The organism is Kribbella sp. NPDC049584 (assembly GCF_040675555.1).
Taxonomy (GTDB): domain Bacteria; phylum Actinomycetota; class Actinomycetes; order Propionibacteriales; family Kribbellaceae; genus Kribbella.
Window position 1 is genome coordinate 56,561 of sequence record NZ_JBFAPF010000002.1, and the last position, 225,620, is coordinate 282,180.

Genomic DNA, 225,620 nt, shown 5'->3' on the forward strand with positions numbered 1-225,620 from the left:
GGCAAGGAGCTGATCGACCTCGTCCTCGGCGGGCACATGCACCATTGCGCCGAAACCGGGGCGGAGGTCCACCCAGCCCTCGTTGTTCAGCCGCTGCAGGGCCTCGCGGACCGGTTGCCGGGACACGCCCAGCAGTCCGGCGAGCTCGACCTCGACCAGGTGGCGGCCGCGCTCGAGGGTGCCGTCGATGATCATCTCGGTCAGGGCCTCGTACACCGACTCCCGCAACGGCGTCGGTCGCTTGACGTGCCGCACTCCGGCCGGTTCCGCACCGGCCCCTGGCCCTGCGCTGATCGTCGTCATGAGGTCCCTTCCCGAAAACAGCACGGCACTTGGTAGACAGTCTACCAAGTGCCATGCCCTGACATATAGACGCTGCCTCAGGCGGCCAGCCGCAGCCTCAGGCGGCGCTCAGGCGGCCGACTCGTCGGCGCGCCGCCGGTCCTCGCGGGCGGCGCCGTCGGCGGTCAGCTGCGCGAGCTCCGCGTCCAGGTCGACCGGGGTGTTCAGCTCCTGCTGCAGCTCCGGAGCATCCGGAAACTGCGGACGAGCCGCCAGAGCGCCGAACCTACGTGTGAAGATCATGTCAACCCTTCCTTGAATTCTGGCTTCTGTATACATTCAACCAGACGGGCCGACTGGTTATGCCCGCGTCTCACGTGATCCGGCTTACGTACGGCGTGATCCCGCTTACACCCGGGTCGAGTACGAATGCGCGCCGGCCCCGGCCAGTTTGCCGCCGTCGACGATCAGGTACTCGTCGCGGATCGGCGCACCGGCGAGCCACGACTCCAGGATCTCCCTGGTGCCTGCGGCGTAACGGGTCTGGGCGGACAGCGACGAGCCGGAGATGTGCGGCGTCATCCCGTGGTGCGGCATCGTCCGCCACGGGTGGTCGGCCGGCGCGGGCTGCGGGTACCAGACGTCGCCGGCGTACCCGGCCAGCTGGCCGCTCTCCAGGGCGCGGACGATCGCGTCGGGGTCGGTGATGCGAGCCCGTGCGGTGTTGATCAGGTACGACCCGCGCTTCATCGTCCCCAGCAGCTTGTCGCCGAACAGCCCCTCGGTCTCCGGGTGCAGCGGCGCGTTGATCGTCACCACGTCACAGTGCGGCACCATGTCGGCGGCGCTCGGGTGGAAGGTCAGCCCGAGCTCCCGCTCGACCGATTCCGGCAGGCGGTGCCGGTCGGTGTAGTGCAGCTTCACGTCGAACGGCGCGAGCCGACGCAGTACTGCGGTCCCGATCCGACCGGCTGCCACCGTACCGACGTGCATGCCTTCGAGGTCGTACGAGCGCGCAACGCAATCCGCGATGTTCCACCCGCCGTCGAGGACGACCTGGTGCGACGGGAGGTAGTTGCGGACGAGTCCGAGGATCATCATCACCACGTGCTCGGCGACGCTGATGCTGTTCGAATAGGTCACTTCGGCAACGGTCATGCCGTGCTCGATGGCCGCGTCCAGGTCGACATGGTCCGAGCCGATGCCGGCGGTGATCGCGAGTTTCAGCTTCGGCGCCTTGGCGATCCGCTCGGCGGTCAGGTACGCCGGCCAGAACGGCTGCGAGATCACCACATCGGCGTCGGGCAGCTCGCGATCGAGGACCGAGCCGGCGCCCTCCTTGTCGGACGTGACGACCAACGTGTGGCCCTGGCTCTCGAGGAATGTGCGTAGCCCGAGCTCACCGGACACGCTGCCGAGCAGCGCGCCGGGCGTGAAGTCGATCGCCTTGGGCGAGGGCGCGGTCTGACCGCCGGGGTAGCCGTCGATGGTCGGGATGCCGTCCCGCGCGTACGACGTCGGATAGCCGCCCGCCGGGTCGTCGTACAGGACACAGACAATCTTCGCCATGCTGGGAATCTCCTTGTTCTGAAGGGATTTCCACCATCGCGTTGTCACGGTCCGACGGTCAAAGACTTGCTCGCTATGTCGAGATAGCCGGAATCCATCAGATGTACGTCGAGGAGATCGTCGAGGGCCTTGTGTACGCCGGCCTGCCGCGCGACGTCGAGCAACGCCCGCGCCAGAACCGGCTCCGGACTGCGCGCCGCGATCACCAGACCGACCCGCGGCCCGTGCGCCGGACTCTTGAGCGGTACGACGCGCATCCCGTCCGGCACGCCGAACATGTGCAACCAGGCGTGCGAGATCACCGTCGACCAGTGACTGCCGTGCAAGTGGCTGTACAACCCGGACACGGTGTCGCTCTCGATGGCCGGAGTCGCGGTCACGCCGTCGTCGGTGAAATAGCCGTTCATGATCCGGCGGTTGCGCATCTCGGGGGAGAGCAGGCAGAGCGGCAGTTCGGCGACCTCCGCCCACGTGGCGAGCGGTTGGTCGGCGAGCTTCGAATGGGTCGGAGTCAGCAGCAGGTAGCGCTCCTCGTACAGCGGCGTCTTCCGCACCTGGCCAAGCGTGTCGTCGTCGAGATACGTCATCGCGACATCGAGATCGAACTCCGCCAGCTTCTGTGTGATGTCGCGTGACGACAGCGATTCCAGCGTCACCCGGGCGTTGGTGTGCCGTTCGCAGAAAGGTGTCGTCAGCAACGAAACCACCGGCATCGCGGTCGGGATCGCGCCGAGCCGGAGAGTGCCGTTGAGGCCGCCGCGCATCACCGACAACTCGTGCCGGAGCGCGTCCTGCTCGGAGAGGATGCGCTGCGCCCAGAGCAGCACCCGCTCGCCCTCGGGGGTCAGGCCCTCGAACCGCCGGCCGCGACGCACGATGGGTACGTCGAGCTCCTGCTCGAGCTTGCGGATCGCCGCGGACAGCGACGGCTGGGAGACGTAACAGGCTTGCGCTGCCCGGGCGAAATGCTTCTCCCGCGCGAGGGCGACGAGGTACTCCAGTTGGCGGAGCAGCATCAACGGACCTGGGATGGTGTGCAGTCGCCTGTATACATAATCCAACTGTAGTGAGGTGCGCCGTCGCCCGGAAGATCTCGGCGTGTTGTGATGTGGATCACAGGGTGTCCTTCCGGCGTCGATCCATTCGACGGATGGGCAGAGATCTCTCTCGCAAAGGAGCTGTGATGCAGAAGGTGGTTTCGAAGGACGGCACCGAGCTCGCGTACGACACGTACGGCAGCGGACCGGTCCTGGTACTCGTCGCGGGCGGCTTCACCGAGCGCTCGCGCTACGTCGACGACGCCAAGGCGCTGTCGTCGGCCTTCACCGTGGTCAACTACGACCGGCGTGGTCGCGGTGACTCCGGCGACACCCTGCCGTACGCCGTGGAGCGTGAGTGGGAGGACCTGGAGGCAATCCGCTCGGCCACCGGTGCGCAGTACGCCTGCGCCTACTCGTCCGGGTCGATGGTGCTGCTGCAAGCCGGGCTGCCGTTCGAGAAACAGGCGATGATGGAGCCGCCGTTCCGGGTCGACGGAGCACCGCAGGCGCCGGACCGCTACATCGAGCGGCTGCAGGAGTTCGTTGACGCGGGGAACCCCGGTGGGGCGGCTGAGCTGTTCATGGTCGAGGCAGTCGGCCAGCCGAAGGAGGTGGTCGACCAGATCCGGCAGACGCCGATGTGGGCCGGCATGGAGGCGATCGCGCACACGCTTGTGTACGACGGGCTGCAGATGGGCGACAGCGCCGTACCGCGCGAGCTGCTGGCCTCGGTCGACGTACCGACGCTGGTGATGTACAGCAACGCCAGTGCGGACTGGTTGAAGGAGGCGGCGCGGCAGGCGGCAGAGGCGCTCCCGCACGGGACGGTGGAGGGACATGACGGGACGTTCCACACGCTGCCGCCGGAGACGATGGCTCGGGTGCTGACTGGCTACTTCCTGACTGCGTGAAGGGGTCGGGCCTGGTCCAGTAGGCGTTTGAGGCGTGGCGCGAGCGGTCGCTCGACGCAATAGTGCAGTGCGGCCGCAATGCCGATCATCAGCAGCATCGTGGCGGCGACCAGTACGACGTGATTCACCTGGTCGCCGAGGCGCTCGAAGATGATGAAGCCGATGTGCGCGTGCACGAGATAGAGCGGGTAGGTGAGCGCGCCGAGGACGGCGAACCACGGTCGGCCGAGGTGGTGCGTCAGCTTCAGCGCGACGGCCAGCATGATCGCGAAGATCGCGACGATGATCGCGACGACGACGGTCCGGTGGATCTCGGTGTGGTAGCGGATGCCGACCCGGTCCGCGAACCGGATGCCGCGGTAGATCGCGTTGCCGAGCGCGACCGCGACGATGGCGACGGTCTGCCGCGTGGCGCCGTACCGGTGGATCAGGCAGAACGCCATACCGGCGATGAAGTAGTGCGCGAACTGCGTGTTGAGCACGAGGTCGGTTGCGTGCGGCAACAGTCCGGTCTGGAAGAGCAGCGTCGCCGCCAGCCAGGCCCAGAGGAAGATCGTCACCCGGCGTGCGGTGATGCCGATCCAGGTCAGGACCAGGATCATCGCGTAGAACCTGAGCTCGGCCCACAGCGTCCAGTAGACGACGTCGACGTTCTGGATGTTCGGCAGCGAGTTGAACATGGTCAGATTCGCCAGGTACTGCTTGAGCGTGACCGGGAACCGACCTTGGCTGAAAGCGACGGACACGAACGCCGTGAGGCTGACCGCGATCCAGTACGCCGGGTAGAGCCGAACCGCGCGCGAGCTGACGAACGAGCGCGGGCTGCGATCCCACGCGCTGAGCAGCACGACGAATCCGCTGATCGTGAAGAACAGATCCACGCCGAGATACCCGTACCGCGCGACGAGGTCCACGTGCGGGAAATGCATCGCGGACGTGCCATCGGCGTACGAGGAGAAGAGGTAGTGGTACGCCATCACCGAGAACGCCGCGAAGATCCGCAACAGGTCAGCTTCATGCAGCCGTCCCCGCGAGCCTTCCACAGCCACCCTTCCGTCGCGTCGGCCTGTCCGGCTCTACTCCATCGCAACGGACGATCGCAAGCGTCAGCCCACGGCACGATTCACTCGTCCGACCTACGGATGACTCGGGGCCCGCGGCAACATCAGGTCGGCAGGCGCATGGGCATCAGGATGTAGGCGGAGTCTGGCGTGGGCGTGTCGTCCGGAGCGCGGAGACCGGTCAGGTTGGCAGGCTTGGTCGTCTGGGTGAAGGCGAAGTGCGCGATCGGCGCACCGAGCGAGCCGAGCCCGTCCAGCAGGTAGCCGGCGTTGAAGCCGGTCACCACGGGTTCGCCGGTCAGCGTGACCTCGACGGACTCCGACGCCTGGGCCTCCTCACCGTTACCGGCGTCAAGGGTCGCCAGACCATCGGCGAAGGTGATCCGGATCGGCGCCGACCGCTCGGCCACCAACGCGACCCGCTTGACCGCCTCGATCAGTGCAGCGGTGTCGACAGCCACCGTGCTGGTGATCGCGTTCTCCACCGGGATCAGACTGCGGACCTTCGGGAACTCGCCGTCGATCAGCCGGCTGGTCGCATGCCGACCGCCGCCCTCGAACCCGATCAGCCCGTCCCCTGTGCGGGTCGATCCGAGCGCAAGCGTCAACTCATGGCCGGTCATCGCCTTGGCCACATCGGCGAGCAGCTTCGCCGGGACCAGCGCGTTGGCCTCGACTCCGGCGTCGACCGGCTGCCACGGGAACGAGCGCAGCGCCAATCGGTATCGGTCGGTGGCCAGCAAGGAGATCGTCGAGCCACGGATCTCGAGCCGGATCCCGGTGAACACCGGCAGCGTGTCATCCCGGCCCGCCGCGCTCACGACCTGCGAGACGGCCCGCGCGAACACATCCCCGTCGACCACTCCACTCGCCTGGGGAATCTCCGGCAGCGGCGGATACTCGTCGAGCGGCAGCGTGTGCAGCACGAACCGAGCCGCACCGCTACTCACCTGAACCCGAGCGGCCTCGCCACTCAGATCCACCGAGTCGCGCGGCATGCTGCGGCAGATGTCCGACAGCAGCCGCCCGGAGACCAGCACCCGTCCCTCGTCGGCAACCTCAGCCGGCACACTGACCCGCGCCGAACTCTCGTAGTCGAACCCGGACAACGTCACCTGTCCGTCGGCCGCCTCGACCACCATCCCGGCCAGGATCGGCACGCTCGGCCTGCTGGGCAACCCACGCGCCACCCATCCAACCGCCTCGGCCAGCACCTCACGCCCGACTCGCACCTTCATGCCGCACTCCTCCCCATCTCGAAGTACGACTCAATCAGCAGCCACCGACAATTCCTGTGCAGGCACGACCTCGGGGTCCATGCTGGTGCCATGGGCGCTGCTCTTCGGGTGTCGTCGCTGGGGTGGGGGCTACTTCTCGTCGTCGGTGGATGTTCGGGCGGGGCGGATCCGGAACCGGCCGGTCCGGCCACCGTCTCGGTCAGTCCTGCGCGTACGGCGGGGTACTCCGCGCGTCTCCAGGCCGTCATCCCGATCGAGAACGCGGACGGGCTGACCGCGGCAGGTGGAGCGCTCTGGGTGAAGACGGACGACGGCCGCGTCGTACGGGTTGATCCAGCAACGAATCGAGTGACCGGCGAGCTCAAACTCGACACGAACTCGGACCCCAACGACTACTGCCAGGGCATCGGGACCGACCAGACCTCCGTGTGGGCGTGCGCGACGACGGCCAAAGGGACCGATGTCGTCAAGATCGATCCAGCGAGCAAGCGGATCGTGCGGCGGGCCGCAGTGGGCAAGGTGTTTGACCAACTCGCGCTGCCGTCGACCGCCCGCGGTCTGTGGGTACTGAGCGGATCCGACGTGAGTCTTGTCGACCACGCCACCGGGCGAGTGACGAAGTACCCGCTCGGCGTCCGCGGTCTCCAGGTGGCTGCAGCGGGGGATCTGGTCGTAGCGACCTCGGCGACAGAGAACGCGGTGATCGCTTTGAACGCCAGCAACGGGTCTGTGATCGCGCGTACGACGCTGCCAGCTCCGCGACTAGCAGCGGTCAGCGGGTCCGACATCTGGGTCGACACCGGCGACGGCCTGGTGCGGATGTCGCGGGAGTTGAGTTACCCGAGCCTCGGTGCCGGTCTGGGCGGCGATCTGGTCGCCACGCCCGACGCTGTCTGGCTGCGGGCCGGCAACGGCACTATCACCCGGCTGGATCGGTCGACCGGCCAGGCTGTCGAACAGGTCGCGCCGGACGGGCAGCAGATCACCGCGGGCAGCCTGCTGATCGCTTACGACAGCATCTGGACGACGTCAGGCGACGAGGGCACTCTGACCCGCCTGCGCCTCAGCTGAAGCTGATGCGCTCCAACGCGTTGGCCTGAGCTCGCGTGAGTACCTGGGCCGACAGAGCGCCAGGTACGACGTACCCCGGATCCTCAGCGGCCCGTGCCACCAGCGCGGGCCACCTTTGGCAGTGCGTGGCCATGCTGCCGGACCGTACGACGCGTCCGCGCGCCCACTGGCCTGAGCGGGCCACATCGCCTGATACGTCGAGGAGGATGAGGTGCAAGGGCAGTCCGGCGCGGCGGGCGCGCCAGCCGAGCAGACGGCGTACCCAAGGCCTTGTTGCACAGTCATGGACGACGAGCGGCCCTCCGCCTCGACGCATCGCCGTCAACACACGGACGTAGTACGCGAGGTGCAGCAACGGGCGCCACCAGGCATACGGAACCGGGCCCAGGACAGGCATCCAGCGCGCACGCAGGCGCTCCGAGTCGAATACTCGTACGCCGCCGTGGTCCGCGCCGACCGGGTAGAGCCGACGGAGCAGAGTGGTCTTCCCGGCGCCCGGAATTCCGGCCAGGATCACCAGGGCGTCCGCGGCGTACCGCAGGTCCCGCAACCCGTTCGTCGTATGAAGGACACCCACAACTCCCGAAGCCACCACACCGGCCCTTCCGTCACCTGTCAGTACAGGTAGGACGAACCAGCCCACACCACTGCTCCATGAGAAGACTGAGAAGTGCTTAGGAACTCGCTGAGGGAATCTCCTTCGGTGCGATCCTGTTGACCGCAACAGGCTGAGCATGCTGAGCATCGGGAGGGTGAGATGCAGTTCCCGGTCACGATGACCACGCAGGTACCCGACGGGGTCACGGAGGCGGAGGTCGACGAGGTACGTGGCCGGGAGGGGGCTCACTCGCGCGAGCTCGCCGCGGCCGGGCAGCTGCTTCGGCTGTGGCGGCCGCCGCTTGAACCCGGCGAGTGGCGTACGTTCGGTCTCTTCGAGGCGAACGACGCCGATCAGCTGGAGGAGGTCCTGTCCTCGATGCCGCTCCGCATCTGGCGCCACGACGACGTCATGCCTCTCGAACCACACCCGAACGACCCGGCGACAGCGACCCCGCTCGACGCCGGCGCGACGGAGTACTTCACGATCTTCAAACTGACGATCCCGGAGGGCACTCCGGCCGAGCTCGTCGACGAGAAGGTCGCCGGCGAGGCAACGGCCACCCGTCGGCTCGCCGGCGAAGGCAAGCTGATCCGCCTCTGGAGGCGCGCTGACGGCGACGCCCTAGGCCTCTGGCAAGCCGACAGCCTCGACGAGCTGACGACCATCCTCAAGTCGCTCCCGCTGACAGACTGGCTCGACACCGACACCATCCCGCTCACCGCCCACCCGAGCGACCCAGCACACGCAGCACGCTGATCCGCAGGGGAGTAGCGCGCCCTTGCCGTCTACGCTGACCTCCAAACTGGCCGCTGATCGGCCCACCCGGGGTGCCTTTCGGTATCCGGCCAGGGCTGCGATGCTGGCCCGTGTGGGTCCACGAGGGGATCGTCGGGCGGCAACGGCAGCTTGAGGCGCTGCGGCGGGGGCTCGATGCCGCCTGCGCCGGTGCGGGCCGCATTGTGCTGTGCTCCGGCGAGGCCGGGATCGGCAAGACCAGGCTGGCGCAGGAGCTGGTCCGAGTCGCTGTCGCAGACGCCTGCGCCGTCGCCTGGGGGCGCTGCCCCGAGGCCGAAGGCGCGCCGGCGTTCTGGCCATGGCGTCAAGTTCTCCACTCCGTCGACGTGGATCCCGATGCGGTGTTCGGGGGTCCGGTGCTGTCGTCGCCGGCGGACCGCTTCAGGCTCTTCGAGGACGTGAGCGACGCCATCGGAAGAGCAGCAGAACGCAGCGCATTGCTCGTCGTCCTCGATGACATCCACCGCGCTGACGAGTCATCGCTCCTGGTCCTGCGCCACCTTGCCGACCGGATCGCAACCACGCGCCTGCTCGTGCTCGCGGCGTTCCGCGACGACGAGCCGTCGGGCGCGCTCTCGCGGATGCTGCCGGAGCTACTGCGCATACCCGCGGTCGAGCGCATCGAACTGCAGCCCCTCCAGACCGACGAGGTGCGCGAGCAGTTGGCCCTGCTCGCGCCCGGCGTCGATGCGGCCGCCGTGGCCGAGTTGACCGGGGGCAATCCCCTTTTCGTCCGCGAGGTCGCCAGGGCGATGGCCGACGGAACCTGGCGGCCGAATCGCCCGCCGCACAGCGTGCTCGACGCTGTTCAGGCCCGGCTGGACCGGGTCTCTACTGACTGTCGCGGGGTGCTGCAGGCAGCGGCGGTGGTCGGCCGTGACTTTTCGCTCGCTCTGGTCGCGGCGGCGCGGAACGAGCCGCTCGCACGCCTGCTCCCGGCCGTCGACGAGGCAGTCGGGCACGGCTTGGTGGATCGCACGGACGCGGACTACCGATTCGTCCACGTGCTCACTCGGGACGCGGTCGAGGCCACGCTTGCCACCGCCGAGCGGCTCGCACTGCACCGGAAGGTTGCCGAGGCGTTGCAGGAGCGGTTCGCCGAGGATCTGTCCGATCACCTGGCCGACATCGCGCGTCACTGGGAGCAGCTCGCGCCGTACGGAGAAGCTTCCACAGCGCGGTCCTGGGCGGTGCGCGCCGCGGACGACGCGGTACGCCATCTCGCCTACGAAGAGGGAGTGCGCCTCTTCCGGAATGCCCTCGGGTTCGACGAGCGGCTGTCCGCGGACGAGCGGTACCGGATTCTCGTCGCACTCGGCCGGGCGGCGTACTTCGCAGGCGATCCCGACGGGTGTGGCGAGGCAGCCGTGGCGGCGATGGACCTGGCGCGTCGGACAGCGAGCCCGGAGCTCATGGCGCGCGCCGCGCTGGTCGTGGAGGCGACTCCGGACCTTCGCGTGCTCGCCAAGCAGCTGTGCGACGAGGCGCTGGCGGCACTCGGCGACGACGGCGACGTCGTACTTCGGGCCAGGCTGCTCGCGCAGCGCGCTCATCTCGCGCTGTACGACGGTGACCTGTCGCTGACCGCGTCGTTGAGCACGGCAGCGCTCAAGCTTGCCTACGGCAACGACAGGGCTCTCGCCGAGGCGCTCTACGCACGGCAAGAGGCCTGCCCGACCCCGACGGGAGCGCCGGAGCGGCTGGAGCTGGCGGGCGAGATGCTGACCCTCGCGCGGCGTACGAACGACCCGCGGCTGGCGATGTGGGGCGAAATCTGGCGCATCGGTGCGCTCGTCGAGAGCGGGCGGCTCATGGACGCCGCTGCCGAGCTGGCGCCGTTGCGCCTCGCCGCCGGACGGGTCGGGGGACCCGTTGGCGCGTGGCATCTCGACCGCGTCGTCGCCTGTGTGTCTCAGGCCCGAGGGCGTTTCGGCGGGGCGGTGGTGGCCGGGCGGCGCGCGTTCGACCGGATGCGCACGATCGAGCCCACACCCGCTGCAGGCCGGTACTTCTCCTTGCAGTGCGCGCTCGCTCCGCATATCGTGCTTACCGACGACGCCGCGGCGTACGCGGACGAGCCGTTGGAGATGCCGCCGCCGTTCGTCACAGTGACTCGCGTGCAGCACGCGTTCCTATTGCTGTGCGCAGGCCGGAACGACGTGGCTGGTACGGCGTACGAGCAGACTGGGCCGCCGACGAGCTGGGTCTTGCCGCCGTTCTTCCGCCTCCCTGGCCACTACTACGGATCGCTGGTTGCGGCGGAGCTCGGCCGGTCCGAGGATCTCGCGTCCCTGCTCGACTTGCTGGAGCCGTACAGCGGCGGGCATGTGACCGGTGGCAACGGCGTGGTCTACCTGGGTCCGGTCGACCTGGCACTTGGACGCGGCGCCGCTGTGCTGGGCGAGCAGGATCGGGCGGTCGAGTTGCTCGAGTCGGCCGTTGAGCAGGCCGATCGGGCGAGTGCGCAGGGCTTCGCGGCCGAAGCGCGGTACCACCTGGCGGTCACGAGGCTGGCCCGCGGCGCTCCCGGGGACCGCGAGCGGGCCGAGGTGACCGGGCGCGACGCCGAGCGTCTCGTGCGCGCTCTGGGCATGACGGCGTACGCCGTCCGCACGGAGGACCTCGTCAGCCGCCTCGGCCGCACACGCTCCCCGCTGCTCAGCGAGCGGGAGGCCGAGGTCGCCCAGCTCGTGGCCAAGGGGCTGACCAACCGCCAGATCGCCGAGCAGCTGGTCATCTCCGAGCGCACCGCGGAGAACCACGTCCAGCACATCCTGACCAAGCTCGGGTTCGCCACCCGCAGCCAGATCGCCGTGTGGAGCGCGCGTACCGGCGCCTGAGGGGTGAGTACCTGGTTTGAGTACTCCGCCGGATGCCGCGGACCGGCAGCGCTGCCTACGTTTCGTACACATCGCTTCGAGGAGGGGAAGACATGTCGCAAGCACGAACGGCCACGAACGAGGTCGACGAGTTCCTCGCCGACGTCCTGCCGCGGCAGGAACAGGAGGAACGCGCACTTCGCAACGGCGACCCGGGCCCACGGCTCCGGATGTGGTCGCGCAACGACCCGGTGACCGTGCTCGGCGCCGCCGGGCCCAAGGGGACAGGCACCGGCTGGGAGCGCGTCAGCGAGGTCTTCCAGTGGATCTCGTCGCAGTTCTCCGACTGCACGGAGTACGAGTTCGAGCTGCTCGCCGCGGGAGTCAGCGGGGATCTGGCGTACACGGTCGGGTTCGAGCGGTCCACGATGTCCATCGCCGGCGGCCCGGCCCGATCGAGCGTCATCCGGGCCACGCACGTCTACCGACGCGAGGACGGGGAATGGAAGATCGTCCACCGCCATGGCGACGTCACCTTCCCGGCCGGCGCCGCCGGTCTGCCCGCCGACCTGGTGCCCGGCAACGCCGCGGATCAGGCTGGGCCGCGGCAATGACCGAACTCGACGACTTCGTCGCCCCGGTGGTGCCGCACCAGGTCGAAACCGAGACCGCGTGGCACCACCGCGACCTCGAGGCCAGGCTGGCAGTCTGGTCCACCAGGGACCCGGTGACCCTGTTCGGCGCGGGCGGCGCCTGTGCAACGGGCAGCGACGAGGTCCGGCGGAATTTCCGGACTGCGGTGACTCAGATCGTCCCGTGCCGAGCGTTCGACTACGACCTCGTCGCGGTCGGCGTAGCCGGGGACCTGGCCTACACGGTCGGCTATGAACACACCTCGTTCGATCCCGGCCCGGTCCAGGACTACACCCTGCGCGTCACGTACCTCTACCGGCGCGAGGCCGGCGAGTGGAAGATCATCCACCGCCACGGCGACTACCTACGCCAGTGACAGCCTCCGAACCAGGGCACGGCCGGCGGATGCGAACCAGGGCAGATGCCGGTTCCCGTATCTGCCCTGGTCACGAATCGCGCGCCCGGCAGGATTCGAACCTGCGACCAACGGATTAGAAGTCCGACGCTCTATCCAGCTGAGCTACGGGCGCGTGGCAGGGAAGAGTCTCTCAGATCGGGGGGTGATCCCGCCTCTGGGTTCCTGTTCGGCGCGGTTCGAGCCGGAGCGAAGTACAGGGTTGTCGTTCCATCCCGGTAACGCTGAGTGGGTGGTTCTGCCGCTTGATCGGCACCCCAACTAGGCTTCGGGGCATGAGTCACCCCTCACCAGGCCCGGCAGGCACGCCGCAACCCGCGGCGGGGTCGGCGTACTCGCCCGGCGGACCGTACCCGCAGCCGAACGTTCTCGGCAGCCATCCGGTCCCCGGCCAGCGCCGCAACCAGGGCGTCCTGATCGGCATCGTGATCGCGGTGGTCTTCGCGATCGCGGGTCTGGTGATCTTCGGCATCGTGGCCAAGTCGACCGGCGCGGGCGGCTTCACCTGGGGGCTGATCTTCGCGTTCGTGCCGGTCATCCCAGTCATCGCGCTCTACCTCTGGCTGGACCGGTACGAGCCGGAGCCGACCAGGTACATCGTCTTCGCGCTCTGCTGGGGCGCCTTCATCGCCACCCTGGCCGCAATCTTCATCAATACCGAGGTGTCGCACCGGCTGGCCGAGACCGGCGTCGGCGGCGACCGGTCCGCTGTCTTCGTCGCCCCTCCGGTGGAGGAGTTCGCCAAGGGGTCCGTGATCCTCCTGCTGGCGCTGGTACGCCGCAAGGAGTTCGACGGCATCATCGACGGCCTTGTGTACGCCGGGATGGTCGGTGTCGGCTTCGCCTTCACCGAGAACATCCTGTACTACGGCCGCGTCTTCAACACGCTCTCCGAGGAGTCCGGCAGCGACGCCGGTCTGCGCGGGGCGTTCGCCCTGTTCATCATCCGCGGCGTGATCTCGCCGTTCGCCCATCCGCTCTTCACGTCGTTCACCGCGATCGGGATCGGCGTCGCGATACGCCATCGAAGTACCGTGGTCCGTTTTCTCGCGCCGGTCGTCGGGTACCTGGCTGCGGTGCTGGCGCACGCCTCCTGGAACGCTTCGGCGAGCTGGGCGGGTGGCGGGGGCTTCATCGTCGCGTACCTGTGTCTGATGGTGCCGCTGTTCATCTGCCTGGTCGTCTTCGCGCTCGTGATGCGATCACGGGAGGGCCAGATGATCGCCTCCCGGCTGTATGACTATGTGCGGTTCGGGTGGCTGGTTCCACAGGACGTACCACTGATAGCGACATTGCGCGGGCGCAAGGCGCTGCGGCAGAACGCTCGGCGGTACGGTCCGCAGGCGGAGGCGTCCGCGAAGGCGTTCCAGCAGAACGCGACCGAGCTGGCATACCTGCGGGACAAGATCGTGCGCCAGGTGATCGGGCCGGATGCACTACAGACGGAGAAGCAGCTACTGGACGAGCTGCGGGAGCGGAGGCCGAGCGTGCCCTTCCCGCCGATGCCCGCATTCGCACAGGCGGCTCCGCAGTACGCCGGGGGAGCCTTCCCGCCCGGTGCTCCGGGGATGCCGATGGGGCAAGTGGGTCCCGGTATGCCGATGGGACCCGGTGGACCGATGGGGCCGGGTGGACCGATGGGTCCTGGTGGTCCGATGGGGTCTGGCGCTCCGATGGGTCCGGGTGGTACGGCGGGGCCGGGTGGTCCGGCAGGGCCTGGTGGTCTGGTCGGGCCTGGTCAGGCGGGGCCCGGTGGGGCCGGGCAGGCGCCTGGTGGGCCGGGTGCCGGGGCTCCGGGAGGTGGCGCTGGGGAAGGCGCATACCCGCGGCCGCAGGATGGTTATCCGCCCGCTCAGCCGGGGTATCCCTCGGGGCAACCCGGTTACCCAGCCGGTCAGCCTGGTTACCCACCGGGACCCCCCGGTCAACAAGGACCGCCGGGAGGATACGGTCCGTATCCACCACCGCAGTGACTGCCACCCGTCCACGCCGCCAAACGGGACTGACGATGACTTTGCTTCTGCGCTGTCCGACCGGGCACTCTGTGCTCGTGGGCGGACAACGTGGCTGACATCAGGTCAGCAGCTGGTGAAGGCTCGGAACCGCGGGTTCCGGGCCAGGATCAGCCTGCCCAGGAGCTGGCGAATCTCATCGCCCAATCCACCCCCAAACCCCGAAGCTTCTGGCGCCGCCGCCGCAAAAAGCCGGCCCCCGACCAGGAACCCACCGGTACGCAGCCCCAACCCGAGGCTCAAACCTCCGACGGCCAGCCCGCCGACGAGTCCCCGAACGGTGCAGTCACGCCCGACTCCAAGAACAGGCCACCCCAGGACGCCGCAGCCCCGTCTGACTCTCAGAACACCACGACCGACGACGCCGCAGCCACGTCAGACTCCAGGGACACGGTGACCGGGGACGGCGCAGCCGCGTCTGACTCCAGGGACACGGTGACCGGGGACGGCGCAGCCGCGTCTGACTCCAGGGACACGGTGACCGGGGACGGCGCGGCCACGTCTGACTCCAAGGACACGGTGCGCCAGGACGGCGCAGCCACGTCCGACCAGACGACAGCAGCGGCCGAGTCAACTGAGCCCGCCGCGGGCACCTCCGACGACGCCAAGTCCGCAGAAGCCGCAGACAGCGCCGCCGAGAGCCCTACAACGGACTCCGAGCAGCCCGGTACGACGCCCGACGCGCCGTCCGAGGACAGCGACCCGTCGCCCACCGCAGAAGCCACCCCCGCCGACGACACCTCGACACCGACCGACTCATCGGCTCCGAACGACACGCAGGCCACCGGGCACGTCGGCGTACAAGCGTCTGACGGCACCACGGAGTCTGCTGAAGCCCCGGCGCAGGCCGCTGACGACGCTGCACAACAGTCCGGCGACGACACGGCTCAGAACGACGCCGGCACCCCACAGACCGGCGAAGGCACTGGACAGGCCGGCGAAAGCGCTGGACAGGCGGACGAAGGCGCCGCACAGGGCGGTGAGGGCACAGAGCGGGCCGACGAGGGTAGTGCCGAGGCCGGTGACGACAGGGCGGTGCAAGGCGCTGAGGGCGCGGCATCTCCGAACGCGGAGGGTGGCGCCGTACCTGATGGGGGCCAGGAGGTGCGGCCGCCGGTCGGTGTCGTGTACGAGCCGGACGAGTCGCCTGACGGCTTTCCCCTCGAGTACGGCAACATCATCATCGGTCTGCCCAAGCAGCCGGAGAACACCACCCAGGACGCCGCAGGAGCACATCCTGACCCCGACTCTGGCGATCAGACCGGCTCTATCGAGCAGCAGCTCGACCTGAGCGACGACGCCCGGGCTACGGGCGGGGCTGTCGACGAGACCGCACGCGGTGCCGCCGAGCATGACGCCGATGCAGCCGCGAACGAGTCGGCGGAGACCGCACACGAGCCGACGGATGACGCGGAGGACGAGACGGACGAGGCTGCGGACGCTACAGCCTCACACGCAACCGATGACGCTGCCGCCGACTCGGCGGACGAAGCGAGCGCTGCAGAAGGCGCGGACGAGCAGGCGAGCGCGGAAACGGCAGATGCCGCGGCCGACGAGACCGCAGGCGAGAGCGCAGACGGATCCGCTGACATCAGGCAGGAGTCGGCAAGCGACGCCTCTGGCGAGGCGAACGGCGCCGAGGGTGAGCCGGCGAATGCGGTGACCGGTGAGGGCGCGGACGGGTCGTCTGACACCACGGGCGAGTCGACGGACGACGCTTTTGGCGAGGCCGACGGCGCCGAGGGTAGGCGGGCGACTGCGGCGGCGACCGGTGAGGGCGTGGACGGGTCGTCTGATGCTAGGCAGGAGTCGGCGGACGGCGCCTCTGGTGAGGCGGATGACGCCGAGGGCAAGTCGGCGAATGCGGCGACGGGTGAGTCTGATGGCGGGTCGGTAGACGGTGCCGCGGACGACGCCGCCGGTGAAGCTGCGTCGAGTTCGGCTGAGGACGCCGACCAGTCGGCGAGCGACGGTGCTGACGAGTCGGGCGACGGTGCTGGTGAGTCGGTGGACGAGGTTGCTGGCGGCCCGGTTGCTGGTGCGGCTGCTGGTGGTGCGGGCGGTTCGGCTGATGAGGGCGCTGATGAGTCCGCTGGTGGTGCTGGCGGTGACTCCGCGGTCGTTGCTGAGGGCGCTGACGCGACCAATGGTGGTGGCGATGAGGCGGCTGACGGTGGTGCCGATGGCGCGGCTGGCGGTGGTACCGATGGCGCGGCTGATAGTGGTGCCGAGGGTGCGGCTGGTGGTGGTGCCGATGGCGCGGCTGGCGGTGGTGCCGAGGGTGCGGCTGGTGGTGGTGCCGATGGCGCGGCTGGCGGTGGTGCCGACGGTGCGGCTGGTGGTGGTGCCGACGGCGCGGCTGGCGGTGGTGCCGAGGGTGCGGCTGATGGTGATGCCGACAGCACGGCTAATGGTGATGCCGACAGCGCGGCTGAGGGTGGTGACGGGTCGGCTGAGGGGGATGGTGATGTTGAGGGGGAAGAGGAGCTGACGGCGGCGCAGTTGGCGGAGCGGTTGGCGGCTGAGCAGGCTGCTATGGCCTTGATTACTGCGTTGATGAAGTTGCGGGGTGTGTTGGCGGGGAGTCAGTTGCCGCTGGAGGTTGTGGGGGCTGACGAGGCTCGGCAGCAGCAGAAGGCGATGTTGGATCAGCTGGATGACTACCTGTTGCCTCGGCTGGTGCAGCTCGAGGCACCGGTGCTCGCGGTGGTGGGCGGGTCGACGGGGGCTGGGAAGTCGACGCTGGTCAACAGCGTGATCGGCAAGGTCGTGAGCGAGCCGGGTGTGTTGCGGCCTACTACCCGGTCGCCGGTGCTGATTCATCACCCGGCGGATGCGGACTGGTTCGTGGGCGACCGGGTTCTGCCGGGGATGGCACGGACGAGTGCGGACGAGCCGGGTGGCATGGAGGATGCGGGGCAGCTGCGGTTGGTTGCCGCTGGCACCGTTCCGCGCGGGCTCGCGATCCTGGACGCGCCGGACATCGACTCCGTTGTCGAGGCGAACCGTGATCTGGCGACGCAACTGCTCGGGGCCGCTGACCTCTGGCTGTTCGTCACCACGGCGGCGCGCTACTCCGACGCTGTCCCGTGGGAGTTCCTGCAGAGCGCATCGGATCGCAGCACTGCGGTCGCGGTGGTGCTCGACCGGGCTCCGAGCGAGACGATCGACGACATCACCGGGCACCTCGCGCAGATGCTGCTCGAGCGCGGGCTCGGTGACTCGCCGCTGTTCTCCATCCAGGAGACCGTTGTCGATGGCAACGGAATGCTGCCGCAGACATCGGTTGCCTCAATCAAGGACTGGCTGGTCGACCTCGCCGCCGACGCGGAGGCGCGTGCGGGCGTAGTCCGCCGTACGCTGCAGGGCGCGGTCAGCGCGATGGTGAAGAAGACGCCGCCGTTCGCCGAGGCTGTGAAAGCACAGGCTGATACCGCGATCGAGCTGCGGTCGTCGGTGGAGTCGGCCTACGACCAGGCTGTGAAGGACATTGCCAAGGCGTGCCAGGACGGGACGTTGCTGCGGGGCGAGGTCCTGGCTCGCTGGCAGGAGTTCGTCGGCACTGGCGAACTGCTGAAGGGCTTGCAATCCAACGCAGGCCGGCTGCGTGATCGGCTGAAGACTTCGCTCGGCAACAAGCCGGCGGAAACGCGTGACGTCAGCGACGCGATCCAGTCCGGGTTGGAGTCGCTGTTGCGTGAGCACGCGACAGCCGCCGCCGAGCGTGCCGAGAAGGCCTGGCAGGCAACTGCTCCCGGTCGCCAGCTGCTGGCTGCCGGTGACGCGCAGCTCGCCGAGGAAGACTCCGAGAACTCGCTCGGCGCGTTGTCGCCGGCGTTCCCGGATGCTGCTGCTCGTGCGGTCCGCGAGTGGCAGGCGTTCGTCCTCGACGTGATCCGCAAGGAAGGCGGCGCCAAGAAGTCGACGGCACGCATCCTCGAGTACGGCGTGAATGGGCTCGGACTTTCGCTGATGGTGGTGGTGTTCGCCCGCGAGACCGGGATCCCGAAGGGCGCCGAGGCGAGCGCAGGTGCGGGCAGCGCGGTGGTCGGACAGCGGCTGCTGGAAGCAGTTTTCGGCGACAAGGCAGTTCAGGGCATGGTGGACAAGGCGCGCGAGGACCTTGACGGTAAGGTTCATGCACTGATGGATGCCGAATTCGCCCGCTATCTGGCTGTCCTTGACCAGCATCCGGTCGACGCCGAGACGGCGAGGCAACTGACGGAGGCCGCGCGCGCGGTGGAGGACTGCACGTGACGGAAACAGTGGATACGGTCGAGACCCCGGTCCGGGGCGAAACCGATGTCCTGAAGAAGATCGACGCCATCGACGTGGCCGCGAAGGCCGGTGACGGTCGGCTTGACCCGGTCGTGCTCACCGAGGCGGCGCAGATCGTCGACCGGGCCGGACAACGGCTGCGCATGTCCGGCGACCTCACTGTCGTCGCGCTGGCCGGCGCGACCGGCTCCGGCAAGTCGTCGCTGTTCAATGCGCTGACCGGGCTCGACCTGGCCGCGATCGGAACGCGTCGGCCTACGAGCTCGATGCCGCTTGCTTGTGTCTGGGGCGACGAGCCGGCCGGAGAGGTGCTGAGCTGGCTCGGCATCCCGCGCCGCCACCAGGTGCAGCACCGGAGCTCGCTCGAGGAAGCGCACTCCGAGGACCTGGACGGACTCGTCCTGCTGGACCTTCCCGACCACGACTCGACCGAGGTCGAGCACCGCCTGATCGTCGACCGGCTCGTGGAGCTGGTCGACCTGCTCGTCTGGGTGGTGGATCCGCAGAAGTACGCCGACGCGGCGCTGCACAACCGGTACATCAAACCGTTCGCCTCGCATTCCGGGGTGATGGTGTTCGCGCTGAACCACATCGACAAGCTGACGCCGGAGCAGCGGAAGAGCTGCCTGGAAGACCTGGACCGGCTGCTCAAGTCGGACGGTCTCAAGTCGCCGTCGGTCGTCGCGACCTCGGCCGTCAGCGGGGACGGTCTCGAAGAGGTGCGCGGCCTGCTGGTCAAGCGGGTCAGCAACAAGCGCTCCGCCCGCGAGCGCCTCTCCGCCGACGTGGACCGCGTCGCGGACAGGATGGCGAGTCAGTGCGGCAACGCGAAGACCCCCGAGATCGCCGAGGCTGACGTTACCGAGCTGGTCGACGCGTTGTCGGACGCGAGCGGGCTGTCGGTCGTTGCCGACGCGGTACGCCGCTCCTACCTGCAGCGTGCTCGCGCTGCGACGGGATGGCCGTTGACCAAGTGGCTCGGGCGGTTCCGTCCGGATCCGTTGCGGCGGCTGCACGGCGACCAGGTGTCGCGCGAGCAGGGCAAGGCGTTGCGCAAGTCGGCATCGAGCGAGGTCGCGATCGCGCGCTCGTCGTTGCCTGCGGCAACACCTGTGCAGCGAGCGCGGATGGATGCCGCCGTACGCACGATCACGAACAAGGCCGCGGAAGGGCTGTCGCGTCCGTGGGCCGATTCGGTGCGGACGGCGATCCGGCGACGCGAGGAGTCGCTCGGCGACGAGCTCGACCAGGCGGTCGCGCGGACGGACCTCGGCGTCACCAACAATCCGGGCTGGTGGAGCTTCGCCCGGATCGTGCAGTGGCTGCTGTTCCTGGTCACGCTCGGCGGTGCCGCGTGGCTGATCGCCTTGCTGGTGGCGCGGATCGCCGATCTGAACGACCCGCCGCTGCCGGAGTGGAACGGCATCCCCTACGCATGGATCATGCTGGTCGGTGGTGCCGTCCTGGGCCTGGCGGTCTCCCTCGTCTGCCGGGTGTTCGCGACCACCGGGGCGCTGCGTCGCTCCCGTCAGGTGGAGAAGGCGCTGCGGGCCGAGCTCGAGAAGGTTGCCGACAGCCACGTAGTTGCCCCGGCTCGTGAAGAGCTGGCCGCGTACACGACCTGCCGGGACAGCCTCGCCATTGCACGCGGCTAGGCGTCCAGGGATCTGGTAGCCGAGCTGCCGCCGGAGCACACACACGATTTGGCGAGCGCCCCGGCGGACAGCAGAGGTCAGAGCTCGGCGTCGGGGGCGTACTGAGACATCGAGACCTTGGCCGCGGAGGTCAGGTCTTCCTCCGTCGTCGTTCCGGAGGCGCGGATGGCTTCGATCCAGGCGCGGACCGACTGCTCGTTGTAGCTGATCACCTCGGCGGAGTTGGCCATCTCGGTCGGGTCGGCGTCCGCGGGCAGCTCGCCGGTGACGTAGAGCGCGAGGCCGAGCAGGCCGCCGTCCCAGCCCGGGCCGACCCAGAGCGCGCCCGCGCCGCCGGGCGCCGGGGCCTCGCTCATCGAGTGCTCGAGCTCCAGCTCGGTGGAGGCGTCCGCTCCGGGGAGCAAACGCAGCTCGAGAAGACTGTTGGGGCCGCCAAAGGTCACCTTGAACCGCTTGGGCGGCTCGCATTCCAGGATCTCGCCGCCGGCGTTGCCCTCCAGCTGGAAGGTGCCGCCGACCTCGAGGTTGCCGGAGACGGGCATGAACCAGCGCTTCATCCGGTCGGGATCCGTGAGGGCGTCCCACACCTCCGCCGGCTCGGCCTGGTACGAGCGGCGCATCAGCACCGTCACGGTCTCGCCGGTGCGGCTGACCTCGCGCTGGACCGCGTTGATGTGCTCGAGGATGTCGATCACAGGTAGTTCCCTCTCCTGCTCGGCTGCTGGGGTAGACCTCAGAATGCCGGGCGGTGCTTATATAAGTCAAGGCTGAGATAATCATGCCGCCTCCGCCGACAGGGGCAGTGACGTAACGGGGTACTCGTCGGCGGGGAAAGGTGCGGCGGTCACCTCGGGAACGGCGTGCTCGCCTCGCGGAGCGGACTTGGAGAACGTCGCCGTGCCTCGGTTGAGGTCGTGGCCGATCGTGAAGGCTTCCAGGACGAGGCGGCTGCGCTGCTCGCCCTTGTCGTCGGTCCACTCGTGGGTGCGGAGTTTGCCGGAGACGATGACCGGCTGACCGATGCGCGTCGAGTCGAACGCGTTCTGGGCGAGGTAGCGCCAGCACTCCACCTGAAGCCAGGAGGTGGTCTTCTCGACGAACCTGCCGAGAACCTTGTCGAACTGCCTGGGGGTGGAGGCGAGGCGGAACGAGAGGTGGGGGACCTGACCTATCTCCTTGAAGTCGGGTTCGCTGCCGATCCGGCCGACCACGGTCAGGTGGATTTCGTTGACGCTCATCGGGTTCTGCCTTCCGTGCGGATGTCCTGTCGACGGAGAAGATGCACTCGTCGTCCCTCGATCGGACGCCCGAATTCGCGGCTGTGGAGAAAGCACATAGGCTCTAGGTATGGCGGAATTCATCTACACACTTCGCAACGTCCGGAAGGCGCACGGTGACAAGGTCGTTCTCGACAACGTCACCTTGAACTTCCTCACCGGCGCGAAGATCGGCGTGGTCGGGCCCAACGGCACCGGTAAGTCCTCGCTGTTCAAGATCATGGCGGGGCTCGACCAGCCCTCCAACGGCGAGGCGCGGCTGGCGGAAGGGGCGACGGTCGGGATCCTGCTGCAGGAGCCGCCGCTGACCGAGGGCAAGACCGTGCTGGAGAACGTGCAGGAAGGGGTCGGCGACACCAAGCAGAAGCTCGACCGCTTCAACGAGATCTCCGCCGAGCTGGCCGATCCGGACGCCGACTACGACACGCTGCTCGCCGAGATGGGCGACCTGCAGACCGAGCTCGACCACCGCAACGCCTGGGACATCGACGCCCAGCTCGAGCAGGCGATGGACGCGCTGCGGTGTCCGCCGCCGGACGCGATCGTCGACAAGCTCTCCGGTGGTGAGCGCCGCCGGGTCGCGCTGTGCAAGCTCCTGCTGCAGCAGCCCGATCTCCTGCTGCTCGACGAGCCCACCAACCACCTTGACGCCGAGTCGGTGCAGTGGCTGGAGCAGCATCTGCAGAAGTACCCGGGCGCCGTCATGGCGATCACCCACGACCGGTACTTCCTGGACAACGTCGCCGAGTGGATCCTCGAGCTCGACCGCGGCCGGACGTACGGCTACGAGGGCAACTACTCGAAGTACCTGGAGACCAAGAAGGCGCGTCTGGTCGTCGAGGGTCAGAAGGACGCCAAGCGGCAGAAGATCCTGGAGCGCGAGCTCGAGTGGGTCCGGTCGAACGCGAAGGGCCGGCAGTCCAAGAGCAAGGCGCGCCTCCAGCGCTACGAAGAACTGGCCGCCGAGGCCGAGCGCGCGAAGAAACTGGACATCGACGAGATCAACATCCCGCCGGGTCCGCGTCTGGGCAGCACGGTGCTCGAGGTCAGCAAGCTGGAGAAGGGCTTCGGCGACCGCAAGCTGATCGAGGGCCTGAGCTTCTCGCTGCCGCGGGCCGGCATCGTCGGCATCGTCGGCCCGAACGGCGTCGGCAAGTCGACGCTGTTCCGGATGATCGTCGGCGAGGAGCAGCCGGACGCGGGCAGCCTGAAGCTCGGCGAGACGGTCAAGATCTCGTACGTCGACCAGTCGCGCGGCGGCCTGGACCCGAAGAAGACGGTCTGGCAGCAGGTGTCCGACGAGCTCGACTTCATCAAGGTCGCGAACTTCGAGATGCCGAGCCGGGCGTACGTCGCGTCGTTCGGCTTCAAGGGTCCCGACCAGCAGAAGCCCACCGGCGTCCTGTCCGGTGGTGAGCGGAACCGGCTGAACCTGGCGCTGACGCTGAAGATGGGCGGCAACCTGCTGCTGCTCGACGAGCCGACCAACGACCTGGACGTCGAGACCCTGCAGTCGCTGGAGGATGCGCTGCTGGAGTTCCCGGGCTGTGCGGTGGTCGTGTCCCACGACCGGTGGTTCCTGGACCGCGTGGCGACCCACATCCTCGCCTGGGAAGGCACCGACGAGGACCCGGCCAAGTGGTTCTGGTTCGAGGGCAACTTCGCGTCGTACGAGGCGAACAAGGTCGAGCGGCTCGGCCCGGAGGCGGCCCGTCCGCACCGGGTCACCCACCGCAAGCTCACCCGCGACTGAGCAAACCGTCGAAGGACCCCGCTTCCGGATCGGAGGCGGGGTCCTTCGTGCTTTCTGACAGTTAGCCCTTGCGCTAAGTATCAGCTGACGGCAATACTTAGCCTCATGGCACAGTATTCGGCTGATGTGGACGGTGTGTTCGTCGCGCTCGCTGATCCGACCCGGCGCAGTGTGATCCGGCGACTCGGCCGCGGGCCGACCAGTGTGGGTGAGCTCGCGGCCGACTTCCCGATCACCCTGCCCTCGTTCATGAAGCACGTCCGGACGCTCGAGTCGAACGGGCTGATCCGCACGGTCAAGGTCGGCCGGGTGCGGACCTGTGTGCTGAACCGCGAGCGGCTGGCGGTGGTCGACGACTGGCTCGCCGAGCAGCGCCGGATCTGGACGGACCGCACGGACCGGCTGGAACGCCTCGTCACAGAATCCCAGGAGGAAGAGTCATGATTGACCCTGAGCTTGATCTGACCGTCGAGCGCGTGATCCGAGCGCCGCGGGCGTCTGTCTGGAAGGCCTGGACCGACCCGGCGAAGTTCGCGCAGTGGTGGGTGCCGGCGCCGGCGGTGTGCCGGGTCGAGCGGCTCGAGGTTCGTCCCGGCGGGGCGATGGTCACGCAGCTGAGCGAGGACGGGACGCAGTTCGTGCCGCATCTCGATGCGAGCTTCCTCGTGGTCGAGGAGACCGAGCGGCTCGTGTTCACCAATGCGATCGACAGCAGCTGGCGTCCTGCCAACCCGGAGCCGTTTGTGATGACGGCCGAGGTGATGCTGGCGGACCACCCGGAGGGCACGGACTACCGGATCATCGTGCGGCACGGGACGTCTGCTGCTCGAGCGCGGCATGAGGAGCTTGGGTTCGCGGACGGCTGGGGAACGGTCACGAAGCAGCTCGCCGCGGTCGCGGAGGGCATGCAATGAAGCTGGTACTGATGCAGTTCGTGACGCTGGACGGCGTCAGCCAAGGGCCAGGGTCTCCGAGCGAAGACCCCAGCGACGGCTTCACGCGTGGTGGGTGGCTGGTGCCATTCATCGACGAGACGTTCGTACGGCGTACGTCTGAGTGGCTCGGCCTTGCTGATGGGCTGTTACTCGGACGGCGGACGTACGACGCGTTCGCGCGGGACTGGCCGCGAATCACCGACCCCGACGATCCGTTCGCGGATCGGATGAACTCGCTGCCGAAGTACGTCGTGAGTCGGACGATCAGCGAAGGTGATTGGCAGCCGACCACCGTCCTGCAGCTCGATGGCGTCGAAGAGCTAAAGGCACGAGAGGGTCGCGAGCTTCAGATCCATGGGAGTGCTCGGTTGGGGAGCGCGCTGGTGCGGGCCGGGCTGGTGGATGTGGTGCGATTGGTGGTTGCGCCAACGGTGATCGGAGCCGGCAGGCGGCTGTTCGAGCAGTCGGCTGAGACCGCTGGGCTGAAGCTCACGAAGTATGAGGCGACGGCGAGCGGACTGATGCTGTTGGAGTACGGGACCGCCGGTGTTGCTGCGGTAGGGGAGTACGAAGGCGTCAGCGCGTTTGTATGAGGTAGTCGTCCAGGACGGCCTGCACCACGGCGAGGTCTGAAGTGATCAAAGCTTTCCACAGCGCCCAGCCGCGGGCTCGTGCCCACATGCCGGCGTCTTGGGCGACCGCCTCGCGGAAGGTGTCGCGCGATGAGCCGGAGAAGAACGTGTACGCGATCACCAGATCGCAGGCCGGATCGCCGACACCCGACGTACCGAAATCGATGACGGCGGTCAGCCGGCCCTCCTGCACCAACAGGTTTCCGTGCGCGATATCGCCGTGGAACCACACCGGCGGCCGGTCCCATGTCGACGCCAGCGCGGCGTCCCACACTTCGCTCGCCAGGTCCGCGTCGATGCGGTCCTTCAATTCGGCGAGGGCCTCGACCGTCTCGTGGTGGTAGTGCTGGAGCGGCGCACCACGATAGAAGCTGTGCTTGCCGGCGAGCGGACCGCCCGTGGCGTCGATGCTTTGCAGTGCGTGGATGAAGTCCGCGATCGCCTCGGCGAAGGCGGGCAGGTCGGTCACAGTTTCAGTCGATGCGGTCCGCCCATCGATCCACCGCCGGATTGCCCACGGATACGGATATCCCTCGCCCGGCGCGCCCTTGGCGATCGCGGTTGGGATCTCGACCGGCAGGTACGGCGCGAGCACCGGCAACCACTGGTGTTCCTTGTCCACGGCCGGCACATACGCAGCAGCCGTTGGCAGGCGGGCGGTCAGGTCGGCGCCCAGCCGGTACGTCCGGTTGTCCCAGCCGTCGACCTTGACCGGGGTCACCGGCAGGTCGGCCCACTGCGGGAACTGCGCCGCGACCAGTCGCCGTACCAGGTCCGCATCGATGCCGGCGCGGCCGTCTTCAGGAAAGTCCGTCACACCGAGAAGGCTTCCGGAGCCGTCCTCCAGGCTCAAACGCTTTAGCCGCCGGCTTCAGCGACCGAGTCGGCGAGGAACGCGGAGATCGTCCGGAGCTCCTCGACGCTCCGCGACGCGAGGATGCCGCGCATCCGCTCGCCCTGGTCGGCGTACAGCGGGACGAGCTTGTCCTGGATCGCCTCGAACGACGGCGTGACGACCACCTTGCGGCGATCGCCGGGATCGGGCTGCCGGGTGACGAAGCCGTGCGACTCGAGCCGATCGATGACACCGGTGACCGTGCCGGAGGTCAGACCGGTGCGCTCGGCGAGCTGCCGCGGCGTCAGCGGGCCGTACGTCTGCAGCAGCGTCATGAACTGCGAGTCGCTGGCGCCGAGTCCGACCTTGGCCGACACGGCGTGGTTGTACAGCACCGCTTCGGCGATGAATCGGATCAGGCGCCCCTGGATCTCGCCGGTGAGCTCTTCACGAGTACTGGTCATGGTCCGCCTCAGCATAGGGCTTGCATTTCTCTCGGATCTCCAAGATACTCGGATTACCGAGATACTTGAAGGAGCGAGGGAAAATGAAGGTATTGGTGATTGGCGGCGGGACCGGCGGCCTGGCGCTGGCGCACGGCCTGAAGCGGGCCGGCATCGGGGTGACCGTGTTCGAGCGGGACGCGGTCCGGACCGACGGCCTGCACGGCTACCGGGTCGGGATCGACCCGGACGGCAGTCGCGCGCTGCATGCGCTGCTGCCGACGGAGCTGTACGACACGTTCGTGGCCACGAAGGCGCGCGACCCGAAGTACTTCAACATGCTCACCGAGGACCTCAAAGAGGTCCTGTCGATGGAGATCCCGGCCTCGACGGACCCGGTTGAGAGTGAGAAGTCGATCAGCCGGATGACGCTGCGGCAGGTGCTGCTGACCGGGCTGGACGACGTCGTCGAGTTCGGCAAGGAGTTCCTCCGGTTCGAGCAACACGACGACCAGGTCACGGCATATTTCGCCGACGGTACGAGCGCCACCGGCGACCTGCTCGTCGCCGCGGACGGATCAGGATCGCGGGTCCGGCGGCAGTACCTGCCGCAGGCGAAGACCGAGGAGACCGGGATCGTCGCGATCGCGGGCAAGCTGCCGATCACCGCGGAGAGCGCGAAGCTGGTGTCGCCGAAGGTCTTCGAGGGCATCTCGATCGTCACCGCGCCGCGCGGATTCGCCTGCATCCTGCACGTGATGGAGTTCCAGTGGGACCGCGACGGTCACGTCAAGAGCGGGATCGGCGGCAACACCGAGGAGCTCATCCGCCGGTGGCCGGGTCTGCAGTTCGACAACACCCGCGACTACATCAACTGGGGCCTGTCCGCGACCAGGGACAAACTGCCGGCGAACATCATGGAGATGAGCGGCCGGGAGCTCGTCAAGGTCGCCCTCGACGTCACCCCGGGCTGGCATCCGAACCTGCGCCGGCTGTTCGAGCTGACAGATCCCGGAACGTGCTTCCCGGTGAACATCTGGACCTCGGTCCCGCTCGACCCGTGGGAGACCACGAACGTCACGCTGCTGGGTGATGCGATTCACACCATGACGCCGGGTCGCGGGGTCGGCGCGAACACCGCGCTCCGCGACGCCGTGAACCTGTGCCGCGCGCTGATCGACGTACGGGACGGTCGTCGGGAGCTGATCGCGGCCGTCAACGAGTACGAGGCGAAGATGATCGACTACGGCTTCGATGCCGTGATCAAGTCGCGGGCGCAGATGACCTCGGCCGACCCGGTGCACAAGCCGGTCGTCGGGCGCGTCGCGCTGGCCGGCATGCGTACGGCGATGCGAACCGTCAATCACCTGCCGCCGGTCAAGCGGCGGATGCGGGACAAGATGATGGCCTACCGCGGTGCCGACCGGGAGGAGCTGGCGCTTGAGATCACCCCGGCCGTGCACTGATCAGCGCTGGCCCACGTGCTCCGAGACGGCGTCGAACACGCGGCCGACGGCAGCGAAGTCCTCCGAGCTGGCGAGGTCGACCAGGTTCTCCCGGACGCCCTCGACGTGGTACGGCGCGGCCTGCTCGAGCAGGGAGAACCCGGCGTCGGTCAGCTCGGCCCAGACGCCGCGCTTGTCGCTCGTGCACGACGTACGGCGGACCAGGTCGGCGGCCTCCAGGCGACCGACCGTATGGGTCAGGCGCGACCGGCTCTGGTGCAGCCGGTCGGCCAGATCCGCCATCCGGAGCCGCCGGTCAGGGGACTCGGAGAGCCGGACCAGGATCTCGTAGTCATTGATGCCGATGCCGAACCGGCGCAGGTCGTCATCCAGCTTGGCCATCAGGCGTGCGGTGCCCAGCAGGTACGCACGCCACGCCACCTGCTGCTCGGGGCTGAGCCACCGAGTCCCAGTCTCCATCGTCGTCACGGGAACAGTGTACCGGGAATGTAGTTGACTTTTAAACCGTTACTGCCTACTGTCGTAGTCATCGGTTGAAGTTTTAACTATAGACCCGGCTGCGTCGCCCCCGACCAGTACGTACACCTTCCCGAGAGGACCCCATGAGCGACACCACCACCGGCACCCTGACCAGCACCATCCCCGGTCTGGTCGCCGGCACGTACGCCATCGACACCGCGCACACCGAGATCGGCTTCACCGTCCGGCACCTGATGACCAAGGTCCGTGGCACCTTCCAGGAGTTCAGCGGCGAGATCACCGTCAAGGACACCATCGAGGAGTCCAGCACCAACGTCTCCATCGAGCTCGGTTCCGTGCACACCCGGAACGAGCAGCGCGACGGGCACCTGAAGTCCGGCGACTTCTTCGACGCCGAGAACAGCCCGAAGATGACCTTCGTCAGCACCGCCATCAAGCCCGAGGGCGACGACTACGTCCTCGCCGGCGAGCTGACCATCAAGAACGTGACCAAGCCGGTCGAGCTCGGCGTCGAGTTCCTCGGCGTCGACCAGAACGCCTACGGCCAGACCATCATCGGCTTCGAGGCCTCCACCTCGATCAGCCGCAAGGAGTGGGGCATCGACTTCAACGTCCCGCTCGAGGGTGGCAAGCTCCTGATCGGCGACAAGGTGGACATCCACCTCGACGTCCAGGCTGCGCTGCAGGCCTGATCTGCTGACGCAAAAGACCCCGCACCAGTCGGTGCGGGGTCTTTGCTATGCCTGGACCATCCGGTGCGCGAGGTCGGCGTACAGCTGGCCCAAAGCAGCAGGGTCGCCGCGGTGCGGTGTGTACCAGCGGGCGACGTCGATGGACAGCGACAGTACGGCGAGTGTCGTGCCGGGAAGGTCGGAAACCGCGAAGGACCCGTCGCGTACGCCGTCTGCCAGCACCTGCTCGATCTGGGTGGAGATTGCCCGCCGGATGACCGCCACCTCGGCGAGGTGCTCCGGCGTCAGGGCGGCCAGTTCGTACTGGACCACGCGGGCGATCGTGTGGTGCTCGGCGTGCCAGGCGGTGAACGCCGCGACCAGCGAGCGAAGCCGGTCGGCGGGCGTCGAGCCGACGTCGGCGGAGCGCAGTACCTCGAGTGCTGCATTGTGGCCGTAGAGGCTGATCTCGAAGAGCAGGCGCTCCTTGGACGGGTAGTGCACGTAGAGCGCGGCCGGACTCATCCCCGCGCGGGAGGCGATGTCGCGGGTCGTCGTGGCCTGGTAGCCGCGCTCGGCGAACGCATCGACGGCGCCGGTCAGCAACCGGCGCGCGGCGGCTGGCTGGACATGCTCCCAGACCAGGGGACTCGTGACTGCGGACACGTTGACACCTTGCACCAGACGCGTGAAGCTAAGCAAGCGCTTAGCCAACCATCTCACACCCTGGGGAGGCCCGATGCAGCGCGTCATCTTCAACGAGGACCACCACGCGTTCCGAGCGAGTGCCAAGGAGTACTGCGACCGCTCGCTGGTTCCGCGGATGGAGCAGTTCCTCGAAGAGAAGACGATCGATCGGGCCGCCTGGCTGGAGGCCGGCAAGCAGGGGTTCCTCGGGCTCGACGTGCCGGAGGAGTACGGCGGGTCCAGCGTCGGCGACTACCGCTTCAACCAGGTTTTCGCCGAAGAGGTCTCGAAGGTCTCCGCATCGCTGTCGAGCTGCTTCGGCATCCACTACGACTGCGCCGCGCCGTACTTCGTCGACCTCGGGACCGAGGAGCAGAAGCAGCGCTGGCTGCCCAAGTTCTGCTCCGGTGAGTACGTCGCCGCGATCGGGATGACCGAGCCGTCGGGCGGCTCCGACCTCGCCGCGCTGAAGACGACCGCCAAGCGGGCCGACGGCGGTTGGGTGCTGAACGGCTCGAAGACCTTCATCACCAACGGCGACATGGCCGACCTCGTCATCGTCGCCGCCCGGACCGACCCGTCGAAGGGCGCGAAGGGCATCACGCTGTTCGTGGTCGAGGAGGGTATGGAGGGCTTCGCCCGCGGCCGGAAGCTCGACAAGGTCGGCCAGACCGAGTCGGGTACGTCGGAACTGTTCTTCGAGGACCTGTTCGTCGCCGACGACAACGTGCTCGGCGAGCTCGACCGCGGCTTCATCCACATGATGGAGCGGCTGGCCCAGGAGCGGATCGGCGCCGCGGTGTCGAACATCGCGCACGCGACCCAGATCCTCGACGAGACGATCGAGTACGTGAAGCAGCGCAAGGCCTTCGGCCAGTCCGTCGGCTCGTTCCAGTACAACAAGTTCCTGATCGCCGAGCTCGTCACCAAGGTCGAGGTCACGCAGGCGTACGTCGACAACGGCGTGGTCGCGCACGACGAGGACCGGCTGTCCGCGGTCGATGCCGCGAAGGCCAAGTGGTGGAGTGCGCAGGTGCAGAACGAAGTACTGGATGCGTGCGTGCAGCTGCACGGCGGGTACGGCTACATGAACGAGTACCGGGTGGCCCGTGCCTGGCGCGACGCCCGGGTGACGAAGATCTGGGCCGGCTCGAACGAGATCATGAAGGAACTCATCGGCCGCGATCTGGGCCTCTGAAAGGGATAAGAGATGCCTGAAGCAGTCATCGTCTCCACCGCGCGCTCGCCGATCGGCCGCGCGTTCAAGGGATCGCTGACCACGATCCGGCCGGACGACCTTGCCGTCCAGATGATCAAGGCGGCGGTCGACAAGGTCGGCCTGACCGGGGACCAGATCGAGGATCTCGCGCTCGGTTGCGCGGAGCCGCACGACGAGCACGGCGGCAACATGGCCCGCCGGGTCGCGGTCCAGCTCGGCTGGGACAACACGCCGGCGACCACCGTGAACCGGTTCTGCGCGTCGTCGACGCAGACCGCGCGGATGGCCTTCCACGCGATCAAGTCCGGTGAGGGCGACATCTTCGTCAGTGCCGGCGTCGAGTGCGTGTCGCGATACAAGAACTTCGGCTCGGCCGGGGTCGGCGACCCGAGCTCGTTCAACCCGGTCTTCACCGACGCGGTCGCCCGGACCGAGAAGTACGCCGAGACCAACGACACCTGGCACGACCCGCGCGCGGACGGGCAGATCCCGGACATCTACATCGCGATGGGCCAGACCGCGGAGAACGTGGCGACGCTGCGCGGCATCACCCGCGAGGACCAGGACGTCTTCGGCGTCCGCTCGCAGAACCTGGCCGAGAAGGCGATCAACAACGGCTTCTTCGAGCGCGAGATCGTGCCGGTGACGCTGCCGGACGGGACCGTGGTCAGCAAGGACGACGGTCCGCGCGCCGGGACCACGCTGGAGAAGGTCAGCCAGCTGAAGCCGGTGTTCCGCCCCGACGGCACTGTCACGGCCGGCAACTGCTGCCCGCTGAACGACGGCGCCGCGGCCGTGGTGATCATGAGCGACACCAAGGCTCGCGAGCTCGGCCTGACGCCGCTCGCGCGGATCGTGTCGACCGGCGTCAGCGGTCTGTCGCCGGAGATCATGGGCCTCGGTCCGGTCGAGGCGTCGAAGCAGGCGCTGGCCCGGGCCGGTATGAGCATGAACGACATCGACCTGGTCGAGATCAACGAGGCGTTCGCGGTCCAGGTGATCGGTTCGGCGCGTGAGCTCGGGATCGACGAGGACAAGCTGAACGTGCACGGCGGCGCGATCGCGCTCGGCCACCCGTTCGGCTCGACCGGTGCGCGGATCATGACCACGCTGGTGAACGGCCTGCAGTTCGAGGACAAGCAGTTCGGCCTCGAGACCATGTGCGTCGGCGGTGGTCAGGGTATGGCGGTCGTGCTCGAGCGTCTCAGCTGATGACGCTGGAGAACCGTACGGCGATCGTCACCGGAGCCTCGCGTGGGATCGGGCTGGCGGTCGCCCAGCGGCTGGTGGCCGACGGTGCGCGCGTCGTCATCACCGGCCGCACCCAGGAGACGCTCGACGAGGCCGTGAAGTTGCTGGGCGGTCGTCAGCATGCGCTGGCGATCGCCGGTAACGCAGCCGATCCAGCGCATCGCGGCGCTGTGGTCGCGGCGGCGGTGGCGACGTACGGGTCGGTGGATCTGCTGGTGAACAACGCCGGCATCAACCCGATCTACGGCAAGCTGCTCGACGTCGACCAAGGGGTCGCGGCCAAGATGGTCGACACCAACGTGCTGGCCGCGATCTCGTGGGTGAAGGCCTGCCGGGACGCGTGGATGCGTGCGCATGGTGGGGCCGTGGTCAACCTGTCGTCGGTGGCCGGGCTGGGTCCGTCGCCGGGCATCGGGTGGTACGGCGCGACCAAGGCGATGCTGTCCCGGATCACCCAGGAGCTGGCCGTCGAGCTGGCTCCGGAGATCCGGGTCAACGCTGTGGCTCCGGCTGTGGTCAAGACCAAGTTCGCCGGAGCCCTCTACGAAGGTCGTGAGGAGAAGGTCGCGTCGACGTACCCGCTGGGTCGGCTGGGCCGGCCGGAGGACGTCGCCTCGCTGGTGTGGTTCCTGCTGTCCGACGAGGCGTCGTGGATCACCGGCCAGACCATCACCATCGACGGCGGGCTGACGTTGAACGGCGGGATCGTCTGAGGGTGACGGCCCGGCCGTTGTTCGTGGCAACAGCTTGGCGGGGTATATACGACATCTTCTGACGCATATTCTGACGGTGTGCGAGCGGATCGGTTGTTGCAGATCATCCTGCTGTTGCAGCGGCATGAGCGGCTGAGTGCGCGCGACCTCGCAGAGCGGCTGGAGGTGTCGACGCGGACCGTCATGCGGGACATGGAGGCGTTGTCGGCCGCCGGCGTACCCGTCTACAGCGAGCGTGGGCGCAACGGAGGCTGCGTGCTGCTTCCGGGGTACCGCGCCGACGTCAGTGAGCTGACGCCGCGGGAGGCGCAGGCGCTGTTCGCCTGGTCGGGGCGGGCTGCGCTGTCCGACGAGCTGGGACTGCAGGACGCGCTGCACTCCGCGATGGGGAAGCTGTCCGCGACATTGCCTGTCGAGCTGCAGGGCGACGCTGACGCGTTGTCGGGTGCGATCGTGGTCGACCGGCGGCGGTGGTTCGCGGAGGCCGAGGACACCGGTGCGCTGCCGGTACTGCGACAGGCGGTGGTCAAGCGCCGACGGGTCCGCCTGGGTTACGCATCGGCCAGTGAGGGCGTGCAGCGCCGTACGGTCGATCCGTGGGGGCTCGTGGAACAGGCCGGACGCTGGTACCTCGTTGCTGCGCATCGGGGCGCGGCCCGGATGTACCGGATGTCGCGCGTGAAGCAAGCGGACATCCTCGAGGAGCTGGCGGATCGGCCCGAGGGGCTCGACGTACGTGCGGAGTGGGAGCGGCTGCGGTCGGGGCTCGAGCGACAGACGCCGCTGGGGGTGGACGTACTGGTCCGCGTACGTCGGGAGAGCGTGGAGATGGTGCGGCGGATCGCGACGCCGATGCTGGCCACGGGCGACGTGGCGCGCGACGTACCGAGCGATGACGACTGGCCGCACCTGCGGATGAACTTCCGGGTGCGGGAGGCGGCGTGCGGGGTGTTGCTAGGGTTCGCCGGTGATGTCGAGGTGCTCGAACCGGCCGACATCAGGGCGCGGATGCTGGAGTTGGCCGAGGCGGCGGTCGCGACCTACCGCTGACGGGTCGCGACGAAGGTCTGCCGGAGGATGATGTTGCCGTCGGCATCTTCATCCTCGTTGCGCCAGTGGAAGCCGGTCTCGGTGATGCCGGTGAACTCCCAGCGGGTCTTCGCGCTCTGCGACTCGAGCGTGATCGTGTCCGCGGTCGCGTGCGCGATGAACGGCATCACGAAAGCTGCCTTCGGTCCCATCCAGGTCGAGCGGAACGCCTGCAGTTCGGGATCGAAGATGCGCATCGACATTCCCCACTCTCCGTCGCCGTCGGTGGCGCGGGCCGCCCGGCTCGGGGTGATCCAGATGTCCGCGACCGCGCGTCCGTCGAGCACCCAGGCGAAATGCCATTCACCCTTCGTCTGTCGCGTGACGGCACCGGTCTCGTCGTGCCAGGCGACGTCGAGGTCCCAGCTGCCGATCAGCGGAGCGAACGGCTCGAAGGCTTCGGCGTACTCCGGGCGCGGAGCGTCGGAGACCATCAGTTCGGCGAAGGTCCGGGCAGCCGAGGCGCCGTCGGTAATCTGCATGATTGTTGTTTACGCCTGACATCCGAACGGGGTCAAGCGTGAATGCGGACGCCCCGCCGCCGGTGACCCCGTCGCGTGCAACCACGATGGCACTTCCGGCGGTCGGGGCGATCAGTCCGACAGCACCGCGTCACTCTAGTACGACTCCGCTACACAGCCGAATCACGAGACTCTCGCCGCTGTTGCGATCGCGTTGCTGGTTGTTAATGCATGGCGTGGGTACGGCGTGCTGGCTAGGGTCCGGGTCATGACGACGCGGGTGGTGATCCGGCAGGCGGTGGGTGACGACGCCGAAGCGGTCGCGGCGGTACGGCGAGCCGTATACCCGTACAAGGCGATGTCGCCCGCGGCGATCCGGCACATGATCGATGTCCCGTCGGCAGGCCAGCGCTACCTGCCACTGGTCGCGGAACGCGAGGGCGAGATCGTTGCGTGGGGATCGGCCGGCCTGACGGTCTGGACGAGTGAGCCGGGCCAGAGCGAAGTCATGGTGTTCGTGCATCCCGACCATCGCAAGCAGGGCATCGGCAGTCAGCTGGCCGAGCGGTTGCACCAGCACCTGACCGAGGTCGGTGCGATCCGGGTCCGGACCTTCGTCCACCCGGACGGCCTCGAGTTCGCCCGCAACCGCGGGTACGACGGCACCCGGCAGATGCATTTCGCCGGCGTCGAGCTGACGTCGCTGCCGGACCAGCCCGCGACGCCGGACGGCATCGAGCTGGTCGCGTTCGGCGAGGTGGATCCGCGCGCGGCGTACACCGGCGACATGATCGCGTCGCTGGACGAGCCGGGCGACTCGCCGATGGATTCGATGGAGTACGACCGGTGGGTCGAGGAGATCTGGAACAGCCCGTCGCTGGACAAGTCGCTGAGCGTCGCGGCGATGGCCGGTGACGAGATGGCGTCGTTCACCCTGGTCGAGACCGACGGCGATCGGATGTGGTCGGGCATGACCGGCACGGTTCCGGCGTACCGGGGCCGGGGCTTGGCGAAGCTGGTGAAGTCGGTCGCGCTGCGCCGGGCGGCCGCGGCCGGGATCACGTCGGCGTACACGTCGAACGACGACGAGAACGGCCCGATGCTTGCCATCAACAACTGGCTCGGCTACCGCCGGGTCCAGACCGAGCTCGGCCTCCTGCGCGTCCTGGACAACTGAGCGCTCATTCGTTGCCGGGCCGGCGGGTACCGGGATCCCGAGACGCAGCTGTAACCGGTTTATTTCCGGTATGCACCTGAAAGGGCGTTACCTTCCGTGGGACTTCGTCGTTGGAGTTCCCGAGGAGTTGGGATGGAGATCAGGGCGGCTGGACCAGAAGATGTGGACGCGGCGGTCGCATTACACGACGCGCTCGTTCCGTATCTGGTGGTCACCCGGAGTTCGCTGGTCCGGCGGCTGACGGCGCCGGCCGCGCCAGGGCGAGGCGCGTTCGCAGCGGTGGACGACGGCGAACTGGTCGGTTGGGCATCGGGCGGGCTGATCGGCGGCTCGGATCCGCTGGACGGCGAGCTGCGGCTGCTGGTCCGGCCGGAGTACCGCGGTCGCGGGATCGGCACCAGCTTGCTGGAGGCAATGCACGCGGACCTGCGTTCGGCCGGGGCGACCTCTGCCCGGGTGTTCGCCGACCCGCGCAGTGTCGACTGGGCAGCTCGGTTCGGCTACCGGCAGACGCGGCAGGTGCACTACGCCGGCATCGATCCGCGCAAAGCCCCGGACGGTCCCGAGGTGCCGAGCCAGGTGAGCCTGGTGCCGTTCACCGAGGTCGATCCGCGCCTGCTGCACGCCGCGGACGAAGTTGCCCAGCGCACCAAGCCGGGCGACGCGAAGATCTCCTCGCACCCGTACGACGCGTGGCTCGCCGACATCTGGAACGCGCCGGACCTGGTCCGCGAGGTGAGCGTGGCCGCGATGTACGACGGCCAGGTCATCGCCTTCACGCGCAATCACGGCGATCGCGCCAAGATGTGGTCGAGGATGACGTCGACCATGCCGGAGTACCGCGGTCGCGGGCTCGCCAAACTGGTCAAGTGCGCGGCTCTGCACCGCGCCGCCGACGCCGGTATCGAGGGCGCCTACACCGCAAACTACGACGGCAACGCCCCGATGCTCGCCGTCAACGAATGGCTCGGCTACGACCGCATCGCCACCCACGCGGTCCTGATCTGCCCCCTCTAGGGGACCAGCAGTACGACGGTCTCCGCGACGCAGGCGGGCTTGGTGGAGTTCTCCAGCTCGATGACCCAGTTCAGCGAGACCTGTACGCCGGCCGGGGTCTCGACCGCGTTGGAGATCGAGGCGCCGGCGCGGACGCGGGTGCCGACCGGGACCGGGGCGGGGAAGCGGACCTTGTTCACGCCGTAGTTCAGCTTGGCGGTGACGCCGTCGACCTTGAACAGCTCGTCGCCGAAGCGGGCGATCAGGCTCAGCGTCAGGTAGCCGTGGGCGATCGTCCCGCCGTACGGGCCCTTCTTGGCGCGCTCGACGTCGACGTGGATCCACTGGTGGTCACCGGTCGCCTCGGCGAACTGGTTCACCTGCTCCTGGGTGATCTCCAGCCACTCGGTCTCGCCGAGCTGGGTGCCGACCGCGTGCGCGACCTCGTCGGCACCGTTGAAGGTCTGCGGCATGCTCGTTCGCTCCCTAGTTCCGGGGTCCGCCGGCGACATACAGCACCTGGCCGGAGACGAAACCGGCCTCCTCGCTGCAGAAGAACGAGGCCGCGGCGGCGATGTCCGCCGGCTTCCCGGTCCGCTGCACCGGGATGGTCGCGGCGGTCGCCTTCTTGAACTCCTCGAAGTCGACTCCGACCCGGGCCGCGGTGGCCGCCGTCATGTCGGTCTCGATGAAGCCTGGCGCGATCGCGTTCGCCGTGACTCCGAACTTGCCCAGCTCGATCGCCAGCGTCTTGGCCAGGCCCTGCAGACCGGCCTTCGCGGAGGCGTAGTTGGCCTGGCCGCGGTTGCCCAGCGCGGAGGTCGAGGAGAGGAACAGGATCCGCCCGTACCCGGCGTCGACCATGTGCGACTGGACCGCCTTGGACATCAGGAAGCTGCCCTTGAGGTGCACCGACATGACCGTGTCCCAGTCGTCCTCGGACATCTTGAACAGCAGGTTGTCCCGCAGTACGCCGGCGTTGTTGACCAGGATCGTCGGCGGACCGAGCTCGGCCACCACCCGCTCGACCGCGGCGGCGACCTGGTCGGACTTGCTGACGTCGGCGCCGACGCCGATCGCCTTGCCGCCCGCCTCGGTGATCGCCTTCACGGTCGCGTCGCAGGCGCCCTCGTCGAGGTCGATGACGGCGACGGCGTTCCCGTCCTGTGCGAGCCGCTGCGCGACGGCCGCGCCGATTCCCCGGGCCGCCCCGGTCACGATCGCCACCCGCTCCGTCATTCACCGCTCCAATCGGTCCACTGGTCTGCCGGGGATGACATTACCCACGCTCCGTCACCCGGGAAGTACTCCGGATGCGATGATCGCCGTGTGGATCATCACAACCGGCACGTGTACCACTGTCCGCTGCGCTGGGGTGACATGGACGCCCTGGGCCACGTCAACAACGGCCGGTACGTCGACTACCTCCAGGACGCCCGGGTGGATTTCCTGTTCCGCACGGCCAAGGAGCTCGGCGCCGACGCCCTCGAGACCGGACTGCTGGTGGCGCGGCACGAGGTCCAGTACCGGGCGCCGCTGCTGTTCCGCCCCGAGCCGGTCCGGATCGAGCTGTGGATCAGTGAGATCAAGGCCGCCTCGTTCACGGTGGACTACGAGATCCTCGACGCGGAGCCGGAGCGCCGTACCTATGTTGAGGCCCGTACGCGGCTGGTGCCGTTCGACTTCAACGCCAATCGGTTGCGCCGGATCACGCCGGTGGAGCGCGAGGCCCTGACCAAGCTGGTGGGCGCATGAGGTTCACATACCAGGTCCTCGTCCGCTGGTCCGACATCGACTCGTACGACCACGTCAACAACGTGCGGTACTTCGACTACCTGCAAGAGGCCCGGATCGCGTTCCTCGCACAGGTGATGGGGACCACGGGGGACTACTTCGCGCAGTACCCGGTCGTGCTCGTCAGCCAGACGGTGGACTACCTGCGTCCGATCCACCTGCGGCACCCGCCGTACGACGTGGACGTGTGGGTCGCCTCAGTCGGTACGACGTCGTACACGCTCGGATCGCGGATCGTGGACCGCAGTGGCGAGTCGGAGGACGTGTACGCCAAGGCGGAGTCCGTACTGGTCGTGGTGGACGGTGAGACGCACGCGAAGCGGCAGCTGGGAGACGCCGAACGGGCAGCCCTCCTCCAGCACGTTGTGACCACTTGAGAGACTAGATCCGACATGAGTGAGCAGCAGAGCTTCTATGATGCCGTTGGTGGGGCGGATACCTTCCACCGGTTGGTGGCAGCCTTCTACCGCGGTGTTGCCGCCGACCCGGAACTGAGAGCGCTGTACCCGGAGGAGGACCTCGGTCCGGCCGAGGTGCGCTTCCGGATGTTCCTGGAGCAGTACTGGGGCGGCCCGAGGACGTACTCCGAGCAGCGCGGGCACCCCCGGCTGCGGATGCGGCATGCCCCGTTCGCGGTCACCCCACGCGCCCGGGACCTGTGGCTGGGCCACATGCGCGCCGCGCTGGACGAGCTCGTCCTGACACCTGAGCAGGACGAGCAGATCTGGACCTACATGGTGATGGCCGCGCAGAGCATGGTGAACACCGACGAACCGCAGTACCCGGGCGCGATCGACGTGTCCGGCCGCTGAACCTCTTCGAAGGAGACAACACGAGCATGGCTACCACTCGTACGGCCAAGGCCCACTGGGAAGGCTCGCTGATGGAGGGCGCCGGCCAGGTCGCTCTCGAGTCGTCCGGTGTCGGCACCTACGACGTCACCTGGGCCTCCCGCGCGAACGACGCCAACGGCAAGACCAGCCCGGAAGAGCTGATCGCGGCCGCGCACTCCACCTGCTTCTCGATGGCGCTGTCGCACGCACTCGCCGGTGCGGGCCACGCGCCGACGTCGATCGACACCCAGGCCGGCGTCACCTTCCAGCCGGGTGAGGGCATCACCGGCATCAAGCTGTCGGTCAACGGCAACGTCCCCGGCCTGACCGCCGACGAGTTCGCCGAGTACGCCGAGGGCGCGAAGAAGAACTGCCCGGTCTCGCAGGCGCTGGCGGCCGTTCCGATCACGCTGGACGTCACCTTCACCGCATGACGTACCGGAACGCCCGGCGAGCCACTCGCTCGCCGGGCGTTCCGTCGCTTCAGCCGTGGAACTGGGCGACGACCTTGGTGAAGTCGTAGGCGTTCTGCGAGATCCCGCTGCACGAGTCACCGTCGGTGTTGCTACCTCCACACTTCCGGTCCCGGTTGACCGACCAGAACGTGAAGCGGGCCAGGTGGTGCTGCTGCGCGTAGGCGAGCATCGTCTTGAAGTCCTGCAGGCGGACCGTCTCACCGTCGTCGGTCTTGCCGTTCATCGACGAGATGCCCATGTGCCGGTACGCCGTGTCGTCGGAGTACCCGTACGCCGTCTTCAGCCGGCCCTTCAGGCCTTCCTCGGCCTTCTGGGTCAGCGTCGCCATGTTGGTCGAGCCGCCGCCGAAGTCGAACGGCATCAAGACCCAGCCGTCGTTGGCCAGCCCGGCCTTGGCGGCCCGGTTGATCAGGTCGACACCGGACGAATCCGGACCGGTCTGGTCGGTGCCCATCGTGATGTACGTCTTGATCCCGGAGTTCTTGCTCTTGACGGTCTTCAGCGCGTCGACGACCCGCTGCCGCGCCGTGGAGCTGTGGAACTCCGTGTCCTCGATGTCGATGTCGATCGCCTTCAGCTTGTAGGCGTCGATCACCTTCTGGTACGCCCCGGCCAGGGCGGAGGCCGAGGTGCACTTCTCGCCGAGCTTGTTACCGGACCAGCCGCCGAACGACGGGATGACGTCGCCGCCGGCTGCCCGGATGTTGTTGATCGCGGTCTGGTCCGAGCCGCCGGTCAGCGCGCGGTCGCCGTCCCACTTCGGGTTGCAGCCGCCGTCGGACAAGATGAACGCGAGCGTGAACCACTTGTTTCCGGCTGCCTTCATCACGTCGGTGGGCTTCTGCGGGTTACCCCAGCCGAGGTACTCGTACGGCGCGGCCCCGATGCTGGCCGCGTCCGCCTGGACCTGCTGGGTGGACGCCTGCGCGGCGTGGGCCGCGCCGAGCACCAACGTGCCGGCGGCGACCGTCGCGGCGGCGGCCTTGAACATCCGTGAACGCATCTCGGAACTCCGATCCTGGGGCGGGAGGTGAAGAGTTAGGAAAGTTTCCTATCGATTAGCGGGCCGGGTCAATATCCGCGGCCGATGTTTTTCTGAGCTGCTCGTTCATGATCAGGAAGGCGCCGAGGCCGTGGAAGTCGTTCGTCGCGCGCTCGCGGCCGACGTAGTACTTGTAGTCGCCGACGTTGGTGCCGATCGAGATCCCGGTCAGGTTGGTGCGGCCGTCCGAGCCGAGGCTGAGCTTGGACAGCACGCCCTGGTAGCCGCGGTCCGCGGCCGATCGGTACGACGCGTCGACGTACCCGCGTTCTACCGCGCGCGAGATGACGAACGTGTACATCGACGAGCAGGAGGTCTCGGTCCAGTTGTCGGAGCGGCTGCCCTTGTCGACGACCTGGAACCAGCGTCCGGTGGCCGGGTCCTGGTACTGCGCGTACGCCGCCACGAGCTTCCGCAGTACCTGGATCAGCTCGGCCCGCCGCGGCTGGTTCGCGGGTACGACGTCCAGCACGTCGATGGTCGCCATCCCGAACCAGCCCTCCGCACGGCACCACACCTCGGGGGACTGGCCGGTCTTGGGGTCGGCCCAGGACTGCGTGCGGGATTCGTCGTACGCGTGCCGCAGCAAGCCGTTCGACTGCTGTAGATGGCTGGCGTAGACGAGCAGCTGGTTCACGGTCTCCTTGTCGGTGTACGCCGAGTCGCCGAACTCATGGCCGTACTCCGCGAGGAACGGGTCCACCATGAACACACCGTCGCCCCAAAGCTGGTGCTGACGACTGGTCGCGTGCCAGAAGCCCTGGTCGGCGGTTCGGGGATAGCTGTTCAGCCGCTTGCGGATCTTGGTCGCTGCGACCTCGTAGCGATGGTCGCCGGTCTCGTGGTGCAGTACGACGAGCAGGCGGCCCGCAAGCATGCTGTCCAGGCTGTTGAAGCTGTTGTCGATGTTCCCGGACTTATCGACGAACCGGTCGACCCACGACTTGATGTAACTCAGGTACTTCGGGTCATGGGTCCGCTGGTAGACCCGGTACTGGCCGTACAGGTACAGCCCGACCGGATAGGACCAGCCGCCGATCGTGGTGGGCTTGTAGCGAGCCATGGTCGAGTCGACCATCCGCACCGACCAGTCCGTCGCTGCCAGCATTGCGGGCGGATCCACGGCGACATCCAGGTAGTCCAGGTTGGGAGCGCCGTTCGCTGTGGTCGCCATGACGCGGATGGTGTTGGTGCCCGCTCGCAGGTTTGCCGCGGTATGGATCGTTCGCCACAGGGTCCACGCGCCGGTCGACGGGATGGCGACGTTCTTCGCGACAGTGCTGCCATTGACGGTGATGTCGACGGCTCGGTTGGCGGTTGTCCCGTTGGCGTGGTCGAAGACGAGCGTCGCGGGACCGGCCTGGTCGCGGTCGACCTTCCACTCGACGTAGCTGCCGGTCTGGTTGGGGGTGTTGACGAAGCCGGCACCGGAGTACCCGGAGTGGTCCTTGTCGACCGTGCTGCCGGGCGAGAGCGTCGCCGCCTCGGCCTCATAACGCTGGGTCGTTCCCGCTCGGGAGACGCGATACATGACGGTGGCGTGCGATGGCACCGAGGCGCTGATCTGACCGGTCGAGGTTCGAGACGTCTTGCTCCACAGGTCTTTCAGCGTGTACGACGCGGAGCCGCCGAGGCCGACTGCTTCCGCTGTCGTGCCGATCGTCGCCGTCGAACCGTCTCGTTGGAGAGCGCTACAGCTCGGTCTCCGTTCGCCAGGGTCTTGGCGTAGACGACCAGACCGCCCGACGCGCTGACCACAGTGGCCTGGCGGCCAAGGCGGTCCTGGTCGATTGCGATGACGTCCGGGTTGGTGAGGATGTCGAAGGTTTCTGTGGACGCCTTGCGGAGGTCAGTGCCGATCAGCAGCGGCGCTGACATCATCGCCCACAGGCTGAAGTGCGTGCGGTACTCCGTCGCCGTCATCCCGCCGTTGCCGACCTCGAGCATGTCCGGGTCGTTCCAATGGCCCGGACCGGCGTACTGGCTCAGGTCGCGGTTGGCCTGCGCCTTGCCGATCATGCTGCTCCAGTTGTCACTGATGTCGCCGGTCGTGCGCCACAGATTGCCGACGTCCGCAGCCCATTGCCAGACCTTCGGCGGCCCGGTGCGGCCCCACTCGCAGATGGAGTACGTGATCGGCCGTCCGGTTGCCAGTAGCGCGTCACGCATGGCGGTGTACCGCTGCTGCGCGTCGACCCCCTGGTTGTTGCAGTTGTCGTACTTCAGGTAGTCCACACCCCACGACGCGAACAGATTGGCGTCCTGCTTCTCGTGGCCGAGTCCACCGGGGAAGCCGTTCTTGTCGCAGGTCTTCGTCCCCGCACTGGTGTACAGCCCGAACTTCAAGCCCTTGCTGTGCACGTAGTCGGCCAGGCTCTTGATGCCGTGCGGGAACCGGGCCGGGTCCGGCACGAGGTTGCCCTGTGCATTGCGCTGGGGGAGCGCCCAGCAGTCGTCGATGTTGACGTACTGGTACCCGGCGTCCTTCAGGCCGCGACTGACAAACAGGTCCGCGATGCTCTTGATCATCGCCTCGTTGAACGCGGACGTGCATTTGGTCGAGTTCCAGTTGTTGAAGCCCATCGGCGGTGTCCGGGCCTGCCCGTTCTCGAGGTTCGCCGTAAGGCAGTTGCTGGACGAGTCGGTCGCCTTGACCCGCAACCCGGCACCGGTCACGCAGTACCCGTTGACGGACTGCATGCCGACGTCGAACGGACTCCCGCTACCACGCTGTGCGCTGAACCCACTCAGCCCGACGTTCGCGGCGTCGTTGGCGATGACGGCCGGCCGCCCGTCGTTCTTGTTGAAGTGGATGGAGCTGTCGGTGAAGTGAACGCCATCCACCTGGTGCAGGTACCAGCCGTACGACGGCCTGGTCCCGATGCTGTTCGGGTTGTAGTCCTTCGGGTCGTTGCTCGGTACGCCGGTCCCCATCGTCGCGTTGCCGCCCGGCACTGTGAGCTGCACGTTGTCGAAGGTGACGTCGCTGAGCTTGTCCTCACCCCAGAGCGTCGGGCTGTACGCCGAACCCCTCGCACCGTCGTACGTGCCGGTGACGTTCTGGTAGGTGATGTTGCTGATCGACCCGACCTCTGGACTGCCGCCGCAGCGTTTCCGGGTGCCGACCTTCTGCATGATCGGACTGCGGGTGCCGGACATCGTGATGTCGCGGTAGTGGACGTCGGAGATGTTGCTGCCGTCCATCGAGACCATGCCGAGCCCGGACTTGCCGGCGCCGGTGATCTTGATCCGGTCGAACGCGTAGTCGGTGAAGTTGCCGCAGGTCTCCGAGCCGAACATCAGCGCGTTGCAGCATCCCGCGGACAGCTGGCTGTCGGAGACCCGCACGTGTCCGTTGTCGATCGTCTTGCCCAATGCCCAGTCGCTCTTGAAGACCAGCGCATCGTCGTTGGCGGCGATGTTCGCATGGGTGACCATGACGTTCTTGGCGTTGATGACGTTCCAGCCGTCGCGGTTGTCCGCGGTCTCGATTCGCAGGCCGTCCGAGCTGATGTCGTTACAGCCGTTGGTGAGCATCGCGAAGTGGCCGCCGCGTCGCAGCCGGATGCCGTCCACGCGCAGGCCGTCGCACCGGGTCAGCGAGATGATCTTGTCGGCCTGGCCCGACTTCGGGTTGCCGGTGATCAGCTGACCGCCGCCGTCGATGGTGCCTGCGCCGGTGAATGCGATGTCGGTCAGTTGGTCGCCCCACAGCATCGCGTCGTGGAAGTGACTGTGGCCGTAGTCCTGGTACTTGTCGTTCGCGTTGGGCTCGGCCTTGTCGTAGGTGTTGTTGCCTGCGCCGAGGACGGTGGCGCCGGAGTCGAGTTGGTACGTGAGATGGCTCTTCAGGTGGATGGAGTTCGCGCTCTTGTAGGTGCCGGCCGGGAACCGCACGGTGCTCCCTGGCGCTGCCGCCGCGATCGCCTTGTTGATCGCCGCGCTGTCGTTGGCCTTGCCGTCGCCCTTCGCGCCGTAGTCCTTGACGCTGACTTCAGCAGCCTGCTTGAAGGTAGTCACAGGCCGGGCGTAGGACGTGCCGATCCAAGCCTCGTCGATCCGCAGCCGCTTGTAGCGGGTCGGGTCCGAAGAGGCGGCGTAGGTGTTGACGACCTCGAGGCGGACGTGGCGGGTGGTGGTCGCCGGCAGATCGATGTAGACGACAGCGCGACGGCTGGGGAGGGTGCCGGTCTTGATGGGCGAGCCCCAGGTCTTCCCATCGGAGCTGACGTAGACGCGGTAGCTCTTGATGCGAGCCGATTGCTCGCCGGCGGAGCGTGCGTAGGCCACCGAGTCCTCGCGCTGGTTGAGGCCGATGAACCGGACCGGCTTCGACGAACCCAGGTCGAAGTCCAGCGACACCGGTGTGGTCTTGTTGCTGTCCCAGTAGGTCAGGTAGCTGCCGTCAGCCGCCGCAGCCGGGTTGGCGCCGGCGGTGGCGCTCATCGTGTACGACGACGCAGGGAGGATGCCTTCGCGTCCGGCGCTCTCGACTTTGAAGACCGTGTCGTAGGCGTCCCAGCTGGTCAGACCGGTGAGGGTGAGGATGCCGTTGGCCTGCGAGTGGGCGATCGCCTTGCCGGTCCGTAGATCGGTCACGTCGGCGATGCGGTACCCGTTGTCGCGGATCCGCAGCGTACTCGTGGACGGCTTGGTCAGCACGTGGATGTACTGCTCGTCCGGATCGGTCCGGCTGACGGTCGTGACGCCGTACGCGCCGTCGTTCCACGCCCCGGGCTTCAGGCCGCCGTACAGGTATCCGCCGCCCTCCGTGCCGTGGAGTGACGGCCAGATCGGCTGCAGATATTTGTCAAAAAGGTTGTTGAAATCTTCCTGATGGGACGGGAACCGGCCGTTCACCATCGCGGTCTCGGCCATCAGCGACTTGATCGACGAGCCGGCGTTCGCGACGTACCGGCCGATCGTCAGCCGGGTGTCGACGGCCGGGTTCGTGCCGTCGTACCACCACGCGCCCTTCGACGGCAGCTTGAAATCGGCCTCGATCAGCCGCGGCCCCGCGGTGTAGACCGCCTGTGGGTAGTCGTAGTCCGGGGACATGCCGGTCTTCTGCTCGTTGCTGATCATGTCCATGATCGGCGTGTCCTCGTTGTTGTTGCTGAGCGTGTAGTCCGGCCGGTCGTGGCGGATCTTGTCGTACAGCCCGTGGCTCTCCCAGTAGGCGTTGTCGTTGTCGATCCAGAAGCCGCCGAGGTCCGGGTAGCGCTGCATCACCTCGACGAAATTGTCGTAGCTGAACTCGCCGAACCCGTCGCGGGTGCTCAGATCCACGCTGTGGCCCTTGTACTTCGAGTACGCCGCCGAGTCGAGCCAGTCCTTACCGGACGGCAGGCCGTCGTTGTGCCACTGCGGATCATCGGTCATGTACAGGATGACCTTGAGTCCCTGCGCCTTCGCGGCGTCGATCGTCTCGCGGAGGATGTCGCGGTTGGTGTGACAGCTGCCCGGGATCTTCGACGGCCACGGCCGCGCGTAACCGAGCCGGCTGTGGAAGGTCGCGAGGACCAGGTACTGCGTGTGCAGCTTCTGCGCCTCGCGGACCCAGTACGCCGGGTCCCAGCCGCCGGTCTTGACGGCGTTCTCCCAGGCGCTGCAACTGGTGTAGCCGGGGGAGGATCGCATCCCCCAGTGCAGGAACAGGCCGCCGGTCGACTCGCGGAGGAACTGCTGCCGGGGATGTTGCAGCTCGGCCTGGGCCGGCTGCGCGCTGAACAGTGTCGTCAGCAGCAGGAGGGGGAGGAGTGCCGCCGGACAGCGGCGCAGGACGGATCGTGCGCGCATTTCGAGCTCCAAACCTGGGGGCGGTCAGAGTTGGGCTTCTGTTAGGAAGGTTTCCTAATGGTTCGCTCGATCATGACGCGCCGGTCGCGATGCGTCAACACCTGATTCCTGTCGGTGGGATTTGCGAGGTGCGGAGTGCGGCGGGCAGGCCACGCTGCAGGAGGTCGAGGGATCGGAGGCGGAGCGGCTCTACCTCAGGCTCGGGTTTTGTCCTGCTTCTCGCTCGCCACACTTTCGTCGGCCTTGGTTTCCTCTTCCTTCTCGGTGCGGGAGCCGACACCGGAAGGGGCCTCGCTGTGCGGGTCGCGGTTGGTCAGGTTGCCGATCCGGACCACCTCGCCGTTGCGGACGTACCAGGTGGTGCCGTCCTCGCCGCGCAGCGTGGTGATCCGCAGGCCGACCGCGACCACCGTCCCGGTCGCCTTCTCCATGTCGATCAGGTCGCCGACGCCGTACTGGTCCTCGAAGATCATGAAGACGCCGGCCAGGAAGTCCTTCACCAGCGTCTGGGCGCCGAAACCGAGCGCCACCCCGATGATGCTGGCGGACGCGATCACCGGCAGGATGTTGAAGCCGAGCTCGGCCAGCACCATCACCACCAGGACGGCGGTCAGTACGATCGTGACCGCGCTGGTCAGCAGCGACGCGATCGTCTCCGCGCGCTGCGCCCGGCGTTCGTTCGCGAGGGTGTTCTCGACGAACTCCTGGCCGCGCTTGGACTTCGACAGCACGCCCGCCACCGCGCCGTTGCCGGTCCGGCGGGCGAACCGCCGGATGACCTTGTGCAGCAGCCAGCGGAGCACGAAGAAGCCGATGATCAGTCCCGCGATGCGGGCCGGGACGACCACGACCTGGTCGGTCACCTCGAGTTTGCCGTCGTTGCCGGTGCGGAAGAACGTCGGAAACGCGTCCGGACGCGACAACAAGCGCGAAAACAGGGGGTGACTGAACGGGGACAGAAGGTAGCTGGTCAGAATAGGCATCTCGCCGCCTGATCTTAGTAAGGCTGACAAGGAGACGGAAAAGCATGTCGAGCCGGCTGGATGACGAGCTGTCCAGGCTCGTGAGCGCTGGTGTGCTGCGCCAGTACCAGGCCGACTCGATCCGGGACGCTGCCGACGCCGAGATCGACGCGGCGCTGGCCGACCCGGGCCGGCCCCATCCGCAAGCCGCGGCCCAGGCGCCCGAGCCGGCCAAACCCAAGGGGCCGCCGGTCGACGTCCACCCGAACGCCTTGGTCGAGGTGCTCGGGTACATCGGCGGCGCGCTGCTGCTCGGCGCCGTCGCGCTCCTGACCTTGGCGAACTGGGGCGAGATGGGTCGCGCGGCCCGCGTCAGCACCGGTACGACGGCAGCCGTCGTGCTGCTCGGTGCGGCCGTCGTCCTCGCGTTGCTGCGCCGCCGCGAACAACTGAGCTCGGCGCTCGCGTCGCTCGGGTGCTGCGTGGCGGGCTTCGCGACGTACGTGGCGATCGAGGGGGAGACCGGCCAGGTCGCCGGGGTGGCGGTCGCGCTCGCGCTGGCCGCGGTCGGGTTGTGGTGGCTCGAGGGGTCATCGTTGCTGGTGGCAACGTTCGGGATCCTGGCTGTCGGTGTGTTGGTCATCACGGCAGATGTCCTCACTCCGGACACCGGGTCGGCGGCGAACAGCGCGGGCATCGCCGGCACCGGATTCATCATCGTGGCGTTCGTGTTCGCGATGCTCGGCCTGGTGCGGGATCAGGTGACGTCGTGGTCACTGGCCGGAGCGGCGATGTTCAGCTCCTCGATCTGCTGGCTGGTGCAGGAGCGCGGCGAGATCATGGCGCTGGCCGTCGGTACGGCGGGCCCTGCCGCGTTGCTGGTCGCCTACGGCCTGACCCGGCGTTCGTCGTACGCCGTGGTGGGCTGTGCGATCCTCCTGGTCATCTGGCCGACGTCGCTGTACCAGCTGACCGACAACATGGCCGGTGTGGCAGTCGGACTCGTCGTTGCCAGTGGAGTGCTCCTGCTCGCGGTGCTGATGCTGAGTCGGCGGCGCTCGAACGAGTAGCAGACGCCCTCGTCCGGCGCGCGCCGTTTAGCCGTTGGCGCGGTTGATACGGCAGACTCGCTGAGGTGACAGCTCCCACTCCAGCCCTTGTCGAGCTAGCGGTTGCCCATGGCGTGGCGACGGAGTACTGGAACTGGCAAGGCGAGCATGTGATCGTCTCGAGCGAGGTCGTGGCCGACGTACTCGCTGCGCTCGGCGTGGACGCGTCCACGCCGGACAAGGCCGCTCTTGCGCTCGCTGAGCACCAGGAGGCGCGCTGGCGGCGTACGCTCCCCGCCACCTTGGTGATGCGGCAGGGGTGGACGCCCTGGTTCGCCGTACACCTGCCGCACGGGTCGACGGCCGAGGTGTGGGTCGACCTCGAGGACGGCGGCCAGCGACGGGACATCCCGCAGCAGGACCACTGGGTCGAGCCGGAGTGGGTCGACGGCGTACAGGTCGGAGAGGCGACGTTCCAGCTGCCTGGGGACCTGCCGCTCGGGTATCACCGGCTGTGCGCGCGGATCGGTACCAGTCCGGAGATCTCGGTCGGCACGCTGATCGTCACACCGCGGAAGCTCGAGCCGGAGAAGCTGCACCGCACCTGGGGCTGGGTGCTGCAGCTGTACTCCGTCCGCTCGCGGCGGTCGTGGGGGATCGGCGACCTGCACGACCTGGGTGACCTGGCCGCGTGGGCGGCGCACGACCTGGGCGCGGGATTCGTGCTGGTGAACCCGTTGCACGCTGCGGAGCTGGCCGGGCGGATGGAGCCCTCGCCGTACCTCCCGGCGTCGCGGCGCTTCAGCAACCCGATCTACCTGCGGATCGAGGACATCGACGAGTACGGCGACCTCGCGCCGGCGGAGCGGGATCGGGTGCGGACGCTGGCGCTGCAGGCGCGGGCGCTGAGCGAGGACGTGACCGCGATCGACCGGGACACGGTCTGGGCGGCCAAGCGAGAGGCGCTGCAGCTGCTGTTCCGCGTGCAGCCGTCGATCGGACGGATCGCGGAGTACGGCGCGTACTGCGACCGGGAGAGCCAGGGGCTGATCGACTTCGCCACCTGGGCCGCGATCGCGGACGTGCACGGGCCGGAGTGGAGCAAGTGGCCGGAGGAGCTGCAGGAGCCGGCGTCGCCCGCGGTGGTTGCCTTCCGCAACGAGAACCCGGACGCGGTCGAATTCCACTGTTGGCTGCAGTGGCAGCTGGACGAGCAGCTCGCGCGGACGCAGGCCCGGGCGAAGGCGGCCGGCATGGCGCTGGGCGTCGTACACGACCTTGCGGTCGGTGTGCATCCCGACGGCGCGGACGCGTGGGCGCTGCAGAGCGTGCTTGCGCCGAACATCCACGTCGGTGCGCCCCCGGACGCGTTCAACCAGCAGGGGCAGGACTGGTCCCAGCCGCCGTGGCGGCCCAACGCGCTGGCCGAGACCGGGTACGCGGCGTGGCGGGATCTGGTGCGGGCCGAGATGCGGCACGGTGGCGGCCTGCGGATCGACCACATCCTCGGGATGTTCCGGCTCTGGTGGGTGACGTCGCCGGAGCGGCCTACCGAGGGGACCTACGTGCGGTACGACCACGAGGCGCTGATCGGGATCCTGGTGCTCGAGGCCCAGCGTGCCGGGGTGACCGTGATCGGCGAGGACCTCGGGACGGTCGAGCCGTGGGTGCGTGACTACCTGACCGAGCGCGGCATCCTCGGTACCTCGGTGCTGTGGTTCGAGCGGGACGCGAACGGGAAGCCGCTCGCGCCGGAGCGGTGGCGGGAGCTGTGCCTGGCCACCGTCACCACGCACGACCTGCCGCCGACGGCGGGGTACCTGGCCGGCGATCATGTCGAGCTGCGGAACCGGCTCGGGCTGCTGACGCGTCCGGTCGCGGAGGAGCTTGCCGTTGACGAGGCCGACCGGGACGCGTGGCTCGCGGCGTTGCGTGAGCGCCATCTGCTGAGCGACACCGATGGTGACGTCGAGCGGATCGTGGAGGCTCTGCATCAGTACGTCGCGCATACGCCGTCCAAGCTGGTCGGGGTCGCGTTGACGGATGCGGTCGGCGAACGGCGTACGCAGAATCAACCGGGGACCACGGACGAGTACCCGAACTGGCGCATCCCGCTGGGCGGCCCGGACGGTGACCCGGTCCTGCTCGAGGACCTACCCAACAACCACCGCCTCCGCCGGCTGATCGGCGCGCTGAACATCTAGCTTCCTGGGCCGTCGTCGACACCGCCGAACGCCGTCTACCGGTGCTCGGATGTTAATTTCGCGTTCAATCTGATGTTTCGCCAATATCTTTCCTGGGCAGTGCACTCCTTGAAATAACCGCCCCATATTTCAAGGAGTGTCCCCATGAAGTCAGTGCTCCGTCGCGTCGTCGTCCCGGTCGTCGCTCTGCTCGTCGGCCTGCTGCCCGGTGTGGTCGCAGTCGAGCAGGCGTCGGCGCTCACCAAGCTGACGCACGCCCAGGCGACCGCGATCTTCTCGGCCGCCGGCATCACCTGGTCGTCCAGCGGCAACTGCTCGAACCGCAACAACTCCACCTGCACGTCGTTCGACCAGATCAACGACAGCACCGTGTACGGCGTCCGCACGCTGAAGCAGGCCAGCGGCTGCGCCATCAACATCACCGGCGGCACCGAGACCGGCCACGCCAGCGGCACCTACAGCCACTGGAACGGCTACAAGGTCGACATCTCGAAGTACACCTGCGTCGGCAACTACATCCACAACACCTTCACCCGCATCGCCAACCGTGGCGACGGGTACCCGCAGTGGCAGTCCGGCGCCGGCAACATCTACGCCGACGAAGGCAGCCACTGGGACATCACGTACTACAACTGCGGCGGCTGCTAAGAACCAAAGCAGCCGCGCTCCGCGCGGGGTTGTGAGGAGGTAACTGCGGCGGCTGCCGGCATCGGCGAGCTGCCGCGCTCCGCGCGGGTTGTGAAGAGGGCAACTGCGGAGGTTGTTGATCTGTTTGGGGGAGCTGCGGCCGCTCCAGGGTGAGGCCCTGGGGCGGCTGTCGGTTGGTGGGTACTAGGCTTCGGGGCGTGATACCTCAATTGTCGGGGCACTCCCTGTTGGTGTTCGTCGGGATTCCTCTGTTGGTTGTCGCGGTGCTGGCGTTGCTGGTGTTCGCGTCGTCGATCGCTGACGGGCCGCGGTACCGTCCAGGGCTGTCCTGGTGGGCTCCGCCGGTCTGGATCAACGGGCCGACGGCAACCAAGCCGGACCCGGCCAACCTGCCCGAGCTGCCTCAGCTGACCGGCGCGCCGGGTACCACTGTGACCACTGGGACCGCCGGCACCGGCGTCGCCCGCACGACCGGAGGCGCAAGTGCCAGCTGGTGACGCATTCACCCCTGACCAGCTCTACGACATCGAGCGAGCGGTCCGGTACGCCGAGGAGACCTCCGGCCTGCACTTCTCCGTGTACGTCGGCGGCGCGGACTCCGAGACCCGGCCGTTCGCGCTCGAGCTGTTCAACGAGCTCGACGACCCGGACAGCTCCGTCCTGGTGTACGTCGACCCGGCCGGACGCCGCCTCGAGATCGTCACCGGCCCGCTGGCCAAGCGGCAGCTGTCGGACACCGCCGCCGGACTGGCCGCGCTGACCATGCAGACGTCGTTCGCCACCGGCGACCTCACCGGCGGTCTCGTCACCGGTGTGCAGCAGCTGGGCACGCACGCTCACCAGCCGCCCTTGCTGCACGCCAGCGACGAGCAGCACAAGCTGTAGCCCGTGCCACCGGCCCTGCAGCCCCGCCGCATCGAGCTGGGCGACGTCGTACTGCGTCCTTTCGTCACATCCGACGAGGCTGCGGTGGCCGAGGCGTTGCGTGACCCCGGCATCCTCCGCTGGACCGCTGGTACGGCGGTCATCCGCGCTCCAGCCGAGCAGCGCGCCCGCCGGTGGCTGGAGCCACGCATCGACGGCTGGAACCGCGGTAGCGCCATCTTCGCGATCGCGGACGCCGCCACCGACCAGGTGCTCGGCAACGTGTCGCTGCGGGACGTTCACCGCATCCCGGACCAGGCCGTAGCGGCGTACTGGGTCAGCCCGGCCGCCCGCGGCCGCCGGCTCGGTGCGCGCGCACTCGACGCCGCAGCGACCTGGGGCTTCGCAGCCGACGGACTAGGACTGCACCGCATCTCACTCGACCACTCGCTGATCAACGAGGGTTCGTGTCGCGTCGCACTCCGCGCCGGCTTCCAGCTGGAGGGCGTGATGCGTGACTACTACGTCGAACCGACCGGCAAGCGGCACGATTCGCACCTGCACGCCCGGCTGGCCACCGATGTCGTCGCTCAGCCGCCCGCGGGAGCTGCTGGCTCATAGGTCGGACAGGCCGGGCTGGGGTACGCCGCCTGCGTGCGCGGGTCCAGGCACAGGTTGAGGACCTGCGCCGAGGATGAGCCCGGGCCGAGGTAGACGATCCAGGTGTTGATGACCGGCGTCATCGAGCTGCTGTTCTTCAGGCCCGGGTACTGACCGTTGACCAGCATGGCCTTCGCCGGGATCCCGGCCCGGGTGAGCATTGCCGCGGTGTTCTTCGCAGTCTGGTCCGCGGGCATGCCGACATCGGTCGGGTACTTGTCGATCACGACGATCCACTGGCCGGGCTTGAACTTCGGCGAGATCGGTCCGGTGTCCACTTGAGGCGTCGTCTTCTCCGCCTTGGCCTTCGGTGCCGTGGTGGAGGCCGGGGGCTGCCGATCCGCCTTCGAGACGGTCCCGCTCGCGCTCTCGGTCGGAACCTGCGGTGCGGCGGCGCCGGTGTCGGTGCCCGATCCCATCCGCAGTCCGTCGGCCGGCGGGTCGTCGGAGGTTCCCCGGGTCAGGATGAACCCGAACACCGCGACCATCGCCGCCGCGGCCACGACACCCGCGCCGATGGCGCTGTGCGAACGCTGTGGCTTCCGCGGGCCGGCTGCCGGCGTACTCGGGCCGGCAGTGGTCTTCTGTTGTTTACGCGCAACCCGAGCGGGCGGCTTCCGGTGATCGACGCGAGTCACGGCAAGGGCCCCTCCCCAAGAAAAACCCGGACTGTCCGTGGATGGATAGTCCGGTGCAGCTTAAACCGAACGACCGAATAAGTGAGCCTCTCTCAGGTGGGGAGAATCTCTTTCCCTGGAAGGGAATCGCGCACCGCGCACGACCCCTCACGATCCGCCGAAGAGCAATCGTTTGACCCTCACCGAGCGGGGTCGGCCGGTTCGGCAGCGCAATGTCTTGACCTAGGTCAGGACTGGTCTTGACCTAGACCGCACTCCAGCTGATTCGCTCCTGCTATGCGTTATCTGACCATCGGAAATGACCCCGCGCGCCGGCGCCGGGTGAGCCAGATCGCCCTCGGGGCGATGCTTATGGGTACGTCGACCGACGAGGCGACGTCGTACGCGATTCTGGACCGGTACGTCGAGGCGGGCGGCACGTTCGTTGACACGGCCAACAACTACGCGTTCTGGGTCAACGGCACCCAGGGCGGCGAGAGCGAGCAACTGCTCGGCCGCTGGCTGCGGAGTCGCGGCGTCGGGGACGAGCTGACCATCGCGACGAAGGTGGGCGGACGGCCGCCGCGGCCGGCCAAGGCCCTGAGCGAGCATCTCGAGGGCCTGTCGGCTCAGGTGATCAAGGAGTCCCTGGCCCGCAGCCTGGAGAACCTCGGTCGCGACCACGCCGACGTGTACTACGCCCACGTGCCCGATCCCGCCGTACCGCTGGAGGAGCAGGTCGAGACGTTCGGGGGCCTGGCTGCGGACGGGACGGTCGGTCTGCTCGGGCTGAGCAACTACTGGAGCTGGCAGATCGAGCGGGCGAGGACCCTGGCCGCTGCAGCCGGTCTGCCGGGCTGTGAGGTGCTGCAGCATCACCACACGTACTTCCGGGCCCGCACCGACCAGGGCGGCCTCCGCTCGCGCGACGGCAGCATCGGCGTCACCGACGGGCAGTTGCTGAGCTATCTGCGCGAAGAGCCTGGCCTGACGCTGGTGGCGTACACACCTCTCCTCAGTGGCGCCTACGTCCGAGCCGACAAGCCCATGGACGAGCTGTACGACCACGCCGGCACTAGAGCCCGCAAGATCGCGCTGGACGACGTCGTACAACAGACCGGCGCCACGGCGAACCAGGTAGTCCTCTCGTGGCTGATGGGCGGCGACATCCCCATCATTCCGCTGGTAGGCGCCTCATCCGTCGCCCAGCTCGACGAAACCCTCGCAGCCGCCGACCTCGAGCTCACGCCCGAACAACGCAACCACCTGGACGCCGCCGGCCAGAACTAAGTGCCGGACGGGATGCCGTCGTACTTCGCCTTCGGGCGGGTGTCGATGGCGTCGTCCAGCCAGGCGTCGATGTCGACGCCGCCGGAGAGGATGTGCTGCACGTACGACGCACGCTCGTGGCTGAGGACCTCCAGCTCCCAGACGCACGGGGCGGCGCCGAGCGGGGCAGGGCGGAGGTCGTCCACCTCCATGCCGCTGAAGATGCTCAGCCGGGACTGGAAGTCCTTCGCCCAGCTCTGCACGACGAGGTAGATGCCGTCGTCGCCCAGATGCAGTACGACGACGCCGAGGCCGACCGAACCCATCGCGTCGTCGAACTCGAGCTGGCGCGTGGCCGTGCCGCGGGCTACGTCGACCATGTGGTCGTCCCACTGCCGTCCGCGTGCGGTGATGATGTACGGCTTCACCAGGCGGTTGGAGTACCGCCAGGGCATCAGGGGAGTGACGGGGCGGGGTCTGTACGCCTCTGCGAGTCCGGTCAGCGCAACAGCTGCCGCACCGGCCAAGGCGGGGTCGGAGGCGGGCACCAAACCAGTCTTACCGCACGCCCAGGTCCAACGCGACACTGCCGGTCTCCTGGTGAGACCGGCAGCGTCGGCAGTGTTCGCAGTGTCCGCAGTGTTGGCAGTGTCGGAATGGTCAGGCGACGATGTCCTTCGCCTGCGCGGCGATCGCGCGGGTCAGGTCCGCCTGCGCCTCGGTGACATACCGGAGCGTCGGAGCGTCGACTGTCGACGACTCTGCAGCGAGCCACCCGGTCAACGCGTCCAGTGCGGCCTGGTCGGCCAGGTGACGCGGCGACAGGTACACCAGCACGTTCTCGCCCATCGAGGAGCCGAGCCGGGTGTAGACGTCCTTGGCCGCGTTCAGGTACTTGTCCACGTACGGCCGGAGCAGGTCCTCCTGGCCGGGCTGCTGGAAGCCGAGGATCGTCCGGAACTGCGTCTCGTTCGGGGTGTCCTCGGACTCGACCGCGATCCGCCAGGCCTCTTCCTTCGCCTCGGCCGTCGGCCGGGCGGCACGGGCCTGCGCGGCCCGCTCCTGACCGGTGATCGTGGTGTCGCGGGTGAGCTCGTCGTCGATCTCGTCCGCGCCGATCTTCCCCAGTCGGGCCAGTGCCACGATCAGCGTCCAGCGCAGGTCGGTGTCGACGACCAGGCCTTCCGGCAGGTCGCGACCTTCCAGCCAGCCGGCGATCCGGTCGGCGCCGGCCGCCGAGAACACCGCCGAGCTGTACGCCCGAACGAAGGCCAGCTGGTGGTCGCTGCCAGGCTCCGCGTCCGCGACCAGACCGGACAGAGCCTCCTCGAGCTGCGCCCGCAGAGCAGGCCGGTTCTGCGGGGCGGCGTACTGGTTGACGGCGCTGTTCGCCTGCGCGAGCAGCGAGCGGACGCCGGTGAGGTCCGTCTCGGCGCGGATGCCGCGCAGGACGATGCCGACGTACTGGCTGGCCGGCATCTCGGCGTCGCGGGTCATGTCCCACGCCGAGCCCCAGGCAAGTGCCCTGGGCAACGACTCGGTCAGCTGGTCGATCGACTCGACCAGCGTGGCGCGGGAGCGCTCGTCCAGCCGGATCTTCGCGTAGGTGAGGTCGTCGTCGTTCAGCAGCACGAGATCCGGCTGCGTGGCGCCGGTGAGCTCGGGCAGCTCGGTGCGGGAGCCGTCGATGTCGACCTCGAAGCGCTCGGTCCGCACCAGGCCCTCGTCGGTACGCCGGTACAGCCCGACCGCGAGGCGGTGCGGGCGCAGTACGGGGAACTTCTCGGTCGCGGTCTGCTCGATCGCGAACGTCTTGAACGCACCCTGGTCGTCAACGGTGAAGTCGGCGCGCAGCGTGTTCACACCGGCGGTCCGTAACCAGCGCTCGGTCCAGTCGTCCAGGTCGCGGCCGGACGCCTTCTCCAGCGGCTTGAGCAGGTCGGTCAGCTCGGTGTTGCCGAACGCGTGGTCGTGGAAGTACTCCTTCAGTGCGGTGACGAACGTCTCCTCGCCGACGAAGGCGACCAGCTGACGCAGCGTCGACGCGCCCTTGGCGTAGGTGATGCCGTCGAAGTTCACCTCGACCGCGTGGAAGTCGATCATGTCGGCGGCGATCGGGTGTGTCGACGGCAGCTGGTCCTGCCGGTACGCCCAGTTCTTCCGGGCATTGCAGAACGTCGTCCAGGCGTCGGAGTACTTCGTCGTCGCGACCACCTGGGCCCAGTGGCTGGCCCACTCGGCGAACGACTCGTTCAGCCACAGGTCGTCCCACCAGGTCATCGTGACCAGGTCGCCGAACCACATGTGGGCCAGCTCGTGCAGGACGGTGTTGGCGCGGGCTTCCATCTCCGCGTGCGTCGTACGGCTGCGGAACAGGTACTCGTCCCGCAGCGTCACGCAGCCCGCGTTCTCCATCGCGCCCATGTTGTACTCCGGCACGAAGGCCTGGTCGTACTTGTGGAACGGGTACGGCGTCCCGAACGCCTCCTCGAACAGCGCGAAGCCCTGCTTGGTGACCTCGAACAGGTCCTCGACGTCCAGCGCCTCCTTGAGCGACGGACGGCACAGCAGCGACAACGGATACGTCCCGTGCGGACCCTCGTACGCGTCCGTCACCACGTGGTACGGACCCGCGACGACCGCGGTGATGTACGTCGAGATCCGCTCGGTCGGCGGGAACTCCCACCGAGCCAGCTCCTCGCCGTGCTCACCGGAGTACGTCGTCGGCTCCGGCGTCGGAGCGTTCGAGATGACTACCCAGCGGGCGGGTGCGGAGACGGTGAAGGTGAACGGGGCCTTGAGGTCGGGCTGCTCGAAGGTGGTGAACACCCGGCGGGCGTCCGGCACCTCGAACTGCGTGTAGAGGTAGGTCTCCTTGTCGGCCGGGTCGACCGAGCGGTGCAGCCCTTCACCGGTGCGGGAGTAGAGGCAGTCCGCGACCACGGTCAGCTCGTTGCGCTCCGCCAGCCCGTCGAGCTGGATGCGTGCGCCGTCGTACACCACGTCCGGGTCGAGGGCGACGCCGTTCAGGGTCACCGAGCGGACCTTGTCCGCGATCAGGTCGGCGAACGTGCTCGCGCCGGCCGTGGCGGTGAAGGTGACGGCGGTCACGGACGGGAACGTGGGGGCGCCGCTCGGGGCACCGGTCAGGTCGAGCTCGATCGCGTAGGTCACGTCACTGACCACGCCCGCACGGGAACGCGCCTCGTCGCGCGTCAGGTTGGTTCCAGGCATGTCCGCATCCTATGCACCTGGTTCTCAGGTTCGCCGAGGGTTTCCCCGCGATATTGGGTATTGGATACCGAGACGATATCTGGTGTGCTTCAACTTTGTATGATGGTGAATATGACTGCCTCTGCTGATTTCTGGTTCGACCCGGCCTGCCCCTGGGCCTGGATGACGTCCCGCTGGATGCTCGAGGTCGAGCAGGTCCGGGATGTGAAGACGACCTGGCACGTGATGAGCCTCGCCGTCCTGAACGAAGACCGCCGTGAGCACGACGCCGACTGGCTGCGGTTGCTCGGCCGGGTCCGGGTGCTGATCGCCGCCGAGGAGGCGCACGGCAACGAGGTGCTGCTGCCGCTGTACACCGCCCTCGGCCGCCGGATCCACAACGAGGGCCGTGGCGGCAATGACGAGGCGGTGCTGGCCGAGGCACTCGAGGAGGTCGGCCTGCCGGCGTCGCTGCTCGAGGCGGCCGACACCGACAAGTACGACGACGCGCTGCGCAAGTCACACCACGCCGGCATGGATCTGGTCGGCATGGAGGTCGGTACGCCGGTCATCGCGGTCGAGGGCACCGCGTTCTTCGGGCCGGTCGTGACACCGGCGCCGAAGGGTGAGGCGGCAGGCAAGCTCTGGGACGGCGTCCGGCTCGTCGCCGGCACCGAGGGCTTCTTCGAGATCAAGCGCACCCGCGACCGCGGTCCGATCTTCGACTGACGGTTCAGGGGTTGCCATCGAAGTCCCCAGGCGGCGAAAGTTGCTCACCAAGCAACTCGTCAAGTGGTGAGTAGGTTCCGAATGATCGCCGTACCTCCAGCTGTGACCGCTGGGATCGCTGTGTTCGACCGTCACACCGGACAGTCCGTCGAGCAGTTGAATGCCAACCAGCAGTTCCGGTCGGCGTCCGTGGTGAAGCTGCTGATCGTGCTGGACTTCCTGTGGGATCGTGGCCCGCAGTACGACGTCCCGCCGGCGGACCGGGAGCGGCTGGAGGTCATGCTGCGTAGCAGTGACGACGACGCGGCCAGCTACTACTGGGACGAGCTCGGCGGCGCGGCGATTGTGGAGCGGATGGTGGCGCGGCTCGGCCTGACCGACACGGCCGGACCGCCCGCCACCCACCCGGGCTTCTGGGGGTACGTCGCCATCACCGCCGCCGACACGGTCCGGATCTATCGATACATCCTGGACCGTGCTCCGGAGCCGGTCCGGGCGTACGTCATGGATTTGCTGCACCGGCCGACCCGCTACGGCACCGACGGCTTCGACCAGTTCTTCGGCATCCCCTCGGTGTTCGACCCGGACTTCAGCATCAAGCAGGGCTGGTCCGGGTTCCACGGGTCGAGCGGCTACCGGTCGGACCGGGCGAAGCCGGAGTCCACGCTGGACCTGGTCAGCGACGCGCTGCACACCACTGGAACGGTCGGCGTGGACGATCGCACCATCGTCGCGGTCTTCACGCTGCATCCGAGCGGAACGCCGTACGAGCAGGCCTACGCCACGGTGACCCAGTTGACCGCAGGGCTGACAGTGCCGGGCGGCGTACGAGCACAGGCGGGCTGACAGTAGATTGCTGGCCATGCGAGTGCACATCGGCTGCGACCATGCCGGCTTCGAGCTGAAGAACCACCTGGTAGAGCACCTCACTGCTGCTGGGCACGACGTCGTCGACCACGGTCCGGTGGCGTACGACGCCGAGGACGACTACCCGCCGTTCTGCCTGCGGACCGCGCAGGCTGTCGTCGACGACCCGGGCAGCCTGGGCATCGTGATCGGTGGCTCGGGCAACGGTGAGCAGATCGCCGCCAACAAGGTGAAGGGTGTCCGGGCCGTGCTGGCCTGGAGCACCGAGACCGCACGCCTCGGCCGGGAGCACAACAACGCCAACGTGATCAGCGTCGGCGGCCGGATGCACTCGGAGGAGGAGGCCACCGGGTTCATCGACACGTTCCTGGCGACCGACTACTCCGGCGAGGCGCGGCACACCCGCCGGATCGACATGCTGACGGACTACGAGTCGACCGGTGAGCTCCCGCCCTTGCCCTGACCGCCCTGACCGCCCTGGTCGGCCTGGTCGTCGCTGGACTTTTGCGGCGCCGGCCGGCGTTCTACTTCTCGACGCGGCCGGGAGACGTCCCGGGCGCGCATCGACCGGCCCGTGCCGACCACCGCCGGAGTGGGCGGCGCCGCCCGTCCGCCCTTAGCCGCACCAGAGCCACCTGTCGTCCCCATATGAGGAATCATGCCTGAAGGTCACACCCTGCACCGCCTGGCGAACGACGTCTGGGACGCGTTCGGAGGCCGCCTGGTCCAGGCGTCCAGCCCGCAGGGCCGGTTCGTCGACGGCGCCGCGCTGCTGAACGGGCATGTCCTGACGCAGACCGAGGCCCACGGCAAGCACTTCCTCGCGGACTTCGAGGGGGCCGGCAGGTTGCACATCCACCTCGGCCTGATCGGCAAGATGGACATCCGTCCGGCCCCGGTGCCGGAGCCCGTGGGTCAGGTACGGCTGAGGCTGCAGAACGCCACGTCGTACGCCGATCTGCGCGGTGCGACCGTCTGCGAGGTCATCACCGGCGAGGAACGCGACAAGCTGCTCAGCCGGCTCGGACCGGACCCGCTGCGCGATGACGCCGACCCGGAGCTCGCCTGGAAGCGGATCCACCGCAGCAAGCTGCCGATCGGCCAGCTGCTGATGAACCAGGACGTGCTGAGCGGGGTCGGCAACGTGTACCGCGCCGAGGTGCTCTTCCGGGCCAAGCTGAACCCGATGACGCCGGGCAATGTGGTCAAGAAGCGCGAGTGGCAGGGCATGTGGGAAGACCTGCTCGCGCTGATGAAGTACGGCGTCGAAACCGGCCGGATCGATACCGTTGCCGACGACCACACACCGGAGGCGATGGGGCGTGACCCGCGCAAGGACGATCATGGCGGTGAGGTCTACGTCTACCGGCGGCAGGGGCAGCACTGCTTCGTCTGCCAGTCGGTGATCCGGACCAAGATCCTGGCCGGCCGCAACCTTTTCTGGTGTCCCAAATGTCAACGGACCGGACTCACTCGCAAGAGCTGAAACCCATCAGTTGTGTTGCGAATTGATGCGCGGACCGAGCGGTGCCGTTATCTTCTTCACACCATGAGGAAGAACGGCGGTCTCGCGCTGGTACGACGCATCGGCCGCCGGGTCGAAGCGCTGGGCCGTCGTGCCCGCCGGTCCCACCGGCTGGCCTTCGTTGCCCTCGCGCTGATGCAGCTGGTGATCGCGATCGCGAGCTCGATCTGGATGACCTTCGTACCGGCGTCCTTCCTGATCGTCCCGCTCGTCGTCGGCGGCGTTCTGCTGCGCTTCGGCGAGCTCGTGGCGCTGACCGGGATCACAGCGGCGTTCGGTTCGTACGTCGTACTGTCCCACGGGGTGACGATGCCGCGGATCGGCTTCGTGCTGGTGCTGGTGATCGTCGGCTGGATCATGATCGCCAGCGCCAAGGTCCGCAGCCGGCTCGGTGTGGCCGGCACCCGGAGCGAGTCGATGCTGATGGAGCTGCGGGACACCCTCACCGCGCAGGGGGAGATGCCGGCGTTGCCGCCCGGCTGGCGGGTCGAGGTGGCGATCCAGTCCGCCGGCGGGTCGACGTTCTCGGGTGACTTCGTGGTGTCGACGATGCACGACGAGTTCCTCGAGGTGGCGCTGGTCGATGTCTCGGGCAAGGGAATCGATGCCGGGACGCGGGCGCTGCTGTTGTCCGGTGCGTTCGGCGGCCTGCTCGGCGTCGTACCCCCGGCGGAGTTCCTGCCGTCGGCGAACCAGTACATCCGCCGGCAGGACTGGGACGACGACTTCGCGACCGTGGTCCACGTCGTGGTCGACCTGCGGACCGGGGACTTCGACGTACGCACGGCCGGGCATCCGCCGGCGATCCAGTTCGACGCCTGGTCCGGGCGGTGGCAGACGCGGGACGCGGACGGCCCGTTGCTCGGGTTGATGCAGGCCCCGGAGTTCAACGCGAACCACGGGCAGCTGCGTCTCGGGGACGCGTTGTTCCTGTACAGCGACGGCATGGTCGAGACGCCCCGGCGGGACATCGGCCGCGGCACCGACCGGCTCACCGGCCACGCGGAACGTCTTGTGGCGCAGGGATTCGTCGGCGGCGCCGCCGAACTGGTCGCCACCGCCGGCGGACCCGGCGACGATTCGGCGATCGTGATCATCCACCGCACGGCGCATGCCTGAGGCAACTAAGTCTCTCGTTGTCATTCCCCTGTTTGTTGACTTGGGCAACTAGAGGTCCATACTGCAGGTGAGATGTCCGCCCGGGCTGTGACCATACGCAAGACAGGGGACGGGGAATGGTCGTGAAGCGGGTTCATGCTCAGTTGGCCGGCGCGGCGGTTGCCGCTGGAGCGCTCACGGTTCTGATCGGTGCCGCGGTGATGTTCATCCAGCCGGGTCCCGGGACCGACGGGTCCATCGCTCCGGCTGGTGCGGCGATGGCTGCGCCGCCGGGGAACAACGGCACGATCAAGATCGAAGGGGTGGACATCGGCAGCGGGCCGCCCGACAACAACCCGCACCAGGGGTGCATGTTCACCGTCGAGTTCTACAACTTCGACGAGGGGCCGTACAACGCCCAGGTCATCTTCGAGGATCAGGCGCCGACGGCCGACGCGGGGTTGCAGGTCGTCTCCGGCGATCTGACTCCGTTCATCGGCGGTGATCCGGCCGGCGGCGGCAACGACCTGGACGCGCGGGTGACGTACACGTTGAAGTTCACCGGCCAGCCACAGCCGCAGCAGGGCTACCACGTCAAGATCACCGTCCACGCCCCCGGCTCGAGCGGCGCCGACACCAAACACAAGGTCTTCTGGGTCGAGGGCTGCGACGCCCCACCCACCACACCGCCGACAACGCCTCCGACGACGCCACCTACGACGCCTCCCACTACACCGCCCACCACGCCTCCGACGACGCCACCTACGACGCCGCCTCCCACTACACCGCCCACCACGCCTCCGACGACGCCTCCCACTACATCGCCCACCACGCCTCCGACGACGCCTCCCACTACACCGCCCACCACGCCGCCGACGACGCCACCCACCACACCGCCGACCACGCCGCCGACGACGCCACCCACCACACCGCCGACGACGCCGCCGACGACCCCGGTTACGACGCTGCCGCCGACTACTCCGGCCACGACGTCGCCGACCAGCGCCGCGACGTCGCCGACCAGCGCCGCGACGTCGCCGACCAGCTCGGCGACTCCGGTGCCGACGCACCACGCGAGTACTACGGCGACTCCGGGGCTGCCGACCGCTGTGGACGCAGGGCTTTCCGGTCCGCCGACCCGTCCGGTCGCCGCGGTGAACGACGGCGGCAGAAATCAGGCCGGCGGCCTGCTGATGACGTTCGGCGGCATGCTCCTCGCCGGTGGCGCGGTCGCATCCCTCCGACGCCGCGGACGCCACGCCCGCTGACGCCCGACGAACCGGCCGAGCACCAACGGTCACCAACTGCTGGCGATGCGTGATGTCCACAGGCCCGGCCCCCTGGCCTGTGGACAACGGCCGCGACACGCGATCAATCGTTACCGAACAAACTTGATTGCTGTAACGGAACCGAAATACTTCTCCAGAATCTGAATCCCCTGCGTCGTTCGAGGACGGACATGACCCACACGGGCATCCGCTCCCGTGCCACCGGCATTTTTGCCGGGGCCGGAGCACTTTCACTACTACTCGGCGCCACCGCACTGCTGGTCGCGCCTTCCGCCAACGCGGACCAGACGGCGGTGGCGGGAAGCCACAATCCGCCGGGCAACAACGGCACGGTCAAGATCGAGGGCGCCGACATCCAGAGCGGACCGCCGGACAACAACCCGCATCAGGGCTGCACGTTCAGCGTCGAGTTCTACAACTACGACAAGGGCGACTACAACGCCACGGTCACGTTCGAGGACCAGGCGCCGACGAAGGACGGCGGGCTGCAGGTTGTCTCCGGCAACCTTCATCCGTTCATCGGCGAGGACGCGGCCGGCGGCGGCACCGACCTGGACGCCAGGGAGGTCTACACGCTGAAGTTCACCGGTCAGCCGCAGCCGCAGCAGGGCTACCACGTCAAGCTCACGGTGAACGCGCCCGGCTCGATCGGCAACGACGTGAAGCACAAGGTCTTCTGGGTGCAGGGTTGCGACGCCCCGCCGACCACGCCGCCGACGAGTCCGCCCACGACGACGGACACCCCGCCGACGACAACGGATACGCCTCCGACGACGACCGACACGCCGCCGACGACAACCGATACGCCTCCGACGACGACCGACACGCCGCCGACGACTCCGCCTACGACAACGGACACGCCGCCGACGACGACCGACACGCCGCCGACGACTCCGCCGACCTCTCCGGGTACGCCGACCGCACCGAACACCCCGACGTCGCCGTCCAGCACTTCGCCGGTAGCCACCACGTCGACGCCGGCCCCCGACGTTCCGAGTGGGACGCCGACGCCCGGCGTACCGACCGAGGTCGACGCCGGCTTCGGTGGTCCTGGTGGTTCCGCCAACTCGGTTGCCGATAGCAACAGCCCGTTCGGTCTGGCCGGTGGTTTGCTGCTGACCGTCGGCGGTCTGCTGCTGACCGGCGCCGGTGTCGTCGCCTTCCGGCGGCGTGGAAAGCACAGCGTCTGACGTGAGTTCTGCCCGACGACGCGGCCGCCCGGCTCCACTCCGGTGGAGCGGGGCGGTCGCGCTCGTGGGCGTCTGTGCGCTCGCGACCGGTGCGTACCTGCAGTTCGGCCGCGGTAGCGATGAGCACACCGGCGCCTCGACCGCGCCGACGACCGGATCCGTCTCGCCGACCTCATCGGTCGCGTCCAGCAGCCCGGCCGGCCGGTCCCGCCGAGCGGTCCCAGAGTCCGTTCCGACCGTCCCGTCGAGCAGTCGTACGACGGCACGCGCCGGACGCCCCACGGGCATCCACATCTCGCAGCTGGGCGTCGACGCTCCGGTTGTGGCAATCAGCGCAGTTCATGCCGCGCTGACGCCACCGTCCGACCCGTCGAAGGTCGGTTGGTGGTCCGGTGGCGCCCAGCCCGGTGGCAAGACGGGGTCGGCGGTCATCACCGGGCACACGGTGCACAACGGCGGCGGAGCCTTCGACAACCTCGGCAAGCTCGTCCCCGGATCGGTTGTCCAGCTGACGACGGTTCGGGGTCAGCTGCAGTACCGGGTCGCCACAGTGGCGACGTACCGGAAAGCCACGTTGGCCAAGCGTGCCGCGCAACTGTTCGACCAGAGCGTTCGTGGCCGGCTCGTCCTGGTGACGTGTGAGGACTGGAACGGCCAGGTGTACCTCAGCAACGTGGTCGTGATCGCCCTGCCGATGGCGTAGCCTGCTCCGTCGTGACGATCGATGGGCTGGGTGACACCGTCGGGGCCGAGGTGGACCGGGTCGCGCCCGACGTCTCGTTCGACGAGCTGGTCGCGATGATGCCGGAGGCGTTGCGGGAGGTGTTCCCGCCGTACCGCTGGCAGTTGGCGAAGTTGTGGGAGCTCGACCTGAAGGTCGAGCCGGTGGAGATCGCCGACCTGGTCTGGATGTTCGACCTGCCGTTGTGGCAGCTCGACGGTGATCGGTTCCGGGTCACGCCGAACCAGGTCGCGGAGACGCCGATGAACTTCCGCGCCCACTACCAGCGGGTGATGGACGCGGACCTCGACTTCCCGATCAACCTGGTCGCGTACCGCGGCCGGCTGGTCGTCCTCGACGGCGTGCACCGGCTGGCGAAGGCGCATTTCCTGCGCCGCCGCTGGATCGAGGCCACGATCGCCACCGCGACCCAGCTCCGCTCCTGCGCCGTCTGACTGGACGCGAACACCCTGGGCGTCCGGACCGACACGCGGCAGTTGGTAATGATGACGCGTCATCTTACGATTGATGACATGACATCGAACAACGACGACTACGCCCCGAGCCCGACCGGTTGGGTCCGCGAGCAGGTGGAGAAGGTCACCGAGGCCGGCACCACCGCGGCGGTCGACATCAAAGGAATGCGGGTGGTGCTGCTGACGATGCGCGGCGCCAAGTCCGGCAAGATCCGGAAGGTCCCGCTGATGCGGGTGGAGCACAACGGTGTGTACGCCGCTGTCGCCTCGCTCGGCGGCGCGCCGAAGAACCCGGTCTGGTACTACAACCTGAAGGCCGACCCGAAGCTCACCCTGCAGGACGGCGAGACCACCAAGGAGTACGTCGCCCGCGAGATCGAGGGCGCCGAGTACGACGAGTGGTGGACGCGGGCCGTCGCGGCATACCCGCCGTACGCCGAGTACCAGACCAAGACCACCCGGAAGATCCCGCTCTTCGTCCTGGACCCCATCAACTAAGTCCTTGCAAAGATCTCGCTCCGGATGACGGTCGGTGAACGGGGCGGGACCAGGCTTGTGAGACGCTGGCGACGGCCGGGTTCACTTCGACCCGGCCCGGCGCGCTGCGTCGCTTGAGTTCTGGGAGTCGTCCTGACCACACACGACGCGGTGCAGGAACCGTTCGTCGGGTCGACGCGGTTGCGTCTGGCCGGACTTGCACTGCATGCCTATACCGCGAGCGGAACGGTGCTCGCGTTGCTGATCGTGATCGCCGCCATCGACGGCGACGCGGTCCGCGCCCTCTGGCTCGGGCTGGCGACCCTGGTGATCGACGGCACCGACGGGATGCTCGCGCGCCGGCTGCGGGTGAAGGAGACCATCCCGTGGTTCGACGGCGCGATGCTCGACAACATCGTCGACTACCTGACCTACGCGTTCGCCCCGATCATCCTGCTCTGGACCGGCGGTTACCTGCCGTCCGGGACCTGGGGCGCGATCCTCGGCGCGTTGCCGTTGCTTGCCTCCAGCTACCAGTTCTGCCGGGTCGACGCGAAGACCGAGGACCACTTCTTCCTCGGTTTCCCCAGCTACTGGAACGTGGTCGCGTTCTACGTCGTGGTGCTGAGCCTCAGCCCGGTCACCACCGGCATCATCCTGGTCGTCTGCTCGATCCTCGTTTTCATCCCGGTGAAGTACGTGTATCCGTCGCGGACGAAGGCGTTCCGCTCGCTGAACCTGCTGACGACCGCGATCTGGCTCGCGTCGTACGCCGTACTCCTGGCGCAGATGCCGAACCCGAACCCGGTCGTGGTCGGCGTCTCGCTGTCGTACCTGGTGTACTACGGCGTGCTGAGTCTGTACCTGACCTGGCGCCGTAAGGCTGCCGCGTAGATGGTTCTCGGTCTTGGCGCGGCTCTGGGGGCCGCGGTGCTGTTCGGTGTCGGCGCGATCATGCAGGCGGTCGGTTCGCGCAAGGTGCCGACCGAGTCGGAGCTGAATCCGCGGCGGTTCGGCGGGTTCGTCGTCGCGCTGCTCAAGCAGCCCGCGTTCCTCGGCGCCCTCGCGCTGAACCTGGCCGGCTTCGGCCTGCACTTCGTCGCGCTGCGGCTGCTGCCGTTGTACTTGGCGCAAGCAGGTATCGCGGTCAGCCTGGTCGTCACCGCGCTGCTCGCGACCCGGCTGATGTCGGATCAACTCAGCGCGCTCGAGTGGTCGGCAGTGGCGGGCGTTGTCGTGGGTCTCGGCCTGCTCGCGGTGTCAGCAGGAGACGCCGGCGCGGCCGCCCAGCATCATGGCCTCACGATCGGCATCATCGTCGGCCTCATCACGATCGCCGTACTGGGCGCCCTCGCCAGCCGGTCACAGCACGGTGTGTCGACCGCCCTACTCGGACTGCTGGCCGGTCTCGGGTACGCCGGCGTCGCCATCTCCGCTCGTCTGCTGCAGGACGGTTCCATCTCTGAGCTGTTCCACAGCCCGACGCTCTACACGCTCCCGATCAGTGGAGCGCTCGCTTTCATCCTGTACTCCTTGGCCTTGCAGCGCGGTTCGGTGACGTTGGCGACGACGCCGATGATCGCGCTCCAGACCATCACTCCGGCCGCCGTCGGCGTCTTCGTCCTCAACGACGCCGTACGCGCAGGTTGGTGGCCGGCGGCGATCATCGGCTTTGCGCTCTCCGCGGCCGGCTCGGTGGTCCTGGTCCGCTTCGAGTCGGTCAAGCACTGACCTCAGCGCGACGGCCACTTCCAGGGCGGCTCGTCGAGCGGGCCTTGGCCGGCGATGGTGGTGGCGCCGCGGTCCTTGACCAGCTCGATCGTGTGCAGGTCGGAGGACAGGGCCCGGAGTGAGGAGATGAATGGGCGTGAGTGGGTGACGACGATGACCTGCGCCTCCTTGGCTGCGGTGATCACGAGGTTCGCGAGGGCCGGCAGGAGGTCGGGGTGCAGGCTGGTCTCGGGCTCGTTGAGGACCAGGAGTTCAGGCGGTCTCGGCGTCAGTAGAGCGGCGACCCACAGGAGATATCTGAGCGTGCCGTCGGACAGCTCGGCACCCGACAGCGGCCGGAGCAGCCCGTGCTGGCGGAACGCGATCTCGAAGCGGCCGGCGGTGTTCACGACATCCACCCGGCTGCCGGGGAAGCCCAGCTCGATGGCCTCGTCGAGTGCGCCGTTCGGCCCGAGCTCGCGGATCGTCTGCAGGGCAGCGGCAACGTCCCCGCCGTCGTGGGACAGTACGGGAGTCCGGGTGCCGATCTGCACTCGCCGGGCGGGCGCATCGGCGTCGGTGCGGAAGTGGTCGTAGAACCGCCAACCCCGCAGCCGGTCCCGCACCAGCATCAGCTCAGGCGCCCGCTCAGGATCCGCGAACTCGCTCAGCATGCTGTCGAAGGTCTGGAGCTGATGACCAGCGCGTTCCCACTCGCCACCGGACGAACGGATCCGCGCCTCGCGATTGCTCCGGTCGACCAGCAGCGCCGCCGGTCGGAGGAAAGGCCCTGCCCACAAGGCTTCCCGCTTGATCTCGGGATCGAGATCGAACTGCGAGCCGTTGGGCACGGGCAGCCCGAGATCCATCAGATAGCCGTAGTCATCGCCCGCGAATCCCATCCGCAACGTCACCGGACCGGTCCGAACCGTGCCCTGGACCGGCCGGTCCTTACGGACGTGTTCCGGGCCGGCCCACAGCGTCGACTGAAGTCCGCCTTCGCGTGCCAAGGCCGCGATTGCGCCGTTGCGCGAGGCATCGGCAAGCAACCGGAGCGCCCGGTACAGGCTGGACTTGCCCGTCCCGTTCGCGCCGGTCACCACGTTCAAACCGCCCAGCGGCATGACGATCCGCCGCAGGGACCGGTAGTTCTCCACCGCCAGCGTCGTCAGCATGCGCCCAACGTACCGACGCCCCCGGACAGTTCTACGGCAGGCGGCGCCAGCGGACCGCGTCGGCGATCACGTAGCCGTCGGCGTTGTCGCTCAGTTCGACGTAGCTGTCCAGACCTGCGTTGAACGTGAACGTGCCGAGCGATACCCACTCGCCGGTCCGCGGATCCGGTACGCCGCGGACTCGCTGGTCGACCGCCACCGTCGTCGTACCACCGGCGTGGTGGACGACGTACGGCGCGTTGGAGGCGCGGTTGGGATCGGCGGTGTACGACGTGAGGACCTCGTACTGGCCTGTGCCGGGGATGGCGGGGCGGAAGCGGGCCAGGTTGGCACCCGTGCCCTTGGCATGGGTGAGGTAGTTGAACCCGTAGTACCCGAGGACACTGCGCCCGCTGGCCCACGTCCCGACCGTCTCGAAGCCGAGCCCGCCGTTGTCGACGGTGATCTCCTCGCGGACGTCCGGGGTCGCCGATGCCTTGACGAGGGTCAGTTGCTCGAGCGCCACCGCCGTACCGCCGCCTCGGCCTGAACCGGCGAGGGTGAAGCGGACGGAGTGCCGGCCCGCCGTGAGTTGACGCCGGTCGAGCAGCACCATGTCGTAGCCCTCGCCGCGGAACGATGTCAGGTCGAGTGCACTGACCCGCGGCGCGTCCCCGTCGACGGTCACCGTGACCAGTCCGCCGTCAGCAGAGCGGTAGTAACGCAGCCAGAGCTCGTACGTGTCGTCGCGGTCCACGTGGATCGACTGGTCGACGTACGCGCCGACAGCGCCGGCTGGGAGCCGCGGGTAGTTCATCGGGTACGACGACGTGGACAGACCCGGCCCGGTCGCCAGACTGTCGCGTCCTTGCGTCAGCCACTCCAGGTTGAAGCGGGCGACCGCCACGCGGCGCGGACTGCTGTCGACGTCGCCGTCGCAGCCGTACAGCAGGACGATGGTGCCGTCGGACAGCCGGGCGAGGTCGGAGTAGTACCCACGGATCGGGCTGATCGATCGGCTGTAGCGGAACGACTTGCCCTCGTCGTAGCTGATCGCGACCGTCACGTTCCAGCGCATCGGTGAGTCAGGGCGACTGAGCAGCACCGATTGGCGTCGTCGGTGTACCGGAGGAAGCCCATGTCGCAGCCGTTGAACAGGCCGACGCTGAAGTCCATCACCGCTCGCGACCAGCTCAGACCGTCGTCGGTGCTGATGGCGAAGTCCCGCGGCCAGTCGTTGCCAGAGCCCGGTCGGCTGTTCATGACGATGGAGCCGTCCGCTCGCTGAAGCAGTCTGGACTCGCCGACCGTCGGCAGACCTGTCCCGAGCGGTACTTCGCCACCGGCCTTCCAGGTGCGACCGTGGTCGTCGCTGTAGATCGTGGAGGCGCCGTAGTTGCGGTCTGCCGTCGGTACGCCGGTGATGATCGTCCGGTGCGACACGGTGAGCAGCAACCGCCCGGACTTCAGCTGGATGCCGTGCCCGGGGCCGGGGCCGTGCATCTCCCAGTTGAACGGGAAGCTGTCGAACAGACCGTCCAGACTGTGTCGCTCGCCCCACGTAGCGCCGTTGTCGGTGCTGGAGCGGTAGTGCACGATGCCGGTGTCGGAGGAGCAGCTGGTGTTCTCCGGCAGCCGCGCGCAGAGGTTGTAGAACAGGAAGACCTCGCCGGTGTGGCCGTCGGCAACGAACGTCGGGTTGGCCCAGCTCTCGCCGTTGACCGAAGCCTCGACGGTCTGCGTCGGCAGCCACGTCTTTCCGCCGTCCGTGCTGCGTCGGATGAGCAGATCGTGCGGCCCGGCATCACACACCTCGTGCCGACCTTCGCAGCATGCGATGAGGGTGTCGTTGCGCGTCGCGATCAGCCCGTAGACGAAGTAGCTGGCCAGTGGGTCGACGGTGTTGTCCCACAACGTCGTCTCACCGAAGACCGGTGCCGCCGGCTGGTGGTGTCCACGTCCACCACCACCGTGCGGTACGACGGCATTGGCGGACGTCGGCAACGCGGCCGCGGCCGCTCCGGCCGCGATCCCGAGATTCAACGTACGACGACTGATCGGCATCCCACTCTCCTCACGACGGGTGGCAGGACCGTACTCGCTCGGTTTGCGCGGGCGCTAGACGCTAATAGGTATTACTCCGAGAAGAAAAGCCAGCGGCCCGCAACCGGTCAGGTTGCGGGCCGCTGGTCGTGCGACGGAACTCAGGCCAGGGAGTCCTCCCAGGCCTGGTGCAGCCCGGCGTAGTGACCGTCATGGGTGATGAGCTCGTCAGGTGAGCCGTCCTCGATGATCCGCCCGTGTTCCAGCACCAGCACCCGGTCGGCGGTCTCGACGGTGGACAACCGGTGGGCGATGACGATCGCCGTACGGTCGGCCAGGATCGTCTTCAGGGCCCGCTGGATGAGGCGTTCGCTGGGGATGTCCAGGCTGGACGTGGCCTCGTCCAGGATCAGTACGGCGGGGTCGGCCAGGAAGGCCCGCGCGAACGCGACCAACTGACGCTGACCGGCCGACAACCGGGACCCGCGCTTCTCCACGGGAGTCTCGTAGCCGTTCGGCAGAGCCGTGATGAAGTCGTGCGCACCGATCACCTTGGCGGCCTCGACGACCTCCTCCATCGTCGCGTCGGGCTTGCCGAAGCGGATGTTGTCGGCCACCGAGCCGGTGAACAGGAAGTTCTCCTGGGTCACCATGACCACCCGTTCGCGCAGGTCGTCCTCGGACAGGTCGCGCAGATCCACACCGTCGAGCAGCAGGTGGCCGCCGGTCGGGTCGTAGAACCGTGCGACCAGTTTGGCGATCGTGGTCTTGCCGGCGCCCGTCGTACCGACCAGGGCCAGTGTCTGGCCGGCCGGCACGTCCAGCTGCAGACCGGGCAGCACGGGTACGCCGTCGACGTACTCGAACCGCACGTTCCGCAGTTCCAGGTGACCGCGCGCCTTGCCCGGCTTGGCCGGCTCGATCGGCTCCGGAACGTCCGGGGTCTCGTTCAGCACACCGGACAGCTTCTCCAGCGCCGCCGAGGCGGACAGGAATGTGTTGTAGAACTGCGTGATGTCCTGCAGCGGCTCGAAGAACTGCCGCAGGTAGAGCAGGAACGCCGTCAGGACGCCGACCGTCACGTGCCCGTGGTACGCCTGGTAACCGCCGTACGCCAGGATCGCGACGATCGTGATGTTGCCGACGCCCTTGATCGCCGGCATGAAGACCGCGTTCAGCCGGAACGACTCGAGGTTCGCCTTCCGGTAGCGGTCGTTGACCCCGTGGAAGATCTCCTCGTTGCGCGGCTCCCGGCGGAAGGCCTGGACCGCGCGGATCCCGGTCATCGACTCGACGAAGTGCACGATGACCAGTACGACGGCCTCACGCGTCTGCCGGTACACGACCGCGGACCGCTTCCGGAACCACGCTGTCAGGAGCAGAAGCGCGGGGAACGACAGGAGTGCGAGCAGACCGAGCTTCACGTCGAGCGTGAGCAGGATGATCGACGTGCCGACCAGGGTCAGCACCGCTGTGACCAGGCTGTCGAAGCCGCTCGCCAGCATCTCGTCGATGACCTGTACGTCGGACGTCAGCCGGGAGATCACACGGCCCGAGGTGAACCGGTCGTGGAACGCCGGGCTGAGCCGCTGGAAGTGGTCGAAGACCCGCTTGCGCAGGCCGAGCAGGATGGTCTGGCCCAGCCGCCCGGAGCGCATCAGGAAGATCTGTCGCGCCCACGCCTGCAGCAGCGCCGCCGCGAACACCGCGATCACGATCGTGATCAGCTGTTGCGAGCCCTTGCCCGCGAGGATCGGCGGGATGCCGTTGTCGATCCCCAGGTGGACCAGGTACGGCACCGCGAGCCGGGCGCCGTTCTCGACGATCACGATCACGACCAGCAGCCAGATCAGCTTCTGGTACGGCCGCAGCAGCTCCCCGAGCAGCTTGCGGGAGTCCTCCTTCAGCCGGATGGTCGTCGCCCGGGAGATCTCCCGGTCCGGGTCCTCCTCGAACAGGCCCCGCCAGCTCTGCTCCTCCGGCGGCTTCTGCTCCCGTTCCTTCGCTGCAGGAGGTGTTTGCTGGGTCGTCGTCATGCGTGCACCTCCTCTTCTTCGGCTGCCAGCAGGTGCCGGTACTCCGGCACTGTCGCCAGCAGTTCCTGATGGGTTCCGACGTGGGTGATCGTGCCGCCCTCGAGCAGGGCGACCTTGTCGGCCAGCATCACGGTCGACGCGCGGTGCGCCACCACGATGCCGGTGGTATCGGCGAGCACGTTCTGCAGCGCCTCCTCCACCAGAGCCTCGGTGTGGACGTCGAGCGCCGACAGCGTGTCGTCCAGCACCAGCACGGCCGGCCTGGCGAGCACTGCACGGGCCAGTGCGAGCCGCTGCCGCTGTCCACCCGACAGTGACATGCCCTGCTCACCGACGCGGGTCTCCAGCCCCCACGGCAGGTCGTTGGCGAACTGCGCCTGTGCCACCTCCAACGCCTGCTGTACGTCGGCGTCGCTGGCGTCCGGGCGTCCGAGCGTCAGGTTCTCCCGGACACTCATCGAGAACAGGGTCGGGTCGTCGAACGCCGACGCCACGGCGCTCCGCAGTGACACCAGGGACAGGTCCCGGATGTCGTGCCCGTCGATGGTGATCCGGCCGGCGGTCACGTCGTACAGCCGGGGGACCAGTGCGGTCAAAGTGGTCTTGCCGGACCCGGTCGCGCCGACCAGGGCCAGCGTCGTACCAGGGGTCAGGTCGAGGTTGATGTCGTGCAGCACCTCGGTCGAGTCGTCGGAGAACCGGAATCCGACATGCTCGAACCGGAGGTGACCATGGGCGTTGGTGAGCTCCTCCGGACCGGACTTGATCACGGAGTAGGTGTCGAGGATCTCACTGATCCGGTCCGCCGCGGTCATCGACTCCTGCGCCATCGCCAGGATCGCGCCGAGTGAGGTGACCGGCCACACCAGTGACAGCATCAGCGTGATGAACGCGACCAGGGTGCCCAGGGTGATCGCCTGGCGCCCGGCCGCGAGCGCGCCGAGCAGCAGCACGATCACCAGGGTCAGGTTCGGAATGACGCCGAGGAAGCTCCAGAACCTCGACGCCAGCCGGACCTTCTCGACCTCGGTGTCGTACAGCGTGGTCGCCTCGTCGTCGAACTGTCGCTGGACGTGCGGCCGCCGGCCGAACGCCTTGATCACCCGGAAGCCGAGCGCCGACTCCTCGATCCGGGTGGCCAGGTCACCCTGCTGGTCCTGCACCTTGCGGGAGATCCGCAGGTACTTCTTCTCGAACTTCAGCGAAACCATCACGACCGGTACGGCGGCCACCAGGACCACGAGACCGAGCGGCCAGTACAACTGCAGCAGCAGGATGGTGACGACGATCAGTTGCAGGATGTTCATCACCAGGAACAGCAGGCCGAAGCCCATGAACCGGCGGATCGTGGACAGGTCGGTGGTGACTCGGGACAGCAACTGACCGCTCTGCCACCGGGTGTGGAACTCCATCGGCAGCGACTGCAGCCGGACGTACAGGTCGTGCCGGAGAGTCGCCTCCAAATCACTGACCGTTCGGGATTGCGCCCAGCGGCGCATCCACACCAAGATGACCTCGGCGATGCTGAGCCCGAGGGCCAGCAGTGCGAGCGGTACCAGCATGCTCAGTTCGTGGCGGGTGACCGGTCCGTCGATGATGGACCTGGTGACCAGCGGGACGGTGAGGCTGACACCGACGCCCAGCATGGCGGTGGAGAACATCACCGCGAGGCGCCAGCGGTGTGGCTTCAGGTAAGGACGCAGTCGCCACAGATTGCGGCTGCGTTCGGGGACACGGGTGGTAGGGGCAGCGATCGACGGCGCTGTGACAGCGTGCTCTGACGGCATCTGGACGGGCGCACTTCCCATCTACTTCGGTTCACAAGGGGCTTGGGCGACCAGAAAACGGCGCACTTTCCAGTATCGCCCAGTAGGTAAGCGCTTGTCCTGCCAATTCCATTCCCCGTCGATGAATAACCACCGGATGCAATAACCCGTCCCGGCCCCACGCGGGAGGCCTGTCGGGACCTATCACAATTCGCTATTAGTCCTAGGCCATCGATCGCCCGGCTGTTTCCTCTTCGGGCAGCTCGCGCAGTCCGCGCAGCGGCGAGAAGACGGCGACCAGGGATCCCGCGAGCATGCCCGCGGTGGCGATCAGGAGGGTGGGGCGGATGTGGAGCGCGGTGGCCAGGACCCCTGAGACGGCCGCGCCCGCGGTCTGGCCGCCGATGACCAGGGTGCGCCAGGAGGCGGTGACCTGCCCCAGGAGGTGGGCTGGGGCCAACGCCTGCCGCAGCGTGCGCTGAGGTACGCCGAACAGCGCCATGCCCACGCCGGCGAGCACCTGGCCGAGGAGGATGAGCGGCGTACGGCCGGTGAACAGCAAGGCGCCGTTGAGCGAGGCAAGGAAGCAGCCGGACAGGTAGGAGCGGCCGATGCCGACCAGGCGGCACCACGGACCGGCTACCAACGTCCCGGCTACCGCGGCGGCGCCGAAGGCGGTCAGCGTCAGTCCGACGAACGCGGGCGAGCGGTGCAGCTCACGGATGAGGAACAGGACGACCAGTGGTCCCTGCAGAGATCCGGCCAGGGCCGCAATGGCCGCGGAGAGGACGAGTGGCCTGAGCATCCGGTGACCGAAGAGCACTCGCAGACCTGCGGACAGCCGCACCTCGGAGCGGGGTCGCGCGGGTAGGCGATCCGGTTCGCGGATCAGGTATGCCGCGATGGCGGACACGACGTACGACGCGGCGTCGAGGACGATCGCGAAGGGTGCTGTGAGGACCTGCACCAGGAAACCGGCGACGGACGGGCCGACGGTCGAGGCGAGGTTCAGGTTCAGCAGGGCGGCACTGTTGGCCCGCATCAGGTCCTCTCGTGGAACCAGGATCGGGATCATCGTCTGGGACGCGGTGTCGGACAGCAGCGTGAGCACCCCGGTCAGTACGGCGACGACGTACAGGTGCTCGATCCGCAGTGACTGAAGGACGGCCGCAGCCGGCACCGAGCCGAGGAGCAGGAGGCGTCCGAGGTCGGTCCAGATCAGCACGCGCCGTCGCGACCACCTGTCCACCCAGACACCGGCCAGCAGTCCGAACAGCAGATGGGGCGCGATCGACACCGCGGACAGGGCACCCATCTGCACAGCCGATGCCTGCAGTGTCACGACCGCCACCAGCGGGAGTGCGACAGTCGTGACCGCACTGCCGGATGCCGACACCAGCTGTCCGATCCACAGCTTCCTGAACTCGCCGTTAACGACCCACGCCATATCTGTGAACCTGTCACCCAGCAGAGTCATTCGGCTACGGTTGTTCGCCGCCGGCAGAGCTTGTTCACTCCACGCGAAACACAGGACCCCTTGCAGTGAAGGGGAGTGAGGCGCCGCGGGGGATCAGCCAGGCGTGCTCGCGCCGTACCCGGACGACATCGCACTGCCCGTCGGTGATGAGCAGGATCGGACCCCCCGCGGGGAAGTCCTTCGCCCGCTCGAGCAGGTCGACGCCGGGCTGCAACACCGTCCCGCCACGTCCACGGACCTGCACCCGGCCGGCGATGTCGTCGACAGGCACATACCCGGCGTCGTACGCCGCCGCGTCGCAGTACACGACCCGGGCGGCCGGTACGTCGCGAGCACGCGAGTACGACGCGATCGCGCCGAGCGCCTTGCCCAGCAGCTCGCGGTCCATCGAGCCGGACGTGTCCAGCACCACGCCGTACGTCGAGAGCCGGTCGAGCTCGACAGGGCGGATCCAGCCGGGGCGCGGGATGTCCGGCGTACCGGATTGGCGCCTGGACGCGCGGGCGTACGTGCGGGTCTTCTCGACGGCCGGCACGTGCTCCTCGAACCAGCGGGCCAGCTGTGCGTCCCAGGCGAGCGGCGGGTGGTCCAGCGCGCGGATCTCCTCGACCAGTCCGGCAGGCAGCGTGCCACGGGCGGAGTCGTGGTACGCCAGACCGGTGGTCAGTGCACGCCGGTAGATGTCGTCCAGGCCGGCGCCGCGCGCGGCCTCACCTGCGTGCGGCAGCGGCTGGCCGAGTACGTCGCCCAGTCCGACGCCACGCAGGGTCGCGAGCTTGCGGTAGCGACGCAGATCGGTGGTGATGCGGTCGTAGACCTCTTCGGCGGACATGCCCTTCAGGACCGGGTCGTGCAGCGCGCCATCCGGCATGCTGCCGACGCCCATCTCCAGGAGCCAGCCGTTGATCACCAGGTCGGCCGCCACGTTCCACAGGTACGGGTCGCGGCCACCGACGCGTTCACCGTGGCGCAGGGCGGCGTGCAGCATCTCGTGGGCCATCACGAACCGCCACTCGCTCAGCGTCATGCTGACGAGCGGATTGATGTAGATCTCGCCGGCTGCGGCATTCACTGTCGCGACGTGGATGTCCCAGCCACGGGCGAGCTCCGCCTCGGCGACGATCGTCATACTCGACGCGATCGCACCGAGCAGCGGGTACGACGAGACGAACCAGCCGAGCGCGAGGTCCCACTTGTCGCGCCCGCCACGGTCCGCGCTCAGCGAAGAGCGTGCACCGCCTGCGACCTCGACGGCCGCTGCTGCTGCGGCCGATAGTCCGGCGGCGAACAACTCGCCCCACTGGGGCGGCTTGCCCCAGCCGTTCCAGCGGGCCGTCTCGACGTCGGAGGTCCGGCCTGCCGTGCCGAGTCCGTCGTACTCCGCTGGTACGCCTTCGCGCCGCCAGAGGCGTGCCAGCGCGTCCTCCTCCATCGCGGGGAAGGACGCGGGCAGCTCGACGATCGGCGTACCGAGTTTGAGCGACTGGAGGTAGCGGTTGACCGCTACGTCGCATGCGGCTTGGGCAGCATGGTCCGGCTCCGGTCGGTCGCGGTCTGCGTGGCCGAGACCGAGGTGGATGAGCAGGTGCGCGAAGACCCACGTCCACTCGTCCGGCGTGGCGCGGCGGGTCCGGTGCGTACGGATCTGGCCGTTCGAGTCGATGATCGCCCAGGCGTCGGCCGGACAGTCGTCGTCACGGATCGGGCTGCGCGCCCAATCGGCCATCGGAGCGAACAGCGGGTGCTGTACGACGGTCGTCCAGCCGGCCTGGATCGCCTCCCACGCCGGGTCCCGCTGCTTGTGGCGTTTAGGCACGCGCCGCCACCAGCCGCGGCAGATCGCGGCTGACCTCGACCAGGAACCACGTCGGCAGCACCGGACGGCCGTCGTCGTCGGACGCGATCACCAGCTGAGCGATCTCGAGCGAGATCTCCGCCAGCTCGACCAGCAGCGCCTTGCCGCGGTGCGCGAGCTGACGGGCGGCTGGATTCGCGGAGGCCTTGTCGGCGGCCAGTTCCTTGATCAGACGGGCGCGGAAGGTTTCGGCGAGGAAGTACAGCAGGTCGCGGTCCTCCGGAGCAGCCGGCCAACCGGTCTCACCCTTGAGTACGGCGTCCAGGCCGAAGGCGTGCCGGACCGTCTTCACGTACGCGCGGAACGTGGAGGCGTGCGCGGCGGACAAGGTGCCGAAGGCAAGTACCCGGAGCGTCTCGTCGGACACGCCGTCGCCGTACGAGTGAAGGGCGTCCGAGAGCATGTGCCACGAGCGCGGGGTGGAGAACGGCTCCTCGGTCTTCGGCGGTGCGGTCCACAGGTGGTCGGGGCGGTTGCGCAGATACTCGAGGACCCAGGGGTGAATGCCCGCCGTACCGGCCCACTGCAGCCAGTCGCTCGCAGAGGCGCGCAGGTGGACGTGGACGAGCCGGTTGACCAGTGCGCTCGCCATCGGACGGGCCAGCGCGTTGTCGGTGGCGCGGTTGCCGGCGCCGATCACCACGGAGCCCTCCGGCAGCTCGTACTCACCGATCCGGCGGTCGAGGATGAGCGAGTAGAACGCCTTCTGGACCTCGGCCGACGATGCGTTCAGCTCGTCGAGGAACAGGCAGTACGGCTCGTCCCGCGCGATCGCCACGGGCGGTGCGAAGCGGCTGCGGCCGTCGACGATCTGCGGTACGCCGATGAGGTCCTCCGGCGCGAGCTGCGTGCCCAGGAGCGTCACGCACTCCAGACCGAGCGATTCCGCGAACGCCCGCACCAGACTGCTCTTCCCGATCCCCGGTGCGCCCCAGAGGAAGACCGGGCGTACCACCGCGACGTGCAGCAGCACTTCGGGCAGTTCTGCCGCCGATACCGTGATCCCTGCCTGCATTCATTCCTTTCGTGGCTGCCGTCCTTGGTCAGCCCTCCAGGATCCTCTTGGCATCACGGTGTGTCACTCTGTTTTCCAGGGTGCTTCCGTTACCGGTGGTTACTGGCTAGGGTGCGGCCCGTTGTCTTCGGAGTACTGGGGGGTCTCTCGTGGTGAGCTATCGGGTCAAGGCGGCGGCTGTCTGCGCCGCCGTACTGCTGCCGTTGTCGGCATCGCAAGCACTGGCTGCCGACCCGCCGCCGCACCTGGGGGCGGGGGTGCTCGTCCCAGGGCGGTCCGCGGTCGACGTCGGGATGTCCGGTGCCCGGGTGGTCGTGTCGAACCCGGTCTACGAGACCAGCAACAACGGGACCACCTGGACCGCGTCCGGCGGCACGAACGTCGGTAAGCCGCTGCAGGTCGAGGGGAGCGCGCTGCTGACGTTCGACGGGAGTACGGCGAAGGTCGGCGGGCTCACGTTCCCCGCTGCGGACGACGTGGTGCTCGGGAAGGGCGGCAAGCTCGTCTCGCACCGCACGCCGGCCGGAGCGACCGCAGAGGTGTACGACGTCGCCTCCAAGACCAAGCTGGCCGACTATGCACCGCCGTTCGCCATGTCCGGCGACACCGTGTGGAAGGTGACTTCGCCAGGGCATCTGGACGGCAAGAACCTGACTTCTGGTGTCGTGAAGACCGTGCTGGTCGCGACTGCGTGCACCGTCGGCCCGGGCGGCGTGAACGGCCGGTGGGCTGTGCTGAGCGGCTGCAACCAGGTTGTCGACGTCAACGGACCGCAGCCGCCGCGCAGCCTGTCCGTGGCCGCGGACTCACAGCTGGGTAATGGTTTTGCCGTTCAGGCGTCCGGGTCGGACCTGTTGGTCACTGACCTCAACGATCCCGCTCTCGGGCAGCGCAGGTACGGACCGATCCGCACAGCCGGTCCCAGCTTCCGCGCGGACGGCTCCGGCCTGGCGAAGATCGTGTACGCCGACTCGGACGGCAATCCGCGCGTGATCACGCTGAGCTGGCTGAGTCCGGACCCGCAGCAGCACCCGGACACGGTTGCACCCGTACTGACCAGTGCGTCGGCGGGCGACCGGGTCCGTGACAACACCAGCCTGTCCTTCGACTGGGCCTTCACTGACCCGCAGGACCCGAACTCGCCCGCTACGGGCGTGTTGAGCTACGACGTGCGCATCCAGCAGCGCCCGAACCGCACGTCGCCGTACGGCGCCTGGAACCTGGTGCCCGGGTGGCAGGGCCTGAAGACGACGGCTGCGAGTCTGACCGCTCCGATCGGGACGGACACCTGCTGGTCGGTCCGTGCTCGTGACTACGCGGGCAATGTGAGCGCGTGGAGCGCGTCGTACTGCAGTGAGGTCGACGGCACCGCGCCGTCGCTCGTCACGTGGCGGATCGGTGACCGGGTGCAGCTGAGTGGGTCCGCGACCGTTCGCTGGGCGTACAAGGACGACACCGACATCGCGTCGTACGACGTGGTCTACAAGACCGCCGCGCCGGGTGTCGCGTTCGGCAAGTGGATCTACCCGGCCACCTGGCAGAACACGCGCATCACGTCGATCACGTGGGCTCCCCGCCTCGGCTGGGACGAGTGCTTCATGGTCCGCTCCCGCGACTACCTGGGCAACCTGTCCGCCTGGTCCGCCCCCATCTGCTCAGTGGCCCCCGAAGACGATCGAGCCCTGACCTCCGCCGGCACCGTCACCCGCACCACCAGCACCCTGGCCTTCCAGGGCACCACCACCATCCTCAAAGTCAACGGCGCCTACCTCACCAAGGCCACCGAGGCAGGCCAACGCATTGCCCTGGTAGCCCTCCACGGCCCCGCTCAAGGCCGCGTAGACATCTACCACGCCAACATCAAGATCGGCACCGTCTCCCTGGCCGCCACCACCACCAGCCGAGTGGTCACCTACCTACCGACAACGGTCTTCCGCACCGGCGCCGTCAAGATCGTCTCGACCAGCACGGCCCCAGCCTCAATAGACGCCATCGCCTTCCTCCGCGCCCCCTAACCCACCCAAGCCAGCCCCCGAGTAACCCACCCAAGCCAGCCCCCGAGCCGCCGCGAACCCAGCCAGGAGCCGAGCGAAGCCCGAGCTAGGAGCCGAGCGAAGCGAATCCCGAGCCGACCACGAAACCCGAGCCAGGAGCCGAGCCGACCGCAGAACTCGAGCCAGCAGCCGAGCGAAGCGAAGGCCCAGGGGGTGCGGGTGGCGGAGCCCCCGCCCGCGCCGAGCGAAGCGAAGGCGCACAAAACAAGAGGGCGAGGCAGGCCTGCGCTTTCCGCAGGCATGCCTCGCCACTCGCCCGAGCGGGTGACGAGAATCGAACTCGCGTAGCTAGTTTGGAAGATCGGTCGACGGCACGCTCACGGTCAGGTAGTGAGCGTCAACCAGGGGCCCCCGCTGACCCCAATTGACCCCAGCTGACCTGTCGTAATCGCTCACTAATCGCTCGGGGCAGCCCTCTACGTCAGGACTGACCGGGCTTTCGCGCAATCTGCTTCTCAGCGAACCACCGCACGAGCACGACCGCCGCGTGCACGATCGCCTCGGCCTGCTCCAGAGTGGTCTGACTGTAGTCAGACGTGCCCGGGTGTCGGTCGAGAGGCGCAGCCCAGATGAATTGCGCGAGCTCACGCACTGGAACGATGCTTCGATCGCGGCCGGGCAGGAACTCCCATTTGTCCTCAGCCTTGAGCGCGTTGATGACCTTCCCGAGCGTGCCTTGTCGATCGTTCGGGATCACCAGCGGAACAGCTACATCTTCGACTGCCTTGACGGCCAGGAGTACCGCAACCGGTGGTTCAGGATCGATGCCGTACGTCTTGCTCCAGGCTTCTGCCAGGTGCTTCGCAGCCGAGCCGCTGGGCGTATGGACTGCTCTGGCCGATGACAAGCTCGCCTCGAACATCGCGATCGCCGTCTCGTCTACGCGTCGCTCCAGCCCAGACTCGCCGACGCGGTAGACAGAGCCGCCCATTCCCAGGTCGCGCTCGAGGCGGTCAATCGGGTGCAGACCATCGCCGCCGTAGAAGTCGTCGGGCGAACCAAGGCGGAGCGCCGCATCTACTGCATTGAGGAGATTCTCCGGCCCAACCGGAGGGCCGTTCAATCTCAACTTGAGCTGAATTCGTGATCTGAGATCGCTCGCAGCATCCGTGTAGAAGCTGAAGAGCGCCCTCTGGAGATGGTTAGGGACACCCTCGAACGGTCCCTCATACAGCTCAGCAGCCTCGCGCCCCTCACGCACACTGAGGGGCACCCAGTCATCGTCCTCCACAGGCACCTGCCGTTCGGTCGGTCAGCTAGCACGCCATTCTGGTCCCGTCCCCCCGATAGCTGCCAACACAGGTCAGCGCGGCGCATGTCAAGAGTCGGCTTGCCGATCCCGTAGGGACGCCGTAGGCGCTCTTGATGTGGGTCGTGGTGGCCGTACGATCGAGCGGCCGGGGGGACGGGGCTAACCCAGGGCCAGACGCCTGTACGCGGCCTCGTGGCGGTTGGGGTCGGTAGTCAGGGAAGCGTCCTGCTTCTGGGCCCCGGCGAGGACGGCGCCCTGGCGCCGCCCGCAGTCCGGGGCCGCGCGCCGAAGGCGCGCCCTTGATCCATAAGAGCCTAAATCGGCAAGGGCACAGCGAACGCGGCGGTTGCATCGTCGTACGTCTTGCCCCGAGGCCATCTGAGACCGTCTGGGTCGCTGCGCTCCGCATCACGGACCCGGTCGATGATCGCCGATGGTCCGTCCGTCCGGGCGAGGTCGACCGTCGCCGACCATGTCGCCAGCTCGAACCGGTCGACGAGGCGGCTCGCACCATCGGAGAGCAGGACAACGGCAGTCAGCGGGTCTAGAGGCTCTTTGCCGACGATCGACTCGCGGGCCGCGCTAGGGTCCGAGCTGGCCACCCAGAATCCACCGGGGCGATTGCGGTAGCTCCGAAGCGTCTCGACGTACTGGCGGTGAGCATCAACATGCGCGGGGGAGCCTGACGGCAGCGCATCCATCGCCGCCCGGTGATGCTGACCAACCTGCGCTTCGCGGTCGTCACAGATCGAGCGCGTTTGGCCGCCTGATTCCAGGAGCAGGACCGAGTCGGCTAGTACGAGGTAATCCAGGTCGCCAGCGTTCTGTCTGGCGATGATTACTGTCGCGGACGGTGAACCTGGGTGGCTTAGATCGCACGAGTGGCGGTGGAGGTCCGCCACGCGTTCGATGCCCAACTCAAGTACGTCGACTAACGGGATCTCCGGCGCATCTGTCGCGAGATTCAGGACGCTGGTCCCGAGGTGCCGGGAGTACCACGCGACGCCGTGACGGCAGCCCGCGTCGGAACCAACCGGTGTCCCCACGCCGTCGAGGAGAACGATGGTGTTAGTGCTGGCGGCAACGAAGTCCTCGTTGTCGCGGTCGGGGCGAGCCGGCTCGGTCGCAGTAGTGACGCGCATGTCAGGCCTCGGGTTCGTGGCGGTAGACCGGCGTAATCAGCCGTGTCTCGGTTGGTTCGTTCGTCTCGGGGTCGTAGTCGACCTGGAGCAGGGTTGAGAAGGTTCCCGGGCCTGCCTGCTCGTGCAAGTCAGCCAGCTCGTTCGTGAGCATCTGGACCACCCCCAACGAGCCTTGTGGATGGATGCCGGTGAACACGATGACGACTCCATTGCCGTCCGGTCGACGTAGGCGGCTGAGGTAAGCCACGTCAGACGCCGTGGGTGGCTCGTCGTCCTGGCCCGATGCGTAGACGTCGCCGCTGCGGGTGTCGCGAACGGCCCAACCTGCCGTAAGACGCTCGAACTTCAAGACCGGGTCGGTCTCAAGGACACCGGCAACGTCAGACGAGATGCGCGGTCCGCAGATGACGATCAGGCCATCTCGGTTCAGGTCGATGTGACCGCCGAGTGGGATCTGTTCGTAATCGACCTCGAACCCGAGCGAGCGCGCCAGCTCGCCAAGACGCTGGGATGCAGTCACGTCCTCGACGGCGACCACCGGCCGTGCCTTGATCTCGTCCCGCTTGAGCGGTGTGGCGATCCGGACGGTTCCCCGACCGAAGAACGCGCCCTCGGGCATCGGGCCTTGGTGGCGGACCTGGTGAATCCGGCCCCGGCTCAGTCCGGCCGCGTCCGCGATCTGCGCGTAGCTCCAACCCTGCTTGTGCAGGTCCTGGACCAAGGCGCGCCTCAGCCGCGCGAGCTCGGTCATGGTCTGTTGAGCGACAGATAGGCCCTCGGTCGCCGCTCTCAGGCGTGCTGCCGGGTCCGCAATCGCCGCGATCCGGGCCACTTCGTCATCGCTCATGACGGAAGTCTAGGGGTCTCGACACTCTGTAACGTCTAGACCCCTTGACAGTGACCGACGGTGTCAGGCATTCTTGCTGTATACCCCCCTAGACACCGCTCGAGACCGTCTCGACTTCCACTGTCTAGGGGCCTATACAAGGAGATCTACTCATGGCGATGCCGCGCAAGATCAATATCCAGTTCGGTGAGGTTTTCCCGCACGGTGTGTACGCCGTATCGGAGGTCACGCAGGTGCGCGACTTCGATCGGTCGACGAAGGACCGGCCGGTGTACTCGGTCGACGAGGACTCGGGCTTGAACGTCTGGTCGGTCGACGTGATGGACGGTGACCCGGAGGCGCGCAAGGCCGACCGGCAGCTCTCGATCAAGATCCTGTCCACGCAGAAGCCGGTGTTGCCGTCGTCGAACGGTCTGCCGTTCACGCCGGTCGAGTTCGACGGATTGACCGCGACTCCGTACGTGGCGGAGAACGGCGGGCGTCCGCGTCTGGCGTGGTCCTTCCGGGCGACGGGTGTCCGGGCACCGAAGAACGCGCCCGGCCAGAACAAGCCTGCGGCGTAGGGCGGGTGACGAGACGTGTTCAGCATCCGGGGGACCGAGGTCAAGGAAGGGCCTCTGCGGTTCCGTACTCCGGCCGTGGCGATCCGGTTGCGGTGGTGGCTGGTGTGGGTCCTGGTGTCCTGGCTGGTGCGGCTTCCCGTCGTGCTGATCAGGCACCCCCGCACCACCGGGACGGTGCTCGCGGGGCTGCTGGCGTGGAAGGCCTGGACGGTCTACGGACCCTGGCGGATCGCTGCTGCTGCGGCTGCTGTGGTCCTGCTCGGCCTCGTGTGGTGGTGGCGCTGGCCGGAGTCGTTCGCGCAGCGGATCGTCTGGCGCTGTCGTGGCTGGTGGCGACGGCTGGCGGTGTATCGGGGTCTATGGCAACCGACCATGACCACGCTCAAACTGACCGCGAAGTTGACCGAAGACTCGGTGTTCGTACCTCAGATCGTCCGCGTCCGCTCAACCGGGCGGGTTGACCTGGTCACGGTCCGGCTGCTGCCCGGCCAGGTGCTCACCGATTACGCGGAGGTCGCCGAGCGGCTGGCGCAGACCTTCGGCGCGACCGACTGCCGGGTCCGCTCGCACAAACGCAACCGTCGTCAGATCGTGTTGTGGTTCCTGGTCGACGACCCGCTCACCAAGCTGGTTCCGCCGATCGAGCATCCCGATTCGGTCGACTTCAAGGCGCTGACTGTGGCACTGCGTGAGGACGGGCTGATGTACCGGCTGCGGCTGCTCGGCACGCACCTGCTGATCGCGGGTGCGACCGGCGCGGGCAAAGGCTCGGTGCTGTGGTCGATCATCGCCGCGCTCGGTCCCGGCATCCGCTCTGGCCTGGTCCAGGTCTGGGCGCTCGACCCCAAGGGCGGGATGGAGTTGGCCGCTGGGCGGCGGTTGTTCGCGAAGTTCTGTTACGGCGGGGACGACACGGTCGGCTGGGAGTCCGCGTTCGCTGACGTGCTCGACGAGGCTGTGGAGAGGATGCGTGCGCGGCAGGCGAAGATGCGCGGGTTCTCGCGGCTGCACAAGCCGACGACCGAGGAGCCGTTCATCGTCCTGGTCGTCGACGAGCTGGCTTCGCTGACTGCGTACGTGACTGATCGGGATCTGAAGCGCCGGATTGCCGCTGCGTTGTCGCTGCTGTTGTCGCAGGGTCGTGCTGCCGGTGTCACCGTCGTCGGTGCGCTTCAGGACCCGCGCAAGGAGGTGCTGCCGTTCCGCGACCTGTTCCCAACCCGGCTCGCCCTCCGGGTGGCTGAGGCTGCTCAGGTCGGGTTGGTCCTGGCCGAGGGGGCTCGGGCTCGTGGTGCTCGCTGCGACGAGATCCCGGAGTCGCTGCCGGGAGTCGGCTATGTCGGCATCGATGGTGAGGCTGAACCGGTCCGAGTTCGCTTCCCGTTCCACTCCGACGACGACGTAGCCGCTCTGGTCGAGCGGTACGCCCCAGTCGATGCCAGTGGCAACGCTCGCGAGTCGGTGCGGCCAGTTGAGGAGGTGGCCGCATGACGCGCCCACAGATCCCCGGACAGATCGAGCTCGTGTTCGACGTCCCGTCCCTGAGTGACGAGCTGCGCGCCGAACTCGCCGCACACGTCGTACCCGGCTGGCAAGCCATGGGCGCGTGCCGCTCGATTGCTGACGACACCTGGTTTCCCGAGGACACCGACACCAACGGCAAGGCCGCCGCGCTCGACCGTTGCGGGTTCTGCCCGGTCCGCCGTTCCTGCCTCGCTCACGCGCTGTCGACCGGGGAGGAGTACGGCGTCTGGGGCGGTACCACCGAGCTGCAACGTGACGTGCTCGTTCGGGATCTGGTCGACGGCGCTGAGGTTGTCGATGCGCTCGACGGCGCAACCCTGCTCCCCGAATACCTCTGGAGGCAAGCGTCATGATGTCGTCCCTGGGCCAGGTCGCGCCCGACGTGCTGCACGACCTGGCCGTCCGCAACGGCGTCTGTGTCAGGCCCGTGCTGTCCCGGATGACCGACACTGCGACCGGTGAGCAGCTCGTGGTGCCGATCCCGTGCGGCTCCACTCAGGAGCGCCAGTGCCCGCCGTGTGCCGAGCGTGCGCGCAAGCTTCGGATGCAGCAGTGTCGCGAGGGCTGGCACCGCGACGAGATCCTCAGCGACGATCCGGCCGACCTAGTCGATGAGGTCTCCGCGGCTTCGGATGACGACTCCGAAGAGGACTCCGAGAACGACGAGGAAACTCCCGCAGAGGAGGACGAATCGGCACGTCGGGTCCGCTCGACCCGCCGCCGCCAGGATGCTCCCGACCTGCCCCGGGTGCCGATGGACAACCGCACCGTCGGTACGACGTTCACCGCTCCGAACGGGCGCACCTACCGGCCGTCGATGTTCCTCACCTTGACTCTTCCGTCGTACGGCAAGGTCGGTCCGGACGGCACGCCACGTGATCCCGAGTCGTACGACTATCACCGGGCCGCGATGGACGCGCTGCACTTCCCGAAGCTCGTTGACCGGTTCTGGCAGAACCTGCGTCGCTGCGCCGGGTACAAGGTCCAGTACTTCGCCACCGTCGAAGCACAGCACCGCCTCGCACCGCACCTGCACGCCGCCGTCCGGGGCGTCATCCCGCGCCAGGTCGTCAAAGAGGTTGCTGCCGCGACCTACCACCAGCTCTGGTGGCCGCAGTGCTCCGAACCGGTGTACGTCGGCGACGACCTGCCCCGGTGGGACGACTACGCCGGCGCTTTTCTGGACCCCCATACGCACGCACCGCTGCCGAGCTGGGAACAGGCTCTCGACGCGATCGACGACGACCCGGCCGCGACGCCCGCGCACGTGGTCAAACTCGGGACCCAGGTCGACTACCAAGGCATCATCGCCGACGCTGACGAGAAGGTCGGCAAGGCGATCGGCTACCTGACCAAGTACCTCGCCAAGTCCATCGCGGACACCTACGGCGACGACGACACGATCACCACCGCGCAAGCGATCCACCTGGACCGGCTGCACCGTGAGGTCCGGTGGCTGCCCTGCTCGCCGTCCTGCTCGAACTGGCTCCGCTTCGGCGTGCAGCCCAAGGACGCCGAAGCGGGCATGCGGCCGGGTTGGTGCCCCTCCAAGGCTCACGACAGGCATCACCTGGGGCTTGGTGGCCGCCGCGTCCTCGTGTCGCGTCAGTGGACCGGCAAGACCCTCTCAGACCACCGCGCCGACCGCGCCGAAGTCGTCCGGCAGACCCTCGCCGCTGCTGGCGTCGACATGCACGACACCGACCGGTACGCCGCGACCACCGCGCTCGAGGACGGCACACCCCGGTTCATCTGGTCGCCCGTCGACCGCAACAACGACGACGACCTACCCACCTGGCACGGCGTACTCGCTCGCGGCATTCAGGAACGCATCCGATGGCGGTCCGAGTACGAGCAAGCCAAGCAACGCGCTGCCAACGCACCACCCGCCGACGCCTGTTCGGCAACTGCAACCGACACCGCCGACTCGGCGGCATGACCTGGGAGATCACGATGGAACGACTGCTGACAGTGGAGCAGGCCGCGCCGTACCTCGGTGCGAGGTCGGAACGCATGGCGCGGCGACTGATCGCGCAACGTCGCATCCGGTTCGTCCGGGTCGGCCGGAACGTCCGTATCCCTGAATCGGCAATCACCGAGTACGTCAAGGCGAACACGGTGGAGCCGGTGACCCGGGGGAGGGCGGCCTAGTGGCGAACAAGCCTGGCAAGCGCCGGTTCGGCAACGTCCGCAAGCTGAAGTCCGGTCGGTATCAGGCCAGCTACCTCGGCCCGGATGGTGTCCGCCGGTTTGCGCCGAACACGTTCGCAGACGAGACCACGGCCGATCGGTGGCTGACGGTCCGACAGGCGGATCTGATCCGGGGCGAGTGGAACGATCCCGACCTGGCCCGGATCGCGTTCGGCAACTACGGGACGAGCTGGATCGATGAGCACGAGATGAGCCCGACCACGCGGGAGCTGTACAAGATCCTGTTCCGGCTGCACATCGAGCCCTTCCTCGGGAAGAAGGAGCTGGGCAAGATCGGCCCGGAAACCATCCGCAAGTGGCGCAAGGATCTGCAGGAGGCGGGGCGATCGGCTGACACCGTGGCCAAGTCGTACCGGCTGGTTCGGGCCATCATGACGACGGCTGTCGATGACGAGCGGATCAAGCGGAACCCGTGCCGGATCAAAGGGGCGGACACGGCCGCACGAGCTGAGCGGCCGGTTGCGACGGTGAAACAGGTGTATGCGCTGGCTGAGGCGATCGGTCCGCGCTTCCGCGTGTTCATCCTGGCCGCTGCGCTGACCGGCCTGCGCTGGGGTGAGCTGATCGCGCTTCGCCGGATGGATGTGGACCTGGACGAGGCAGAGATCCGGGTGCAACGGAGCATCGCGGAGCTGAACGGCGGCAAACTCATCGTCAAGGGGCCGAAGTCGGCTGCTGGTCGCCGCACAGTGCCGATCCCGGCCGTCTTGGTGGATGAGCTCCGGGTGCACCTTCGGAATCATGTCGAGCCGGGCGCGGACAGCCTTGTGTTCACTGGGCCGCGTGGCGGTACTCCGAAGCGGGGGAGCTGGCGGTCGACGGTGAAGTGGACTGCGACGGTCAAGAAGGTGGGGCTGCCTGCCGGGTTCCACTTCCATGACCTGCGTCACACGGGTAACCACCTGGCCTCGAAGAGTGGCGCGTCGACCAAGGAGCTGATGCACCGGATGGGCCACGGCTCGATGAGGGCGGCGCTCATCTACCAGCACAACACCGACGAGCGGGCTCGGGAGATCGCTGCACGCCTGAACGACATAGTCGCTCGCGAGACCAAGGGTGATGACGAGGACGGCGCGGCCGGGGTGCTGGTGCCGAGTCCCTAATCGCTGACTAATCGCTGGCGGCCTGAGCTGGCCCCAACGTGAGAGAAGGCCCCCAGCCTCGGAATCCCTGCGGCTGGGGGCCTTCTGCTGCCCGAGCGGGTGACGAGAATCGAACTCGCGTAGCTAGTTTGGAAGACTAGGGCTCTACCATTGAGCTACACCCGCGGTGCTCGGACATGATTCCATACGGACCCGGTCGGACTCAAAACGGTATTGGCCGGGGTGGTGGCGCGAGCACTGGTTCGGGTCGACTAGACTCGTGCGGTCACTGCGGGGCGTAGCGTAGTGGCTAGCGCGCCTGCTTTGGGAGCAGGAGACCGCAGGTTCGAGTCCTGTCGCCCCGACAAACCCCCTGCAGCACTGCTGCGGTCCGGGCTGTCGCCCTGGCTTGCAATGTCACCGAATCAAGGAGAACCGCCACCGTGAAGAGCACCGTCGAGTCCTTGAGCCCGACGAAGGTCAAGCTCATTGTCGAGGTGCCGTTCGAGGAGCTCAAGCCGAGCCTCGACGCGGCGTACAAGAGCATCGCCCAGCAGATCCAGGTGCCGGGCTTCCGCAAGGGCAAGATCCCGCCGCAGGTCATCGACCAGCGCGTCGGCCGCGGCCCTGTGCTCGAGGAGGCGATCAACGACGCGCTCCCGAAGCTGTACTCGCAGGCGGTGAGTGACAACCAGGTGAAGGCGATCGGCCGGCCCGAGGTCGACGTGACCGAGTTCAACGACAAGGAGAGCCTGCAGTTCTCCGCGGAGGTCGAGGTCCGCCCGGAGATCACGCTGCCGGACCTGGAGGGCCTGGAGGCCCAGGTCGAGGACATCGCGATCTCCGACGACGAGGTCGACGAGCAGATCGAGGGTCTGCGGCAGCGGTTCGGCTCGCTGAACCCGGTCGAGCGCGCGGTGCAGGACAAGGACTTCATCACCCTGGACCTGTCGGCCAGCAAGGACGGCGAGAAGGTCGAGGAGGCGCAGGCGACCGGCCTGTCGTACCAGGTGGGCAGCGGTCAGCTGCTGGACGGCCTGGACGAGGCGGTCATCGGCCTGAACGCCGGCGAGAAGAAGACGTTCGTGACCCAGCTGGTCGGCGGTGCGCTCAAGGGCGAGGACGTCGACGTCGAGGTGACGGTGACCGCGGTCAAGGAGCAGGAGCTGCCGGAGCTCGACGACGAGTTCGCGCAGACCGCTTCGGAGTTCGACACCGCGGAGGAGCTGACCGCCGACGTCCGGACCCGGCTGGAGCGCGGCAAGCGGCTGGAGCAGGCCGGCGAGGCGCGTGACGCCGTGCTGGAGAAGATCCTGACGCTGGTCGACGTGCCGGTGCCCGAGGGCCTGCTGACCGACGAGCTCGCGGCCCGCAAGGAGAACCTGGAGCAGCAGCTCGGGTACTCCGGGATGACGATGGAGCAGTTCCTCGAGGGTGAGGAGCAGACCCAGGAAGAGTTCGACGAGGACCTGAAGAAGCGCTCCGAGGACGCGATCAAGGCGCAGTTCGTGCTGGACCTGGTGGCCGAGCAGCAGGACCTGAGTGTCAACGACCAGGAGCTGACCGAGCACATCGTCCGGCACGCGCAGCGTTCCGGCGTCAGCCCGGACCAGTTCGCGCAGCACGCGGTCGAGAACAACCTGGTCCCGAGCCTGGTGTCCGAGGTCGTCCGCGGCAAGGCGCTCGCCTACCTGGTCGAGAACGCGAAGGTCACCGATGCGTCCGGCAACACGGTCGAGCTGAAGACCCTGCAGCCCGACGGCACGTACGCCGACCCGGAGGCGGAGAGCGCCGACGAGGCGCCCGACGCCGAGGCCCCGGTCGAGGAGCCCGCGAAGGCCTGATCGATGCCGTAGCGGCCCGGGACCCCAGCAGGGGTTCCGGGCCGTTCGCATTTTGCGAACCGGCTGCAAGGAAACCGACAGTTGGACCGCCTAGCGTGGCCGGTGAAACGATTTCCGGGCGAGGAGGCGGTGTGGCCGTGCTGCTGGAGGAGCCCGAGGTCGACCGGCCGGAGCTCCGCGAAGTCCCTGACGAGGCAGCTGTCGACGAGCAGGGGTCCGTCGTCCTGTGCGGGTGGTGAAAAGCGCGCCGAATTCGCTCACAGCAGACGAAACGGGCGGTGAGGTGCGCCGTGAGCGAACACCTACGGCCCAGCCTTAGGTCTGTCGCCGCCGACCAGTAATGTCGGGTTCGTGAACGAGACATTTGCAGCCAGCCCCACCGCCGCGGGCGGCAACGGATCCGGCGGACAAGACGACGACATCTACCGCGAGCTGCGGAAAAACCGGATCATCTTCCTGGGCTCCGAGGTTCGCGACGACAACTCGAACGCGATCATCGCGCAGATGCTGCTGCTGAACGCTCAGGATCCCAGCGCGGACATCTGGCTGTACATCAACTCGCCGGGTGGCTCGGTGGACTCCGGCATGGCGATCTACGACACCATGCAGTGGATCTCCAACGACGTCGCCACCGTCGGGATGGGTCTGGCGGCCTCCATGGGCCAGTTCCTGCTCTGCGCCGGCGCGAAGGGCAAGCGCTACTCGCTGCCGCACGCGCGGATCATGATGCACCAGCCGTCCGGCGGTATGGGTGGTACGGCGTCCGACATCAAGATCCAGGCCGAGCAGTCGCTGCATCTGAAGGCGCTGCTGTTCAAGCTGATCGCCGAGCACACCGGCCAGCCGCTCGAGCAGGTCGAGAACGACGCGGACCGCGACCGCTGGTTCACCGCCGAGGCGGCCAAGGAGTACGGCTTCATCGACCACGTCGTCACCAGCGCCGCCCAGCTGAGCCAGGGCAGCCCGAACTCCTGATCTCCCACTCCGTCAGTTAAGGACGCACCATGAACTACTTCATCCCGCAGTGGGAGGAGCGCACGTCGTACGGCATGCGCCGCATCGATCCCTACACGAAGCTGTTCGAGGACCGCATCATCTTCCTCGGCACGCCGATCACCGACGAGATCGCGAACGCGGTGATGGCACAGCTGCTGTGCCTGCAGTCGATGGACTCCGACCGCGACATCAGCATCTACATCAACTCTCCGGGCGGCTCGTTCACGGCGCTGACCGCGATCTACGACACCGTCCGCTACATCAAGCCGGATGTGCAGACGGTCTGCCTCGGCCAGGCGGCTTCCGCGGCGGCGGTGCTGCTCGCGGCCGGTACGCCGGGCAAGCGCCTCGCCCTGCCGAACAGCCGGATCATCATCCACCAGCCGGCCACCGAGGGCACCTACGGCCAGTCCTCCGACATCGAGATCCAGGCGAACGAGATTCTCCGCCTGCGCTCGCTGCTGGAGACCATGATCGCCGACGCCAGCGGCAAGTCGCGCGAGGAGGTCTCCCGGGACATCGAGCGGGACAAGTTCCTGACCGCCGAGCAGGCCATCGAGTACGGCCTGATCGACGACGTCCTGCAGACCCTCAAGACCCCGGTCCCGGCCGGCGTCTGACCCGGCCGACGGGCTGTCAAGAGCTCGACGCGTTCGCCACCGGCGTAGTCACAACCCGGTGGCGAGCGCGGTTTTTTAGCCCGCGACGGGGTACCGTCGAAACGGTCCGACTGCGCATAGAAGGGATCTGTCCCGGTGGCACGCATTGGTGACGGCGGCGACCTGCTGAAGTGCTCGTTCTGCGGGAAGAGCCAGAAGCAGGTCAAGAAGCTCATCGCCGGTCCCGGCGTCTACATCTGCGACGAATGCATCGATCTCTGTAACGAGATCATCGAGGAGGAGCTGAACGAGGGCTCCGAGGTCGGTCTCACCGAGCTCCCGAAGCCGCGGGAGATCTACGACTTCCTCAACGCGTACGTCGTCGGACAGGACGTGGCGAAGAAGGCGCTCGCGGTAGCGGTGTACAACCACTACAAGCGGGTTCGCGACGGTCAGGGCGCCTCGAGCGCGGGCCGGCACGCGAAGGACGAGGCCGTCGAACTGGCCAAGTCCAACATCTTGCTGATCGGCCCGACGGGCTGCGGCAAGACCTACCTCGCCCAGACGCTGGCCCGGATGCTCAACGTCCCGTTCGCGATCGCGGACGCGACGGCGCTGACCGAGGCCGGATATGTCGGCGAGGACGTCGAGAACATCCTGCTCAAGCTGATCCAGGCGGCCGACTACGACGTCAAGAAGGCCGAGACCGGGATCATCTACATCGACGAGGTCGACAAGATCGCCCGCAAGAGCGAGAACCCGTCGATCACCCGCGACGTCTCCGGTGAGGGCGTCCAGCAGGCGCTGCTGAAGATCCTGGAAGGCACCACCGCGAGTGTCCCGCCGCAGGGCGGCCGCAAGCACCCGCACCAGGAGTTCATCCAGATCGACACGACCAACGTGCTGTTCATCGTCGGCGGCGCGTTCGCCGGTCTTGATCACATGGTCGAGCAGCGGGTCGGCAAGAAGACCCTCGGCTTCAACACCTCGCGCGAGCCGGAGAAGCCGAAGGAGCTCGGTGGGTACGCCGACGTCATGCCGGAGGACCTGCTCAAGTTCGGGCTGATCCCGGAGTTCATCGGCCGGCTCCCGGTCATCACGACGGTGTCGCCGCTGGACCGCGAGGCGCTGATCAAGATCCTGTCGGAGCCGAAGAACGCGCTGGTCAAGCAGTACCGGCGGCTGTTCGAGATCGACAACGTCGAGCTGGAGTTCAGCGACGACGCGGTCGAGGCGATCGCGGACCAGGCGCTGCTGCGCGGCACCGGCGCCCGTGGTCTGCGGGCGATCATGGAAGAGGTTCTCCTCAACGTGATGTACGAGGTGCCTAGCCGCGAGGACGTCGCCAAGGTCGTCGTGACCGGCGACGTCGTCCTGGAGAACGTCAACCCGACGTTGATCCCGCGCGACCAGATCGAGCGCACCAAGCGCCGCGAGAAAAGCGCGTAACAGAGCCCGACGAATGGAGGCCGGAGTCCGCTGCAGAGCGGACCTCCGGCCTCCTTCTCGTCTACAGGCAACGAACCACGGAAGCTACCTGATGGTCACTCGGTGAGGGCGGCAGCGATCGAGTCGGCGATCGGTGTGGTGGGGCGGCCGATCAGGCGGGTGAGGTGGCTGCCGCGGCCGGCGAGCAGGCCGCGCGCGATCGCGGCGTCGACGTCTACGAGGATCGGCGCGAACCCCTCCGGCACCCCGGCCCCGATCAGGATCTGCAGATGCGCCTCAGCCGGAACGTTGTTGTAGGCAACATTCTTCCCGGACTGCCGGGTGAGCTCGGCGGCGTACTCCGTCAGCGTCCATGCGACGTCGCCGTTCAGTTCGTAGGCCTTCTTCTCGTGGCCGTCCCCGGCCAGTACGACGGCCGCCGCGGCCGCGTAGTCCCGGCGCGCTGCCGACCCGATCCGCCCGTCGCCGGCGCTGCCGACCACACCGTGCTCCAGCTGTACGGCGATCTGGTCGGTGTAGACCTCGTTGTACCAGCCGTTGCGGAGGAACGTGTACGGCAGCCCGGAGTCGAGGATCGCCTGCTCGGTCGCGCGGTGATCGGCGGCCAGGTCGAAGTCGGCCTCAGGTCCGCCGAGCGCGCTGGTGTACGCGATCCGCGCGACGCCGGCGTCCTTCGCGATCTCGATGATCGACTTGTGCTGGTCCAACCGGTTCGGCTCGAGCCCGGAGATCAGCAGCACCGTGTCCCCGGCGCCGAACGCCTTGGCCAGCGCGGCAGGGTCGTTGTAGTCGGCGATCCGGACCTCGACGCCGCGCTCGGCGATCGGGGCGGCCTTCTCGGCGTTCCGCGCGACCGCGACGACCTGGTCGGCGGGGACCCGCTGCAGCAGCTCGTCGATGACGAGGTTGCCCAGGTGACCGGTTGCTGCGGTGACGACGATGCTCATCTGTACTCCTAGTCGTTGATGTCTGTCACCGACAGTAGACAGCTGTAGCAAGCGGATCTATGTCCGTCGAGCGCTGATTTATGTCTTATCGTCTTGACGGGCGCGCGTATGATGGTGGACATGGATGTGCTCGCCGATGTCGTCTCCGCGATGAAAACCGGTCCGGCCACGTCCGGGCGCACCGACGTCCGGGGCCCGTGGGGACTGCGGTTCGCGCACTCGTTCGGTGCCACGTTCCACCTGGTCCTGCAGGGTACGGCGTGGTTGCTGCCGCCGGACGGCGACCCGATCCCGCTCGGGCCGGGCGACGCGGTACTGCTTCCGCGCGGCCTCCAGCACACACTCGTCGACCATCCGGACTCACCGACCGTCGACTTCGATCCGTCGGTCGAAGAGCCGCCGCACGGTCAGGGCGCCCGCACGCTGCTGCTGTGCGGGACGTACCGCCTCGATCGCGAACGTCCCCACCCGGTGCTGAGCAAACTGCCCGATGTGGTCGTCGTGCCGGCGGATCCGGGCCGGCACCGAACGTTGCACACGGCAATCAGCATCCTCGGCGAGGAGCTCGACGCGCAGCGGCCCGGCGCGGCCGCGGTCGTACCGGCGCTCGTCGATGCGCTGCTGGTCCTGATCCTGCGGGCCTGGTTCGAGAACAACGACTGCCCGACGGATCGCGGTTGGGCGCGAGCGCTGACCGATCCGGCGGTCGTGCAGTCGCTCGAACTGATCCACGAGAAGCCCGGCGCGGCGTGGACGGTGGCCGATCTTGCTGCCGATGTCGGGTTGTCGCGAGCCGCGTTCGCGCGGCGGTTCACCGAGGCGGTCGGCGAGCCGCCGCTCACGTACTTGTCCCGCTGGCGGATGACGACCGCGGCGCGGCTGTTGCGCGATCACGATCGCCCGCTCGCGACCGTCGCGAAGGAGATCGGCTACACGTCGGAGTTCGCGTTCGCGAAAGCGTTCAAGCGCGACTTCGGCGTACCGCCGGGGACGTATCGCAAGCAGCTGGTTACGGCCTGAGCGTCAGATCTTCGGGGCGCAGTGTGGCGACGAGCTCGCCGCGGCTCCGGACGCCGACCTTGGCGAACGCGGACTTGAGGTGGTCCTGGATCGTGTGCGGCGAGATCGACAGCCGATCCGCGATCTCGGTGGTGGTGTGCCCGGAGATGACCTCCAGGCAGATCTCCCGCTCGCGCGTGGTCAGGCCGTACGCCGCCAGCAGCATCCCGACCAGGTGATGTCCGGACGCCGGCTCGATCGTGACCACGACCTCCTCGTCGTTGTCCCCGAGCAACCGGCTGCCCTGCAAGACGACCCAGCCGCCCGACGCCGTCTGCACGCGCGCCTGGAACGTCCCGCCGGCCGCCACCTGGGCGCCGGTGACGACCGCGCGCAGCAGTACGTCGAACCGCCCGGGCGCGATCTCGTTCAGCTCGTCCTGCCAGGTCTGCGCGGCCGCGGTGATCGCCCGAGGTTCGCCGTTCGGCCCGGTGACGACGATCGACGGGCCGACCCCTCCGCGGTACCCGTGCGCGTCCGTCCGTACGGCGACCCGCGTCGCCGCGCCGATCACCGGCGCCACCGACCCGAGGAACTCCATCTCACGATCGCTGAAGTCGGACCCGCTCCGCACGAACCCGGCCGCACCCCAGCAGTCCCCGTCGACGGTGAACGTGGTCCGCACCTCGTGCTCGATCCCGAGCGGCCGCCACACCTCGTTCAGCCGCCGGTGCCCGACGACCTCGCGGTACGGCAGGTCGGACAGCCGCGCGACCCGGCGGTCACTCCGGGCCAGCTCCGCGAACGAGTTCGGCACGCTGCCGGCGTACTCCGTCTCCGCGAGCCTCGGCTCGTACTCCGAAGGGATGCGCGCCTGCCCGCTGGTCATCGAACTGATCACGAGCGTGCCCGGATCCAGGCCGGCCCAGCAGGTCAGCTCGCTGCCGACCACCCGCTCGACCACCTCGATCGCGGCCGCGTGCAGGTCGACGACGCCCATCCCCGACGTCGCCAGTGCCGCGATGTCCCGGCGTGCGGCCCGTGCCTGGCCCTCCCACATGCGCTCAGTATGCGCCGCCGTACCCGGGCCGACTATCCCGGAAATGTGGGGATTCCGGTCAGCTCCCGAGCCCAGCCGCACGGGATTTCGGCAGGGTTCGCTGCAACCTAGCGTCGCAGCCATGACCGAATCAGTGCATCTGAGCAATGCCGGCAGCGGGGTCGAGCACGCCGCTCCGGATGCGACCGTGACCGTCAAGATCGGCGCCGAGCACACCGACGGGCAGTACGAGCTCTTCGAGATCGATGCGCCCCGCGGCGACGCCGCCCCGCCGCACAGCGAGTCCTGGAGCAAGGCGTTCTACGTGCTGCAGGGCCGGATCCTCGTCCAGGCGGGCGATCAGGGCTACGACCTCGGCCCGGGGTCGTCGATCAGTATCCCGGCCGGCACGCTGAACACCTTCTCGGTGCTGACGCCGTCGGCGAAGTTCCTCACCGTCAGCCAGTCCGGCCGGATGGGCGCCTTCTTCGCGGAGCTGGCGGCTGCCGACCCGACCGACTACGCCGCTCTGGGCGAGGTTTCCGCTCGTCACGGGGTCTCGCTCGCATGAGTACGGCGGCGCAGGTGCTGGCGATCTTCATCGCGGTAATGCTGACCGTGGTGTTCGTGATGGAGTCGATCCTCTACCGGCATCCGAGGCTGTATCCGCTGTTCCTCACCAAGCCGACCGACTTCGACGCGGTCCGGCTGTGGACCGTGAATGTGGGCTGGTACAACCTGACGACCGCGGCCGCCCTGGTGATCGGCGTGATTCTCGCGGCCAACGGGCACGAGTCGGCGGGCGAGGCGCTGGTGACCTTCACCGCGGCGCAGCACACCTTCCTGGCCGTCGTGCTGGTCGTGACCGAGCGGCGTCTGTGGCTGAACGCGCTCATGGAAGGCATTCCTGCCGCGGTTTTGCTCATCCTCATGCTGTAGGAAAGTTACGAAAGCTGCGCAATCATGGGCATGAAGCACCGCACACACTCAAGGTTCCCGGATGGTCACCGAGCGTTCGACTATTCCGGGGGCCTGCCGCCCTGAGTACCCGTGAAGGTGAGGCTCATGAGCCCAATCAGTCGCAGGACCCTTGTTCTCGGCGGACTCGCCGCGGCTGGTGTCGGCGCCCTCCCGGCCGCCGCCCAGTCCTCGGTGATCACCGCCACCGCCGCCGTCCCGTACCCGTTCCAGCTCGGTATCGCCTCCGGTGAGCCGGACGCGAGCAGCGTCGTGCTGTGGACCCGCCTGGCCCCGTCGCCGACCAACGCCGACGGCCAGGGCGGGATGGCGAACGCCGACGTCGCCGTGGACTGGCAGGTGTCGACCACCGACACCTTCAGCACCCTGGTCGCGTCCGGCACAGTCACTGCCCAGTACGCCGCCGCGCACTCGGTGCACGCCATCGCCGGCGGCCTCAACCCGGACTCCGACTACTTCTACCGATTCCGTGCCCAGGGCCACATCTCGCCCGTCGGCCGGACCCGCACCACGCCCGCGATCGGCGCCGCCGGACGAGACCTCGTGATGGCGTTCACCTCCTGCTCGCACTACGAGGAGGGGTACTTCACCGTCTACCGCCGGATGGCCGAAGAGAACCCGGGGGTCATCCTGCACCTCGGCGACTACATCTACGAGTACGGTCCGACGACGGGCCGCCCGCGTCTCCACCTCGGCAACGAGATCGTGTCGCTCGCGGACTACCGCCGCCGGTACGCGCAGTACAAGACGGACCCGGACCTACAGGCTGCGCACGCGGTCGCACCGTGGATCGTCGTACCGGATGACCACGAGGTGGAGAACAACTACGCCGGCACGGTGCGTGAGAACAACACTCCCGCGCTGACCGCGGCGCAGTGGACCGCGCGACGTTCGGCGGCGTACCAGGCGTACTACGAGAACATGCCGCTGCGGCCAGCTCAGGTGAACAGCGGCAACAGCATCCAGCTTTACCGGCGGCTGCGGTGGGGGAGTTTGGCGACGTTCCACATGCTCGACACCCGCCAGTACCGCAACGACCAGGCATGTGGTGACGGCTGGCAGCTGTGCTCGGACGCCGATCTGGCCAGCCGCAGTCTGCCCGGCAACCCGCAGGAGACGTGGCTGCTGGACGGTCTGGGACAGCACCTCGGTACGTGGGACATCATCGGCCAGCAGGTGTTCTTCGCCCGCCGGTTCAACTCGACCGGCGCCAGCATGGACTCCTGGGACGGGTACCGCGCTTCGCGGGCGCGGATCCAGCAGGGCTGGGTGGATCGGTCGGTCCGCAATCCCGTCGTACTCACCGGAGATGTGCACCGGGCGTGGGCCAACGACCTCAAGGCCGACTACAACAACGCGAACTCGGCGACCATCGGCACCGAGCTCGTCACCAGCTCGGTCACCTCGAGCGGTGACGGCGACGGAGCGACGACGATCCCCGACGTCGGTACGAATCCGTGGCTGAAGTTCTACAACAACCGGCGTGGCTACATCCGCGCGACAGTCAGTCCGACCGAGCTGCGGGCCGACTTCCGCAACGTCGCGAAGGTGTCCGAGCACGGCGCCGCCGCGGCTACTGCGAAGTCGTTCGTGATCGAAGAGGGCCAGCCCGGACTGCAGGCGGTGTGACTCATGAAGACGCTACTTATTACTGCACTTGCTGCGGCTGCTCTTACGTTCACTGCCATCCCTGCTGATGCCCACGTTGCCGCACCCACCTGGGTCACGGCGAACAGCGTGTCGACCGGCGACCAGGACAACGCGTCCATTGCGATCAACCGGAACGGGTATGTCGCTGTGGCGTGGGAGGACGACCGCGACACCGACAACGCGACCGACAACGTCCACAGCGACATCTGGGTCCGGCTGTTCCACAACGGAACCGCTGTGTACGAGAAGAAGCTCTCCGCGGGTGGCGACAGCGGAGTGACCAACTGGCGGCACTTGCACCCGGACGTCGGTCTGGACGACAAGGGCAATGCAGTCGTGGTGTGGCAGGACGACCCGGACGGCAATGGCTTCTACAACATCCCGTACCGCGTCCTGGACACCGCCGGCACCGTGACAGCGTCTGGCAACGCCAACACGAGCGCCACCGGCCAGCAGATCAACCCGCGGGTTGCTGTGGACCCGGACGGTGCGCCGTCGACTGCCGCAGTCTCGTTCTCAGTTGTGTGGGAGGACATCCAGACCGGTACGCCGGCCACCGTGAAGGCAGCCGGCTACACCGGACCGACCACGCGCGCGTGGGAGGTCACCGCCTCGCAGACGACCGGTCAGCACCACAACCCGGACGTGGCGGTTTCGGCGTCCGGCGACGCGGTAGTCGTCTGGGACGAAGACGGCGACGCCAACGGTGACTACAACATCGGACTGATCCGTCTTGGTCGGACCAACGGTGCAGCCAGCCTGTCCCGCCGGGTCGCCAACGCCACGACGACCGGCCAGCAGACGCACGCAGTTGTCGCAGCCAACTTCAACGGCGACTTCGCGGTCGCATGGCAATCGGGTACGGCGCTCAGCACGCGCTCGTTCGACTCAGCGGGCACCGCCCGCTATGCCGACGTACAGGCTGCGGCCGCGGGTACTGAGCCGTCGATCGGGATCGATGACCAAGCGCAGACCGTGGTGGGCTGGACGGTCCAGGCCACGGATCTCGACGTGTGGATCCGTGGCTTCGGGACGGACGGCACGGACACAGGACGGCTGTCGGCGCAGCGGCTGAGTTCGGCCACAGTTGGTCGGCAAGAGCAGATGACGGTGGCTGTCTCGCCGTACGCCGAAGTGGCTGTCGTCTACACCGACGACAACGACGGCAACACGTACGACCAGGTCATCCTGGGCACGGGGATCTCCAACAACAGTTGGTGATTCAGTGCGAGGTCGGGGACAGGGTGCTGAGCACCTTGTCCCCGGCCGCAACCACGTCGAGCCCGACGATGTCCTGCAGCGGGATCGACGTACTGGCTGGGACCTGTGCCTGGCTGCTGCGGTTCACGGCCCACCAGCCGGTTGTCTCGGTGGTGCCGTTGCGACTGTGGACGACCAGCGTGCAGCGCTCGTACGGCTGGAGGTCCTTCAGCTTCAGCTGGATGTCCGTACCCCAGCCGTGACTGGTCAGCTTGGCAGTGGTGTCGATGCCGCCCACTCCGTCTGTCGCCGTCCAGGTAGCCGAGGCCGGAGCAGACACCAGACCGAAGCCGAGCACACCGCCGGCCACGGCTGCCGATGCCGCCGCCAGCACCCAGCGGAGACGCCTCGGCCGCTTCCTCTTCGTGAGCATGAGCGGCGCCGGCTCTGGCTGCTCCGTCTCGATCTCTTCGACCGGTACGGCGTGCAGGAGACCCGGCAGATGGGCGAACTGCAGCAGCGTCTCCCGGCAGCTCGCACAGGTCGCGAGATGCGCCTCGGTCCCACGACGCTCGGAAGCATCCAACGCACCGAGCACATAGGCGCCGATCGACATCGTCTCCGGGCACGTCATGAGCCGGTCACTCCTCGTTCTTCCAGCGCCGCACGAAGTGCGTGCAGGGCGTAATAGCTTCGCGACTTCACCGTCCCCGGCGGTACGCCGAGCACCGCCGCTGCCTCGTTGACGGTCTGTCGCTTGTAGAACAGTTCGACGATCACCTGCCGATGGTCGTGGCTCAGTCCGCGCATGACCTCGATCACCTGCCAGACCTGCAGCACGTGATCGATGTCGTCGCCGAGTGCGGCGAACTCACGGTCGTCGATCGGTACTTCGGTCACCCGGGCCGCCTGTTTGCGGTGGCCGGAGATCACCAGATTGCGGGCGACCGTGAACAGCCAGCGACCGGCCCGGTCCGGGTCCAGCTCCGACGCGTGCGCCCAGGCGCGCGCCATCGTCTCCTGCACGATGTCCTCGGCGTACTGACGGTCGCCGCCCACCGAGCGCAGGACATAGCCGTAGAGCGGCCGCCGGTACCTGTCGTACAACGCGCGGACCACCGTGTCGTCATCCACACCTCAGAACTACGCAGCGGAGCCGTACGAGGTTCAACTGAACCGGTCGGCGCTGTCGCACGTATCTGCCGGTGAAAGGAGCTACTGATGAAAACGACAATATTGTTGCTAGGAGCAACCGTGGCCGCGGTCGGAACGCTGGCCGCGTGCGGCAGCGACAACACCGCTCAGACAAGTAGCGGCGGGGCTGCGACAGGAGCCGCGGTTTCGGTCCAGAACGTGAGCGGAGTCGGTCAGACTCTGGTCGACTCGTCCGGGAAGACGCTGTACTTCGCCGACCAGGAGGCCGGCGGGATGATCAAGTGCACCGCCAACTGCCTGAGCTTCTGGATGCCGGCCACGGGTACCGCGGCCGACGCGAAGGCGGTCCCCGGTCTGGGCGTCATGAAGCGCTCCGACACCAGCGCCGACCAGCTCACCTTCCAGGGCAAACCGCTGTACACCTTCAAACTCGACACCGGCGCCGGCAAGGCCCAGGGCAACAACGTCACCGACTCGTTCTCCGGCATGAGCTTCACCTGGCACGCCGCTACCACGACGGCAGCGGCGCCCACCCAGGCTCCGTCCAGCTCATCCGGCGGTGGCGGCGGCTACGGCTACTGATCCTCGACCAGGACGCGAACATCCCACGGCCCGAGCTCGAGCTTGCCGTTCGTGGGCCGGTCCGCGAGCACGTCGCGGGCCGGACCGGGGATCTTGAGGTCGACGCTGTCCCACGACCAGTTGTGGACGAACCGGAGCCGCCGTCCGCCCGCAGCGGTCGCGGACGTCACGGTCACACTGCTCGGCCGCTCGGACCATGAGTCGGGCTTGATCCAGCGGAACAGGTCTGCGGCGAGTGCCGGATTGGGGACTGTGCCGACGTACGTGATCCGGCCGGATCCGTAGGCCCGCGTGGTGATCGCCGGCCATCTGGAGAAGTGCGGATCGTCATAGCCGACCAGGACCTCAGCGCCGTCGAGCTGAAGCCCGTCTACCCAGCGAGTTGCGGCAGCATCGTCCCCGAGCTCTAGGCCGGCACCCTGAACGGACAGGTCCGCCTCGAGATTGCTGTACTCGTCGTACCGGACACCGGCTGCGGCCGACAGCCTGGCGGGCTGGATGTCGGTGCGTACTCGCGCCTCCTGGTCGGCGTACCCCGTGCGTGGTCCGACGACGAGGTGCCCGCCGGCCTCGGCGTACGCGACCAACCGGTCCAGCAGGTCGTCGTCGGCCAGGTAGAGCGCCGGGACGACGAGAATCGGGTGCTCCTGGACCGAGCCCGTGAACTGGCTCGTGTGCAGGATCCGGACCTGGAGGCCGGCGTCGAAAGCCCCACGATAGAAGGGATCGAAGAATCCGTGGTACGAGCGCTCGTCCGGGCCGCCGTCCTCCTGCGCGAGTGCCGGATACTTCTGCATCAGCCACTTGCTCGGCAGCGAGTACAGCATCGTCACGTCGCTGTCCGGGGTGATGCCGGCAACCAGTGAGCCGGCGGCCTCGAAGTCCGCACCCAGCTGTGCGATCTCCCGGTAGACCCGGCCCGGTTCGCCACTGTGGGGAAGGACTCCACCCCAATAGGTCTCGGCACCGAAGTGCAGTGTGTGCCAATGCCAGTACTCGATCATCGTGGCGCCACGAGACACCAGAGCCCAGGCTGCCTGGCGCCACTGGCCGTCGTACGCCGGATGGTTGCTCCACGGGGACCCGATGGACTGCGCGTTGGTCTCCGTGACGAGAAACGGCCGCTGCTGGGACGAGTACATCCGGTCTGCACTGAGGTAGAGCGCCCAGGTGCCACTCGTGGTCCAGCCCTGCCGCGCCGGACCGTGAGGTGGGTGCAGCAGGCCGTCCTGCATCGCGTAGTACGCGTTGCCGGTGGTGACGTCCAGACGCCGTACCAGCTCGTCGTCGGCGACGGCCGGGCGATCGTAGGCGATGCACGTGGTGACGAACTGGTCCGGCCGCGAGTACTCGCGGACGATGTCGGCCTGCCAGCCGATGAACTCCGTTGTCTGATCTGCCTGGAACTGCCGCCACGCCACGTCGTACTGCGGCTGGACGTTGCCATCGGGAGTCCACAGGTCGGCCCAGTCCGACAGGCGGTGCGACCAGTAGACGAGACCCCAGGCGTCGTTCAGGCTCTGGACGTCGCCGTACTTGTGCCGGAGGCTGTCCACGAAGCGCTGGAAGACGCCGTGGTTGTGCAGCAGCTCGTTCCCCGGTTCGTTGTCGACCTGGAACCCGATCACCGCCGGGTGCCCGGCATACCGGTCGGCGATCTTCCGGATCACCCGCTCGGCGTGGAACCGGAAGCCGGGATGGGTGAAGTCCACCTCCTGCCGCGCGCCCCAGCCGATCCGCTGACCTGTCTTCCGCTCGCCGGTGATCTCCGGATACAACCGCACCAGCCACGGCGGCACGGCATACGTCGGAGTGCCGAGGACGACCGCGATACCGCGCAGGTGCGCGCCGTCGAGGACGGGTTGCAGCCAGTCGAGGTCGAAGTGGCCGTTCTCCGGCTCCCAGGTCGACCAGACGGATTCGCCGACCCGGATCACCGAGAACCGCGCCGCGGCCATCAGGTCGAGATCCCGCTCGAGGCGGTCGTTGGGCTGGTATTCGTGGTAGTACGCAGCTCCGAAGAGCACACGCTCGTGCACGCTTTCTCCAATAATAGAAGGGAATCAGGCCTTGACGCCGCCGGCGGCCAGCCCGGACTGCCAGTATCGCTGCAGCAGGAGGAAGGCGGCGATCAGCGGTAGTACGGACAGGAACGAGCCGGCGATGACCAGCGAGAGCACGGCTCCGGTCGTGCCGCCGCCGGCGCTGGCCTGGGACGACCACGCGGCCAGCCCCACGGTGATCGGATACAGATCCGGGTTGTTGAGCATGATCAGCGGCAGGAAGTAGTTGTTCCAGGTTGCGACCAGCGTGAACAGCAGCACGGTGACAATCCCCGGTGCGAGCATCCGGAGTGCGACCTGGAAGAAGATCCGGAACTCACCGGCGCCGTCGATCCGGGCCGCCTCGATGATGCCGTCCGGTACGGCGTCCTGCGCATAGATCCGCATCAGGTACAGCCCGAACGGGCTCACCAGCGACGGCAGGATGATCGCCAGCGGCGTGTTCACCAGCCCGGCCTTGCTGAACAACAGATACGTCGGGATCGCGAGGGCAGTGGTCGGCACCATGATCGCGCCGAGCACGGCCCCGAACATCGCGCCGTTCCCGCGGAACCGGTACTTGGCGAAACCATATCCGCCAAGAGCACACAGGAACGCGGCCCCACCGGCACTCACCACCGCGTAGAAGACGGTGTTGCCCATCCAGCGGGTGAAGACCCATCCGTCGTTCGTCACGGTCTGTTTGATGTTCGAGAACAGGGAGATGTCGTGCGCGAACCACAGGCCGAAGCTCGAGAACAGGTCGCCGACCGTCTTGGTGGACGCGACGAACAGCCAGAACAGCGGTAGCAGGAAGTAGATCAGCAGGACCGCCATGCCGATGGTCAGCGCGGTGCTGCGGCGACCGGTCATGCTCGGCTCCTTCTGGTGGTGATGAACAGGACGGCGTACGACGCGATGACGATGACCGCGCCGAGCAGGAACGAGACCGCGGCGGCGTAGTTCACCTCCTGGCCGGTGAAGGCGAGCGTGTAGGCGTAGAGGTTGGGCGTGTATCCGCTGTCGATCACACTCGGCGCCAGCCGCTGCATCAGCTGGGGCTCGTTGAACAGCTGGAAGCTGCCGATGACCGAGAAGATCACGCAGATCAGGAGAGCGGGCCGCAGCGCCGGGATCTTGATGCTCCACGCGGTCCGGATCGCGCCCGCGCCGTCGACGGCCGCGGCCTCGTACAGGTCGTGCGGGACCGCGCGCAGAGCGGCGTACAGGATGATCATGTTGTAGCCGGTGAACTCCCAGGTGACGACGTTCGCGAGGGAGCCGAGCATCCAATCGGGGGTGAGGAACTTCGGTGCGGCCGCTCCGACCTTGTCGGCGAGCTGCGCGAACGGGCCGAAGTCGCGGCCGTACAGATAGCCCCACATGAGTGCCGCGACGACGCTCGGCACGGCGTACGGCAGGAAGATGCCCAACCGGAACACCTTCGCGGCGCGCAGCAGGCCGCTGTCGATGGCCAACGCCGCCAGCAGCGCGATCACGAGCATGATCGGGACCTGGATCAGGAAGAACAACGCAACCCGGCCCACACCGTGCAAGAGCCGCGGATCGGTGAGCGCGCGAGTGTAGTTGCCGATCCCGGCGAAGACCGTCCCGCCGATCAACCGCTCCTGGAAGAGGCTGAGGTACGCCGCGTAGGCCAGGGGGAGGATCAGCATGGCGACGAACACCAGCATGAACGGCGCCACGAACAGGTAGCCGGTCCGGCCGTGGCTCACGCCCTTCCGTCGTTGCCGATGGCCCTGACCGCGGCCCGGGGCGCGCGCCCCGAGCCGCCGATCGGCGGTGTCGACACTCATTGGTCGACCTTGAAGCCCTGGTTCTGGGCGTACTTCGTGGTCCGTTGCTGCCATTGATCGAGTGCTGAGCTGGTGTCGGTCTTGTTCGCGAACGACTTGCCGACCGTCTCGTTCCAGTCGCTGACGGTCTGGTCCAGGAACGGCGGCCACTGGAACTTCGTGTCCACGGTGTCGCTGATCCCGGCGAACAGCTTGTTGACCGGCTGGCCGCCGTAGAAGGGCAGCGGGCGGTCGACGAACGAGCTGTCCGCCAGCAGCGCCTTCGTGACCGGGAACAGGAACTGCTGGGTCGCGAACATCTTGGTCGACTCCGGATCGGTGTTGATGAACTCGGCGAGCTTGGCCGCGGCGATCGGGTTCTTCGTTCCCTGGACGACCGCAGTCGTCGAGCCGCCCCAGTTGCCGGAGACGTTCTTGCCGGCGTCCCACTGGGGGAGCGGAGCGGCCCGCCACTTGCCGCTGGTCGCCTTCGCGCTGCCCTCCAGGAAGACCGGGCCCCACGCGGCAGTGAGCCAGGTGGCGTACTTGCCCCGGTTCAGCGCCTGGTACCACGCGTCGTTGAAGTCGGCGTCTGCCGAGACCGAGCCGTCCTTGATCAGACCGCTCCAGTAGTCCGCGACCTTCTTGGACTCGGCGCCGTTGAGGTCGATCTTGACCGAGTCGGCGCTCGAGGACTCGAACGGCTTCACGCCGGCTTGCCAGAGCAGCCCGAACCACACTCCGGCCTGGCTCTGCGCGAGGTTCGTCATCGACACGTTCGGGTCTGCCGCGTGCAGTTTGCGGGCGGCCGCCGCGAACTCGTCCCACGTCTTCGGTACGGCGATGCCGTACTTGTCGAAGATGTCCTTGCGGTACAGCATCCCCATCGGCCCGCTGTCTTGCGGAACCGCCCAGACCTGACCGCCGGACCCGACCACCTGTTGCCAGGTCCACGGCACGAACTGGTCCTTGAGCGCCTCGGCGCCGTACGGACGAAGGTCCAGCAGGCTCTTGGTGAGCGCGAACGTCGGGATGTACTGGAACTCGATCTGGACCGCGTCGGGGAAGCCGGTCCCGGCCTTCAGCGCCGTGCGCAGCTTGGTGTACTGCGGTGTGCCCTGGCCGGCATTGACCACCTTCACCTTGATCGCCGGGTACTTCTTCTGGAACAGGTCGACCTCCTTCTGGATGTTCGGCACCCAGGTCCAGAAGGTGAGGTCGGTCGGCGTGGTCATGGCCTTGTCGATGTCGGACTGGCTGACGGCTTGCGCCTGGCTCGCGCTGCCGGACGATGACCCGTTACCTCCACCGCAGGCGGCCAGAGCCAGTGCGGCGAGGGCGAGGGCGGTTCCGACGGCTGTGCGTCGGCGAATTCGGTTGATGAACACTGCGAACAACTCCTCGAGTCGTGACAAGGCGGTGCCCGGGCACGGGCCTCGGCCGGCGTGCCTGACAGGGGTGCGGCGCTGCGCGCCGGACGTGATGCGGCGATCAGCCCGCCGGACGTGGCGCGGCGGTGGAGTGACGGACGACGAGCCGGAGCGGTGGTGGCTCCGGGAGCGGCGAGCGGTCGCCGGTAGGCGACTCGATCTCGGTGACCAGGTTCGCGATCCCGCGGTCGACGTGGATGTCGAAGTCCTGCGGGACGGTAGTGAGGGGTGGCGTCAGGAACGCCGCGGACGGGATGTCGTCGAAGCCGACGACGCTGACATCCCCGGGGACCGAACGGCCGGCCTCGGCGAGCGCACGCAGTACTCCGATGGCCATGTCGTCGTTGGCGACGAAGATCGCGGTGACATCGGGATTCGCGGCCAGTTCACGGCCGGCGGCGTAGCCGGAAGCAGGCAGCCAATCGCCTTCCAGCACAGGGGGTTCGGGCGCACCGGCAGCCGCCAGCGCCTGACGCCAGCCCGCCAGCCGGTCCTGGGCGGCCCACCAGCGCTGGGGGCCGGCGACATGCCAGACCGTCCGGTGCCCGAGGCCGAGCAGGTGTTCGGTCGCGGTCCGGCCGGCGCCTAAGTTGTCGCCGCCGGTGACCAGGCTCGGCTTCGCGCTGAGGCCGGGCAACCGGCCGAAGCTGAGCACCGGGAGATCGGTCTCGATCGGTACGCCGTCGCCCTCGTCGATCGGCTCGGACAGGATGATCCCGTCGACACCCTGCTCGAGCAGGTGCTCGACCGCGTCCGCGATCGTGTCGCCTTCGAGGGTGTTCACGATGGTGACCGAGTAACCGGTCGTCCGCAGTGCGCGTTCGACCGCCACCAGCTGGGTCGACGGGCCGAACAGCGCCGTACCGAGGCAGACCACCCCGATCCGCTTGGTCCGGCCGGAGTTCAGCGCCCTGGCGGCGTCGTTGCGGCGGTATCCGAGTTCCCGCATGGCCGCCTGGACCCGGAGCCGGACCTCCTCCTTCACATACGGCTCGTCGTTGAGCACCCGGGAAACGGTCTTCTGCGAGACACCCGCCAGCCGGGCCACGTCCGTGCTCCCCGGACGACGCCGCGCCGAGCTGTCGCCGCGCTCCGGTTTCGCCATGGTCATGAGCCTCTCACGGGTGTGTTCTGACTGCGTAGTCAGAATGTGTCTACGTAGTCAGAACGTCAATGACTCGCTCCCTGTGACCTGCGTCACATGGAGGTCAACGGCTGTACAGAGCGGTGAGCCGGCCGCGGGCGATCGTGGCCGCGTCGATGGCTTCGAGGGCCTCGTCGAAGCCGGCGCCGTCGGCGAGATTGGTTGCCTTGGACAACGCGTAGACCGTGAACCGGTAGTGGTGCGTGCCGCTCGGTGGGCACGGGCCGTAGTACGACGGTTTGCCGGCGGAGTTGTTCGCCTGCTTCGCGCCGGGCGGCGTGGTGCCCTCGGCGATCGAACTTGTCCGTGAATCGAGATCGAGCAGCACCCAGTGGGTGAAGGTGCCTCGGGGTGCGTCGGGGTCGTCCACTACTAGCGCCAGAGCTTTCGCATTGGCGGGCGTACCGGTCCAAGCAAGTGGTGGAGAGGTGCCTTTGCCGTCGCAGGTGTATTTGCTCGGGATGGTGTCTCCTTCGCGGAGGACCGGACTCGTGACGGTGATGCTGGTCGGTGCGGTCACGGCAGGCTCCTTCCCGGATCCGCCGCTGCAGGCGGCCGTGCTGACCAGCACGGCCGCCCACAACAGCAGTCGTCGCATGCGCTCAACGTACTACCGGTCCCAGGACGACGCTTCCCGGCAAGCTTCAGCATCTGCCGGATGACTTTTCAGTGCCGCTCGGTCAGCTTGATGACGGGCAGTTCGCGGTCGGTCTTCAGCTGGTAGCCCGCGAAGCGCGGGGCGGCGGCGATGATCCGCTTCCATTCCTCGGCGCGCTCCGCGCCGTGGAGCTGCTCCGCACGGACCTCGATCGTCTTCTTGCCGACCTCGATGCGGACCTGGTCGGGATGTGCGGCCAGGTTGTAGTACCACGCCGGGTTCCCCGGAGCGCCGGCAGCGGAGGCGATGATCAGCCAGCTGCCGTCGGCGGCCGGCAGCCAGCTGACCGGTGTTCTCCGAACCTCACCGGACCGGCGTCCGATCGTGTGCAGGACCAGGATGTCGATGCCGACGACCCTGCCGCCCCGGCGCCGGATCACCGGGGCCACGAAGCTGTTCAGCAAGCGCCAAGCGCGGCCGTTCGGCTGCCGAGCGCCGCGCGTGCCGGCTCGGGTGTCGAAGCTCATCCGGTCACGGTCTCATGATCCGTGCGGGTGGTGGTGACGGTGTTGTCGTGTGTGAAGGGCTTGCCCTCGAGGTTGAAGCTCCAGGAGGTGGTTGGCGTGATCCGCAGGTAGCTGCCCGGGCCGAAGCGGCCGGTGCGCTCGACCAGTTCGGCCTCGCCGTAGATGCGCAGGTAGCGGGGGACCCACGGGTCGGTCGACGGGAGGTCGTCGAGGATCACGGCGACCTTGGTATTGCCTGACCGCACGTTGCGGAATTTTCGTGTGCGCACCGGGTCGACGCCGCCGATGTAGAGGTACGTGCCGTCGTACTCGAACCCCACCGGTACGGCGTCCGGCTGACCGTCGGAGCCGACCGTGGCAAGCCGAGCGATGGGCTGGGACTTCAGGTACTCGAGTTCCTGGTCGCTGAAAGCCATCGATGCTCCTCGATAGTTAATGGCATTAACTGTACACATCGTTGACTATACATGCCCTGTACCGTGGTGGTGTGAGTGAGACGGAGATCGCGCCGCTCGATCAGTTGGACGCGGCCGGGAATCTGATCCAGCTGAGCGGGCTGGTGCAGGGCATCTACGCGCGCGTCTCCGACCGGCACGACCTGACGCCCGTTCAGGCCAAGCTGCTGTGCGTGCTGCTCGGCGGCCCGCGCGGGATGGCCGAGTTGGCGGCGTGCTTCGGCGTGGAGAAGGCGGCGCTGACCGGGCTGATGGATCGCGCCGAGAAGCGCGGTCTTGCGGAGCGATCTGCGGTCCCGGGCAACCGGCGGGCGCTCCAGGTCAATCTCACCGAGGCGGGCCGCAGGGCTGCGAAGGCGTTCCACGCGGATGTGGGTGAGGCGCTGAACGGACTGATGGCGGACCTGAGTCCGGCAGATCGCGAGCAGTTCAGCGCCACCATGGCCGGCATCGTCACCAGCTGCCGCAGCGATACCAAGCGGTGAGCTGCCCAGCGTGGCGGAGAACGGTTTCCTATACGATCACAGCGTGCCGAAGCTGCTGAGCTCCTGAGATGTCCGCCGTCGTCGGTGCCTTCGGCGCGCTGGTCGCGGTCGCCGTGCTCGGGTACGTCGTCGGCCTTCTCGGCGTACTGCGTTCGCAGGACGAGCTCGTTCTGTCCCGGCTGGCGTTCTTCGTGGCGACGCCGGCGCTGCTGTTCACGACGGTAGCGCGGGCCGATCTCCGGGCGATCTTCTCGGTCGTGCTGGTCACCAACCTGCTGAGTCTGTTCGTGGTCCAGCTCGTGTTCCTCGTCGTCGCGGCCGCGGTCTGGCGGCGCACGCGGTCCGAGGCGACGATCGGCGTACTCGCGTCCTCGTACGTGAACGCCGGGAACCTCGGCGTACCGGTCGCGGCGTACGTACTGGGGAACGGTGCGTTGGTCGCACCAATCGTCTTGTTCCAGGTCGTGATCATGGCGCCGATCGCGTTCGCCGTCCTGGACCATGATCGGCAGGGGAGCGGGCGGCGGGTGTCGCTGCGGACCATCGTGACGCGACCGTTCCGCAATCCGCTGACCGTGGCGTCTTTACTCGGGTTGCTGTTCTCGCTGCTGGGCGTGCGATTGCCGGACGTCGTGATGCGGCCCATCGACCTCGTCGCCGCCGCGGCCGTGCCGGTTGCGTTGATCGCTTACGGGTTGAGCCTGAGCGCGGGGACGAAGGACTCGATCACCTTGCGGCGCGACGTCGTGCTCGCGGTGGCGTTGAAGACGTTCGTCCAGCCGCTGACGGCGTACGTGATCGCGCGGTGGGTGCTCGACCTGCACGGTACGGCGTTGCTCGCGCCGACGCTGCTGGCTGCGCTACCGACAGCGCAGAACGTCTATGTGTACGCCGTGCATTACCGGAGCAGCCGGACGCTCGCGCGGAGTGCCGTCCTGCTGAGCACGCTGCTGTCGATCCCGGTCATGATCCTGATCGCGGGACTGCTGGCCTGAATCAGCGCCGGTCAGTGCCTGTCAGTGCCTGGCAGCGCCGGTCAGCGCCGGTCAGCGCATGGCTTTGAAGGCTTCTTCGGCGACCGGCTCGACCTGGTCGACGTTCACGCCTTCGTTCGCGGACTGGGCGATGACCGTGAGGGTGTTGGAGCCGCGGTAGCACTGGGTCGGCAGGTTGCCGGACGACTCGACGCAGGTGGAGCTGCCGATCTTCTTGATCTTGTCCGGCGTCGCGCCGGAGTCGGCGACGGTCTTGTCGATGTCGACCTTGCCGCGCAGCGCGATGATCACGAAAAGGCGGTTGCCGTCGAGGCTCCCGTAGGCCTCGACCGTCACTTGCTTGCCGTTGTTGATCCGGCTCAACGCCTCCCGGGTCTGGTCGAGGCCGGCCTGGTCACGGATCGTCTTGTCGGTGATCCGGTCGAGCCCCGCCAGCTTCGCCGGCGGGGTGATCCCGCGCTCGGTGTTCAACCGGTTGAGCGGCCCGAGACCCCAGATGTACCCGAGCAACGCCAGCACGATCAGGATGACGACCGCCGCGCCGACCGTGAGCCACGGCCCCCGGAGCTTGATCCGCCGCCACCACTGCCTCTTCGGCGGCTCGCTCGCGACATCAACCTTCGTATCCCCAGGCCCTTCCCCACCAGCCTCGGACCCAGCAGATCTCTCGGCGCCAGCAGGTTTCGCGGTCCCGGCAGGCTTCCCAGCAGAGCTCGCGGCCCCAGCGGATTTCTCGGCCCCTGCAGAGTTCGTGGTCCCAGCGGACGTCTCGGTCCCAGCAGAGTTCGTGGTCCCAGCGGACGTCTCGGTCCCAGCAGAGTTCGTGGTCCCAGCGGACGTCTCGGTCCCAGCAGACTTCGCGGCCTCAGCAGAGTTCGCGGTCCCAGCAGAGTTCGCGGTCCCAGTGGACTTCTCGGCCCCAGCGGGTTTCTCGGCCGCGGCCGGGACGGCGGCCAGCTCGGCGGTGTCCGCGCCGGCGTCGGCCGTGGTGACGGCCTCCTCCGTCGGCCTCGGATCCGCCGGGGTGGTGGGGTCGCTCATGGGTTGGCTCCTCGGACGTTCGGTCACGGGGTTCGGACCCGATGCTTCCACATCAGCACAAACCGGTCTCGCAGGGTAGCCGTTCCGCGACAAGCACCGGTGCCCGCGTCCAGCAGTAGACGGGCTTCGCGACAAGCGCCGGTGCCCGCGGCCAGCAGTAGACGGGCTTCGCGACAAGCACCGGTGCCGCGTCCAGCAGTAGACGGGCTCCGCGACGAGCACCGGTGCCCGCGTCCAGCAGGAGACGGGCTTCGCGACAAGCGCCGGTGCCCGCCTCCGGCAGTAACGGGCTTCGCGACAAGCGCCGGTGCCCGCCTCGGGCAGGAGACGGGCACCGGGAAAGTGCTCAGAGCGCTGCGACGACCTTCACCGCGTCGGAGTCGTCCGCGTGCCAGACGATCTCGCCGGTGATCCGGCCCGCGGCCCGCAGGTCCGGCTCGGCCCGCTCGGCCAGCTCCAGCCGCGCGGCCGGACCGGTGACCTCGACCTTGCTGACCTCGGTCTTCATCGAGACCTGCGCCTCGGACTTCGCCCCGCGGATCCCCGCGAGAACCTCCGAGACCGCGTCCAGAACCTCAGGCTCCTGCGCGGCAACCGCGAGATCGACATCCGGCTCCGGCCAGCTGGTCAGGTGGATCGAGCCCTCCTGCCACCACGACCAGACCTCCTCGGTCGCGAACGGCAGGTACGGCGCGAGCAGCCGCAGCTGGACCGACAACGCGACCGCGAGCGCCGCCTTCGCGGAAGCTGCGGCGGCGTCACCCTGACCGCCGTACGCCCGCTCCTTGACCAGCTCGACATAGTCGTCGCAGAAGGTCCAGAAGAACCGCTCGGTGACCTCCAGCGCGCCGGTGTAGTCGAACCGCTCGAAGGCCGCCGTGGCGTCCGCGACGATCGCCCGCAGTTGCTGCAGCATCGCCAGGTCGACCGGCTCGGTGACCGCGGAGGTGTCGACCGTCGTCGCGCCGAATCCGAGAACGAACTTCGACGCGTTCAGGACCTTGATCGCGAGCCGCCGCCCGACCTTCATCTGCGACTCGTCGAACGGCGAGTCCATCCCCGGCCGAGCCATCGCCGCGCGCCACCGGACCGCGTCCGCGCCGAACTTGTCCAGGATCTCGGTCGGGACGACCGCGTTGCCCTTGGACTTCGACATCTTCTTCCGGTCCGGGTCGACGACGAACCCGGAGATCATCGACCGCGCCCACGGCAGCGTGCCGTTCTCGAAGTGGGCCCGGACGACACGGGAGAACAGCCAGGTCCGGATGATCTCGTGCGCGTGCGTGTTCAGGTCCATCGGGAACGTACGCCGGAACAGGTCGTCGTCGCGCTCCCAGCCGCAGGCGATATGCGGGGTGAGCGACGACGTCGCCCAGGTGTCCATCACATCCGGGTCGGCCTCGAACCCACCCGGCTTGCCGCGCTGGGACTCGTCGTACCCCCGCGGTGCCTGTGAGGTCGGGTCGATCGGCAGCTCGGCCTCGGACGGCATCAGAGGGTGCGCGTAGTCGGGCTCGCCGTCGGCGTCCAGCGGATACCAGACCGGGAACGGGACGCCGAAGTACCGCTGGCGGGAGATCAGCCAGTCACCGTTCAGCCCCTCGACCCAGTTCAGGTAGCGGTGGCGCATGTGCTCCGGGACCCAGGCGAGCTCCTCGCCGCGCTCGATGAACTCCTGCTTGAGCGCGTCGTCGCGGCCGCCGTTGGTGATGTACCACTGCCGGGTGGAGACGATCTCGAGCGGCTTGTCGCCGTTCTCGTAGAAGTTCGCCATCCGCTCGGTGGGCTTCGGCTCGCCGTCCATCTCGCCGCTCTCGCGCAGCTTCTGGACGATCAGCTCGCGGGCGCTGAAAACGGTCTTGCCGGCCAGCTCGCCGTACAGCTCGGCGGAGTCCTCGAGCCAGGCCGGGGTCTCGCGCAGGAACCGGCCGTCGCGGCCGATGACGGTCCGGACCGGCAGTTGCAGCTCGCGCCACCACTGGATGTCGGTCTGATCGCCGAAGGTGCAGCACATCGCGATACCGGCGCCCTTGTCCATCTCGGCGGCCGGGTGGGCGAGGATCGGGACCTCGACCCCGAACAGCGGCGACTTCGCGGTCGTCCCGAACAAGTGCTTGTACCGGTCGTCGTCGGGGTGGGCGATCAGCGCGACGCAGGCCGGGATCAGCTCGGGCCGGGTGGTCTCGATGTAGATCGGGCCGTCGGCGCCGTGGAACGCGATCCGGTGGTAGGCGCCCGGATACGGCCGGGCCTCCATCTCGGCCTGCGCGACCGCGGTCTGGAACGTGACGTCCCAGACGGTCGGCGCCTCAGCGAGATATGCCTCGCCGCGGGCGAAGTTCCGCAGGAAGGCGCGCTGCGACGTACGCCGGGAGTCCTCGGAGATCGTCGTGTAGAGGTGGTCCCAGTCGACGCTCAGGCCGACCGTCCGCCACATCGACTCGAACGCCTGCTCGTCGATGTGGGTGAGCTCACCGCACAGCTCGACGAAGTTCTGCCGGGCGATCGGGACCTGCTTCTTCGGGTCCGGCTTGGCCGGCGGGGTGAAGTCCGGGTCGTAGGGCATGGAGGGGTCGCACTTGACGCCGTAGTAGTTCTGGACGCGGCGCTCGGTCGGCAGGCCGTTGTCGTCCCAGCCGATCGGGTAGAAGACCTTCTTCCCGCGCATCCGCTGGAAGCGCGCGACCAGGTCGGTGTGGGTGTAGCTGAAGATGTGCCCGACGTGCAGTGACCCCGAGACCGTCGGCGGCGGCGTGTCGATCGAGAACACGTCGGCCCGCTCCGCGGTGCGGTCGAAGGCGTAGGTCTGCTGCTCCTTCCATACGGCAGCCCACTTCTCCTCGAGGCCTTCGAGGGTGGGCTTGTCTGGAACACGGGACGTCTGGCTCATGCGCACAATCGTAGTGGTTGTCAAGGGGTGCTCCGAACGCTTATCCACAGCCCCCACCTAGACTTAGGGTTCTGATGAGTGACCTCTCTTACGCCGACGTGTCGGCCCTGCTCCAGGCGCGCTGGCCGGAGCACAAGATCGAGCCTTCCCTGGACCGGGTTCGGCGGCTCGTCGAGCTGCTCGGCGACCCCCAGAAGGCCTACCCGGTGGTGCACCTGACGGGGACCAACGGCAAGACGTCCACGGCCCGGATGATCGACACGCTGCTGCGCGAGGCTGGGCTGCGGACCGGCCGGTTCACCAGCCCGCACCTGGAGTCGGTACGCGAGCGGATCACGCTGGACGGTGAGCCGATCAGCGAGGAGCGCTTCGTCGAGGCGTACGCGGAGATCGCGCCGTACCTGGACGTCGTCGACGCCGAGCAGGAGCACCCGCTGACGTTCTTCGAGGTGATGACCGGCATGGCGTACGCCGTGTTCGCGGACGCACCGGTCGACGTCGCGGTGATCGAGGTCGGCCTGGGCGGGTCGTGGGACTCGACCAACGTCGCCGACGGAACGGTCTCGGTGATCACGCCGATCGCGGTCGACCACGCGCACATCCTCGGCGCGGATCCGGTCACGATCGCCGGCGAGAAGGCCGGCATCATCAAGACCGGCGGTACGACGGTGATGTCGCAGCAGAGCCTGGAGGTCTTCGAGGTCCTGCTCCGCCGGGCCGCCGAGGTCGGCTCGCAGGTCGCCCGCGAGGGGATCGAGTTCGGTGTCGTCAGCCGCACGCTCGCGGTCGGCGGCCAGGTGATCTCGGTGAAGGGCCTCGGCGGCGAGTACGACGAGCTGTACCTGCCGCTGCACGGCGAGTACCAGGCGCACAACGCCGCCACCGCGGTCGCCGCGGTCGAGGCGCTGCTCGGCGCCAGCCCGGAGTCGGACGGCCGCGTCACCACTGAGCTGCTGCAGGCCGGCTTCGCCAATGTCACCAGCCCGGGCCGGATGGAGGTCGTCCGGCAGAGCCCGACGGTTATCGTCGACGCCTCCCACAACCCGCACGGCGCCGAGGCGACCGCGGCGACGGTCTCGGAGGCGTTCCAGTTCGAGCCGCTGATCGGCGTCCTCGGCTGCATGAAGGACAAGGACGTGTACGGCGTCCTCGAGGCCTACGAACCGATCATGGAAACGGTCGTCTGCACCCGCAACAGCTTCGTCGAGCGTTCGATGCCGGCCGAGGAACTGGGCGAGCTGGCGGCCGAGGTGTTCGGCGAGGAGCGGGTGCTGGTCCGTCCGCACCTGATCGACGCGATCGACGACGCGATCCGCCTGGCCGAGGAGAACGCGGTCGCGCTCGGCAGCGGCGGCGTACTGATCACCGGCTCGGTCATCACCGCCGGCGAGGCTCGCTCGCTGCTGGTCCGCAAGCCGAAGGGCGAGCAGTCATGAGATCGCTCGCCTCGATCGTGCTCGGCTTCGAGTCGATCGTGCTCGCCCTGGTCACGCCGGTGATGATCTCGGTCGCCGACGTTCGGCCGGCGGTCGCGGTACCGGTCTGCCTCGGTCTTGCGGTGCTCGCGATCGTCGCGGCCGGCCTGCTCCGGTTCCAGGTCGGCTACGTGCTCGGCTCGGTGGTCCAGGTGGGCGCGGTCGGACTCGGCTTCGTCGTCTCGGTGATGTTCGTCCTCGGCGTGGCGTTCGCGGCCTTCTGGGTCGCCGCGATCGTGCTCGGCCGCCGCATCGAAGAGGCCAAGAAAGCCCACGAACAGTTAGGCTCGGCCGCCCAACCTAGTTCGAGAGAGAGTTGACAGATGTCGCAGCGCACCCTGGTCCTGCTGAAGCCCGACACGGTTCGCCGCGGCCTGGTCGGTGAGGTGCTCGGCCGGTTCGAGGCCAAGGGACTCCGGATCGTCGCGATGGATCTGCGCACGATCGACGGCGAGATGGCCGACCAGCACTACGCCGAGCACGTCGAGAAGGCCTTCTACCCGCCGCTGCGCGACTTCGTCACCAGCGGCCCGCTGGTCGCGATGGTGCTCGAGGGCAACGAGGCGATCGAGGTCATCCGCGCCCTGAACGGCGCCACCGACGGCCGCAAGGCCGCGCCCGGCACCATCCGCGGCGACTTCTCGCTGTCGAACCGCGAGAACCTCGTCCACGGCTCCGACTCCGAGGAGTCCGCGAGCCGCGAGATCAAGATCTGGTTCCCCGACCTGCCTTGATCGCAAGGCCGTTCGCGCCGGAGGCCAGTGCGGACAGGTGGTGAGTGAGCGGATACGATACGTGCCGGGCGGACCGGTCGTGTCGGTCCACGGGCTTTGCGCGGGCGGCGCTTAGCCTGAGTTGGGGTCGAGTGGGAGGTGCCGCGGTGGCGAACAGCATGCTCGGCCGCGACATGGCGGTCGACCTCGGAACGGCGAACACCCTGGTGTACGTGCGTGGGCGGGGCGTCGTGCTGAACGAGCCGTCCGTGGTCGCGACCCGGACGGACGACCCACGCGAAGCGGTCGCGTTCGGTCACGAGGCGAAGAAGATGATCGGCCGTACGCCGGGGAACATCACCGCGATCCGGCCGCTCAAGGACGGCGTGATCGCCGACTTCGACGCAGCCGAGCAGATGCTGCGGTACTTCATCCAGCGCGTGCACCGCCGGCGGTACTTCGCCAAGCCCCGGATCGTCGTCTGCGTCCCGTCCGGCATCACCGCGGTCGAGCAGCGCGCGGTCCGCGACGCCGGGTACATGGCCGGCGCCCGCAAGGTCTACATCATCGAGGAGCCGATGGCCGCCGCGCTCGGCTCGAACCTCGAGGTCCGCGACGCCACCGGCAACATGGTCGTCGACATCGGCGGCGGTACGACGGAGGTCGCGGTCATCTCCTTCGGCGGCATCGTCACCAGCCAGTCGATCCGGGTGGCCGGCGACGCCATCGACAAGGCGATCGTGAACTACTGCAAGAAGGAGTTCTCGCTGCTGCTCGGCGAGGCGACCTCGGAGCAGATCAAGATGACGATCGGATCGGCGTTCCCGACCACCGACGGCCCGGACAGCGAGATCCGCGGCCGCGACATGGTCTCCGGCCTGCCGCGGACGGTGAAGGTCTCCTCGGCCGATATGCGCCAGGCGATCGAGGAGCCGATCACCGCGATCGTCGACGCGGTCAAGGCGACCCTGGACAAGACCCCGCCGGAGCTGGCCGGCGACATCGTCGACCGCGGCATCGTGCTGACCGGCGGCGGCGCGCTGCTCAAGGGGATGGACGAGCGGCTGCGGCACGAGACCGGCATCCCGATCCACGTCGCGGAGAATCCGCTCGATGCCGTCGTCCTCGGCGCCGGCAAGTGCGTGGACAACATCGAGACCCTCAACCGCATCCTGGTCACCGACAACCGGCGCTGAGGTACCACCCGATGCTCAAAGACCTCGGTACCCCGGCCCGCAGCGCGATCCGTTCGGCGGGCGCACCACTGCGGGCGACCGGCATGCCGCGGCAGATCCGTCGCCGCCGGAGTGTGCTCGCGCTGGTGATCCTGGCCTGTTTCACGTTGATCGTGCTCGACGCCCGCCGCTCGGCCGGTTCGCCGGTCGAGCCGCTGCGGGAGGTCGCGGCCGGTGTCTTCGGCCCGCTCGAGTCGACCGCGAGCTCGGCCCGGCAGCCTGTGGACGACCTCCGCGACCGGTTCGCGGAAATGGATAGGTTGAAAGCAGAGAACGAAAAACTCAAACAGGACAACGAGAATCTGACCCGGGAGCTGAACACCTCCGACTACGCCCGCAACCGGGCGCAGGAGTTGGACAAACTGCTCAAGGTCGCGTCGGCGTACACGATGACGCCGGCCCGGGTGATCGGGATCGGTGGGGCGCAGACGTTCAGCCACACGGTCACGATCGACGCCGGGACGGCGGACGGTGTGCGCGCCGACATGACCGTGATGAACGGGACCGGTCTGGTCGGCCGGGTGGTGCGCACCACCACGGGGACCGCGACCGTGCTGCTGATCGGCGACCGCAACTCGACCGTCGGCGGCCGGCTGAACTCGTCGATGGCGCTCGGCTTCGTCTCCGGACGCGGCGATGTGGCCGGCACCCTCGACTACAAACTCGTCGACCCGAAGGCCCGGCCCAAGGTCGGGGACCGGATCGTCACCTGGGGCTCGAGCGGCAACGCGCCGTACGTGCCGGGTGTCCCGATCGGCGTCGTCACCTCCGTGACGCCGAACGAAGGCTCCCTCGGATCCACCGCAACCATCAAGCCGTACGTCGACCCGACCCGGATCGACACGGTCGGCGTGGTCACCGGACCACCCGCCCGCCCACCGCGAGGCCACCTACCAGGGAAGGGGAACTGACACCGTGATCGCTTTACGCATCGGCCTGGCTGCCCTCTTCCTGATGGTGGCCGTGACCGTGCAGACCTCCGTCTTGAGCAACATCGCGGTCGCCGGGGTGACGTGTGACCTCACGTTGATCGTGGTGATCGCGCTCGCGCTGTCCCGCGGGCCGGAGTGGGGTGCGATCGCCGGATTCGTCGGCGGTCTGCTGCTGGACATCGTGCCGCCGGCGGACCACACCGCCGGCCGCTGGGCGCTTTCGCTGGCCATCGCGGGGTATGTCGCGGGCCTGATCCGCCGCGAGACCTCGAGCGGGCCGGTCGGTCCGCTGGGTGTTGCGCTGACGGTCGTGCTCGGGACGGCGATCTCGTTCTTCATCTACAGCGCGACCGGCTCGCTGCTGCACGACCCGTCGGTCGACTGGGGCGAGTTCGGCGTCCGCCTCGGCATCGCCGCGGGGTACGACGTGGTCGGCGCGATCGTGGTGATCCCGCTGGTGATGTGGATCATGGGCCGCGTCCAACCTGCCCGCGAGCGCCGAGTCGCGCCATGAGTTGGGACGGGTTCGAAGCGCCGTTGAAGGCCCGGTTGCGGCTGTTCGTGATCGGCGTGCTCGTCTTCTCCTTGCTGTGCACGCTTTTCGGCCGGCTCTGGTACATGCAGGTGATGTCGAGCGCTGACTACACCCAGGCCGCGACCGCCCAGCACATCCGGCAGGTCCTGATCCCGGCCCCGCGCGGCACGATCGTCGACTCCCAGGGCCGGACGCTGGTCGGCAACCGGGTCTCGCTGATGATCACGGTCGACCGGTCGGTGCTCGCCAAACTCCCTGACAGTCAGCAGAACGTCGTTCTCACCCGGCTGGCGAAGGTGCTCGGCCAGAAGCCCGCCGACCTCAAGGCCCGCACGATGCTCTGCGGCGAGCCTGGCGCGTCCAAACCACCCGCTTGCTGGAACGGCACGCCGTACCAGCCGATCCCGGTGGCGAAGGACGTCAGTGAGCAGGTCGCGATCGACGTGATGGAGCGCCGCGAGGACTTCCCCGGGATCGCTGCCGACTCGCAGACCCTCCGCGCGTACCCCGAGCCCTACAAGGTGAACGCCGCCCACATCCTCGGGTACCTGTCGCCGATCACCACCGAAGAGCTCGAGGACATGGACAAGGCCGGGCAGGACTCGGTCCCGCACCGGTCGGACTTGGTCGGCCGCGCCGGCATCGAGCGCTCGTACGACAAACTGCTGCGTGGCACGCCCGGCGAGAAGGACGTCATCGTCGACGCGGTCGGGTACACCACGGGCATCAAGAAGCAGACCGCGCCGGTTCCGGGCGCGACGCTCGTCACCACGATCGACGCGCGGATCCAGGCCTCGGTCGAGGCCCAGCTGAAGAACGCGATCATGACCGCGCGCAAGCAGACCGACCCGGTGACCCACAAGAAGTACGTCGCCGACTCCGGCGCCGCGGTGGTCATGGACACCAAGACCGGCCGGGTCGTCGCGATGGCCAGCTATCCGACGTACGACCCGGGGGTCTGGGTCGGCGGCATCAGCCAGCGTGAGCTCGACGCGCTGTACTCGGCGAAGTCCGGCACGCCACTGGTCTCCCGTGCGCTGCAAGCCCAGCTGGCGCCGGGTTCGACGTTCAAGCCGATCACCACCTCGGCCGCGCTCGGCGCCGGGTACAGCCCGAAGACGCGGCTCGACTGCTCGTCGTACTTCGAGGTCGGCAACCGCCGCTTCAAGAACTACGAGTCCGCGTCGTACGGGATGATCGGCTTCGACCAGGCGCTGGCGCTGTCCTGCGACACGTTCTTCTACCGGATCGCGTACGCGCTCTGGCTGAAGGAGGGCGGCAACTCCAGCGACATCAGCACGTACGACCCGCTGGTCGAGATGGCGAAGAAGTTCGGCCTCGGCAAGCCGACCGGGATCGACCTGCCCGGCGAGACGAGCGGCCGGATCGCGGACCGGCAGTGGAAGAAGACGTACTACGACTCGATGAAGGACTACTACTGCAAGCTGTCGGCCAACCCACCGGCCGGCACGTCGGCCTTCCTCAAGCAGTTCGCCCGCGAGTTCTGCGTCGACGGGTACAAGTACCGCGCCGGTGACGCGGTGAACTTCGCGATCGGCCAGGGCGATACCACCGTCACCCCGCTGCAGCTCGCCACCGTGTACTCCGCGCTGTCGAACGGCGGCACCCTGTTCGAGCCACGCGTCGTCCAGTCGTGGGTCGGCGCAAACGGCAAGCCGCACGAGATCAAGCCGGTGGTGAAGTCGAAGCTCCCGGTGGCGAAGAACACCCTGAAGTACATCGACACCGCGCTGAAGCAGACCACGGTCAGCGGCACCGCGGCCTGGAAGTTCCAGGGCTTCCCGCTCGACAAGATCCCGGTCCGCGCCAAGACCGGTACGGCCGAGGTCTACGGCAAGCAGACGACCTCCTGGCTGGCGTCGTACACCGATCGGTACGCCGTGGTGATGATGATCAGCCAGGCCGGCACCGGTTCGGGCGCCGGTGGCGACGCGGTCCGCAAGATCTACGAGACGCTGTACAACATCAAGCCGGCGCCGCCGCCCGGGCAAGAGAAGCCGAAGCAATGAGGGCGCGCAGATGGCACTCCTGACTCCGATCCGGATGCGATCGCGGATGGACCGGCGATCGACCGTGTGGCAGGTGGACTGGGTCCTCGTGCTCAGCGTCGTCGCGCTGTCGTTCCTCGGCGCGATGCTGATCTGGTCCGCGACCCACAACCGGACCTCGCTGACCGACGGCAACCAGTACGCGTTCCTGGTCCGGCACGCGCTGAACTTCGCAATCGGCCTGGTCCTCGCGATCGGCGCCGCGGTCACCGACCATCGCAGGGTCCGCATCCTCGCCCCGCTGCTCTACGCCGCCTCGATCGTCGGACTGATCCTGGTCCTCGTGCCCGGCGTCGGCTCGACCATCAACGGGTCGCGGTCGTGGATCCAGTTGCCGTTCATGTCGATCCAGCCGAGCGAGTTCGCCAAACTCGCGGTGATCGTCGGGATGGCGCTGCTGATCGCCGAGAAGAGCGAGACCGACCGCCACGAGAATGCCCGGACCGTCGACGTCGCGCAGGCCGTCGCGGTCGCCGCGGTGCCGGTGATCCTGGTGATGCTGCAGCCCGACCTCGGCACGGTGATGGTGCTCGGCTCGATCGTGTTCGGGATCATCGCGGTGTCCGGCGTCCCGAAACGGTGGATGCTCGCTCTGCTCACCGCGGGTGTGCTGGTCGCAGCCGTCGCGATCAAGCTGCACATCCTGAAGCAGTACCAGATCTCCCGCTTCATCGCGTTCGCGCACCCGTCGTCGGATCCGCAGGGCATCGGCTACAACGTGAACCAGGCCCGGATCGCGATCGGGAACGGCGGTGTCTTCGGGCAGGGCTTGTTCCACGGCGGTCAGACCCAGAACGCCTTCGTCCCCGAGCAACACACCGACTTCGTCTTCACGGTCGCCGGCGAGGAGCTCGGGCTGATCGGCGCCGGCGCGATCATCGTGCTGTTCGCGATCATCCTGTTCCGCGGGCTGCGGATCGCGATCAACGCGCGGGATGCGTTCGGCCGGCTGGTCGCTACCGGGATCGTCTGCTGGTTCGCGTTCCAGGCGTTCGAGAACATCGGCATGACGCTCGGCATCATGCCGGTCACCGGCCTCCCGCTGCCGTTCGTGTCGTACGGCGGTTCCTCGATGTTCGCATGCCTGCTCGCGGTCGGGCTGCTGCAGAACATCCACCTCCGCTCCCACAGGTACTGATCGCCGGACCTGACACGTCAGATACGCTGCTGGCCGCCGCCTAGAGTTCGGATATCTCGCCATGACTGTGCTGACCAGGTACGTGTCGTTCCCGCTCGCGCTTGCGACCGCCCTGACGCTCTCCCTTACCGCCTGCGGCGGGGATGACAAGAGGGACGCCGGTACGCCGGTCAGCTCACCGGCGCCGAGCTCGACCCCCAGCGCCCCGGAGCCGCCGTCGACCGTGCCGGTGACGCGGACGGCCGACGAGCTGACCAAGGCGCTGCTCGAGCTCAACGACCTGCCGAGCGGGTTCTCCCAGGAGAAGGACGAGGCCGACGACGGCTCGAAGCCGTTCTCGTCGCCGAGCAGCCGCTGCAAAACCCTGGTCAAATACCTGAATGCCACCAAGGCTCCCGGGTCGAAGGCGAGCGTGACCCGCACCTTCACCGGCGGCCAGGAAGGCCCGTACATCGACTACGGCCTCGACTCGATGGGCACCGCCGCCGATGTCGACGACCTGCGCGACTCGTACGCGAAGGCCGTCGATTCCTGCACGAAGGTGACGCTGAAGACCGAGGGCTCCGGCAACACCTCGATGAAGGTCGAGAAGATCACCGCCCCGTCGTACGGCACGAAGCCGTTCGCGTTCCAACTGACCGGCACCAGCGGACCCAAGCGCGGTCTCGAGTACACGGCGGTCGTCACCGGCGTCGACGACGTGATCCTCTCCGTCGGCGTCCTCGCCGGCCAGGGCGGCGAGCTGGAGCCCGCGACCGAGGCAGCCGTCACAAAGGCCCGGCAGGTCCTCAAGCCCGCGTAACCGGTCACACCAGCCACTGTCACGCCGGCGCCGCCCCGCGCTGGGCGTCGCACCGCTCGACGCCCGGGCCGGCGCTGGACGTTCAGCTCAATGGCAGACGCCGTGTCCTGGTGCTGGACTTCGACGCCTGCCAGACCGCAAGCATCCGAGTCGTCGCCAGTGCCGCCAAGGTGTCTGTCCTGGATGATCAGCGGCGTTCGTAGAAGCCGTCCAAGCGAGCTCGGGCGAGGACCGGTCCGGCGGCACCGATCACGGATCGCGGTTTCGCCGACCCCAGCTCCGAGCCCGGCAGCGGCGTCGCGAGGGCGAAGAGCTCGAAGACGTAGCGGTGCGGCCCGTGACCCTTGATCGGACCGGGCCCCCGGTAACCGCGGCCGATTGTCGACCGAAGGAGGCTGACGCCGTTAGCCGGAGTCGCCGCGTCCAAGGCGCCCTGCGGAAGCTCCGTGAGGGCAGCGTCGAGCAGAGCCGCGCAGTGGACAGCCGGCTTGGACATCGGGACGTCCGGGTCTTCGACCATCAGCAAGTACTGCGCAGTGCCGTCAGGCGCGCCACGCCAGGTCAATGCCGGCGACAGATCCTGACCGCCGTACCACCTCCCGACGTGAACCTTCGGCATCGGCGCCTCGTGCTCAAAGTCCGGACTGGTCAGCGTCAGGGTCTCCGGCCCGGCCAGGTTCACCGCGTTCCACGCCAGCTCACCCTCACCCGCCCGCCTGTTCTTCAACAACTTCCCGAGCACTGCCATCTGGGTCCTCTTCTCCCGGTAGATGCGCAGGCAAACTGCGCAACTTGACTGTATATTATGTCGCCATGGGAGCTCCTGACCCCGGGACGATCGCCGACGAGTTGCAGTACGTCGTCGGCGCGTTGGTCCGTCGCCGGCGAGCCCTGTCTACGTCTGACGACGTGACGCCGTCCCAGGTCTCGATCCTGAAGCGGCTCGACCGCGAAGGTCCGCACACCGTCGCCGACCTGGCCCGCCTGGACAAGATCACTCACCAGTCGGTCACTGTCTCGGCGGCCCGGCTGGTCGATCGGGGGCTGGTGCGCCGTGAGCCGGATGCCGCCGACGGGCGCCGCAAGCTCCTCGTCATTACCGCTGCCGGTCAGAGCCTCCTCGCCGTACGTCGCGATGCCGGCCACGAGCTTCTGACCGAGGCGATCGCCGCGCGGTTCAGTCCGGCCGAGCGGAGGCGGATCAGCGCGTCCCTGACCCTCCTCCGCCGCCTGATCGACTGACTCCGCCTGATCGACTGACTCCGCCTGATCGACTGACTCCGCCTGATCGACTGACTCCGCCTGATCGACTGATTCAGTCTCCGGCGGTGAGGGGCATGATCGTGGTCCGGCGGTGGTGTTCGAAGACGACCGAGCTGCGGATGTCGGCGATCTCCTGGCGTTTGGCCAGTGCGAGGACGAGGTCGCGGAGCGCCTGGGTGTCCTTGACGGCGACGTGGGCGAGGAAGTCGGAGGCGCCGGAGACCATGAACATGTCCAGGGTCTGCGGGAGCTGCATCACGTAGTCCTGGAACGCGGTCGCGACCGCCATCGCCTGGGGGCGGAGTTTGATCGAGATGATCGCCTGCGTGGACCGGTCGATCGCCTGCAGGTCCACCTCCGCCCGGTACCCGCGGATCACCCCTCGGTCGCGCAGCCCGCGGATCCGCTCCAGGCACGTCGACGGCGCGATCCCGAGCTCGGCGGCCATGTCCCGGTTGGTCCGCCGAGCGTCGTTCTGCAGCATCCGCAGCAGCGCCGTATCAAGTTCGTCCATAACAGGAAGTTTCGCAGATCCGCCGAATGATGTTCGGATTCCGGAGTACGACGCCGTGCATCTGGCTAGCTTTGTCCCCGTGCTGACGAACAAGATGGTCGTGGTGATCGCGGCCGAGGCGCCGGTCGGCGTCGCCCTGAACACCGCCGCCCTGCTCGGGGTCGGCCTCGGCCACCACCACGACGACGTGGTCGGCCCGGACACCGCGGACGCCTCGGGCGCACCGCATGCCGGGATGTGTGCCCACCCGATTCCCGTACTGCGGGCGTCCGCCGAGCAACTGCACGACCTCCATACGCGGGCGGCGGCCAGGGACGAGGTCACCGTGCACGACATGCACCAGATCGCTCAACGCGCGCGCACCTATGAGCAGATGTCGACCACCCTGAGCGGAACCAAGCCCGAAGACATCGAGTACCTCGGCCTCGCCCTCTTCGGCCCGCGCTCTGACGTCGACTCCCTCACGGGTGCCTTACCGCTCTACCGCTAGGCGGCTCAGAAGCAGAGGTCGGCGAAGCGGCGCAGTTCGTCCGGTTCCAGGCCGTTCTCGAAGCCCACAATGAGTTCCTGGGCTCCAGCGTCCTCGAACGCGGCGATCCGTTGCCGGATCGTCGGCGCGGTCCCGATCAAGCCGTAGGAGGCGAGGTCGCCAGGAAAGGCGAACTCGGCGCCCGCCGGGACCCTGGAGCGGGCTTCGGCATCCGACGTGCCCAGGATGTACGACGTGGTGACCGTTCGCCGGATGTCGTCGTACGGGCGGCCGACGTCGGCGCAGTGCTTGCGCAGTACGTCGTACTTGCGGCGCAGGACCTCCGGGGAGTCCATCACGTTCGACGCGTCGGCCCACTGCGCGACCGTCCGCAGGGTCTTCTGCTCGCCGCCGCCCGCGACCAGGATCGGGATGTGCGGTTGCTGGATTCCCTTCGGCTGGTTGAGTCCGCCGGCGGCCCGGTAGTACTTCCCCTCGAAGTCGACCGAATCCTCGGTCCAGAACCGGCGGATCAGTTGCACCGCCTCGTCCAGCCGTCGCAACCGCTCGCCGGCCGCGCCGAACTCGTACCCGTACCCGAGGTAGTCCGGCTCGTACCAGCCGGCGCCGATTCCGAAGATCAGCCGGCCATTGCTGATGACATCGATCGTCGACGCGATCTTCGCCTGGAGCGCGGGATTGCGGTAGCTGTTCGAGGTCACCAGCGGGCCGAGCCGGATCCGGTCGGTCGCGGCCGCGAGCGCGGTGATCATCGTCCAGGCCTCGAACACCGGCGCCTGCGAGGGCGGGATCGGATGCAGGTGGTCGGGGACGTACACGGCATGGAAGCCGAGTTCGTCGGCGGTCTGTGTCACTGCCGTGATCCGGCGGAAGGCGTCGGCCGGATCGAGGCCGGCGAGCTCGCCGGTGAATCCGGTGGGCAGGAACACACTGAAGTCGGTCATGGCGGCCTTTCGCTGAAGTGTCTGACTCGTCTGTGGGTATCGACCGGTCGGCACGCCAAAAGGAATCGGGCCGTGACTGCAGGCGTCCGTATGGTGGGAACATGCGACTCAACTACGAGGCGACAGGTCCCGCCGACGCACCGGTTGTCCTGCTGGGTTCGTCGCTCGGCGCGACGCAGGCGATGTGGGCGCCGCAGCTGGATGCCCTGTCCAAGCGGTACCGCGTGGTGGCTTTCGACCACCGCGGGCACGGGAAGTCCGAAGTACCGCCCGGGCCTTACACGATCGACGACCTCGGCGGCGACGTTGTCGAGCTGCTCGACACGCTCGAGGTGGACCAGGCGTCGTACGTCGGAATCTCGCTCGGCGGATCCGTCGGCCTGTGGCTGGCCCAGCACGCGCCCGAGCGGATCCACCGCCTGGTGGCGATCTGCCCGCCGTCCAACACCGCGGCCAACCCCCAGACGTGGATCGACCGTGCCGCGCAGGTCCGCGCCGACGGCACCCAGGCCATCACCGACGCAACCCTCGGCCGCTGGTTCCTGCCCGACTTCGAGGGGGACCTCGAGCCCGTCCGCCGGATGCTGCTCGACTGCCCCGACGAGGGCTACGCCGCCTGCTGCGAGGCGATCAGCGCGATGAACCTCCTCCCCGGCCTGAAGGACATCACCGCCCCCGTCCTCTTGATCACCACTGACTCGGACCAATCCGTCCCGCCGGAAACCGTCGTACCCCTCGCCTCCGAGATCCCCGGCGCCCACCTCGAGATCATCGAGAAGGCCGCCCACCTGGTCACCTACTCCCACCCCGAGGTCATCAACCCGCTACTCCTCGCTCATCTCGCCTGAGCGCGATTCCGGCGTACGGCGGGCTCGGCGTTAGGCTGGTAGGCGCTCTGAACCGCTGACTGGAAGTTGCCATGACTGTCGAATCGCTGTTCCCGCGCCTGGAGGCGTTGCTGCCGAGTGTGCAGAAGCCGATCCAGTACGTCGGAGGTGAGCTGAACTCGGTCAGCAAGGAGTGGGATGCGGTCAGCGTGCGGTGGGCGCTGATGTATCCGGACGCGTACGAGGTGGGCCTGCCCAACCAGGGCGTGCAGATCCTGTACGAGGTGCTGAACGAGCGCGACCACATCCTGGCCGAGCGGACGTACTCCGTCTGGCCGGACATGGAGCAGATCATGCGGGACAACGCGATCCCGCAGTTCACGCTGGACTCGCACCGTCCCGTCAAGGCGTTCGACGTCTTCGGCCTGTCGTTCTCGACCGAGCTCGGGTACACGAACATGCTGACCGCGCTCGACCTCGCGGGCATCCCGTTGCACGCGGTCGACCGGACCGACGAGGACCCGATCGTGCTCGCCGGCGGGCATGCCGCGTTCAATCCGGAGCCGATCGCGGACTTCATCGACGCCGCGGTGCTCGGTGACGGCGAGGAGATCGTGCTCGCGATCTCCGAGGTGATCCGGGAGTGGAAGGACGAGGGCCGCCCGGGCGGGCGCGACGAGGTGCTGCTCCGGCTGGCGAAGTCGGGCGGCGTCTACATCCCGAAGTTCTTCACAGTCGAGTACCTCGCCGACGGCCGGATCCAGCGCGTCACCCCGAACCGCCAAGGCGTTCCGTTCCGGACCGCGAAGCACACGGTGATGGACCTCGACGCCTGGCCGTACCCGAAGAAGCCACTGGTCCCGCTGGCCGAGACCGTCCACGAACGCTTCTCGGTGGAGATCTTCCGCGGCTGCACCCGCGGCTGTCGGTTCTGCCAGGCGGGCATGATCACCCGCCCGGTGCGTGAGCGCAGCATCACCACGATCGGCGACATGGTCGACAACGGCCTGAAGCAGACCGGGTTCGAAGAGGTCGGCCTGCTGAGTCTCTCGAGCGCCGACCACAGCGAGATCGCCGACGTCGCGAAGGGCCTCGGCGACCGGTACGAGGGCAGCAACGTCTCCCTGTCGTTGCCGTCGACAAGGGTCGACGCGTTCAACATCACGCTGGCCAACGAGTTCTCCCGCAATGGCCGGCGCAGCGGGCTGACGTTCGCGCCCGAGGGCGGCTCGGACCGGATGCGCAAGGTGATCAACAAGATGGTCACCGAGGAGGACCTGATCCGCACGGTCGCGGCGGCGTACAGCCACGGCTGGCGGCAGGTGAAGCTGTACTTCATGTGCGGCCTCCCGACCGAGACCGACGAAGACGTGCTCGCGATCGCGGACCTGGCGAAGAAGGTCATCGCGACCGGGCGCGAGGCGTCCGGCCGGCGCGACATCCGGTGCACGGTGTCGATCGGCGGGTTCGTGCCGAAGCCGCACACGCCGTTCCAGTGGGCGTCGCAGCTCGGCGCCGAGGAGACCGACGCACGGCTGTCCAAGCTCGCCGCCGCGATCCGGTCCGACAAGAACTACGCGAAGGCGATCGGCTTCCGGTACCACGACGGCAAGCCCGGCATCATCGAGGGCCTGCTGTCCCGCGGCGACCGCCGCGTCGGCCGCGTGATCGAGGCGGTCTGGCGCGACGGCGGCCGGTTCGACGGCTGGAGCGAGCACTTCTCGTACGACCGGTGGGTCTCGGCCTGCGAGCAGGCGCTCGCCGACGAGCCGGTCGACCTCGCCTGGTACACGACGCGCGAGCGCGAGTACGCCGAAGTACTGCCGTGGGACCACCTGGACTCGGGCCTGGACCGGGACTGGTTGTGGGAGGACTGGCAGGACTCGCTCGAGGAGGACGGCGCGATCGAGGTCGAGGACTGCCGCTGGACCCCGTGCTTCGACTGCGGCGTCTGCCCGCAGATGGGTACCGAGATCCAGATCGGCCCGACAGGCAAGAAGCTCCTGCCGCTGTCTGTCGTCTAGCTTTTCGACCCCGCCGCAAGCAGCAGGTCGCTGAGCGACAGGTCGTCCGCGCTGCCCAGGACCAGGTCGGCGGCTGCCACCGCGGCCTTGGTGACGAACGGATTCGGTACGGCGACTGCGTACATCCCGGCCGCCTGCGCTGCCGCGACGCCATGCGGGGTGTCCTCGACAGCGATGGCGGGTACGCCGACCCGCTCCAAGGCCAGCTGGTAGATCGCCGGATCGGGCTTGTGGGTCGCGACCTCGTCCCCGGTGACGATCTCGTCGAACAGGTTGACCGCGTCGACCCGCTCCAGGTGACCGACCACCCAGCTCCGCGGCGAACTGCTCGCGATCGCGACCCGAAGCCCCAGCTCCCGAGCCGACGAGATCCAATCCCGGATCCCCGGCCGGAAGTCGAGCTCGGCGTGCATCCGGTCCCGGTGGGCGAGCCTGCGCGCATGACTCTCGGCGCGGTCGAACCCACTCCCGACGGCTGCCGCGAGGACGGCGTACCGGTCCTCGCTGACGTCACCGCCGTGTCCCGGCCAGAAGCTGTCGAGGTCGAGCACGAGGCCGTGGTACGCCCACTCGGTCTGCCAGCTCTCGACCATCGTCGTCTCGGTGTCCATCAGCAGACCGTCGAAGTCGAACACGATCGCCCGCACGTCCGTCGGCACCAGCCGCGTCGCGAGCCGATGGATCTGCGTCTCGCTCAGCCCGAGCCAGGCGAGGTACCCGCGGACTCCGCCGAAGCGCTCGTCGACGTACGACAGCGACCCGAGGATCGTGTCCGGATGCGACCGCGAGAAAGCCGGCGCATCCTCCAGGCCGAGGTTCGTCTCGCTGATCGCGTAGTCCGCGGCGATGTCCGCCCGGGGTACGCCGACGAGGTCGAGCAGCAGCGCGACCGTCAGCCCGGTCCGATCCTTGCCTGCCTTGCAATGCACGACGACCGGCTGGTCCGCCGGCGCCGCGGCGATCGCGGCGAAGATCCTGCCGATGTGGGCCGCGTTCCGGATCAGGCTGTTGCGATAGACGTCGACCAGCCGCGGCTCGACGGCAGGATCACGAGTCGCTTCGGCCGCCGGGTCGATCCACGGAATCCGCTGGTATGCCGAATCTCCGGCGAGCGGATGTGGTTGCCTCAACTCCCAATCAGACCGCAGATCGAGCACCAGCCCGGCGTCCACCCGCTCGAACGCAGGCAGGGCGTCGGCGTCGATGCACTCACTGCGGAGCAGAGCCCGCGCACGCGTCGGTACGCCGTACCGCGTCGGAAGTCCGCCAACGTCACGCGCATTCGGGCTCCACATGCCTGTCAGCTTAAGACAATGCCTCCCAATGACTCGAAGTCGTGCCAGGTCCCGTCGAAGGCCTTGTGGTGTACGGCGGAATCCATGCCGACCGCGAACAGGTCGATCCGGCCCGGTCCCCAGGAGACCACTGAACCGGCCGGTTGCGGCCGGCGCCGTACTGCGGCAGGTTCGAGCCAGCCGGCCAAGGCGGCGATGTTCATCCGGAGGATCTCCGCGGCCAGCGACCAGTCGATGAAGTTCAACGTGTCGTTGGCGGAGTGGATGTGGCCGTTCGCGCTGTCCGCACCCTCGATGGTCAGGACCGCTGGTATACCGGCGTTGATGAACGGGACGTGGTCGCTCGCGAACGGGTTCAGCGACGTCTCGACCGTCAACCCCGTGTACGTCGCGGCCGCGGTCGACAGGTCCGCGATCTGACTCGACGACACCGCCGCTCCCTCCAGCAGCACGCCGGGTGTCGCGGTGTTCCTGGTCCCGATCATGTCCATGTTGAGAACGGCGCGGACGCGTGACCGCTCCGCCGGCGGCAGCGCGGCGACGTACTGCTTGCTGCCGAACAACCCCTCTTCCTCTCCGCCGAACAGGATCAGCCTGATGTCGTGCTGCCAACTACGCGTCGACAGGAGCCGGCCGAGCTCGAGCACGCCGGCCGAGCCGCTCCCGTTGTCGTCCGCACCTGGCGCCGCCGCGGCCGGACCGCCCGCGATGTTGATCGAGTCGAGGTGCGCGGTGACGATCACCAACTGACGATCGGTGCCGACGCCGGTCCGGTCGCCGATCAGGTCAGCCGAGTGGCCGGCTCCGACGGTGACCGGCATCCGGTTCACCTGGTAGCCGAGGGCAACCATCCGGTCGGAGGCGAAATCCATCGCCTGGGTGAACGTCGGACTCGACGAATGCCTGGTCGGCAGACTCGCCAGCCAGGTCAGGTCGTTCTGGTACGACGTCGTGGACACGTCGCCGACCAGGTCCGCGACGTCCGGGTCGACCCGCGCGGCGGCGGCCCGCTGACTGTCGATGACGATCGTGTTCGGCCGGAGCGTTTCGATCCGCCAGTGCTGGTTGGACCGCCGACGGGGTTTATCGGCCGACGAGATGACCAGATGCCGGCCGTGATCGAGCAGCGGCGTGACATCGGGGTACTCGTCCTGGAAGCTCCGGCCCACCTGCGTGACGAGCAGCAGACCGGGGACGGTCCGGGAGGCCCGGCCGAGGCGTTGTTCGGCCGGGACCCAGAGGAGGGTCTTGTCTCCGAACCGCGCCGACCGCGCGCCACCGGCGGCGTCCGCGGTCGGTACGACGAGATAGCGCACATTCATTGTTGGTCCTGCCAAGCGATCTCGAGTCGATCGGGCGCCGAGGACACGATCCGCCCGGTCCCGTCCGGCAGGTGCAGGCGACCGGCGGTGTCCCAGCGACCCGGTGGGCCGGGGGAGGGGGCGTCGCCGCGGCCGATCTGCAGCGGTACGAACGTCCCGTCCGGGCGGAACTCCACCCCCCGCCGGCCGCGGGCCGGCGGGAAGGCGAAGTCGTCGGGCCGGTAGACGCTGATCCCGTCGTGGTCCTCCTCGAAGGAATGCGTCCAGCGTCCGGTCGGCGTGGTGGTCAGATCTTCACCCCCTGTCCGATCGAGGCGGGGGAGTCGGGGACCGTCAGCTTGAAGTCGCTGATGATCCCGCCGAGCCCTTCGTACCCGGTGACCGACGGTCCCCAGGCCGATCCGTCCCACCACTTGTGGTACAGCTGCTTGTCGGTGCCGGTGACGAACACGTCGAGCCGGTTGGTGTCCCACGAGACCACGCGCGGCTCGTCCGTGCAGATCCCGCCCATGTACTCGTAGCCCGTGACGCTCGGTCCCCAGGAGGATCCGTCCCACCACTTGTGGTAGAGGGCGGAGTCGGTTCCGAGCAGGAAGACGTCGAGGCGGTCGGAGCCCCACGAGACCACGGTCGGCGCCGTCGTACACACGCCGCCCATGTACTCGTAGCCGCTCCACGACGAGCCGTCCCACCACTTGTGGTAGAGCGCGGAGTCGGTGCCGATGACGAACAGGTCGAGCCGGTTCTCGCCCCACGCCACCACCCGCGGAGGTGAGGCGCAGACGCCGCCGAGGTACTCGTAACCGTTCCAGGACGACCCGTCCCACCACTTGTGGTAGACCGCATTGTCGGTCCCGAGGACGAACACGTCCAGCCGATCGGGGCCCCAGGCAACTACTTCGGGCGGGCTCATGCAGATCCCGCCGAGGTACTCGTAACCGTTCCAGGACGACCCGTCCCACCACTTGTGATACAACGCCCGGTCGGTCCCGAGCACGAAGGCATCCAGGCGGTTCTCACCCCAGGTCGCGAGCCGCGGCGGGCTCATGCAGACACCGCCGAGGTATTCGTACCCGGTGACGGACGGTCCCCAGTTCGAGCCGTCCCACCACTTGTGGTAGAGCGCGTGGTCGGTGCCGAGGACGAACGCGTCCAGCCGGTTCGGGCCCCAGGACGCGACTTCAGGAGCGCTCATACAGATACCACCCATGTATTCGTAACCGGCGACGGACGGTCCCCAGGCCGATCCGTCCCACCACTTGTGATACATCGCCAGGTCGGTGCCGAGCACGAACGCGTCCAGCCGGTTCGCGCCCCACGACACGATCGAGCCGGCCGGTTCCGGCGTACCGGCGGAGCCGAAGACCGGCAGGTCCTTGCGGACCGTGTCCAGCGTCGCCTGCATCCGCGCGACCTGGTCGTTGGTGAACATGACCATGCCGCGGTCGTCGGTGTAGTCCATGTAGTCGTAGAACAGGTCGCCGTTCGGCCCGTTGCTGCACGTGACGTGCGGGAACGTCGGTACGCCGAAGTTCGGGCCGGCCGCGTTCGGGGTGTCGGCACACTCGTCGGTGCCGCTGCAGCCGGTGCCGTCGTCGCCCCAGATGTGGAACAGGTTCAGGTAGTGCCCGACCTCGTGCGTCGTCGTACGGCCGAGGTCGAACGGCGCTGCCGCCGTACCGTTCGTGCCGAAGCCGCTGTGCAGGATGACGACGCCGTCGGTGTTCGCCGGACCGCCCGGGAACTGCGCGTATCCGAGCAGGCCGCCGCCGAGCTGGCAGACCCAGATGTTCAGGTAGTGCGCGGGGTCCCACGGGTCGATGCCGCCGGTCGCCGACGACTTCACCTTGTCGTCGGTGCCGAAGCTCGCCGTACTGGTCTGGGTCCGGGTGACACCTGTCGTCGGGTTACCGTTCGGGTCCTCGGTCGCCAGGAAGAACTCCACCCGCGAGTCCGCGATCAGCCCGCTGAACACACTCGGCACGATGCTGGTGTCCGGGTTGGTGGCGCGGTAGTCGCGGTTCAGTACCTCGATCTGGCTGTCGATCTGCGCCTGCGAGATGTTCTGGGCGTTGGTGTTCCAGACGACGTGGACGACACACGGGATGCGAGCGACCCCGGTGAATCGTTCGTCGCGGGAGACGTACGCAATCGTCGCGGTTTCGAGCGCCGACCGCGCCGCGGCGTACGCCGGGTCCGTCGACAGCAGTCTGCGGTGGACGTCCATCGCGCCGCACTGCCTGCGGTTCGGGAGCTCGGTCTGCCCGCCCGTCGCGCCGCTCATACCGGCACCACTGGCCTGGCCGCCGCCCGTCATCCCCGCGCCTGCAGGCGATCCGCCGGCGTTCATGTCGGCCGCAGGCGATCCGCCGCCGGCCATGTCGGCTGCCGGTGATCCGCCGCCGCCCATGTCTGCAGCGGGTGATCCGCCGCCGCTCATCGTCGTACTGCTCGAGGCCGGTGCCCCGGCCATCGGCATGCCGTCCGCCGCGGGCTGTCCGTTCGCGGCGTGCCCGTTCTGCTCGGTCGCCGGTGCCTCACCCGGCATCCGGTCGTCGTCCCGGTGCTTGTCCGCTCGCCCGTTGGCCTTTCTCGGCATCTCTCCCCCTTCCGCGGGGGCGCACGGGCAGGTCGACGTACGCGCGCCGAACCGAGAAGATTCACCCCCAGCGCACCCCTCGACCGAAGACGGTCCCTACCGCCTTCCCCCGCCGAACAGTCGGCCCCCAAGTCACTGTTCTGCGTTTCACCTTGCTCCGTTCACCGCGCGCACACAACCCTTCGTGGCAAGACATTCGGATCTGTCCGGCCTCGATTTGTCTACAGTGCAGGATTGACCTATGCAGCGTGAGAAGTCGGTCCCGTTCGAGGTGCGTGCGCATCGTGGGTTGATCTCGGTCCGCGTGGTGCCGAACGACGACCCATGGGCCTCGGGGCACCAACTCGTCGCACCCGATCTGAACGCCGAGGCGTTCCGCGGTTTCCCGATCTGCACGGCGTCGATCAGGTACCACGGACGCGGCATCAACGCGATCATGGGCTGGATCCAGGTCGTCTCACGCGGCTCCGAGATATCGGTCGACCTCCCGCCGAACCTGGACGCAACCGATCCGTTCTACGCGTACGGCTACTTGCCGACCTTCTTCGACGCCCCCGCGAACCCCGACCACCCCGACGGCACCTGGCGCGCCGACACCTTCCTCGTCGTCGTACCCGACGTGATCCGCTCCCACCACGTCGTCCCCATCGCCGCCTTCACCTGGGGCTACGAACTACGCGCCACCCGCCCAACCCTCCTCGACGTCGCCGCCCTACCACCAACAGATTGGGCAGGCCACCGCAACCTACTCTCAACCAAACACCCAACCTGGACCTTCGCTTAGTGGTGGGGGCGGAGGGCGCGGTTGGCGGCGGGTTCGGCTATTGAGGTGCGGAAGGGGTGGGCGGGGTAGACGCCCAGCAGGCGGACCTCGACGGAGAAGAAAGCGAGTTCTTCGAGGGCCAGGGCGACGTTCGGCTCCTCGGGGTGGCCTTCGATGTCGGCGTAGAACTGGGTGGCGAAGAACATGCCGCCGAGTTGGTAGGACTCCAGCTTGGTCATGTTCACGCTGTTGGTGGCGAAGCCGCCGAGAGCCTTGTACAGCGCGGCCGAGACGTTCCGCACGCGGTACACGAAGCTGGTGATCACGGGACCCGAGCCGACCGGCGGGACCTCCGGCTCGCGGGAGAGCACGAGGAAGCGGGTTGTGTTGTGGTGCTCGTCCTCGACGTCCGACGCGAGGGTCTCGAGCCCGTAGAGCTCGGCCGCCGCCCGTGGAGACAACGACGCCACCGTCGGGTCACCCAACTCAGCGACCTCACGCGCAGCGCCGGCCGTATCATCAGCGACGACAGTCGACCAACCGTGCTCCCGGATGATCTTCCGGCACTGCCCGAGGGCGTGAACGTGGCTGCGAACCGTCCGGATCTGGTCCAGCGTCGTGCCAGGAGTCCCGAGCAGCTGGAAGTGGATCGGCAGGAAGTACTCGCCGACGATGTGCAGCCCGGATTCCGGCAGCAGGTGGTGGATGTCCGCGACCCGGCCGGCGATCGAGTTGTCCACCGGGATCATCGCCAGCCCGGCGCGCCCGCTGCTCACGGCCTCGAGCGCGTCCTCGAACGTCGTACAAGGCAGCTGCTCGCGGTCCGGAAACATCTCGGTGCACGCCATCGCTGAATTCGCGCCTGGCTCACCCTGATAAGCGATCGGTCCGTCCACGATCTACCAGCCTAGACCCACGCATCTCACCAACCGGATCAGGTGTCCGTCTTACGGACCTTCTCCGGTGCCCCGGTGACCGCCCGACCCTCGAGCGCCTTGGCCTTGGTGGCGTACATGTCGATGTATTCCTGCCCCGACAACTCCATGATCTTGTACATGATCTCGTCGGTCACCGCGCGCAGGATGAGCCGATCGCTCTCCATCCCTTCGTACCGCGAGAAGTCCAGCGGCTCGCCGAACTTCACCGTCGGCGACGCGAACGACGCGACGACCTTCCCGGGCGGAGCCACCACATCCGTCCCGATCACCCCGCACGGGATCACCGGCACCTTCGCCTCCAGCGCGAGCCGGGCCACGCCGGTCCGCCCCTTGTACAGCCGCCCGTCGTGCGACCGCGTGCCCTCCGGGTAGATCCCGAACAGCTCGCCGCGCTCGAGCACCTTCATCCCGGCCCGCATCGCACCCTCGGACGCCGACCCGCCGGAGCGGTCGATCGGCACCTGGCCGGTGCCCTTGAAGAACCCGCGCTGGAACCGGCCCTTCATCCCGGCCCCGGTGAAGTAGTCGGACTTCGCGACGAACGTGACCCGGCGGCGCAGCGCCAGCGGCATGAAGATCCAGTCGGAGTACGAGAGGTGGTTGCTGGCGATGATCGCAGCGCCGGTGTCCGGGACGTTCTCGGCGCCGAGCACGTTCGGCCGGAAGATGCGCTTGACCGGCGGACCGACCAGCACGTTCTTCAGCACCCAGTAGATGCCCTTGCCGTCGCCGTCGCCGGCATCCACGACCGCAGGGTCCGGCTCCCGCCGCGGCGACTGTGCCGGTTCCGTCATCGATGTCCTTCCCTCACTTGTGCTCCGATCCATCATGATGCCGCACGAAAGCCCGGTTGGCCCGCCCGTCGCCACGCGGGAGATCCTCACATCCGCCGCCGGACGTTCGTAAGCTGCTGACCACACCGTCGCCCAGGTGGGGGAGAACCATGCGGACCAAGCTCCTGACCGCAGTACTCGCGCTGCTCGCCGGCGTCCTGGTCACGCTGCCGGCCAGAGCGGCTGCCCCGGCAGCGACCGTCGTACCGATCCAGGTCACCGGCCCGGCGGCCTCACGGTTCAACCTGGTGGTGATGGGTGACGGTTACACCGCGGCCGAGCTGCCGAAGTTCCGCGAGCAGCTCGACAAGCACCTCAACATTCTCTGGAGCATCGAGCCGTTCAAGTCGTACCGGAACTACGTCAACGTGTACGCCGTCGAGATCGCCTCGCCGGAATCCGGTGTCGACTGCGATCCCGGCCTGACCTCGCCGCAGCGCGACACCCCGCTGCAGATGGGATTCTGGGTCGGCTGCAACCCGGGCAGCGTCCAACGCCTGCTGACAGTCAGCTCCGCGGCGGCAACGCAGTACGCCGATCTGGTCCCGGGCACGACCGCGTCCAACCGGCAGATCCTTGCTATCGGCAACAGCGATACGTACGGCGGAGCGGGCGGGACGTACGCGACCGCGTCCGGCGGCAACGCGCTCTCGGCCCTCATCACGCCGCACGAGCTCGGCCACTCGCTGGGTGGGCTCCAGGACGAATACGACTACTACGCCCGCGGCGAGCGCGGCGCGCGGTACGTCGGTCCCGAGCCGTCCTCGATCCACCACTCGTTGCTGACCGAGCAGCAGATGCTCGACCAGCACGCGAAGTGGTACCGCTGGCTGGGGGAGCCGTCGGAGTCCGGCGGGACGATCGGGCGCTACGAAGGCGGGATGTACGCCGGATCAGGCGTCTGGCGGCCGAGCGCGCACTCGATGATGAAGGCGCTCGGGTACTACTTCGACCAGGTCTCGCGTGAACGGATGACCCAGCGACTCTCGTCCAAGGCGAACCTGTTCCAGGACAGCACGCCGGTCGGCCCGGTCGCCGCAGACCAGGTCGTGTGGCTGCAAACGCTGCACCCACGGGACCACGAGCTGGCCGTCTCCTGGGCGCTCGACGGTACGACGCTGCCGACCGCGAATGCCCGCGCCGTCGACCTCTCCACCCAGCACCTGACGGCCGGCAAACACACCCTGACCGCGACGATCGTGGACCCGACGGCCTTCATTCGCGATCCCGCCGTACGTCCGACCGCCACCCGGTCCTGGACCATCGACACCGCCCTGACCGCGCCGCCGTCGAGCGGTACGCCGACGTTCACCGGCTCCACGTCCACCGAGCATCCGGTCAGCGCCGACGAGGTCGTGTACGCCGAGGCCTCGCAGCCCAACGCCGCGATCACCTGGCAGGTCGACGGGCACACTCTCGCGAACCCAGGCAACGACCGCGACTTCGAACTCGCCCCGCTCCAGCTCACCGGTCGGCACACGCTGACCGCTCAGGTGGGTACGTCGACGCTCACCTGGACTGTCGACGGTGTCGAAGCCGTCGTCACACCGACGATGTCGAAACCACTGCTCACCGTGCAGAAGCCGACCGGCCCTGAATACGTATACAACGACGCGTTCACGATGGGGCTCACGGCCACGGACGACAGCCCGGGGTACGTCGTACCGGAGTTCCGGGTCGACGGTGACGGTTGGTACAACTACTACGGCTGGCCGACGGATGCGTCCCTGCCGTTCAAGTTCACCGCCGAGGGAACCGAGATCGATCAGCTCGTGTACGGCAAGCTCGGCGTACCGCGGGTCGTGCCGTGGGACGACGTACCGCCGGGGTACGGCCGTCATCAGATCGAGTACCGCGCTATCGATGCCACCGGCAACATCGCGAGCCCGCGCCGGTTTGCCGTCACGCTCCTCCACCCGGCGCCGGCGTGTACGACGACGATCACCGGCACGCACGACGGCGCGCTGTACCTCCGGTCCGGCGTCACCTGCCTGACCGACGCAACCGTCAACGGGCCGGTCCTGGTTGCTGCCGGTGCTTCGCTTGTCGCGACCGATTCACGTGTGTTCGGCCCCGTCCGCGCGGACCAGGCCGCCGACCTGCAGCTGCTCCGCTCCACCGTCGCAGGTCCGGTCACCGCGGATCACGTCAGCCGCAGTGTGGTCGTCGTCGGAAGCGCTGTCCAAGGCCCTGTCTCAGTCACCAACGCCTCGACCGCACAGCCTCCGGCCCTGGCCGGAAACACCGTCAACGGCCCGCTCGTCTGCCGGGCCAACGCTCCGGAACCGACCAACCTCCAGGCGCCGAACAAGGTCTCGGGCCCCCGATCCGGCCAGTGCGCGCAGCTCTGAGCCGAGCAGACATGGACGTGAGTTTCGCCGACATGTCCCCGGCAGCGCGGTTCTCATAGCTTTCTGAGCGCGGGGAGTTCCCGCCGTACAGAGGGAGTGAGATGAACGGACTGCGGGTGGCGTCCCTGATGGCGGCCACGATGACAACCGGTCTGGTGGCCGGCGTTTATGCGATCTACGCAAACGCGTTCATGCCGGGTCTGGCCAAGACCGACGACAAGACCTTCGTCGGGGCGTTCACGGCGGTGGACCGGGCGATCGTGAACCCGCTCTTCCTCGGCCTGGGCTTCCTGGGTGCCGCGCTGTTCACGGTGCTCGCCGGACTGCTCAGCCTCAAGGAGAAGGCGATGCCGTGGATCGCGGTCGCGTTCGTGCTGTACCTGATCACGATCATCGTCACGATCGCGGTGAACGTCCCCCTGAATGACGCGCTGAAGGCCGCCGGAGACCCGGCGACCATCGACGTCGCAGCAGCCCGAGCGGCCTTCGACGAGTCCAGGTGGGTCGCCTTCAACCTGCTCCGCACGATCCTCGCCCTGGTCTCCTTCGGCCTCCTCGGCTGGGCGTTGTACCTGACGGGCAAGTCCGCCGCTCAGCCGTCGGGATGATTTTGAGAGACTGTCCCCGTGCCACCAGTTCAAGCTCCGCCGTCGCAGCAGCTCCCCGCGGTCCAGAAACTCCGGGTGAGGTTCGCCAAGCGGGGACGGCTGCGATTCACCTCACACCGCGACTTCCAGCGGGCGTTCGAGCGCGCCGTCCGGCGGGCCGAGCTGCCGGTGGCGTTCTCGCACGGCTTCAGCCCGCACCCGAAGATCTCGTACGCCGGTGCCGCGCCGACGGGAGCCGCCTCCGAAGCGGAGTACCTGGAGATTTCGCTCACACACGAGCGGGACGCCGACGAGGTGCGGGCCGCGCTGGACGAGGCCCTGCCGCCGGGGCTCGACGTACTCGAGGTGGTCGTCGCCGGGCCGGGGTCGCTGGCCGAGCGGCTGGAGGCCAGTGAATGGCGGATCGCGTTACCGGGGGTGGATCCCGAGGCGGCCGGGGCCGCGGTGGAGGCCTTCCTGGCGCGGGAGGAAATTCTGGTCGAGCGCATGACCAAACGAGGGGTTCGTTCGTTCGACTGTCGGGCTGCCGTTCTCCGACTCACCGTCGCGAGTGAACCGGGGTCGGTTGAGACGTGTGCGATACTGCAAGTGGTGTTACGGCACGGAACCCCGGCCGTGAGACCCGACGACGTTCTCGCCGGCGTGCTCGAGGTAGCGACGCTCCCGGTGACGGGCCCGGCTCTTTTGACCAGGCTCGCCCAGGGCCCGCTCACCACGGACACCGGCACGGTGGAAGATCCGCTCGCTCGTGACCGCGACGCCAACCAGGCGACCGCGACCGGCCAGGCAGATCCCCACCAGACGCACACAGCGGAGGGCGACGCCGCCGCTCCCTCTGTGCCCTGAGCGCGGGCGGAGCGGATCCAGCAGGCTTCCGCCACGCGGCGGCCCCGGGAAGATTTCCGGGCCATGCGCGGCGAACCGTGACCGCCTTGTGGCCGCGCCGGACCCGTGACAGGGGTCGCAGGATGCGCCGGAGGGCTTGAGGAGACCGCACTACATGCTCGACAACGAGCCGACCACCGAGGCAGCCGACGCGGCTGCCACCGCCCAGCCCACCGCCTCCACCCGCAGGACTGCGAAGAAGGCGCCGGCTGCGAAGAAGACCACCACGCGCAAGCGCACGGTGAAGACCGCCACCGAGAACGTCACGGCGGTCCCGACCCAGTCCGACGGCCAGACCGCCGACCCGGCGCCGGAGCCGGTCAAGAAGGCGGCAGCCAAGAAGACTGCCGCGAAGAAGACCACGGCCAAGAAGGCCGCGGCGAAGGCTCCGGCCAAGAAGACCGCCCGCGCCGCCAAGAAGACCGCTGAGCAGGACATCTTCCCGCAGTTCGTCCCCGACGACGCGCCGGAGACCGCAGATGCGGCCCCCGCGAAGAAGACCACCCGCAAGCGCGCCGCCAAGAAGGCTGCCGGCGCTCCGGACCTGCTGTCCGCAGATTCTCCCGTCTCCGACGGCCCGGTAGCCAACGCCGACACCCATGTGCCGGCCGGCGAGACCAACGCGCTCGCCGCGGAGACGAGCGCGCCGGCCGCGGACGCTCCCGCCCGCAAGCGCACCTCCCGCCGCCGTACGAACAAGACCGCCGAGGCCGCCGCGACCGCTGAGGGCGCCTTCGCGGACCACGGCGACTCCGGTGCGACGCGCAACGACAGGGGCGGCCGGACCAGCGGTGCAGCTGACGCCAACTCCGGCGTGACCGACGGTGGCTCCACGGACCACTCCGGTTCTGCCACGTCCTCCACCACGTCCTCCAGCATCTCCGCGGACGGTGCGACCTCCGAGTCGCCGGCCGAGGAGTCGACCCCCCGCCGTACGCGTCGGCGTGCGGCCGCCCCGGCAGCCGTGCTGTTCCAGGCGCCGACCGGCGGCCCTCAGCAGAGTGCGCCCCAGCAGCCTGCACCCCACCAGAGCGAGCCGACCGCGGTCGAGGCGACCTCCGACGCGACCCCCGAGCCGGGGACCGACGAGCAGCCGACCGGCAACCGCCGTCGCCGCAGCCGTCGTAACCGCGACGCCGAGGCCCGCGAGACCGAGGTAGCCGAGGAGACCACCGACGCCGCCGAGCCGCAGGCCGTGAGCGCCTCCGTAGACACCTCCGCCGATGACGGCGCGCCCAGCGGACGGTCCAGGAGCAGGTCCGCCCGCAAGACCGCCGCTCCGGCTCCCGTGGCTGAGACCGAGACCGACGACGAGGCGGACGAGGAGTCCGCGGACGTCACCGACGCCCAGTCCGAGGACGGCGAGGAAGGTGGCGAGGGGACTCGCCGCCGTCGCCGCCGCCGCGGTGGACGTCGTCGTCGCAAGACCGGCGAAGGCGCGGACGACAACGCCGACGACCAGTCCGACGACGAGGACGAGCCCGACACCCAGGACACCGACCAGGACGCCGACGCGTCCGAGGACGGCGACCACGACGGTGCGGCCGACTCCGACGAGGACGGCGAGGCAGGCAGCTCGTCCCGGCGTCGTCGCCGTCGCCGTCGCCGCAAGGGCGAGGACAGCGCGTCGTCCCCGGACGACCCCGACGAGACCGTCGTACGGGTGCGTGAGCCGCGCAGCAAGAACACCGTGAACGAGATCACCGCGGTCGAGGGTTCGACCCGCCTCGAGGCGAAGAAGCAGCGCCGCCGCGAAGGTCGCGCCGCCGGTCGCCGCCGCGCGCCGATCGTGACCGAGGCCGAGTTCCTGGCCCGCCGCGAGTCGGTCGAGCGGACGATGGTGATCCGGTCCCGCGAGGACCTGACCCAGATCGCGGTCTCCGAGGACAACGTCCTGGTCGAGCACTACGTCACCACGGCGGAGCAGAGCTCGCTGATCGGCAACGTGTACCTCGGCCGCGTGCAGAACGTCCTGCCCAGCATGGAGGCCGCGTTCATCGACATCGGCAAGGGCCGCAACGCCGTCCTGTACGCCGGCGAGGTCGACTGGGCCACCCTTGGTGGCGCCAACGGTCCGCGCAAGATCGAGCAGGTGCTGAAGTCCGGTCAGTCCGTCCTGGTCCAGGTGACCAAGGACCCGATCGGCCACAAGGGCGCCCGGCTCACCAACCAGATCAGCCTCCCCGGCCGGTACGTCGTGTACGTCCCGCGCGGCGGCAACGGCGGCATCAGCCGCAAGCTGCCCGACACCGAGCGGAACCGGCTGAAGACGATCCTCAAGGACATCGTCCCCGACGAGGCCGGCGTGATCGTCCGGACCGCCGCCGAGGGCGCCTCGGAGGAGGAGCTGACCGCCGACGTCAGCCGCCTGCAGAAGTACTGGGAAGACATCGACCGCAAGTCGAAGAACGGCCAGGCCCCGCAGCTGCTGCACGGCGAGCCCGACCTGCTGATCCGGGTCGTCCGCGACCTGTTCACCGAGGACTTCACCAAGCTGGTGATCTCCGGTGACGACGCCTTCGACCAGGTCCGCGAGTACGTCGCCGACGTCGCGCCGCACCTGGCCGACCGAGTGGAGAAGTGGAGCGGGGACGGCGACGTCTTCGCGAACTTCCGGATCGACGAGCAGATCAAGAAGGCGCTGGACCGCAAGGTCTGGCTGCCGTCTGGCGGCTCGCTGATCATCGACCGGACCGAGGCGATGACCGTCGTCGACGTCAACACCGGCAAGTTCACCGGCTCCGGGGGCAACCTCGAGGAGACCGTCACCAAGAACAACCTGGAAGCGGCCGAGGAGATCGTCCGGCAGCTCCGGCTCCGCGACATCGGCGGCATCATCGTCATCGACTTCATCGACATGGTGCTCGAGTCGAACCGCGATCTGGTCCTGCGCCGGCTCGTCGAGTGCCTGGGCCGCGACCGGACCAAGCACCAGGTCGCCGAGGTCACCTCGCTCGGCCTGGTCCAGATGACCCGGAAGCGGATCGGCACCGGCCTGCTCGAGGCGTTCAGCGAGAACTGCGACCACTGCGGTGGCCGCGGGCTGATCCTGCACGACGAGCCGAAGGAGTCCCGCCGCCGCGACGGCCGCAACGGCCAGGGCAACAACGGTCACGGCAGCAACAGCCAGGCGCAGGGCAACAACGGCAACGGTCACGACCACGGCAAGCCCGCGCAGGCGGAGGAGGGCGGCCGGAAGAGCTCTCGTCGCCGCCGGGGCAAGGGCCGCGGCGAGGAGGAGGCCGCCGAGACTGGTGAGTCGAGGGCGGCCGAGACCGCGCAGCACAACGCCGACGCCGCCCAGAAGCTCGCGCTGATCGCTGCCGCGTCCGCGAAGAAGGACGACGAGCACGGTACGCCGGAACCGACCGGTTACCCGATCTCCGCCGCCGCGGACGAGCACGTCAGCCCGGAGGCGACCGGCTTTCCGGCCGAGACGGCCCAGGCGACGACCGTGATCACCGAGACCCCGGAACTGGCCGGCTCCGAGGCTCCGGCCCCGGCGGGCGAGGCGGCCGGACCGGCCGACGCCGCCCAGAACGGCGCCACCAAGAGCACCCGGCGCCGGCGCAGTAGCCGCAGCCGGAGCAAGACCAGCACCGAGGGTGAAGGCGCGGAGCCGTCCGAGCTCGTCACCACCGGTAGCTGAACCGATGTGATGTGGGTCCCGTTGCAGGCGGGGGAGCCAGTTTGACCCGTCTGTGAGGGGACCCGTAAACTTGAGCGTCGGCGCGCGTTCCGCGTGCCATGTTTGTGTGGGCCGCCAGGTCTGTGCAGGCCCCCGTAAGTTTTCCGAACCAGCAGAGAGTGAGATCCACGGTGTACGCGATCGTGCGCAGTGGCGGCACCCAGCAGAAGGTCGCCGTCGGCGATGTCATCGAGATCGACAGCCTGACGGACAAGGTGGGCGACACTGTGTCCCTTCCGGCGGTCCTCGTCGTCGATGGCGACACCGTGACGACCGACTCTGCGGCGCTGGCCAAGGTGGCCGTTTCGGCTGAGGTTCTCGGCCGCTCCAAGGGCCCGAAGATCACCATCATGAAGTACAAGAACAAGACCGGTTACCGTAAGCGCCAGGGGCACCGTCAGCACTACACCCAGGTCAAGGTCACCGCGATCGACGCGAAGAAGTGAGCTGATTACCAAATGGCACACAAAAAGGGAGCGGCCTCGACCCGCAACGGTCGTGACTCCAACGCGCAGCGCCTCGGCGTGAAGCGGTACGGCGGTCAGCTGGTCAACGCCGGCGAGATCATCGTCCGTCAGCGTGGCACGCACTTCCACCCGGGCAACCTGGTCGGTCGTGGCGGCGACGACACGCTGTTCGCGCTGGCCGAGGGCCACGTGGAGTTCGGCACCCGGCGCGGTCGCCGCGTCGTCAACATCGTCCCGGCCCCGGCGGAGTAACACCGCCACCCGGACGTACTGCAAGCTCTGAAAAGGGCGGGTCGCGGAATACCGCGCACCCGCCCTTTTGCTGTACCGAAGGACGTCTCAGGGGTCAACCCCCGAGATGGCCGGTTGCGGACCGAGAACCTTGCTCCGCAACCGGCAGACTCAGGGGTTGACCCCTGAGACGCCCGCTGGAGTCGGCGGGCTGATCGGCAGATATCAAAGGAAGTAGGCGCAACACCGATGGCAATCCCCAGCTTCGTCGACCGCGTGACGGTGAATGTCGCCGCGGGCCGCGGCGGAAACGGCTGCGCCTCGGTGCACCGGGAGAAGTTCAAGCCCCTCGGCGGTCCCGACGGCGGGAACGGCGGTGACGGCGGCAGCGTGATCCTGCGCGTCGACCCCGACGTGACCACGCTCGTCGACTACCACCGCTCCAGCCACCGCACCGCCACGAACGGTGCCCAGGGCAAGGGCGATCACCAGTCCGGCAGCAACGGCGGCGACGTCATCCTGCCGGTCCCCGACGGCACAGTCATCAGCACGCCGGACGGCGTCGTGCTCGCGGACCTCGTCGGCCCCGGCGCGGAATTCGTTGCTGCCCAAGGCGGCAAGGGTGGTCTGGGCAACGCCGCGCTGGCCAGCAGCACGCGCAAGGCGCCTGGATTCGCCTTGCTGGGTGAGGACGGCGAGGAGCGCACACTCGTCCTCGAGCTGAAGGTCGTCGCTGACATCGGCCTGGTCGGCTTCCCCAGTGCGGGCAAGTCGTCGCTCGTGGCCGCGATCAGCCGCGCCCGGCCGAAGATCGCCGATTACCCGTTCACCACCCTCATCCCGAACCTCGGCGTCGTCGTTGCCGGTGACGTCACGTTCACTGTTGCCGACGTACCGGGTCTGATCGAGGGTGCGAGCGAGGGGCGTGGGCTCGGGCACGACTTCCTGCGGCACGTCGAGCGGTGTGCGGCGCTCGTACACGTCATCGACTGCGCGACGTACGAGCCGGGCCGTGACCCGCTCAGCGACCTCGACACGATCGAGGCCGAGCTACAGGCGCACGGCGGCCTTGAGGACCGGCCGCGGCTCGTTGCCCTGAACAAGATCGACGTACCCGACGCGCGCGAGATCGCCGACATGGTCCAGGCCGAGCTCGAGCAGCGCGGCCTGCGCGTGTTCCCGATCTCGACCGCTTCGCACGAGGGGCTTGAGGCCCTGAAGTTCGCGATGGCCGACATCGTCGTACGGCGTCGCGCGGAAGAGGAGAAGCCCGACACCACGCGGATCGTGATCCGGCCGCACGTGCAGGGTGGTCCTGAGTTCAAGGTGAAGAAGCTGCCGGACGACGCCGGCTGGCTGGTGCAGGGCGACAAGCCCGAGCGCTGGGTCCGGCAGACCGACTTCGCGAACGCGGAGGCGACCGGGTACCTGGCCGACCGGCTGAACCGGCTCGGCGTCGAGGACGAGCTGCTGAAGCTGGGTGCGGTTTCCGGCGACGCGGTGATGATCGGCGACGGACCGAACGCGATCGTGTTCGACTTCGCGCCCGACGTCCTGGCCGGTGCGGAGATCCTGGCCCGGCGCGGTGAGGACCACCGGCTCGAGGAGGACCGCCCGGCGGCTCAGCGGCGGCGGGAGAAGGACACCGAGTACCACGCCAACAAGGGTGTTCGGACCGATTACAAGCAGGAATGGGGCGAGGACGAGGTCGACTTGTCCCCGGCCGAGGCGAAACGAGCAGCGGTGAAGGCGGAGAAGCTGGCGCGCAAGGAAGCGCGCGAGCTCGAAGCGGCGGCAGAAAGCACAGATCAGGACTTCTGATGGACGCTCGCGCGGAGGTCCTTGCGGCCACGCGAATCGTCGTGAAGGTCGGCTCGTCATCGCTGACCCAGCGCGGCAAGATCGACCTCGAACGGCTCCGGCTGCTCGTCGACGCCGTCTCGGCGCGACGGGTGGAGGGGGCCGAGGTCGTGCTCGTCTCGTCCGGCGCGATCGCCGCCGGCCTGGCCCCGATGGGTTTGCGGTCGCGACCGCGGGACCTGGCCACGCAGCAGGCTGCTGCATCGGTCGGGCAGGGCCTGTTGATGGCCCGCTACAGCGATGCGTTCGCGGCGCACGGGCTGCGGGTGGGGCAGGTGCTGCTGACCGTCGACGACGTGACGCGTCGCAGTCATTACCGCAACGCGTACCGTACGTTCGCGCGGCTGCTCGAGCTGGGCGTCGTACCGATCGTGAACGAGAACGACACCGTCGCGACCACCGAGATCCGCTTCGGCGATAACGACCGGCTCGCCGCTCTGACCAGTCATCTGGTCCACGCCGACCTGTTGCTGCTGCTGTCCGACGTTGACGGCCTGTACGACGGTGATCCGCGCAAACCTGGGACGTCGATGGTCACCGAGATCCGCGGTGCCGCTGATCTGGAGCCGCTCGCGATCGGCAAGACCGGGTCGTCCGGCGTCGGCACCGGTGGCATGCAGACCAAGGTCGAGGCGGCCGCAATCGCCACAGAGGCGGGGATTCCGGTCATCCTGACCTCGGCCGGGCGCGTCGGCGAGGCTTTGCGCGGGGAAAAGGTCGGCACTCTCTTCCACCCCACCGGCCGCCGCCGCAAGACCCGGCTGCTGTGGCTGGCCCACGCGACCTCAGGCCAGGGCGTACTGCGTCTGGACGAGGGGGCCGTCCGCGCGGTCACCCAGCGCCGCGCCTCCCTCCTCCCGGCCGGAATCTCTGCAGTAGAAGGCACTTTCTCGGCCGGCGACCCGGTCGACCTGGTCTCACCGTCGGGCGTCGTCATCGCTCGCGGCCTGGTCAACTACGACGCCAGCGAACTCCCCGGCCTCCTCGGCCGCTCCACCCGAGACCTGGCTCGCGAACTGGGCGCGGCGTACGAACGCGAGGTCGTCCACCGCGACGACCTGGTACTGCTGTGAACAGGTCTTCCGAGGTTGAGACGACGGGTTATCAACCGGAGCAACGGATCTAGGATGAGCGAGTGAGCGAGATCATCGAGCTGGCGCGGCGGGCGCGCGAGGCGTCGTACGCCTTGGCTGACGCGTCCCGGGCGACGAAGGATGCGGCGCTGCACGCGATGGCGGCGGCGTTGCGCGAGAACACGGACGCGATCGCCGCGGCAAACGCTGTCGACGTCGCTGCGGCGCGCGAGGCGGGTACGCCGGAGTCCACGGTCGACCGGTTGGCGCTCAACCCGGCCCGCGTCGACGGGATGGCGACCGGGCTGGAGCAGCTCGCCGGGCTGACTGACCCCGTCGGCGAAGTGGTCCGCGGGTACACGCTGCCGAACGGGCTCGAGCTCCGCCAGATCCGGGTGCCGTTCGGCGTGGTCGGCATCATCTACGAGGCCCGGCCGAACGTGACCGCCGACGCTGCGGGCATCTGCCTGAAGTCCGGCAACGCCGTACTGCTGCGTGGCTCGTCGTCCGCTGCGGAGTCCAACGCGGCGATCATCGCCGTACTGCGGGGCGCCGCCGAGGCATGCGGGCTGCCGGCCGATGTGATCCAGGGTGTGGCGACGGATCGCGCTGCCGTGAAGGAGCTCATGCAGGCGCGCGGGCTGGTCGACGTACTGATCCCTCGTGGTGGTGCCGGCCTGATCCAGACCGTCGTCGGCGAGTCGTCGGTGCCGGTGATCGAGACGGGCGTGGGGAACTGCCACGTGTACATCGACGCGGATGCCGATCTGGACCTCGGGCTCGAGATCCTGCTGAACTCGAAGACTCAACGGCCGAGCGTCTGCAACGCGGCTGAGTCGCTGCTGGTCCATTCCGCGGTTGCGGACGAGTTCCTCGCGCGTGCTCTGCCTGCCCTGGCCGAGGCCGGCGTGACGGTTCACGGTGATCCTGCGGTAGTTGCTGCTGGCAAGGATGTTGTCGCGGCAACCGAGGAGGACTTCGGCACGGAGTACAACTCGCTCGACCTGTCGGCCGCGGTGGTGGATTCGCTCGAGGACGCGGTGCAGCACATCCGCCGCTACAGCTCGGGTCACACCGAGGCGATCATCACCCGCTCGCAGTCCGCGGCCCGCCGCTTCACCCAGGCGGTCGACTCCGCGGCGGTCGTCGTCAATGCGAGCACGCGCTTCACCGACGGCGGCGAGTTCGGCTTCGGCGCCGAGATCGGCATCTCCACCCAGAAACTTCACGCCCGCGGGCCGATGGGTCTGCCGGAGATGACATCGACGAAGTACATCGTCATCGGCGACGGCCAGATCCGCACCTGAAGCCGGGCTGATCGCGCCACAGGTCAGCTCAGCAGTGGCGTCGCGTCCTGGACCCGCACGACCGGCGGCTCTGCGCTCACCACGGCCAGAGCTGCCCGGTGATCCGCGCCCACCTCGAGCTCCTGCACCTGAATCCCGGTCGGCACCGTCGCCCGTAGCTCTCCGCGCAAGCCGACCCCGGTCGCCTTCAGCACAGCTTCCTTCCGCGTCCAGTACGTCGTGAACGCCCGCGCCTTCGCGATCCCGTCGTACCGCTCAAGTTCCCGCGCTTCCTCCGCGCTCAGCGCAATCCGAGCCACGCCGTCAACATCCATCCCCGGATCAACCTTCTCGACATCAAGCCCCACCGGCTGATCCGAGAACGCCACCCCGACGAACTCGCCCGAATGCGTCACCGACAACTCCACGCCGTCCGCCCGGACCTTCCCATGCGGCTTCCCACACTCGGAGCACGTCCGATCCAACCGAATCCTTGCTGGCAGCAACGAAAACCGGGCCCCGAGCACCCGCCGCGTGATCGTCACCCCCAGCAAGAAGCGCGCCTTGTCCTCATCCCGCAGGTACGCCGCCAACCGCTCTCGCTCGACCGGATCCAGATCCCGCGCAAAGGCATCCCGAGCCCCGCCAACCCGCGCCCACCACACCTCGACCCCCGCCGGCAGAGCGTTCTGGCTGATGTCGTCCGTCACACCGGGCCTGGTGTCCACGTCAGTTTGCCGGTGCGAAGGTCGTGCAGGACGCCGTCGATCCACTTGGCCTCGGCGACGGCAACAGCGACCTGATACTCCGTCTCCAGCAGCGCGAACCGGGGGATCGGCTGACCGTCCACCTCGGACCGCAGCTCCAGTTGCAGCTCGGCGATGCGCTTGGTCAGCGACTCCCGGCGCTGGCTGAGCAGCTCACCCGCCGTCTCCGGCGTCACCAGCATCACGAACGACAACCCCGCCGGGAACTCCGGGAACTCGTTCCGCGGTGTCGTCAGGATGTCCGCCAGCCACTCCCGGCAGACTCTCCGTCCCTCGTCGGTCAGGTGGTAGACCGTCCGCTCCGGATAGCGCTCGTCCTGCTCGGTCGCGCCGGCCGTGAGCAGCCCGGCCTCCTCGAGCCGCACGATCATGCGGTACAGGCTGGTCCGCTGGCCGACGTTGACGACCTGGTCCTTGCCCCACTGCTTGATCAGCCGCTGAATCCCGTACGGATGCATCGGCCCGTTCTCCAGCAGGCCGAGGATCGCGAGTGCGAGCGGTGAGCGTCGAAAAGTCACGCCCCCAGCATAGGGGGCAAAGAAACTAGTTGCAATGTAACTAGATCCCATGTAACTATCGATCCATGAAGACCGCAGAACTCACCCAGGGCACCGTGACCTCCCGCGACGGCACCGAGATCGGCTACTACAAGACCGGCCAAGGTCCCGCCGTGGTCGTGCTGCACGGCAGCATGGAGTCCGCCCGCAGCCACACGCTCCTCGCGGAAGCGCTGGCGTCAGACTTCACCGTTTACCTCCCGGATCGCCGCGGTCGCGGCCTCTCAGGACCGCACCGCGCCGGCCACACGGTCCGCACCGAGGTCGAGGACCTCGAAGCCGTCCTCGCCGCGGCCGGCGCGGACCGCGCGTTCGGCGTCAGCGCCGGGGGAGCGGTCGTCCTCGAAGCCGCCCGCACCCTGCCGCTGCAGCACATCGCGCTCTACGAGCCCGCGATCGTCGCCGACGGCGCCCCGCATCGCGAGTGGCTGACCCGCTTCGACCAGGAGATCGCCCGCGGCGACCTCGCCGGCGGGATGGTCACCAGCATGTTCGGCTTCGAGATGGCCCCGGCGTTCCTCAAGGTCATACCCCGCGGCCTGCTCCGCCGGATGACCGAGAAGATGATGGCCAAGGAGGAGCGTCAGGCTCCCGCCGATGCCATCACCATGCGCCGGCTCGCCCCCACGATCCACGCCGAAGGCACGATCGTCGCCGAGCTCGGCGGCACCTTCGACAACTTCCGCACCGTCGCCGCCGACGTACTGCTCATGGGCGGCACCAAGGGCCTTGCCGGTCTCAAGTCCGGCCGCGCCACCCTCGAGAAGGTCCTTCCGCACTGCCGCCGCATCGAGTTCGACGGCTACGACCACGGCTCGTCGTCAGACCCCGGCGGCGTCAACCCCACCGGCAAGCCGGAGGCCGTACGGCGGATCGCCGAAGAGGTGAAGGCGTTCTTCAAGCAGTCGTGAGCGCCCACTCGACGGCATCTGCGATATCAACCACCGGATACCGCACAGCCTTGACGACCCGATCGGCGCCGATCACCAGCACGACCCGCTTCAATCGCTCGTACCCACCCGCACGGAAGGTCGGCAACCGCAACGCCGCCACCAGCTCCAGGTCGAGGTCCGACAGCAGCAGGTGGGGAATCTCCTCCGCCCGCGCGAACGCCTGCTGCTCGTCGGTCCGCTGCGTGCTCACCCCGCGCACGGCGATCCCGCGAGCAGCAAACTCGTCGTACCGACCCGCGAACAACCGGTTCTCCAGCGTGCACCCGCTGGCCCCGGCGATCTCGTTCCAGCCGTCCGGCAGGGGAGTCGGCCGCCCGGTCGCCGGATACCCGAACAGCACGGTCGCCCGCGCATCCGCGTCCACCACATCAACCGTCGTACCGGTGATCGACGGCAGAGCGACGTACGGGACCCGCTGACCCACCAGCTCGTGCAAGCGATGCGCCGGCGGCTCGTCCTCCGAGTTGGTACCACTCAGAGACCCATCGCCGAGCAGCCACCGATCGCCCCAGTCCTGCAGCGCGACGAGCACCGGCAGCAACGCCCGCCCGCGCTCGGTCAGCTGGTACGCATACCGAGTCGGCCGCTCCTGGTACGCCGACCGCGAGACGATCCCGCTCTCGAGCAGACCGTTCAGCCGCTCGGTCAGCACCTTCCGGGAGATGTGCAGCGACTCGGCGAGCTGGTCGAACCGCTCCAACCCACGCGCCAGATCGCGGACGACCAGCAGCTCCCAGCCGTCGCCGATGACACTGAGGGACTGCGCGATCGCACAGTCCGGCTCAGGCGAGAAGGTGCTCCGCCGCACGACGTACTCCTTCGATTCCGGTTGCCACCACGCTAGCCGTCCGAGTAAGTTCCTGTTAGGAACTTACTACAGGAGGGCAAGCATGTACTGGCGCCGGATCGCGGACCTGCCCACCTGGCTCAAGGCCGTCATGGTCGGCCAACTCGTCAGCTCCGCCGGCGCGCTCGCCTGGATCTACCTGACCCTCTACCTGGTCGAGGATCGCGGCATGTCGGCGCAACAGGCCGGATTCGCGGCAGCGGCGTACGGCATCGGACTGCTCGGCGGCAACCTCGGCGGCGGGTGGTTCGGTGACCGCTTCGGCCTGCGGACGGCGGCAGTCGCCAGCCAACTCGCCTGGGTCGTCACCTGTTGCGCGATGCCCCTGGTCGGCACGTCCTGGATCGGCGTCGTCGCCGCGCTCGCCGGGCTGTGCGGTGGTGCGAGCCGTCCGAACCTCAGCGCTCTGGTCGCAACCGCGCTCCCGGTCGAGCGCCGTCGCGAGGGCATCGCTTTGTCCCGGACGGCGAGCAACGCCGGCTTCACGATCGGCCCGCCGCTGGGCGGACTGCTGGCGGCGTACAACTTCTCGCTGGTCTTCCTGGTCGACGCCGTGACCAGCCTCGTCATGGCCGCCGTCATCTGGCGCTTCGTGCCGGCGGCCCGCCGTACGGCGTCGGTCCGCGTGCACGGTCTGTGGAAGGCGCTGGCCCGCGACCGCTCGGTACTCGTGCTGCTCGCCACGATCGTGGTAGTCGACACCGTCTACCGCCAGATCTTCGCGACCATGCCGCTCCTGCTCCGCGATGCCGGTACGCCGGCCGTCGCGTACGGCGTACTCATAGGTGTCAGCTCCGTCGTGATCGTGCTCCTCGAGGCGCCGCTCGCCGTACGGCTCCGCGGCCACCGCGCGAACCGGGTCATCGCCATCGGCTTCGCGCTGGTTGGCGCGGGGCTCGCGATCCTGGGCGTGTGGCCGGCGCTCGTCGGCGCGGCGCTGGCGATCGTCGTGATCACGGTGGGGGAGATGCTCTACAAACCGACCGCCACCGCGCATGTTGCCGATGCGGCGCCGGAGGGGATGGTCGGCCGGTACTCCAGCCTGTACGCCGCCGCCTCGATCAGCGGCATGTTCCTGGCGCCGGCGCTCGGCGGGTCGGCGTACCAGCACGTCCCGGGAGCGCTCTTCCCGGTCGCGGCCGCGCTCGCGGTTGTAGCCGCCGTCGTCCAGTCGCAGGTCAGGTCGGCTGATCGGGGAGCGGAGCCGGCCGGCCCTCCCAGCGGGTCGAGAGGACGACCGTCGTCCGTGTCCTGACCACACCGTTGACGCGCCGCAGCGAGCCGACGACCGCCTCGAGCTGCGTGACGTCCGCGACCCGGACCTTGACCACGAGCTCCTGGTCGCCGGCCACGAACCAGCAGTCCTCGACCGCGACGATGTCCCGGACCTGCTCGACGATGTCATCGGTCTCGACGTCGTCACGCTGGAACAGCCCGATCAGGGCGCTCGTGCCGAGTCCGACCTGATCCGGCGCGACCACCGCGCGGTACCCGAGAAGCACGCCGCGCTCCTCGAGCCGACGTACCCGCTCCTGGACGCTCGGACCGGACAGGCCCACCTCGCGGCCGAGCTCGGCCCAGCTGGAGCGGCCGTTCAGCCGGAGCGCCTCGATCAGCTGCCGATCGATCGCGTCCATGACGCCTCCTGTTCACCACAGATTCTAAGGTCTGGAATGTTTCAGACCTTTAATTCGTTTGTGACAACGTAGTTCAAACCGTACAATTTGAGGTACTGGGGCCAGTCCGCCCCAGCTCCGCCGCACCAACCCAGTGAAGGAAACATGATCACCCCCGAAGTTGCCCGTGCCCACATCGACGAGCGGCACCGCGTCGCAGCGCGGGCCCGCCGCGCCCACGCCGTACCGTCTGCCTGGCGCCGGCTGCTGACCCGTCACGTCCGCCACAGCTGACCTATTTCACGCGACCGGTACCCGCCTGGGCCACCGGTCGCTGTTGTCCGGGCGGTCACGAGATAGGCTTCGCATCATGTTCTCGATCCTCGTGCCGCAGGTGGCGGCCATCGAATCGGCCGCCGTCGAGGCGTCACACATCTCGAAGTGGTGGTTTGGCGGGTTCGCGCTGTTCGTGCTCCTCCTGCTGCTGCTCGTCACCGTCATCATGGGTAAGGGCCGGCCGCACAGCTAGGCGGCTGCTTGAAGGGCTGACGTGGCTTCTGTGGAGCGGGTACGACGCATCGGTGTGATGGGTGGCACTTTCGACCCGATCCATCATGGCCACCTTGTCGCGGCCAGCGAAGTGCAGGCGTACTTCGATCTCGACGAGGTGATCTTCGTTCCGACCGGCCAGCCGTGGCAGAAGTCGGACAAGAAGGTCTCCCCGGCCGAGGACCGGTACCTGATGACCGTGATCGCGACGGCGTCGAACCCGCGCTTCTCGGTCAGCCGGGTCGACATCGACCGGCCGGGTCCGACGTACACGATCGACACCCTGCGCGACCTGTCCAGGCTGTACCCGGACGCCGAGCTGTTCTTCATCACCGGCGCCGACGCGCTCGCCCAGATCCTCACCTGGCGGGACGTGGACGAGATGTTCAAGCTCGCCCAGTTCGTCGGCTGCACCCGGCCGGGGACCGAAAGCCTCGAGCTGCCGCTCGACCAGCTGCCGATGGACCGGATCACCCTGCTCGAGGTGCCGGCGCTGGCGATCTCGTCGACCGAGTGCCGCGCCCGGGTCGCCAAGGGCAACCCGACCTGGTACCTGGTGCCGGACGGGATCGTCCAGTACATCGCCAAGCGTGAGCTCTACACCAACCGTTAGGACCTGTATGTCTGCCAGTGAACGCGCCATCGAGCTGCTGACCGCGGCTGCCGAAGCAGCCCACGACAAGAAGGCCGAGAACGTCCTCGCCTTCGACGTGTCCGAGCAGCTCGCCATCACCGACGCGTTCCTGGTCGCCTCCGCCTCCAACGACCGCCAGGTCCGCGCGATCGTGGACGCGATCGAGGAGAAGCTTCGGGTCGACTTCGACGCCAAACCGGTACGCCGCGAGGGCGCTCGCGAGGGCCGCTGGGTGCTGCTCGACTATCTCGAGATCGTCATCCACGTCCAGCACGACGAGGAGCGCGCGTTCTACTCCCTCGAGCGGCTCTGGCGCGACTGCCCGGTCATCGCTTTGCCGTCGCCCGTGCCTGGCTCGGCACTCCCCGGCGCCGAATGACCGCGGGGAGACTGATCGTCTGGCGCCACGGCCGGACGGAGTGGAACCTGCAGGACAAGATCCAGGGCCAGGCCGACATCCCACTGGATTCGGTCGGCCTGTCCCAGGCCCGCTCCGCCGCCGCCCGCCTGGCCGCCCTGGCACCGACGCGACTCTTCGCCAGCGACCTCCAACGCGCGGTCGCCACCGCCGGTGAGCTCGCCGCCCTGACCGGCCTCAAGATCGAGTACGACGAAGCGCTCCGCGAGATCGACGTCGACGACTGGGCCGGCCTCACCTCGGCCGAACTCGCCGCCATCAACCCCGAAGCTGCCGCTCGCATCCAGAGCGGCGAACCCCAACGCCGCGGCACCAACGGCGAAACCGTCGAAGAAGTCGCGGCCCGCTTCAGCGGCGCCCTCAAACGCATCTCGGAGGAAGGCACCTCCGAAGACACCATCGTCATCGCCACCCACGGCCTCGCAGGCCGCGTCGGCATCTGCCTGTTCCTCGGCATCCCCCAGCCCAACTGGCCCGCTTTCGGAGGCCTGGCCAACTGCAACTGGGTCTCCCTCCTCAACGGCCGCCGAGGCTACCGAATCGAAGAATGGAACGCCGGCTCCCTCCCCGAACCAGTCATGAGCGACGATCCTCAGAAGTAGCTGGTGTACGCCGCGCAACAGCCCAAAGGACACCGCTCCGCGGCGACTGCCCTATCGGCCGGCTTCGCCGGCGTCGGGCGTGTTCGGCTGCGACTGCACCGTCGCGGAGTGCTGTTCGGGATGCGGTCTGAAAGGCATGGTGCGACACCAGGCGACGCTGCCTTCAAATAGTGCAATTGTCAGGCCGTCGGCGGGCAGAGCATGGTGCCAGGCACTGTCCGCGCGGCGTACAGACAGCGGTGAACAAGCGTGCCACCAGCCTCTCAAAGGAGGGCAACAGGGCTGTCGCACACCTCACCAGCCCCACGAGCCAACCGATTTTTCTTTGCCGCCCCCCATCCGCTAAACTTCCGGAGTCGCAAGACACCGCGGGGCTTTGGCGCAGTTGGTAGCGCGCTTCCATGGCATGGAAGAGGTCAGGGGTTCGAATCCCCTAAGCTCCACCGCAGGTCAGAGGCTGGTTCCCACTCGGGACACCGGCCGCTTCTGTGACCTGAGTGACTACCGGTTTCGAGGCAGGATCTCGTCCATCGCTTCGGCGCCCTCGGTCTGTACCGGCCGATAAAGCGTCTCCCGCCGACCGCCCAAACGGTCGCCACCTGCCCGCCCTGGCTGCTACCAATGCGCCATGGTGGAGATACGTACGCACGTGCTTGAGACGGACCGAGGCGAGATCGTGGTCGAGGACGGCGGCCCGGTGGACGGGCTGGCGGTGGTGGTGCATCCGGGGAGTCCGGGATCTCGGTTGCTGTTCGGCGCGGGCGCGGAGGTCGCCTCGCGGTCTGGGCTTCGTTTGGTGAGCTTCGACAGGCCGGGGTACGGGTCGCGGCCTGCGGTGCCGGGGCGGACGGTCGCGGACACGGCGGTGGAGACCGGGATGGTCGCGGACCGGTTGGGGCTGGAGCGGTTCGCAGTCTGGGGGTTCTCCGGCGGCGGGCCGTACGCGCTCGCGTGTGCCGCGATGATGCCCGCACGGGTGGTCGCGGCCTGCGTGTTCGCGTCGCCCGCGCCGTACGCGCCGGAGGATTTCGACTATGCCGAGGGCTGGTCGGATGGGGCACGCGCGGAGCTGGAGCGGTACTTCACCGATCGGGAGACCGCGCGGGCGAACTGGCGGCAGGACGCGGAGTCGATGCTGGCTAGGTTCTCGGACCCGGAGGGCTGGCTGGAGCGCTGGGGCGACCGTGCGGAGCAGGATGTGGCGCACAGCCGAGAGGTGGCCGAGTACCTCGCTGCGGACGTGCGCGAGAGCCTGGGCAACGGCGACCAGGGCTGGTGGGACGATTGGGTGTCGCTCATCGAGCCCTGGGGATTCGACCTTACCGGCATTCACGTGCCAGTAAGGCTCTGGCATGGGGCGCGGGACCGGAACATGCCGCTCGTGCACGGCCAACGGATCGCGCAACTCGTGCCTGGAATCGAGGCGTCCTTCACCGACGAAGATCACACGACAATCGAGGACGACCACCGCATCGAGGCGTACGAATGGCTCACTAGCCGGTGGCAGGCCGACAGGTCTGTCGGCACCGCAGTGCACCAAACCCAGACATCCTTGATGAGAGCCCGCGAACGCCGGTGCTGAGTGACTAATTGAGTGACAACGGGGCGGCACAGCATTGGACGATCACGGACGTTGATGGACGGCGGCTAGGCGAGCACACCCTGCCGCCTGGCGGCAGGGTGTGAATGGCATGGAAGAGGTCAGGGGTTCGAATCCCCTAAGCTCCACCGCAGGTCAGAGGTCCTCCCCCACGTGGAAGGGCCTTTGTTCTTTGACGGGGAGGCAAATCGGGAGGCTGGGGTCTCCAGTGCCTGAGGGATGCCGCCGCTCTACCCGCCGAGTTACTCGGGCTAGAGGCAATCTCACACCGCTCCCGAGATCGCCGGTCAGACTCGTAGCGTGACCTGCACGACCTGAGCCGAGGCTACGCGCAGGGTCTGGGGGTCCAACGCAGCTCGCGACCGAACCTCCCCGTCGTACGCTTCGACTCCCAACTGTCGTGTTGGTGGAGAGCGTGCTTGCTGTAGCCGATCGGCTTTCATTGCGCTTGGATCTGAGTAAGCGTTAGGCCGTCCGTCTCGCAGTCGCGGAGCGCTGAGCGCATCCGTTTGGCTGTTTCTATCCTCATCTGTGTTGCGCAGATGAGGATAGAACTGACGTCGCAACTTCTCGCAACATCCCTTGACCGCAACTGTGCGCAAGCGGAGGGTAATCACCGAGAACCAACCGCAACCACTCGCAGGGGAGTACCAACATGCGTCTCACATTGGTCGCCGGTGACCCAGACTCCATCCCCGACAACTCGCCCACCCTCTACAAGACCGACCGCGGGAGCTGGGTCGTGCAAGGCTGGGTCGTCACCGATCCTGAGGCCTTGAGCCAGCTCAACGTGCCCGAGGGCGAGACTGTCGTCGAGATCCCCGACCGGATGATCCCGTTCTTCAAGTAGGAGGATCGTGCAGGAACTCACCTACAGCCAGTTCCAGGACCTGACGGCCTCGATCAAGCGCAGTGCTGTGCACCTCGAGACTCGCGATGCCTATGGCACTGAGACCGAACTCCCACACATGGCCAGGTGGGCGGCGGGTGAGCCCGATGACCTGGATTGGCTCCAAGGCTGGTGCGACAAGGTCCGGGATCACGTGCAGCAAGGTCGGTCGGTTCGGCGGGCCAAGATCGTCTCGGAGCCCTTGAGCGACTACCAGCGCTGGGCTCATAGCCTGGTTGGCCCGATGGTCGACGCAGGCGAGGATATCCGCTGGGTGCCGCGCCGCTCGGTGTCGTCGATCTGCATCCCTGGCAACGACTTCTACGTGCTCGATGACGAGCAAGTTGTCTTCTTGCACTACGCCGGCTCCGGTCTCAACACCGCTCTCACCCTCTCTACCGATCCAGCCGACGCCGAGCTGTGCCGCACCGCCTTTGAACGGGTGTGGGCTCTGTCTGTGCCACACCGTGACTACCAGCCCGAATAGTGCAGCCAAGAAGGCGCAGGAAGCTCTCGGCCTGCGCCTTCGCTCGCTACGCCTCGATGCTGGTCTGACGGCTCGCGAGCTGGCCAGTGCTACCGCGTGGCACTTCACGCGCATCAGCAAGATCGAGAACGGCATCCAGCGACCCACCGACGCCGACATTCGCACTTGGTGCGCGGTTTGCGCCGCCGACGGCGAGGTCGCCGACCTGATCGCTCAAGCGCGCTCCATCGAGTCGATGTACATGGAGTTTCGGCATCGCACCCGGACCGGCCTCAAGCAGCTCATGCGCTCGCCGGTTCCGCTGTATCAGCGAACCGCACAATTCCGCATCTACGAACACAATGTCATTCCTGGGCTCTTCCAGACGGCCGGCTACATCCGAGCCATGTTGCCGTTCTGGTTCACCTTCCTCGGCGTGCGCAACGACCTGGACGAGTCGGTCGCCGCCCGGCTCGAAAGACAATCCGTCCTGTACGACGGCGCCAAGACCTTCTCGGTGGTCCTGGAGGAGGCTTGCCTGCGGACACCCCTCGGGGATACCGAGACCCTCCATGGCCAGCTCGACCGCCTGCTCTCGATCATGAGTCTGCCCAACGTCTCACTCGGCATCATCCCGTCGATGACGGTTCGCGATGTCATCGGCTCAGCCGGCTTCTGGATCTTCGATGACACACTCGTGAAGCTAGAGACGCCCACTGCCAGCATCGAGGTCTCCCAACCTCACGAGATCGACCTCTACGCCACGATGTTCGAGCATCTCCGCAGCTGGGCCGTCTACGGTCGCGACGCCCGCGGTCTCATCATCCGCGTCCAGGGCGAATTGGGGTAGCAACTGTTCGCAACAACCTGGTAGTTGCCGGTGGCACCTTCGTAACGTCATTGGTATGACGGCAACGGTGGTCCGCCCCGGTGGTCAACAACGCATACATGCATCCGGCGCCTGCTACTCACTCTCTTGCAGCTGCAGCCCCAAGGACCTCCACCAGCCGATCGCGCACTCACGCGCCTACGCCTATCTGCGCGAACACCTTCTGGTATGCATCTCCGAAGTCAACCGCACAAAAGAGCGCCTGGCGCAGTTCGCTGCGGACTCCGGCATTGAGTTGGCGGGCACATTCGTGGAAGAGGACCCACGGCGGCCGGCTGCCTTCGAGCGACTGCTTCAGGCTGTCACTCGCGATGAGGTCGAAGTGGTCCTCCTGCCAAGCCTGCTGCACCTGGCAGTCCTCGGATCTCCCGGGAGTATCAAGGGTTACTTCGAGGCCGCAACCGGTGCCCGAGTCATCACGATGGCCTGACCGCTTCCTCCCACAGTCCGGCGAGGCGGTATCTGATCCCTGCATCGATGCCGCCTCGCCGCTCCAATGCAGCCTGTGCTTGGCTACGCCAGTCTGGAACGACCTTGCCATCCTTAGCCCGTCTGCGTCAGCCAGTAGATCCCCTGGTCGAGGACCACGGCCCGTCGACTGCACGCCCGGCTCGTCCCGCAGATCCCCCTCTCGGATCTTCCGCAGCACCTCGAACATGGGATCGAGTACGTCTGGGCGGTTGGAGTAACGCCTCAGGCCCTCCACCGCAGGTCAGAGGCCGGTCTTCCATTCGGGAGGCTGGCCTCTTGCAGGAGCCGGGGGGCTAAGTGTCCGTGAGCTCTTTGCCTTCGAGGAGTCGGTCGGCGCGACAAGTGCGGGGAGGACGCCGGGCTGCCGGTGAGCTGGCCGCGATGGACTCCTGTGATTCAGTGCGCGCGGCGGTAGTGCATGGCCACCACGCCGTTGTGCAGCGGCTCCGCCGAGAGAAGCTCGAGTTGGCGCGTGCTGGGCAGCCCTCCCTGGTACAGCGTCGGGCCGTGGCCGGCGATCATGGGGTGGACGAGCAGCTTGTACTCGTCGATCAGGTCCAGCCGATCGAGCTCCGTTGCGAGCTTGCCGCTTCCGAGGAGGACCCCGGACGGAGTCTCGTCCTTGAGTTTCTGCACGCCCTCACGCAGATCGCCGGCGATGTGGTGGCTGTTGACCCACGGGAAGTCTTTGCGCGTCGAGGACACCACGTACTTGGGTTTGGCCTCCAGCTTGACCGCCCACTCGCGCATGGCCGGCGGCGCATCCTCGTCGCCGCGGGCGACGGCCGGCCAGTAGGTCTCCATCATCTCGTACGTGACGCGACCCCACAGCATTGCGCCGCCCTCGTCCATGAGATGGGTGAAGTAGGCGTGCGTCTCGTCGTCGGCGATCCCCTCTTGGTGGTCGACGCAACCGTCCAGGGTGACGTTGAGGCTGAAGGTGAGAAGTCCCATGCCCGGCGAGTTTAACGCCACCACGGCGGCCCGTCCGTCGTCCGCCGTACCGCCCTCGGTGAAGCCCAAGTAGATCGGGGACGATCTCGTCGACGCCCATTGCGCACGTGACTTGTCATCCACAAAACGACGAAGAAGGATCGTCCTATGGGCGCTGACCGGGATCGTTCGCCGCGGGCTTTGCTGATCACCGGGCCTGTGGGGGTGGGCAAGACCTCGGTGGCGGAGGCTGTGGGGGATTTGCTTGCTGGAGAGGCGATTCCGCACGCTGTGATCGACCTCGACTGGCTGGCTCGTTACTGGCCCAGCACAACGGATGATCCGTTCAACTTCGCCTTGGAGTTGCGCAACCTTCGGAGCGTGGCACGCAACTACCTCGACGCGGGCGCGGAGCGCCTGGTGCTGGCCGGCGTGGTCGAGAACCGAGCTGGTCGGGCGCGGTATGCCGAAGCGATCGGCGTTGACCTCGTCGTGTGCAGGTTGACCGCGGATCTGGGGGTCATCCGGCAGCGCCTCATCCAGCGCCACGGGAGTGGGGACGACGACGGCCTCAGATGGCACCTGCAGCGCTCGCTGGAACTCGAGCAGATCCTCGACCTGGCCGGGGTGGAGGACTTCACGGTGACCACCGATCGCCCGGTGGCCGACGTAGCAAAGGCCGTGGTCACTGCGTCAGGCTGGGTGTGAGCACGCGCCGTCCGATCAGGCCGCGAGTACAGAGGCCAACTCGTCGACGGGTGCTACGGAGGTACCTTCTGCGCCAACCAGAGAACCAGGCCGTGCACAGCACCGCTAGGCCGACCGCTCGGCGCGCGGTAAGGGCGAGAATGTTCGCGGCCCGGATCGCTCCGCGGTTCACGTGCAGCCGTGTGATGTCCATCCCGCTGCGTAAGCTGTTGGCTCGTGCAGCTATCTGTTATGTCAGTGTCGTTCGATCCGAAGGACTGAGCCGTGCCCGATCGACCTGAGATTGTGTGCATCTGCGGTTCTACTCGGTTCACGGAAGAGATGCTCGTGGCGAACCGTGGCCTGACGCTCGCGGGTGTCATCGTCGTCGCACCAGCCGTCTTCAGCTGCCCCGAGGATCGCGAGACAGACGCCAAGATCACCGACGAGCAGAAGGCCGCGCTGGGCGCACTCCACCTGCGAAAGATTGACCTGGCTGACCGAGTTCTGGTGATCAACCCTGGCGGGTATATCGGCGAGTCCACGAGCCGGGAGATCGCGTACGCTCACGCCACCGGCAAGCCAGTGTCATTTAGCGACCCCGTCTGACCGGTCAACGCTTCGCCGTGCGGGGGCAACGAGGTCTCTATCAGGCCCTAGTCGGAGCTCAGATCGGCCAATGAAGCCTTAGAGGCTCTCGACCTGGCGGACGAGGTCATTGACGAGTCCCAGCGGTACGGATACGGCCAGGTCCCAGGTCTCCTCGTCGTACCCGATCATGATCGTCGCCGTTCCCCATCTGAGCACCAGAAGACACCGGCACCCGCTGACGTTCCTACCTTCGCGACTCGGCGCGAGTTCCAATCCATGGCGCGGATGTCCAGCGCTCCCGACAGCCAGAGATCAGCTGGCGGAGAGTCTCGCGGACTTGTCGCCGGAGGACACGTCGCGGGCCCATCTGTGATCCGCCAACAGATGCGCGACACATGTCCGCCAACTGATGTGCGACAGGCTAGACGTCTGGCGACCAACTAAGAGGCAGCCGGCAACGGACGGATCTGCCTAGATCAGGATGTTGGGCTGCAGTCTGTTGTGCGACGTCAGCATTCGATCCGCTGGCCGCTGTATGCGCGCGACGGATGTCAGTGTCGGGGACTCGGCTATCTCGCCGAACCTGAGGTCGGCGGTGGCACGAAGACGCAGAACTCGTTTCCTTCCGGGTCGGCGAGTACGAACCATCGGAAGCCATGTTCGGTGAGTTCGGTGGAGAGTCGGCGTGCGCCCAGCTGCTCCAGTCGCTCCACCTCGGCCGGTAAGTCCTCGACTCGAACGTCAAGGTGCATTCGATTCTTGCCCTGCTTGGCTTCCGGAACTTCCTGCAATAGCAGCGTTGGTGCTGAGCTGGGCGTGGTCAGGCTGAGGTACGGCGGTGCGTCGAAGGCGCGTCGATACCCCAGCGGTCGGAGGACGTTCAGCCAGAACCCTGCTTGGGCTTCGATGTCGATGCAGTCGAGCGTCACTACGATTTCCATCCCGGAACGGTACGCAACAGAGGGCTACCATCGCGACGGACTTTCTGTTGCGCACGGCCCGCGCAGGCGCGAGTCCGCGACGTGCTGACGCAGGCCGTGTATCCGTTGCGAGGGTGACACGATGATCCAATGCCTGAGTACACACGGTTCGTGTCCGCACATCTCGACGCGATACTGCGACTCTGTACCGGTGAAGGCTAGCCGTCGTTCCCCCGACCCGGCACGTGCCATGCGTGTGCTGACGGCCCCAGGCGTCACCACGGTCGTCGCACTTGACCAGGGGGATGTCGTTGGGTTCGCCGAGCTCTTCAGCGATGGAGAATTACAAGCGTTCCTCGCCAACATGGTCGTCGACGAGACTCACCGCGGCGAGGGGATCGGGCGCGCCATGGACAATGAGGCTCTGCGCCTCGCTGGCGGGGAGCGGATAGATCTGCTCAGTCAGGACGACGCGACCGACTTCTACCGAACGTTTCCTCACTTCGAGAAGCCTGGCTTCCGCCTCTATCCGTTCTATCAAGACAGCACCGCAAGCAGCTGATGGCGAACCCGGCACAGCGGGGGCGACTGGCACTGGACCGAGTCTCGCATGGGGTTGGTCTCTGCCCACTCCGAATGCCGCCCAGCTGCGCTAGGCAACAAACGCACTCTCTGTGCCAAAACTCTCGGATCTGCCGCCGAGAGCGACGCGCGACCGTGCCGATGTTCGTGCCTTGATTGCGATCGCGTCTGCAACACTGTTCGCCGTGACTGAGAGGGTGGAGGAGGCGATGCTGGCTGAATGGGTGACCCTGCGCTCGCTATGGGGCGGAGACGACAGTTGGGTCGGTGACGCGCTACGCCCAGTCATCGACTCCGCGTTCGCTACTCCGGAGCTACGCGCGCTGTTTCCGTTCACCAGCCATAACAGCCTGTGCTTCAGCAGGTGCTCCTCCTACCCGTACACCCTCGATTCACCCTGCATCGCGGCCTGGCCGGACGAGTACATCGTCCAAGCATCGTGGGCTGCGACTGACGAACCGCGCCCTGAGCTTGTCCGTACGACCGACCTCGAGCTGGCGATCACGACGGTCATAGACAACCTGCCACCAAACCGTGCCGTATGGCTGGGCGATGCAGATCGTGCTCCGGACTGACGCCCGAACGTCCGTATCTGCCGCGATCCGAGCTCGTGACGAACGAGGGAGGCAGGACGCTGGCGATGCGTCTATCCTCATTCGGGTGAACGAAGAGCCGGCCGGATGAGCCAGTACTACCAGGCTCGTGACAACGTGCTGTGGAACCCGTCATCAAGGGTCTCCCGAGTGTTTCACGCCCAGGTCCGCCTCTTCGAAGACGAACTGTCGTTGGCATCCGGCGTGGGGCCAATGGAGGCCGACGAGTGCGAAGTCGATGTCGAGCAATTCGGCACGTTCGCTGCGGCGCTCCTCACCTACCGTGGATCCTCGAACCACCAGATTCTCCGCGCCATGATGGACGGGTTCGTCCTCACGGTTCTTGCCCTCGCCGAGAGAGCTGGCGTCGAGGTCCGGCCATCCGGCCTCGTCGGCCGTCAACACGACGTCCAGGTTGACAATGGGCAAGCACCCTCAGGCGAACCCGAGGACCACCTGCGCCAGCGAGCGCATGCCATGCTGCGCTTCATGCCGCGCTAGGCAGCAAACGCACTGACATGCCGCGCTCAGTGCGACCGTTGCGGGTCGCCGGGGCAGGCCGCCAGCCGAGAACATACCGGCCCCGCCTGCCCGTGGCTTACGCTCCGAGAGTGCCAGAGCGGATCATGTACCTCCAGCTCAAGACCGGATACACCACCGATCGTGGGCCGGCTTGGATCGCTCGCGTCCGATTCACTCGGACCTGGCGGACTGCCTACGTCCATGGGAGAACCCTGCGCCGAGTCACCGGGACCCCAAACGCCAACTTCGACTCAAACTTCTACGACGTCGACACCGGAGAAGAGTTCTGGATGTCAGGCCCGAAGCGCGACCGCACAGACAGCCGCTACTCCAACCAACAGCCGCTCGTCGACGACGACGCGCGAGAAGCGTACGAGGCCTTTCTGGCCGGCGCACCGCAACCAGGTCGGGAGAACGGCTAGCGGTACAAGCACTCATCTGCCGCGATCCGCGTGCAGATCTCAGGCGTCAAACGTGACCAGGCTGCGCGAGACCACGAACGTGGATCGATCAGATGCAGTCATGACCCCGTGCTCGAGGGTGACCGTCACACGGTCCCAATCAACTCGGCCGATAGAGCAGTCGATGTCTAGACGGCCAGGGACGGCAACGTCCCCGGCGCTGAGGACCGGCTCCTTGTCGACCATAAGGTGCGCCTTGCCGTCCACATCCGTGAGGCGAACTTCGAGCACACGCGGAAACGAGTCCTCATCGACCCATCGCATCGCCTCGACCTGAACCAAACCCACCGAGCCATAATTGCACGCATCTGCCGCGACGAGTGCACCTAATCCAGTGGCGGGCAGGCGAGCCGGCATCCCGGGGCGGCGGACTCACGCTGGTCGTGCTCAAACTCGTAAGCACACTCGCCGCACATGCCTTCGAAGTCGTTCCCAGTGCCGGGATGCTCACACCACGGATGACGACACTCCGCACAGACGCCCAGCTGCCGGAGCCGCCGGGCTCGCTCCCGACGCTCCCGATACCGTTCCAGGAAGCTGCTCACGCCAATGACGATGCCTCAATTCGCTTCCGGACATGCCGCGTTTCGTTCGCTTGTGGGGATGTGCGAACGGCGTCCTCAGACCTGGTGGCCGTCCGGAAGCCCTGTCCATTTGGAGGTTGGCGGGTAGGTGGCTGATATCGACACGACAGTGGCCGGCGGCAGCTCCGGCCGATGCCTGATGACCGTCAATCCTGGGTGCAATAGGTCAATCCCGCCATCGCCGACCCGCCGCATCAAGGGGGTGGCGGACCAACTGGAACAATCACCCCGACAGTTGCCGACTCAGGTTTGGATCGGTGCGGGCAGGTGTCGAGGTTGTCCGATCGCTGGCGATGCCGAAGTCGTCCTCGACGCGCGGTGGTCCGCAGTTCCCAGGCATGCCAGCGGGCGACGCGGCGGCCCCAGCCATGCGGAATGTGCGCATCAACCGCGGCGGTCGGGCGAAATCTGCCGGTCGATCGCTCCGAGCAGGGTTCTGAGATCACGTGCTCCCTGCCCCCAATCCACAATGGTGGTGCGTACTTTTGGGCCGCACTGCGCCTGGATCAGCGTCTGGTAGGGGCGGAGCCGGCGAAATTCGAGCTTGATCCGCAACCCTCAGGTCCAAAGGTTCGCTCCGCGATTGAACTCCGCGCCGGACGCAGACAGGCTGACCAGCCGTGGCTGCTGCATGGTGTGGGACACCTCATCGACCGCACCAACCACTGTTTCTACGGGCACAGGCAGGATGAGCGACCCGCTACTCCGCGCTACCCGCGTCGAGATGGCGTAGATGCGGGCGCGGGTACGGCGCTTCTCTGGTTCCATGGAGGCCTTCATACCCCAGCCTCGACCCGCTACGCCAAGCAGCGCACCAGTCGAGTCTTCTACAGGAAACGTCCGGATTGCCGCGATCCGCGCTTTCGCACTGTCGCAGATCAGTTGGCGGACGAGTGTCGCGGATCTGTCGCCGGAGGACACGTTGCGGGCCCATCACGCCTGACAAGTTTCTCTGCGTCTTCAAGTTTCTCTGCGTCTTCAAGACACGCCTTCAGGGACGAGGGCGCGTTCCTTGGTCGGCTGTCAGATTCATCCCGGTGGGGTGAGGTTGTCGCGGTTGGTGGAGGCGACGATGGGGGTGCGGCAGGGGCGTTGGTCATGCGGCGCTCGGTCGTGAGCTGACGAGAGCAGCGCAGCAACCGTGCTGACCGGCGCTCGGGTTGGTTGAATGCGAGGAGGGCACCATGACCGCCTTTACGGTGTGGAAGTTCGACAGTCCGGGTGGAGCTGAGGGCGCTGCCACGATCTTGAAGGGCTGTGAGGCAGACGGGCTTGTGAAGGTCCTCGACCACGCGGTGGTCTCGTGGCCCGAAGGCGACGCGCATCCGACCACCAAGCAGAGCCATGAGGAAACCTGGCGTGGGACCGGGTGGGGGGCCTTGTGGGGAGTTCTCATCGGTGCCCTCTTCTTCGTGCCCGTCATCGGTGGCGTCGCCGGAGCCGCGATCGGCGCTATCAGCAAGTCGACACAAGATGCCGGGATCACCAAGGAGCAGCTGCACAAGATCCGCACCGAGGTCACACCCGGAACCTCGGCCCTCTTCGCGGTCACTGAGGAAGGTGATCTCGATCGGGTTGGCGAACGCTTCCATGGCATGCACAGCAAGCTCATCGACACGAACCTCACCGACGCTGAGCGTCAGGTCTTGATGGAGACCTTCGGCGGCAAGTAGCACCGAGCGGTTCCGTCGAGCAGCCTCAGGAAAGCACCTCTCAACAAATCGCGAGCGTCCGCGATGGCGACAGTGCCGAGGCGGAGTCTGGGCCGCTGAGGCACCCGCGTGGGAGCCGGCGTGCCATGGGCGGTCCGCCAGCATGAGGTCAGGAGGCCGCCGGATCCTGGATGAGTACGCCGCCACCGGGACGATGACCGACACCGTCGGCGCTGCCGAGACTGCCGCGGCGCTTACGCGCCCTGTCTCCGTCTGATATCCCCGTGCGAGCGATGAGGGAACTGGCCGGGCCGCAGAGGAGATGAGGCTTGGGCGGCTATGCGGGGAAGGCCTTCGAGACTGCCGCGGCGCTCACGCGCGGACCTGCTTCCGTCTGATATCCCCGGGCGAGCGATCAGAGAACGAGCCGGGGCGCACAAGAAGAGCATCGGGAGACTGTCGGCGGCTATGCGGGGAAGGCCTTCCAGTGTCCCTCGGAGACGATCTCGACGGTGCCGTGGGTCACTTTGATGGCGGTTTGGTCGTCGATGGCGTAGGCCGGGCCTGCGATGTCGGCTGCCCATCTTTCCGCGTCGGCCATGGCGTTCTGCGGCATCTGCTCGTGGTCCAGGTGCGGGTAGATCGAGAAGTCGACGACCCCGAGTGCGCGGTCGTCCGGCGCAGAAGGCCAGTTGACGAGGTCGTTGCCGATCCGCGGTGTCATCACCATGCTGCCGGCGCTGAGCCCTACCCAGACCGTCTCAGGTAGCGACGAGATGACATTCGACAGCCCGGACTGCTGCATCCAGTGGTACAAGTACGTCGCGTCGCCGCCGTCCACCAGGAGTACGTCGGCCTCTCGGACCCACGGCACCCACCGCTCCTCGCCGATGCTTGGCAGCGCGGTGAGCTCCAGGACGCCCAAGGAAGCCCAGCCCAGGCCGGTCAGCATGTGAAACGGAGGCTCGGCGGCGACGACGCTTCGCACCGAGGCGGGCCCGAGCATCGGGTGGCCCCATTGCGCTGTGGGGATACAGAGCGCACGAGACTCCGAGATCGGCTTGCCCAGCAGGTCGACCAGCGCATCGCGGATGCTCTCGTTCGTAATGCCTCCGGATGTGAGAAGGAGCTTCACAACGCCTCCCGAATTGGGTACGACGTAGGCACTGCGGATGCGTCCTCACTTGGCTCCTTGCGTCTTGTCTTGTGGCACCGTGGGACTCGCCACCATTGACCTGTTTCTACACCAAGCCCACGACGTTTTCCGGAGCGTCGGCAACGCCCCAGGCAACGACAATCGATGACCACGGCTGTACTGCGCTGGTCGTCGTCGGCAACATCGAGGGGGGACCAGCGACCACTTCGGCTGTTTGCTTGCTCGCGTATGACCCGCTCATCAGCACGCCGAGCGCTGCGCGGTAACCGTCGGCGTTCGCGTCTAAGGTGCTGCCATGGTTGTCCCGGTTTCGATCTCAGTGGCTGCGCTTGTGCGCGACGGTCTCGTGCTTCTGGTGCATCGCCATCCGTCGCGTCGGGCGTATCCCGACTGCTGGGACCTTGTCGGCGGACATGTCGAGTCGGGCGAGTTGCCTCAGCAGGCCGTCAGCCGGGAGTGCCTTGAAGAACTTGGTGTCCAGATCCACGACCCCGTGCCCATTCCGATGGTGGTCAGCGACCGGGGTCTCGACGTACACGCGTTTCTCGTCACGCGATGGGACGGAGAACCCGTCAACGCAGCACCCGAGGAGCACGACGATCTGCGCTGGTTCCGGCCCAGCGATCTTGCAGACTTGAAGTTGGCCCACCCAGCCAGCCTGCCGAACCTCCTGAGCGCCATCCGGGCCGCAACTGGCTAGCCGCTACGAACCGTGCCTCGTCAACCAGTGAGTCAACTACCCTGCACCCGGACCTCCCGCGAAACGCAAGGGCGACTGAACGTGTCTCAGCCTGATTATGCGATCTTTCTGAACGGTGGATATGGGGTTGGCAAGTCATCTGTCGTTGAGCATGTGGGTGATCTGCTCGCGAAGGCAGGTAGGCCGTTCAGCCTGATGGACGTTGACTGGTTCCACCGCGCCTGGCCGCCTGCCGAGCAAGACAACGCTCTTGTTGAGGCTCGCAACATAGCGGCGGTCTGGGAGTGCTACCGATCTGTGGGTCCGCGCCAGTTGGTCATGTGCGGGGTGATCGGGGCCGAAGTTGATCGAGAACGCTACGCGGCCGCAGTCGACTGCGATATTCGGATGGTTCGTCTCACTGCCGATGCTGCCATCATCAGGAAGCGATTGCGGGGCCGTTATAGCGCTAGCCAGAGATCGGCTTTGGAGTGGCACTTGGAGCGCTGCGATGAGGTGGCCGCCCGCCTGGAGGTCGCGGATCTGGATGAACTGGTCATCGACACCAGCGCTCTCGGGCCGCTAGAGGTAGCCGAGCGCACGCTGCGACACTTCGGTCTGCTGGAGAGCTAGCTACCTTTCACGCATTCTCACAAGTGCCTTATAGACAAGGCGAAATGGGTGTCATCCTCCTGGTTATGAAGGTCACGAGGCCGTCGGTGGCCAGTGGTGGGTGCGCCATTCGTTCCAGGTTGCGAATCCGGGCGGTGGGGGATCGATGGGCTCGCTGCCGTCGAGTTCGCCTGGGGTTGGGATCTCGATGCTGGCGGCCCACTCGGCGAGTTCCTCGTCGGACATGGGCCAGGTCGTGTGTGGTGCTTCGGCCTGGCGTTGGTCGAGTCGTTTGCGTTGTTCGGCTGCGGGGAGTTCGAAGTACAGCATCTCCACGGTCGCGCCGATGTCTGCTGCGGCCTGCCGGAGAGCGGAGCGTTCGTCGCGGCTCCAGAGGCCGTAGTCGACGACGACGTTGGTGCCGAGTTCGAGAGAGCGCAGCGCGATCTCGATCAGCCGTCCTTCGATCACGCGCTGGGCCGAGTCCGGGTTGTCGTGCCCGTACAGAGCCTTGACCCATTCGTCCTTTGTCAGGCGAAGTGCGCTGTGCTCGATCTCTATGCCCCGCGCGGCCGTGGTCTTCCCGGTGCAGGGGAGTCCTACGGTCAAGAACAGAGTTGGTTGCCTGGTCATCACCGCCCATCCAAGCACCACCGGGAATCAGGCAAGGCTCGGGGCAGCCGAAGGGGTTGGGGTGGAGCAGCATGTAGTTATGGCGGCGAGGGATTTGGTGTTCGAGGTGGGGGACAGGGTCAGGACTTGGGGTCGGTTCGTGAGTGGTCCGGACGGTGATTGGTTGGATGTCGCCGGCGTGCATGATCTGGTCTTCAGACAACCGGGCTGGAAGTCGGATCGGTCGATCCGATTGATCGGGTCGGTCGCCGAGGCACTCCCTACCGACTCGGCACTGAATCACCGCCCGGGCTATGTCTCGGCGGTAGGGATATGGCGGGACGAGAGCATCGAGGTCGAGGCGATCTCGGCGGAGATCCCCGCGCCGGAGCCGCGTGCACTTTGGAGGGAACCGCCGTGCCCGGCGCCGCCAGGTGGCTGGCGGCACGGCACGGTGGACCTGGACTTCGATCTCGGCGACCTGGAGTCGTCTGGGGCGATGGTCCACCCCGTGATCTTCCGCCCCTCCGAAGACCAGGAAGTGCTCGTCGCCGCCACCGACGTGGACGCCGTGAGCCGAGAGTTGTCTCTGAAGATGCCACGGCAGCTCTGCGTCGTGCCTAGCCGCTTCACCCGCGCACAGCTCGATGAGGTGTACGACGTCCTGCATGCCAAGTGGCGAGACTGGCGCCTGGAATCCTTCGGCACCAGCTCGGACGAGCAAGCTCAACCGTTCATCGTGATCATGATGTTCCGGATCACCGCTGAGATAGCTGAATGGGCCGACGCGCTGCCCGAGGGACTGGTCCGCCTCGACCCAACGCTGAACCCGGCTTGACACCTCGGTCCGGCACTTGAGTCCTGGTGGCAGCTCAGTCACTGAGCTTGGCCAGTGCTGCGAGGAGTTCGTTGCCTTGTTCATCGGGTTCAGACGTCCGCCATGGGACGGATCGTGTTACACGGGTCGCTGTAGGAGTTGCTCGCGTTGGGAGATGCGGGTGGTGGCTGGTAGGCGCCACATGGTGTAGGCGGCGGCCATGAGTTGTGCGGCTCGGCGAGGTGGTACGCGGCCGTAGCCTGTGCCGAAGCCGGGAGTTGCGATTCTCGTGATCGGGTCAGTTGCGCGGTCGGCGGCTAGCAACGCGGCCCAGAAAGCGTCGTGTACGGCGAGGTCCATCTCACCTTTCAGAGGCATCGGCACGCGCATGGTCGGGGCATAGATGAGCCAACGGCACGGGTCGTCGTTAGTGGGGATCACGCTCGCTGATCCGACCGGTTGGTAGCCGTGATGTTCATCGGCGATCGTCGCCCACACTGAGCGCTGGACTTGGGGCCAGTAGCCGGCGAGCGCCCGATCGACCCCGCCGTCCATCTGCCCGTAGCTGTTTCCCGCTGTCAGTACGGCATCTACCTCGGACAGCGCGTCGAGCAATGAACCCTGGCGTACGTCGACCGCGCCCTCGCTGATCTGCGTGGCGAAAACCTCGCGCCACGCCGAGCAGAGATCGGTGTCGAGGTCAACAAGAAGCAGGTGGGGTTGCATCACGCCGACCATACGACACCAACGTCGACGTACCTGGGCCGGCGTGGGCTACGCGACGTCGGGGCGGGTCATCAGGGGGGACTGCAGGTGGAGGGTCAGGTTGGGGCCGGTTAAGGGGACGGTGTTCCAGGTTGTGGTGGCGGTGGTGCCGGTGATGGTCAGGTGGACTCGGTGGGGGGTGGTGATGACGTAGAGGTCGGCTACGAAGGTGTCGTCCTGCCAGGCGGCGGAGGCTACGACTGGGCGGCCGAGGGGGGAGCTTTCTTGCCAGGCGTTGTGGCCGGCCTTGATGGTGAGGGACGGGCCTAGGTGGATGAGCCAGCCGTTGGAGGTGAGGTCGACGGTGACTGGGGTTCCGTCGGGGAGGGCGGAATTGTCGGGGGAGGCGTCGATGGTCGCCTTGATCGAGCGGGTGCCGAGGGTTGCCTTGGCGGAGCGGGTGCCGAGGGCTGCCTCCGCGGAGGGGGTTGCCTTGGCGGAGGGTGTTGGGGCGGCCGAACCCAGGACCGTTGGCATGGAGAGTTGTTGGAGGCGGTTGGTGAGGCGGGAGTCGTCTTCGGGGGTTGCGGGGGTGGCGTCGAGTAGGTGGTCCCAGAAGAGGCCGGGGAGGACGTTTGTGGGGCCGACGGCGCCGGTGAAGGCGATGACGAGGTTGTGGGACGGGACGACCACGCAGTACTGGCCGAAGGAGCCGTGGCCGAAGTACCCATGGCGGGAGATCCAGAACTGGTAGCCGTAGCCGGAGACGAAGTCGGGGTTCGGCAACCAGTTGGGGAGCGGGAGGGTCTCGATGTGGCGCCGAGTTGCGAGCTCGACCCATTCGGGCGGGACGAGTTGTTGGTCGCCCCAACGGCCGCCGCGGAGGAGCAGCTCGCCGAAGGCGGCGATGGCCTCGGTTGTGAGATGCAGGCCGTGGAATCCGAACGCGGCGCCGCTCGCCACGCGGTCCCATTCGGCGCCCTCGATGCCGATCGGCTTGAACAGGCGCTCGTCGAGGAACTCGGGGAGTTCGCGGCCCGTGACCCGTTCAACCATCCGCGCGAGGATGAAGGTGGTCGCGTTGTCGTAATCGTGCTGCGTGCCCTCAGCCGCGAGAAACGGTGCGCGCAGGAACCCCTTCACCAGATCGCTGGGCTCCAGCTCCCATGCTTCCTCGAGGCTGTCCTTGCCGTGCCCGGCTGTCATCGACAGCAAATGGTGAACGGTGATGCGGCGGCCCTGCTCCGAGATTTCGGAAGGAACGTGATCAGACAGTACGTCGACCACCCGGTCGTCCAGCGACAGTAGTCCGTCGTGGATCGCGAGTCCGACAGCGATCGACGTGAACGACTTCGTCAACGAGTACAGCAGGTGCGGACGCTCAGCGGAGTACGGCGCCCACCAGCCTTCCGCGACGACCTGACCGCCGTACACGATCATGATCGAGTGGCATTCGACGGACTGCCGTTCGAGCTCGTCCAGCAGCGCGAGGATCGCAGTGGACGAGATCCCCGCCGCGGCCGGAGTCGACCGCGGCAGGAGGGCGCGCTGAGAAGCCATCCGCGCACAGTAACAAGCCTGTCCGATCGGGTCATGCGATATACGCCCTTGCTCCCAAGGGCAAATCACCCCACGCACCGCTAGCTCCCTAGAGTTAGCGCCTGGCGGTGAAGGTCAGGTGAGTTACTCCGCTCGGAGTTGACACGGGCTCGATGGTGTAGGTCTGTTCGAGGGATTCGAGGCCGTCCCACAGGCGTACGCCGCGCCCCAGCAGGATCGGGACCTGGGCGACGTGCATGTAGTCGATCAGGCCTTCGGCCAGGAAGTCGCGGACCACGGTGGGGCCGCCGCCGATGCGTACGTCGGCGCCCGGGGCGGCCTCGCGGGCCTGGGCGAGAGCTTCGGCCGGGCCGGCATCGAGGAAGTGGAACGTGGTGCCACCCTCCATCTCGATCGACGGGCGCGGGCGATGGGTCAGAACGAAGACAGGAGTGTGGTACGGCGGGTTCGGGCCCCACCAGCCCTTCCAGTCGGGGTCGTCCTGCCATCCGGGCGGACCGAACTTGCCAGCACCCATGATCTCCGCGCCGATCCTTGGGTTGTGCTGCTCGGCGAACGCGTTGTCGACGCCCTGCGTGCCGCCGGAGAGGCCGTCCTGCGCGCGGAAGAACCGTGTGCCGACGAACCACTCGTGCAGCCGCTCACCGGCGTGCCCGAACGGGGCCTCCAGCGACTGACCCTCGCCGGTCGCAAAACCGTCCAGCGAAATCGAAAAGTTGTGAACCCGGACCTCAGCCATGGTTGTCGCTCCTTCAGCTCGATGGGAGATGCTCACCACCAGGTCGGAGCCGACGGAGCCGCTTTGACATGGGAAGAACGAATTATCGTTTCGAGGTCGTGTAGGTCAGATGAGTCACCCGGGGCGACGCGATCGAACGTGTCTGGTCCAGCGCGATGCGGTCCGGATCCACATGGTCGAACAGACGGATCCCGGTGCCGAACAGCACCGGCGAGAGGCTGATCGAGAACTCGTCGATGAGACCGCTGTTCAGGTACTGCTGGATCGTCTCGGCGCCGCCGGAGATGCGGATGTCGCGGTCGCCGGCGACCGCGCGTGCCTGGAACAGGGCGCTCTCGATGCCGTCGTTGACGAAGTGGAACGTCGTACCGCCCGGCCGCTCCCACGGCTCGCGCTCGGTGTGGGTAAGGACGAACACCGAGGTGTGGAACGGCGCCTCCTCCGGCCACGACAGTTCGCCGGCCTCGAACATCCGCTTGCCCATGATGTTGGCGCCGATGCGCTCGTGCGTCTCCCGGGAGATGTCGTTGTCGATCCCTTCCTCGCCGCCCTCTCCGAGCTTGAGGTTCTCCCGGAAGTGGCGCTGCGGGAACGCCCACGCCTGTAGTTCCGACCACTTCCTCAGCCAGCGCTGGGCCCTCGGATCGTCCCGACCCTCGGGTGTGAAGACGATCTCGGCCGGCACGTGCTCCGGTGCCATGAAACCGTCCAGCGACATCGTCACACCGAAGATCACCTTGCCGGCCATCAGTTCCTCCGCTCGATCCGAACCATGGCAAAATCATATGCCCATATCGGAAAGTGTCAACGCAGAGGGCCTCGGTGGGGTCATGCACGGCGGACGGTGATGTTGCCGCCGTGGGTGCGGGCGCGTACGGCGATGGTGTGGTCGGTCTGGTCGGTGGGGTCCAGCTCGTTGAATACGCGGCCGATCGAGGTGTGGGCATCCAGTTGGGCGGCGGTGCCGGCCGGTACGCCGACTGCGACGAAGCCAGTGGCGGTGTAGAGATCGGCTGCGCCGCTGCCGAGCTGCCCGACCTGGATGTCGCCGCTGGCCGTACGGGCGTTGACCGCCGACAACGCCACGTCGACGCTGATGTTGCCGGTGGCCGACTTGGCGCGCAGGTCGCCGGTGACCTTGCCGACCTGGATGTCGCCGTTCGCGGTCTTCAGTTGGCAGGAGCCGACCTCACCCTCGACGACGTAGTCGCCCTTGGCGGTGTAGCCCTGGACTTCTGACCCGGTCGGAAGCTCGATCAGTACGGCCACCTCGCCGTACTTCTTCGCGAACAGCGTCCGCAGCTTCGGGTGCTTAACCAGCAGTTTCCCGTCGGAGAACTCGATGACGACCTGCTCGGCGGCCTGTACGTCGAGGTCCCAGGCCGGGTCGACCGGGCGGACCTCGACGACGGTGTCGGTCCGGTCGCCGGCCTTGACGGTGACGTTGCCGAAGATGATGTCGACGTCGGCCGAGATCGGCGCGGGGGTGGCGAAGGTCGGCATGATGTCTGTCCTTTGCGAGAGTCGGTGATGACAAGGACGACTCTGACCGGGACGCCTGACACCGCACCGTCATGAGCGGAAGACAGGGGCGCTGACACGGTGTAGGCGGCGTGTCAGGTGCGTGTCAGGGCGGCTGCCGAAGGTAGTCCCATGACAACTTCGGCGATCGCGGTCTCAGGACTGCGCAAGACATTCGGCGACAAGACCGTGCTCGACGGCATCGACTTCGACGTACCCGCGGGCACCGTCTTCTCCCTGCTCGGCCCGAACGGGGCCGGCAAGACGACAACGGTCAACGTGCTGACCACGTTGATCAAGGCCGACAGCGGCACGGTCCGGGTGGCCGGGCACGACGTCGCCGCCGACGCCAAGGCGGTCCGCTCGGCGATCGGGGTCACCGGTCAGTTCGCGGCCGTGGACGAGCTGCTGACCGGCCGGGAGAACCTCCAGCTGATGGTCGACCTCAGCCCGGTGGCGGCCAAGGACGGCAAGCGGATCGTGACCGACCTGCTCGAGCGCTTCGACCTGGTGGAGTCGGCCGACGAGTCCGCGGCGACGTACTCCGGAGGTATGCGACGCAAGCTCGACCTGGCGATGACGCTGGTCGGCAACCCCCGGATCATCTTCCTGGACGAGCCGACCACGGGTCTGGACCCGCGGAGCCGACGGACGATGTGGACGATCATCCGCGAACTGCTGGCCGACGGCGTGACGATCTTCCTCACCACGCAGTACCTGAACGAGGCCGACCAGCTCGCCGACCGGATCGCGGTTCTGAACAAGGGCAAGTTGGTTGCCGAGGGCACCCCTGAGGAGCTCAAGCGGCAGATCCCCGGCACGCATGTCCGGTTCCGGTTCGCCGGCTTCGACGACCTCGAGGCCGCCGCCGGGATCCTGCCGGAATCGACCCGTGACGATGACGCGCTGACGCTGCGGGTCCCGAGCGACGGCGGGACCAAGTCGGTCCGCGCGCTGCTCGACCGCCTCGACGAGCACTCGCTCGACGCCGAGGAATTCTCCGTCCACACCCCTGATCTCGATGACGTTTTCCTGGCCCTGACCGGCCACGACACCGCGGAGGTAGTCGCGAAATGAAGAACCCCTCGATGGTGATGCTGCGCCGCAACTTCAAGCACATCGCCCGCAACCCCACCTCGGTCTTCAATGCAGTGCTGATGCCGGTCGTGGTCATGCTGATGTTCGTCTACATGCTCGGCGACGCGTTCAGCGTCGGCGTCCCGTACGTCGATTACGCGACGCCCGGCATGCTCCTGCTAGCGGTTTGCTACGGTCTGGGATCGGTGGCCACGTCGGTCAACTCCGACATGACCAAGGGCATCATCAACCGGTTCAAGGTGATGGACGTACCGCGGGGCGCGGTGCTGACCGGTCACGTGATCGCCAGCCTGATGACCAACCTGATCGCGATCGCGGCCATCATCGGGGTGGCGTTCGCGCTCGGGTTCAACCCGTCGGCGAGCTTCGTCCAGTGGCTCGGTGTGATCGGCATCGTCGTACTGCTCGGTCTCGCTACCGGCTGGCTGACCGTTGCTCTCGGCCTGTTCGCGAAGACCCCGGAGACCGCGGGCCTGGCTTCGGTGCCGCTGATCATGCTGCCGTTCTTCAGCAGCGCGATCGTGCCGGCCGACAAGATGGGTCCGGGCGTGAAGCAGTTCGCGGAGTACCAGCCGTTCACGCCGATCATCGAGTCCCTGCGCGGGCTGCTGAACGGCTCGGCGGCGACCGGCGACCTGCTCGCCGCGCTCGCGTGGCTGATCGGGATCGCGGTCGTCGGCTACGTCTGGGCGACCTCGACCTTCAAGAAGCGAGCGTGACCCGGACCAACTCGGACCAGTCCGCCTGCCGTCCCTCTTCAGTCGCCTCGGTGAACCGCGTGTCACCGAGGCGACTGCGCGTTTCCTGCTCGATCCGGGTCAGGTCGGGGTTGGACAGGTCCGGCAGGCCACCGACCACAGCGCTCGCGGCGAGGAGCCGGGCGGCCTGCTCGTCCTGATCGGTGCGCAACGCCAGATCCGCGATCCCGACGAGTGCCTTCGCGATGCCGGGGATGTAGCCGTTCTCGGTTGCCGCCTGGATCGCGGCGGTGCGGTGTTCCCAGGACTCGTCGAGATCCTCGGCGAGGTAGCCGAGGAGGTCGTGCCGCATCGTCCGCAGACTGGCCCGCTCGGCCTCCTGGCCCAGCAGGGTCGTCGCGACGGTGAGTTGTCGTCGTGCCTCGTCGTTGTCCCCGCTCCAGCGCGCGAGCTCCGCCTTGGACAGCGCCAGCTCGACCAGCGCCTCCGGCCACGCAACCCGTTCCGCCAGTCGCTGCGCCTCGGCCATCGCGGCGGCGCTTGACTCCAGGTCACCGGCGAGCCAGTACAGCTGTGCCTGCCGCGACCGCGTCCGTACGACGTCCTCGGTCGCGCCGACCTCGGTGGCGACCGCGATCGCCTGCTCGCAGTACTCGCAGGCGGCCGCGAAGTCGCCGCGGACGGCGACCCGATCGGCCAGCTCGGTCAGCGCGAACGACATGCCCCAGCGCTCCCCGATCGCGCGGAACTCGGCCAGCCCGGCCTCGAGCAGGGCGTCCGCTTCCGGATCGCCGTCGCCGAGCATGATCCGCATCTTTCCGGTCTGCAGGCGGGCCAGCGCGCGTACCCAGGGATCGTCGTCGGCAAGGAGTGGTTCGAAGGCCGACACGAACGCGCTCGGTCCCTCCAACAGACGCTCGAGGGCGGCCGACAGCTTCACAGCCGGGTGTGGGTTCTGGACCCGGCGGCTGACGTCGGCGGCCTTCCGGATCCAGTCCTCCGCGTTGTACTGGTCGCGCCCTCGCCCGGACGTCATCAGGTTCGTGACGAACGCGTACACCACGGCCCGAGTCTCATCGGACGCCTCACCGGGTACGGCGGGCGCAGCCATCAGGTACTCGTTGCCCTCGACCTTGTGTCCGGCGAACCACCAGTACCAGCCGGCCGCCGCGCCCAGCCGCATCGCTCCGTCGGCATCTCGAGCCGCGAGCGCGGCCCGCATCGCCGCGGCGATGTTGTCGTGCTCCGGTTCGAGAATGGCGAGCCATTCGAGCTGCTCGGCGCGACGAAGATGCGGGTCCGCGGTCTCGGTGAGCTCGGTGAAGTACGCGAGATGGGTACGACGGGTCAGATCCGACTCGCCCGCTTCATCGAGACGCTGCTGCGCATACTCCTTGATCGTGCCGAGCATCCGGTACCGCGGAGCGCCCTCGTCCTTCGTGACCACGAGGGACTTCTCCGTCAACGCGGTCAGCAGGTCGAGCACCTCCCACGACTCGACCTCTCCGCCGAGGCAGACCTGTTCGGCAGCTTCGAGGCTCGCGCCGCCGGCGAAGACCGAGAGTCTGCGCAGGACCGATCGCTCGGCGTCTGACAGCAGCTCCCAACTCCAATCGATCACCGCGCGCAACGTGCGATGCCGGGGGAGCGCCGTACGACTGCCGCCGGTCAGCAGGCGGAATCGGTCGTCGAGCCGGTTGGCGAGCTGCTCCAAAGACATGGTCCGCAGCCTGGCCGCGGCGAGCTCGATGGCAAGCGGCATACCGTCCAATGCCCTGCAAATGCGGGCCATCGTGGCCAACGTCTGTCCGTCCGCGGGGAGGTCTGCGCGCACTGCACCGGCGCGGTCCTGCAGGAGGCGAACGGCGGGTGAGGAGTCGATGTCGCCGCCGTCCGCGGGGACGGCGAGCGGTGCGACCGGCCAGAGCGCCTCGCCGGTGATGCCGAGCGGCTCGCGACTCGTCGCGAGGATCCGCAGTCGCGGGCACTCGCCGAGAACCCGGTGGGCGAACGACGCCGCCGACTCGATCACGTGCTCGCAGTTGTCGAGGATCAGCAACATGGCGCGCTCGCGGACCGCGGCGATCACGCGGTCCGTCGGATCTGCCTCCGGTACGTCGCCCAGCAGCGCGTCCCGGAGCGCAAGGGCCGATAGGGTCGCCTGCGCCACGTCGCCGTCGGGGCTGATGGCCGCGAGCTCGACCATCCAGGCTCCGTCGGGCAGATCGCCAAGGAGCGTACGCGCGGTCTCCGCGGACAGCCTGGTCTTTCCCGATCCGCCCGGCCCGATGAGTGTGGTGAGCCGGTGCTCGCCGATGAGATCGCGCACGGCGGCGACGTCGGCGTCCTTCCCGACGTACGTCGTGAGCTCTTCGCGCAGGTTGGTGTTGCGCTTCTCGTCCCGTCGTACCAGCTCGCCGCGGAGCAGGGCGACGTGGAGAGCGGAGAGCTCGGGAGAAGGGTCGACGCCGAGTTCGTCGGCGAGCGTTTCTCGGGTGCGCTCGAACACGCGGAGCGCTTCGGTGTCGCGGCCGGAGGCGACAAGGGCGCGCATCAACGCGGCGACAAGGCGTTCGCGGACCGGGTTCGCCGCGACGAGATCGGTCAGTTCGGTGACCATCTCGGCGCCGCGGCCGAGGGCGATCTCGGCGTCGTACCGATCCTCCATGGCGGTCAATCGGAGGCCGTTGAGCCGGGTCACAGCCGCGTCGAACGCACCGCTCTCGCTGAGACCGACGTCCTGCATCGCGGCACCGCGCCACAGTTCGAGTGCCTCGCGGAGCAGTCGGACGCCCTGCGGATCCTGGTCGGTGCGGGCCCGGGCAACGAGTCGTTCGAACCGTACGGCGTCCACCGCGTCGGGATCCACCTGCAACCGGTAGCCGTCCGTGTGACCCTCGACGGACCCTTCGGGGAGCACCTTCCGGAGCCGGGAAACCAAGCGCTGCAAGGCGTTCGCCGCGTCGGCCGGCGGCTGCTCACCCCAGATCCAGTCGACCAGCGTCGCCTTCTGAACCACGCGCCCCGGTTCGAGAGCCAGGGCAATCAGCAGCGCGCGCAACCGCGCGCCCGGCACGTCGGCGATGCCGCCATCGTCCGTACGAACCTCGAATGGCCCCAACATCCCGATCTGCACCCGGCAGATTGTGCCACGAGGCTCTAGCCCGCTTTGGTGACGTGCTCCGCCCTGTTCGGGAGCGTGGCAAGGCCCGCCTCGATCAGGCCGGCAGCGCGCTGGACCTCGGAGGCCGCGGCGTCGACTGCGTCCTGGATCGGCCGCCCTGGACGCAGGTGGGTCCGCAGTGCGCGGAACTGGATCTTCCACAGACCGAGCAGTGCGGCTGCGGCGACCTGAGGCTCCGGATCCGCGGGCTCGAGTCCGAACCGCGAGGCGAGTACTTCGGCGGCCACGTCGGCGAACCGCTCCGCGATGTCGCTCTGGTATGCCCGCAATGACGGCGCCTCCTGAATGAGGTCCCCGAACTTGCGGTAGCGGGCCACCGCCTCGACCTGGTCGGGCGCGGTCGTCAGGCTCGCGCTGAGGCCCTGCAGTTCGTCGTCGAGGACCTTCAGCATCGCGGCTACCGGGGGGAGTGCAGGGTCGGCCAGGTGGGTGCGCAATGCGTCGGCTGTCGGCTCCAGGCGGTCGAGGACCAGCGCCTCTTTGCTCGGGAAGTAGTTGAACACGGTCTTCTCGGAGACTCCGCAGGCCTCCGCGACATCGGCCACCCGTACAGCGTCGTACCCGTGCTCGAGGAACATCTGCGCGGCCGTGTCGGACAGTTGTTGGCGCATCGCGCGCTTCTTCCGCTCCCGCAGGCCCTCCGTACTCATGGCCGCAGACTACTACAGTCACCAGAAGTATGCTGTTACCCTAAATTTCTAGTCACTGAATCTTTTAGGGAGGGCTTTGATGGCCGAGATCAAGATCGTGTGCGACTACCCGCATTCGCCGAGGAAGGTCTGGCAGGCGATGACCGACCCGGACCTGATTCCCTACTGGACCTCGACCGGCCAGGGCGCCCGTGCGGTCGGGTTCGAGCCCGTCGTCGGCAACCGGTTCCAGTTCGTCGCCAAGCCGGTGCCCGGATGGCGGGGGATCGTCGACTGCGAGGTCCTGGAGGTCCGCGAACTAGAGTTCCTGCGCTACACCTGGGTCGGCTCCGAGGGCGAGCCACCGAGCTACGTCACCTATCTCCTGGAGCCCACGTCCGACGGCACCCGCTTCACCTACCACCACACCGGATTCGTGAGCCTCGGTGGGTTCGCGATGTCCAAACTCCTCGGCGCCGTCCGCAAGAAAATGCTGACCGTCGCCCTCCCAGCCCTCCTCGAAAACCTGGACGAGACCGGCACCCTCCGCACTCCCTCAACTGGTGCCTGAGGCAGCTTCCCGGATGCATCCGGCAACCAGTTCGGGCCGATCAATGTGAAGGTAGTGCCCGGAGTCGGGAACGACCTGGTGGCGGGCGCCGGACTGAGCGGCCACGCGATCCTGGACCGCGATGACTTGAGGAGTGAACTCCGCGGGCCTGCCCTTGGTGGCGGTGAGCAGGACGATCGGGATCTTCGGCCAGACGGCTCGCGTACGACGAGCGCCCAGGTCGTCGATGTGGTCGAGGATCATCGGCAGCTCGTCGAGATAGGTGAAGAGCTGGTCGTCGGTCTGCAGGTACGAGCGGCACGCCTCGGTCAGCAGGTGCTTCAGGGCTCGATCGGCCGCCACGCTGCCGGAGACATCGGTGGCCAGCTCGTCGCCGAAAGTCAGCACGTCCTTGGTGCGAGGGTCGTCCGCAGGCGGGCGGGTGCGGTCCGGGTGCGGTTCAGGCTCGGCGTCGCGCCAGAAGGTCTCATGCGACGGGTCGAGGAGGACGAGTCCGCTCACCAGCTCGGGCCGGTTCCAGGTCGCGAGCTGGGCGAGCAGCCCACCCCAGCTGTGCCCCACGATGACGGCCGGTCCGGCTTCCTCGAGTACGGCGGTCAGGTCGTCAAGCTGGAGGTCCACGCTCAAGGGAGCGGGATCGCTCGCGCCGTACCCTGCCCGGTCGTAGGCGATCACGCGGAAGTCGGCAGCCAATTCTCTGAAGACGGCCGCATACCCGACGACCGGCGACATCGCCCCTGCCTCGAGTACGACGCTCGGACCCGTGCCCGCCTCGATCCAGCGGAGTGCGCGACCTCCGCGGTCGAGTTCCCCGCGGGTGGCAGCACGTCCGACCAGTGCGTGGAACGCCGTGAGGGCTCGGTCTGGCGTCATTACGAGCGGACGGCCTTCTTTACCAGGGTGATGAGCTTCCTTTCGATTGCCGGGGTGAGTTTGTTGACGGCGTACGAGGTGGGCCACAGGTCGCCGTCGTCGATCTTGGCTTCGTCGCTGAAGCCGAAGGTGGCGTAGCGGGCCTTGAACTTGGCCGCATCCTGGAAGAAGCAGACGTTCTTGCCGCCGAGGGTCCAGCCGGGCATGCCGTACCAGAGTTTCGGGGACAGCTCCGGCACCTCGGCCGCGATCAGGTCGTGCAGCCGCTGGGCCATCTCGCGGTCGCCGTCGGCCATGCCCGCGATCTTCGCCAGTTGCGCCTCGGTCGGGTCCTGCTTGCTCTTCAGGTCCTTCGCGTGCTCCTTCATCGCGGCGACCTCGTCCTCGGTGAACCCCTCGTACGACTTGCCCTTGGCTGCTGTCTTCTTCGTGGTGGCCATCGGAGTGTCCTCTCGGTCGGTTTGAACACCCCAAACACTAGGAGCCGCCGTACGCCGGGCGCTTCTTGAAAACTGATCGATCAGGTCAAGGCGGTCAGGCCGGGGCGGCGTTGGGTGAGGTAGGCGAGGCGGACAATTGTTTCCTTGTAGCGGGCCGCGGCCCGACCGGTGAGGACGGTCTTGCGAGGCGAGTCGTCCGCGTGCACGAACTGGATCAGCGCGTCGTTGCGCCCAAGGCTGATGCACTGGTTGATGTAGCGGAACCGCAGCGGCTTCGGCTCGTGTCCCTCCAGGCGGGCCTTGAGCGATCGTACGGCGTGGGCCGCCGCCGGCAGACCGGTCGCGCACGCCATCCGCAGCTCCTGACCGCCGGTACGGCGTACCGCCGCCGCATCGCCGACGGCGTAGACGTCCGGGTGCGACGTGGAACGCAGCGTCGCATCGACCTGCATCCGACCGTGCGCGTCGACGGCGAAACCAGCCTCGGCCGCGAGTGGGGATACCTCGAACCCGGTCGTCCACACCACGACGTCGGCGGCCACGCGATCCCCGTCGTCCAGCTTGAGACCGTCGGCATCCACCGCGGCGACACGGGCATTCTCCATGAGCTCGATGCCGAGGCGGTCAAATGCGCTGTGCAGGTGCTTGCGCCCACGCTCGGACAGAGCGGCGCCGAGTCGCCCGCTGGTGACGAGGCGCACGACCCGGTCCGGGTACGTCTCGGCAAGCTCGGTCGCGGCCTCGATCCCCGTCAACCCGCCACCGACGACAGCGATGGTCCCGCTGGTGCGGAGACGGTCGCGGAGCTGGCCCGCGTGATCCACATCGGCCACGGTGTACGCGTATTCGCTTGCCCCCGGCACCGAGTTCAGATCCGCGCGGCTCCCCAGCGCATAGATCAGTACGTCGTACCGCAGCTCGCGATCACTCAGTACGACGGTCCGGTTCGCGGCGTCGATCCGCTGCACCCGATCGGCGACGAACTCGACGCCGGTCCCCTCGAGCAGGTCCTTGATCGGCCGCTCAGGCAGCTGCTGCCCGGACGCGAACTGGTGCATCCGGACCCGCTCGACGAAGGTCTCCCGGGCGTTGACGAGCGTGACGGCCGAATCCGTCCGGCGGGCCGCCAGCTTGGCTGCGACGAGACCGGAGTACCCGGCTCCTAGTACGACGATGTGCATGTCCGCACTCCTTTCGACTTCGACGAACACCAGACACCGCTCACCACCCCGGATGTGACGTGACGACGGTCACGTCACGAATCGTGGGGGCCACTCGGTCAGGCGGTCGTCACAATCGAGGAGGCAGCTATGAAGGCAGTCCTGACCCGCGGCGCCGACGCCGAACGACTCGGCGAGCCGCCCAACCAGACCTGGCTGATCGCCGACGCCGAGCACACCGACGGGATCATGAACGTCGTCCGCACCACGCTCGGCCCGGGCGTCGACGGCCCGCCGCCGCACTTCCACAAGGAGTCGCCGGAGATGTTCTACCTGCTCGACGGCGCGCTCCGGGTCCTGGCCGGCGACCGGGTCGTGACGATCGAGAAGGGCGACTACTTACTCGTGCCGCCGATGATGCATCACGCCTGGGGTACGCCGATGAGCCGCGGCGCAGACGTACTGATCGTCAAGGCGCCCGGGAACAACCGGTTCGACTACTTCCGGCTGGGTGATCGCATCCGCCGGGGCGAGGCGTCGCCGGCCGAGGTGCTCGCGACGGCGGAACGGTTCGACAACCACTTTGTCGACAATCCGGTCTGGCGGCAGGAGCTCGCCGTACGCGAAGGTGAACGGGAACAGGTGGTCCCCTTTCCTTCGAAGCCGGAGGGGTGATGATCGGGGTTGTGGAGTTCGAGCAGCAGCGGCGGCGGTTGTTCGGGATCGCGTACCGGATGCTCGGCGAGGCCAGTGAGGCCGAGGACGTCGTCCAGGACGCATACCTGCGCTGGCGATCGCGGCCTGGCGCGGTGGAGACACCAGCTGCCTGGCTAACCACGGTCGTCACCAACTTGTGCATCAACCGGCTGACCTCGGCGCGCGCCCGCCGTGAGCGGTACGTCGGCCCGTGGCTGCCCGAGCCGGTTGCTACGGGCAACGACCCGGCCGAGCTGATGGAGCGGCGGGACACGGTGTCGCTCGGTTTCCTCGTCCTGCTGGAGAAGCTCACGCCGCCGGAACGGGCCGTCTTCGTACTGCGGGAGGCGTTCGACTACACGCATCGTGAGAGCGCGGAGGTCCTCGGGGTCGACGAGGCGCATGCCCGTCAGCTGTACCACCGAGCGCTGGCCCGGCTCGGTGAGGCGCGGCGGCGGTTCGACGTACGGCCTGCTGACGGGACCAAGCTGGTCGAACGCTTCATCGCGGCGACCGTCGAGGGTGATGTTGCGGGGCTGGAAGCGATCCTGACCGAGGACGCCGCGATCTGGGCCGACGGCGGCGGCAAGGCGATCGCCGCCCGCGAACCGATCTTCGGCCGCTCCAACGCCGCCCACTACCTGGCCGGACTCGCGTCCAGCCCGCGCGCACCGTCCGCCCGCCTATCCGTTGCCGATATCAACAACGCCACCGCGATCCTCGTCCACGAATCCGGCGATCTCACCGCCGTCCTCATCCCCGAGATCCACGACGACACCATCACCACGATCCGCGCCATCCTGAACCCGGACAAACTCGCCTACCTCCGCACCCAACTTCAGCCGTTGGCGTAAAGGCAGAAGGGGTGGCCGGCTGGGTCGACCAGGACTCGCACGTCGTCCTGGGGTTGGAACTCGGCGAGTGTGGCGCCGAGCTCCACGGCGTGCTTGACCGCGGCGTTGAGATCGCCGACCTCGATGTCCAGGTGCATCATCATCTGCTGCTCGCCCTCGGCGGCCGGCCAAACCGGGCGGGCCCAGGGCGCGGACGTCTGCGCCTGGAACGCGAGGTACGTCTCGGAGTTGCCGGGGACCGCGAGGGTGAACTCGTTGGGCTCGTTCTTGTGGATCTCCCAGCCGAGCATCGCGTGGTAGAACATGCCGAGCGCCTGCGGGTCCGGCGCGTCGATCACGGTCCCGAACCAGTGCCCCTTCTCCGAACGTCCTCGCAGCATGGCAGTACCTCTCCTCGGTCTCCTCGTCGTGGTTTGCCCGACACTAGTCCCGTGAACCGACAGAACGATCTCGCCGCCGAGGGAGAGCCGGAGAAGGAGTTCAACCCCGGCATCGCCGCCCGCCTGCCGCGCAAGACGGCAGCCGGCGGCGCACTCATCCGCGACCGCGCCGGCCGCATCCTCTTCCTCGAACCCACCTACAAACCCACCCTCGACATCCCCGGCGGCATCGTCGAGTACGACGAATCGCCGTACGAGGCCTGCCGCCGCGAGGTCAAAGAAGAAATCGGCCTCGACCTGGCCATCGGCCGCCTCCTGGTAGTCGACTGGGTCCCCGCCCTGGGCCCCTGGTCCGACGCCCTCAACTTCATCTTCGACGGCGGCATCCTCGACGGCATCCCCCTAACCCTCGACCCCACCGAAGCAAGAGCCCACCACTACCTAACCCTCGCCGAAGCCACCCCCCACCTCCGCCCCTCCATGGCCCGCCGCCTCTCCCTAGCCCAACACGCCCTAACCACCGGCACCCCCACCTACGCCGACTTCGGCCACGCCCTCAGCTGACGGCGCTGGTGAGCAAGGCGGTGTAGTCGCCGGTGTCCGCGGCGCGCAGAGCCTCGAGGTAGTACCGGCGAGCCTCAATGGCAGGTCGTCCGGAACGACTGCCCCAAGTGAGGTGGTCGGCTCCGAGTCCGAGGGAGTCTGCAAGCGCACCGGCGGCGAGGCGTGCATGGCGACCGTTGCCGTTCACGAACGGATGAACGAAGACAAGCCGATGGTGGAATCGAACGCAGATCTCCGACGAGCCAAAGGTTTCCTGCTCGATCCAGAACGCCGTATCGCCCAGCAGCACCTGCAGCTCTTCCTGGATTCGCGAGGGTTGAACGCCGATGGTCGTGTCGCGGTGCCGCAGTTTGCCCGCCCACGTCCACACCTCACCGAACATCTGACGGTGCAGTTCCCGTAGGAAGGACTGGTGCAGCAGGTCGCCGGGCTGGAGCACCTGGTCGCCGAGCCATAGCAGTCCATCGGCGATGTTCGAGGCCTCTGCATCGTTCAACTCGTCCCGGGTACGGATCCAGGCGTAGTCGTCCTTCTGGTACTGCGCGTCGTCGGCATCAACCGGCGTCTGGCCGTCTTCTGATCCGCCGAGTGCTGTCACGCGGCGGAGCGCGCGACTCGATGCGCGACAATCTTGCGCAGTACCTTCTGGAAGCCTTCATCGGTGAGCGGCTGCGCCTCGAGGGCCATCGTCCAGGCGACCTTTTGTGCCTTGGAGATGTCTGCCTGGGTGGGCTGCTCGTCCTTCGCCAGCAGGCTGAAGCCGAGCACCTGCAACACGCTCAGGACCTTGTCCGCCTCCAGCCGGCGAGCGCCGTGCTCCAGCCGGCCGAGCCATTCGCGGGAGACTCCCGCCTGCGCTGCGAGCTCGGCCTGCGACAGCCCCAGTCGGCGGCGCTCGGCACGAACGGAGGCACCGAGGTCAGCCATCTGTCCGATCATGGTGAGAGCCCTTCGATGTGACGGTACTGTCACAGATTACCCCATCAGCTCCACGAACATCTTCTTCCTCGAAAATAGTAGCCATGTACTTAGTAGCCATGTACTGTATCTGGCATGGGTGAAGCGACTCCGGGGCATTTGGTGTGGCGGTTGTCTATGAAGTGGCGGGTGGCGGTGGATCGGGCGTTGGCGCATCGGGGGTTGACGCATGCGCAGTACGTGATGTTGTCGTCGTTGTACGGGCTCGAGCGGGACGGGCGGGTGCCGAGTCAGCGGGAGTTGGCTGATCACACCGGGCTGGAGGCGTTGTACGTCTCCAAGTTGGCGCGCAGTCTCGATGCCGACGGGCTGATCCAGCGGACCCGGGATGCCGTTGATACCCGCACGATGCGGCTCGAGCTGACTGCCAAGGGGCGCGAGACCGTCGAGCCCGCGATCGCGGAAGTCGCTGTCCTGCTGGACAAACTGCTGGCGCCGCTCGGGGGACGCCGGGGTGCGCGGACGAAGAGCTTCGTGCGCGATCTCACCGAACTTCTCGACACTCCACTGTGAGGAACAGTCATGCCTGATATCGATCTGCTCAACTCGACAATCCACTACGAAGAAAGCGGCAGCGGTACGCCGATCGTCTTCCTGCACGGCAATCCCGCGTCGTCGTACGTCTGGCGCAACGTCATCCCGCTCGTCGGCGAAGGCCGCCGGCTTGCGCCTGACCTGATCGGGATGGGCCGCTCCGGCAAGCCCGACCTGGAGTACAAGTTCGCCGACCACGCCCGCTACCTCGACGCCTGGTTCGACGCGCTCGAGCTCGACGACGTGATCCTGGTCGGCCACGACTGGGGTGGCGCGCTCGCGTTCGACTGGGCCGCGCGTCATCCCGAGCGCGTGAAGGGCATCGCGTTCTTCGAGAGCATCGTGAAGCCGATGGCCTGGGAGGACCTCTCGCCACAGGCCGCGGAACGCACCCGCCTGATCCGTACGACGGGCGCCGGCGAGGACCTGGTCCTCGAACAGAACCTCTTCGTCCGCCAGGCCTTCACCGGGGGCGTGCTCACACCGGTCCCCGACCAGGACCTGCAGATCTACCTCGCGCCGTACCCGACGCCCGAGACCCGCAAGCCCATCCTCGCTTGGGCCCGCCAGATCCCGCTCGGTGGTGACCCGGCCGAGCTGGTCGCCAGGATCGAGGCGTACGACGCCTGGCTCGCCTCGAGCGTCGACGTACCGAAGTTGATGCTGACGTTCGAAGGTTCGCCGACCCTGCTCACCAACGAGGACTACAAGAACTGGTGCGAGACCAACATCGCCGCGCTCGACCTCGTGCACGTGGGTAAGGCCGGCCACCACGCCGCGGAGGATCGGCCGAAGGAGATCGGGACCGAGATCTCCACCTGGATCGACAAGCGAGACCTGCGCTAGCTACCGGTCGAGGCCCTCGACGCCATCCAGCAAGAACTGACGCCGAGGGCCAAGCAGCTAGGAGAACTTCAGTCGCACGATCACATTGTCGATCGTGCTAGGTGTCCCGCCGTTCTTGTCGTCGTTCGTCGACGTCAGCCACAGCCCGCCGTCCGGCGTACGCGTGACACTGCGCAGTCGTCCCCACCGGCCGGAGAACACGGCCTGAGGTGTCCCGACACCGTTGCCTGCGGCATTGATCTTCGTGACCCAGAGCTGTTCGCCGGTGACGCCGGCGATGTAGATCCAGTCGTTGACGATCTCGATGCCGCTCGGGCCGGCCTGCGACGTCGACCAGGTCCGCTTCGGCGCGATGTATCCCGAGCAGTCGCCGATCGTGCCCTCGCACGACGGCCACCCGTAGTTCCCGCCCTTCTGGATCAGGTTGAGTTCGTCCTGGCTGTTCTCACCGAACTCGGCCGCCCACAGCTGCCCGTGCGAGTCCCACGCCAGGCCTTGCGGGTTGCGGTGACCCCAGCTCCAGACGTACCGGGCGTTTCCGCCGCTGCTGTAGAACGGGTTGTCGCTGGGCGGCGTACCGTCCGGGTTCATCCGCAGGATCTTGCCGTTGAGCGAGTTCTTGTTCTGCGCGTTGCCGGAGTTCTTCGCGTCGCCGACGGTCGCGTACAGCTTCCCGTCCGGACCGAACGCGATCCGCCCGCCGTTGTGGTACCGGTTCTTCGCGAGACCCGTGAGCACCGGCGACGAGGTCGTGGCGAGCTTGCCGTCCTCGTACTTCATCCGCACGATCCGGTTGTCGCCGGACGCCGTGTGGTAGAAGTACACCCAGTGGTCGGTCGCGAAGTTCGGCGACAGCGCGACGCCGAGCAGGCCGCCTTCACCGCTGGTCGTCACCACTCCCGGCACCTTCCCGAGCGTCGTCTTCTGGCCGGACGCCGTCACCCGCAGTACTTCGAACCGGTCCCGCTCCGTCACGAGCGCCGACCCGTCCGGCAGGAACGCGACACTCCAACCGAGATCGACCTTCGCGATGTCCTTGTCGTACGCCGGAATCCCGCCGGTGCCACCGGTCGACGTACGAACCGTGACGGCGTTGCTCGCCGCGGAAGCGTTGCCGTCAGGGTCGCGCGCCTTGACGGTGAAGGTGTACTCCGTGTTGGCGGTCAAGCCAGTCACCGTCGTAGTCAGCGAACCAGTCGTCGCGACCTTCGCCGAGCCCTGGTACACGTCGTACCCGGCGATGCTGCCGCTGTTGTCGGTCGATGCGTTCCAGGCGAGCGAGACGCTGTTCGCGCTCGTGCCGGTCGAGTGCAGGTTCCCAGGCGCGGACGGCGGCTGAGTGTCGCCGCTGCCGGGCGTCGTGAACGTGACCACATTGCTCTGCTGCGAAGCATTGCCCGCGGCATCGAACGCGCCGACCGAGACGTCGTACGACGTGTTCGCGGTCAAGGTGTCGACGGTCGCGGAGAGAGTGTTGCCGTCGACAACTTTCAGGACGTTGCCGCCGCGGTTGATCTCGTACCGGACGACGCCGACGTTGTCGGTCGCGGCGGTCCAGTGGAAGGTCGCGGCGTTCGATTTGAGGTCGCTGACGGTCAGGTTGCCCGGCGCCGACGGCGGTGTGCTGTCGTCGGTGGTCGGTGTGACGGTCAGCTTGTCGGCGTTGGGTCCGCCGTCGGCGCTGGTCGCGCGGGCGCGGATCTTGTTCGTGCCGGCAACGAGCTGCAGACGAACGGTCTTCGTCTTCCAGGTCGTCCACGCACCCGTCCCAGGGAACGTGATGCCGACCGCGCCGGGCTGCCCGTTGACGGTGATGTCCATCGGCCGGGTGGCCGCCGTACCGTTCGCGTACCGCAGCGTGACGTCGGCCGGCCCGGCCGGAGCCGTCACCGTCCACTCGACGTAACTGCCAACGAGATTGTCGTAATTGACGAAGCCGCTGCCGGTGTACCCGGCATGGTTGGACTCGACCACACCTTGCGAGATGGCCGCATCCTCGGCCTGGTAGTCGGTGGACGCCGCGGTGGCGGAGGGTGGTGCGCTGAGCCCGAGCGTGGCGACGGCCAGCGCGGTGACAGCCCAGATCAAGCGGGGTCTCATGAGGTCTCCTGGATTTCCGGGGCGGAGGAGTTGCAGGGGACTAACTATTAGGAAAGCTTCCTAACGATAATCCGATCTGTCAACAGGTGCGGATCCGCAGGCCATCACAAAGCCGCCGCCCCCGGCACGGTCAGCGTGGCGGGGGCGGCGGGATTTGATTGTGATGGCGTGGAGATCCGGGTCCTACCCGGTGGTGGCCAGCACAGTTGGGCGGTAGAGGGTCAGGCCCGAGGTCTCGTCGACGACGGCGACCCGGACGGACTCCGGGGCGGAGTCACCGTGCGGTACGGCGAAGACGGCGGTCGCGGGGCGGTCGTCGTACCTGGCGATGTAGCTCAAGTAGCGCCAGTCCTCGTCATCCCAGTAGTCGTGGATATCGGACCGCAGCATCCCGTCCACCGCGCGGTACGCCGGGCTGAGCAGAACGCGCCGCTGGGTTGCGGCGAGTGGGGTCGTGCTGGACGCGGTACCGGCGTACGGATGGCTGAGCCTGATCCGGAATCGGCGGATGGGGAGCAGCCAGTAGCGGTCGAGCTCTCCGGACAGCATCACGAATACCGCTGCCTCGACCACGAGCACGACCAGTGCCGGACCTGCCGACCACCAGCCGGCCGTTGCCGTCGTCGCCAGAACTGCAGTTGCCAACAGCAACAAGGCGCGTGCGATCGCCCGGTAGCCAACAGGTTTGGCCGACTTCCCCGCACATCCACACGACGCCTCTGGTACGACGACTTTCGAGTAGACGAGGAATCCGGTGAAGCCGACGCCCAGTGCAGCAGCAGCAACTGCCTCGATCGCCGTAAAAGGCGGTGCAAGTAATCCGACGGCGATCAGCGCCTCGAGTGCGGCGACGGCTTGGTAGGCGAGTTTTGCGCGTGAATCGCCCACCAGGCGGGGGAGTGCGGTCCTGTCCGCCTGCTGGGGGTCCCTGAACTTGCCGTAGGACGACCAGAGCAGGAGCACGCCGATCAGGAGCGGCTGGGCGGCCGCTACTTGTTCGGTACCCATGTCAGTTCGACGTGTAGATCGTCGCGATGTCGATCTCGTTGGTGCCCGGTCGCCAGGCTCCGATCACCTGGGCGTGCCGGCCGACCTTGAGCATCGACAGGTCCGAGACAGCCGGCGTGCCGTTGTACACGGCTGCCGTCGTACCGGGCTGGACGTGTCCGACGACCTTCTGCCCGTGGTGGTCGAACTGCACGCCGGAGCGGGCGATCGACGTGATGGCGACGGTGAGGTTGACGATGTTGACCCAGACCGCCTCGGCGGCCAGTACTCCGTCCGGAAGCAGCACGCCACGCGCGTACAGGCCGTCGCCGATCTTGGCCTGGTCGATCGTGGTCGGGCGGAGCTTCCAGACACTCGTCACACCGGTCAACTGGATCCGGTGCAGGCGGCCGTCGGATCCCTGCACCTGCAGGAGATCCTGGTTCCGGCCGGTGATCAGGCCTTCGGCGAAGTTCGGGTCCGGCTGGCCGGCATCCGCGAACTGTGCGCCGGCGGCGAACGCGGTCTCGGGCGCGAGTGAACCCAGGGCGCTGGCGGCGACCAGGCCGGTCGCGCCGAGGGCCGCGCGGGAGAGCAGGGAACGACGGTCCATCGTGGTGGTCATCTCGGCTCTCCTCTCACGCAACGTCGATCGATACTGGGGACAGCCCGCTGTTCAGGCTGAGGCCGAGCGCGCTGAACGCGGCCGGCGTGAAGTCGATGACCCGGTTCGAGGCGCAGTTCCCGCCGCAGCAGGTGCGTTCGCCGCAGAACAGGTCCGTCTGCGGACCGCAGTCCGCGATCGACGTGACTACTCGCTTGCCGGTGCACAGGCTGGTGGTCGCGTGCCTGAAACCGCAGGTGCGCCGGGACATCCCGGTGATCCCGCAGCTGTCCGGATGGGTGATGGCGTAGCAGCCGTCCGAGGTGTTCGGCCACGCGTGCTGCATGTTTCCCGAGTTGCATGTCCCGCAAGCGCCGTGCCCGGCGCTTCCACAGGGACCCCATGCGTTCCCACAACAGAACCATGAGGCTTCGGCAGTGATTCCGGCCATGACAAATTCCTCCTAGGCCTAGGGGCGGTAAGACCTACAAGGACTGTTTGTACTCCGTTCCGGCGGAATCTCCCAGAGCTCAGCGCGGAAATGGAAACTTTTTGCCTACTGTTCGTGTGTGCTCAGGGTTTGACCGCCAGCCAGCGCGTCGGCCGGGTGGCCTGCTGCTTCATTCCGTTCTCCGTACTGCGCCGCCGAGGAGCAACTCGGTGATGTTCGAGGTGAAGTCTCTGGAGGCGACCCGGCCCTCGTAGATCGCCCAGGCCGCGGAGACCAGCAATCCGTAGAGCGCCTCGCTCAACCAGACCGGGCTGAGGTCGATCCGGAACTCGCCGGCCTCCTGCCCGCGCCGGAACAGCGCGACCATGCGGGCATCCAGCCGGGCCCAGCTCTCGTTCTGCCCGTCACCCTCGAAGAGCTGGTTCTCCGAGTAAAGGAACGCGAGCAGACCCGCGGCCGGCTCCAGCTCTCGCACCAGGCGTCGCACCGCGTCCGCGGCCGGACCGTCGTCGATGCCTGCCTTCTCCACCGCGCTCTCACACTCGGCGAGTCCGAGCTCCTCGAGCGCCCGGACGAGTGCGTCGCGTCCGGCGAACTGCCGGTTGAGCGTCGCGCGACTGATCCCGGCCGCCCGCGCGACCTCGTCCATCGTCGCCCCGGACTTCCGCATCAGCAGTCCGGCGGCATCCCGCAGTACTCGCTCCCGATCCACAGCCATGAGACAAGCATAACCCATTTGAGACATTGATGTCTCATCTCTAGCATTGGAGTCAGTATGCGGTATACGATCATGGTGAGCGGGACGGGTGTGACCGGGAATGAATCAAGCCCGGATATACTTGTTCCGTTTGTGGAGGGGAGTATTCCGCCACGGCAGTGTCGTCATCACGGGAGGCCTGGGCGGCCGAACCGGTGCTGCCGGCCCGATCTGGTCGAGTTCGAGGACCGGTCGGGTGGAAGAGACCTCCGGACCAAGCTTGCTGTTCGCCGACGTCCGGAGGTTCGTTATGGTCTCTGTCATGCCACCCGTTGTCTGGGTGCTCACGATCATCGGGTTGCTCGCGATCGTCGCGTTCGACCTGGTCGTGATCGCGCGCCGCAACCACACCGTGACGATCAAGGACGCGACCCGATGGGTGCTGTTCTACGTCGGCCTCGCGGGACTCTTCGCGCTCGGTCTGTTCCTGTTCAGCCCCGGGCAGAGCGGCAGCGAGTTCGTCGCCGGGTACATCACGGAGTACAGCCTCAGCGTCGACAACCTGTTCGTGTTCGTGATCATCATGGCGCGCTTCGCCGTGCCGAGCCTGGCGCAGGACAAGGTGCTGTACATCGGCATCGTCGTCTCGATGCTGCTGCGGGCGATCTTCATCCTGGCCGGCGCGGCGGCGATCTCGGCGGCGAGCTGGGTGTTCTACATCTTCGGCGCGTTCCTGGTCTATACCGCCGTCCGGCTGGCGCTCGAGGGTGAGAACGACGAGACCGACTTCCAGGAGAACGCCGTCCTGCGGGGGATGCGCCGGATCCTGCCGATCTCGCACGACTACGACGGCGACAAGCTGACCACCCGTCTCGACGGTCGCCGGCTGATGACGCCGCTGGTGATCGTGATCGCCGCGATCGGGATGGCGAACGTGATCTTCGCGCTGGACTCGATCCCGGCGATCTTCGGCCTCACCCAGGACGCGTACATCGTGCTGACCGCCAACGCGTTCGCGCTGATGGGTCTGCGCCAGCTGTACTTCCTGATCGGCGGCCTGCTCGAGCGGATCATCTACCTGAACGTCGGCCTGTCGGTGATCCTCGCGTTCATCGGCGTCAAGCTGATCATCGAGGCGCTGCACGGCTCGCACATCGACGACATCGGCGCGATCCACCTACCGCATATCGGCATCCTGACGTCGCTCGGCTTCATCGTCGGCACGCTGTTCATCACCACGGTCGCCAGCTTGATCAAGTCCTCATACGACAACCGCCGGGAAGAGGTCCGCGTCAAGGTCGAGGACTGAGCGCGGACCGCCCGCACTGATCAATCGCGCTCGGGCGCCGCTTCGCCAGTACTGATGAGCGGCGAGCCGTCCGCTGGTGCCGGGTTGGTCAGTGCCGGCGGGCCGCCTCGCCGGGCGTTGGTGGCGCGGAGCTTGAGATAGAGCGCCGGGATCGGTAGCCAGATCAGACCGGATGCCAGCAATGCAGCGCGCAGCGAGGCGCGGCCGAGGGCGCCCAGCGGTGGGCCGCCGACGACCTGACCGATCGCGTTCGCCTGGGAGACCATCGAGATCACCGTCGCGCGCGAGCGGGAGTCGACGTGGCGGTTCAGCCAGGCGGACTCGATCGGGTACGCGAGGATGCCGGCGACGGTGTTGAGCCACATCGCGGCCAGCGCGAGCCAGAGGTTCCCGAGCAGGGCGAACGAGCAGATGCCGACCACCTGCAGCATCGCCAAAGTTGCGAGGATGCCCGTGGGATGCGCGGCGGACAGGCGATCGGGGGAGAGCCGGTTCAGGGCCAGGGACGTGAAGAGCGACAACAGCGTGCCGACCAGTGCGAGCACGGTGAACCAGAACGCGGGCTCCGACGTACCGAACACTGTCGGGAAGCTGAAGTTCAGGATCTTGACCGACCACAGCCGGTCGAACGCCTCGCTGGCCAGGCCCGAGATCAGGCTGATGATCACCAGCGTGCGTACGACGGGACGCCGCCGGGCCGCGTCGAGGCCGCTCTTGAACGTCTCGGCCATCTGCCGGAACGTCTCGCGCTCGTGCTTCGGCGTCCGGTGGAAGTTCTGTTCGCGCATGAAGACCGCGAGCATCAGCGCCAGCAGGATCATCCCGGCGCCGGAGACCGCCATCGGCAGGGGCAGGCTGATCAGACCGAGCGCGCCGGCGCTGACGATCCCGACGATCCTGCCGCCCAGCTCGAACTGCTGGGCGCGGACGAAGACGGGGGCGGCGCGCTCGGTGCCGACCTCGTCGGTGATCCAGGCCTGGTCGGCGCCCGAGGTGAACGTGAAGCCGACGCCCCACAGTACCTGCGCGGCGAGGATCGCGAGGAACGCGGGCACCAGCCCCTGGAGCAGGAAGCCGGCGCCGATCAGCACGAAGCCGATGATGATCGAGAGCCGGCGGCTGTAGAGGTCGGCGACGATGCCGGTCGGGATCTCGAAGAGGAAGCAGGCGAGCTCGAGCGTGGTCCCGACCAGGACCATCTGCAGCGGGTTCAGTCCGGCGTCGCGGACGTAGTAGACCGCGCTGAGGGTGAACGACAGCGCGGCGAGGAACGACCAGGCGGCGTTGTAGACGTAGTACGTCCGAACAGGGTCCGCGGACCGGTAGACAGACATGTCGGAGTGCTCCCGAAAGCGTGTGCGGGCATGACGAAGCGCGACCGGCGGTCAAGCGCTTGGCGTGACGCACGACGGTGGCCCGGGTCAGGCCGCGGAGGTGCGCTTTCAGGAGCAGGTTTGCATGCCGCTCAGGGTAGACGAGACCCGGCGCGTCCGCCTCCGGATTTGCCGACCACAGGCGGTGATCCGGGGTACTATCGTTACTGCCTGGCCCGGCCGTTCCCCCGTGATGGTCGGGTCAGGTTTTTGCCGCATTGCGTAAGTAGATCCTTACACGTAAGGTCCTGCTTACGCGATCTAAGGAGTGTTGTGACGATCGAGATCGGCGCCGTCCTGACCGCGATGGCCGACGCGTCCCGCCGCCGAATCGTCACCCGCCTGGCCCAGGGTCCGGCCACGACCGGACAACTCGCCGAACTCTTCCCCATCAGCCGGCCCGCGGTGTCGCAACACCTCAAGATCCTCCAAACAGCCGACGTAGTCCGAACCACCCACACCGGCCGCCACCGCTGGCACGAACTGAACCCCGAAGCCCTCCGATCTCTCGCCGACTGGGCCCTCGACGTGGCCGCCCTTCACTCCGCGTCGACGAAGCCTGACGCCTCTGCTTCCTGAGCTTGTTGCGATCGGACCCGGGCCAAGTTCAGGTCTTGACATGAGGACCGGCGGGCGGGTTGACTGCTATATAGTTAACGGAAGAAATAAATTGTGGATCGGTCCGGTGTCGGTGGCTCAGAGCGACTCCGGGCTTGATCGGTGTGTGCCCGGATCCGATGGCTGGCCATCGGATCATTCGGCGTTTGCTGCCCGGTAGTTGCTGCAGGCAACACTGAATTCTCCTTGTGTGCAAGGGATTCGGGCGTATCGGTCACCGTCCGGTATCGACCGGGCCGGGAACTCTTCCGCTCCGGAGGGATTGTGTGTCATCCTCCGGGATAGCGAAACCCGAGATCCTATCGGATATCGGTTCCACTCCAGCGCGTGAGGGAAAGGATGCGGAGTGAGCGCAACCTTCGAGGTGAAACCGGCGCCGGCGCCAGCGGCGCCGCGGGCGGGTGAGACTGCTGCCCGGAAGCCACCGCGAACGTCCCGCCGGACCCAGGCCCGGCGGAGCCTGCGGCGGCATTGGCAGCTGTACCTGCTGATCGTCGTACCGCTCGCGTACTTCGTCATCTTCAAGTACATCCCGATCGCCAACGCGGTGATCGCGTTCAAGGACTACAGCCCGGTCAAGGGCCCGTGGGGCAGCGACTGGGTCGGGTTCAAGAACTTCGAGCTGTTCTTCCAGAACCCGGTGTTCTGGACCCTCGTGAAGAACACCTTCCTGCTGTCGGTCTACACGGTGCTCGCCAGCTTCCCGATCCCGATCATCCTGGCGATCGCGCTGAACGAGATCCGCAACGGCCGGTTCAAGAAGACCGTCCAGCTGGTCACCTACGCGCCGTACTTCATCTCCACCGTCGTGGTGGTCTCGATGACGATCCTGGTGCTGTCGCCGCGGCTCGGTTTCGTGAACGACGCGATCGGGCTGTTCGGCGTACCGTCGATCGACTTCCTCGGGAACCCGAACTACTTCCGTCACATCTACGTCTGGTCCGACGTCTGGCAGACCACCGGGTACTCCGCGGTGATCTACCTGGCCGCACTGTCCGGTATCGACCCCGCGCTGCACGAGTCGGCGCGGATCGACGGCGCCAGCCGGCTGCAACGGATCCGGCACGTCGACCTGCCGGGGATCATGCCGACCGCGGTGATCATCCTGGTGCTCGGCGTCGGCAACATCATGTCGATCGGGTTCGAGAAGGCGTTCCTGCTGCAGAACCCGCTGAACACCGCGCAGTCCGAGATCATCGCCACCTACGTCTACAAGACCGGTCTGCTGAACGCGGACTTCAGCATGGCGACCGCCATCGGGCTCTTCAACTCGGTGATCAACCTCTTCCTGCTGCTCGGCGTGAACTTCGTCGCCAAGCGCATCACCGGAAACGGACTGTGGTCATGAGCGTCACATTGCAAGGCTTCCGGCGTACGGCGCAGCGGCCGGAGAGCTCGAAGCGCACCGCGATCGAGGAGACGCGGACCGACAAGATCTTCCTGGCCGGCGTGAAGATCATGCTCTGGCTGGCGCTGATCATCGTCGCGGTCCCGCTGATCTACATCGTCGCGAACTCGTTCAGCAGCCCGTCGGCGGTGAGTGCGGGCCGGGTGCTGTTCTGGCCGATCGAGCCGAGTGTCCGTGCGTACAAAGAGGCCTTCAGCGATCCGTTGATCATGAAGGGCTACCTGAACTCGTTCATCTACGCGATCGGCGGGACGCTGATCAGCGTCACGCTGACGATCGCGATCGCGTACCCGCTGTCCCGCCGGACGTTCTTCGGCCGGAACGTGATCATGAGCGTGCTGATCTTCACGATGCTGTTCTCCGGCGGCCTGATCCCGACGTACCTGGTGGTCCAGGATCTCGGCATGCTGAACACCCGCTGGGCGATGGTGATCCCGAGCGCGATCGGGGTCTGGCAGGTGATCATCGCCCGGACGTTCTTCCGCTCGACGATCCCGGACGAGCTGTACGAGGCGGCCACCATCGACGGGGCCAGTGACTTGCGCTTCCTGTGGTCGATCGTGCTGCCGCTGTCGAAGCCGGTGATCGCGGTGATCGCGCTGATGTACGCGATCTTCCAGTGGAACAGCTACTTCGACGCCCTGATCTATCTCAAGGACCCCGGTCTGTACCCGCTGCAGATCGTGCTCCGCAACGTGCTGATCCTGAACACCCTCACCGGATCCACCACCACGACGAACCTGGCCCAGCAGCTCGAACAGCAGCAGCTGGCCAACGTCCTCAAGTACGCGCTCATCGTCATCTCGAGTCTGCCCGTACTGATCATCTACCCGTTCGTCGCCCGCCACTTCACCAAGGGCGTAATGGTCGGCGCGGTCAAGGGCTGAACTCGGCCCACTTCAGAGAGGAACACAGCAATGCGCTCATCCGTGAGCAAGGTCGTCGCGCTGGCGGCCGCCGGTGCGCTCGCCCTGGCGGCGTGCAGCTCGGACAAGTCGTCCAAGGGAGCGGCGAACGAGACCTCGGCCGACGGCAAGGTCGTCATCGACACGTTCACGCCGTCGGACTCCAGCACCAACCTGACCACCAACGCGGTCACCAAGATCGTCAGCGACAAGTTCAAGATCCAGTTCCGGTGGCAGACCACGACGTACGACGCCGGGCCGGCCAAGGAGAAGCGGCAGATCGCGCTGGCCAGCGGCGACTACCCGGACCTGTTCTTCCTGATCCCGTGGGTCGACGCCTTCACCCAGGCCGAGGTGCTCAAGCTCGGCCAGCAGGGCGTCGCGGTGCCGCTCGAGGGCCTGATCAAGGACAACGCGCCGAACATCCAGAAGGTGCTCGACAGCAACAAGGAGTACAAGGAGATGGCGACCGCGCCCGACGGTCACATCTACGCCCTGCCGCAGTGGGCCGACTGCTTCCACTGCACCTACCCGGACAAGCTGTGGATCAACAGCACCTGGCTGAAGAAGCTCGGCCTGCAGGTGCCCAAGACCACCGATGACCTGCGCAAGGTGCTCGAGGCATTCAAGACCAAGGACCCGAACGGCAACGGCAAGGCCGACGAGATCCCGATGACCACCGACGTCCAGGACAGCAGCCTGATCGCGTACCTGATGAACGCGTTCGCCTACGACCCGGTCGGCGCGAACAACGGCGTACGGTCGCTGCTCACGCTGAACGGTGACAAGGTCGTCACGCCGGTGACCTCGGACCAGTGGAAGGAAGGGCTGAAGTACATCCACGGCCTCTACAAGGACGGCCTGATCGACCAGGCCGCGTTCACCCAGAACGCGCAGGCGCTGCAGGCGCAGGGCAACGACCCGAAGGCGGTCAAGCTCGGATCGGTGCCGGTCCTGTGGCCGGGCATCTTCGTCCAGCTCGACTCCAAGGACGGCCGCGACAAGCAGTACGACGCCGTCCCGCCGCTGACCGGTCCGGAGGGCAAGAGCTACACCGGGTACAACCACCCGACCTCGACCGGCTACACGTTCATGCTGACCAACAAGGCCAGCAAGGAGGCCCAGGTCGCGGCGATCAAGATGCTCGACTGGATCTACACCGACGAGGGTCAGATGATCACCAACATGGGCCCGAAGGGTGTCGGCTGGACCAAGCCTGCCGCCGGTGACATCGCGCTCGACGCGAGCACCAAGCCGCTGTACAAGCCGGCGCAGAACGCCCCGAAGAACATCAGCTGGGGCGCGCTCGGCCAGTACAACAACACGTTGGCCTTCCGGAACGCGCAGGTCGTGCCGAAGGACATCTACTCGGGCGCCGGTCTGGAGCGGCGGCTGTGGGAGGCGACCAAGCAGTACGAGGGACATGTCGACAAGTCGCAGTGGTTCCCGCAGTCGTTCATGTGGCCGGACCCGAGCCTGAGCGGTGAGATCGCCACGCTGCAGACCAACCTGAACAACTACGTGAACCAGAACCAGTTGGCGTTCATCACCGGTTCGAAGAACATCGACACCGATTGGGACGCGTACGTGAAGGGTCTGGAGAGCACCGGCATGCCGCGGTACCTGCAGATCAACCAGCAGGCCTACGACAAGTACAAGTCCGGGAACAAGTAACTCCTCATGTCGCACGAACTGTGGTTCCGCACCCCGGCACCTGATTGGTTCGAGGCGTTGCCGGTGGGCAACGGGCACCTCGGCGGGAAGGTGTTCGGCCGGGTCGGTGAGGAGCGGATCGCGCTCAACCTCGACGACGTCTGGTCGGGTGACGGTCCGCGCACCTTGACGGTGCCGGACGGGCCGGCGGTGCTGGCCGACGTACGGCGGCTGTTGCTGGAGGAAGGTGATCGGCTGGCGGCCACCGAGCGGACCCGCGCGTTGCAGGGTCCGTTGGTGGAGTCGTACCAGCCGCTCGCCGACCTGGTGATCCGGTCGGCCGGCGCGGCTGCGGACTACAGGCGGAGTTTGGACCTGCGCAGTGGGATCGTCGGTGTGGACTACACAGTTGACGGGACGCGGTTCCGGCGTGAGACCTTCGTGTCCACGCCGGACCAGGTCATGGTGTGGACGATCACGGCCGACCGGCCGGGTGCTGTCGATCTCGAACTGGCGTTGGAGAGTCAGCACCCGGTCCGGCCGGAAGTTGCCGACGGCACCTATGGCGTGGTCGGGCATGCGCCGTCGGATCTGACGATCGAGTACCGGGATCGGCCGGACCCGATCCGGTACGAGGAAGGGCGCGGCACCGGGTTCGGTGTCGCGCTCCGGGCGCTCGTCGATGGTGGGACGGCGGTGGCGTCCGACGCGGGTGTTGTGGTCCGTGGTGCGGACAGTGTGACAGTCGTGTTGTCGGCGGCAAGTACCTTCGCCGGATGGTCGGTGCCGCCGGGGCGGGATCCGTTGGTTGCTTTGGCTGCCGCGGTGGCGGTCCTGGATTCGGTTGCCGTGGAGAAACTTCGTGCGCGTCATGTCGAGGATCATGCGTCGCTGTACGACCGGTCGTCGCTTTCGTTGGGCGCGCCCAGTGAATTGCCGACCGACGAGCGGATCAAGGCAGTAGCTGCCGGGGGCAACGATCCCGACCTGGTCGCGCTGACGTTCAACTTCGGGCGGTACCTGTTGATGGTGTCCTCCCGCCCCGGGACGCAGGCGGCCAACCTGCAAGGCATCTGGAACCAGGACCGCCGGCCGATGTGGGCCAGCGACTGGACCAACAACATCAACACCCAGATGAACTACTGGCCGGCCGACCTGACCGGCCTTCACGAGTGCTTCGATCCTTTGGTCGACCTGATCGAGGGCTTGGCGTCGTCCGGTGCCGACACCGCGCGGATTCTGTACGACGCGCCGGGGTGGGTCTCGCATCACAACGCGGACCTGTGGCGCGCGACCTGGCCGGTCGGCGCGGGCGGTGACGATCCCGTCTGGGCGATGTGCGCGACCTGCGGCGTCTGGTTGACTGCGCATCTGATGGAGCACTACCGGTTCACGCTGGACGTGGACTTCCTGCGCGACCGTGCGTACCCGTTGATCGCGGGCGCGGCGGAGTTCGTGCTTTCGATGCTCGTCGAGGATGGCGATGGGGTGCTCCAGTTCATCCCGTCGACGGCGCCTGAGCACCATTTCATCTTGCCGTCGGGTTCGAAGGCTTCCGTCGACCTGACCTCGACGTACGACATCTGGCTGATTCGCGAGCTGTTCGCGAACCTGGCTGAAGCCGCCGCGGTCCTGGGGCTCGACTCGTCGTTCACTTCGCGTGCTGCAGCGGCTCGTGATCGCCTGCCTTCGGTGCGGGTGACGCCGGATGGGCGGCTGCACGAGTGGCCGACGGACTGGCCGCCGTCCGAGCCACAGCATCGGCATCAGTCGCATCTTTACGGGTTGTATCCGGGAGCGGAGATCGACCCGACGCGTACGCCGGAGTGGGCCGCGGCCGCTCGTGCTTCGTTGGACCTGCGGACCGATGGCGCTGTGAACGGTGGCTGGACCGCGGCCTGGTTGGTGGCGCTGTGGGCACGACTGTTCGAGCCGTCGAAGGCGGTTGCGGTGATTCAGGACTATCTGAGTCGCCTCGTGTCCGACAACCTCCTGCACCGAGACGGCGACATCTTCCAGATCGACGCGAACTTCGGCATGACCGGCTGCATCCCGGAGCTGCTGCTGCAGAGCCACACCGACGTGATCCGCGTCCTGCCCGCACTGCCGTCCGAGTGGCCCGACGGCTCCTTCCGCGGGCTGCGCGCGCGGGGCGGTCTGTCGTTCGACGTGACGTGGCGGAACGGCGTACTCACGGAGGCCGTCGTACGGGCGTCGCACGCGGGCACGCACCGCATCGCGCTGACGCCGGTCGACGTCACCACGATTACTCTCGCCGCCGGCGAGCAGCGCATCCTCGTCTGACCGCTTTGAGCACCGGTCAACCGTTTCGGCCGCCCCGGCGTGGTTGATCGGTGCACAAGGTGGACCTGGTTAGGTCTGCCTAACTTTGGTTGTTGTAGGCTCAACGTTCGTGAAGAAGCTGATGGGGATCGTCGTGTCGGCCGCCGTCCTGCTCGTGGCGGGCTGCGGTGGTGGCGACACCAAGAGTGCGGACACCGGGGTCGGGGACAAGGACGTGGCGACCGGCGGGCGGCTGTTCAGCACCGCCGACGCCGAGACCGCGAAACTCGGCTCGGACGCCGCGCCCGGTGCGTTCCCGCGGACCGTGAAGGGCGCGCTCGGCGAGACCAAGATCCCGGCCAAGCCGTCGCGCGTGGTCGTGCTCGACAGCGGCGAGCTGGACGACGTACTGGCGCTGGGCATCACGCCCGTCGGCATGGCCACCACCGCGGGGCAGAACGGCGTACCGTCGTACCTCGCCGATAAGGCGCAGGGCATCAAGACGGTCGGCGGCATCAGCGAACTCAACCTCGAGGCGATCGCGGCGCTCAAGCCGGACCTCATCCTCGGCAGCAAGCTGCGCGCGAACGACCTGTACGACAAGCTCAGCGCGATCGCGCCGACGGTCTTCAGCATCCGCCCCGGCTTCCCGTGGAAGGAGAACTTCCTGCTGGTCGCGGACGCGGTCGGGGAGGAGGACAAGGCCACCGGAATCCTGAACGACTACCAGAAGCGCGCCAACGAGGTGAAGTCCAAGGTCCAGGGCTCGCCGACGATCTCGCTCGTCCGCTTCCGGCCGGGGGAGATCCGGCTGTACGGCAACCTGTCCTTCATCGGCGTCATCCTGAAAGACATCGGTTTGCCGCGGCCCAAGATCCAGGATGTGCAGGATCTCGCGGTCGAGGTGTCCCAGGAGAACATCGGCAAGGCCGCCGGCGACTGGATCTTCTACTCCAGCTACGGCAAGCCGGACACCACCGACGAGAACAAGGTTGTCAACGGCAACCTGTGGAAGTCGCTGGCCGCGGTGAAGGCAGGTAAGTCGGCACGCGTAGACGACGAGGTCTGGTTCCTGGGCCTCGGCCCACTAGGCGCCATGGACGTCCTCTCCGACCTAGAGAAACTCCTCGGCCCGAACGGCTAACTAGCAAGCCCCCGCGCGCTACGCGGCCGCTCCCTTCGTCTAGGGACGGAGGGTGTAGTGGAGGTGGATGACGCCGGTGGGGAAGCGGTGTTCGTTGAGGAGGGTTAGGTTTGCTTGGAGGTTGTTGGGTAGGGCGTGTTTGCCGGCGCCGACGATGACCGGGTTGAGGAGGAGGTGGAGCTCGTCGACGAGGCCTGCTTTGAGGGCCTGGCCGGCTAGCTCTGCGCCGCCGATGCTGAGGTCGGTGGGGGACGAGTCCTTCAGCTGTTGCACCGACTCGGCGGTGAAGTCGCGTTCGAGACGTGTGCGGGTGGTGGTGACTGCTTCCAGCGACCGTGAGTAGACGACCTTGTCAGCCGCCTTCCAGATATTCGCGTACTCCTGGCTGACGGGCGACGGGTCCGCGGCGGTCTCCCAGTACGCCATCGTCTCGTACATCCGGCGCCCGTACAGGTACGTGCCGATCGGGCGTTCCAGTTCGTTGACGAACGCGTGGACCTCCTCGTCCGGTGCGGCCCAGTCGAACCTGCCCTCGGCGTCCTCGACGTACAGGTCGAGTGAGGCGATCGCGGAGTAGATCAGCTTGGCCATCAGTTCTCCCTGACAGGCAGTAGATCGCGTTCGGCGAAGACGCGCTTGGCCACGCCGATCGCGTTGAGCGCGCGGGGGAATCCGGCGTACCCGGCCGCGTGGGTGAAGGCTTCCACGATTTCGGTCGGGGTCAGGCCGACGTTGAGCGACGTGCGGACGTGGACCTCGAGTTGGGCTTCGCAGCCGCCCAGCGCGGTGAGGATGCCCAGTGTGACGAGTTGGCGTTGCTTGGGGTCGAGGCCCGGGCGTGAATAGATGTCGCCGAAGCCGAACGCGACGATGTGATGGGCCATGGCCGGTGCGATGTCGGCGAGGTTCTCCATCACGGCGGGCGCGGAGCCGCCGTCGACCTCGTTCAGCACCTCCAGCCCTCGCTGGTACCGGACCTGCTCTTCAGGACTGTTGATGTCAGGAGCCGTCATACTCCGACGCTAACCCCGACCGGGCTACCCCGGCCCGATGCATCAGTACCGGCGTGCTCCGCGCTGGTACGGCGTGAAGCCGGCGGGCTCCTCGTTGCCGATCCAGTCACCGTCGTCGAGGCGGCGCAGGCTGGTCTCCACATCGAGGGTCAGCCAACCGGCGAGTTGCGGATGGACGGCGTGTTGCCACAGCCCGTAAGGCCCGCGGAGGCTCTCCAGGTACTCGACCAGGTCGTGGACCCGGCGGTCCTGTCGCGAGACGCCGCATCTGGAGGCGAGGTCGAGCACGAAGGCGAGATCGAAGGTGGCGTAGAACGTGATCTGGCCCAGCGCCCGTTCGAGCCCGACGAGCCGGGACACCTCCCAACCGATCGTCGACGCGTCTCGGGTCTCGCGGGCGAGCAGATGATCGACACCGAGCCGCGCGGCGTCGGATAGCCGTCGCTCGGGATGCATCGCCAAGCAGGCGACAGCGCCGGTCGTCGCCGATCGGCACCCGAGCCCACGATTCAGCCGGCGGTACTCCTTCTCCGGCGGTGCCGGGCGCCCCGCCTGTCCGAGATCTGCTTTCGGGCCTGCAGGCCACGACCCATCGGAGAGGCGGACACCGAGCAGCCACTCGTAGGCACGCTCGGCCCGAGGATCGTTCGCGAAGCCAGCGGCGGCGATGCCACGCAGCGGTACGACGGTGTGCATCGTGATGAAGCGAGGACCCTCGACCGGGCCAGGAACCGACCACGAGCCATCCGGTTGCTGTGCGGCGAAGATCTTCTCGGCCGCGGCCTCCATCGCCGGTCCGCGATAGCCGAGATACGCCAGTCGGCAGAGCAGATGCCCTGCGTCATAGGGCCCGGCCGCTGCCAGCCGCGAGACGAGTGCCTCGATCTCCGGGCTCCGGTCGATCTCGGCACGCCACGCGGCGACCTCGGCGTCCTCGTCGTGGGCGCCCTCCAGTTCGCGGGCAGCTCGCCACCGCAGCGACGGGGACGGATCGCCGAGCAGCAGCGTTGCGACGTTCATCGCAGCACCTCGAGCAGATGCGGTGCGGTCGGGGTGTCGAGCATCGCGTCGGGCGGGCCTTCGAAGATGATCCGGCCGCCGTCCGACCCCGCGCCCGGTCCGAGCTCGATGAGCCAGTCGCAGGCGGCGAGGAAGGCGGGATCGTGTTCGACCACGAGCACGCTGTTGCCGGCGGCAACGAGGGTGTCGAGCGTGCGGACCAGTACCGCGACATCCGTGGCGTGCAGGCCGACGGTCGGTTCGTCGAGCACGTACAGGGCGGCTGCCTTCGTCGTACGGGCGAATTCCTTGGCAAGCTTCAGCCGCTGCGCTTCGCCGCCCGACAGGCTCCAGCCCGGCTGTCGCAGTACGAGGTAGCCGAGTCCGAGTTCGACGGCGGCGCCGCCCACCCGACGTACGGCGTCGAGGTCGCCCCACTCGTCGACCAGTTCGGCGATGGTGAGCGCTTCGATATCGGCCAGACTCCGGCCCCGATCGAGCAGGGCGGCAGCCTCGTGGCGGTAGCCGGTCCCGCCACAGGCATCGCAGGTCTGGCTAACCGAGGGCAGGAACGACATGTCCTGTTGCCACACGCCTTTGCCCTTGCAGGCGTCGCAGCCATAGCTCAGGTCCTTGATCGTGATGCCCTGCTCGATCGCGGCCTCGCTCGCGGCAAACTGTTTCCGGACGGCGCCGATGAGCCCGAGGAACATTCCCGGTGACGTGATCTCCGCGCGGGACTGGTCGGCGACGACCGTCCGCGTGGGCGCGCCGGAGATGGTGTCGTGGTCGCCCGGCCGGACGCGGATCGCGCCGCGGCCGGGAATGTTGGTCTTCGGTCGGGCGAGACCCAGCGCGACGGTGTCGACGACCAGCGACGACTTGCCCGACCCGGACACCCCGCAAACCCCGACCAGCACGCCGAGGGGTACGTCGGCGTCGAGGCCGTCGAGGTTGTTCTCGCGCGCTCCGGTCACCTCCATCCAACCTGCCGGTTCCCGGCGGCGGTCGCGGCGTACCGCCGGAACTTGTCCGTCCAAGATCGCTCGCGTCACCGACTGCGCGCTGTCCAGACCGACCAGGCGACCGCCGGACGGCCCGGCGCCGGGGCCGATCTCGATCACGTCGTCGGCCGCGCGGATGATGATCGGGTCGTGCTCGACGGCGATGACGGTGTTGCCGGCGGCCCGCAACTCGGTCAGCGTCCGGGCCAGTGCAGTGACTTCAGCGGGATGCAGGCCCCTCGACGGTTCGTCCAGCAGCACCGTCATGCCGACCAGTCCGTCGCCGAGCACCGACGCCAACTTGATCCGTTGCGCCTCGCCGGCCGAGAGGGTCCAGGTCGCCCGGTTCAGGTGGAGGTAGCCCAGACCGACCGAACGCAGGAAGCCGAGCCGACGCAGCGCGACGGTCCGCGCGTCCGCGGCCTGTGGATCGTCGGGCACCTCCATCGAGGTCATCACGACCTCCAGATCCGCGAGCGAGGCCGCAAAGAACTCGTCCCGCGCGAGTCCCTGCAGTCGGATCGTCAGGTACGGCGAACGCAGCCGCCGGCCGACGCACTCGCGACACGGAGACGCCGTCGAGACCGTACCGCCGACGTCGTTCGCGGCCCACGCGTTCAACCCGCGCCAGAACGCGTCACCATACAGAACGGCGTGCTGGGCCTCGTCACTCAACGCCTTCCAGGGGGTGCGGTCGAAGTCGAACCCGTAGCGGTCGGCCAGCGAGCGGATCGGCGGCTCCTCCCCGCTGGTTGTGCCGAACCACGCCAGCATGCCGCCGAAGACACCGCCGTAGACAGGCGCGTCCGGGTCCACGATCAGCTTGTCGAATTCGAACTCTCGCTCGACTCCCAGACCCAGGCACTGTGGACAGATCGAGACGGGGGATCCGACCACATGGCGCGGCTCGATCGGGACCGCGCCGGTGCCGCAGTCGCTGCAGCTCCACGGCGACTCCGGCTTCGGGGACGTCCGGCGTACGGTCTCGCCTCCGCAGGAAAGACAGGTGCGGACGCCGGCCTTCGCGATGACGACGGCGAGCAGGCGGTCGAGGTCGGTGGACCGGCCGACGGTCACCCGGTCGGCGTCCCAGACGTAGAAGCCCGGCCCGCGCCCGTCGAAGCTCAGGCCGGACGGGTCGATGCTCATCGTCGTACCCAGGCCGGTCAGGGAGTCGACCGGAGCCTCCGGTCCCTCGCGGACCGACTGCCGCTCGTAGACCGACAAGCATTCGAGCAGGCGCCTGGTTGCCTCCGACTCGAGGACGTCGTGAACCAACGACGACTTGCCCGAACCCGATACGCCGGTGACGACGGTGAACCGGTCCTTGGCGAAGTCGACGTCGACTGCCTGCAGGTTGTGGGCGCGGGCACCTCGCACCTGGATGGCGTCGCTGGACCGGCGGTTGGTGCGCGGCTTGGCGCGAGGCCGCACCGGTGGCTGCTTGTCGGCAAGGGGAGGCCCGCAATGCTGCAGACGTCCGCCGTCGGGACCCCCGCCCGGGCCCAGCTCGATGCGCCAGTCGGCTGCGGCGATTACATCAGGCTGGTGTTCCACAACGACCACGGTGCAACCGCTGTCCGTCAGCCGGTCGAGCACCGAGAGGAGTCGATCGAGGTCGCCGGGATGCAGACCTGTCGTGGGCTCGTCGAGCAGCACGAGGTCGCCGGACCGCGCCTTGGCCACCTCGCGGGCCAGCCGTACGCGTTGGGCTTCACCACCGGAAAGGCTCGGAGACGGCTGCCCGAGCGTCAGATAGCCAAGGCCGACCTCCTGCAGGGGTTGCAGGATGCGGCTCACCGAGGGGTGCTCGGCGAACACCGCGGTGGCCTCGTCGACGCTCAGAGCCAACACATCGGCGATCGACCGACCCGCCCAGGTTGCCTCGAGGACCTCGGGACGGTAGCGCAGGCCGTCGCAGGTCTCGCATGGAACCCAGATCGGCGCCAGCGAGCTCATGCCGATCGCCACCGATCCCATGCCCTCGCAGTCGGGGCACGCACCCTCCGCCCGGTTGAAGGTGAACTCCGATGGTGATCGTCCGGTCTCGTCCGCGAAGACGTCGCGGATCCGGTCGAGCAGTTTGGTGTACGTCGCCGGATTCGACCGCGGGCTGTTGCCCAGCGGAGCCTGATCCACCGCACGAGCTCGGGTCGCCGGCGCGTCGAACGCCGTACATCCGACCGGGCCACGCTCGCGCAGGGATGCCAGCAGCACCCCCTGGGTGAGCGTGGTCTTGCCTGCTCCCGACGGCCCGGTGATCACGGTCAGCGATCCGAGCGGGATCTCGCAGTCGACAGCGTTGAGGTTGCGCAGGTTCGCGCCCGTGATGCGGATCCGGTCACCGGATACCGGGCGTTGCGCTCGCTGCCGGCGTGCGCCGGCGGAGAAGCCGATGCCCGAGGCTGTGCCGGCTCGCCACAGGTCCGCGGGCGGACCCTGGAAGACCAACCGTCCTCCGCCTTCCCCACCGCCGGGCCCGATCTCCACGACGTCGTCGGCCATGGCGACGGCCAACGGGTCGTGTTCGACCATCAGCACCGGTCCGGGGAGAGCGGCGATGGCGTCGAGCAGTCGGGCGAGATCTTTGTGATGCAAACCGATCGTCGGCTCGTCGAGCACGTGCAGCAGGTCTTCGAGGCGGCCCGACAGTACGACGGCGAGCCGGGTTCGTTGCGCCTCGCCGCGCGAGAGCGTCGGCATCGACCGGTCGAGGGCGAGGTACCCAAGGCCGAGCTCCTGCAGCGGACGAAGGCGTCGCAGCAACTCGTCCTGGATGCGTCGAGCACGCGACCCGAGCGGGAGCTCCTGCACGAAGTCGAGGACCTCGGTCACGCATCGAGCTGCCAGCTCCTGAAGCGTGACGCCGGCGATGCGATGCGACGAGGTGTCGTTGTCACCCCGGAACGCCGACGGTGCGAGAGGCCGGACCCATGCGCCACACTGCGGACAGATCGGCGCCCGCAGTACCGGCGTACCACCGAGCAGCACCTCGGGCCTGCCCAAGGCGTCGGCTTGCTCCAGCGTCGCCCGGACCTCGGCGGCCGACATGCCGGGTTGAAGGGTGGCCACTCGTACGACGATGTCGTGGGGGAGAGCCGGGTCGAGGCGGCTCTTGGAGGTCGCACGCCGCGGGCGTCCGTCGACCGTGACCTGGGCGAACTGTCCTCGGATACCCGCGAGCAGTCGCGCGTGACTCCCCACCAGACCGCGCACAATTGCGACCTCGACGTCCAGGCTGTCGTTGCGAGCGAGCAGGTCCAGAGCAGTTGTCAGGCGCTCCTCGGCCGAGAGCGCCCGGACCGGGATGTGGCAGTGCGGGCATTCGACCTCGGCAAACCGTGAGTACAAGATCCGCAAGAACGGGTGCAGCCCGACGGACGTCGCCACCGTCGAGGCCGAGTTCCGGTTGAGCACGTTCTGAGCCACCGCCACCGCCGGGCCCAGGCCCTCGATCCGCCGAACCCTCGCGGCGGGAACGCGCGGGGTGTTACCCCCGAGCGCCAACGACTCGACGAACCGCCGCCGCGCCTCGGCGTACACCACATCGAACGCCAACGACGACTTCCCCGACCCCGACACCCCGACGACGGCCGTCAACCCCGGCCCGAAAGACACGTCGACATCGCGCAGATTGTGCTCAGCAGCGCCCTGTACGTCGAGAATCCGCCCGCCCTGACGCGTCGGGCGATGAGCACGCCCGCTCACACCGTCTCCCACGCTTCGGCGGTCCACCCCGCCATCCTCGCAGTTACGAGGCCCACGAACGAGCCTGAGCGGCTGGATCGGCCCTCACCCGTTGCTCCAGGCAACGGATCCGGGGCGGTCAGTCGGCGACTCTGCCTCGATTGGTTACCTGGATGTGTGGCGCGCGTTGGGCGACCGCGGTGACAAGTTCGTCGTACGGGAGGGGCCTGCCGAGGAGCTCGTGGCTGCCGGGCCACGGGCACGACGGTCCCCACGCCTTCGTGCTGCGGGGGAGCATCCCCTCGTCCAGCAACATCACGACCAGCCGAGGCTCCCAGATCTCGTCGCCCTCGTCGTTGACCTCGTGCCGCTCCAGCCGGCACACCCCGCGGATCTGGCCCCAGGGAATCGCCCGAGGCTGCTCCCCACCGAGATAGATCCCCGAGTCGTCAACAGTCAGCAGTACGTCGTCCTCGTCGGATTCACGCCGCTCCTCCAGCGCCGTGATCGCGCCCGCCAGCAACAAGATCGGCAGCCCGACCGCGAAGATCAGCGGCGTACCGCCCCAGGCCAGCCACACAGCTTCCAGCGGCTCCCGGATCGATTCCCCACGGATCGCCTGCACCACGACGATGACCAGAGTCAGCGCGACCATCAGCCCGAACACCACGGTCCCCAGCGCGAGCGCGGTCGTCGTGGTGCCGATCCCGCGGCGTTTGACGACGAACGGCTCGCTGAGTTGATGCGCTGTCGGCATACGGGCATTGTCGGGCCTGTCACTCCGAGGCACCAGGGTTCTTGCGGATTCCTCATCAGAACGGTCGGATCGGTCGTTCGGACGGATGAAATCGCCGAACTCGACCGCACACCGACTTTGGTCCGGCCCCGGTGTCCGCAACAATCGCTGCATGCCGGACCGCCAAACCGCAGTCGCCACCCGCCAACCGCCGCCGTCGCGCAGCGGCGCGCGCCGACGCAGGAAGGGCGGTAGATGGCGTCGCGGCTGGTTCATCGCGGCGCTGGCGATCCTGTCCGGGCTGACACTGATCTTCCATCGTTACGTTCCGAACTCGATCGGCAACCTCGGTAGTCTGCTCGACACGTTCCTGCCGTGGGTCGGCCTGGCCGTGCCGATCCTCGGCCTCGCGGCTCTGGTACGGCGTTCCGCGACCGCGGGCGTCGCCCTGCTCGTCCCCGCGCTCGTGTGGGGCGTGATGTTCGGCGACCTGCTGCTCCCGGGCAAGGGCTCGGGCGGTGCGTACGACCTGCGTGTGCTCACGCACAACGTCGACGCCGCCAACCCGGACCCGAAGGCGACCGCGAACGACCTGCTCGGCGCCGATGCGGACGTGATGGCGCTGGAGGAGATCACCCCATCCGACCTCAAGGTCTACAAGGCCGCATTCGCCACGAAGTACCCGTACCAGGTGTCTCGCGACACCGTCGCCCTCTGGTCGAAGTACCCGCTGGTGGAGACCAAGTCGGTCGACGTCGGGTTCGCGTGGACCCGCGCCTTCCGCGCCGAGGTCAGCACGCCGGAGGGAAAGGTCGCGGTGTACGTCGCCCATCTCGCCTCCGTGCGGGTCGGCACCAGCGGCTTCACGTCGGATCAGCGCAACGACACGATCAAGGCGCTCGGCCGGCAGATCGCCGACGAGAAACTGGCCGGTGTGATCGTGATGGGCGACTTCAACGGTACGGCGAACGATCGCAGCCTCGCCCCGCTGACATCCGGACTGCGCTCGGCGCAGGGAGCTGCCGGTACGGGGTTCGGCTTCACCTGGCCGTCGAAGTTCCCGATGGCGCGGATCGACCACATCCTCGTGCGCGGCGTCACACCGACCAAGGCCTGGGTGATGAAGCCCACAGGAAGCGACCACCGCCCCGTCGTCGCCGAGCTACGAATCTGAGGCGATTCCTTTGCGATAGGCGTAACGGACCGCCTCCGCGCGGTGGCGGGCGCCGATCTTCGCGAAGGTGTTGTTGATGTGCGTCTTCACGGTCGCCTCGCTGATGAACAGCTTCCCGGCGATCTCGGGATTGCTCAGTCCGCGCGCGATCAACCGCAGTACTTCGGTCTCGCGCGCGGTCAGCCCGTCGTTGCCGGACGACTCGGGCGCAAGTCCCGCGATCAAGCGCTTCGACACCTCGGGATCGAACGTGGACTGGCCGGCCGCGGTGGACCGGAGCGCAGCCCCGATCTCGGCACGGCCGGCGTCCTTCGTCAGGTAGCCGCGCGCTCCGGCACGCAGGGCGTTCGCGATCGACGCATCATCGGCGTACGTCGTCAGCACCAGTACGGCGACGTCCGGGAAGTCGGCCGTGATCCGCGCCGTCGCCTGCGTGCCGTCGAGGACCGGCATCCGCAGGTCCATCAACACCACGTCAACGTTGCCCCCAGCAACCAGCTCGACGGCTTCGAGACCGTTCGCGGCAGCGCCGACGACGTCGACACCGTCGATCAGCCCGAGCAGCGCCACCAGACCTTCACGCACGACCTGCTGGTCGTCGGCCACCACCACACGGATCGCATCACTCATTCGGCACCTCCGCAACCACCAGCCAGTCGTCCCCGTCCGGCCCCGCCGTCAGCGTCCCACCGACCAGGGCCAGCCGTTCGCGCATCCCCGCGAGACCGAATCCTTCGCCGGTTGTTGCCCCCTTGTTCCGCACGGACAGGCGCGCACCGTCCGAATAGGTGAGCTCCAGCTCGATCGGCTGACCGGGCGCATGTCGAGCCGCATTCGTCAGCGCTTCCCGAGCAGCGCTGAGCAAGGCAACAGTCACCCCGGAATCGGCCCGCGCGACCGTCCCGGTCACGCTCAGCCGGACCGCCGTACCGTGGTCGTTCTCATGCTGTTCGGCCAGCGCCGCAACCGCCTCCGCCAGGTCCGGCAGCGAATCGGCCCGCAGCGCAGCTACGGCGTTCCGCGCCTCCGTCAGCCCTTGTACGGCGAGGCGCCGTGACCGGCGTACCCGCTCCAACGCACCCTCGGTATCTCCGCGCTCGTCGAGCAGCGCCTCGGCCACCTCGAGCTGGACGCTCAACGCACCCAGCGAGTGCGCGAGTACGTCGTGCAGGTCACGCGCGATCCGCCCGCGTTCCTCGAGCGCGGCGGCCCGGGCGTGCTCGCTCTGCGCCAGCCGGGTCTGCTCCAGCAACTGCTCGGTCTGCCGGGCCTGCACCTCGTACTGTCGCCGGTTCAGCCCGAACGCGACGAGTACGGCGGTCCACAGCAACTGCGTGAAGTACCAGGTGTCCGGCTGGGCGAACCACCACGCCGACCCGGCGTACGCCGCCGCGACACCGATGCCCGCAGCAACGATCGGTCGATTGCCGTGCCGCTCGAAGTCGATCACGGCGATATCCGTGATCGCGACCAGCACCAGGGCCAGCGAGTTCGACTGCGGGTAGCCGGCGATCAGGGCGTTGACGACAGCGACCGCGGACAGCAGCACGAGGGCGGCGTACGGACGAGACGCCATCAGCACCGAGCCGATGGCGAAGACGACGAAGCTCACGGTGAGCACGACCCAGACCCAGGCGTCCGCCGGGCGCGCGGTCGCCAGCACGGCGACCACGACGCCGGCGGTGAGGACGCGGCCGACCCAGCCGCTCTCGCCGTGCGGCCGGGTCGGCAGCAGCGCTTTCAGATTCACCGGGTGCTGTACTCCTCTGCCTCGCGACGAGCCTTGTTCTGGATGACCACAGACTGAGTCAACAGGTTCGCACCCATCGAGACCATCAGCGCGGGGCCACCGGACATCGAGGCGCCGAGAAGATGCCCGACTCCTGCCAGCCCGAGCCGGACGACCAGATAGGCCACCATGATGGCGAGCCCGGGCATACCGAGCCGGAAGAACACCTTCCCGGCCCGCCGCTCGACCTGGGCGACCCGGCCGGAGGCGGTGCCCGCGATCAGGGCGACGGCGGCGCCGATGACCAGCAGTACGACGTCGAGAAAGCCGAGGCCGGTGTGCCGGTCGTACAACTGGTAGACCCCGGCCGCCATCAGGATCAGCGGCCCGCGCCAGACGTCGGTGTCGGAATTCTCCAGCTCGGACCAGGACATCCGCCGGGCGAGGACCACGACGACGACGGCGACGACCACGAGTGCGTTGGGTAACGTTCCGAAGCTCATGTCACGGACGGTAGGGCTGTCTGGTCTCTCCAGAGGACCGACCAAGGGTGGAGATCCGGGTGGAGAACCGTCGGGCGCGGTGTCGCGGCCCGGATGGTTGAAAGGAGGAGTAACGTTCCCCACCGGTAACACCACGATGCGTCACACGCGACGATCCGGAGGGGCGATGCTTCCGCAACAATCCATCCTGAGACTGGATGCCACGGCGATCGACTACATCATCATCGCCTTGTACTTCGTCTTCGTGCTCGGCATCGGGTACCTGGCCAGACGCGCGGTCTCGAGCAGCCTGGACTTCTTCCTGTCCGGCCGCTCGCTGCCGGCCTGGGTCACGGGTCTGGCCTTCATCTCGGCCAACCTGGGCGCGATCGAGATCATGGGCATGTCGGCCAACGGTGCGCAGTACGGCATCCCGACCGTGCACTACTTCTGGATCGGCGCGGTCCCGGCGATGCTGTTCCTCGGCGTCGTGATGATGCCGTTCTATTACGGCTCGAAGGTCCGCAGCGTGCCGGAGTTCATGCTGCGCCGGTTCGGCAAACCGGCACACCTGGTGAACGCGATCAGCTTCGCCCTGGCGCAGGTGCTGATCGCGGGCGTGAACCTGTTCCTGCTGGCCACCATCGTGAACGTGCTGCTCGGCTGGCCGATCTGGGTGTCGGTGATCGTTGCCGCGGCCATCGTTCTGAGCTACATCACCCTCGGCGGCCTGTCCGCGGCGATCTACAACGAGGTGCTGCAGTTCTTCGTGATCGTCGCCGCGCTGCTGCCGTTGACGCTGGTCGGCCTGCACAAGGTCGGCGGCTGGCAGGGCCTGGTCGACAAGGTGAGCGCGTCGCCGGGTGGTCCGGAGCAGATGTCCGCGTGGCCGGGCAATGCGCTGAGCGGCTTCCACAACAGCTTCCTGTCCGTGATCGGCATCGTCTTCGGCCTCGGCTTCGTGCTCTCCTTCGGCTACTGGACGACGAACTTCACCGAGGTCCAGCGCGCGCTGGCCTCGAAGAACATGTCGGCCGCCCGGCGTACTCCGATCATCGGCTCGTTCCCGAAGATGTTCATCCCGTTCATCGTGATCATCCCCGGCATCATCGCCGCGGTGGTCGTGCCCGAGCTGGCCCAGTTCAAGGCGAACGGCAGCGGCCAGGTCGACTACAACGACGCGTTGCTGCTGCTGATGCGCGACCTGCTGCCGAACGGCATGCTCGGCCTGGCCATCACCGGTCTGCTGGCCTCGTTCATGGCCGGTATGGCGGCGAACCTGAGCTCGTTCAACACGGTCATGTCGTACGACATCATCGAGCGCTACCTGATCAAGGACCGGCCCGACGAGTTCTACCTGCAGACCGGCCGGATCGTGACGGTGGCCGGCACGCTGGTCGCGATCGGAACGGCCGCGATCGCGTCCGGCTACAGCAACCTGATGGACTACCTGCAGCAGCTGTTCTCGTTCTTCAACGCGCCGCTGTTCGCCACGTTCATCCTCGGTATGTTCTGGAAGCGGATGACCGCGACGGCCGGCTGGATCGGCCTGGTCACCGGTACCGGGACCGCGATCCTGGTCTTCGTCCTGTCCGAGAACGGCGTGATCAACCTGCCGGGCCAGGGCGCCAGCTTCGTCGGCGCGGGTGCGGCCTTCGTGGTCGACGTCGTGATCAGTGTGGTGGCCAGCCTGGTGACGATACCGAAGCGGGACGCCGAGCTGGTCGGCCTGGTGTACTCGCTGACACCGAAGGAACAGCGCACCGAGGTGGCGGTCGCGGGCGACGGCGGCTGGTACCGCAAGCCGGTCCTGCTTGCCGGGATCTCACTCACGCTGACCATCATTCTCAACATCATCTTCGCCTGAGGGAGGGTTCGAGATGGCAGACAAGAAGAAGGCCGGTGCCTTCGACATCCGGATCGTGATCGCGGCCCTGATCGGCATCTACGGAGTGGTGCTGACGATCCTCGGCATCGTCGAGAAGCAGCAGGAGATCGACAAGGCCGCCGGTATCAACATCAACCTCTGGGGCGGCATCGCGATGCTCGTGTTCACCGCCCTGTTCGTCCTCTGGGCCCGGCTGCGGCCGATCGCCGTACCGGTCGAGGAGGACGCGGCCGGAGAGTAAGCCGGCCGGCGGCTGCATGTCCGTTTGACGAACATCGGCGTCCGGGCGGGTCCTCCCGTCCGGACGCCGCCGTTCGTAGGCTCGAAGTACCCGATCAGGAGGAACTTCGAGATGACGATCACTTCTGACAGGCCCGACCTGTCGACCACGGCACGGCAGTACGCCGAGCAAGGCTTCGTACTGGTGAAAGGCCTGCTCAGCAAGGAAGAAGCGGCGTACTACCGGCAGCGCAGCCACGACCTGCTGGCGCAGCTGAACCGGTCCGACGACCCCACCTGGGGAGCGGCCCGGGGAATGACCGAGGCGCCGACGAAACTGCAGCACCTGCACGACGCGCAGTTCTACGACGCGGCGTTCTCGAAGCTGCTCGTGGATCCGCGGTTCACCGACGTGGCCGCTGCGGTGATGGGTGTGGACAACGTGCAGCTGCACCACACCAAGCTGTTCGTGAAGCCGCCGGAGAACGGTTCGCCGTTCCCGCTGCACCAGGACCACCCGTTCTTCCCGCACACGCACCACCGGGTCGGGGCGGCGATCTTCCACTTCGACGACGCACCGGTCGAGAAGGGCTGCGTGCGGGTGATTCCCGGCAGCCACAAGTCCGGTCCGCGGGAGCACGAGGCGGAAGGGTCGTACCACCTTCTTGAGCCGGCCTTCGAGGAGGCGACGCCGCAGCCGGCCGAGGCGGGCGACGTACTGTTCTTCACCTATCTGACCGTGCACGGGTCCGGGGTGAACGTCAGCGACGAGGCGCGGACCACCTGGCTGATCCAGTACCGCGACCCGGCGGACCCGCCGATGGTCAAGACCCACGACTGGTCGCTCGGTCAGGGCATGATGCTGCGAGGAGTCGACCCGACCGGCAGGAGCGCTGTTTGAGTCTTGCGTCCGTCGCAGCGGCGGATCGGTTCGTCGACCTCGCGGGACTACTGGAGTCCTGCGAGGTCGACGGCTTCCACGCGGACTTCCTCAGCTGGGGTCACTACCGGCCGGAGTACTGGCGCAACTACTGGCACACCCACTCCTTCCACGAGGTCTGTCTCGCGTACTCCGGTGAGGGTCGCTTCAACTCCGGCTCTGTCTTGTACGACGTCACGCCGGGCTCGGTGTTCCTGGCCCGTCCCGGCGACGTGCACGAGATCGAGTCGTCGCGCTCGTCCCCGCTGGGCATCGCCTTCTGGGGGTTCACCTTCCGCCCGGGATCGTTGGAGCCCGGCTGGTGGTCAGGCCTGACCCGCGCAGACGGTCCAGTGATGTCGGACCGCGTTGGCTCACTGCCGGAACTGATCAGTGCGCTGTCCGCCGAGGCTGCTGCACCGGTCTCCGGCTACAGCACCGTCCTGGCATCGCTGGGAGCCACTCTGGTGATGGAGACGGCCCGAGCATTCGCGCTGGACGACGACCTAGCTGTGGAACCCGTCCGCCGCGACCGTGGCCACATGGTGGTGGAGGCGATGCAGCGTCACCTGCGCGACAACCTGTCCCGGCCTATTACCGTCAGGGACGTCGCCGCGGCCGCACATCTCTCCGAGCGCCACGCGGAGCGCCTCTTCCAGCAACAGACCGGCGCCTCGATCATGTCCACTCTGCGCCGCCTGCGCCTCGAACTGGCCGCCCAGCTCTTGCTCGACCCCGCGGTCACCGTGACCGAAGTAGCGCGTGCCTGCGGCTACTCCGACGTACGCCCGTTCTCCACCGCGTTCCGCCGCCACTACGGCCGCACTCCTGGCGACCACCGCCGCACCGGCGGCACCGAATTCATCTGATCGGGCAGTCGGCCCCTCAGTGCTATCCTGGCACCATGCGAGTGAGCCTGCTCCTTAGTTAGCCGTACTGGCGCGGTCAGTACGGCATCCCCTCCTGCGTGAGGGGCTTTTTTATGTCTCGGGTGCCGTCTGGCACATTAAGGCTCAACAAAACACACGAAGTATGGAGTAGGACCGTGAGCGAGCAGGTGGAGGACACTCCGATCGACCGGGGTGGCTACGACTTCAACGCCATGCAGGCCAAGTGGCGTCCGGTGTGGGAGAAGCTGGACCCGTTCAAGGCGAAGGACGACGGCTCGGCCGAGCGGCGCTATGCCCTCACGATGTTCTCCTACCCGTCCGGCGACCTGCACATGGGCCACGCCGAGGTGTTCGCGCTGCACGACGTGCTGGCCCGCTACTGGTTCCAGCAGGGGTACGACGTGCTGAACCCGATCGGCTGGGACTCCTTCGGCCTGCCGGCCGAGAACGCCGCGATCAAGCGCAACGAGCACCCGGCGACGTTCACCTACGCCAACATCGAGACGCAGGCCGAGTCGATCCGGCGCTACGCCATCAGCTTCGACTGGTCCCGTCGGCTGCACACGTCGGACCCGGAGTACTACCGCTGGACCCAGTGGCTGTTCCTGCGGCTGTACGAGCGTGGTCTGGCCTACCGCAAGGCGTCGTACGTCAACTGGTGCCCGCACGACCAGACCGTGCTGGCGAACGAGCAGGTCATCCAGGGACGCTGTGAGCGCTGCGGTCACGAGGTGACCAAGCGCGAGCTGACCCAGTGGTACTTCAAGACCACGGAGTACGCCCAGCGGCTGCTGGACGACATGGAGCTGCTGCAGTGGCCGGAAGAGATCCTGCTGATGCAGCGCAACTGGATCGGCCGGTCCGAGGGCGCTTTCGCGAACTTCGAGGTCGAAGGCCGCGACGAGCCGATCAAGGTCTTCACCACCCGTCCGGACACGCTGTTCGGCGCCACGTTCATGGTGGTCGCGCCGGATGCCAAGCTGGCCGCCGAGCTGGTCACGCCGGAGCAGCAGGCTGCCTTCGACGAGTACCTGACCAAGGTCAAGGCGACGACCGAGATCGAGCGGCAGAGCACCGAGCGCGAGAAGACCGGTGTCTTCCTGGGCTCGTACGCGATCAACCCGGTGACCGGACAGCGGATCCCGATCTGGGCCGCCGACTACGTGCTGGCCGACTACGGCACGGGCGCGATCATGGCCGTGCCCGGCCAGGACACCCGCGACTGGGAGTTCGCGGAGAAGTTCGGCCTGCCGATCGTCCGCACCGTGCAGCCGCCCGCCGATTTCGACGGCAAGGCGTACACCGGTGAGGGCGCCGCGATCAACAGCGCGAACGACGAGATCAGCCTGGACGGGCTGGACATCGCCGACGCGAAGTCCCGGATCATCGACTGGCTGGACAGCAAGGGCCTGGGCGAGCGGACGATCAACTACCGCCTGCGCGACTGGCTGCTGAGCCGCCAGCGGTACTGGGGCTGCCCGATCCCGATCATCCACTGCCCGTCGTGCGGCGAGGTGCCGGTCCCGGACGACCGGCTGCCGATGGAGCTGCCCGACCTGCGCGGTGCGGATCTGCAGCCGAAGGGCGTCTCGCCGCTGGCCGCGGACCGCGAGTGGGTCGAGGTCGACTGCCCGAAGTGCGGCGGCAAGGCCGAGCGGGACACGGACACGATGGACACGTTCGTCGACTCGTCCTGGTACTTCCTGCGCTACCTGTCCCCGCAGTACACCGACGGCGCCTTCGACCAGGAGGCGGCGGACCGCTGGATGTCGGTCTACCAGTACGTCGGCGGCAAGGAGCACGCGGTACTGCATCTCCTGTACGCGCGCTTCTTCGTCAAGGCGCTGCACGACATGGGTCTGCTGAACGTCGTCGAGCCCTTCACTCGGCTGCTGAACCAGGGCCAGGTGATCAACAAGGGCAAGGCGATGAGCAAGTCCCTGGGCAACGGCGTGAACCTGGGCGACATGATCGACGAGTACGGCGTGGACGCGGTCCGGCTGACCATGGTCTTCGCCGGCCCGCCGTCGGACGACATCGACTGGGCGGACATGTCCCCGGGCGGTTCGCTGAAGTTCCTGCAACGGGCCTGGCGGCTGGCTGCTGCGGTCGAGGCGCCGCTGGGCTCGGACCCGTCGACCGGCGACATCGAGCTGCGCAAGCTGACCCACCGCACGGTGGCCGACGCGAGCGAGCTGATCGACTCGCACCGGTTCAACGTGATGGTGGCCCGGATCATGGAGCTGGTGAACGCCACCCGGAAGGCGATCGACTCCGGTCCGGGTGCGGCCGACCCGGCGGTCCGCGAGGCGGTCGAGACGGTGTCGATCCTGCTGAGCCTGGTCGCGCCGTACACGGCCGAGGACATGTGGGCCGAGCTGGGCCACGAGCCGACCGTCGCCAAGGCCGGCTGGCCGAAGGTCGACCCGGCGCTGCTGGTCCAGGACACCGTCACCTGCGTGGTCCAGGTCGCCGGCAAGGTGAAGGACCGGCTGGAGGTCGCGCCGGACATCTCCGACGCCGACCTGGAGAAGCTGGCGCTGGACTCCGACGCCGTGCAGAAGGCGCTGGACGGTCGCGGTACCCGCAAGGTGATCGTGCGGGCGCCGAAGCTGGTCAACATCGTCCCGGCCTGATGGACGCTTGATGGATTCCGTCGT

General features: G+C 67.6%; 224 protein-coding genes and 4 tRNA genes (2 of these 228 running past the window's edge). 132 read left to right on the top strand and 96 right to left on the bottom strand.

Annotation, left to right across the window (positions count from 1 at the left end; translation table 11 throughout):
• The 4 genes from AB0J62_RS06980 to AB0J62_RS06995 form a co-directional block, all read right to left on the bottom strand.
• On the bottom strand, nt 1–303 hold the start of the coding sequence (locus tag AB0J62_RS06980) for a GntR family transcriptional regulator (RefSeq protein ID WP_363865293.1). The gene continues 453 nt to the left of window position 1, outside the view; only the first 303 of its 756 coding nucleotides appear in the window; its start codon is at nt 301–303; the stop codon falls past the left edge of the window.
• 108 nt (nt 304–411) lie between these two features.
• Nucleotides 412–585 (bottom strand): hypothetical protein, encoded by a 174-nt coding sequence (locus tag AB0J62_RS06985; protein ID WP_166679252.1) that lies wholly within the window; start codon nt 583–585, stop codon nt 412–414.
• A gap of 105 nt (nt 586–690) precedes the next feature.
• The gene (locus AB0J62_RS06990) at nt 691–1,851 is read right to left on the bottom strand and encodes an NAD-dependent formate dehydrogenase (protein ID WP_363865295.1); all 1,161 of its coding nucleotides are present in this window, start codon (nt 1,849–1,851) and stop codon (nt 691–693) included.
• A gap of 44 nt (nt 1,852–1,895) precedes the next feature.
• Nucleotides 1,896–2,867: a LysR family transcriptional regulator gene (locus tag AB0J62_RS06995; RefSeq protein WP_363865297.1), complete on the bottom strand. Its 972-nt coding sequence runs from the start codon at nt 2,865–2,867 to the stop codon at nt 1,896–1,898.
• Nucleotides 2,868–3,034: 167 nt separating this feature from the next.
• Here AB0J62_RS06995 and AB0J62_RS07000 point away from each other — a divergent pair, with 167 nt between their 5' ends.
• Nucleotides 3,035–3,802, top strand: coding sequence for an alpha/beta hydrolase (locus AB0J62_RS07000; protein ID WP_363865299.1), 768 nt, complete (start codon nt 3,035–3,037; stop codon nt 3,800–3,802).
• Here the strand turns inward: AB0J62_RS07000 and AB0J62_RS07005 are convergent.
• Together AB0J62_RS07005 and dnaN are read right to left on the bottom strand one after the other, a co-directional pair.
• Complete coding sequence (locus AB0J62_RS07005; protein WP_363865301.1) at nt 3,784–4,851, bottom strand: acyltransferase; 1,068 nt, start codon at nt 4,849–4,851, stop codon at nt 3,784–3,786. The genes AB0J62_RS07000 and AB0J62_RS07005 overlap by 19 nt on opposite strands.
• Before the next feature lie 116 nt (nt 4,852–4,967).
• A complete protein-coding gene (dnaN, locus tag AB0J62_RS07010; protein WP_363865304.1) occupies nt 4,968–6,101 on the bottom strand; it encodes a DNA polymerase III subunit beta in 1,134 nt (377 codons plus the stop codon).
• A gap of 90 nt (nt 6,102–6,191) precedes the next feature.
• Here dnaN and AB0J62_RS07015 point away from each other — a divergent pair, with 90 nt between their 5' ends.
• Nucleotides 6,192–7,172 carry a hypothetical protein gene (locus AB0J62_RS07015; protein ID WP_363865306.1) on the top strand — a complete coding sequence of 327 codons (981 nt, stop codon included), beginning with the start codon at nt 6,192–6,194 and terminating at the stop codon, nt 7,170–7,172.
• Here AB0J62_RS07015 and AB0J62_RS07020 read toward each other — a convergent pair.
• The gene (locus AB0J62_RS07020) at nt 7,165–7,749 is read right to left on the bottom strand and encodes an AAA family ATPase (RefSeq protein WP_363865308.1); all 585 of its coding nucleotides are present in this window, start codon (nt 7,747–7,749) and stop codon (nt 7,165–7,167) included. The two genes, AB0J62_RS07015 and AB0J62_RS07020, sit on opposite strands and share 8 nt — an antisense overlap.
• A gap of 180 nt (nt 7,750–7,929) precedes the next feature.
• Here AB0J62_RS07020 and AB0J62_RS07025 point away from each other — a divergent pair, with 180 nt between their 5' ends.
• From AB0J62_RS07025 to AB0J62_RS07040, 4 genes are all read left to right on the top strand, one after another.
• Nucleotides 7,930–8,529, top strand: a complete 600-nt coding sequence (locus tag AB0J62_RS07025; protein WP_363865310.1) for a muconolactone Delta-isomerase family protein — start codon at nt 7,930–7,932, stop codon at nt 8,527–8,529.
• A gap of 110 nt (nt 8,530–8,639) precedes the next feature.
• Nucleotides 8,640–11,408, top strand: a complete 2,769-nt coding sequence (locus AB0J62_RS07030) for an AAA family ATPase (protein WP_363865312.1) — start codon at nt 8,640–8,642, stop codon at nt 11,406–11,408.
• A 92-nt stretch (nt 11,409–11,500) separates the two neighbouring features.
• Nucleotides 11,501–12,001, top strand: a complete 501-nt coding sequence (locus AB0J62_RS07035) for a nuclear transport factor 2 family protein (RefSeq protein ID WP_363865314.1) — start codon at nt 11,501–11,503, stop codon at nt 11,999–12,001.
• Nucleotides 11,998–12,396, top strand: a complete 399-nt coding sequence (locus tag AB0J62_RS07040; protein WP_363865316.1) for a nuclear transport factor 2 family protein — start codon at nt 11,998–12,000, stop codon at nt 12,394–12,396. The genes AB0J62_RS07035 and AB0J62_RS07040 overlap by 4 nt, the downstream gene beginning before the upstream one ends.
• A gap of 80 nt (nt 12,397–12,476) precedes the next feature.
• On the opposite strand, the gene AB0J62_RS07045 is transcribed toward AB0J62_RS07040, so the two are convergent.
• Nucleotides 12,477–12,550: transfer RNA gene (locus AB0J62_RS07045), tRNA-Arg, on the bottom strand.
• A gap of 160 nt (nt 12,551–12,710) precedes the next feature.
• Here AB0J62_RS07045 and AB0J62_RS07050 point away from each other — a divergent pair.
• The 3 genes from AB0J62_RS07050 (at nt 12,711) to AB0J62_RS07060 (ending at nt 20,380) form a co-directional block, all read left to right on the top strand.
• Nucleotides 12,711–14,408: a PrsW family intramembrane metalloprotease gene (locus AB0J62_RS07050; protein ID WP_363865318.1), complete on the top strand. Its 1,698-nt coding sequence runs from the start codon at nt 12,711–12,713 to the stop codon at nt 14,406–14,408.
• A gap of 516 nt (nt 14,409–14,924) precedes the next feature.
• The gene (locus AB0J62_RS07055) at nt 14,925–18,704 is read left to right on the top strand and encodes an AAA family ATPase (protein WP_363865320.1); all 3,780 of its coding nucleotides are present in this window, start codon (nt 14,925–14,927) and stop codon (nt 18,702–18,704) included.
• Nucleotides 18,701–20,380, top strand: a complete 1,680-nt coding sequence (locus AB0J62_RS07060; protein ID WP_363865322.1) for a GTPase — start codon at nt 18,701–18,703, stop codon at nt 20,378–20,380. Before AB0J62_RS07055 ends, AB0J62_RS07060 begins: the two co-directional genes overlap by 4 nt.
• 77 nt (nt 20,381–20,457) lie before the next feature.
• On the opposite strand, the gene AB0J62_RS07065 is transcribed toward AB0J62_RS07060, so the two are convergent.
• A complete protein-coding gene (locus AB0J62_RS07065) occupies nt 20,458–21,075 on the bottom strand; it encodes an SRPBCC family protein (RefSeq protein ID WP_363865324.1) in 618 nt (205 codons plus the stop codon).
• 81 nt (nt 21,076–21,156) lie between these two features.
• Nucleotides 21,157–21,618, bottom strand: a complete 462-nt coding sequence (locus AB0J62_RS07070) for a single-stranded DNA-binding protein (protein ID WP_363865326.1) — start codon at nt 21,616–21,618, stop codon at nt 21,157–21,159.
• 109 nt (nt 21,619–21,727) lie between these two features.
• On the opposite strand from AB0J62_RS07070, the gene ettA reads away from it, so the two are divergent.
• The 4 genes from ettA (at nt 21,728) to AB0J62_RS07090 (ending at nt 24,938) form a co-directional block, all read left to right on the top strand.
• Entirely contained in the window at nt 21,728–23,410 is a 1,683-nt protein-coding gene (ettA, locus tag AB0J62_RS07075; protein ID WP_363865328.1) for an energy-dependent translational throttle protein EttA, read from the top strand.
• Between the two features lie 105 nt (nt 23,411–23,515).
• Complete coding sequence (locus AB0J62_RS07080) at nt 23,516–23,854, top strand: metalloregulator ArsR/SmtB family transcription factor (RefSeq protein ID WP_363865330.1); 339 nt, start codon at nt 23,516–23,518, stop codon at nt 23,852–23,854.
• Nucleotides 23,851–24,324, top strand: a complete 474-nt coding sequence (locus tag AB0J62_RS07085; protein WP_363865332.1) for an SRPBCC domain-containing protein — start codon at nt 23,851–23,853, stop codon at nt 24,322–24,324. The genes AB0J62_RS07080 and AB0J62_RS07085 overlap by 4 nt, the downstream gene beginning before the upstream one ends.
• Nucleotides 24,321–24,938 (top strand): dihydrofolate reductase family protein, encoded by a 618-nt coding sequence (locus AB0J62_RS07090; protein ID WP_363865334.1) that lies wholly within the window; start codon nt 24,321–24,323, stop codon nt 24,936–24,938. Before AB0J62_RS07085 ends, AB0J62_RS07090 begins: the two co-directional genes overlap by 4 nt.
• Here the strand turns inward: AB0J62_RS07090 and AB0J62_RS07095 are convergent.
• The gene (locus AB0J62_RS07095; RefSeq protein WP_363865336.1) at nt 24,922–25,794 is read right to left on the bottom strand and encodes an aminoglycoside phosphotransferase family protein; all 873 of its coding nucleotides are present in this window, start codon (nt 25,792–25,794) and stop codon (nt 24,922–24,924) included. The two genes, AB0J62_RS07090 and AB0J62_RS07095, sit on opposite strands and share 17 nt — an antisense overlap.
• Nucleotides 25,795–25,835: 41 nt before the next feature.
• Nucleotides 25,836–26,276, bottom strand: a complete 441-nt coding sequence (locus tag AB0J62_RS07100; RefSeq protein ID WP_363865338.1) for a MarR family transcriptional regulator — start codon at nt 26,274–26,276, stop codon at nt 25,836–25,838.
• Nucleotides 26,277–26,359: 83 nt separating this feature from the next.
• Here AB0J62_RS07100 and AB0J62_RS07105 point away from each other — a divergent pair, with 83 nt between their 5' ends.
• Nucleotides 26,360–27,721 carry an NAD(P)/FAD-dependent oxidoreductase gene (locus tag AB0J62_RS07105; protein ID WP_363865340.1) on the top strand — a complete coding sequence of 454 codons (1,362 nt, stop codon included), beginning with the start codon at nt 26,360–26,362 and terminating at the stop codon, nt 27,719–27,721.
• Here the strand turns inward: AB0J62_RS07105 and AB0J62_RS07110 are convergent, their stop codons facing one another.
• Nucleotides 27,722–28,180 carry a MarR family transcriptional regulator gene (locus AB0J62_RS07110; RefSeq protein WP_134103731.1) on the bottom strand — a complete coding sequence of 153 codons (459 nt, stop codon included), beginning with the start codon at nt 28,178–28,180 and terminating at the stop codon, nt 27,722–27,724.
• A gap of 143 nt (nt 28,181–28,323) precedes the next feature.
• Between AB0J62_RS07110 and AB0J62_RS07115 the strand changes: the two genes are divergently transcribed.
• Nucleotides 28,324–28,893 (top strand): YceI family protein, encoded by a 570-nt coding sequence (locus tag AB0J62_RS07115; RefSeq protein WP_363865342.1) that lies wholly within the window; start codon nt 28,324–28,326, stop codon nt 28,891–28,893.
• 45 nt (nt 28,894–28,938) lie between these two features.
• Here AB0J62_RS07115 and AB0J62_RS07120 read toward each other — a convergent pair whose 3' ends face one another.
• Entirely contained in the window at nt 28,939–29,538 is a 600-nt protein-coding gene (locus AB0J62_RS07120; protein ID WP_363865344.1) for a TetR/AcrR family transcriptional regulator, read from the bottom strand.
• Between the two features lie 73 nt (nt 29,539–29,611).
• On the opposite strand from AB0J62_RS07120, the gene AB0J62_RS07125 reads away from it, so the two are divergent.
• From AB0J62_RS07125 to AB0J62_RS07140, 4 genes are all read left to right on the top strand, one after another.
• Nucleotides 29,612–30,757, top strand: a complete 1,146-nt coding sequence (locus AB0J62_RS07125; protein ID WP_363865346.1) for an acyl-CoA dehydrogenase family protein — start codon at nt 29,612–29,614, stop codon at nt 30,755–30,757.
• A gap of 12 nt (nt 30,758–30,769) precedes the next feature.
• Nucleotides 30,770–31,990: an acetyl-CoA C-acetyltransferase gene (locus AB0J62_RS07130; protein WP_363865348.1), complete on the top strand. Its 1,221-nt coding sequence runs from the start codon at nt 30,770–30,772 to the stop codon at nt 31,988–31,990.
• Complete coding sequence (locus AB0J62_RS07135; RefSeq protein WP_363865350.1) at nt 31,990–32,742, top strand: SDR family oxidoreductase; 753 nt, start codon at nt 31,990–31,992, stop codon at nt 32,740–32,742. The genes AB0J62_RS07130 and AB0J62_RS07135 overlap by 1 nt, the downstream gene beginning before the upstream one ends.
• A 78-nt stretch (nt 32,743–32,820) precedes the next feature.
• Nucleotides 32,821–33,792, top strand: a complete 972-nt coding sequence (locus AB0J62_RS07140) for a WYL domain-containing protein (RefSeq protein WP_363865352.1) — start codon at nt 32,821–32,823, stop codon at nt 33,790–33,792.
• Here AB0J62_RS07140 and AB0J62_RS07145 read toward each other — a convergent pair.
• A complete protein-coding gene (locus AB0J62_RS07145; protein ID WP_363865354.1) occupies nt 33,783–34,313 on the bottom strand; it encodes a hypothetical protein in 531 nt (176 codons plus the stop codon). The genes AB0J62_RS07140 and AB0J62_RS07145 overlap by 10 nt on opposite strands.
• 247 nt (nt 34,314–34,560) lie before the next feature.
• Here AB0J62_RS07145 and AB0J62_RS07150 point away from each other — a divergent pair, with 247 nt between their 5' ends.
• Nucleotides 34,561–35,469, top strand: a complete 909-nt coding sequence (locus tag AB0J62_RS07150; RefSeq protein ID WP_363865356.1) for a GNAT family N-acetyltransferase — start codon at nt 34,561–34,563, stop codon at nt 35,467–35,469.
• Nucleotides 35,470–35,601: 132 nt separating this feature from the next.
• Nucleotides 35,602–36,486 carry a GNAT family N-acetyltransferase gene (locus tag AB0J62_RS07155; protein WP_363865358.1) on the top strand — a complete coding sequence of 295 codons (885 nt, stop codon included), beginning with the start codon at nt 35,602–35,604 and terminating at the stop codon, nt 36,484–36,486.
• On the opposite strand, the gene AB0J62_RS07160 is transcribed toward AB0J62_RS07155, so the two are convergent.
• On the bottom strand, nt 36,483–36,938 hold the full coding sequence (locus tag AB0J62_RS07160) for a MaoC family dehydratase (protein ID WP_363865360.1): 456 nt from the start codon (nt 36,936–36,938) through the stop codon (nt 36,483–36,485). The two genes, AB0J62_RS07155 and AB0J62_RS07160, sit on opposite strands and share 4 nt — an antisense overlap.
• Nucleotides 36,939–36,951: 13 nt before the next feature.
• Nucleotides 36,952–37,704, bottom strand: a complete 753-nt coding sequence (locus AB0J62_RS07165) for an SDR family oxidoreductase (protein ID WP_363865362.1) — start codon at nt 37,702–37,704, stop codon at nt 36,952–36,954.
• Nucleotides 37,705–37,794: 90 nt separating this feature from the next.
• Here AB0J62_RS07165 and AB0J62_RS07170 point away from each other — a divergent pair, with 90 nt between their 5' ends.
• The 4 genes from AB0J62_RS07170 to AB0J62_RS07185 are packed head-to-tail and all read left to right on the top strand — an operon-like array spanning nt 37,795 to nt 39,526.
• Nucleotides 37,795–38,220, top strand: a complete 426-nt coding sequence (locus tag AB0J62_RS07170) for a thioesterase family protein (RefSeq protein WP_238159486.1) — start codon at nt 37,795–37,797, stop codon at nt 38,218–38,220.
• Nucleotides 38,217–38,636, top strand: a complete 420-nt coding sequence (locus AB0J62_RS07175) for an acyl-CoA thioesterase (RefSeq protein ID WP_363865364.1) — start codon at nt 38,217–38,219, stop codon at nt 38,634–38,636. Before AB0J62_RS07170 ends, AB0J62_RS07175 begins: the two co-directional genes overlap by 4 nt.
• A 15-nt stretch (nt 38,637–38,651) precedes the next feature.
• Nucleotides 38,652–39,071, top strand: a complete 420-nt coding sequence (locus tag AB0J62_RS07180) for a globin (protein WP_363865366.1) — start codon at nt 38,652–38,654, stop codon at nt 39,069–39,071.
• Between the two features lie 26 nt (nt 39,072–39,097).
• Nucleotides 39,098–39,526 carry an OsmC family protein gene (locus tag AB0J62_RS07185; RefSeq protein WP_363865368.1) on the top strand — a complete coding sequence of 143 codons (429 nt, stop codon included), beginning with the start codon at nt 39,098–39,100 and terminating at the stop codon, nt 39,524–39,526.
• 49 nt (nt 39,527–39,575) lie between these two features.
• Here the strand turns inward: AB0J62_RS07185 and AB0J62_RS07190 are convergent, their stop codons facing one another.
• The 4 genes from AB0J62_RS07190 to AB0J62_RS07205 form a co-directional block, all read right to left on the bottom strand.
• Nucleotides 39,576–40,571, bottom strand: a complete 996-nt coding sequence (locus AB0J62_RS07190) for a chitinase (RefSeq protein WP_363865370.1) — start codon at nt 40,569–40,571, stop codon at nt 39,576–39,578.
• A gap of 55 nt (nt 40,572–40,626) precedes the next feature.
• Complete coding sequence (locus AB0J62_RS07195) at nt 40,627–42,141, bottom strand: glycoside hydrolase family 88 protein (RefSeq protein WP_363865372.1); 1,515 nt, start codon at nt 42,139–42,141, stop codon at nt 40,627–40,629.
• Between the two features lie 74 nt (nt 42,142–42,215).
• Nucleotides 42,216–46,409, bottom strand: a complete 4,194-nt coding sequence (locus AB0J62_RS07200) for a glycosyl hydrolase family 28 protein (RefSeq protein ID WP_363865374.1) — start codon at nt 46,407–46,409, stop codon at nt 42,216–42,218.
• A 194-nt stretch (nt 46,410–46,603) separates the two neighbouring features.
• A complete protein-coding gene (locus AB0J62_RS07205) occupies nt 46,604–47,392 on the bottom strand; it encodes a mechanosensitive ion channel domain-containing protein (protein ID WP_363865376.1) in 789 nt (262 codons plus the stop codon).
• A 44-nt stretch (nt 47,393–47,436) separates the two neighbouring features.
• On the opposite strand from AB0J62_RS07205, the gene AB0J62_RS07210 reads away from it, so the two are divergent.
• From AB0J62_RS07210 to AB0J62_RS07235, 6 genes are all read left to right on the top strand, one after another.
• The gene (locus tag AB0J62_RS07210) at nt 47,437–48,441 is read left to right on the top strand and encodes a hypothetical protein (protein WP_363865378.1); all 1,005 of its coding nucleotides are present in this window, start codon (nt 47,437–47,439) and stop codon (nt 48,439–48,441) included.
• 65 nt (nt 48,442–48,506) lie between these two features.
• Nucleotides 48,507–50,624, top strand: a complete 2,118-nt coding sequence (malQ, locus tag AB0J62_RS07215; protein ID WP_363865380.1) for a 4-alpha-glucanotransferase — start codon at nt 48,507–48,509, stop codon at nt 50,622–50,624.
• 144 nt (nt 50,625–50,768) lie between these two features.
• Nucleotides 50,769–51,272 carry a hypothetical protein gene (locus AB0J62_RS07220; protein ID WP_363865382.1) on the top strand — a complete coding sequence of 168 codons (504 nt, stop codon included), beginning with the start codon at nt 50,769–50,771 and terminating at the stop codon, nt 51,270–51,272.
• Between the two features lie 197 nt (nt 51,273–51,469).
• A complete protein-coding gene (locus tag AB0J62_RS07225) occupies nt 51,470–51,769 on the top strand; it encodes a hypothetical protein (protein ID WP_363865384.1) in 300 nt (99 codons plus the stop codon).
• The gene (locus AB0J62_RS07230; RefSeq protein WP_137253599.1) at nt 51,756–52,157 is read left to right on the top strand and encodes a DUF5130 family protein; all 402 of its coding nucleotides are present in this window, start codon (nt 51,756–51,758) and stop codon (nt 52,155–52,157) included. Before AB0J62_RS07225 ends, AB0J62_RS07230 begins: the two co-directional genes overlap by 14 nt.
• A 3-nt stretch (nt 52,158–52,160) precedes the next feature.
• Entirely contained in the window at nt 52,161–52,757 is a 597-nt protein-coding gene (locus AB0J62_RS07235) for a GNAT family protein (RefSeq protein WP_363865387.1), read from the top strand.
• On the opposite strand, the gene AB0J62_RS07240 is transcribed toward AB0J62_RS07235, so the two are convergent.
• Complete coding sequence (locus AB0J62_RS07240) at nt 52,727–53,434, bottom strand: hypothetical protein (RefSeq protein WP_363865389.1); 708 nt, start codon at nt 53,432–53,434, stop codon at nt 52,727–52,729. The genes AB0J62_RS07235 and AB0J62_RS07240 overlap by 31 nt on opposite strands.
• A 276-nt stretch (nt 53,435–53,710) precedes the next feature.
• On the opposite strand from AB0J62_RS07240, the gene AB0J62_RS07245 reads away from it, so the two are divergent.
• The gene (locus AB0J62_RS07245) at nt 53,711–54,703 is read left to right on the top strand and encodes an aldo/keto reductase (protein WP_363865391.1); all 993 of its coding nucleotides are present in this window, start codon (nt 53,711–53,713) and stop codon (nt 54,701–54,703) included.
• On the opposite strand, the gene AB0J62_RS07250 is transcribed toward AB0J62_RS07245, so the two are convergent.
• A complete protein-coding gene (locus AB0J62_RS07250) occupies nt 54,700–55,230 on the bottom strand; it encodes a hypothetical protein (protein ID WP_363865393.1) in 531 nt (176 codons plus the stop codon). The two genes, AB0J62_RS07245 and AB0J62_RS07250, sit on opposite strands and share 4 nt — an antisense overlap.
• Nucleotides 55,231–55,342: 112 nt before the next feature.
• On the bottom strand, nt 55,343–57,916 hold the full coding sequence (gene pepN / locus AB0J62_RS07255; RefSeq protein WP_363865395.1) for an aminopeptidase N: 2,574 nt from the start codon (nt 57,914–57,916) through the stop codon (nt 55,343–55,345).
• 111 nt (nt 57,917–58,027) lie between these two features.
• Here pepN and AB0J62_RS07260 point away from each other — a divergent pair, with 111 nt between their 5' ends.
• The 3 genes from AB0J62_RS07260 (at nt 58,028) to AB0J62_RS07270 (ending at nt 59,954) form a co-directional block, all read left to right on the top strand.
• On the top strand, nt 58,028–58,624 hold the full coding sequence (locus AB0J62_RS07260; RefSeq protein ID WP_363865397.1) for a DsbA family protein: 597 nt from the start codon (nt 58,028–58,030) through the stop codon (nt 58,622–58,624).
• Between the two features lie 102 nt (nt 58,625–58,726).
• The gene (locus tag AB0J62_RS07265; RefSeq protein WP_363865399.1) at nt 58,727–59,470 is read left to right on the top strand and encodes a hypothetical protein; all 744 of its coding nucleotides are present in this window, start codon (nt 58,727–58,729) and stop codon (nt 59,468–59,470) included.
• A 16-nt stretch (nt 59,471–59,486) separates the two neighbouring features.
• On the top strand, nt 59,487–59,954 hold the full coding sequence (locus AB0J62_RS07270) for a ribose-5-phosphate isomerase (RefSeq protein ID WP_363865401.1): 468 nt from the start codon (nt 59,487–59,489) through the stop codon (nt 59,952–59,954).
• On the opposite strand, the gene AB0J62_RS07275 is transcribed toward AB0J62_RS07270, so the two are convergent.
• A complete protein-coding gene (locus tag AB0J62_RS07275) occupies nt 59,918–60,139 on the bottom strand; it encodes a hypothetical protein (RefSeq protein WP_363865403.1) in 222 nt (73 codons plus the stop codon). The two genes, AB0J62_RS07270 and AB0J62_RS07275, sit on opposite strands and share 37 nt — an antisense overlap.
• Before the next feature lie 10 nt (nt 60,140–60,149).
• Between AB0J62_RS07275 and AB0J62_RS07280 the strand changes: the two genes are divergently transcribed.
• From AB0J62_RS07280 to AB0J62_RS07320, 9 genes are all read left to right on the top strand, one after another.
• Entirely contained in the window at nt 60,150–60,977 is an 828-nt protein-coding gene (locus tag AB0J62_RS07280; protein ID WP_363865405.1) for a DNA-formamidopyrimidine glycosylase family protein, read from the top strand.
• A gap of 63 nt (nt 60,978–61,040) precedes the next feature.
• Nucleotides 61,041–62,135, top strand: a complete 1,095-nt coding sequence (locus tag AB0J62_RS07285) for a PP2C family protein-serine/threonine phosphatase (protein ID WP_363865407.1) — start codon at nt 61,041–61,043, stop codon at nt 62,133–62,135.
• Nucleotides 62,136–62,251: 116 nt separating this feature from the next.
• Entirely contained in the window at nt 62,252–63,382 is a 1,131-nt protein-coding gene (locus AB0J62_RS07290) for a hypothetical protein (RefSeq protein ID WP_363865409.1), read from the top strand.
• A 191-nt stretch (nt 63,383–63,573) separates the two neighbouring features.
• Nucleotides 63,574–64,593, top strand: coding sequence for a hypothetical protein (locus tag AB0J62_RS07295; RefSeq protein WP_363865411.1), 1,020 nt, complete (start codon nt 63,574–63,576; stop codon nt 64,591–64,593).
• Nucleotide 64,594: 1 nt separating this feature from the next.
• On the top strand, nt 64,595–65,296 hold the full coding sequence (locus AB0J62_RS07300; RefSeq protein ID WP_363865413.1) for a class F sortase: 702 nt from the start codon (nt 64,595–64,597) through the stop codon (nt 65,294–65,296).
• Between the two features lie 11 nt (nt 65,297–65,307).
• Nucleotides 65,308–65,769 (top strand): hypothetical protein, encoded by a 462-nt coding sequence (locus AB0J62_RS07305; protein ID WP_363865415.1) that lies wholly within the window; start codon nt 65,308–65,310, stop codon nt 65,767–65,769.
• Between the two features lie 78 nt (nt 65,770–65,847).
• Entirely contained in the window at nt 65,848–66,288 is a 441-nt protein-coding gene (locus tag AB0J62_RS07310) for a nitroreductase family deazaflavin-dependent oxidoreductase (protein WP_363865417.1), read from the top strand.
• A gap of 150 nt (nt 66,289–66,438) precedes the next feature.
• Nucleotides 66,439–67,161, top strand: coding sequence for a CDP-alcohol phosphatidyltransferase family protein (locus AB0J62_RS07315; protein WP_363865419.1), 723 nt, complete (start codon nt 66,439–66,441; stop codon nt 67,159–67,161).
• A complete protein-coding gene (locus AB0J62_RS07320) occupies nt 67,162–67,998 on the top strand; it encodes a hypothetical protein (RefSeq protein WP_363865421.1) in 837 nt (278 codons plus the stop codon).
• A gap of 2 nt (nt 67,999–68,000) precedes the next feature.
• Here AB0J62_RS07320 and AB0J62_RS07325 read toward each other — a convergent pair whose 3' ends face one another.
• From AB0J62_RS07325 to AB0J62_RS07360, 8 genes are all read right to left on the bottom strand, one after another.
• Nucleotides 68,001–69,152: an AAA family ATPase gene (locus AB0J62_RS07325; protein WP_363865423.1), complete on the bottom strand. Its 1,152-nt coding sequence runs from the start codon at nt 69,150–69,152 to the stop codon at nt 68,001–68,003.
• A 31-nt stretch (nt 69,153–69,183) separates the two neighbouring features.
• Nucleotides 69,184–70,209 carry a hypothetical protein gene (locus AB0J62_RS07330; protein WP_363865425.1) on the bottom strand — a complete coding sequence of 342 codons (1,026 nt, stop codon included), beginning with the start codon at nt 70,207–70,209 and terminating at the stop codon, nt 69,184–69,186.
• On the bottom strand, nt 70,194–71,195 hold the full coding sequence (locus AB0J62_RS07335) for a sialidase family protein (RefSeq protein ID WP_363865427.1): 1,002 nt from the start codon (nt 71,193–71,195) through the stop codon (nt 70,194–70,196). The genes AB0J62_RS07330 and AB0J62_RS07335 overlap by 16 nt, the downstream gene beginning before the upstream one ends.
• A 140-nt stretch (nt 71,196–71,335) precedes the next feature.
• The gene (locus tag AB0J62_RS07340; protein WP_363865429.1) at nt 71,336–73,210 is read right to left on the bottom strand and encodes an ABC transporter ATP-binding protein; all 1,875 of its coding nucleotides are present in this window, start codon (nt 73,208–73,210) and stop codon (nt 71,336–71,338) included.
• Nucleotides 73,207–74,997, bottom strand: a complete 1,791-nt coding sequence (locus AB0J62_RS07345; protein WP_363865431.1) for an ABC transporter ATP-binding protein — start codon at nt 74,995–74,997, stop codon at nt 73,207–73,209. The genes AB0J62_RS07340 and AB0J62_RS07345 overlap by 4 nt, the downstream gene beginning before the upstream one ends.
• Nucleotides 74,998–75,199: 202 nt before the next feature.
• Nucleotides 75,200–76,423 carry an MFS transporter gene (locus AB0J62_RS07350; RefSeq protein ID WP_363865433.1) on the bottom strand — a complete coding sequence of 408 codons (1,224 nt, stop codon included), beginning with the start codon at nt 76,421–76,423 and terminating at the stop codon, nt 75,200–75,202.
• 64 nt (nt 76,424–76,487) lie between these two features.
• The gene (locus AB0J62_RS07355) at nt 76,488–78,269 is read right to left on the bottom strand and encodes a hypothetical protein (protein ID WP_363865435.1); all 1,782 of its coding nucleotides are present in this window, start codon (nt 78,267–78,269) and stop codon (nt 76,488–76,490) included.
• Nucleotides 78,262–79,323, bottom strand: coding sequence for a MoxR family ATPase (locus tag AB0J62_RS07360; RefSeq protein WP_363865437.1), 1,062 nt, complete (start codon nt 79,321–79,323; stop codon nt 78,262–78,264). The genes AB0J62_RS07355 and AB0J62_RS07360 overlap by 8 nt, the downstream gene beginning before the upstream one ends.
• A 152-nt stretch (nt 79,324–79,475) precedes the next feature.
• Between AB0J62_RS07360 and AB0J62_RS07365 the strand changes: the two genes are divergently transcribed.
• Entirely contained in the window at nt 79,476–81,338 is a 1,863-nt protein-coding gene (locus tag AB0J62_RS07365) for a hypothetical protein (protein ID WP_363865439.1), read from the top strand.
• Between the two features lie 460 nt (nt 81,339–81,798).
• Here AB0J62_RS07365 and AB0J62_RS07370 read toward each other — a convergent pair whose 3' ends face one another.
• The 3 genes from AB0J62_RS07370 to AB0J62_RS07380 all read right to left on the bottom strand — a co-directional run bounded on the left by AB0J62_RS07370 (nt 81,799) and on the right by AB0J62_RS07380 (nt 84,618).
• Nucleotides 81,799–82,608, bottom strand: a complete 810-nt coding sequence (locus tag AB0J62_RS07370; RefSeq protein WP_363865441.1) for a hypothetical protein — start codon at nt 82,606–82,608, stop codon at nt 81,799–81,801.
• Nucleotides 82,609–82,943: 335 nt separating this feature from the next.
• On the bottom strand, nt 82,944–83,771 hold the full coding sequence (locus tag AB0J62_RS07375; protein ID WP_363865443.1) for a protein phosphatase 2C domain-containing protein: 828 nt from the start codon (nt 83,769–83,771) through the stop codon (nt 82,944–82,946).
• A 1-nt stretch (nt 83,772) separates the two neighbouring features.
• Entirely contained in the window at nt 83,773–84,618 is an 846-nt protein-coding gene (locus tag AB0J62_RS07380) for a helix-turn-helix domain-containing protein (RefSeq protein ID WP_363865445.1), read from the bottom strand.
• A gap of 152 nt (nt 84,619–84,770) precedes the next feature.
• On the opposite strand from AB0J62_RS07380, the gene AB0J62_RS07385 reads away from it, so the two are divergent.
• Genes AB0J62_RS07385 through AB0J62_RS07410 form a run of 6 tightly spaced genes read left to right on the top strand, consistent with a single transcriptional unit; the run spans nt 84,771 to nt 90,019 of the window.
• The gene (locus tag AB0J62_RS07385) at nt 84,771–85,181 is read left to right on the top strand and encodes a plasmid replication, integration and excision activator (protein ID WP_363865447.1); all 411 of its coding nucleotides are present in this window, start codon (nt 84,771–84,773) and stop codon (nt 85,179–85,181) included.
• Nucleotides 85,182–85,196: 15 nt separating this feature from the next.
• The gene (locus AB0J62_RS07390; RefSeq protein WP_363865449.1) at nt 85,197–86,672 is read left to right on the top strand and encodes an FtsK/SpoIIIE domain-containing protein; all 1,476 of its coding nucleotides are present in this window, start codon (nt 85,197–85,199) and stop codon (nt 86,670–86,672) included.
• Complete coding sequence (locus AB0J62_RS07395; protein ID WP_363865451.1) at nt 86,669–87,058, top strand: WhiB family transcriptional regulator; 390 nt, start codon at nt 86,669–86,671, stop codon at nt 87,056–87,058. The genes AB0J62_RS07390 and AB0J62_RS07395 overlap by 4 nt, the downstream gene beginning before the upstream one ends.
• Nucleotides 87,055–88,644: a replication initiator gene (locus AB0J62_RS07400; RefSeq protein WP_363865453.1), complete on the top strand. Its 1,590-nt coding sequence runs from the start codon at nt 87,055–87,057 to the stop codon at nt 88,642–88,644. Before AB0J62_RS07395 ends, AB0J62_RS07400 begins: the two co-directional genes overlap by 4 nt.
• Nucleotides 88,645–88,658: 14 nt before the next feature.
• Nucleotides 88,659–88,856 (top strand): excisionase family DNA-binding protein, encoded by a 198-nt coding sequence (locus tag AB0J62_RS07405; protein WP_363865455.1) that lies wholly within the window; start codon nt 88,659–88,661, stop codon nt 88,854–88,856.
• Entirely contained in the window at nt 88,856–90,019 is a 1,164-nt protein-coding gene (locus tag AB0J62_RS07410; protein WP_363865457.1) for a site-specific integrase, read from the top strand. Before AB0J62_RS07405 ends, AB0J62_RS07410 begins: the two co-directional genes overlap by 1 nt.
• 94 nt (nt 90,020–90,113) lie before the next feature.
• Here the strand turns inward: AB0J62_RS07410 and AB0J62_RS07415 are convergent.
• Nucleotides 90,114–90,184: transfer RNA gene (locus AB0J62_RS07415), tRNA-Gly, on the bottom strand.
• Nucleotides 90,185–90,290: 106 nt separating this feature from the next.
• On the opposite strand from AB0J62_RS07415, the gene AB0J62_RS07420 reads away from it, so the two are divergent.
• The 5 genes from AB0J62_RS07420 to clpX all read left to right on the top strand — a co-directional run bounded on the left by AB0J62_RS07420 (nt 90,291) and on the right by clpX (nt 94,886).
• Nucleotides 90,291–90,363, top strand: a tRNA-Pro gene (locus tag AB0J62_RS07420).
• 78 nt (nt 90,364–90,441) lie between these two features.
• Entirely contained in the window at nt 90,442–91,842 is a 1,401-nt protein-coding gene (tig, locus tag AB0J62_RS07425; RefSeq protein WP_363865459.1) for a trigger factor, read from the top strand.
• A 351-nt stretch (nt 91,843–92,193) separates the two neighbouring features.
• Nucleotides 92,194–92,817, top strand: a complete 624-nt coding sequence (locus AB0J62_RS07430) for an ATP-dependent Clp protease proteolytic subunit (protein ID WP_134097004.1) — start codon at nt 92,194–92,196, stop codon at nt 92,815–92,817.
• A 29-nt stretch (nt 92,818–92,846) separates the two neighbouring features.
• Nucleotides 92,847–93,458, top strand: a complete 612-nt coding sequence (locus tag AB0J62_RS07435; RefSeq protein WP_363865461.1) for an ATP-dependent Clp protease proteolytic subunit — start codon at nt 92,847–92,849, stop codon at nt 93,456–93,458.
• A 135-nt stretch (nt 93,459–93,593) separates the two neighbouring features.
• Nucleotides 93,594–94,886: an ATP-dependent Clp protease ATP-binding subunit ClpX gene (clpX, locus tag AB0J62_RS07440; protein WP_134097008.1), complete on the top strand. Its 1,293-nt coding sequence runs from the start codon at nt 93,594–93,596 to the stop codon at nt 94,884–94,886.
• Between the two features lie 95 nt (nt 94,887–94,981).
• On the opposite strand, the gene AB0J62_RS07445 is transcribed toward clpX, so the two are convergent.
• Nucleotides 94,982–95,833: an NAD(P)H-binding protein gene (locus AB0J62_RS07445; protein ID WP_363865464.1), complete on the bottom strand. Its 852-nt coding sequence runs from the start codon at nt 95,831–95,833 to the stop codon at nt 94,982–94,984.
• A gap of 120 nt (nt 95,834–95,953) precedes the next feature.
• On the opposite strand from AB0J62_RS07445, the gene AB0J62_RS07450 reads away from it, so the two are divergent.
• On the top strand, nt 95,954–96,853 hold the full coding sequence (locus AB0J62_RS07450; RefSeq protein ID WP_363865466.1) for an AraC family transcriptional regulator: 900 nt from the start codon (nt 95,954–95,956) through the stop codon (nt 96,851–96,853).
• Here the strand turns inward: AB0J62_RS07450 and AB0J62_RS07455 are convergent.
• The gene (locus AB0J62_RS07455; RefSeq protein WP_363865468.1) at nt 96,843–97,892 is read right to left on the bottom strand and encodes a LuxR C-terminal-related transcriptional regulator; all 1,050 of its coding nucleotides are present in this window, start codon (nt 97,890–97,892) and stop codon (nt 96,843–96,845) included. The two genes, AB0J62_RS07450 and AB0J62_RS07455, sit on opposite strands and share 11 nt — an antisense overlap.
• A gap of 121 nt (nt 97,893–98,013) precedes the next feature.
• Between AB0J62_RS07455 and AB0J62_RS07460 the strand changes: the two genes are divergently transcribed.
• From AB0J62_RS07460 to AB0J62_RS07475, 4 genes are all read left to right on the top strand, one after another.
• The gene (locus AB0J62_RS07460; protein ID WP_363865470.1) at nt 98,014–98,442 is read left to right on the top strand and encodes a cupin domain-containing protein; all 429 of its coding nucleotides are present in this window, start codon (nt 98,014–98,016) and stop codon (nt 98,440–98,442) included.
• Nucleotides 98,439–98,810: a DUF1304 family protein gene (locus AB0J62_RS07465; protein WP_363865472.1), complete on the top strand. Its 372-nt coding sequence runs from the start codon at nt 98,439–98,441 to the stop codon at nt 98,808–98,810. Before AB0J62_RS07460 ends, AB0J62_RS07465 begins: the two co-directional genes overlap by 4 nt.
• Nucleotides 98,811–98,936: 126 nt before the next feature.
• Nucleotides 98,937–100,478, top strand: a complete 1,542-nt coding sequence (locus AB0J62_RS07470; RefSeq protein WP_363865474.1) for an alkaline phosphatase D family protein — start codon at nt 98,937–98,939, stop codon at nt 100,476–100,478.
• A 3-nt stretch (nt 100,479–100,481) separates the two neighbouring features.
• Entirely contained in the window at nt 100,482–101,720 is a 1,239-nt protein-coding gene (locus tag AB0J62_RS07475; RefSeq protein WP_363865476.1) for a hypothetical protein, read from the top strand.
• A 1-nt stretch (nt 101,721) separates the two neighbouring features.
• On the opposite strand, the gene AB0J62_RS07480 is transcribed toward AB0J62_RS07475, so the two are convergent.
• Both AB0J62_RS07480 and AB0J62_RS07485 read right to left on the bottom strand, forming a co-directional pair.
• Nucleotides 101,722–102,333 (bottom strand): zf-HC2 domain-containing protein, encoded by a 612-nt coding sequence (locus AB0J62_RS07480; RefSeq protein WP_363865478.1) that lies wholly within the window; start codon nt 102,331–102,333, stop codon nt 101,722–101,724.
• Nucleotides 102,330–102,833 carry a sigma-70 family RNA polymerase sigma factor gene (locus AB0J62_RS07485; RefSeq protein ID WP_363865480.1) on the bottom strand — a complete coding sequence of 168 codons (504 nt, stop codon included), beginning with the start codon at nt 102,831–102,833 and terminating at the stop codon, nt 102,330–102,332. The genes AB0J62_RS07480 and AB0J62_RS07485 overlap by 4 nt, the downstream gene beginning before the upstream one ends.
• Before the next feature lie 87 nt (nt 102,834–102,920).
• Here AB0J62_RS07485 and AB0J62_RS07490 point away from each other — a divergent pair, with 87 nt between their 5' ends.
• Nucleotides 102,921–103,436: a hypothetical protein gene (locus AB0J62_RS07490; protein WP_363865482.1), complete on the top strand. Its 516-nt coding sequence runs from the start codon at nt 102,921–102,923 to the stop codon at nt 103,434–103,436.
• On the opposite strand, the gene AB0J62_RS07495 is transcribed toward AB0J62_RS07490, so the two are convergent.
• From AB0J62_RS07495 to AB0J62_RS07530, 8 genes are all read right to left on the bottom strand, one after another.
• On the bottom strand, nt 103,430–105,475 hold the full coding sequence (locus AB0J62_RS07495; RefSeq protein WP_363865484.1) for a beta-galactosidase: 2,046 nt from the start codon (nt 105,473–105,475) through the stop codon (nt 103,430–103,432). The two genes, AB0J62_RS07490 and AB0J62_RS07495, sit on opposite strands and share 7 nt — an antisense overlap.
• A 24-nt stretch (nt 105,476–105,499) precedes the next feature.
• Nucleotides 105,500–106,351, bottom strand: coding sequence for a carbohydrate ABC transporter permease (locus AB0J62_RS07500; protein WP_363865486.1), 852 nt, complete (start codon nt 106,349–106,351; stop codon nt 105,500–105,502).
• The gene (locus AB0J62_RS07505) at nt 106,348–107,295 is read right to left on the bottom strand and encodes a sugar ABC transporter permease (RefSeq protein ID WP_363865488.1); all 948 of its coding nucleotides are present in this window, start codon (nt 107,293–107,295) and stop codon (nt 106,348–106,350) included. Before AB0J62_RS07505 ends, AB0J62_RS07500 begins: the two co-directional genes overlap by 4 nt.
• Nucleotides 107,292–108,662: an extracellular solute-binding protein gene (locus AB0J62_RS07510; protein WP_363865491.1), complete on the bottom strand. Its 1,371-nt coding sequence runs from the start codon at nt 108,660–108,662 to the stop codon at nt 107,292–107,294. The genes AB0J62_RS07505 and AB0J62_RS07510 overlap by 4 nt, the downstream gene beginning before the upstream one ends.
• Nucleotides 108,663–108,765: 103 nt before the next feature.
• Entirely contained in the window at nt 108,766–109,809 is a 1,044-nt protein-coding gene (locus AB0J62_RS07515) for a LacI family DNA-binding transcriptional regulator (RefSeq protein ID WP_363865493.1), read from the bottom strand.
• A gap of 103 nt (nt 109,810–109,912) precedes the next feature.
• Nucleotides 109,913–110,446 (bottom strand): YbhB/YbcL family Raf kinase inhibitor-like protein, encoded by a 534-nt coding sequence (locus AB0J62_RS07520; RefSeq protein WP_363865495.1) that lies wholly within the window; start codon nt 110,444–110,446, stop codon nt 109,913–109,915.
• Nucleotides 110,447–110,514: 68 nt separating this feature from the next.
• A complete protein-coding gene (locus tag AB0J62_RS07525) occupies nt 110,515–110,973 on the bottom strand; it encodes a nitroreductase/quinone reductase family protein (RefSeq protein ID WP_363865497.1) in 459 nt (152 codons plus the stop codon).
• Nucleotides 110,970–111,389: a PPOX class F420-dependent oxidoreductase gene (locus AB0J62_RS07530; RefSeq protein ID WP_363865499.1), complete on the bottom strand. Its 420-nt coding sequence runs from the start codon at nt 111,387–111,389 to the stop codon at nt 110,970–110,972. The genes AB0J62_RS07525 and AB0J62_RS07530 overlap by 4 nt, the downstream gene beginning before the upstream one ends.
• Before the next feature lie 71 nt (nt 111,390–111,460).
• On the opposite strand from AB0J62_RS07530, the gene AB0J62_RS07535 reads away from it, so the two are divergent.
• Together AB0J62_RS07535 and AB0J62_RS07540 are read left to right on the top strand one after the other, a co-directional pair.
• Entirely contained in the window at nt 111,461–111,913 is a 453-nt protein-coding gene (locus tag AB0J62_RS07535; RefSeq protein WP_363865501.1) for a MarR family transcriptional regulator, read from the top strand.
• Between the two features lie 68 nt (nt 111,914–111,981).
• Entirely contained in the window at nt 111,982–112,908 is a 927-nt protein-coding gene (locus AB0J62_RS07540; RefSeq protein WP_363865503.1) for an AEC family transporter, read from the top strand.
• Between the two features lie 51 nt (nt 112,909–112,959).
• Here AB0J62_RS07540 and AB0J62_RS07545 read toward each other — a convergent pair whose 3' ends face one another.
• Both AB0J62_RS07545 and valS read right to left on the bottom strand, forming a co-directional pair.
• Nucleotides 112,960–113,949, bottom strand: coding sequence for a hypothetical protein (locus AB0J62_RS07545; RefSeq protein ID WP_363865505.1), 990 nt, complete (start codon nt 113,947–113,949; stop codon nt 112,960–112,962).
• 346 nt (nt 113,950–114,295) lie between these two features.
• Complete coding sequence (gene valS, locus AB0J62_RS07550; protein ID WP_363865507.1) at nt 114,296–116,839, bottom strand: valine--tRNA ligase; 2,544 nt, start codon at nt 116,837–116,839, stop codon at nt 114,296–114,298.
• A gap of 74 nt (nt 116,840–116,913) precedes the next feature.
• On the opposite strand from valS, the gene AB0J62_RS07555 reads away from it, so the two are divergent.
• The 9 genes from AB0J62_RS07555 (at nt 116,914) to AB0J62_RS07595 (ending at nt 125,738) form a co-directional block, all read left to right on the top strand.
• On the top strand, nt 116,914–118,275 hold the full coding sequence (locus AB0J62_RS07555) for a folylpolyglutamate synthase/dihydrofolate synthase family protein (protein WP_363865509.1): 1,362 nt from the start codon (nt 116,914–116,916) through the stop codon (nt 118,273–118,275).
• Complete coding sequence (locus tag AB0J62_RS07560; RefSeq protein ID WP_363865511.1) at nt 118,272–118,634, top strand: DUF4233 domain-containing protein; 363 nt, start codon at nt 118,272–118,274, stop codon at nt 118,632–118,634. The genes AB0J62_RS07555 and AB0J62_RS07560 overlap by 4 nt, the downstream gene beginning before the upstream one ends.
• A gap of 3 nt (nt 118,635–118,637) precedes the next feature.
• Nucleotides 118,638–119,048 carry a nucleoside-diphosphate kinase gene (gene ndk, locus AB0J62_RS07565; RefSeq protein ID WP_363865513.1) on the top strand — a complete coding sequence of 137 codons (411 nt, stop codon included), beginning with the start codon at nt 118,638–118,640 and terminating at the stop codon, nt 119,046–119,048.
• Nucleotides 119,049–119,206: 158 nt separating this feature from the next.
• Nucleotides 119,207–120,223, top strand: a complete 1,017-nt coding sequence (locus tag AB0J62_RS07570) for a rod shape-determining protein (RefSeq protein ID WP_137254207.1) — start codon at nt 119,207–119,209, stop codon at nt 120,221–120,223.
• An 11-nt stretch (nt 120,224–120,234) separates the two neighbouring features.
• Nucleotides 120,235–121,173, top strand: a complete 939-nt coding sequence (mreC, locus tag AB0J62_RS07575) for a rod shape-determining protein MreC (RefSeq protein ID WP_363865515.1) — start codon at nt 120,235–120,237, stop codon at nt 121,171–121,173.
• A gap of 4 nt (nt 121,174–121,177) precedes the next feature.
• Complete coding sequence (mreD, locus tag AB0J62_RS07580) at nt 121,178–121,708, top strand: rod shape-determining protein MreD (protein WP_363865517.1); 531 nt, start codon at nt 121,178–121,180, stop codon at nt 121,706–121,708.
• Complete coding sequence (gene mrdA / locus AB0J62_RS07585; RefSeq protein WP_363865519.1) at nt 121,705–123,759, top strand: penicillin-binding protein 2; 2,055 nt, start codon at nt 121,705–121,707, stop codon at nt 123,757–123,759. Before mreD ends, mrdA begins: the two co-directional genes overlap by 4 nt.
• Nucleotides 123,760–123,769: 10 nt before the next feature.
• Nucleotides 123,770–124,936, top strand: a complete 1,167-nt coding sequence (gene rodA / locus AB0J62_RS07590; RefSeq protein ID WP_134097052.1) for a rod shape-determining protein RodA — start codon at nt 123,770–123,772, stop codon at nt 124,934–124,936.
• A 61-nt stretch (nt 124,937–124,997) separates the two neighbouring features.
• Nucleotides 124,998–125,738, top strand: a complete 741-nt coding sequence (locus AB0J62_RS07595) for a hypothetical protein (protein WP_363865521.1) — start codon at nt 124,998–125,000, stop codon at nt 125,736–125,738.
• A 187-nt stretch (nt 125,739–125,925) separates the two neighbouring features.
• Here the strand turns inward: AB0J62_RS07595 and AB0J62_RS07600 are convergent, their stop codons facing one another.
• A complete protein-coding gene (locus tag AB0J62_RS07600) occupies nt 125,926–126,486 on the bottom strand; it encodes a YbhB/YbcL family Raf kinase inhibitor-like protein (RefSeq protein ID WP_363865523.1) in 561 nt (186 codons plus the stop codon).
• A gap of 65 nt (nt 126,487–126,551) precedes the next feature.
• Here AB0J62_RS07600 and AB0J62_RS07605 point away from each other — a divergent pair, with 65 nt between their 5' ends.
• Nucleotides 126,552–126,980 carry a MarR family transcriptional regulator gene (locus AB0J62_RS07605; protein WP_363865525.1) on the top strand — a complete coding sequence of 143 codons (429 nt, stop codon included), beginning with the start codon at nt 126,552–126,554 and terminating at the stop codon, nt 126,978–126,980.
• Nucleotides 126,981–127,053: 73 nt separating this feature from the next.
• On the opposite strand, the gene AB0J62_RS07610 is transcribed toward AB0J62_RS07605, so the two are convergent.
• Nucleotides 127,054–127,515, bottom strand: a complete 462-nt coding sequence (locus AB0J62_RS07610) for an Lrp/AsnC family transcriptional regulator (protein ID WP_134097058.1) — start codon at nt 127,513–127,515, stop codon at nt 127,054–127,056.
• A gap of 79 nt (nt 127,516–127,594) precedes the next feature.
• Between AB0J62_RS07610 and AB0J62_RS07615 the strand changes: the two genes are divergently transcribed.
• On the top strand, nt 127,595–128,005 hold the full coding sequence (locus AB0J62_RS07615) for a DUF2000 domain-containing protein (protein WP_363865527.1): 411 nt from the start codon (nt 127,595–127,597) through the stop codon (nt 128,003–128,005).
• A gap of 5 nt (nt 128,006–128,010) precedes the next feature.
• On the opposite strand, the gene AB0J62_RS07620 is transcribed toward AB0J62_RS07615, so the two are convergent.
• Complete coding sequence (locus tag AB0J62_RS07620; RefSeq protein ID WP_363865529.1) at nt 128,011–128,949, bottom strand: LLM class F420-dependent oxidoreductase; 939 nt, start codon at nt 128,947–128,949, stop codon at nt 128,011–128,013.
• A 101-nt stretch (nt 128,950–129,050) separates the two neighbouring features.
• Here AB0J62_RS07620 and pcaD point away from each other — a divergent pair, with 101 nt between their 5' ends.
• Both pcaD and AB0J62_RS07630 read left to right on the top strand, forming a co-directional pair.
• A complete protein-coding gene (gene pcaD, locus AB0J62_RS07625; protein ID WP_363865531.1) occupies nt 129,051–129,797 on the top strand; it encodes a 3-oxoadipate enol-lactonase in 747 nt (248 codons plus the stop codon).
• Between the two features lie 71 nt (nt 129,798–129,868).
• A complete protein-coding gene (locus AB0J62_RS07630; RefSeq protein WP_134097066.1) occupies nt 129,869–131,800 on the top strand; it encodes a TIGR03960 family B12-binding radical SAM protein in 1,932 nt (643 codons plus the stop codon).
• Here AB0J62_RS07630 and AB0J62_RS07635 read toward each other — a convergent pair.
• The 4 genes from AB0J62_RS07635 to AB0J62_RS07650 form a co-directional block, all read right to left on the bottom strand.
• Complete coding sequence (locus AB0J62_RS07635; protein WP_363865534.1) at nt 131,797–133,095, bottom strand: HAD-IA family hydrolase; 1,299 nt, start codon at nt 133,093–133,095, stop codon at nt 131,797–131,799. The two genes, AB0J62_RS07630 and AB0J62_RS07635, sit on opposite strands and share 4 nt — an antisense overlap.
• Before the next feature lie 5 nt (nt 133,096–133,100).
• Nucleotides 133,101–134,417 carry a M20/M25/M40 family metallo-hydrolase gene (locus AB0J62_RS07640; RefSeq protein WP_363865536.1) on the bottom strand — a complete coding sequence of 439 codons (1,317 nt, stop codon included), beginning with the start codon at nt 134,415–134,417 and terminating at the stop codon, nt 133,101–133,103.
• A complete protein-coding gene (locus AB0J62_RS07645; RefSeq protein ID WP_363865538.1) occupies nt 134,414–134,593 on the bottom strand; it encodes a hypothetical protein in 180 nt (59 codons plus the stop codon). Before AB0J62_RS07645 ends, AB0J62_RS07640 begins: the two co-directional genes overlap by 4 nt.
• Before the next feature lie 110 nt (nt 134,594–134,703).
• The gene (locus AB0J62_RS07650; RefSeq protein WP_363865540.1) at nt 134,704–137,016 is read right to left on the bottom strand and encodes a M43 family zinc metalloprotease; all 2,313 of its coding nucleotides are present in this window, start codon (nt 137,014–137,016) and stop codon (nt 134,704–134,706) included.
• A 241-nt stretch (nt 137,017–137,257) separates the two neighbouring features.
• Between AB0J62_RS07650 and AB0J62_RS07655 the strand changes: the two genes are divergently transcribed.
• Nucleotides 137,258–137,800, top strand: coding sequence for a hypothetical protein (locus AB0J62_RS07655; RefSeq protein ID WP_363865542.1), 543 nt, complete (start codon nt 137,258–137,260; stop codon nt 137,798–137,800).
• Here AB0J62_RS07655 and AB0J62_RS07660 read toward each other — a convergent pair.
• Nucleotides 137,797–138,675 (bottom strand): prephenate dehydratase, encoded by an 879-nt coding sequence (locus AB0J62_RS07660; protein ID WP_363865544.1) that lies wholly within the window; start codon nt 138,673–138,675, stop codon nt 137,797–137,799. The genes AB0J62_RS07655 and AB0J62_RS07660 overlap by 4 nt on opposite strands.
• Before the next feature lie 38 nt (nt 138,676–138,713).
• A complete protein-coding gene (locus tag AB0J62_RS07665) occupies nt 138,714–139,511 on the bottom strand; it encodes a lysophospholipid acyltransferase family protein (RefSeq protein ID WP_363865546.1) in 798 nt (265 codons plus the stop codon).
• Between the two features lie 149 nt (nt 139,512–139,660).
• Here AB0J62_RS07665 and AB0J62_RS07670 point away from each other — a divergent pair, with 149 nt between their 5' ends.
• From AB0J62_RS07670 to AB0J62_RS07710, 9 genes are all read left to right on the top strand, one after another.
• The gene (locus tag AB0J62_RS07670) at nt 139,661–141,901 is read left to right on the top strand and encodes a M64 family metallopeptidase (protein ID WP_363865548.1); all 2,241 of its coding nucleotides are present in this window, start codon (nt 139,661–139,663) and stop codon (nt 141,899–141,901) included.
• 101 nt (nt 141,902–142,002) lie between these two features.
• On the top strand, nt 142,003–142,509 hold the full coding sequence (locus AB0J62_RS07675) for an anthrone oxygenase family protein (protein WP_363865550.1): 507 nt from the start codon (nt 142,003–142,005) through the stop codon (nt 142,507–142,509).
• A gap of 18 nt (nt 142,510–142,527) precedes the next feature.
• On the top strand, nt 142,528–143,355 hold the full coding sequence (locus tag AB0J62_RS07680; protein ID WP_363865552.1) for a TIGR03936 family radical SAM-associated protein: 828 nt from the start codon (nt 142,528–142,530) through the stop codon (nt 143,353–143,355).
• Nucleotides 143,356–143,509: 154 nt separating this feature from the next.
• Complete coding sequence (locus tag AB0J62_RS07685; RefSeq protein WP_363865555.1) at nt 143,510–147,043, top strand: Rne/Rng family ribonuclease; 3,534 nt, start codon at nt 143,510–143,512, stop codon at nt 147,041–147,043.
• Nucleotides 147,044–147,213: 170 nt separating this feature from the next.
• The gene (gene rplU, locus AB0J62_RS07690) at nt 147,214–147,528 is read left to right on the top strand and encodes a 50S ribosomal protein L21 (protein ID WP_134103758.1); all 315 of its coding nucleotides are present in this window, start codon (nt 147,214–147,216) and stop codon (nt 147,526–147,528) included.
• 12 nt (nt 147,529–147,540) lie between these two features.
• Nucleotides 147,541–147,801, top strand: coding sequence for a 50S ribosomal protein L27 (gene rpmA / locus AB0J62_RS07695; RefSeq protein WP_130381076.1), 261 nt, complete (start codon nt 147,541–147,543; stop codon nt 147,799–147,801).
• Nucleotides 147,802–148,029: 228 nt separating this feature from the next.
• A complete protein-coding gene (obgE, locus tag AB0J62_RS07700; protein WP_363865557.1) occupies nt 148,030–149,601 on the top strand; it encodes a GTPase ObgE in 1,572 nt (523 codons plus the stop codon).
• Complete coding sequence (proB, locus tag AB0J62_RS07705) at nt 149,601–150,713, top strand: glutamate 5-kinase (RefSeq protein WP_363865559.1); 1,113 nt, start codon at nt 149,601–149,603, stop codon at nt 150,711–150,713. Before obgE ends, proB begins: the two co-directional genes overlap by 1 nt.
• Before the next feature lie 62 nt (nt 150,714–150,775).
• The gene (locus AB0J62_RS07710; protein WP_363865561.1) at nt 150,776–152,020 is read left to right on the top strand and encodes a glutamate-5-semialdehyde dehydrogenase; all 1,245 of its coding nucleotides are present in this window, start codon (nt 150,776–150,778) and stop codon (nt 152,018–152,020) included.
• A 23-nt stretch (nt 152,021–152,043) separates the two neighbouring features.
• On the opposite strand, the gene AB0J62_RS07715 is transcribed toward AB0J62_RS07710, so the two are convergent.
• Together AB0J62_RS07715 and AB0J62_RS07720 are read right to left on the bottom strand one after the other, a co-directional pair.
• Entirely contained in the window at nt 152,044–152,709 is a 666-nt protein-coding gene (locus AB0J62_RS07715; RefSeq protein ID WP_363865563.1) for a 4'-phosphopantetheinyl transferase superfamily protein, read from the bottom strand.
• The gene (locus AB0J62_RS07720) at nt 152,706–153,284 is read right to left on the bottom strand and encodes a PadR family transcriptional regulator (protein WP_363865565.1); all 579 of its coding nucleotides are present in this window, start codon (nt 153,282–153,284) and stop codon (nt 152,706–152,708) included. The genes AB0J62_RS07715 and AB0J62_RS07720 overlap by 4 nt, the downstream gene beginning before the upstream one ends.
• A gap of 65 nt (nt 153,285–153,349) precedes the next feature.
• Here AB0J62_RS07720 and AB0J62_RS07725 point away from each other — a divergent pair, with 65 nt between their 5' ends.
• Nucleotides 153,350–154,234, top strand: coding sequence for an alpha/beta hydrolase (locus tag AB0J62_RS07725; RefSeq protein WP_363865567.1), 885 nt, complete (start codon nt 153,350–153,352; stop codon nt 154,232–154,234).
• Here the strand turns inward: AB0J62_RS07725 and AB0J62_RS07730 are convergent.
• Nucleotides 154,221–155,084: a winged helix-turn-helix transcriptional regulator gene (locus AB0J62_RS07730; protein WP_363865569.1), complete on the bottom strand. Its 864-nt coding sequence runs from the start codon at nt 155,082–155,084 to the stop codon at nt 154,221–154,223. The genes AB0J62_RS07725 and AB0J62_RS07730 overlap by 14 nt on opposite strands.
• Before the next feature lie 82 nt (nt 155,085–155,166).
• On the opposite strand from AB0J62_RS07730, the gene AB0J62_RS07735 reads away from it, so the two are divergent.
• A complete protein-coding gene (locus AB0J62_RS07735) occupies nt 155,167–156,378 on the top strand; it encodes an MFS transporter (protein ID WP_363865571.1) in 1,212 nt (403 codons plus the stop codon).
• Here the strand turns inward: AB0J62_RS07735 and AB0J62_RS07740 are convergent.
• Entirely contained in the window at nt 156,302–156,760 is a 459-nt protein-coding gene (locus AB0J62_RS07740) for an Lrp/AsnC family transcriptional regulator (RefSeq protein ID WP_134097109.1), read from the bottom strand. The genes AB0J62_RS07735 and AB0J62_RS07740 overlap by 77 nt on opposite strands.
• 144 nt (nt 156,761–156,904) lie before the next feature.
• On the opposite strand from AB0J62_RS07740, the gene AB0J62_RS07745 reads away from it, so the two are divergent.
• From AB0J62_RS07745 to AB0J62_RS07795, 11 genes are all read left to right on the top strand, one after another.
• On the top strand, nt 156,905–157,033 hold the full coding sequence (locus tag AB0J62_RS07745) for a hypothetical protein (RefSeq protein ID WP_363865573.1): 129 nt from the start codon (nt 156,905–156,907) through the stop codon (nt 157,031–157,033).
• Nucleotides 157,034–157,109: 76 nt separating this feature from the next.
• Entirely contained in the window at nt 157,110–157,268 is a 159-nt protein-coding gene (locus AB0J62_RS07750) for a hypothetical protein (protein ID WP_363865575.1), read from the top strand.
• 21 nt (nt 157,269–157,289) lie between these two features.
• Nucleotides 157,290–157,901, top strand: a complete 612-nt coding sequence (gene nadD, locus AB0J62_RS07755; protein WP_130438946.1) for a nicotinate-nucleotide adenylyltransferase — start codon at nt 157,290–157,292, stop codon at nt 157,899–157,901.
• Between the two features lie 7 nt (nt 157,902–157,908).
• The gene (gene rsfS / locus AB0J62_RS07760) at nt 157,909–158,301 is read left to right on the top strand and encodes a ribosome silencing factor (protein WP_350850393.1); all 393 of its coding nucleotides are present in this window, start codon (nt 157,909–157,911) and stop codon (nt 158,299–158,301) included.
• The gene (locus AB0J62_RS07765; RefSeq protein ID WP_363865578.1) at nt 158,298–158,942 is read left to right on the top strand and encodes a histidine phosphatase family protein; all 645 of its coding nucleotides are present in this window, start codon (nt 158,298–158,300) and stop codon (nt 158,940–158,942) included. Before rsfS ends, AB0J62_RS07765 begins: the two co-directional genes overlap by 4 nt.
• Nucleotides 158,943–159,312: 370 nt before the next feature.
• A tRNA-Ala gene (locus AB0J62_RS07770) sits at nt 159,313–159,385 on the top strand.
• A gap of 185 nt (nt 159,386–159,570) precedes the next feature.
• Nucleotides 159,571–160,524, top strand: a complete 954-nt coding sequence (locus AB0J62_RS07775; RefSeq protein WP_363865580.1) for an alpha/beta hydrolase — start codon at nt 159,571–159,573, stop codon at nt 160,522–160,524.
• A gap of 673 nt (nt 160,525–161,197) precedes the next feature.
• Nucleotides 161,198–161,392 (top strand): hypothetical protein, encoded by a 195-nt coding sequence (locus AB0J62_RS07780; RefSeq protein ID WP_131459272.1) that lies wholly within the window; start codon nt 161,198–161,200, stop codon nt 161,390–161,392.
• 7 nt (nt 161,393–161,399) lie between these two features.
• Nucleotides 161,400–161,918: a DUF6879 family protein gene (locus tag AB0J62_RS07785; RefSeq protein ID WP_363865583.1), complete on the top strand. Its 519-nt coding sequence runs from the start codon at nt 161,400–161,402 to the stop codon at nt 161,916–161,918.
• The gene (locus AB0J62_RS07790; RefSeq protein WP_363865585.1) at nt 161,899–162,747 is read left to right on the top strand and encodes a helix-turn-helix transcriptional regulator; all 849 of its coding nucleotides are present in this window, start codon (nt 161,899–161,901) and stop codon (nt 162,745–162,747) included. The genes AB0J62_RS07785 and AB0J62_RS07790 overlap by 20 nt, the downstream gene beginning before the upstream one ends.
• Nucleotides 162,748–162,802: 55 nt before the next feature.
• The gene (locus AB0J62_RS07795) at nt 162,803–163,216 is read left to right on the top strand and encodes a hypothetical protein (protein ID WP_363865587.1); all 414 of its coding nucleotides are present in this window, start codon (nt 162,803–162,805) and stop codon (nt 163,214–163,216) included.
• 437 nt (nt 163,217–163,653) lie between these two features.
• Here AB0J62_RS07795 and AB0J62_RS07800 read toward each other — a convergent pair whose 3' ends face one another.
• Entirely contained in the window at nt 163,654–164,211 is a 558-nt protein-coding gene (locus AB0J62_RS07800; RefSeq protein ID WP_363865589.1) for a dihydrofolate reductase family protein, read from the bottom strand.
• A 147-nt stretch (nt 164,212–164,358) separates the two neighbouring features.
• Between AB0J62_RS07800 and AB0J62_RS07805 the strand changes: the two genes are divergently transcribed.
• Both AB0J62_RS07805 and AB0J62_RS07810 read left to right on the top strand, forming a co-directional pair.
• Nucleotides 164,359–164,898, top strand: coding sequence for a hypothetical protein (locus tag AB0J62_RS07805; RefSeq protein WP_363865591.1), 540 nt, complete (start codon nt 164,359–164,361; stop codon nt 164,896–164,898).
• Nucleotides 164,899–165,219: 321 nt separating this feature from the next.
• Nucleotides 165,220–165,486, top strand: coding sequence for a hypothetical protein (locus AB0J62_RS07810; RefSeq protein ID WP_363867712.1), 267 nt, complete (start codon nt 165,220–165,222; stop codon nt 165,484–165,486).
• Nucleotides 165,487–166,037: 551 nt separating this feature from the next.
• Here the strand turns inward: AB0J62_RS07810 and AB0J62_RS07815 are convergent.
• The gene (locus AB0J62_RS07815; protein WP_363865593.1) at nt 166,038–166,409 is read right to left on the bottom strand and encodes a VOC family protein; all 372 of its coding nucleotides are present in this window, start codon (nt 166,407–166,409) and stop codon (nt 166,038–166,040) included.
• 229 nt (nt 166,410–166,638) lie between these two features.
• Here AB0J62_RS07815 and AB0J62_RS07820 point away from each other — a divergent pair, with 229 nt between their 5' ends.
• From AB0J62_RS07820 to AB0J62_RS07835, 4 genes are all read left to right on the top strand, one after another.
• Complete coding sequence (locus AB0J62_RS07820) at nt 166,639–166,950, top strand: GNAT family N-acetyltransferase (protein WP_363865595.1); 312 nt, start codon at nt 166,639–166,641, stop codon at nt 166,948–166,950.
• 205 nt (nt 166,951–167,155) lie between these two features.
• Entirely contained in the window at nt 167,156–167,545 is a 390-nt protein-coding gene (locus tag AB0J62_RS07825; protein ID WP_363865597.1) for a DUF6193 family natural product biosynthesis protein, read from the top strand.
• Between the two features lie 105 nt (nt 167,546–167,650).
• Entirely contained in the window at nt 167,651–168,064 is a 414-nt protein-coding gene (locus AB0J62_RS07830) for a DUF6086 family protein (RefSeq protein WP_363865599.1), read from the top strand.
• Between the two features lie 110 nt (nt 168,065–168,174).
• The gene (locus AB0J62_RS07835) at nt 168,175–168,507 is read left to right on the top strand and encodes a hypothetical protein (RefSeq protein ID WP_363865601.1); all 333 of its coding nucleotides are present in this window, start codon (nt 168,175–168,177) and stop codon (nt 168,505–168,507) included.
• Nucleotides 168,508–168,546: 39 nt separating this feature from the next.
• Here the strand turns inward: AB0J62_RS07835 and AB0J62_RS07840 are convergent, their stop codons facing one another.
• Nucleotides 168,547–168,834 carry a hypothetical protein gene (locus AB0J62_RS07840; RefSeq protein WP_363865603.1) on the bottom strand — a complete coding sequence of 96 codons (288 nt, stop codon included), beginning with the start codon at nt 168,832–168,834 and terminating at the stop codon, nt 168,547–168,549.
• A 1,480-nt stretch (nt 168,835–170,314) separates the two neighbouring features.
• Between AB0J62_RS07840 and AB0J62_RS07845 the strand changes: the two genes are divergently transcribed.
• Entirely contained in the window at nt 170,315–170,803 is a 489-nt protein-coding gene (locus tag AB0J62_RS07845; RefSeq protein ID WP_363865605.1) for a DUF1269 domain-containing protein, read from the top strand.
• A gap of 445 nt (nt 170,804–171,248) precedes the next feature.
• On the opposite strand, the gene AB0J62_RS07850 is transcribed toward AB0J62_RS07845, so the two are convergent.
• Nucleotides 171,249–171,917 carry a Type 1 glutamine amidotransferase-like domain-containing protein gene (locus AB0J62_RS07850; protein WP_363865607.1) on the bottom strand — a complete coding sequence of 223 codons (669 nt, stop codon included), beginning with the start codon at nt 171,915–171,917 and terminating at the stop codon, nt 171,249–171,251.
• 316 nt (nt 171,918–172,233) lie between these two features.
• On the opposite strand from AB0J62_RS07850, the gene AB0J62_RS07855 reads away from it, so the two are divergent.
• Both AB0J62_RS07855 and AB0J62_RS07860 read left to right on the top strand, forming a co-directional pair.
• Nucleotides 172,234–172,638: an NUDIX domain-containing protein gene (locus tag AB0J62_RS07855; RefSeq protein ID WP_363865609.1), complete on the top strand. Its 405-nt coding sequence runs from the start codon at nt 172,234–172,236 to the stop codon at nt 172,636–172,638.
• Nucleotides 172,639–172,719: 81 nt separating this feature from the next.
• Nucleotides 172,720–173,250, top strand: a complete 531-nt coding sequence (locus AB0J62_RS07860; RefSeq protein WP_363865611.1) for a hypothetical protein — start codon at nt 172,720–172,722, stop codon at nt 173,248–173,250.
• A 72-nt stretch (nt 173,251–173,322) separates the two neighbouring features.
• Here the strand turns inward: AB0J62_RS07860 and AB0J62_RS07865 are convergent, their stop codons facing one another.
• Nucleotides 173,323–173,838, bottom strand: coding sequence for an ATP-binding protein (locus tag AB0J62_RS07865; protein ID WP_363865613.1), 516 nt, complete (start codon nt 173,836–173,838; stop codon nt 173,323–173,325).
• Between the two features lie 163 nt (nt 173,839–174,001).
• Here AB0J62_RS07865 and AB0J62_RS07870 point away from each other — a divergent pair, with 163 nt between their 5' ends.
• The gene (locus tag AB0J62_RS07870) at nt 174,002–174,679 is read left to right on the top strand and encodes a hypothetical protein (protein ID WP_363865615.1); all 678 of its coding nucleotides are present in this window, start codon (nt 174,002–174,004) and stop codon (nt 174,677–174,679) included.
• A gap of 117 nt (nt 174,680–174,796) precedes the next feature.
• Here the strand turns inward: AB0J62_RS07870 and AB0J62_RS07875 are convergent, their stop codons facing one another.
• From AB0J62_RS07875 to AB0J62_RS07895, 5 genes are all read right to left on the bottom strand, one after another.
• Nucleotides 174,797–175,384, bottom strand: coding sequence for a macro domain-containing protein (locus AB0J62_RS07875; RefSeq protein WP_363865617.1), 588 nt, complete (start codon nt 175,382–175,384; stop codon nt 174,797–174,799).
• A 48-nt stretch (nt 175,385–175,432) separates the two neighbouring features.
• Nucleotides 175,433–176,923, bottom strand: coding sequence for a serine hydrolase domain-containing protein (locus AB0J62_RS07880; RefSeq protein ID WP_363865619.1), 1,491 nt, complete (start codon nt 176,921–176,923; stop codon nt 175,433–175,435).
• A 94-nt stretch (nt 176,924–177,017) separates the two neighbouring features.
• A complete protein-coding gene (locus tag AB0J62_RS07885; RefSeq protein ID WP_363865621.1) occupies nt 177,018–177,662 on the bottom strand; it encodes a dihydrofolate reductase family protein in 645 nt (214 codons plus the stop codon).
• Nucleotides 177,663–177,744: 82 nt separating this feature from the next.
• Nucleotides 177,745–178,410, bottom strand: coding sequence for a dihydrofolate reductase family protein (locus tag AB0J62_RS07890; RefSeq protein ID WP_363865623.1), 666 nt, complete (start codon nt 178,408–178,410; stop codon nt 177,745–177,747).
• Nucleotides 178,411–178,490: 80 nt separating this feature from the next.
• Nucleotides 178,491–179,165, bottom strand: coding sequence for a DUF4097 family beta strand repeat-containing protein (locus AB0J62_RS07895; protein ID WP_363865625.1), 675 nt, complete (start codon nt 179,163–179,165; stop codon nt 178,491–178,493).
• A gap of 150 nt (nt 179,166–179,315) precedes the next feature.
• On the opposite strand from AB0J62_RS07895, the gene AB0J62_RS07900 reads away from it, so the two are divergent.
• Together AB0J62_RS07900 and AB0J62_RS07905 are read left to right on the top strand one after the other, a co-directional pair.
• Nucleotides 179,316–180,260, top strand: a complete 945-nt coding sequence (locus AB0J62_RS07900) for an ATP-binding cassette domain-containing protein (RefSeq protein ID WP_363865627.1) — start codon at nt 179,316–179,318, stop codon at nt 180,258–180,260.
• Entirely contained in the window at nt 180,257–181,000 is a 744-nt protein-coding gene (locus tag AB0J62_RS07905; RefSeq protein WP_363865629.1) for an ABC transporter permease, read from the top strand. Before AB0J62_RS07900 ends, AB0J62_RS07905 begins: the two co-directional genes overlap by 4 nt.
• Here the strand turns inward: AB0J62_RS07905 and AB0J62_RS07910 are convergent.
• On the bottom strand, nt 180,984–184,115 hold the full coding sequence (locus AB0J62_RS07910) for a BTAD domain-containing putative transcriptional regulator (protein WP_363865631.1): 3,132 nt from the start codon (nt 184,113–184,115) through the stop codon (nt 180,984–180,986). The genes AB0J62_RS07905 and AB0J62_RS07910 overlap by 17 nt on opposite strands.
• Before the next feature lie 23 nt (nt 184,116–184,138).
• Nucleotides 184,139–184,813 carry a TetR/AcrR family transcriptional regulator gene (locus AB0J62_RS07915; protein WP_363865633.1) on the bottom strand — a complete coding sequence of 225 codons (675 nt, stop codon included), beginning with the start codon at nt 184,811–184,813 and terminating at the stop codon, nt 184,139–184,141.
• Nucleotides 184,814–184,892: 79 nt separating this feature from the next.
• Here AB0J62_RS07915 and AB0J62_RS07920 point away from each other — a divergent pair, with 79 nt between their 5' ends.
• On the top strand, nt 184,893–185,363 hold the full coding sequence (locus AB0J62_RS07920) for an SRPBCC domain-containing protein (protein WP_363865635.1): 471 nt from the start codon (nt 184,893–184,895) through the stop codon (nt 185,361–185,363).
• On the opposite strand, the gene AB0J62_RS07925 is transcribed toward AB0J62_RS07920, so the two are convergent.
• The 3 genes from AB0J62_RS07925 to AB0J62_RS07935 all read right to left on the bottom strand — a co-directional run bounded on the left by AB0J62_RS07925 (nt 185,349) and on the right by AB0J62_RS07935 (nt 187,857).
• On the bottom strand, nt 185,349–186,236 hold the full coding sequence (locus tag AB0J62_RS07925) for an alpha/beta hydrolase (RefSeq protein ID WP_363865637.1): 888 nt from the start codon (nt 186,234–186,236) through the stop codon (nt 185,349–185,351). The two genes, AB0J62_RS07920 and AB0J62_RS07925, sit on opposite strands and share 15 nt — an antisense overlap.
• Nucleotides 186,236–186,676, bottom strand: coding sequence for a DUF1801 domain-containing protein (locus AB0J62_RS07930; RefSeq protein ID WP_134097168.1), 441 nt, complete (start codon nt 186,674–186,676; stop codon nt 186,236–186,238). The genes AB0J62_RS07925 and AB0J62_RS07930 overlap by 1 nt, the downstream gene beginning before the upstream one ends.
• Before the next feature lie 80 nt (nt 186,677–186,756).
• Nucleotides 186,757–187,857, bottom strand: a complete 1,101-nt coding sequence (locus AB0J62_RS07935) for an FAD-dependent oxidoreductase (protein ID WP_363865640.1) — start codon at nt 187,855–187,857, stop codon at nt 186,757–186,759.
• 129 nt (nt 187,858–187,986) lie between these two features.
• Here AB0J62_RS07935 and AB0J62_RS07940 point away from each other — a divergent pair, with 129 nt between their 5' ends.
• Both AB0J62_RS07940 and sigJ read left to right on the top strand, forming a co-directional pair.
• Entirely contained in the window at nt 187,987–188,511 is a 525-nt protein-coding gene (locus AB0J62_RS07940; protein ID WP_363865642.1) for a cupin domain-containing protein, read from the top strand.
• Nucleotides 188,511–189,386 carry an RNA polymerase sigma factor SigJ gene (gene sigJ / locus AB0J62_RS07945; RefSeq protein ID WP_363865644.1) on the top strand — a complete coding sequence of 292 codons (876 nt, stop codon included), beginning with the start codon at nt 188,511–188,513 and terminating at the stop codon, nt 189,384–189,386. Before AB0J62_RS07940 ends, sigJ begins: the two co-directional genes overlap by 1 nt.
• Here the strand turns inward: sigJ and AB0J62_RS07950 are convergent.
• Nucleotides 189,371–189,766, bottom strand: coding sequence for a VOC family protein (locus AB0J62_RS07950; RefSeq protein ID WP_363865646.1), 396 nt, complete (start codon nt 189,764–189,766; stop codon nt 189,371–189,373). The genes sigJ and AB0J62_RS07950 overlap by 16 nt on opposite strands.
• A 51-nt stretch (nt 189,767–189,817) precedes the next feature.
• Between AB0J62_RS07950 and AB0J62_RS07955 the strand changes: the two genes are divergently transcribed.
• Nucleotides 189,818–190,330 carry an NUDIX hydrolase gene (locus tag AB0J62_RS07955; protein ID WP_363865648.1) on the top strand — a complete coding sequence of 171 codons (513 nt, stop codon included), beginning with the start codon at nt 189,818–189,820 and terminating at the stop codon, nt 190,328–190,330.
• On the opposite strand, the gene AB0J62_RS07960 is transcribed toward AB0J62_RS07955, so the two are convergent.
• The gene (locus tag AB0J62_RS07960) at nt 190,323–190,928 is read right to left on the bottom strand and encodes a mobile mystery protein B (RefSeq protein WP_363865650.1); all 606 of its coding nucleotides are present in this window, start codon (nt 190,926–190,928) and stop codon (nt 190,323–190,325) included. The genes AB0J62_RS07955 and AB0J62_RS07960 overlap by 8 nt on opposite strands.
• Nucleotides 190,925–191,257, bottom strand: a complete 333-nt coding sequence (locus tag AB0J62_RS07965; RefSeq protein WP_363865652.1) for a helix-turn-helix domain-containing protein — start codon at nt 191,255–191,257, stop codon at nt 190,925–190,927. The genes AB0J62_RS07960 and AB0J62_RS07965 overlap by 4 nt, the downstream gene beginning before the upstream one ends.
• Before the next feature lie 126 nt (nt 191,258–191,383).
• On the opposite strand from AB0J62_RS07965, the gene AB0J62_RS07970 reads away from it, so the two are divergent.
• Nucleotides 191,384–191,821 (top strand): MarR family transcriptional regulator, encoded by a 438-nt coding sequence (locus AB0J62_RS07970; protein ID WP_363865654.1) that lies wholly within the window; start codon nt 191,384–191,386, stop codon nt 191,819–191,821.
• Between the two features lie 9 nt (nt 191,822–191,830).
• On the top strand, nt 191,831–192,688 hold the full coding sequence (locus AB0J62_RS07975; RefSeq protein ID WP_363865656.1) for a haloalkane dehalogenase: 858 nt from the start codon (nt 191,831–191,833) through the stop codon (nt 192,686–192,688).
• A gap of 57 nt (nt 192,689–192,745) precedes the next feature.
• Here the strand turns inward: AB0J62_RS07975 and AB0J62_RS07980 are convergent, their stop codons facing one another.
• From AB0J62_RS07980 to AB0J62_RS08000, 5 genes are all read right to left on the bottom strand, one after another.
• A complete protein-coding gene (locus AB0J62_RS07980; protein ID WP_363865658.1) occupies nt 192,746–194,788 on the bottom strand; it encodes a PQQ-dependent sugar dehydrogenase in 2,043 nt (680 codons plus the stop codon).
• A gap of 183 nt (nt 194,789–194,971) precedes the next feature.
• A complete protein-coding gene (locus AB0J62_RS07985; protein ID WP_363865660.1) occupies nt 194,972–195,796 on the bottom strand; it encodes a MauE/DoxX family redox-associated membrane protein in 825 nt (274 codons plus the stop codon).
• Between the two features lies 1 nt (nt 195,797).
• Nucleotides 195,798–196,400: a cell wall protein gene (locus AB0J62_RS07990; protein WP_363865662.1), complete on the bottom strand. Its 603-nt coding sequence runs from the start codon at nt 196,398–196,400 to the stop codon at nt 195,798–195,800.
• Nucleotides 196,401–196,413: 13 nt separating this feature from the next.
• Nucleotides 196,414–196,725, bottom strand: a complete 312-nt coding sequence (locus tag AB0J62_RS07995) for a hypothetical protein (protein ID WP_363865663.1) — start codon at nt 196,723–196,725, stop codon at nt 196,414–196,416.
• Nucleotides 196,726–196,999: 274 nt separating this feature from the next.
• On the bottom strand, nt 197,000–197,548 hold the full coding sequence (locus tag AB0J62_RS08000; protein ID WP_363865665.1) for a TetR/AcrR family transcriptional regulator: 549 nt from the start codon (nt 197,546–197,548) through the stop codon (nt 197,000–197,002).
• Between the two features lie 301 nt (nt 197,549–197,849).
• Here AB0J62_RS08000 and AB0J62_RS08005 point away from each other — a divergent pair, with 301 nt between their 5' ends.
• Complete coding sequence (locus AB0J62_RS08005) at nt 197,850–198,836, top strand: TerC/Alx family metal homeostasis membrane protein (RefSeq protein ID WP_363865667.1); 987 nt, start codon at nt 197,850–197,852, stop codon at nt 198,834–198,836.
• 20 nt (nt 198,837–198,856) lie between these two features.
• Here the strand turns inward: AB0J62_RS08005 and AB0J62_RS08010 are convergent, their stop codons facing one another.
• The gene (locus tag AB0J62_RS08010) at nt 198,857–200,170 is read right to left on the bottom strand and encodes an MFS transporter (protein WP_363865669.1); all 1,314 of its coding nucleotides are present in this window, start codon (nt 200,168–200,170) and stop codon (nt 198,857–198,859) included.
• Between the two features lie 312 nt (nt 200,171–200,482).
• On the opposite strand from AB0J62_RS08010, the gene AB0J62_RS08015 reads away from it, so the two are divergent.
• From AB0J62_RS08015 to AB0J62_RS08040, 6 genes are all read left to right on the top strand, one after another.
• Complete coding sequence (locus AB0J62_RS08015) at nt 200,483–200,788, top strand: metalloregulator ArsR/SmtB family transcription factor (protein WP_363865671.1); 306 nt, start codon at nt 200,483–200,485, stop codon at nt 200,786–200,788.
• A 385-nt stretch (nt 200,789–201,173) separates the two neighbouring features.
• Nucleotides 201,174–202,175 carry an ABC transporter permease subunit gene (locus tag AB0J62_RS08020; protein ID WP_363865673.1) on the top strand — a complete coding sequence of 334 codons (1,002 nt, stop codon included), beginning with the start codon at nt 201,174–201,176 and terminating at the stop codon, nt 202,173–202,175.
• Entirely contained in the window at nt 202,172–203,122 is a 951-nt protein-coding gene (locus tag AB0J62_RS08025; protein ID WP_363865675.1) for a carbohydrate ABC transporter permease, read from the top strand. The genes AB0J62_RS08020 and AB0J62_RS08025 overlap by 4 nt, the downstream gene beginning before the upstream one ends.
• Nucleotides 203,123–203,152: 30 nt before the next feature.
• On the top strand, nt 203,153–204,814 hold the full coding sequence (locus AB0J62_RS08030) for an ABC transporter substrate-binding protein (protein WP_363865677.1): 1,662 nt from the start codon (nt 203,153–203,155) through the stop codon (nt 204,812–204,814).
• 6 nt (nt 204,815–204,820) lie between these two features.
• The gene (locus AB0J62_RS08035) at nt 204,821–207,097 is read left to right on the top strand and encodes a glycoside hydrolase family 95 protein (RefSeq protein ID WP_363865679.1); all 2,277 of its coding nucleotides are present in this window, start codon (nt 204,821–204,823) and stop codon (nt 207,095–207,097) included.
• A 109-nt stretch (nt 207,098–207,206) separates the two neighbouring features.
• Nucleotides 207,207–208,220, top strand: a complete 1,014-nt coding sequence (locus tag AB0J62_RS08040) for an iron-siderophore ABC transporter substrate-binding protein (protein WP_363865681.1) — start codon at nt 207,207–207,209, stop codon at nt 208,218–208,220.
• Between the two features lie 39 nt (nt 208,221–208,259).
• Here AB0J62_RS08040 and AB0J62_RS08045 read toward each other — a convergent pair whose 3' ends face one another.
• The 5 genes from AB0J62_RS08045 to AB0J62_RS08065 form a co-directional block, all read right to left on the bottom strand.
• Entirely contained in the window at nt 208,260–208,811 is a 552-nt protein-coding gene (locus AB0J62_RS08045; RefSeq protein ID WP_363865683.1) for a dihydrofolate reductase family protein, read from the bottom strand.
• Nucleotides 208,811–209,233, bottom strand: coding sequence for a carboxymuconolactone decarboxylase family protein (locus AB0J62_RS08050; protein WP_363865685.1), 423 nt, complete (start codon nt 209,231–209,233; stop codon nt 208,811–208,813). Before AB0J62_RS08050 ends, AB0J62_RS08045 begins: the two co-directional genes overlap by 1 nt.
• A gap of 42 nt (nt 209,234–209,275) precedes the next feature.
• Nucleotides 209,276–210,253, bottom strand: coding sequence for a hypothetical protein (locus AB0J62_RS08055; protein WP_363865687.1), 978 nt, complete (start codon nt 210,251–210,253; stop codon nt 209,276–209,278).
• Nucleotides 210,250–214,944: an ATP-binding cassette domain-containing protein gene (locus AB0J62_RS08060; RefSeq protein WP_363865689.1), complete on the bottom strand. Its 4,695-nt coding sequence runs from the start codon at nt 214,942–214,944 to the stop codon at nt 210,250–210,252. Before AB0J62_RS08060 ends, AB0J62_RS08055 begins: the two co-directional genes overlap by 4 nt.
• Before the next feature lie 118 nt (nt 214,945–215,062).
• Entirely contained in the window at nt 215,063–215,680 is a 618-nt protein-coding gene (locus tag AB0J62_RS08065; protein WP_363865691.1) for a hypothetical protein, read from the bottom strand.
• A 151-nt stretch (nt 215,681–215,831) separates the two neighbouring features.
• Here AB0J62_RS08065 and AB0J62_RS08070 point away from each other — a divergent pair, with 151 nt between their 5' ends.
• Nucleotides 215,832–216,833: an endonuclease/exonuclease/phosphatase family protein gene (locus tag AB0J62_RS08070; protein WP_363865694.1), complete on the top strand. Its 1,002-nt coding sequence runs from the start codon at nt 215,832–215,834 to the stop codon at nt 216,831–216,833.
• Here AB0J62_RS08070 and AB0J62_RS08075 read toward each other — a convergent pair.
• From AB0J62_RS08075 to AB0J62_RS08085, 3 genes are read right to left on the bottom strand one after another with little or no spacing between them, the layout of a single operon-like run.
• A complete protein-coding gene (locus tag AB0J62_RS08075) occupies nt 216,822–217,463 on the bottom strand; it encodes a response regulator transcription factor (protein WP_363865696.1) in 642 nt (213 codons plus the stop codon). The genes AB0J62_RS08070 and AB0J62_RS08075 overlap by 12 nt on opposite strands.
• Nucleotides 217,456–218,583 (bottom strand): histidine kinase, encoded by a 1,128-nt coding sequence (locus AB0J62_RS08080; protein WP_363865698.1) that lies wholly within the window; start codon nt 218,581–218,583, stop codon nt 217,456–217,458. Before AB0J62_RS08080 ends, AB0J62_RS08075 begins: the two co-directional genes overlap by 8 nt.
• Nucleotides 218,580–219,065 carry a hypothetical protein gene (locus AB0J62_RS08085; RefSeq protein ID WP_363865700.1) on the bottom strand — a complete coding sequence of 162 codons (486 nt, stop codon included), beginning with the start codon at nt 219,063–219,065 and terminating at the stop codon, nt 218,580–218,582. The genes AB0J62_RS08080 and AB0J62_RS08085 overlap by 4 nt, the downstream gene beginning before the upstream one ends.
• Nucleotides 219,066–219,231: 166 nt before the next feature.
• Here AB0J62_RS08085 and AB0J62_RS08090 point away from each other — a divergent pair, with 166 nt between their 5' ends.
• From AB0J62_RS08090 to AB0J62_RS08115, 6 genes are all read left to right on the top strand, one after another.
• A complete protein-coding gene (locus AB0J62_RS08090; RefSeq protein ID WP_363865702.1) occupies nt 219,232–220,911 on the top strand; it encodes a sodium:solute symporter family protein in 1,680 nt (559 codons plus the stop codon).
• 13 nt (nt 220,912–220,924) lie between these two features.
• Nucleotides 220,925–221,173 carry a hypothetical protein gene (locus tag AB0J62_RS08095; protein ID WP_363865704.1) on the top strand — a complete coding sequence of 83 codons (249 nt, stop codon included), beginning with the start codon at nt 220,925–220,927 and terminating at the stop codon, nt 221,171–221,173.
• 111 nt (nt 221,174–221,284) lie between these two features.
• Nucleotides 221,285–222,052 carry a phytanoyl-CoA dioxygenase family protein gene (locus AB0J62_RS08100; RefSeq protein ID WP_363865706.1) on the top strand — a complete coding sequence of 256 codons (768 nt, stop codon included), beginning with the start codon at nt 221,285–221,287 and terminating at the stop codon, nt 222,050–222,052.
• Nucleotides 222,049–222,939: an AraC family transcriptional regulator gene (locus tag AB0J62_RS08105; RefSeq protein WP_363865708.1), complete on the top strand. Its 891-nt coding sequence runs from the start codon at nt 222,049–222,051 to the stop codon at nt 222,937–222,939. The genes AB0J62_RS08100 and AB0J62_RS08105 overlap by 4 nt, the downstream gene beginning before the upstream one ends.
• A gap of 176 nt (nt 222,940–223,115) precedes the next feature.
• Nucleotides 223,116–225,596, top strand: a complete 2,481-nt coding sequence (leuS, locus tag AB0J62_RS08110) for a leucine--tRNA ligase (RefSeq protein WP_363865710.1) — start codon at nt 223,116–223,118, stop codon at nt 225,594–225,596.
• Between the two features lie 10 nt (nt 225,597–225,606).
• Nucleotides 225,607–225,620 carry the beginning of a YjbQ family protein gene (locus AB0J62_RS08115; protein ID WP_363865712.1) on the top strand. The gene runs 391 nt beyond the window's last position, so 14 of the gene's 405 nt are visible here — the first part of the coding sequence; it begins with the start codon at nt 225,607–225,609; the stop codon falls past the right edge of the window.

Coding starts and splice junctions, on each gene's coding strand:
- AB0J62_RS06985 (WP_166679252.1), bottom strand. CDS start 585: ATGATCTTCACACGTAGGTTCGGCGCTCTGGCGGCTCGTCCGCAGTTT.
- AB0J62_RS06990 (WP_363865295.1), bottom strand. CDS start 1,851: ATGGCGAAGATTGTCTGTGTCCTGTACGACGACCCGGCGGGCGGCTAT.
- AB0J62_RS06995 (WP_363865297.1), bottom strand. CDS start 2,867: ATGCTGCTCCGCCAACTGGAGTACCTCGTCGCCCTCGCGCGGGAGAAG.
- AB0J62_RS07000 (WP_363865299.1), top strand. CDS start 3,035: ATGCAGAAGGTGGTTTCGAAGGACGGCACCGAGCTCGCGTACGACACG.
- dnaN (WP_363865304.1), bottom strand. CDS start 6,101: ATGAAGGTGCGAGTCGGGCGTGAGGTGCTGGCCGAGGCGGTTGGATGG.
- AB0J62_RS07015 (WP_363865306.1), top strand. CDS start 6,192: ATGGGCGCTGCTCTTCGGGTGTCGTCGCTGGGGTGGGGGCTACTTCTC.
- AB0J62_RS07025 (WP_363865310.1), top strand. CDS start 7,930: ATGCAGTTCCCGGTCACGATGACCACGCAGGTACCCGACGGGGTCACG.
- AB0J62_RS07035 (WP_363865314.1), top strand. CDS start 11,501: ATGTCGCAAGCACGAACGGCCACGAACGAGGTCGACGAGTTCCTCGCC.
- AB0J62_RS07040 (WP_363865316.1), top strand. CDS start 11,998: ATGACCGAACTCGACGACTTCGTCGCCCCGGTGGTGCCGCACCAGGTC.
- AB0J62_RS07050 (WP_363865318.1), top strand. CDS start 12,711: ATGAGTCACCCCTCACCAGGCCCGGCAGGCACGCCGCAACCCGCGGCG.
- AB0J62_RS07070 (WP_363865326.1), bottom strand. CDS start 21,618: ATGAGCGTCAACGAAATCCACCTGACCGTGGTCGGCCGGATCGGCAGC.
- ettA (WP_363865328.1), top strand. CDS start 21,728: ATGGCGGAATTCATCTACACACTTCGCAACGTCCGGAAGGCGCACGGT.
- AB0J62_RS07080 (WP_363865330.1), top strand. CDS start 23,516: ATGGCACAGTATTCGGCTGATGTGGACGGTGTGTTCGTCGCGCTCGCT.
- AB0J62_RS07085 (WP_363865332.1), top strand. CDS start 23,851: ATGATTGACCCTGAGCTTGATCTGACCGTCGAGCGCGTGATCCGAGCG.
- AB0J62_RS07090 (WP_363865334.1), top strand. CDS start 24,321: ATGAAGCTGGTACTGATGCAGTTCGTGACGCTGGACGGCGTCAGCCAA.
- AB0J62_RS07100 (WP_363865338.1), bottom strand. CDS start 26,276: ATGACCAGTACTCGTGAAGAGCTCACCGGCGAGATCCAGGGGCGCCTG.
- AB0J62_RS07105 (WP_363865340.1), top strand. CDS start 26,360: ATGAAGGTATTGGTGATTGGCGGCGGGACCGGCGGCCTGGCGCTGGCG.
- AB0J62_RS07110 (WP_134103731.1), bottom strand. CDS start 28,180: ATGGAGACTGGGACTCGGTGGCTCAGCCCCGAGCAGCAGGTGGCGTGG.
- AB0J62_RS07115 (WP_363865342.1), top strand. CDS start 28,324: ATGAGCGACACCACCACCGGCACCCTGACCAGCACCATCCCCGGTCTG.
- AB0J62_RS07125 (WP_363865346.1), top strand. CDS start 29,612: ATGCAGCGCGTCATCTTCAACGAGGACCACCACGCGTTCCGAGCGAGT.
- AB0J62_RS07130 (WP_363865348.1), top strand. CDS start 30,770: ATGCCTGAAGCAGTCATCGTCTCCACCGCGCGCTCGCCGATCGGCCGC.
- AB0J62_RS07135 (WP_363865350.1), top strand. CDS start 31,990: ATGACGCTGGAGAACCGTACGGCGATCGTCACCGGAGCCTCGCGTGGG.
- AB0J62_RS07145 (WP_363865354.1), bottom strand. CDS start 34,313: ATGCAGATTACCGACGGCGCCTCGGCTGCCCGGACCTTCGCCGAACTG.
- AB0J62_RS07150 (WP_363865356.1), top strand. CDS start 34,561: ATGACGACGCGGGTGGTGATCCGGCAGGCGGTGGGTGACGACGCCGAA.
- AB0J62_RS07155 (WP_363865358.1), top strand. CDS start 35,602: ATGGAGATCAGGGCGGCTGGACCAGAAGATGTGGACGCGGCGGTCGCA.
- AB0J62_RS07160 (WP_363865360.1), bottom strand. CDS start 36,938: ATGCCGCAGACCTTCAACGGTGCCGACGAGGTCGCGCACGCGGTCGGC.
- AB0J62_RS07165 (WP_363865362.1), bottom strand. CDS start 37,704: ATGACGGAGCGGGTGGCGATCGTGACCGGGGCGGCCCGGGGAATCGGC.
- AB0J62_RS07175 (WP_363865364.1), top strand. CDS start 38,217: ATGAGGTTCACATACCAGGTCCTCGTCCGCTGGTCCGACATCGACTCG.
- AB0J62_RS07180 (WP_363865366.1), top strand. CDS start 38,652: ATGAGTGAGCAGCAGAGCTTCTATGATGCCGTTGGTGGGGCGGATACC.
- AB0J62_RS07185 (WP_363865368.1), top strand. CDS start 39,098: ATGGCTACCACTCGTACGGCCAAGGCCCACTGGGAAGGCTCGCTGATG.
- AB0J62_RS07190 (WP_363865370.1), bottom strand. CDS start 40,571: ATGCGTTCACGGATGTTCAAGGCCGCCGCCGCGACGGTCGCCGCCGGC.
- AB0J62_RS07195 (WP_363865372.1), bottom strand. CDS start 42,141: ATGTATCGCGTCTCCCGAGCGGGAACGACCCAGCGTTATGAGGCCGAG.
- AB0J62_RS07200 (WP_363865374.1), bottom strand. CDS start 46,409: ATGCGCGCACGATCCGTCCTGCGCCGCTGTCCGGCGGCACTCCTCCCC.
- AB0J62_RS07205 (WP_363865376.1), bottom strand. CDS start 47,392: ATGCCTATTCTGACCAGCTACCTTCTGTCCCCGTTCAGTCACCCCCTG.
- AB0J62_RS07210 (WP_363865378.1), top strand. CDS start 47,437: ATGTCGAGCCGGCTGGATGACGAGCTGTCCAGGCTCGTGAGCGCTGGT.
- AB0J62_RS07220 (WP_363865382.1), top strand. CDS start 50,769: ATGAAGTCAGTGCTCCGTCGCGTCGTCGTCCCGGTCGTCGCTCTGCTC.
- AB0J62_RS07245 (WP_363865391.1), top strand. CDS start 53,711: ATGCGTTATCTGACCATCGGAAATGACCCCGCGCGCCGGCGCCGGGTG.
- pepN (WP_363865395.1), bottom strand. CDS start 57,916: ATGCCTGGAACCAACCTGACGCGCGACGAGGCGCGTTCCCGTGCGGGC.
- AB0J62_RS07260 (WP_363865397.1), top strand. CDS start 58,028: ATGACTGCCTCTGCTGATTTCTGGTTCGACCCGGCCTGCCCCTGGGCC.
- AB0J62_RS07270 (WP_363865401.1), top strand. CDS start 59,487: ATGCGAGTGCACATCGGCTGCGACCATGCCGGCTTCGAGCTGAAGAAC.
- AB0J62_RS07275 (WP_363865403.1), bottom strand. CDS start 60,139: ATGGGGACGACAGGTGGCTCTGGTGCGGCTAAGGGCGGACGGGCGGCG.
- AB0J62_RS07280 (WP_363865405.1), top strand. CDS start 60,150: ATGCCTGAAGGTCACACCCTGCACCGCCTGGCGAACGACGTCTGGGAC.
- AB0J62_RS07285 (WP_363865407.1), top strand. CDS start 61,041: ATGAGGAAGAACGGCGGTCTCGCGCTGGTACGACGCATCGGCCGCCGG.
- AB0J62_RS07290 (WP_363865409.1), top strand. CDS start 62,252: ATGGTCGTGAAGCGGGTTCATGCTCAGTTGGCCGGCGCGGCGGTTGCC.
- AB0J62_RS07295 (WP_363865411.1), top strand. CDS start 63,574: ATGACCCACACGGGCATCCGCTCCCGTGCCACCGGCATTTTTGCCGGG.
- AB0J62_RS07310 (WP_363865417.1), top strand. CDS start 65,848: ATGACATCGAACAACGACGACTACGCCCCGAGCCCGACCGGTTGGGTC.
- AB0J62_RS07320 (WP_363865421.1), top strand. CDS start 67,162: ATGGTTCTCGGTCTTGGCGCGGCTCTGGGGGCCGCGGTGCTGTTCGGT.
- AB0J62_RS07325 (WP_363865423.1), bottom strand. CDS start 69,152: ATGCTGACGACGCTGGCGGTGGAGAACTACCGGTCCCTGCGGCGGATC.
- AB0J62_RS07330 (WP_363865425.1), bottom strand. CDS start 70,209: ATGCGCTGGAACGTGACGGTCGCGATCAGCTACGACGAGGGCAAGTCG.
- AB0J62_RS07335 (WP_363865427.1), bottom strand. CDS start 71,195: ATGCCGATCAGTCGTCGTACGTTGAATCTCGGGATCGCGGCCGGAGCG.
- AB0J62_RS07340 (WP_363865429.1), bottom strand. CDS start 73,210: ATGACGACGACCCAGCAAACACCTCCTGCAGCGAAGGAACGGGAGCAG.
- AB0J62_RS07345 (WP_363865431.1), bottom strand. CDS start 74,997: ATGCCGTCAGAGCACGCTGTCACAGCGCCGTCGATCGCTGCCCCTACC.
- AB0J62_RS07350 (WP_363865433.1), bottom strand. CDS start 76,423: ATGGCGTGGGTCGTTAACGGCGAGTTCAGGAAGCTGTGGATCGGACAG.
- AB0J62_RS07360 (WP_363865437.1), bottom strand. CDS start 79,323: ATGCAGGCAGGGATCACGGTATCGGCGGCAGAACTGCCCGAAGTGCTG.
- AB0J62_RS07375 (WP_363865443.1), bottom strand. CDS start 83,771: ATGCGCGTCACTACTGCGACCGAGCCGGCTCGCCCCGACCGCGACAAC.
- AB0J62_RS07380 (WP_363865445.1), bottom strand. CDS start 84,618: ATGAGCGATGACGAAGTGGCCCGGATCGCGGCGATTGCGGACCCGGCA.
- AB0J62_RS07385 (WP_363865447.1), top strand. CDS start 84,771: ATGGCGATGCCGCGCAAGATCAATATCCAGTTCGGTGAGGTTTTCCCG.
- AB0J62_RS07395 (WP_363865451.1), top strand. CDS start 86,669: ATGACGCGCCCACAGATCCCCGGACAGATCGAGCTCGTGTTCGACGTC.
- AB0J62_RS07400 (WP_363865453.1), top strand. CDS start 87,055: ATGATGTCGTCCCTGGGCCAGGTCGCGCCCGACGTGCTGCACGACCTG.
- AB0J62_RS07405 (WP_363865455.1), top strand. CDS start 88,659: ATGGAACGACTGCTGACAGTGGAGCAGGCCGCGCCGTACCTCGGTGCG.
- AB0J62_RS07435 (WP_363865461.1), top strand. CDS start 92,847: ATGAACTACTTCATCCCGCAGTGGGAGGAGCGCACGTCGTACGGCATG.
- AB0J62_RS07445 (WP_363865464.1), bottom strand. CDS start 95,833: ATGAGCATCGTCGTCACCGCAGCAACCGGTCACCTGGGCAACCTCGTC.
- AB0J62_RS07450 (WP_363865466.1), top strand. CDS start 95,954: ATGGATGTGCTCGCCGATGTCGTCTCCGCGATGAAAACCGGTCCGGCC.
- AB0J62_RS07455 (WP_363865468.1), bottom strand. CDS start 97,892: ATGTGGGAGGGCCAGGCACGGGCCGCACGCCGGGACATCGCGGCACTG.
- AB0J62_RS07460 (WP_363865470.1), top strand. CDS start 98,014: ATGACCGAATCAGTGCATCTGAGCAATGCCGGCAGCGGGGTCGAGCAC.
- AB0J62_RS07465 (WP_363865472.1), top strand. CDS start 98,439: ATGAGTACGGCGGCGCAGGTGCTGGCGATCTTCATCGCGGTAATGCTG.
- AB0J62_RS07470 (WP_363865474.1), top strand. CDS start 98,937: ATGAGCCCAATCAGTCGCAGGACCCTTGTTCTCGGCGGACTCGCCGCG.
- AB0J62_RS07475 (WP_363865476.1), top strand. CDS start 100,482: ATGAAGACGCTACTTATTACTGCACTTGCTGCGGCTGCTCTTACGTTC.
- AB0J62_RS07480 (WP_363865478.1), bottom strand. CDS start 102,333: ATGACGTGCCCGGAGACGATGTCGATCGGCGCCTATGTGCTCGGTGCG.
- AB0J62_RS07490 (WP_363865482.1), top strand. CDS start 102,921: ATGAAAACGACAATATTGTTGCTAGGAGCAACCGTGGCCGCGGTCGGA.
- AB0J62_RS07500 (WP_363865486.1), bottom strand. CDS start 106,351: ATGACCGGTCGCCGCAGCACCGCGCTGACCATCGGCATGGCGGTCCTG.
- AB0J62_RS07505 (WP_363865488.1), bottom strand. CDS start 107,295: ATGAGTGTCGACACCGCCGATCGGCGGCTCGGGGCGCGCGCCCCGGGC.
- AB0J62_RS07515 (WP_363865493.1), bottom strand. CDS start 109,809: ATGGCGAAACCGGAGCGCGGCGACAGCTCGGCGCGGCGTCGTCCGGGG.
- AB0J62_RS07520 (WP_363865495.1), bottom strand. CDS start 110,446: ATGCGACGACTGCTGTTGTGGGCGGCCGTGCTGGTCAGCACGGCCGCC.
- AB0J62_RS07525 (WP_363865497.1), bottom strand. CDS start 110,973: ATGAGCTTCGACACCCGAGCCGGCACGCGCGGCGCTCGGCAGCCGAAC.
- AB0J62_RS07530 (WP_363865499.1), bottom strand. CDS start 111,389: ATGGCTTTCAGCGACCAGGAACTCGAGTACCTGAAGTCCCAGCCCATC.
- AB0J62_RS07540 (WP_363865503.1), top strand. CDS start 111,982: ATGTCCGCCGTCGTCGGTGCCTTCGGCGCGCTGGTCGCGGTCGCCGTG.
- AB0J62_RS07545 (WP_363865505.1), bottom strand. CDS start 113,949: ATGAGCGACCCCACCACCCCGGCGGATCCGAGGCCGACGGAGGAGGCC.
- valS (WP_363865507.1), bottom strand. CDS start 116,839: ATGAGCCAGACGTCCCGTGTTCCAGACAAGCCCACCCTCGAAGGCCTC.
- AB0J62_RS07555 (WP_363865509.1), top strand. CDS start 116,914: ATGAGTGACCTCTCTTACGCCGACGTGTCGGCCCTGCTCCAGGCGCGC.
- AB0J62_RS07560 (WP_363865511.1), top strand. CDS start 118,272: ATGAGATCGCTCGCCTCGATCGTGCTCGGCTTCGAGTCGATCGTGCTC.
- ndk (WP_363865513.1), top strand. CDS start 118,638: ATGTCGCAGCGCACCCTGGTCCTGCTGAAGCCCGACACGGTTCGCCGC.
- AB0J62_RS07570 (WP_137254207.1), top strand. CDS start 119,207: ATGCTCGGCCGCGACATGGCGGTCGACCTCGGAACGGCGAACACCCTG.
- mreC (WP_363865515.1), top strand. CDS start 120,235: ATGCTCAAAGACCTCGGTACCCCGGCCCGCAGCGCGATCCGTTCGGCG.
- mrdA (WP_363865519.1), top strand. CDS start 121,705: ATGAGTTGGGACGGGTTCGAAGCGCCGTTGAAGGCCCGGTTGCGGCTG.
- rodA (WP_134097052.1), top strand. CDS start 123,770: ATGGCACTCCTGACTCCGATCCGGATGCGATCGCGGATGGACCGGCGA.
- AB0J62_RS07595 (WP_363865521.1), top strand. CDS start 124,998: ATGACTGTGCTGACCAGGTACGTGTCGTTCCCGCTCGCGCTTGCGACC.
- AB0J62_RS07600 (WP_363865523.1), bottom strand. CDS start 126,486: ATGGCAGTGCTCGGGAAGTTGTTGAAGAACAGGCGGGCGGGTGAGGGT.
- AB0J62_RS07605 (WP_363865525.1), top strand. CDS start 126,552: ATGGGAGCTCCTGACCCCGGGACGATCGCCGACGAGTTGCAGTACGTC.
- AB0J62_RS07610 (WP_134097058.1), bottom strand. CDS start 127,515: ATGGACGAACTTGATACGGCGCTGCTGCGGATGCTGCAGAACGACGCT.
- AB0J62_RS07620 (WP_363865529.1), bottom strand. CDS start 128,949: ATGACCGACTTCAGTGTGTTCCTGCCCACCGGATTCACCGGCGAGCTC.
- pcaD (WP_363865531.1), top strand. CDS start 129,051: ATGCGACTCAACTACGAGGCGACAGGTCCCGCCGACGCACCGGTTGTC.
- AB0J62_RS07630 (WP_134097066.1), top strand. CDS start 129,869: ATGACTGTCGAATCGCTGTTCCCGCGCCTGGAGGCGTTGCTGCCGAGT.
- AB0J62_RS07635 (WP_363865534.1), bottom strand. CDS start 133,095: ATGTGGAGCCCGAATGCGCGTGACGTTGGCGGACTTCCGACGCGGTAC.
- AB0J62_RS07640 (WP_363865536.1), bottom strand. CDS start 134,417: ATGAATGTGCGCTATCTCGTCGTACCGACCGCGGACGCCGCCGGTGGC.
- AB0J62_RS07650 (WP_363865540.1), bottom strand. CDS start 137,016: ATGCCGAGAAAGGCCAACGGGCGAGCGGACAAGCACCGGGACGACGAC.
- AB0J62_RS07655 (WP_363865542.1), top strand. CDS start 137,258: ATGCAGCGTGAGAAGTCGGTCCCGTTCGAGGTGCGTGCGCATCGTGGG.
- AB0J62_RS07665 (WP_363865546.1), bottom strand. CDS start 139,511: ATGACGGAACCGGCACAGTCGCCGCGGCGGGAGCCGGACCCTGCGGTC.
- AB0J62_RS07670 (WP_363865548.1), top strand. CDS start 139,661: ATGCGGACCAAGCTCCTGACCGCAGTACTCGCGCTGCTCGCCGGCGTC.
- AB0J62_RS07675 (WP_363865550.1), top strand. CDS start 142,003: ATGAACGGACTGCGGGTGGCGTCCCTGATGGCGGCCACGATGACAACC.
- AB0J62_RS07685 (WP_363865555.1), top strand. CDS start 143,510: ATGCTCGACAACGAGCCGACCACCGAGGCAGCCGACGCGGCTGCCACC.
- rpmA (WP_130381076.1), top strand. CDS start 147,541: ATGGCACACAAAAAGGGAGCGGCCTCGACCCGCAACGGTCGTGACTCC.
- obgE (WP_363865557.1), top strand. CDS start 148,030: ATGGCAATCCCCAGCTTCGTCGACCGCGTGACGGTGAATGTCGCCGCG.
- proB (WP_363865559.1), top strand. CDS start 149,601: ATGGACGCTCGCGCGGAGGTCCTTGCGGCCACGCGAATCGTCGTGAAG.
- AB0J62_RS07725 (WP_363865567.1), top strand. CDS start 153,350: ATGAAGACCGCAGAACTCACCCAGGGCACCGTGACCTCCCGCGACGGC.
- AB0J62_RS07735 (WP_363865571.1), top strand. CDS start 155,167: ATGTACTGGCGCCGGATCGCGGACCTGCCCACCTGGCTCAAGGCCGTC.
- AB0J62_RS07740 (WP_134097109.1), bottom strand. CDS start 156,760: ATGGACGCGATCGATCGGCAGCTGATCGAGGCGCTCCGGCTGAACGGC.
- AB0J62_RS07745 (WP_363865573.1), top strand. CDS start 156,905: ATGATCACCCCCGAAGTTGCCCGTGCCCACATCGACGAGCGGCACCGC.
- AB0J62_RS07750 (WP_363865575.1), top strand. CDS start 157,110: ATGTTCTCGATCCTCGTGCCGCAGGTGGCGGCCATCGAATCGGCCGCC.
- rsfS (WP_350850393.1), top strand. CDS start 157,909: ATGTCTGCCAGTGAACGCGCCATCGAGCTGCTGACCGCGGCTGCCGAA.
- AB0J62_RS07765 (WP_363865578.1), top strand. CDS start 158,298: ATGACCGCGGGGAGACTGATCGTCTGGCGCCACGGCCGGACGGAGTGG.
- AB0J62_RS07775 (WP_363865580.1), top strand. CDS start 159,571: ATGGTGGAGATACGTACGCACGTGCTTGAGACGGACCGAGGCGAGATC.
- AB0J62_RS07780 (WP_131459272.1), top strand. CDS start 161,198: ATGCGTCTCACATTGGTCGCCGGTGACCCAGACTCCATCCCCGACAAC.
- AB0J62_RS07795 (WP_363865587.1), top strand. CDS start 162,803: ATGACGGCAACGGTGGTCCGCCCCGGTGGTCAACAACGCATACATGCA.
- AB0J62_RS07800 (WP_363865589.1), bottom strand. CDS start 164,211: ATGGGACTTCTCACCTTCAGCCTCAACGTCACCCTGGACGGTTGCGTC.
- AB0J62_RS07805 (WP_363865591.1), top strand. CDS start 164,359: ATGGGCGCTGACCGGGATCGTTCGCCGCGGGCTTTGCTGATCACCGGG.
- AB0J62_RS07810 (WP_363867712.1), top strand. CDS start 165,220: ATGCTCGTGGCGAACCGTGGCCTGACGCTCGCGGGTGTCATCGTCGTC.
- AB0J62_RS07815 (WP_363865593.1), bottom strand. CDS start 166,409: ATGGAAATCGTAGTGACGCTCGACTGCATCGACATCGAAGCCCAAGCA.
- AB0J62_RS07820 (WP_363865595.1), top strand. CDS start 166,639: ATGCGTGTGCTGACGGCCCCAGGCGTCACCACGGTCGTCGCACTTGAC.
- AB0J62_RS07830 (WP_363865599.1), top strand. CDS start 167,651: ATGAGCCAGTACTACCAGGCTCGTGACAACGTGCTGTGGAACCCGTCA.
- AB0J62_RS07845 (WP_363865605.1), top strand. CDS start 170,315: ATGACCGCCTTTACGGTGTGGAAGTTCGACAGTCCGGGTGGAGCTGAG.
- AB0J62_RS07855 (WP_363865609.1), top strand. CDS start 172,234: ATGGTTGTCCCGGTTTCGATCTCAGTGGCTGCGCTTGTGCGCGACGGT.
- AB0J62_RS07875 (WP_363865617.1), bottom strand. CDS start 175,384: ATGCAACCCCACCTGCTTCTTGTTGACCTCGACACCGATCTCTGCTCG.
- AB0J62_RS07880 (WP_363865619.1), bottom strand. CDS start 176,923: ATGGCTTCTCAGCGCGCCCTCCTGCCGCGGTCGACTCCGGCCGCGGCG.
- AB0J62_RS07885 (WP_363865621.1), bottom strand. CDS start 177,662: ATGGCTGAGGTCCGGGTTCACAACTTTTCGATTTCGCTGGACGGTTTT.
- AB0J62_RS07890 (WP_363865623.1), bottom strand. CDS start 178,410: ATGGCCGGCAAGGTGATCTTCGGTGTGACGATGTCGCTGGACGGTTTC.
- AB0J62_RS07895 (WP_363865625.1), bottom strand. CDS start 179,165: ATGCCGACCTTCGCCACCCCCGCGCCGATCTCGGCCGACGTCGACATC.
- AB0J62_RS07900 (WP_363865627.1), top strand. CDS start 179,316: ATGACAACTTCGGCGATCGCGGTCTCAGGACTGCGCAAGACATTCGGC.
- AB0J62_RS07905 (WP_363865629.1), top strand. CDS start 180,257: ATGAAGAACCCCTCGATGGTGATGCTGCGCCGCAACTTCAAGCACATC.
- AB0J62_RS07915 (WP_363865633.1), bottom strand. CDS start 184,813: ATGAGTACGGAGGGCCTGCGGGAGCGGAAGAAGCGCGCGATGCGCCAA.
- AB0J62_RS07920 (WP_363865635.1), top strand. CDS start 184,893: ATGGCCGAGATCAAGATCGTGTGCGACTACCCGCATTCGCCGAGGAAG.
- AB0J62_RS07925 (WP_363865637.1), bottom strand. CDS start 186,236: ATGACGCCAGACCGAGCCCTCACGGCGTTCCACGCACTGGTCGGACGT.
- AB0J62_RS07930 (WP_134097168.1), bottom strand. CDS start 186,676: ATGGCCACCACGAAGAAGACAGCAGCCAAGGGCAAGTCGTACGAGGGG.
- AB0J62_RS07935 (WP_363865640.1), bottom strand. CDS start 187,857: ATGCACATCGTCGTACTAGGAGCCGGGTACTCCGGTCTCGTCGCAGCC.
- AB0J62_RS07940 (WP_363865642.1), top strand. CDS start 187,987: ATGAAGGCAGTCCTGACCCGCGGCGCCGACGCCGAACGACTCGGCGAG.
- sigJ (WP_363865644.1), top strand. CDS start 188,511: ATGATCGGGGTTGTGGAGTTCGAGCAGCAGCGGCGGCGGTTGTTCGGG.
- AB0J62_RS07950 (WP_363865646.1), bottom strand. CDS start 189,766: ATGCTGCGAGGACGTTCGGAGAAGGGGCACTGGTTCGGGACCGTGATC.
- AB0J62_RS07965 (WP_363865652.1), bottom strand. CDS start 191,257: ATGGCTGACCTCGGTGCCTCCGTTCGTGCCGAGCGCCGCCGACTGGGG.
- AB0J62_RS07970 (WP_363865654.1), top strand. CDS start 191,384: ATGGGTGAAGCGACTCCGGGGCATTTGGTGTGGCGGTTGTCTATGAAG.
- AB0J62_RS07975 (WP_363865656.1), top strand. CDS start 191,831: ATGCCTGATATCGATCTGCTCAACTCGACAATCCACTACGAAGAAAGC.
- AB0J62_RS07980 (WP_363865658.1), bottom strand. CDS start 194,788: ATGAGACCCCGCTTGATCTGGGCTGTCACCGCGCTGGCCGTCGCCACG.
- AB0J62_RS07985 (WP_363865660.1), bottom strand. CDS start 195,796: ATGGGTACCGAACAAGTAGCGGCCGCCCAGCCGCTCCTGATCGGCGTG.
- AB0J62_RS07990 (WP_363865662.1), bottom strand. CDS start 196,400: ATGACCACCACGATGGACCGTCGTTCCCTGCTCTCCCGCGCGGCCCTC.
- AB0J62_RS07995 (WP_363865663.1), bottom strand. CDS start 196,725: ATGCAGCACGCGTGGCCGAACACCTCGGACGGCTGCTACGCCATCACC.
- AB0J62_RS08000 (WP_363865665.1), bottom strand. CDS start 197,548: ATGGCTGTGGATCGGGAGCGAGTACTGCGGGATGCCGCCGGACTGCTG.
- AB0J62_RS08005 (WP_363865667.1), top strand. CDS start 197,850: ATGCCACCCGTTGTCTGGGTGCTCACGATCATCGGGTTGCTCGCGATC.
- AB0J62_RS08010 (WP_363865669.1), bottom strand. CDS start 200,170: ATGTCTGTCTACCGGTCCGCGGACCCTGTTCGGACGTACTACGTCTAC.
- AB0J62_RS08025 (WP_363865675.1), top strand. CDS start 202,172: ATGAGCGTCACATTGCAAGGCTTCCGGCGTACGGCGCAGCGGCCGGAG.
- AB0J62_RS08030 (WP_363865677.1), top strand. CDS start 203,153: ATGCGCTCATCCGTGAGCAAGGTCGTCGCGCTGGCGGCCGCCGGTGCG.
- AB0J62_RS08035 (WP_363865679.1), top strand. CDS start 204,821: ATGTCGCACGAACTGTGGTTCCGCACCCCGGCACCTGATTGGTTCGAG.
- AB0J62_RS08045 (WP_363865683.1), bottom strand. CDS start 208,811: ATGGCCAAGCTGATCTACTCCGCGATCGCCTCACTCGACCTGTACGTC.
- AB0J62_RS08050 (WP_363865685.1), bottom strand. CDS start 209,233: ATGACGGCTCCTGACATCAACAGTCCTGAAGAGCAGGTCCGGTACCAG.
- AB0J62_RS08055 (WP_363865687.1), bottom strand. CDS start 210,253: ATGAACGTCGCAACGCTGCTGCTCGGCGATCCGTCCCCGTCGCTGCGG.
- AB0J62_RS08065 (WP_363865691.1), bottom strand. CDS start 215,680: ATGCCGACAGCGCATCAACTCAGCGAGCCGTTCGTCGTCAAACGCCGC.
- AB0J62_RS08070 (WP_363865694.1), top strand. CDS start 215,832: ATGCCGGACCGCCAAACCGCAGTCGCCACCCGCCAACCGCCGCCGTCG.
- AB0J62_RS08075 (WP_363865696.1), bottom strand. CDS start 217,463: ATGAGTGATGCGATCCGTGTGGTGGTGGCCGACGACCAGCAGGTCGTG.
- AB0J62_RS08085 (WP_363865700.1), bottom strand. CDS start 219,065: ATGAGCTTCGGAACGTTACCCAACGCACTCGTGGTCGTCGCCGTCGTC.
- AB0J62_RS08090 (WP_363865702.1), top strand. CDS start 219,232: ATGCTTCCGCAACAATCCATCCTGAGACTGGATGCCACGGCGATCGAC.
- AB0J62_RS08095 (WP_363865704.1), top strand. CDS start 220,925: ATGGCAGACAAGAAGAAGGCCGGTGCCTTCGACATCCGGATCGTGATC.
- AB0J62_RS08100 (WP_363865706.1), top strand. CDS start 221,285: ATGACGATCACTTCTGACAGGCCCGACCTGTCGACCACGGCACGGCAG.